General features: G+C 37.6%; 215 protein-coding genes, 1 pseudogene and 1 other annotated feature (2 of these 217 only partly in view). Of the genes and pseudogenes, 40 read left to right on the top strand and 176 right to left on the bottom strand.

Annotation, left to right across the window (positions count from 1 at the left end; genetic code table 11):
* The 8 genes from CC204_RS01345 to ssnA all read right to left on the bottom strand — a co-directional run.
* A protein-coding gene (locus tag CC204_RS01345) for a RidA family protein (RefSeq protein WP_088268462.1) crosses the window boundary here: on the bottom strand, positions 1 to 256 show its 5' portion. 125 nt of this gene lie to the left of the window's left edge; the window shows 256 of its 381 coding nt (coding positions 1-256); the start codon lies at positions 254 to 256; its stop codon lies beyond the left edge, outside the window.
* Positions 257 to 295: 39 nt separating this feature from the next.
* A complete protein-coding gene (arcC, locus tag CC204_RS01340; protein WP_088268461.1) occupies positions 296 to 1,234 on the bottom strand; it encodes a carbamate kinase in 939 nt (312 codons plus the stop codon).
* 295 nt (positions 1,235 to 1,529) lie between these two features.
* The gene (gene ygeW, locus CC204_RS01335) at positions 1,530 to 2,723 is read right to left on the bottom strand and encodes a knotted carbamoyltransferase YgeW (RefSeq protein ID WP_088268460.1); all 1,194 of its coding nucleotides are present in this window, start codon (positions 2,721 to 2,723) and stop codon (positions 1,530 to 1,532) included.
* Positions 2,724 to 2,841: 118 nt separating this feature from the next.
* Entirely contained in the window at positions 2,842 to 4,158 is a 1,317-nt protein-coding gene (locus CC204_RS01330; protein ID WP_088268459.1) for a YgeY family selenium metabolism-linked hydrolase, read from the bottom strand.
* Positions 4,159 to 4,164: 6 nt separating this feature from the next.
* The gene (dpaL, locus tag CC204_RS01325; protein WP_088268458.1) at positions 4,165 to 5,358 is read right to left on the bottom strand and encodes a diaminopropionate ammonia-lyase; all 1,194 of its coding nucleotides are present in this window, start codon (positions 5,356 to 5,358) and stop codon (positions 4,165 to 4,167) included.
* 53 nt (positions 5,359 to 5,411) lie between these two features.
* Positions 5,412 to 6,794: a dihydropyrimidinase gene (gene hydA / locus CC204_RS01320; protein ID WP_088268457.1), complete on the bottom strand. Its 1,383-nt coding sequence runs from the start codon at positions 6,792 to 6,794 to the stop codon at positions 5,412 to 5,414.
* Between the two features lie 50 nt (positions 6,795 to 6,844).
* Positions 6,845 to 9,850, bottom strand: a complete 3,006-nt coding sequence (ygfK, locus tag CC204_RS01315) for a putative selenate reductase subunit YgfK (protein ID WP_088268456.1) — start codon at positions 9,848 to 9,850, stop codon at positions 6,845 to 6,847.
* A gap of 113 nt (positions 9,851 to 9,963) precedes the next feature.
* Complete coding sequence (gene ssnA, locus CC204_RS01310; RefSeq protein ID WP_088268455.1) at positions 9,964 to 11,298, bottom strand: putative aminohydrolase SsnA; 1,335 nt, start codon at positions 11,296 to 11,298, stop codon at positions 9,964 to 9,966.
* A gap of 432 nt (positions 11,299 to 11,730) precedes the next feature.
* On the opposite strand from ssnA, the gene CC204_RS01305 reads away from it, so the two are divergent.
* The 4 genes from CC204_RS01305 (at position 11,731) to CC204_RS01290 (ending at position 17,216) form a co-directional block, all read left to right on the top strand.
* Positions 11,731 to 12,372: a helix-turn-helix transcriptional regulator gene (locus CC204_RS01305; protein WP_088268454.1), complete on the top strand. Its 642-nt coding sequence runs from the start codon at positions 11,731 to 11,733 to the stop codon at positions 12,370 to 12,372.
* 192 nt (positions 12,373 to 12,564) lie between these two features.
* Positions 12,565 to 13,917: a Mur ligase family protein gene (locus CC204_RS01300; RefSeq protein ID WP_088268453.1), complete on the top strand. Its 1,353-nt coding sequence runs from the start codon at positions 12,565 to 12,567 to the stop codon at positions 13,915 to 13,917.
* A complete protein-coding gene (locus CC204_RS01295) occupies positions 13,907 to 14,602 on the top strand; it encodes a type 1 glutamine amidotransferase (RefSeq protein ID WP_088268452.1) in 696 nt (231 codons plus the stop codon). The genes CC204_RS01300 and CC204_RS01295 overlap by 11 nt, the downstream gene beginning before the upstream one ends.
* 448 nt (positions 14,603 to 15,050) lie before the next feature.
* The gene (locus tag CC204_RS01290) at positions 15,051 to 17,216 is read left to right on the top strand and encodes a C39 family peptidase (RefSeq protein ID WP_088268451.1); all 2,166 of its coding nucleotides are present in this window, start codon (positions 15,051 to 15,053) and stop codon (positions 17,214 to 17,216) included.
* 366 nt (positions 17,217 to 17,582) lie between these two features.
* On the opposite strand, the gene manA is transcribed toward CC204_RS01290, so the two are convergent.
* The 7 genes from manA to licT form a co-directional block, all read right to left on the bottom strand.
* Complete coding sequence (gene manA, locus CC204_RS01285; protein ID WP_088268450.1) at positions 17,583 to 18,557, bottom strand: mannose-6-phosphate isomerase, class I; 975 nt, start codon at positions 18,555 to 18,557, stop codon at positions 17,583 to 17,585.
* Positions 18,558 to 18,628: 71 nt separating this feature from the next.
* A complete protein-coding gene (locus CC204_RS01280; protein WP_088268449.1) occupies positions 18,629 to 19,636 on the bottom strand; it encodes a serine hydrolase domain-containing protein in 1,008 nt (335 codons plus the stop codon).
* A gap of 14 nt (positions 19,637 to 19,650) precedes the next feature.
* A complete protein-coding gene (locus CC204_RS01275) occupies positions 19,651 to 20,478 on the bottom strand; it encodes a VOC family protein (protein ID WP_088268448.1) in 828 nt (275 codons plus the stop codon).
* A gap of 116 nt (positions 20,479 to 20,594) precedes the next feature.
* Positions 20,595 to 21,170 (bottom strand): guanylate kinase, encoded by a 576-nt coding sequence (locus tag CC204_RS01270; protein ID WP_088268447.1) that lies wholly within the window; start codon positions 21,168 to 21,170, stop codon positions 20,595 to 20,597.
* 111 nt (positions 21,171 to 21,281) lie between these two features.
* A complete protein-coding gene (locus CC204_RS01265) occupies positions 21,282 to 22,730 on the bottom strand; it encodes a glycoside hydrolase family 1 protein (RefSeq protein ID WP_088268446.1) in 1,449 nt (482 codons plus the stop codon).
* Between the two features lie 217 nt (positions 22,731 to 22,947).
* On the bottom strand, positions 22,948 to 24,819 hold the full coding sequence (locus tag CC204_RS01260) for a beta-glucoside-specific PTS transporter subunit IIABC (protein WP_088268445.1): 1,872 nt from the start codon (positions 24,817 to 24,819) through the stop codon (positions 22,948 to 22,950).
* Between the two features lie 226 nt (positions 24,820 to 25,045).
* A complete protein-coding gene (gene licT, locus CC204_RS01255) occupies positions 25,046 to 25,885 on the bottom strand; it encodes a BglG family transcription antiterminator LicT (protein ID WP_087639755.1) in 840 nt (279 codons plus the stop codon).
* A 463-nt stretch (positions 25,886 to 26,348) separates the two neighbouring features.
* On the opposite strand from licT, the gene CC204_RS01250 reads away from it, so the two are divergent.
* Positions 26,349 to 26,969, top strand: coding sequence for an FMN-dependent NADH-azoreductase (locus tag CC204_RS01250; RefSeq protein WP_088268444.1), 621 nt, complete (start codon positions 26,349 to 26,351; stop codon positions 26,967 to 26,969).
* Positions 26,970 to 27,013: 44 nt separating this feature from the next.
* Here the strand turns inward: CC204_RS01250 and CC204_RS01245 are convergent, their stop codons facing one another.
* The 22 genes from CC204_RS01245 to CC204_RS01145 form a co-directional block, all read right to left on the bottom strand.
* Positions 27,014 to 28,180 (bottom strand): AI-2E family transporter, encoded by a 1,167-nt coding sequence (locus CC204_RS01245; RefSeq protein WP_088268443.1) that lies wholly within the window; start codon positions 28,178 to 28,180, stop codon positions 27,014 to 27,016.
* A 4-nt stretch (positions 28,181 to 28,184) separates the two neighbouring features.
* A complete protein-coding gene (locus CC204_RS01240; protein ID WP_088268442.1) occupies positions 28,185 to 28,547 on the bottom strand; it encodes a PTS glucitol/sorbitol transporter subunit IIA in 363 nt (120 codons plus the stop codon).
* A gap of 163 nt (positions 28,548 to 28,710) precedes the next feature.
* On the bottom strand, positions 28,711 to 28,890 hold the full coding sequence (locus CC204_RS01235; RefSeq protein WP_087639751.1) for a DNA-directed RNA polymerase subunit beta: 180 nt from the start codon (positions 28,888 to 28,890) through the stop codon (positions 28,711 to 28,713).
* Between the two features lie 14 nt (positions 28,891 to 28,904).
* Positions 28,905 to 30,203: a UDP-N-acetylglucosamine 1-carboxyvinyltransferase gene (murA, locus tag CC204_RS01230; RefSeq protein WP_088268441.1), complete on the bottom strand. Its 1,299-nt coding sequence runs from the start codon at positions 30,201 to 30,203 to the stop codon at positions 28,905 to 28,907.
* A 105-nt stretch (positions 30,204 to 30,308) separates the two neighbouring features.
* Entirely contained in the window at positions 30,309 to 30,545 is a 237-nt protein-coding gene (locus tag CC204_RS01225) for a DUF1146 family protein (protein ID WP_088268440.1), read from the bottom strand.
* 630 nt (positions 30,546 to 31,175) lie between these two features.
* Positions 31,176 to 31,595 carry a F0F1 ATP synthase subunit epsilon gene (locus CC204_RS01220; protein WP_087639748.1) on the bottom strand — a complete coding sequence of 140 codons (420 nt, stop codon included), beginning with the start codon at positions 31,593 to 31,595 and terminating at the stop codon, positions 31,176 to 31,178.
* 15 nt (positions 31,596 to 31,610) lie between these two features.
* A complete protein-coding gene (gene atpD, locus CC204_RS01215) occupies positions 31,611 to 33,017 on the bottom strand; it encodes a F0F1 ATP synthase subunit beta (RefSeq protein ID WP_087639747.1) in 1,407 nt (468 codons plus the stop codon).
* Positions 33,018 to 33,298: 281 nt separating this feature from the next.
* On the bottom strand, positions 33,299 to 34,216 hold the full coding sequence (locus CC204_RS01210; RefSeq protein WP_088268439.1) for a F0F1 ATP synthase subunit gamma: 918 nt from the start codon (positions 34,214 to 34,216) through the stop codon (positions 33,299 to 33,301).
* Positions 34,217 to 34,231: 15 nt separating this feature from the next.
* Complete coding sequence (gene atpA / locus CC204_RS01205) at positions 34,232 to 35,788, bottom strand: F0F1 ATP synthase subunit alpha (RefSeq protein WP_088268438.1); 1,557 nt, start codon at positions 35,786 to 35,788, stop codon at positions 34,232 to 34,234.
* A 28-nt stretch (positions 35,789 to 35,816) separates the two neighbouring features.
* Positions 35,817 to 36,359, bottom strand: coding sequence for an ATP synthase F1 subunit delta (atpH, locus tag CC204_RS01200; protein WP_088268437.1), 543 nt, complete (start codon positions 36,357 to 36,359; stop codon positions 35,817 to 35,819).
* Complete coding sequence (gene atpF, locus CC204_RS01195) at positions 36,346 to 36,873, bottom strand: F0F1 ATP synthase subunit B (RefSeq protein ID WP_088268436.1); 528 nt, start codon at positions 36,871 to 36,873, stop codon at positions 36,346 to 36,348. The genes atpH and atpF overlap by 14 nt, the downstream gene beginning before the upstream one ends.
* 312 nt (positions 36,874 to 37,185) lie before the next feature.
* On the bottom strand, positions 37,186 to 37,314 hold the full coding sequence (locus CC204_RS21685) for a hypothetical protein (protein ID WP_257790122.1): 129 nt from the start codon (positions 37,312 to 37,314) through the stop codon (positions 37,186 to 37,188).
* Positions 37,315 to 37,438: 124 nt separating this feature from the next.
* On the bottom strand, positions 37,439 to 37,660 hold the full coding sequence (gene atpE, locus CC204_RS01190; protein WP_086331600.1) for a F0F1 ATP synthase subunit C: 222 nt from the start codon (positions 37,658 to 37,660) through the stop codon (positions 37,439 to 37,441).
* 34 nt (positions 37,661 to 37,694) lie between these two features.
* Positions 37,695 to 38,411: a F0F1 ATP synthase subunit A gene (gene atpB, locus CC204_RS01185; protein WP_069664116.1), complete on the bottom strand. Its 717-nt coding sequence runs from the start codon at positions 38,409 to 38,411 to the stop codon at positions 37,695 to 37,697.
* Between the two features lie 338 nt (positions 38,412 to 38,749).
* Positions 38,750 to 39,214: an SsrA-binding protein SmpB gene (gene smpB, locus CC204_RS01180; RefSeq protein WP_088268435.1), complete on the bottom strand. Its 465-nt coding sequence runs from the start codon at positions 39,212 to 39,214 to the stop codon at positions 38,750 to 38,752.
* Positions 39,215 to 39,231: 17 nt separating this feature from the next.
* Complete coding sequence (rnr, locus tag CC204_RS01175; protein ID WP_088268434.1) at positions 39,232 to 41,592, bottom strand: ribonuclease R; 2,361 nt, start codon at positions 41,590 to 41,592, stop codon at positions 39,232 to 39,234.
* Positions 41,589 to 42,353: an alpha/beta hydrolase gene (locus tag CC204_RS01170; RefSeq protein ID WP_088268433.1), complete on the bottom strand. Its 765-nt coding sequence runs from the start codon at positions 42,351 to 42,353 to the stop codon at positions 41,589 to 41,591. The genes rnr and CC204_RS01170 overlap by 4 nt, the downstream gene beginning before the upstream one ends.
* Before the next feature lie 134 nt (positions 42,354 to 42,487).
* The gene (gene secG / locus CC204_RS01165) at positions 42,488 to 42,724 is read right to left on the bottom strand and encodes a preprotein translocase subunit SecG (RefSeq protein WP_087639739.1); all 237 of its coding nucleotides are present in this window, start codon (positions 42,722 to 42,724) and stop codon (positions 42,488 to 42,490) included.
* A gap of 189 nt (positions 42,725 to 42,913) precedes the next feature.
* Positions 42,914 to 43,189, bottom strand: a complete 276-nt coding sequence (locus CC204_RS01160) for a GNAT family N-acetyltransferase (protein WP_087639738.1) — start codon at positions 43,187 to 43,189, stop codon at positions 42,914 to 42,916.
* A gap of 2 nt (positions 43,190 to 43,191) precedes the next feature.
* Positions 43,192 to 43,464 (bottom strand): (4Fe-4S)-binding protein, encoded by a 273-nt coding sequence (locus tag CC204_RS01155; RefSeq protein WP_088268432.1) that lies wholly within the window; start codon positions 43,462 to 43,464, stop codon positions 43,192 to 43,194.
* Positions 43,465 to 43,606: 142 nt separating this feature from the next.
* Positions 43,607 to 45,397 (bottom strand): heavy metal translocating P-type ATPase, encoded by a 1,791-nt coding sequence (locus CC204_RS01150; protein WP_088268431.1) that lies wholly within the window; start codon positions 45,395 to 45,397, stop codon positions 43,607 to 43,609.
* A gap of 159 nt (positions 45,398 to 45,556) precedes the next feature.
* Complete coding sequence (locus tag CC204_RS01145) at positions 45,557 to 48,025, bottom strand: cation-translocating P-type ATPase (protein WP_088268430.1); 2,469 nt, start codon at positions 48,023 to 48,025, stop codon at positions 45,557 to 45,559.
* 265 nt (positions 48,026 to 48,290) lie between these two features.
* On the opposite strand from CC204_RS01145, the gene CC204_RS01140 reads away from it, so the two are divergent.
* Positions 48,291 to 48,788 (top strand): hypothetical protein, encoded by a 498-nt coding sequence (locus CC204_RS01140; protein WP_088268429.1) that lies wholly within the window; start codon positions 48,291 to 48,293, stop codon positions 48,786 to 48,788.
* 268 nt (positions 48,789 to 49,056) lie between these two features.
* On the opposite strand, the gene nadE is transcribed toward CC204_RS01140, so the two are convergent.
* The 4 genes from nadE to CC204_RS01120 form a co-directional block, all read right to left on the bottom strand.
* On the bottom strand, positions 49,057 to 49,884 hold the full coding sequence (nadE, locus tag CC204_RS01135) for an ammonia-dependent NAD(+) synthetase (RefSeq protein ID WP_088268428.1): 828 nt from the start codon (positions 49,882 to 49,884) through the stop codon (positions 49,057 to 49,059).
* A gap of 16 nt (positions 49,885 to 49,900) precedes the next feature.
* The gene (locus tag CC204_RS01130) at positions 49,901 to 51,373 is read right to left on the bottom strand and encodes a nicotinate phosphoribosyltransferase (protein WP_088268427.1); all 1,473 of its coding nucleotides are present in this window, start codon (positions 51,371 to 51,373) and stop codon (positions 49,901 to 49,903) included.
* 88 nt (positions 51,374 to 51,461) lie between these two features.
* Positions 51,462 to 51,872: a GtrA family protein gene (locus tag CC204_RS01125; protein WP_088268426.1), complete on the bottom strand. Its 411-nt coding sequence runs from the start codon at positions 51,870 to 51,872 to the stop codon at positions 51,462 to 51,464.
* Positions 51,873 to 52,035: 163 nt separating this feature from the next.
* On the bottom strand, positions 52,036 to 52,392 hold the full coding sequence (locus tag CC204_RS01120) for a DUF1827 family protein (protein WP_088268425.1): 357 nt from the start codon (positions 52,390 to 52,392) through the stop codon (positions 52,036 to 52,038).
* Positions 52,393 to 52,555: 163 nt separating this feature from the next.
* On the opposite strand from CC204_RS01120, the gene CC204_RS01115 reads away from it, so the two are divergent.
* The gene (locus CC204_RS01115) at positions 52,556 to 53,314 is read left to right on the top strand and encodes a MerR family transcriptional regulator (RefSeq protein ID WP_088268424.1); all 759 of its coding nucleotides are present in this window, start codon (positions 52,556 to 52,558) and stop codon (positions 53,312 to 53,314) included.
* A gap of 98 nt (positions 53,315 to 53,412) precedes the next feature.
* On the opposite strand, the gene CC204_RS01110 is transcribed toward CC204_RS01115, so the two are convergent.
* The 17 genes from CC204_RS01110 to CC204_RS01030 all read right to left on the bottom strand — a co-directional run bounded on the left by CC204_RS01110 (position 53,413) and on the right by CC204_RS01030 (position 73,647).
* Entirely contained in the window at positions 53,413 to 54,600 is a 1,188-nt protein-coding gene (locus CC204_RS01110) for a hypothetical protein (RefSeq protein WP_088268423.1), read from the bottom strand.
* A gap of 28 nt (positions 54,601 to 54,628) precedes the next feature.
* Positions 54,629 to 55,480 carry an HAD-IIB family hydrolase gene (locus CC204_RS01105; protein ID WP_088268422.1) on the bottom strand — a complete coding sequence of 284 codons (852 nt, stop codon included), beginning with the start codon at positions 55,478 to 55,480 and terminating at the stop codon, positions 54,629 to 54,631.
* A gap of 203 nt (positions 55,481 to 55,683) precedes the next feature.
* Positions 55,684 to 57,249: a glycosyltransferase family protein gene (locus tag CC204_RS01100; RefSeq protein ID WP_088268421.1), complete on the bottom strand. Its 1,566-nt coding sequence runs from the start codon at positions 57,247 to 57,249 to the stop codon at positions 55,684 to 55,686.
* 148 nt (positions 57,250 to 57,397) lie between these two features.
* Entirely contained in the window at positions 57,398 to 58,138 is a 741-nt protein-coding gene (locus CC204_RS01095) for a hypothetical protein (RefSeq protein ID WP_157894220.1), read from the bottom strand.
* Complete coding sequence (locus tag CC204_RS01090; protein ID WP_088268419.1) at positions 58,135 to 59,106, bottom strand: DUF5067 domain-containing protein; 972 nt, start codon at positions 59,104 to 59,106, stop codon at positions 58,135 to 58,137. Before CC204_RS01090 ends, CC204_RS01095 begins: the two co-directional genes overlap by 4 nt.
* Positions 59,099 to 61,702 carry a YfhO family protein gene (locus CC204_RS01085; RefSeq protein ID WP_088268418.1) on the bottom strand — a complete coding sequence of 868 codons (2,604 nt, stop codon included), beginning with the start codon at positions 61,700 to 61,702 and terminating at the stop codon, positions 59,099 to 59,101. The genes CC204_RS01090 and CC204_RS01085 overlap by 8 nt, the downstream gene beginning before the upstream one ends.
* 33 nt (positions 61,703 to 61,735) lie before the next feature.
* Positions 61,736 to 62,404 (bottom strand): signal peptidase I, encoded by a 669-nt coding sequence (gene lepB, locus CC204_RS01080; protein ID WP_227011210.1) that lies wholly within the window; start codon positions 62,402 to 62,404, stop codon positions 61,736 to 61,738.
* A gap of 36 nt (positions 62,405 to 62,440) precedes the next feature.
* Complete coding sequence (lepB, locus tag CC204_RS01075) at positions 62,441 to 63,196, bottom strand: signal peptidase I (protein ID WP_088268417.1); 756 nt, start codon at positions 63,194 to 63,196, stop codon at positions 62,441 to 62,443.
* Between the two features lie 10 nt (positions 63,197 to 63,206).
* Positions 63,207 to 63,731: a hypothetical protein gene (locus CC204_RS01070; protein WP_227011209.1), complete on the bottom strand. Its 525-nt coding sequence runs from the start codon at positions 63,729 to 63,731 to the stop codon at positions 63,207 to 63,209.
* Positions 63,732 to 63,896: 165 nt separating this feature from the next.
* Complete coding sequence (locus tag CC204_RS01065) at positions 63,897 to 64,970, bottom strand: WxLIP family cell surface protein (RefSeq protein WP_088268415.1); 1,074 nt, start codon at positions 64,968 to 64,970, stop codon at positions 63,897 to 63,899.
* A 258-nt stretch (positions 64,971 to 65,228) separates the two neighbouring features.
* The gene (locus CC204_RS01060; protein ID WP_088268414.1) at positions 65,229 to 66,029 is read right to left on the bottom strand and encodes a WxL domain-containing protein; all 801 of its coding nucleotides are present in this window, start codon (positions 66,027 to 66,029) and stop codon (positions 65,229 to 65,231) included.
* 29 nt (positions 66,030 to 66,058) lie between these two features.
* Entirely contained in the window at positions 66,059 to 66,859 is an 801-nt protein-coding gene (locus CC204_RS01055) for a WxL domain-containing protein (protein WP_088268413.1), read from the bottom strand.
* Positions 66,856 to 67,194, bottom strand: a complete 339-nt coding sequence (locus tag CC204_RS01050; RefSeq protein WP_088268412.1) for an LPXTG cell wall anchor domain-containing protein — start codon at positions 67,192 to 67,194, stop codon at positions 66,856 to 66,858. The genes CC204_RS01055 and CC204_RS01050 overlap by 4 nt, the downstream gene beginning before the upstream one ends.
* Before the next feature lie 22 nt (positions 67,195 to 67,216).
* Positions 67,217 to 69,670 (bottom strand): WxL domain-containing protein, encoded by a 2,454-nt coding sequence (locus CC204_RS01045; protein WP_088268411.1) that lies wholly within the window; start codon positions 69,668 to 69,670, stop codon positions 67,217 to 67,219.
* A gap of 205 nt (positions 69,671 to 69,875) precedes the next feature.
* Positions 69,876 to 71,207, bottom strand: a complete 1,332-nt coding sequence (locus CC204_RS01040) for a pectate lyase-like adhesive domain-containing protein (RefSeq protein WP_088268410.1) — start codon at positions 71,205 to 71,207, stop codon at positions 69,876 to 69,878.
* Between the two features lie 256 nt (positions 71,208 to 71,463).
* A complete protein-coding gene (locus tag CC204_RS01035; protein ID WP_088268409.1) occupies positions 71,464 to 72,186 on the bottom strand; it encodes a response regulator transcription factor in 723 nt (240 codons plus the stop codon).
* A 345-nt stretch (positions 72,187 to 72,531) separates the two neighbouring features.
* Positions 72,532 to 73,647, bottom strand: a complete 1,116-nt coding sequence (locus tag CC204_RS01030) for a tyrosine-type recombinase/integrase (RefSeq protein WP_088268408.1) — start codon at positions 73,645 to 73,647, stop codon at positions 72,532 to 72,534.
* A gap of 600 nt (positions 73,648 to 74,247) precedes the next feature.
* On the opposite strand from CC204_RS01030, the gene CC204_RS01025 reads away from it, so the two are divergent.
* Positions 74,248 to 75,000 carry a TraX family protein gene (locus tag CC204_RS01025; RefSeq protein WP_088268407.1) on the top strand — a complete coding sequence of 251 codons (753 nt, stop codon included), beginning with the start codon at positions 74,248 to 74,250 and terminating at the stop codon, positions 74,998 to 75,000.
* Between the two features lie 122 nt (positions 75,001 to 75,122).
* Here CC204_RS01025 and groL read toward each other — a convergent pair whose 3' ends face one another.
* Both groL and groES read right to left on the bottom strand, forming a co-directional pair.
* A complete protein-coding gene (groL, locus tag CC204_RS01020) occupies positions 75,123 to 76,751 on the bottom strand; it encodes a chaperonin GroEL (protein ID WP_088268406.1) in 1,629 nt (542 codons plus the stop codon).
* A gap of 47 nt (positions 76,752 to 76,798) precedes the next feature.
* Complete coding sequence (groES, locus tag CC204_RS01015; RefSeq protein ID WP_087639711.1) at positions 76,799 to 77,083, bottom strand: co-chaperone GroES; 285 nt, start codon at positions 77,081 to 77,083, stop codon at positions 76,799 to 76,801.
* A gap of 239 nt (positions 77,084 to 77,322) precedes the next feature.
* On the opposite strand from groES, the gene CC204_RS01010 reads away from it, so the two are divergent.
* Complete coding sequence (locus tag CC204_RS01010; RefSeq protein ID WP_087639710.1) at positions 77,323 to 77,502, top strand: hypothetical protein; 180 nt, start codon at positions 77,323 to 77,325, stop codon at positions 77,500 to 77,502.
* 89 nt (positions 77,503 to 77,591) lie between these two features.
* Positions 77,592 to 78,272: a CPBP family intramembrane glutamic endopeptidase gene (locus CC204_RS01005; protein WP_088268405.1), complete on the top strand. Its 681-nt coding sequence runs from the start codon at positions 77,592 to 77,594 to the stop codon at positions 78,270 to 78,272.
* A 56-nt stretch (positions 78,273 to 78,328) separates the two neighbouring features.
* Here the strand turns inward: CC204_RS01005 and CC204_RS01000 are convergent, their stop codons facing one another.
* A complete protein-coding gene (locus tag CC204_RS01000; protein WP_088268404.1) occupies positions 78,329 to 78,985 on the bottom strand; it encodes a redox-sensing transcriptional repressor Rex in 657 nt (218 codons plus the stop codon).
* 217 nt (positions 78,986 to 79,202) lie between these two features.
* Here CC204_RS01000 and CC204_RS00995 point away from each other — a divergent pair, with 217 nt between their 5' ends.
* From CC204_RS00995 to CC204_RS00980, 4 genes are all read left to right on the top strand, one after another.
* Positions 79,203 to 81,146, top strand: coding sequence for an ABC-F family ATP-binding cassette domain-containing protein (locus tag CC204_RS00995; protein ID WP_088268403.1), 1,944 nt, complete (start codon positions 79,203 to 79,205; stop codon positions 81,144 to 81,146).
* Between the two features lie 13 nt (positions 81,147 to 81,159).
* A complete protein-coding gene (locus tag CC204_RS00990) occupies positions 81,160 to 81,795 on the top strand; it encodes a GntR family transcriptional regulator (RefSeq protein ID WP_088268402.1) in 636 nt (211 codons plus the stop codon).
* 486 nt (positions 81,796 to 82,281) lie between these two features.
* Positions 82,282 to 83,472, top strand: a complete 1,191-nt coding sequence (locus CC204_RS00985) for a quaternary amine ABC transporter ATP-binding protein (protein ID WP_162288310.1) — start codon at positions 82,282 to 82,284, stop codon at positions 83,470 to 83,472.
* Positions 83,465 to 85,180 carry an ABC transporter permease/substrate binding protein gene (locus tag CC204_RS00980; RefSeq protein ID WP_088268400.1) on the top strand — a complete coding sequence of 572 codons (1,716 nt, stop codon included), beginning with the start codon at positions 83,465 to 83,467 and terminating at the stop codon, positions 85,178 to 85,180. The genes CC204_RS00985 and CC204_RS00980 overlap by 8 nt, the downstream gene beginning before the upstream one ends.
* A gap of 130 nt (positions 85,181 to 85,310) precedes the next feature.
* Here CC204_RS00980 and CC204_RS00975 read toward each other — a convergent pair whose 3' ends face one another.
* The 7 genes from CC204_RS00975 to CC204_RS00945 all read right to left on the bottom strand — a co-directional run bounded on the left by CC204_RS00975 (position 85,311) and on the right by CC204_RS00945 (position 95,893).
* Positions 85,311 to 86,144, bottom strand: coding sequence for a metallophosphoesterase family protein (locus tag CC204_RS00975; RefSeq protein WP_088268399.1), 834 nt, complete (start codon positions 86,142 to 86,144; stop codon positions 85,311 to 85,313).
* A 417-nt stretch (positions 86,145 to 86,561) separates the two neighbouring features.
* Positions 86,562 to 87,890, bottom strand: coding sequence for a glucosaminidase domain-containing protein (locus tag CC204_RS00970; protein WP_088268398.1), 1,329 nt, complete (start codon positions 87,888 to 87,890; stop codon positions 86,562 to 86,564).
* 381 nt (positions 87,891 to 88,271) lie between these two features.
* Positions 88,272 to 90,026, bottom strand: a complete 1,755-nt coding sequence (locus CC204_RS00965; RefSeq protein ID WP_088268397.1) for a 1-deoxy-D-xylulose-5-phosphate synthase — start codon at positions 90,024 to 90,026, stop codon at positions 88,272 to 88,274.
* A gap of 652 nt (positions 90,027 to 90,678) precedes the next feature.
* Positions 90,679 to 91,776, bottom strand: a complete 1,098-nt coding sequence (locus CC204_RS00960) for a glycerol dehydrogenase (RefSeq protein ID WP_088268396.1) — start codon at positions 91,774 to 91,776, stop codon at positions 90,679 to 90,681.
* A 31-nt stretch (positions 91,777 to 91,807) separates the two neighbouring features.
* Positions 91,808 to 92,488 (bottom strand): fructose-6-phosphate aldolase, encoded by a 681-nt coding sequence (locus CC204_RS00955; protein ID WP_088268395.1) that lies wholly within the window; start codon positions 92,486 to 92,488, stop codon positions 91,808 to 91,810.
* Between the two features lie 85 nt (positions 92,489 to 92,573).
* Positions 92,574 to 95,015 (bottom strand): glycyl radical protein, encoded by a 2,442-nt coding sequence (locus tag CC204_RS00950; RefSeq protein ID WP_088268394.1) that lies wholly within the window; start codon positions 95,013 to 95,015, stop codon positions 92,574 to 92,576.
* Between the two features lie 134 nt (positions 95,016 to 95,149).
* A complete protein-coding gene (locus CC204_RS00945; protein ID WP_088271621.1) occupies positions 95,150 to 95,893 on the bottom strand; it encodes a DeoR/GlpR family DNA-binding transcription regulator in 744 nt (247 codons plus the stop codon).
* A 151-nt stretch (positions 95,894 to 96,044) separates the two neighbouring features.
* Here CC204_RS00945 and CC204_RS00940 point away from each other — a divergent pair.
* A pseudogene (locus CC204_RS00940) lies at positions 96,045 to 96,821 on the top strand (glycyl-radical enzyme activating protein).
* Positions 96,822 to 96,966: 145 nt separating this feature from the next.
* Here CC204_RS00940 and CC204_RS00935 read toward each other — a convergent pair.
* The 14 genes from CC204_RS00935 to CC204_RS00870 all read right to left on the bottom strand — a co-directional run bounded on the left by CC204_RS00935 (position 96,967) and on the right by CC204_RS00870 (position 110,410).
* Positions 96,967 to 97,815: a sugar-binding transcriptional regulator gene (locus CC204_RS00935; protein ID WP_373285285.1), complete on the bottom strand. Its 849-nt coding sequence runs from the start codon at positions 97,813 to 97,815 to the stop codon at positions 96,967 to 96,969.
* Between the two features lie 491 nt (positions 97,816 to 98,306).
* On the bottom strand, positions 98,307 to 98,783 hold the full coding sequence (locus CC204_RS00930; RefSeq protein WP_088268392.1) for a GyrI-like domain-containing protein: 477 nt from the start codon (positions 98,781 to 98,783) through the stop codon (positions 98,307 to 98,309).
* Between the two features lie 373 nt (positions 98,784 to 99,156).
* Complete coding sequence (locus CC204_RS00925) at positions 99,157 to 100,230, bottom strand: ABC transporter substrate-binding protein (protein WP_088268391.1); 1,074 nt, start codon at positions 100,228 to 100,230, stop codon at positions 99,157 to 99,159.
* Entirely contained in the window at positions 100,227 to 101,063 is an 837-nt protein-coding gene (locus tag CC204_RS00920; RefSeq protein WP_088268390.1) for an ABC transporter permease, read from the bottom strand. Before CC204_RS00920 ends, CC204_RS00925 begins: the two co-directional genes overlap by 4 nt.
* Positions 101,060 to 101,872, bottom strand: a complete 813-nt coding sequence (locus tag CC204_RS00915; protein WP_088268389.1) for an ABC transporter permease — start codon at positions 101,870 to 101,872, stop codon at positions 101,060 to 101,062. The genes CC204_RS00920 and CC204_RS00915 overlap by 4 nt, the downstream gene beginning before the upstream one ends.
* Before the next feature lie 11 nt (positions 101,873 to 101,883).
* Positions 101,884 to 102,969 carry an ABC transporter ATP-binding protein gene (locus CC204_RS00910; protein WP_088268388.1) on the bottom strand — a complete coding sequence of 362 codons (1,086 nt, stop codon included), beginning with the start codon at positions 102,967 to 102,969 and terminating at the stop codon, positions 101,884 to 101,886.
* An 18-nt stretch (positions 102,970 to 102,987) separates the two neighbouring features.
* Complete coding sequence (locus CC204_RS00905; protein WP_088268387.1) at positions 102,988 to 103,530, bottom strand: helix-turn-helix domain-containing protein; 543 nt, start codon at positions 103,528 to 103,530, stop codon at positions 102,988 to 102,990.
* Between the two features lie 233 nt (positions 103,531 to 103,763).
* Complete coding sequence (gene rbsK / locus CC204_RS00900) at positions 103,764 to 104,696, bottom strand: ribokinase (protein ID WP_088268386.1); 933 nt, start codon at positions 104,694 to 104,696, stop codon at positions 103,764 to 103,766.
* Positions 104,697 to 104,734: 38 nt separating this feature from the next.
* Positions 104,735 to 105,688 (bottom strand): nucleoside hydrolase, encoded by a 954-nt coding sequence (locus CC204_RS00895; RefSeq protein WP_088268385.1) that lies wholly within the window; start codon positions 105,686 to 105,688, stop codon positions 104,735 to 104,737.
* 37 nt (positions 105,689 to 105,725) lie between these two features.
* Positions 105,726 to 107,162 carry an MFS transporter gene (locus tag CC204_RS00890; RefSeq protein WP_088268384.1) on the bottom strand — a complete coding sequence of 479 codons (1,437 nt, stop codon included), beginning with the start codon at positions 107,160 to 107,162 and terminating at the stop codon, positions 105,726 to 105,728.
* A gap of 118 nt (positions 107,163 to 107,280) precedes the next feature.
* The gene (locus tag CC204_RS00885; protein WP_088268383.1) at positions 107,281 to 108,090 is read right to left on the bottom strand and encodes an energy-coupling factor ABC transporter ATP-binding protein; all 810 of its coding nucleotides are present in this window, start codon (positions 108,088 to 108,090) and stop codon (positions 107,281 to 107,283) included.
* On the bottom strand, positions 108,059 to 108,940 hold the full coding sequence (locus CC204_RS00880) for an energy-coupling factor ABC transporter ATP-binding protein (RefSeq protein ID WP_088268382.1): 882 nt from the start codon (positions 108,938 to 108,940) through the stop codon (positions 108,059 to 108,061). Before CC204_RS00880 ends, CC204_RS00885 begins: the two co-directional genes overlap by 32 nt.
* Before the next feature lie 21 nt (positions 108,941 to 108,961).
* Positions 108,962 to 109,738, bottom strand: a complete 777-nt coding sequence (locus CC204_RS00875; RefSeq protein WP_088268381.1) for an energy-coupling factor transporter transmembrane component T — start codon at positions 109,736 to 109,738, stop codon at positions 108,962 to 108,964.
* A 45-nt stretch (positions 109,739 to 109,783) separates the two neighbouring features.
* Positions 109,784 to 110,410 (bottom strand): ECF transporter S component, encoded by a 627-nt coding sequence (locus CC204_RS00870; protein WP_088268380.1) that lies wholly within the window; start codon positions 110,408 to 110,410, stop codon positions 109,784 to 109,786.
* Positions 110,411 to 110,710: 300 nt separating this feature from the next.
* Between CC204_RS00870 and CC204_RS00865 the strand changes: the two genes are divergently transcribed.
* A complete protein-coding gene (locus CC204_RS00865; protein WP_088268379.1) occupies positions 110,711 to 112,612 on the top strand; it encodes a PfkB family carbohydrate kinase in 1,902 nt (633 codons plus the stop codon).
* Between the two features lie 41 nt (positions 112,613 to 112,653).
* Here CC204_RS00865 and CC204_RS00860 read toward each other — a convergent pair whose 3' ends face one another.
* On the bottom strand, positions 112,654 to 113,172 hold the full coding sequence (locus tag CC204_RS00860; protein ID WP_088268378.1) for an FUSC family protein: 519 nt from the start codon (positions 113,170 to 113,172) through the stop codon (positions 112,654 to 112,656).
* Between the two features lie 197 nt (positions 113,173 to 113,369).
* Here CC204_RS00860 and CC204_RS00855 point away from each other — a divergent pair, with 197 nt between their 5' ends.
* Genes CC204_RS00855 through CC204_RS00840 form a run of 4 tightly spaced genes read left to right on the top strand, consistent with a single transcriptional unit; the run spans position 113,370 to position 116,348 of the window.
* Positions 113,370 to 114,362, top strand: coding sequence for an oxidoreductase (locus tag CC204_RS00855; RefSeq protein WP_088268377.1), 993 nt, complete (start codon positions 113,370 to 113,372; stop codon positions 114,360 to 114,362).
* A 15-nt stretch (positions 114,363 to 114,377) separates the two neighbouring features.
* The gene (gene coaB / locus CC204_RS00850) at positions 114,378 to 115,148 is read left to right on the top strand and encodes a phosphopantothenate--cysteine ligase (RefSeq protein WP_088268376.1); all 771 of its coding nucleotides are present in this window, start codon (positions 114,378 to 114,380) and stop codon (positions 115,146 to 115,148) included.
* Positions 115,145 to 115,687, top strand: coding sequence for a phosphopantothenoylcysteine decarboxylase (gene coaC / locus CC204_RS00845; RefSeq protein ID WP_088268375.1), 543 nt, complete (start codon positions 115,145 to 115,147; stop codon positions 115,685 to 115,687). The genes coaB and coaC overlap by 4 nt, the downstream gene beginning before the upstream one ends.
* A 16-nt stretch (positions 115,688 to 115,703) precedes the next feature.
* A complete protein-coding gene (locus CC204_RS00840; RefSeq protein WP_087639679.1) occupies positions 115,704 to 116,348 on the top strand; it encodes an ECF transporter S component in 645 nt (214 codons plus the stop codon).
* A 61-nt stretch (positions 116,349 to 116,409) separates the two neighbouring features.
* Here CC204_RS00840 and proC read toward each other — a convergent pair whose 3' ends face one another.
* Both proC and CC204_RS00830 read right to left on the bottom strand, forming a co-directional pair.
* A complete protein-coding gene (proC, locus tag CC204_RS00835; protein WP_088268374.1) occupies positions 116,410 to 117,219 on the bottom strand; it encodes a pyrroline-5-carboxylate reductase in 810 nt (269 codons plus the stop codon).
* Positions 117,220 to 117,244: 25 nt separating this feature from the next.
* Positions 117,245 to 118,246, bottom strand: a complete 1,002-nt coding sequence (locus tag CC204_RS00830) for a DMT family transporter (protein WP_087639677.1) — start codon at positions 118,244 to 118,246, stop codon at positions 117,245 to 117,247.
* A gap of 202 nt (positions 118,247 to 118,448) precedes the next feature.
* Between CC204_RS00830 and CC204_RS00825 the strand changes: the two genes are divergently transcribed.
* Complete coding sequence (locus tag CC204_RS00825; RefSeq protein ID WP_088268373.1) at positions 118,449 to 119,408, top strand: helix-turn-helix domain-containing protein; 960 nt, start codon at positions 118,449 to 118,451, stop codon at positions 119,406 to 119,408.
* A 456-nt stretch (positions 119,409 to 119,864) separates the two neighbouring features.
* On the opposite strand, the gene CC204_RS00820 is transcribed toward CC204_RS00825, so the two are convergent.
* The 11 genes from CC204_RS00820 to CC204_RS00770 all read right to left on the bottom strand — a co-directional run bounded on the left by CC204_RS00820 (position 119,865) and on the right by CC204_RS00770 (position 126,962).
* Positions 119,865 to 120,323: a hypothetical protein gene (locus tag CC204_RS00820; RefSeq protein WP_088268372.1), complete on the bottom strand. Its 459-nt coding sequence runs from the start codon at positions 120,321 to 120,323 to the stop codon at positions 119,865 to 119,867.
* 117 nt (positions 120,324 to 120,440) lie between these two features.
* A complete protein-coding gene (locus CC204_RS00815) occupies positions 120,441 to 120,953 on the bottom strand; it encodes a hypothetical protein (protein WP_088268371.1) in 513 nt (170 codons plus the stop codon).
* Between the two features lie 9 nt (positions 120,954 to 120,962).
* Positions 120,963 to 121,388, bottom strand: a complete 426-nt coding sequence (locus CC204_RS00810) for a hypothetical protein (RefSeq protein WP_088268370.1) — start codon at positions 121,386 to 121,388, stop codon at positions 120,963 to 120,965.
* Between the two features lie 110 nt (positions 121,389 to 121,498).
* Complete coding sequence (locus tag CC204_RS00805) at positions 121,499 to 122,062, bottom strand: hypothetical protein (RefSeq protein ID WP_088268369.1); 564 nt, start codon at positions 122,060 to 122,062, stop codon at positions 121,499 to 121,501.
* 77 nt (positions 122,063 to 122,139) lie between these two features.
* On the bottom strand, positions 122,140 to 122,331 hold the full coding sequence (locus CC204_RS00800; protein ID WP_088268368.1) for a hypothetical protein: 192 nt from the start codon (positions 122,329 to 122,331) through the stop codon (positions 122,140 to 122,142).
* A gap of 50 nt (positions 122,332 to 122,381) precedes the next feature.
* Positions 122,382 to 122,891, bottom strand: coding sequence for a hypothetical protein (locus CC204_RS00795; protein WP_088268367.1), 510 nt, complete (start codon positions 122,889 to 122,891; stop codon positions 122,382 to 122,384).
* Positions 122,892 to 122,901: 10 nt separating this feature from the next.
* Positions 122,902 to 124,200, bottom strand: coding sequence for a T7SS effector LXG polymorphic toxin (locus tag CC204_RS00790; protein WP_088268366.1), 1,299 nt, complete (start codon positions 124,198 to 124,200; stop codon positions 122,902 to 122,904).
* 190 nt (positions 124,201 to 124,390) lie between these two features.
* Positions 124,391 to 124,921 carry a hypothetical protein gene (locus CC204_RS00785; RefSeq protein WP_088268365.1) on the bottom strand — a complete coding sequence of 177 codons (531 nt, stop codon included), beginning with the start codon at positions 124,919 to 124,921 and terminating at the stop codon, positions 124,391 to 124,393.
* 12 nt (positions 124,922 to 124,933) lie between these two features.
* Entirely contained in the window at positions 124,934 to 126,289 is a 1,356-nt protein-coding gene (locus CC204_RS00780; RefSeq protein ID WP_088268364.1) for a T7SS effector LXG polymorphic toxin, read from the bottom strand.
* Entirely contained in the window at positions 126,289 to 126,654 is a 366-nt protein-coding gene (locus CC204_RS00775; protein ID WP_088268363.1) for a DUF3958 family protein, read from the bottom strand. Before CC204_RS00775 ends, CC204_RS00780 begins: the two co-directional genes overlap by 1 nt.
* Complete coding sequence (locus CC204_RS00770) at positions 126,651 to 126,962, bottom strand: TIGR04197 family type VII secretion effector (protein ID WP_088268362.1); 312 nt, start codon at positions 126,960 to 126,962, stop codon at positions 126,651 to 126,653. Before CC204_RS00770 ends, CC204_RS00775 begins: the two co-directional genes overlap by 4 nt.
* Before the next feature lie 1,190 nt (positions 126,963 to 128,152).
* Here CC204_RS00770 and CC204_RS00765 point away from each other — a divergent pair.
* On the top strand, positions 128,153 to 128,431 hold the full coding sequence (locus CC204_RS00765; RefSeq protein WP_088268361.1) for a hypothetical protein: 279 nt from the start codon (positions 128,153 to 128,155) through the stop codon (positions 128,429 to 128,431).
* A 92-nt stretch (positions 128,432 to 128,523) separates the two neighbouring features.
* Here CC204_RS00765 and CC204_RS00760 read toward each other — a convergent pair whose 3' ends face one another.
* From CC204_RS00760 to CC204_RS00670, 19 genes are all read right to left on the bottom strand, one after another.
* The gene (locus tag CC204_RS00760; protein ID WP_088271620.1) at positions 128,524 to 128,946 is read right to left on the bottom strand and encodes a cupin domain-containing protein; all 423 of its coding nucleotides are present in this window, start codon (positions 128,944 to 128,946) and stop codon (positions 128,524 to 128,526) included.
* Between the two features lie 79 nt (positions 128,947 to 129,025).
* Positions 129,026 to 131,932 carry a DEAD/DEAH box helicase gene (locus CC204_RS00755; protein WP_088268360.1) on the bottom strand — a complete coding sequence of 969 codons (2,907 nt, stop codon included), beginning with the start codon at positions 131,930 to 131,932 and terminating at the stop codon, positions 129,026 to 129,028.
* A gap of 2 nt (positions 131,933 to 131,934) precedes the next feature.
* Positions 131,935 to 132,327, bottom strand: coding sequence for a (deoxy)nucleoside triphosphate pyrophosphohydrolase (locus CC204_RS00750; protein WP_088268359.1), 393 nt, complete (start codon positions 132,325 to 132,327; stop codon positions 131,935 to 131,937).
* Positions 132,328 to 132,398: 71 nt separating this feature from the next.
* The gene (locus CC204_RS00745) at positions 132,399 to 132,938 is read right to left on the bottom strand and encodes a hypothetical protein (protein WP_088268358.1); all 540 of its coding nucleotides are present in this window, start codon (positions 132,936 to 132,938) and stop codon (positions 132,399 to 132,401) included.
* A 49-nt stretch (positions 132,939 to 132,987) separates the two neighbouring features.
* Positions 132,988 to 133,581 carry a hypothetical protein gene (locus CC204_RS00740; RefSeq protein WP_088268357.1) on the bottom strand — a complete coding sequence of 198 codons (594 nt, stop codon included), beginning with the start codon at positions 133,579 to 133,581 and terminating at the stop codon, positions 132,988 to 132,990.
* Positions 133,578 to 134,288 (bottom strand): DUF443 family protein, encoded by a 711-nt coding sequence (locus CC204_RS00735; RefSeq protein WP_157894219.1) that lies wholly within the window; start codon positions 134,286 to 134,288, stop codon positions 133,578 to 133,580. Before CC204_RS00735 ends, CC204_RS00740 begins: the two co-directional genes overlap by 4 nt.
* 132 nt (positions 134,289 to 134,420) lie before the next feature.
* The gene (locus CC204_RS00730; RefSeq protein WP_088268355.1) at positions 134,421 to 134,723 is read right to left on the bottom strand and encodes a DUF4176 domain-containing protein; all 303 of its coding nucleotides are present in this window, start codon (positions 134,721 to 134,723) and stop codon (positions 134,421 to 134,423) included.
* A gap of 50 nt (positions 134,724 to 134,773) precedes the next feature.
* Complete coding sequence (locus tag CC204_RS00725) at positions 134,774 to 135,421, bottom strand: DUF443 family protein (protein WP_157894218.1); 648 nt, start codon at positions 135,419 to 135,421, stop codon at positions 134,774 to 134,776.
* A gap of 60 nt (positions 135,422 to 135,481) precedes the next feature.
* Complete coding sequence (locus CC204_RS00720) at positions 135,482 to 136,111, bottom strand: DUF443 family protein (RefSeq protein WP_088268353.1); 630 nt, start codon at positions 136,109 to 136,111, stop codon at positions 135,482 to 135,484.
* A 3-nt stretch (positions 136,112 to 136,114) separates the two neighbouring features.
* Positions 136,115 to 137,479, bottom strand: coding sequence for an LXG domain-containing protein (locus CC204_RS00715; RefSeq protein WP_157894217.1), 1,365 nt, complete (start codon positions 137,477 to 137,479; stop codon positions 136,115 to 136,117).
* Positions 137,469 to 137,825 carry a DUF3958 family protein gene (locus tag CC204_RS00710; protein ID WP_088268351.1) on the bottom strand — a complete coding sequence of 119 codons (357 nt, stop codon included), beginning with the start codon at positions 137,823 to 137,825 and terminating at the stop codon, positions 137,469 to 137,471. Before CC204_RS00710 ends, CC204_RS00715 begins: the two co-directional genes overlap by 11 nt.
* Before the next feature lie 60 nt (positions 137,826 to 137,885).
* Positions 137,886 to 138,170, bottom strand: a complete 285-nt coding sequence (locus CC204_RS00705) for a TIGR04197 family type VII secretion effector (RefSeq protein WP_088268350.1) — start codon at positions 138,168 to 138,170, stop codon at positions 137,886 to 137,888.
* A 265-nt stretch (positions 138,171 to 138,435) separates the two neighbouring features.
* Positions 138,436 to 139,716 (bottom strand): hypothetical protein, encoded by a 1,281-nt coding sequence (locus tag CC204_RS00700; RefSeq protein WP_088268349.1) that lies wholly within the window; start codon positions 139,714 to 139,716, stop codon positions 138,436 to 138,438.
* Positions 139,717 to 139,848: 132 nt separating this feature from the next.
* Complete coding sequence (locus CC204_RS00695) at positions 139,849 to 140,613, bottom strand: class I SAM-dependent methyltransferase (RefSeq protein ID WP_087639660.1); 765 nt, start codon at positions 140,611 to 140,613, stop codon at positions 139,849 to 139,851.
* A gap of 28 nt (positions 140,614 to 140,641) precedes the next feature.
* The gene (gene leuD / locus CC204_RS00690) at positions 140,642 to 141,229 is read right to left on the bottom strand and encodes a 3-isopropylmalate dehydratase small subunit (protein ID WP_088268348.1); all 588 of its coding nucleotides are present in this window, start codon (positions 141,227 to 141,229) and stop codon (positions 140,642 to 140,644) included.
* A complete protein-coding gene (gene leuC, locus CC204_RS00685) occupies positions 141,229 to 142,605 on the bottom strand; it encodes a 3-isopropylmalate dehydratase large subunit (protein WP_088268347.1) in 1,377 nt (458 codons plus the stop codon). Before leuC ends, leuD begins: the two co-directional genes overlap by 1 nt.
* A 1-nt stretch (position 142,606) precedes the next feature.
* Positions 142,607 to 143,653, bottom strand: coding sequence for a 3-isopropylmalate dehydrogenase (leuB, locus tag CC204_RS00680; protein ID WP_088268346.1), 1,047 nt, complete (start codon positions 143,651 to 143,653; stop codon positions 142,607 to 142,609).
* On the bottom strand, positions 143,653 to 145,170 hold the full coding sequence (locus CC204_RS00675; protein ID WP_088268345.1) for a 2-isopropylmalate synthase: 1,518 nt from the start codon (positions 145,168 to 145,170) through the stop codon (positions 143,653 to 143,655). The genes leuB and CC204_RS00675 overlap by 1 nt, the downstream gene beginning before the upstream one ends.
* A 619-nt stretch (positions 145,171 to 145,789) precedes the next feature.
* Positions 145,790 to 147,070 (bottom strand): O-acetylhomoserine aminocarboxypropyltransferase/cysteine synthase family protein, encoded by a 1,281-nt coding sequence (locus CC204_RS00670; RefSeq protein WP_088268344.1) that lies wholly within the window; start codon positions 147,068 to 147,070, stop codon positions 145,790 to 145,792.
* 665 nt (positions 147,071 to 147,735) lie between these two features.
* Positions 147,736 to 147,987, bottom strand: a binding site (T-box leader).
* 151 nt (positions 147,988 to 148,138) lie between these two features.
* Between CC204_RS00670 and CC204_RS00665 the strand changes: the two genes are divergently transcribed.
* Entirely contained in the window at positions 148,139 to 148,495 is a 357-nt protein-coding gene (locus tag CC204_RS00665; protein WP_088268343.1) for a hypothetical protein, read from the top strand.
* A gap of 32 nt (positions 148,496 to 148,527) precedes the next feature.
* Positions 148,528 to 148,689, top strand: a complete 162-nt coding sequence (locus tag CC204_RS21325; RefSeq protein WP_087639653.1) for a hypothetical protein — start codon at positions 148,528 to 148,530, stop codon at positions 148,687 to 148,689.
* A 356-nt stretch (positions 148,690 to 149,045) separates the two neighbouring features.
* Here the strand turns inward: CC204_RS21325 and CC204_RS00655 are convergent, their stop codons facing one another.
* From CC204_RS00655 to moaC, 15 genes are all read right to left on the bottom strand, one after another.
* A complete protein-coding gene (locus CC204_RS00655) occupies positions 149,046 to 149,480 on the bottom strand; it encodes a hypothetical protein (protein ID WP_088268342.1) in 435 nt (144 codons plus the stop codon).
* 144 nt (positions 149,481 to 149,624) lie between these two features.
* Complete coding sequence (locus tag CC204_RS00650; RefSeq protein WP_088268341.1) at positions 149,625 to 150,212, bottom strand: ATP-dependent Clp protease proteolytic subunit; 588 nt, start codon at positions 150,210 to 150,212, stop codon at positions 149,625 to 149,627.
* A 167-nt stretch (positions 150,213 to 150,379) separates the two neighbouring features.
* A complete protein-coding gene (locus tag CC204_RS00645) occupies positions 150,380 to 153,094 on the bottom strand; it encodes a cation-translocating P-type ATPase (protein WP_088268340.1) in 2,715 nt (904 codons plus the stop codon).
* Positions 153,095 to 153,496: 402 nt separating this feature from the next.
* Positions 153,497 to 154,267, bottom strand: a complete 771-nt coding sequence (locus CC204_RS00640; protein WP_088268339.1) for a tRNA 2-thiocytidine biosynthesis TtcA family protein — start codon at positions 154,265 to 154,267, stop codon at positions 153,497 to 153,499.
* A 19-nt stretch (positions 154,268 to 154,286) separates the two neighbouring features.
* The gene (locus CC204_RS00635) at positions 154,287 to 156,122 is read right to left on the bottom strand and encodes an LTA synthase family protein (protein ID WP_088268338.1); all 1,836 of its coding nucleotides are present in this window, start codon (positions 156,120 to 156,122) and stop codon (positions 154,287 to 154,289) included.
* Between the two features lie 122 nt (positions 156,123 to 156,244).
* Positions 156,245 to 156,397 carry a putative metal homeostasis protein gene (locus CC204_RS21090; protein WP_157894216.1) on the bottom strand — a complete coding sequence of 51 codons (153 nt, stop codon included), beginning with the start codon at positions 156,395 to 156,397 and terminating at the stop codon, positions 156,245 to 156,247.
* 24 nt (positions 156,398 to 156,421) lie between these two features.
* Complete coding sequence (rpsN, locus tag CC204_RS00630) at positions 156,422 to 156,691, bottom strand: 30S ribosomal protein S14 (protein WP_088268337.1); 270 nt, start codon at positions 156,689 to 156,691, stop codon at positions 156,422 to 156,424.
* A gap of 156 nt (positions 156,692 to 156,847) precedes the next feature.
* Complete coding sequence (locus CC204_RS00625) at positions 156,848 to 157,852, bottom strand: sulfate/molybdate ABC transporter ATP-binding protein (RefSeq protein WP_088268336.1); 1,005 nt, start codon at positions 157,850 to 157,852, stop codon at positions 156,848 to 156,850.
* Entirely contained in the window at positions 157,849 to 158,520 is a 672-nt protein-coding gene (gene modB / locus CC204_RS00620) for a molybdate ABC transporter permease subunit (protein ID WP_088268335.1), read from the bottom strand. Before modB ends, CC204_RS00625 begins: the two co-directional genes overlap by 4 nt.
* A 9-nt stretch (positions 158,521 to 158,529) precedes the next feature.
* The gene (gene modA / locus CC204_RS00615; protein ID WP_088268334.1) at positions 158,530 to 159,348 is read right to left on the bottom strand and encodes a molybdate ABC transporter substrate-binding protein; all 819 of its coding nucleotides are present in this window, start codon (positions 159,346 to 159,348) and stop codon (positions 158,530 to 158,532) included.
* Between the two features lie 21 nt (positions 159,349 to 159,369).
* Positions 159,370 to 160,344 (bottom strand): molybdopterin-binding protein, encoded by a 975-nt coding sequence (locus tag CC204_RS00610; protein WP_088268333.1) that lies wholly within the window; start codon positions 160,342 to 160,344, stop codon positions 159,370 to 159,372.
* Between the two features lie 13 nt (positions 160,345 to 160,357).
* Positions 160,358 to 160,822, bottom strand: coding sequence for a MogA/MoaB family molybdenum cofactor biosynthesis protein (locus CC204_RS00605; protein WP_236923175.1), 465 nt, complete (start codon positions 160,820 to 160,822; stop codon positions 160,358 to 160,360).
* Between the two features lies 1 nt (position 160,823).
* On the bottom strand, positions 160,824 to 161,258 hold the full coding sequence (locus CC204_RS00600) for an MOSC domain-containing protein (protein ID WP_087639637.1): 435 nt from the start codon (positions 161,256 to 161,258) through the stop codon (positions 160,824 to 160,826).
* Between the two features lie 7 nt (positions 161,259 to 161,265).
* Positions 161,266 to 162,231, bottom strand: a complete 966-nt coding sequence (gene moaA, locus CC204_RS00595) for a GTP 3',8-cyclase MoaA (RefSeq protein WP_088268331.1) — start codon at positions 162,229 to 162,231, stop codon at positions 161,266 to 161,268.
* A gap of 29 nt (positions 162,232 to 162,260) precedes the next feature.
* The gene (gene moaC, locus CC204_RS00590) at positions 162,261 to 162,749 is read right to left on the bottom strand and encodes a cyclic pyranopterin monophosphate synthase MoaC (RefSeq protein ID WP_088268330.1); all 489 of its coding nucleotides are present in this window, start codon (positions 162,747 to 162,749) and stop codon (positions 162,261 to 162,263) included.
* Positions 162,750 to 163,067: 318 nt separating this feature from the next.
* Between moaC and CC204_RS00585 the strand changes: the two genes are divergently transcribed.
* Positions 163,068 to 165,488 carry a M60 family metallopeptidase gene (locus tag CC204_RS00585; protein WP_088268329.1) on the top strand — a complete coding sequence of 807 codons (2,421 nt, stop codon included), beginning with the start codon at positions 163,068 to 163,070 and terminating at the stop codon, positions 165,486 to 165,488.
* Between the two features lie 101 nt (positions 165,489 to 165,589).
* On the opposite strand, the gene CC204_RS00580 is transcribed toward CC204_RS00585, so the two are convergent.
* The 10 genes from CC204_RS00580 to CC204_RS00535 form a co-directional block, all read right to left on the bottom strand.
* Complete coding sequence (locus CC204_RS00580; protein WP_088268328.1) at positions 165,590 to 166,792, bottom strand: molybdopterin molybdotransferase MoeA; 1,203 nt, start codon at positions 166,790 to 166,792, stop codon at positions 165,590 to 165,592.
* 14 nt (positions 166,793 to 166,806) lie between these two features.
* Positions 166,807 to 169,527, bottom strand: coding sequence for a formate dehydrogenase subunit alpha (fdhF, locus tag CC204_RS00575; protein ID WP_088268327.1), 2,721 nt, complete (start codon positions 169,525 to 169,527; stop codon positions 166,807 to 166,809).
* A 1-nt stretch (position 169,528) separates the two neighbouring features.
* Entirely contained in the window at positions 169,529 to 170,827 is a 1,299-nt protein-coding gene (locus CC204_RS00570) for a complex I 51 kDa subunit family protein (protein ID WP_162288309.1), read from the bottom strand.
* Positions 170,828 to 170,838: 11 nt separating this feature from the next.
* Positions 170,839 to 171,324 carry an NADH-quinone oxidoreductase subunit NuoE family protein gene (locus CC204_RS00565; RefSeq protein WP_088268326.1) on the bottom strand — a complete coding sequence of 162 codons (486 nt, stop codon included), beginning with the start codon at positions 171,322 to 171,324 and terminating at the stop codon, positions 170,839 to 170,841.
* Complete coding sequence (locus CC204_RS00560; protein ID WP_162288308.1) at positions 171,315 to 171,902, bottom strand: hypothetical protein; 588 nt, start codon at positions 171,900 to 171,902, stop codon at positions 171,315 to 171,317. Before CC204_RS00560 ends, CC204_RS00565 begins: the two co-directional genes overlap by 10 nt.
* Positions 171,889 to 172,704, bottom strand: a complete 816-nt coding sequence (locus CC204_RS00555; protein ID WP_088268325.1) for a formate/nitrite transporter family protein — start codon at positions 172,702 to 172,704, stop codon at positions 171,889 to 171,891. Before CC204_RS00555 ends, CC204_RS00560 begins: the two co-directional genes overlap by 14 nt.
* A 27-nt stretch (positions 172,705 to 172,731) precedes the next feature.
* The gene (mobA, locus tag CC204_RS00550) at positions 172,732 to 173,295 is read right to left on the bottom strand and encodes a molybdenum cofactor guanylyltransferase (RefSeq protein ID WP_088271617.1); all 564 of its coding nucleotides are present in this window, start codon (positions 173,293 to 173,295) and stop codon (positions 172,732 to 172,734) included.
* A 625-nt stretch (positions 173,296 to 173,920) separates the two neighbouring features.
* Positions 173,921 to 175,180: a zinc ribbon domain-containing protein gene (locus tag CC204_RS00545; RefSeq protein ID WP_088268324.1), complete on the bottom strand. Its 1,260-nt coding sequence runs from the start codon at positions 175,178 to 175,180 to the stop codon at positions 173,921 to 173,923.
* A gap of 119 nt (positions 175,181 to 175,299) precedes the next feature.
* Positions 175,300 to 176,505 (bottom strand): aminoacyltransferase, encoded by a 1,206-nt coding sequence (locus tag CC204_RS00540; RefSeq protein WP_088268323.1) that lies wholly within the window; start codon positions 176,503 to 176,505, stop codon positions 175,300 to 175,302.
* 169 nt (positions 176,506 to 176,674) lie between these two features.
* Entirely contained in the window at positions 176,675 to 177,181 is a 507-nt protein-coding gene (locus CC204_RS00535) for a QueT transporter family protein (protein WP_088268321.1), read from the bottom strand.
* 221 nt (positions 177,182 to 177,402) lie between these two features.
* On the opposite strand from CC204_RS00535, the gene CC204_RS00530 reads away from it, so the two are divergent.
* Positions 177,403 to 178,362 carry a diacylglycerol/lipid kinase family protein gene (locus tag CC204_RS00530; RefSeq protein WP_088268319.1) on the top strand — a complete coding sequence of 320 codons (960 nt, stop codon included), beginning with the start codon at positions 177,403 to 177,405 and terminating at the stop codon, positions 178,360 to 178,362.
* Between the two features lie 57 nt (positions 178,363 to 178,419).
* Here the strand turns inward: CC204_RS00530 and CC204_RS00525 are convergent, their stop codons facing one another.
* Positions 178,420 to 179,535 (bottom strand): PLP-dependent transferase, encoded by a 1,116-nt coding sequence (locus CC204_RS00525; RefSeq protein WP_088268317.1) that lies wholly within the window; start codon positions 179,533 to 179,535, stop codon positions 178,420 to 178,422.
* Between the two features lie 200 nt (positions 179,536 to 179,735).
* Here CC204_RS00525 and CC204_RS21445 point away from each other — a divergent pair, with 200 nt between their 5' ends.
* Positions 179,736 to 179,963, top strand: coding sequence for a VOC family protein (locus CC204_RS21445; protein ID WP_227011208.1), 228 nt, complete (start codon positions 179,736 to 179,738; stop codon positions 179,961 to 179,963).
* 383 nt (positions 179,964 to 180,346) lie between these two features.
* Here the strand turns inward: CC204_RS21445 and recD2 are convergent, their stop codons facing one another.
* Both recD2 and CC204_RS00510 read right to left on the bottom strand, forming a co-directional pair.
* Positions 180,347 to 182,926 (bottom strand): SF1B family DNA helicase RecD2, encoded by a 2,580-nt coding sequence (gene recD2 / locus CC204_RS00515; RefSeq protein WP_088268315.1) that lies wholly within the window; start codon positions 182,924 to 182,926, stop codon positions 180,347 to 180,349.
* 32 nt (positions 182,927 to 182,958) lie between these two features.
* A complete protein-coding gene (locus CC204_RS00510) occupies positions 182,959 to 183,585 on the bottom strand; it encodes a histidine phosphatase family protein (RefSeq protein WP_088268313.1) in 627 nt (208 codons plus the stop codon).
* A gap of 152 nt (positions 183,586 to 183,737) precedes the next feature.
* Here CC204_RS00510 and gloA2 point away from each other — a divergent pair, with 152 nt between their 5' ends.
* Positions 183,738 to 184,118 (top strand): SMU1112c/YaeR family gloxylase I-like metalloprotein, encoded by a 381-nt coding sequence (gene gloA2, locus CC204_RS00505; RefSeq protein ID WP_088268311.1) that lies wholly within the window; start codon positions 183,738 to 183,740, stop codon positions 184,116 to 184,118.
* A gap of 94 nt (positions 184,119 to 184,212) precedes the next feature.
* Here gloA2 and trmL read toward each other — a convergent pair whose 3' ends face one another.
* Both trmL and CC204_RS00495 read right to left on the bottom strand, forming a co-directional pair.
* Positions 184,213 to 184,719, bottom strand: a complete 507-nt coding sequence (gene trmL / locus CC204_RS00500) for a tRNA (uridine(34)/cytosine(34)/5-carboxymethylaminomethyluridine(34)-2'-O)-methyltransferase TrmL (RefSeq protein WP_088268309.1) — start codon at positions 184,717 to 184,719, stop codon at positions 184,213 to 184,215.
* Positions 184,720 to 184,960: 241 nt separating this feature from the next.
* A complete protein-coding gene (locus tag CC204_RS00495) occupies positions 184,961 to 185,806 on the bottom strand; it encodes a methyltransferase domain-containing protein (protein WP_088268307.1) in 846 nt (281 codons plus the stop codon).
* Positions 185,807 to 185,945: 139 nt separating this feature from the next.
* On the opposite strand from CC204_RS00495, the gene CC204_RS00490 reads away from it, so the two are divergent.
* Complete coding sequence (locus tag CC204_RS00490; RefSeq protein ID WP_088268305.1) at positions 185,946 to 186,578, top strand: copper homeostasis protein CutC; 633 nt, start codon at positions 185,946 to 185,948, stop codon at positions 186,576 to 186,578.
* Positions 186,579 to 186,697: 119 nt separating this feature from the next.
* On the opposite strand, the gene CC204_RS00485 is transcribed toward CC204_RS00490, so the two are convergent.
* From CC204_RS00485 to yjbM, 6 genes are all read right to left on the bottom strand, one after another.
* Positions 186,698 to 186,946 (bottom strand): hypothetical protein, encoded by a 249-nt coding sequence (locus CC204_RS00485; protein WP_088268303.1) that lies wholly within the window; start codon positions 186,944 to 186,946, stop codon positions 186,698 to 186,700.
* A 97-nt stretch (positions 186,947 to 187,043) separates the two neighbouring features.
* Complete coding sequence (locus CC204_RS00480) at positions 187,044 to 187,682, bottom strand: TetR/AcrR family transcriptional regulator (protein WP_088268301.1); 639 nt, start codon at positions 187,680 to 187,682, stop codon at positions 187,044 to 187,046.
* A gap of 134 nt (positions 187,683 to 187,816) precedes the next feature.
* A complete protein-coding gene (mgtE, locus tag CC204_RS00475; protein WP_088268299.1) occupies positions 187,817 to 189,178 on the bottom strand; it encodes a magnesium transporter in 1,362 nt (453 codons plus the stop codon).
* A 19-nt stretch (positions 189,179 to 189,197) separates the two neighbouring features.
* Entirely contained in the window at positions 189,198 to 190,091 is an 894-nt protein-coding gene (locus CC204_RS00470; RefSeq protein ID WP_088268297.1) for an RluA family pseudouridine synthase, read from the bottom strand.
* 6 nt (positions 190,092 to 190,097) lie between these two features.
* The gene (locus CC204_RS00465; protein WP_088268295.1) at positions 190,098 to 190,895 is read right to left on the bottom strand and encodes an NAD kinase; all 798 of its coding nucleotides are present in this window, start codon (positions 190,893 to 190,895) and stop codon (positions 190,098 to 190,100) included.
* A 10-nt stretch (positions 190,896 to 190,905) separates the two neighbouring features.
* The gene (yjbM, locus tag CC204_RS00460) at positions 190,906 to 191,583 is read right to left on the bottom strand and encodes a GTP diphosphokinase (protein WP_087639613.1); all 678 of its coding nucleotides are present in this window, start codon (positions 191,581 to 191,583) and stop codon (positions 190,906 to 190,908) included.
* Positions 191,584 to 191,778: 195 nt separating this feature from the next.
* Between yjbM and CC204_RS00455 the strand changes: the two genes are divergently transcribed.
* Positions 191,779 to 192,372, top strand: coding sequence for a CYTH domain-containing protein (locus CC204_RS00455; protein ID WP_088268293.1), 594 nt, complete (start codon positions 191,779 to 191,781; stop codon positions 192,370 to 192,372).
* A gap of 109 nt (positions 192,373 to 192,481) precedes the next feature.
* Positions 192,482 to 193,132, top strand: coding sequence for a ClpXP adapter SpxH family protein (locus CC204_RS00450; protein WP_088268291.1), 651 nt, complete (start codon positions 192,482 to 192,484; stop codon positions 193,130 to 193,132).
* 44 nt (positions 193,133 to 193,176) lie between these two features.
* Here the strand turns inward: CC204_RS00450 and pepF are convergent, their stop codons facing one another.
* The 4 genes from pepF to spxA form a co-directional block, all read right to left on the bottom strand.
* Positions 193,177 to 194,991: an oligoendopeptidase F gene (gene pepF, locus CC204_RS00445; RefSeq protein WP_088268289.1), complete on the bottom strand. Its 1,815-nt coding sequence runs from the start codon at positions 194,989 to 194,991 to the stop codon at positions 193,177 to 193,179.
* Between the two features lie 35 nt (positions 194,992 to 195,026).
* Positions 195,027 to 196,226 carry a competence protein CoiA gene (locus CC204_RS00440; RefSeq protein WP_227011207.1) on the bottom strand — a complete coding sequence of 400 codons (1,200 nt, stop codon included), beginning with the start codon at positions 196,224 to 196,226 and terminating at the stop codon, positions 195,027 to 195,029.
* Between the two features lie 89 nt (positions 196,227 to 196,315).
* Positions 196,316 to 196,966 (bottom strand): adaptor protein MecA, encoded by a 651-nt coding sequence (locus CC204_RS00435; protein ID WP_088268287.1) that lies wholly within the window; start codon positions 196,964 to 196,966, stop codon positions 196,316 to 196,318.
* 236 nt (positions 196,967 to 197,202) lie between these two features.
* Positions 197,203 to 197,601 (bottom strand): transcriptional regulator SpxA, encoded by a 399-nt coding sequence (spxA, locus tag CC204_RS00430; RefSeq protein WP_010760718.1) that lies wholly within the window; start codon positions 197,599 to 197,601, stop codon positions 197,203 to 197,205.
* 363 nt (positions 197,602 to 197,964) lie between these two features.
* Between spxA and trpS the strand changes: the two genes are divergently transcribed.
* Positions 197,965 to 198,975 carry a tryptophan--tRNA ligase gene (gene trpS / locus CC204_RS00425; RefSeq protein WP_088268285.1) on the top strand — a complete coding sequence of 337 codons (1,011 nt, stop codon included), beginning with the start codon at positions 197,965 to 197,967 and terminating at the stop codon, positions 198,973 to 198,975.
* Positions 198,976 to 199,084: 109 nt separating this feature from the next.
* Here the strand turns inward: trpS and CC204_RS00420 are convergent, their stop codons facing one another.
* Complete coding sequence (locus tag CC204_RS00420) at positions 199,085 to 200,800, bottom strand: ABC transporter ATP-binding protein (protein ID WP_088268283.1); 1,716 nt, start codon at positions 200,798 to 200,800, stop codon at positions 199,085 to 199,087.
* Between the two features lie 786 nt (positions 200,801 to 201,586).
* Here CC204_RS00420 and CC204_RS00415 point away from each other — a divergent pair.
* The gene (locus CC204_RS00415) at positions 201,587 to 202,297 is read left to right on the top strand and encodes an HAD family hydrolase (RefSeq protein ID WP_088268281.1); all 711 of its coding nucleotides are present in this window, start codon (positions 201,587 to 201,589) and stop codon (positions 202,295 to 202,297) included.
* Between the two features lie 125 nt (positions 202,298 to 202,422).
* On the opposite strand, the gene CC204_RS00410 is transcribed toward CC204_RS00415, so the two are convergent.
* The 4 genes from CC204_RS00410 to CC204_RS00395 form a co-directional block, all read right to left on the bottom strand.
* Complete coding sequence (locus CC204_RS00410) at positions 202,423 to 205,623, bottom strand: DEAD/DEAH box helicase (protein ID WP_088268279.1); 3,201 nt, start codon at positions 205,621 to 205,623, stop codon at positions 202,423 to 202,425.
* Positions 205,624 to 205,634: 11 nt separating this feature from the next.
* Positions 205,635 to 208,778 (bottom strand): AAA family ATPase, encoded by a 3,144-nt coding sequence (locus tag CC204_RS00405; RefSeq protein ID WP_088268277.1) that lies wholly within the window; start codon positions 208,776 to 208,778, stop codon positions 205,635 to 205,637.
* Between the two features lies 1 nt (position 208,779).
* Positions 208,780 to 209,919, bottom strand: coding sequence for an exonuclease SbcCD subunit D (locus CC204_RS00400; RefSeq protein ID WP_088268275.1), 1,140 nt, complete (start codon positions 209,917 to 209,919; stop codon positions 208,780 to 208,782).
* A 136-nt stretch (positions 209,920 to 210,055) separates the two neighbouring features.
* Positions 210,056 to 210,676 carry a lysophospholipid acyltransferase family protein gene (locus tag CC204_RS00395; RefSeq protein ID WP_087639602.1) on the bottom strand — a complete coding sequence of 207 codons (621 nt, stop codon included), beginning with the start codon at positions 210,674 to 210,676 and terminating at the stop codon, positions 210,056 to 210,058.
* 212 nt (positions 210,677 to 210,888) lie between these two features.
* On the opposite strand from CC204_RS00395, the gene CC204_RS00390 reads away from it, so the two are divergent.
* From CC204_RS00390 to CC204_RS00380, 3 genes are read left to right on the top strand one after another with little or no spacing between them, the layout of a single operon-like run.
* Positions 210,889 to 211,305 carry a GNAT family N-acetyltransferase gene (locus CC204_RS00390; RefSeq protein ID WP_088268273.1) on the top strand — a complete coding sequence of 139 codons (417 nt, stop codon included), beginning with the start codon at positions 210,889 to 210,891 and terminating at the stop codon, positions 211,303 to 211,305.
* Between the two features lie 30 nt (positions 211,306 to 211,335).
* Positions 211,336 to 212,070: a tRNA1(Val) (adenine(37)-N6)-methyltransferase gene (locus tag CC204_RS00385; RefSeq protein WP_088268271.1), complete on the top strand. Its 735-nt coding sequence runs from the start codon at positions 211,336 to 211,338 to the stop codon at positions 212,068 to 212,070.
* Positions 212,060 to 212,323, top strand: a complete 264-nt coding sequence (locus tag CC204_RS00380; protein ID WP_088268269.1) for a GIY-YIG nuclease family protein — start codon at positions 212,060 to 212,062, stop codon at positions 212,321 to 212,323. The genes CC204_RS00385 and CC204_RS00380 overlap by 11 nt, the downstream gene beginning before the upstream one ends.
* 30 nt (positions 212,324 to 212,353) lie before the next feature.
* Here CC204_RS00380 and CC204_RS00375 read toward each other — a convergent pair whose 3' ends face one another.
* The 6 genes from CC204_RS00375 to CC204_RS00350 all read right to left on the bottom strand — a co-directional run bounded on the left by CC204_RS00375 (position 212,354) and on the right by CC204_RS00350 (position 216,704).
* Positions 212,354 to 213,466 carry a low temperature requirement protein A gene (locus tag CC204_RS00375; protein ID WP_088268267.1) on the bottom strand — a complete coding sequence of 371 codons (1,113 nt, stop codon included), beginning with the start codon at positions 213,464 to 213,466 and terminating at the stop codon, positions 212,354 to 212,356.
* Positions 213,467 to 213,607: 141 nt separating this feature from the next.
* Entirely contained in the window at positions 213,608 to 214,156 is a 549-nt protein-coding gene (locus tag CC204_RS00370) for a cysteine hydrolase family protein (protein ID WP_088268265.1), read from the bottom strand.
* A gap of 15 nt (positions 214,157 to 214,171) precedes the next feature.
* A complete protein-coding gene (locus tag CC204_RS00365) occupies positions 214,172 to 214,864 on the bottom strand; it encodes a 5'-methylthioadenosine/adenosylhomocysteine nucleosidase (RefSeq protein WP_088268263.1) in 693 nt (230 codons plus the stop codon).
* Between the two features lie 16 nt (positions 214,865 to 214,880).
* Entirely contained in the window at positions 214,881 to 215,177 is a 297-nt protein-coding gene (macP, locus tag CC204_RS00360) for a cell wall synthase accessory phosphoprotein MacP (protein WP_088268261.1), read from the bottom strand.
* Positions 215,174 to 215,746, bottom strand: a complete 573-nt coding sequence (locus CC204_RS00355; protein WP_088268259.1) for an NUDIX domain-containing protein — start codon at positions 215,744 to 215,746, stop codon at positions 215,174 to 215,176. The genes macP and CC204_RS00355 overlap by 4 nt, the downstream gene beginning before the upstream one ends.
* Positions 215,747 to 216,014: 268 nt before the next feature.
* On the bottom strand, positions 216,015 to 216,704 hold the full coding sequence (locus CC204_RS00350; RefSeq protein ID WP_227011206.1) for a hypothetical protein: 690 nt from the start codon (positions 216,702 to 216,704) through the stop codon (positions 216,015 to 216,017).
* A 276-nt stretch (positions 216,705 to 216,980) separates the two neighbouring features.
* On the opposite strand from CC204_RS00350, the gene CC204_RS00345 reads away from it, so the two are divergent.
* Complete coding sequence (locus tag CC204_RS00345; RefSeq protein ID WP_088268257.1) at positions 216,981 to 217,646, top strand: 5-bromo-4-chloroindolyl phosphate hydrolysis family protein; 666 nt, start codon at positions 216,981 to 216,983, stop codon at positions 217,644 to 217,646.
* A gap of 51 nt (positions 217,647 to 217,697) precedes the next feature.
* Positions 217,698 to 218,885: a toxic anion resistance protein gene (locus CC204_RS00340; RefSeq protein ID WP_088268255.1), complete on the top strand. Its 1,188-nt coding sequence runs from the start codon at positions 217,698 to 217,700 to the stop codon at positions 218,883 to 218,885.
* A gap of 75 nt (positions 218,886 to 218,960) precedes the next feature.
* Here the strand turns inward: CC204_RS00340 and CC204_RS00335 are convergent, their stop codons facing one another.
* The 3 genes from CC204_RS00335 to CC204_RS00325 all read right to left on the bottom strand — a co-directional run bounded on the left by CC204_RS00335 (position 218,961) and on the right by CC204_RS00325 (position 220,731).
* Positions 218,961 to 219,275 carry a CHY zinc finger protein gene (locus CC204_RS00335; RefSeq protein WP_088268253.1) on the bottom strand — a complete coding sequence of 105 codons (315 nt, stop codon included), beginning with the start codon at positions 219,273 to 219,275 and terminating at the stop codon, positions 218,961 to 218,963.
* Between the two features lie 2 nt (positions 219,276 to 219,277).
* Positions 219,278 to 219,823, bottom strand: a complete 546-nt coding sequence (locus tag CC204_RS00330; protein WP_088268250.1) for a biotin transporter BioY — start codon at positions 219,821 to 219,823, stop codon at positions 219,278 to 219,280.
* Positions 219,824 to 219,948: 125 nt separating this feature from the next.
* A complete protein-coding gene (locus CC204_RS00325; protein WP_162288307.1) occupies positions 219,949 to 220,731 on the bottom strand; it encodes a helix-turn-helix transcriptional regulator in 783 nt (260 codons plus the stop codon).
* Positions 220,732 to 220,959: 228 nt separating this feature from the next.
* Here CC204_RS00325 and CC204_RS00320 point away from each other — a divergent pair, with 228 nt between their 5' ends.
* Positions 220,960 to 221,799 (top strand): NUDIX domain-containing protein, encoded by an 840-nt coding sequence (locus CC204_RS00320; RefSeq protein ID WP_373285282.1) that lies wholly within the window; start codon positions 220,960 to 220,962, stop codon positions 221,797 to 221,799.
* Positions 221,800 to 221,823: 24 nt separating this feature from the next.
* A complete protein-coding gene (locus CC204_RS00315; RefSeq protein ID WP_088268244.1) occupies positions 221,824 to 222,345 on the top strand; it encodes a GNAT family N-acetyltransferase in 522 nt (173 codons plus the stop codon).
* A 139-nt stretch (positions 222,346 to 222,484) separates the two neighbouring features.
* Here CC204_RS00315 and CC204_RS00310 read toward each other — a convergent pair whose 3' ends face one another.
* The 7 genes from CC204_RS00310 to ilvD all read right to left on the bottom strand — a co-directional run.
* Positions 222,485 to 222,904: a GNAT family N-acetyltransferase gene (locus CC204_RS00310; RefSeq protein ID WP_088268242.1), complete on the bottom strand. Its 420-nt coding sequence runs from the start codon at positions 222,902 to 222,904 to the stop codon at positions 222,485 to 222,487.
* A 109-nt stretch (positions 222,905 to 223,013) separates the two neighbouring features.
* Positions 223,014 to 224,882 (bottom strand): acyltransferase family protein, encoded by a 1,869-nt coding sequence (locus CC204_RS00305; RefSeq protein WP_088268240.1) that lies wholly within the window; start codon positions 224,880 to 224,882, stop codon positions 223,014 to 223,016.
* 418 nt (positions 224,883 to 225,300) lie between these two features.
* Positions 225,301 to 226,557: a threonine ammonia-lyase IlvA gene (ilvA, locus tag CC204_RS00300; protein WP_088268238.1), complete on the bottom strand. Its 1,257-nt coding sequence runs from the start codon at positions 226,555 to 226,557 to the stop codon at positions 225,301 to 225,303.
* Positions 226,558 to 226,648: 91 nt separating this feature from the next.
* Positions 226,649 to 227,644 (bottom strand): ketol-acid reductoisomerase, encoded by a 996-nt coding sequence (gene ilvC, locus CC204_RS00295; RefSeq protein ID WP_088268236.1) that lies wholly within the window; start codon positions 227,642 to 227,644, stop codon positions 226,649 to 226,651.
* A gap of 52 nt (positions 227,645 to 227,696) precedes the next feature.
* Positions 227,697 to 228,179 (bottom strand): acetolactate synthase small subunit, encoded by a 483-nt coding sequence (gene ilvN / locus CC204_RS00290; RefSeq protein ID WP_087639582.1) that lies wholly within the window; start codon positions 228,177 to 228,179, stop codon positions 227,697 to 227,699.
* Positions 228,180 to 229,874, bottom strand: a complete 1,695-nt coding sequence (gene ilvB, locus CC204_RS00285; protein WP_088268234.1) for a biosynthetic-type acetolactate synthase large subunit — start codon at positions 229,872 to 229,874, stop codon at positions 228,180 to 228,182.
* Between the two features lie 13 nt (positions 229,875 to 229,887).
* Positions 229,888 to 230,686, bottom strand: the 3' end of a protein-coding gene (gene ilvD, locus CC204_RS00280) for a dihydroxy-acid dehydratase (RefSeq protein WP_088268232.1). The gene runs 893 nt beyond the window's last position; the window shows 799 of its 1,692 coding nt (coding positions 894-1,692); its start codon lies beyond the right edge, outside the window; its stop codon occupies positions 229,888 to 229,890.

The following is a 230,686-nucleotide window of genomic DNA, read 5'->3' as shown; positions in this document are numbered from 1 at the left end:
CAAAATCTGACATGTTCTTTAAAAAGACCGTTGTTTTTACAACATTGTCATAAGTCATATCTGTCTCTTTAAGAATAGCACCTAAATTGATTAGTGCTTGTTCCGCCTGCTGCTCAACCGTTTCTTTCATTTCTCCGCTTACAGGGTCTAGTCCCAGTTGGCCGGATATATACTGTGTTTGTCCCGCTAAAACTGAATGTGAATATGGACCTACTGCTGCTGGTGCGTTGGTTGAATTGATCATTTTATTTGTCATCTACTTCACTCCTATTCCTATTTAAATTCGTTTTTTATATTATTGTTGGATCGTTGTTCCTGTTTTACCAAGAATACCATCTTTCGCTTTTTCTAAAAGAGTGATCAACGTTTTACGTCCTGGTTTTGATTCTGCAAACTGAATCGCTGCTTCAACTTTCGGCAACATCGATCCAGGCGCAAATTGACCATCTTTGGCATGTTGCTTCATTTCATCGATCGTAACATTCGTTAATTCTTTTTGTGTCGGTTTCCCAAAATCGACACATACTTTTTCAACAGCTGTCAGGATGATCAATAAATCCGCATCTACCAATTCTGCTAGTAATTCACTACAAAAATCCTTGTCGATCACAGCTGGAACGCCGCTTAAATGATTGCCTTCCTTAACAACAGGAATTCCGCCACCGCCGCAAGCAATGACTGTTTGACCAGACTTGATCAGTGATGCGATCGTTTCGACTTCAATGATTTCTTTTGGTTTTGGTGAGGCAACGACCTGACGATAACCTCTACCTGAATCTTCAACAACTGTTACATTTTTTTCTTTGACTAGTTGATCGGCTTCTTCTTTAGACATAAAGCGTCCAATCGGTTTTGCCGGACGGTCAAAAGCCGGATCTTTTGGATCAACACCGACCTGAGTGATCACCGTAGCGACAGGTTGTGTAATATCACGGCTCAGTAATTCTTCACGAAGAGCATTTTGTAGATCATATCCAATATAACTTTGACTCATCGCTACGCAGACCGATAATGGAACTGTCGGATATTTTTCAGGATTGCTTAATGAAAGTTCTTCCATCGCCAATTGGATCATTCCGACTTGCGGTCCATTTCCGTGAGATAAGATCACTTCATAGCCTGCTTCGATCAAATCCGCGATTGCTTTTGATGTTTCTTTGACTGCGGTCATTTGTTCTGTTAAATTATCCCCTAAAGCATTTCCGCCAAGGGCAACGACTACTCGTTTTACCATTCAATCATCCACCTTATTGTTTCGATATTTTAGTAAAAAAGCAAGATGCTTTCTCTTCAATAAATCCTGTCAATGAGTGTTAAGAAAAATCTGAATTGTGCATGAAGTGGTCAGAACCTGTGGACAGCAGATTCGTCTCAAAACAAATTCTTCTTAACAGATAGCCTACATAAACGGACTTGGAAAGGTCTTATTATCATTTTATTTTTTTCTTAAAGAGAGCAAATTATTTTACTAGTGACTATCATCACTGATAGAAAAAGCATCTCACTTCATGCCAATGTTTACTACGCTATTATTTTACTTCTCTTGGCGTTGCTTTTTGTTCAAGCTCTTTCAATGTTTGTTGCGGGCTCTTCACTTTGCTTAAGAAGATCATTGCCGCAATGATATATGGTTTGTAGCTAGCTTCTTTGTATAGCGGAACACGATAACGGTCAAAAACAGAAGCCGCTACTTCGCCTTCGTCACAGCTAACCCCAGTGATATCAGCAGGTAAGCAGTGCATATATAATGCTTTGCCGTCTTTTGTCGTTTTCATCAATTCTTCCGTACATTCCCAATCTTTATGGTTAGAATTATCTGCCAGCAATTCTTTTTCTAACGCATCGATTCCAGCTTGATCGCCTTCACCGTATAATTGTGTACGTTTTTCCATCGCTGCAAACGGTGCCCAGCTCTTAGGATAAACAACATCAGCATCCTTGAACGCTTCTGCCATGCTATTTGTTTTCGTAAATGAACCGCCTGATTCAGCAGCATTTTTCTTTGCCACTTCTTCTACTTCCGGCATGATTTCATAGCCTTCCGGATGAGCTAAAACAACATCCATCCCTAAACGTGTCATCAAACCAACGATTCCTTGAGGAACTGATAATGGTTTGCCATAAGATGGAGAATAAGCCCAAGTCATAGCGATTTTCTTACCTTTAAGGTTCTCAACGCCGCCAAATTCATGAATCAAATGAAGGGCATCAGCCATTGCTTGTGTCGGATGATCGATATCACACTGTAAATTGACTAATGTCGGACGTTGTTCTAATACACCATCTTTATGTCCTTCTTGAACAGATTCTGATACTTCGTGCATATAGGCATTTCCTTTACCGATATACATATCATCACGAATCCCAATGATATCTGCCATAAATGAAATCATGTTTGCTGTTTCACGAACCGTTTCACCATGAGAGATTTGGCTCTTCCCTTCATCTAGATCTTGAACTTCCAATCCTAAAAGGTTACAAGCAGACGCAAAACTAAAACGTGTTCTCGTTGAGTTGTCACGGAATAAAGAAATTCCCAATCCGCTATCAAAAATTTTCGTAGAGATATTGTTTTCACGTAAATAACGTAGGGTATCAGCTACTGTAAAGACTGCTTCTAGTTCATCACGTGTTTTTTCCCATGTTAAGAAAAAGTCGTTTTCGTACATTTTATCAAATTCTAATTTGTCCAATTTTGCAATATATTCGTTAAAAGTTTCCATGTTATTTCTCCCTTTTGATTAGTCATAGCGAAATGACCGCCCCGATGTCCTTTACTCATCAGGACGATCACTCGATGATTCCTATTAGTTTTTTGAGACTGACTTACCCGCGAAATAATTAGTTGTTTTCACAATAAACACTTGGCAATGCAGCGTAAACTGCTGCACAACGAACCAAATCGTCTTTCCACGTTTTTTCATTAGGCGCATGTGCTTGTGCTTCGGCACCAGGTCCAAAGCCAATACAAGGAATGCCGTTACGGCCCATGATCGATACGCCATTAGTTGAGAATGTCCATTTATCAAGAAGCGGACGCGCTTTACGCATTTCAATCGTTTCTTTTGAGCCTTCACGTTCTTCCCCGTAAAGATTTCTGTGTGTTTCCATCAATGCTTTCGTTACATCATGTTCTTCTGGGATCACCCATGTTGGGAAGTAACATTCGATTGGATAAGACAAGCCTGTGTAAGATGGACGATCGTAGTCATACATTGATACGACAACATCATCGCCATATTTTTTAACTGCCGGTAATTGACGAATTTCTTCTAGACAGCTTTCCCATGTTTCGCCTGCAGTCATACGACGGTCTAATGAAACAGTACAACCATCGGCAACCGCACAACGGCTTGGAGAAGAGTGGAAAATTTGTGAAGCTGTAACGGTTCCGCGGCCTAAGAAACGTGCTTCTTTCCATTCTGGATTGTATTTTGGATCAAGCATGCGAACCAAGCCTCTGATCGCTGTACTTTCTGTGTCACCATTATTATTCAATGCACGCACATCTTGTAAAATATCTGCCATTTTATAAATCGCATTGTCTCCGCGTTCTGGTGCAGAGCCGTGACATGAAACACCTTTTACTTCAACTTTGATTTCCATACGTCCACGTTGCCCACGGTAAATTCCGCCATCTGTCGGTTCAGTCGACACAACAAATTCAGGACGAATGTTGTCTTCTTTGATGATATATTGCCAGCATAAGCCATCACAGTCTTCTTCTTGCACAGTCACTGTAACTAATGCTGTATATTTTTCAGATAATAGACCTAAGTCTTTCATGATTTTTGCACCGTAGATAGCTGAAACGATCCCGCCCTCTTGGTCAGACGTGCCGCGGCCGCCGATTTCTGAATCTGTTTCGTATCCGTCATACGGATCGAATTCCCAGTTACTCATTTCTCCGATCCCAACTGTATCCATGTGTCCGTCAAAGGCAATCAGTTTTTTGCCTGTGCCCATGTAACCTAATAAGTTTCCTTGAGGATCAACTTCGATTTTGTCAAATCCAAGTTTTTCCATCTCTGCTTTGGCACGATCCATTTTTGCGCCTTCTTCAGCACTTTCTCCCGGAATCTTTACAAGATCACGTAAAAACTTGATCATGTCTGCTCTGTAACCTTCTGCTGCTGCGTTAATTGCTTTGAAATCCATTTACCATTACCCCCATAAGATTTTTTTATAATTATCTGGATCTGTATCGCCTTCTGTTGAGAACATCAAGACAGTAGAGTTTTCATCCAGTTTCAAGACATCACGTAACTCTTTGTACTCAGGATCTTGCATAGCAGTTGCCACTAAGCCCATTGCAACAGCTCCTGATTCCCCTGAAATCACTTGAGGATCACCTTTTAATGGCGCTCCGAGCATTCTCATTCCTTTTTCTGAAACCCAATCTGGTGCTGAAACGAAAACCGACGTGTGATTTTCCAAAATATCGAATGAAATCGTATTTGGTTCACCGCAGGCAAGCCCTGCCATGATCGTTTGTAAGTCTCCTTCAACAAAACGAATCTTGCCGTCTTTTTCGATCGCCGATTTATATAAACAATCTGCCGCTTGCGCTTCGACAACGACCATTGTCGGAGGATTGTCTGGATATAAGTTTGCAAAGTAGCCAACGACTGCCCCAGCTAAACTTCCCACACCTGCTTGAACAAATACGTGTGTTGGACGTTTGTTTCCTACTTCTTCTAATTGTTTAGATGCTTCTAAAGCCATCGTTCCGTAGCCTTGCATGATCCAGGTCGGAATCTTTTCATAGCCGTCCCACGCAGTATCCTGAACCATGACACCGTTTTCAGTTTCTTCAGCCATTTTGTTCGCCATCCGAACGCACTCATCATAATTGACTTCTTCGATCGTGACTTTGGCGCCTTCTTTTTCAATGTTTTCCTTCCGTGTTTGTGTTGAACCTTTCGGCATTAGCACAACTGATTTTTGTCCTAATTTATTTGCCGCCCAGGCAACACCACGCCCGTGATTTCCATCAGTCGCTGTAAAGAATGTTGCTTGACCGAATTCATCACGCAGCTTATCAGAGGTTAAAACATCGTAGGTCAAATCAGCGACATCTTTCCCTAATTTTTCTGCAATGTAATTTGCCATCGCAAATGAACCACCAAGTACTTTGAAGGCATTCAATCCAAAGCGATAGGATTCATCTTTCACAAAGAAGTCTTTTAATCCTAAATATTCAGCCATATTTTTTACTTCAGCCAATGGCGTTTGGCTATATTGCGGAAAACTCTGATGAAAAGCTAATGCTTTTTCAATCGAATCCTTCGACATCAGTGATAAATACTGATCGTCTGTTTTAGGCATTTCATTTGCCGTCCATTTTATTTTTTCCAAAAATGTTCCCCTCCGTATTTATTATTTAAATCAACACTGGTTGATTGATTCCGTTAATTAGTTTGAGCAATCGTTCTAAAAACAAATTGACCTTTTTTCTCAGCGATCATCTGACCCTCTTCAGCAACTTTTTGCCCTCTAAGGTAGACGGAACGTGCGGCACCCTTTGTTTCAAAACCGTCATAAGGTGTATAATCAACATTTTGCAGCTGTGTGGCTGCTGAAATGACACCGTTCTTTTGCGGATCCCAAACGACGATATCTGCATCGCTGCCTTTTTGGATCACACCTTTTTGCGGATACAAAGAAAATTGTTTAGCAATATCTTCTGAAAGAAGTCCGACCATCCGCTCTAAAGAGATTCTATTTGTTGTTACTCCTTGTGTATAAATCAGCTCCGGCCTTGTCTCTACGCCAGGCATTCCATTTGGAATTTTGCTAAAATCAGCTCGCCCAATCGTTTTTTGTCCTTCAAAATTAAAGCTGCAATGATCGGTAGAAATCGTATCGATCGTCCCTTCAATAACTCCAGTCCACAAAGCTGCTTGATCTTCGACAGAACGTAATGGCGGTGAGCAAACATATTTTGCTCCTTCAAAATCCGAACTATCATATAAATGTTCATCTAAAACTAGATATTGCGGGCAAGTTTCAACGTAAACTTTTTGCCCTCGTTCACGGGCTCGACGAACCGCTTCTAAAGAACGTTTTGTGCTCAAATGCACAATATTAACTGGCAAGTCAGCTAAATCTGCAATCATCAAATAGCGTTCTACCGCTTCAGCTTCCACTGAATCGGGTCTAGTCAGTGGATGGAAATGAGGACTCAGTTTTCCTTCTGCAACAAACTTTGCGATCATCTCATTGACCATATCCCCATTTTCACAATGAATACCAAGCATGCCGTTAAATTTTCGAATTTCCTGCATGGCTTCAAAAATTTCAGCATCCTTTGTTCGTAGATTGTCGTAAGCCATATACATTTTAAAGGAAGTGATGCCAGCATCGATCATCTCTTTGATCTCTGCTTTGATTTCAGGCGTCCATTCAATGATCGACATATGATACGTATAATCACATGAACTATTTCCTTTGGCTAAATGATCCCAAGCAGCCAGGCAGTCTTTTAAGGAACTGCCTTTGCTTGGTGTGGCCATATCGATAACGGTGGTGGTTCCTTTGGCGACAGCTGCTTTACTGCCTGTGTAAAAATTATCAGCCGTCCCCATCGAACCTTTTCCGTTATTTAATTCTAAATGCGTATGTGCATCGATAAATCCCGGTAGTAAAAAACATCCTGTGACATCTTCTACCTCGGACTCACCTATTGCTAAATTTGTTCCCATTTCAATGATTGTTTCACCGTCCAGCCTGACATCCAGCTGGCGACGCTCTTTTGCGGAGACGACAACTCCGCCTTTTAAAAGAATAGACATATTTTAACCTCCATCGATTCAGAAGTTGTTTTTTGGGCAACTCATGTCTTTTACATTTGCATACAATAATCATAGCTTTCGATCATCGTATTCATTAAATCAATAATATCTTCTGGGATATCAACACCTTCTTGATCTAAGCGGATCGTTGAAACATTCCCCCACAAACGAACCATACATATTTTTTCTCTCGGATCGATCACATAGAAACCAGAGTTTGTGCTATCATTGAAATCCGCTTCTGTGTTAAATAAAGTGAACTTGTCTTTATAAGGTGCACTTGCGTATGGGCAGAAGGTCTCACAGTTGCCGCATTCATTACACATACGATCTACATGGACGATCTGTGGCTGACCTTTGACTGTTACAACGATATTAGCGCGGTTTGGACAAACATCCATACATGACTCACAGATCGTTGAACATTCCAAGCAGTTTGAGGCTTGTCCACAAAGCGCTTCATTTGGTTCAAGAATTCCGCGCTTATTGCGAACTGAAGCAACATCACTATTTAAGTTTGTTTGCTCATAATGATCGTTATGGATGTGGCAAATATTACCGGCAGCTTTTGTCGCATCTGCAATCGCTTCAACAATTGTTGCTGGACCCAAATTTGCATCACCGATCACATATACGTCTTTTAGATTTGTTTCCAGTGTTGCTTGATTTGAGACAACTTTTCCATATTGATCAGTCGTAATACCGATCGATTGGTAGAAATCAGTGTCAACTTTTTCACCAACTGCAGCAATCACTGTATCCGCCGGAACTTCTGTTAATTCGCCTGTACCAACTGGTCTACGACGACCAGAAGCATCGCGTTCACCTAAGCGCATTTTTTCACAAGTCAATAAACCGTTCTCCAACTTGATTGGTGACAATAGTTCTAAAAATTCCACACCATCTTCTAATGCGAAGTATAATTCTTCTTCATCTGCCGGCATATTTCGTTTGTCACGACGATAAACAACAGAAACCTTTTTCACTCCTGGCAGTGTAGTCGCTGCTCTTGCACAGTCCATTGCAGTATTTCCGCCGCCGACAACGACGATTTGTTCTCCATATGGATTGATTTGCGTGTTTTCACGGTTGGCTTTTAAGAACTCAAGCGAGTTGATTGCCTCTCCTGATTCCAATCTTAATTTGCCATGTTTCCAGGCACCTATCGCATAAATGACATTGGTGTAGCCTTGTGCTCTCAACTCTTCTAAGCTTGGGGCTGCTTGACCTGTTTTAAATTCGGCACCCATGAATTTTGCCATTTCAACGTCATTTTGAACAGATTTCATTGAAATTCTGAATTCTGGAACGATTTGGCTACAAACGCCGCCGATCGTATCAGCTTTTTCAAAAACAGTTACCGGCATTCCTTCACGTGCCAGTAAAAATCCAGCAGAGATTCCGGCAGGTCCGCCGCCAACTACAGCTGTTTTCGCTGCATTTTCTTTACGAATCGGTTTCGTCATTGAAGCCATTAATTCATCATAAGCATGTTCTGCCGCTTCCAGTTTAGCTTCACGAATTTTGATCGAACCTTCATAGAATTGACGAGTACATTTTGTCATACATGGATGAGCACAGATCGTTCCAGTGATAAACGGCAGTGGATTTTTATCAACGATCACTTTCAGCGCTTCTAAATAATTTCCTTCACTCACATAACGGAGATATGCTGGAATATCTTGATCGATCGGACAGCCTCCATCACTGCGGCATGGTGCGGTATAACAATTTGTCAACGGAACAGTAGTCCGTAGTTTGGGACTTTCTGGTAATTTGATCGACTTTTTATAACGTCCTTGTGATTTTGCCTTTTCAACGATTTTTCCTAGTTTCTCTAAGTTTACTCGCACATCTTTAGGGTATTCGGAGTCTCCAAGTAAATTTGCTACCTGATTCATCCGTTGGTAACCACCCGGTTTTAATAGAGTAGTTGCCATCGTGATCGGCCAAATTCCTGCATCAAAGATATCTTTGATATTAAAAATATCCGCCCCGCCAGAATAGGAGATTTGGAGTTTGCCATCGAAGGCATCTGATAATTTTTTAGCAAGAGAAATACTTAATGGGAATAACGAACGCCCGGACATATACATTTCATCGCCTGGAAGCTCATCTTCTGCGATTCCTACAGGAAATGTATTCGTGATTTTCACACCAAAGTTCAGACCTTTACTGTCAGCCAATTTTTGAAGACGTTGCAGCATCGGCACAGCATCTTCAAATTGCAGATCTTCAAGAAAATGGTGATCGTCAAAGACCATATAATCAAAACCTAAGTCGTCCATTGTTTGGCGTGTATATTCATAGCCAAGCATCGTTGGATTACATTTGATGAATGAATTCAGTCCTTTCGTTTCTAACAAATAGGTCGTGATTCGTTCAATTTCATCCGATGGACAACCATGTAATGTCGATAGTGTGATGGAACGACAAACGTTCGGACTAATGCTGTCAATGTATGCTTTATCAATATGCTTGAACTTCGGCAGATACTTATTCGCAGCTTCAATACACTCTTCCCAAATCGGTGTGCCTTGTGCATTTTGCATATCAGTGATATATTTATCAATTTTTGGAGACTGAATTCCCGCTAAATCGTATCCAACACTCATGTTAAAAATGAAGCCATCTGGATCACCTAACCCCAGCTCTTTACTCAATAATTTTAGAATGAACCAAGCCTTAACGTATTCATCATAAGCCTGCGGCACTTTTAATTCGGTGGACCACTCAACGTTATAGCATTCATCGGCGGCAGTGATACAAGGTTTACTCACAGGTAAATCTTCACCATCGATGATCTGCACGGTTTTCACTTCAAAAAAACGTGAGCCGGTTAAATAAGAAGCAATGATATTTTGCGTTAATTGTGTATGTGGACCAGCAGCTGGACCGCAGGGTGTTTCCATTTTTTCACCAAAAAGCGGAATCGTTTTAGTTGGATTTGCTTTATAAAACTTTCGTACTCCGAAAATAGTTGATTCATTTTTGTATTCATTCAAAATCCAGTTCAATAACCCATCGACCGAAATCGGATGCATGATGTCACTCATGTGTGTCACTCCTTTTAATTTTCTGCTTATTTAAGATTAGGTTGAACAAGTCCTTATTGACATTTAGCTACGTATTTGAAAGAAAAAGGCGTCTGTTCAGCCTGTTGCACTATTTAGGCGTTGATTCTATTCCAGAGGCTTTGCGCTTGGACTTGTGCATCATGCCAAATTTTTGCTTCATCAACGCCCTGAACTTCTCGATTTCTCATACGAATAGTTCCACCAATGATCGTATCTGTTACAGCTCCGCCATTCATACCGAAAAGAATATGAGAATTGTAATTGTCTTTGGTCATTGGTGTCGGGCCTTTATAATCTAAAACGATCACATCCGCCGCTGCCCCCGTCTCTAATACACCCAATTTCTTTTCAAAGTAGCGATTCGCCATTTTAGGATTATTGTTGAATAACATTTCAGGAATTTCAGCCCAAGCAGCGTTAGGATCCGCTAAATGATGCTTATGAATGATATTTCCGACTTTATAGGATTCAGTGACATCATTGGTGTAGCCATCTGTCCCAAGTCCCATTAAAATGCCATACTCATTAAACATCCGCATTGCCGGCGGACAACCAACTGCATTTCCCATATTTGACTCTGGATTTGTCACGACCATCGTCTCAGTGTCACGTAAAATTTCCATTTCATGTGGACCTATATGAATACAGTGACCTGCCATCGTTTGTTTGCCTAAAATGCCAAGATCGAAGAGACGATTGATGATCGGTTTCCCGTGTTTTTTCAATGAATCATACACATCTGCAATATCTTCTGCAATATGAATGTGATAACCCACACCTTTTGGCGTGTACGCAGCACAGTGTTCCAACGATTTATCTGATAAAGTGAACGCTGCATGCATGCCCATCATTGCTTTTTGCATATCATCATTTCTAGCAGCACTCGCCTTGATAAAATCAGCGTTCTCTTTTACTGCTGCTTTCATCTTCTCTTCACCATCTCGATCAGAAACTTCATAACATAAGCAAGTTCGCACACCTAACTCGTCTGCTGCATTTGACAGTTGTGTTAAACTACCTTCAATCGCACCATAGCTCGCATGATGATCGAAAACTGTTGTCACACCATTTTTGATACTATCTAAGTATGCGATTTTTGCACTATGATAAGAGTCATCTAAATTCAACGTCCGATCGATCCGCCACCATTGACCTTCTAGAATATCCATGAAATTCTTTGGATGATACCCATTGATACTCAATCCTCTAGCAAATGTACTATAGATGTGATTATGCATATTGATAAACCCTGGCATGATCACGCCACCTTTAGCATCTATGAATTCAGCCTTAGGAAATTCTTTACGCAAATCAGCTGTTGTACCCACCTTTTTTATTGTTTCTCCTTCAATCGCAACACAACCGTCCTCATAAAAAGCTCCTTGTCCATCTCTAGTAATCAATCGTCCATTTCCAACTAATAACATCATTGCTCCTCCTATAAATTCATTTTTTTAATTTTCCCTAAATAAGTAATCGCTTACAAAACGACTAGTTCAAATATTCACGAAAGTATAAATAGTTGGCTGTTCAAATTTTTTCTGTTATTCTAAAAGCAGATGAAAGCGTTCGCATCATTGCTTTCAGCAAACTATTTCCTCTAACTCGAGTAAATTATACCACTTAACCTAAAAAAAAACAATGCTACCTAAAAAATATTTTTTAGTTCATCTTGACCATTGTCTTGTATTATAAATTGACGCATGATATTATTACAAACAGAAACTGATAATAGACTTTCCTTTGTTGATACTAATACATAAAATCGTTCTTAGCTTCCATAAAAAGGACACGTAAATCAAAGAACTATCTTACTTATCGAGTTTTACTATTTTGAACGCATTAGAAAGGAGAACCTCATGCTTACAGATGAAAAGTTAATTTTTCTTACTCAGGTAGCCAAAGCTTTAGCAGGTCAATTTGGTGAAAACTGTGAAATCGTGATCCACAAAATCAATGAAGATAACGTAAATAATACAATTGTTTCAATTGAAAATGGACACGTTTCTTCACGTCAGCTTGGTGACGGCCCTTCTCAAGTTGTCCTTGAGGCTTTGAAGAAAGACCCTGCTGATTTAGTTGACCACATCAATTATTTGACAAGAACACATGACGGACGGATTTTAAAATCAAGTACAATTTATTTTAAAGACAAATCCGGCGGACTGGATGGAATCTTTGCAATCAATTATGATATCACCTCTTTGATTGCCGCAGAATCAACGCTGCAATCCTTGATTGCTATTGATGATAAAGAAGACACGAGTAAAGAACCTGATTACATCCCTCAAAACATCAACGAACTGTTAGATGATCTGATCGAAGAATCAGTGAAATTAGTTGGCAAACCTGTTCCGCTTATGACAAAAGATGACAAAGTAAAATGTATCCAGTTTTTAAATAACAAAGGTGCGTTTTTGGTCACAAAATCTGGTGATAAAGTGGCTAGTTTCTTTAATATTTCTAAATACACGTTATATAGTTACATTGATGCTAAATAATCGAGGCTGGTGACTGATGGATTCCTTTTTTTAAGGAACTATCAGTCACTTTTTTATGCATTGATGAAAATTCTTTATATTATAGTAAGAAAAAGCAAAAGGAATTAATTTTTTTTTTCAGTTGTGGTATTATAGATTGAGTTTATTGTTGTCTTTGGACACGAATAATTGAGACAAATTGGAGGTCACTTTATGGGAATCAGAAGCCAAGCAGCGATTTTCGCTGGAAAAACTTCTCAATGGGTATTACAAACATTTTTCAAAGGCGGCAGCAGCTATCCGGGAAAATTAGCATTAAAAATCGATCCTAAAATTTTAGATACATTGGCAAAAGATTATGAAATCATCGTTGTCACTGGAACAAACGGAAAAACATTGACAACGGCTTTGACTGTTAATATTTTAAGACAAGAATTCGATCATGTTTTAACGAATCCGACGGGTGCGAATATGGAGCAAGGGATCGTTTCAACCTTTTTATCTGCTAAAAATAAAGGAGTAAAACAAAAATTTGCTGTTCTTGAAATCGATGAAGCTAGTTTAAGTCGTGTAACCAAATATATCGAACCAAAATTATTTTTATTTACGAATATCTTCCGCGATCAAATGGACCGTTATGGCGAAATTTATACAACCTATAAACTAATTGTAGACGGTGCAGCACAAGCACCAAATGCAACGATTTTATGTAATGGAGATTCACCGATCTTCAATTCAGTTGAAACGGTCAATCCTAGAAAATATTACGGCTTCAATCATCAACCAGATAAAGAACAGATGGCGCATTATAATACAGATGGCTTACTTTGCCCAAAATGTCACCACATCTTACACTATAAAATGATCACCTATGCGAATTTAGGGAAATACTATTGTCCAAATTGCGACTTCCATCGCCCTGAATTAGATGTTCAATTAACGGAGATGGTTCGAATGGACAACGTTTCTGCTGATTTTGTTATCGATGGCGCAGAATACGGCATCGCAGTCGGCGGAATGTATAATGTGTATAACGCTTTGGCTGCTACGGCAGTTGCTGAACATTATGGGGTCGCCCCAGAAAAAATCAGAGCGGGCTTAAGCTATGATGAAAAAGTTTTTGGACGTCAAGAAATCATCGATATTGAAGGAAAACAATGTACCTTGATCTTAGTGAAGAATCCTGTTGGTATCAACCAGGTCATCGACATGATGGGACTTGCCCCGTACTCTTTTTCTCTAGTCTCATTGCTTAATGCGAATTATGCTGACGGAATCGATGTCAGCTGGATCTGGGATGGTAATCATGAAGCACTAGCTACTATGGACATTCCAGAAGTAATCGCAGGTGGTGACCGACATCAGGATATGGCGCTACGTTTAAAAGTCGCGGGTATTTCTGAAGATAAACTAAGAGAAATTCCTGCTATAGATGATGTGATCACTACGATCAAAGAGCTTCCAACCGATCATGTTTACATTTTAGCAACCTACACTGCAGTTTTACAATTGCGAAAATCTTTAGCTGCTCAAGGCTATATTCAAGGAGGAATGAATGGTGCCTAAAGAATTAGTTGTTTGTCATTTATACGGTAATTTACTGAATACCTATGGTGATAATGGAAATTTATTGATGCTGAAATACCTTTCCGAAAAAATGAATGTTACTTTTCGTTCGGAGATCGTCAGCGTTTATGAAGACTTTGATCCAAAAAAATATGATTTAGTTTTTATTGGCGGCGGTCAAGATTTTGAACAGCTGATCATCTCAGATGATATCCAGACAAAAAAAGAATCTTTAACAGAATATATCGAAAATGATGGTGTCATGTTAGCGATCTGCGGCGGCTTCCAGCTGCTTGGACATTATTATATGGGCGCTAAAGGCGAAAAAATCCACGGTATCGGTGCGTTAGACCACTATACTTTAAGTCAGGATAACAACCGCTATATTGGCGATATCATTATTCATAACGAAGAGTTCAATGAAACCTACTATGGTTTTGAAAATCATAATGGTCGGACCTTTTTAGGTAAAGGTGAGCGTCCATTGGGTAATGTCGTTCAAGGAAAAGGCAACAATAGTGAAGACGGCTCTGAGGGCGTTATTTACAAAAATGTCTTTGGCTCTTATTTCCATGGTCCAATTTTGGCTAGAAATGAAAATCTTGGTATCCGATTGATCAAAACTGCATTAGAAAAAAAATACGGAGAACCTTTTGTCATTCCTGAAGAAATGATTCTTATTTAATAACAGTCACTATAGGAATGATTCACAAAAATACATGAGTTCTCACTAAAAATAGAGCCGTAAGCGATTGTTATTAAAAAGACTGCTTATGGCTCTATTGTTGTGGGTACACTTCAATCCTTCAGTGTTCTTTCACTCAACTTGAGCCGATATATTTTACACTCCTCTATTAATCCTTTTATAACCGCCAATTCGTTTAATTCCGACTAACCTCAGTACGGTCAAAAGTAATTCCTAAGGTTAAGTATTCTCTATATGCATATAGCTCTTTTTGTCATGAAAAAGTCCCCCTTTTCCCCTCTATCCCTATGTTAAGTGATGCAGTAAAAGTCAGAATATGCTAAAGTTAAAAAAGGGAATGAGAATTATTTAAGAAAGGAACGAATTTTACTCACAGAACACTCATACATCTGTGACTGGCATTTAAATAAATCAACTGGAGGGAATAATGAAGAAGAATCTATTTTTGTGGTTAATTGGGATTGTTGTCGTTTTTACATTTGGCACAGTCAGTGCTTCATCTGAAGAGGTAGTCAATGAATCTCAAACTGCCATTGAAGAAGAGATCACTGAAACAACAACGAGTGAACAGACAACACAAAGTTCAGAAGCGACTAAAGAAACAATAGAGTTAGTAACCACCAGCTCTGAAAATATCACCGCGTCCGAACCAGAACCTGAAGCAGAAAAAGCAGCGGCGCCAATCACGCTCAATTACTCTATTTACAATGAGCAAGCAGGCTGGCAAGCGATACAAAGCAACGGAGCGATCGCCGAATTCCCAAATAGCAGAATTGAAGCTTTTAAACTAACTATCGAAGGTGCTGCTGCAGAACTAGGTACTGTCCAATACCGTGCTCATGTAGCCGATGTTGGCTGGCAAAATTTTGCTGATGCCGATAGCATTAGCGGTGTCTCTGGCAAACGGATGGAAGCTGTCCAAATTCAATTAACCGGAACGCTTAAAACAACTTATGACATTTACTATAGACTACAGGTTCAAAATTTTGGCTGGCTGGATTGGGCAGCTAATGGTCAAAATGCTGGTACAACTGGTTTTTCTTATGAGATCAAAGGAATCCAGATTCAACTAGTAGAAAAAGGTCAAACGCCTCCTGGTACAACTACGCGCCCCTTTGTTCAATACAAAAAGCCGAATATAAAGTACCAAAGTCATATTCAAGATATCGGCTGGCAAAGTGTCAAAACGAATGGTCAATTGAGCGGAACAACCGGTCAATCGAAGCGCATGGAAGCGATGAAGATCGTAACAGACAATCTTCCTGTTGCAGGCGGGATCGAATACCGCAGTCATGTTCAGGACATTGGCTGGCAAGGGTATGTTGCCAATAACGCAATGACTGGCACGATGAAGCAGTCAAAACGCATGGAAGCCTTGAGTATTCGTTTGACTGGAGAAATGTCTCAGCACTTCGACGTTTATTACCGAGTTCATGCAAAGAATTTTGGTTGGCTGGATTGGGCCAGTGGCGGACAAAATGCTGGTACAGCAAACTTCAGCTATCAATTAGAATCCATTGAAATCCAATTGGTCAAAAAAGGATCAGCTGCACCTGGCGCAGTAAAACGTCCCTTTGTTCAATACAAACAGCCTACGGTTTCTTATCAAAGTCACGTCCAAGATAAAGGCTGGCAAGCGCCAAGTACGAATGGCCAAACAAACGGCTCTATCGGTCAAAGCAAGCGTGTAGAAGCAATCAAAGTAAACGTCAGCAATGCCCCGGTATCTGGCAATATCGAATATAGGACCCATGTTCAAGACATTGGCTGGCAAACATATGTAGCAAACGATCAGTTGAGCGGAACCACAGGTCGATCGAAGCGTGTAGAAGCTTATGATGTCCGTTTGACTGGAGAATTAGCCAAACATTTTGATGTGTATTATCGAGGGCATATTGAGAATATAGGAAATTCCGGATGGAGTAAAAACAGCGGGATCGTCGGTAGTTCAGGGTTTAGTTTACGTTTAGAGGCTATCAAAATCAAGCTCGTGCGAAAAAATCAAAAAGCTCCAACCCTTTCTAAAAGCTTTTGGGAAAATAAAGCAGCAGAATTGAATGTACCGTTTATCAACCAATACGCTTCAAATGCCCCCATGGGGTGTGAAGCCGCCTCTTTATTACAAGCTCTCAAAACATTAGGCTATGCTAAAACCTATACCTTATCAGCATTTCTTAACGAAATGCCGATCTCATACAATAATGACCCCAATAACGGATTTGCTGGAAATCCGTATATAATTATGACAAATGGGGTTTACCAATCGATTTTTGCACAACCATTAGCAAATTGGGGCAAAAAATATGGTAACGTACAAAATATTTCAGGCAGCTCCGCTTCTGATTTGAAATTGCAGCTAACCTTAGGACATCCGATCGTTGTGTATGTCACTTATAATTTTGAATCACCAACTTACGGTTACTATTTTTGGGGCAAAGGAGTAGATAACGCCCATATCATGACCTTAGCAGGCTATAACAGCAAAACCAAGAAATATTTAGTTTCAGATCCAGCTAAAGGAAAATATTGGGTCGACTATGCTGTTTTTGAGAAAGCGTATAACCTTACTAAAGGAGCCGTCGTTGTTCGATAACATGCAAAACAACTAGTTAGAAAAGAGGATGGGACAGAAGTGTTCAACTCCAAGAACCAAGTAGGTACTGTGCAACATCAACTCATTCTTCGTTGTGTTTTACAGCAATAAGAAGGAATTCACGAAAATTGTTCTTCAGATTTTTGTGACCAAGTAGGTACTGTGCGACATCAACTCGTTCCTCGTTGTGTTTTACAGCAATTTCAGCTTATTTCCAAAGGAGTTACTTCTGCTTCCACCGTTTATCCGTTTTAAAGAGGACTAGGTCGTAACTCGTAGAGTTAAGTCCCAGTCCCCTTTCTATCTTTCGCTCAAATAAGCCACATATTCTAATGATTCAAACATTTCTAAATAGTCCCAATATGTCTACGCATTCTCGCCAGGCTCAGATGCAATGATCGTCACGTCACCTTCAATACGCCATTTTTTTATATCACTTGGTAGAATAAAACTGCTGCCTTTTTTCAACTCATAGCTTTCAGCTTTCATTCCAGCTTCATTTTCGACGACCAAGTTTCCCGCACCATCGATGACTGTAGCCAACGTATATGGCGCATTTTTCGTTAACTTCAAGATATCTTTGACTTGCCATTCATAGACATTGAAAAATGCTGTCTTCAAATAAGTAACGATGCTTGATTGTCCTTGATTTTGTTGCTGAATCGTTAATTGCGCATCCTTTGCGGGAACGGTCGTCACATCAACTGATTGCTGGATGTGTAATTCACGCGTTTGCCCTTGATCATCTTTTCGATCATAGTCGTACACTCGATAGGTCGTATCACTACTTTGTTGTGTTTCTAAAATCATGATACCTTTGCCGATCGCATGGATCGTGCCGCTTGGTACGTAGAAAAAGTCGCCTTTTTTTACAGGAACTTTTCTCAATAAATCATCCCAACGTCCTTCTTTGATCATCACTTCAAGTTCCTCACGCGTCTTCGCATTATGACCATAAATAATCGTTGAACCCGGTTCCGCATCAATAATATACCAGCATTCTGTTTTCCCTAATTCTCCTTCGTGAGCTAAACCATAGGCATCATCTGGATGGACTTGTACTGATAACTCATCCTCTGCATCCAAAATCTTTGTCAGTAAAGGAAACACATCTCCTTTGGCATTGCCGAATAACTCACGGTGATTTGCCCAAAGCTCATCCAATTTCTGCCCGGCAAATTCACCATTTTCCACAACACTTACGCCATGAGGATGAGCACTGATTGCCCAATCTTCACCAATCTTGTTACTAGGTAGATCAAATCCGAATACAGTATGTAAACGATCGCCACCCCAAATTTTTTCTTGAAACACAGGTGTTAGAAATAAAGGTTGCTGCATTGTTAGAGACTCCTTCCATTTTTGCTCGAATTTATTATACCACTAAAAAGAAAGCGATTCATCTTTGCTTGTTATTTTTCTTTTAAATACACCTGAATCAGCTCATCACGCTTTTGAATATAGTCTGCTCTTCGATCGATCGGATGAACACGATTTGAAAGAAAAATAAATGCTTCTTTTTTCGGGACATCAATCAGTAAAAAAGTCCCCGTATATCCTGTATGGAATAATAATGGACGGCTTTCTCTATCATCCAATAAATCCCACCCAAGTGAACGGTGTCCTATTTTATCTGGTGTTTGATCCGATAAAAGCGATTCGATCGTTTCTTTTTTCAAAAACTGTATCGGTTGTGACACACCATCATTCAGGTACATTTTAACAAATTTTTTTAAATCAATTAAGTTGGAAAAGAGTCCTGCATTTCCGGCATGTTCAGCTAGAACCAACGCTTTTGGATCATGCGTCTGCCCACGAATGAGTCCTCTAATTGGATGATTTTCAGTAGGAACGGTTTTCAAAGGCTCTTTTGGTAAAAAACAACTTTCATTCATACCCAGAGGTTCTAGAACCCGTTCTTTAAAAATGACAATAGCATCCTGCCCTAACATGTTTTCCAACATGAAACCTAAGAGAATCGTTCCCGTATCTGTGTAGGCTACTTTTTTTCCTAGCAAATCACCAGATCGAACATGATAGTATGCTTCCCGCAGTTCTTCTTTGGATAATCGATCACGGTTTTCAATGTAGCTTTGGATATCTGATGTATGGGTCAATAAATGCCGAATCGTTATTTTTTCGTCATCAAAAGCTGGCAAATATTTATTCAACGGCTGATCCAGATCAATCAAGCCAGCTTCCAGTAGCTGAAGAACAACCGTTGTTGTACAAACGACTTTCGTCAAAGAAGCCACGTCAAAAAGCAGTGAAGGGGTAAGCGGCTCTGTACTTGGAATAACTTGAGCATTGCCCCATGTATAGTCTTCACTGCAGTCTTTTAAGATGAATGAAAAGCTCACGCCCGAAAACGTTTCTTCATCCATGAGCTGATTGATTTTTTCTTTTGTTTTATCGTACATTTTATTTTTTCCTCTTAGTTTCTTACAAACCACCATTCAATATGGCTTGGATCATAGATAGTCAATATCTTTCGTTTATTATCGATAAAAAATTCTTGATTTTCTTTTTCCAAATGTCCTTTCAAGCGAATCATTTCCTCTTCATGATCGACATTCAGCACAAAAAAATCAATTCCTAAAGTTTCTTTTTCATTTCTTTGCTCGTTCAAATCTTCTGAATGCTCCAAATGAATAAAAAAGTTATGATCATTGATCGCTAATGTATTCTCGCTATTCGATTTAGGCACCATTCCTAAAATTTCTTGATAAAAATGATAATGCTCTACCCTATCATCGACATATAACTTCACTTGATCCAATCTGACTTCTGGAGACAGATTCGTATATAATACTTTGCTAGACTTGATCAAACGCTGAATATCCAGTTCCTGAGATTCCGTTCTCGTTAGCCCAGTTTCATCATTATAAGTAATTGCAATGTCATTACCTTCCGGATCGCTTAAAAAAACACTTTTCCGACCGTCTTTTTGAATTGCACGTGTGATCGGATAATCATGAACGGTGATTCGTCTCAAAAGACCGCTAAATTCTTCTAACGTTGGAATCAACAAAGAAAAACAAATAGAACTCTTAGTTCGTTCCACCTGCTCGGATTCTGCTTCTTCTAATATCAGTAATCGGCTATCTCTTTTTTGAGAACCAAAAATAGACAAATTATTTTCTTCTAATTTCAACACAAAACCCAACACATTCTTATAAAAGCTGACCATCGTTTCTACATCTTTTATTCGAATTGCAACCGTTTCTACATAGACATCTTTCGATAGTTTAAATTTCTCCATTCGACTTCCCCCTCCGAATGTCTCCTAGAGTTTATTTTATACGTGTCTCCAGATTTCAGCAAGCAAACGTACTTATTGAGAAGGAGGAACAAGAAGTGCTTAAGGAACTGAACGATTCATTTTATACTAATATCTATAATTTGCTTTAATGTATTCACAACGTGTTCAAACGGCTGATTTGCATCAATAATGAAGTGTGGAGAATATCGAATGATTTTTTCTTTATTTTGTATCTCTTGATCATACAAAGCAGAACGCTCCTTGATGATCTCAGGAAGCTCTCCTCTTTCCTGCAGTCTTGCGATTACATTTTCTTTAGATACATCTAAAAAAATCGGAATCACCATCGGTTTAAACAACGCTTCAATTGCTTGAAATCCTTGAAAGGTCAAAACATCATAGGCATAATGTTCCGTTGTTTTCCGCAACAACTCATCAATTCCCACTCCATATTTTTGTTCATTATACGTATCGTACTCTGCTAACGCCTTTGATTCAATCAATTGTTGGAAATGTTGTTGTGTTTCAAAATAGTAATCAGTTCCCTCTTGTTCTCCTGTCCTCTTTGGTCGAGTCGTATGGGAAATCACTTTGTATTCTTTTGGAAATACAGCTTCTGCAACTTTTGTCTTTCCAGAGCCGCTTGGTCCAATAATAATAAAAAATAAATGGTGTAACGAAGGTCTTGTCATCGCTTTTCCTCCTTTGAAAACTTAGCACAACTATACAATAGCTGAACGATCGCTTCAACTAAAAAAACAGCTGACTATAACTTTAAACGTTACAGTTCAGCTGCAAAAATACTATTTTAGATCCTGACCATTTGTTTCAATGACTTTTTTATACCAGTTGAACGATTTTTTCTCATAGCGATTCAATGTTCCTTCGCCATTATCATCCAAATCTACATAAATAAAGCCATAACGTTTGCTCATTTCACCTGTTGATGCACTAACAAGATCAATACAGCCCCAAGGAGTGTAGCCCATTAGATCAACACCATCTTTGATTGCATCAGACATTGCTTCAATATGGCGACGTAGATAGTCGATACGATAATCATCTTCTACATAGAAATTCTCGTCAACTTGATCAATTGCTCCTAAGCCATTTTCAACGATGAATAACGGTTTTTGGTAGCGATCATACAATTCGTTCAACGCAATTCTCAACCCTTCAGGATCGATCTGCCAGCCCCATTCACTTGCTTCTAAAAATGGATTCCGCACACCACCTAGTAAGTTTCCAATAACGGTATCTTCTTCTTCAGCTGTTTCATTGACTGCTGAGGACATGTAGTAGCTAAAACCAATATAGTCTACTGCGTATTTTTTCATCAATTCTAAATCATCGGCTCCGATTTCTAAGTCAGAAACGCCGTATTTTTCAAACATGCGTTGTTGGTACGCTGGATATTCACCACGCACTTGTGCATCTGTACAATAGAAGTTGAATTCTTGATTTTGTTCCAGTGTTGCCATTTGATTGACTGGATTGGCATCGATACTGTAGGTTGTTGCATAAATGATCATGCAGCCGATTTGCATATCCGGATTGATTTCGTGTCCGATTTTCACGGCTTTAGCACTTGCCACAAATTGATTGTGCCATGCTTGGAAAATATTTTGATAATCACCTGCTCCAGTCGCTTTGACCATTCCTTGGCTAAGTGCCGGGAAATGAAAAGCTGAATTGATTTCATTGAAAGTCATCCAGTATTTTACTTTTTTACCATAACGATTCAAGACAACTGTTGCATATGTTTCAAAGAAATCGATCAACTTACGGTTTTTCCACCCGCCATATTCCTTCGCTAAATGCAAAGGCATTTCGTAATGAGAAATCGTTATCACAGGCTCAATTCCATGTTTCAAACATTCTTCGATCACTTGATCATAAAACTTTAAGCCTGCCTCATTTGGAGTAGACTCGTCACCCTTAGGAAAAATTCTCGCCCAAGCGATAGAAAAGCGATAACATTTGAATCCCATTTTCGCAAATAAGGCAATATCTTCTTTATAGCGATGATAATGATCGATCCCACGATGATTTGGGTAAATATATTTATCCTCATCGATCTCCCAATTAAACGTATCACTGCCTAACACTTGAAAGCGTTGCTTGCCGCCAGGCATCGCATCAGCCACAGACAACCCTTTACCATCTGAAAGATAAGCACCTTCTAATTGGTTAGCTGCAGTTGCCCCACCCCATAAAAATCCTTTTGGAAATGCAGTAGTTTTGATTGACATACGATTTTCCTCCTTTAATTTTTAAAAGCGTAATCAGTCCTTTAGCCTTGATAGAAAAGAGGAAAAATCAACTAGGCTCTTTTGACCTTACTCTATTTTTCCTTTTTTCCGAAAGGCTTTCATGTGTATCTAGATAAAATGAATGATTCTACTTTTTGTCACATGACAATTATACCTTTTTTTCATAATACTGACTCAAAAATACTTAAGAAATTGTTTAACGAACAACCGCTAAGAAGTCTTCACCGTGAAGGACTTCGGCTTGGTCCATATCTAGGACATCAAGAAAATCTGCGCTATTTGTCACGACGATCGGTGTCACCACTGGATGTCCTGCTGCTTTGATTTTATCGATATCAAATTTGATCAATAAATCGCCTTGTTTCACTTGATCGCCTTGCTTGGCAAGAATTTCAAAGCCATCGCCATCCATCTCAACAGTATCCATACCGATATGCATCAACACTTCTGCACCATCGACTGTAGTAATACCGACAGCATGTCCTGTAGGGAATAATGTTGTGATCTCACCATCTGCTGGAGCATAAAGCTCACCTAAAGTCGGTTCAACAGCGATTCCTTTGCCTAAGGCGCCAGATGAAAAGACTTGATCTTCTACTTTATCCAATGGAACGATCGTTCCAGTTAATGGACTTGATAAAACAATTTTATCTCCCTTTGATGCTTCTTCCTTTTCTTTTGTTGTTTCTATGCCAGTCGCTTCTACTTTGTCATCAAATCTCAAGATAAATGTTAGAATAAAAGCAACTACAAAGGCGATTGCCGTTCCGATGATCGCAGCGATCATGCCTGAAGTATCTTTCGTTTCTTGCGGGATAAATCCTGGTAAACTCAAGAGGCTGATCAAACCAAATACATAGTTTTGAACATGACTGAAACCAATATACGCACCACCGATCGCGCCACCAATACAAGCCGCGATAAACGGTTTTTTCAAAGGAAGCGTTACACCATATACTGTCGGTTCAGTGATCCCGAAAACAGAAGTCATTGCAGAAGACAACGCTAACCCTTTTAATTTCACATTTTTTGTAATAAAGAAGACGGCTAACGCTGCTCCACCTTGTGCTAAAACAGCTGGTAAAAGCATTGGCGCCATTGTATCAACACCACCACCTGCTTCTGATAGGTTCAGCATCATGATCGGCACAAAGCCCCAGTGCATCCCAAACATTACGAAGACTTGCCATAAACCACCCATCACAGCCCCTGCAATAATTGGGCTGAAGCCATAAATACCATTGTAGCCTTTACCTAATAGATCACCTAAGATTGTACCGATTGGACCAATTGCGATAAATGTCACTGGTGCCATTACCAAGAAAACTGCTAATGGAACACAAATGATTTGCAAGAATGACGGAATAACTTTTTTGAAAAAGCGTTCAACATAGCTTTGTACAAAAACAGCCAAAATAATTGGAATAACTGACGATGTATACGCACTTGCGCCAATAATTACAGGAATTCCGGCAAAACTTAGCGTATTACCTGCTAAGGCTGAAATACTTGGATGAACAAGCGCCATTGCTAAACAGACTGCCAAAAATTCATTCGTCTTAAATTTCTTCGCTGCTGTAAATGCTAAAAGAATCGGTAAGAAGGTAAAAATACCATCAGCGATTGAAAAGAGTACCACATAAACACCAGACTCTACAGTTAGCCAATTCAATGTTACAGCTAAAGTTAAGAATCCTTTTAAAACCCCAGCTCCAGCCATTGCTCCCAAGAAAGGAGTAAAGATCGATGAAATAATGTCGATCAATTGATTAAAGATATTTCCTTTTGGCCCTTCATCTTTCGTTTCACTATTGTCACCTAATCCACTGTGAGCCATCAATTCTTTATAAACATCACTCACGTGGCTGCCGATAACAACTTGATATTGTCCTCCGCTTCTAACAACTTGAATGACATCTGGATCTTCATTCAATTTATCTGTTGCTGCTTTTTCCTCATCTTTCAACTTAAAACGTAAACGAGTTGCACAGTGTACAACACTATTCACATTCTCTTCTCCGCCAACCATGGATAACACGCGTTCAGCGATTTCTTGATTTTTACTCATAATTTTTTCTCCTTTTCCTATTTTTCAGGCGTAGTATTCTTTCTCATTAAATAAAAAGAATACAGTCCATATTTTTGATTTTTTTATATAAAAAAACCTAAACTGAAAAAACAATACTCGCCTACACATAAAGAAAATACGTATAGATGAATCGTTTGTTTTTTCAATCTAGGTTTTGCCTGCTAATTCAGTAACAATCCGCTATGATTGAATGTCATTGATGAAACTACTTTTTATCTCCAACCACTCGTTGGATATGTATGGTTAGATAAATTTGTTCAGCCTTATCGATCGGCTTTTGGTATGTCTTAACTAGGTAATCATTGATTCTTTGTACCGATTGAAAAGCTTTCGGATACTTGCTTTGAATCAATTCATAGAGAAAATCATCTTCTTCATCGTGTGCTTCATTTTGCAAGTAACGTTGTGCAAAATATTGCAGATGTGTCACGATTCGTTGATAATTCAAGGAATCTTCGTCAAATGGTTTCCCAAAGTAACGACTGATGATCGTTAGGATATCCCGTACCATCTCGGTTGCTGACATGGTCACTTCCATATTCCCGTTCGCTTGTTCACTGTTGACAATGTGAAAAGCAATAAAGCCTGCTTCACTCTCAGAAAAATCAACAGCCAATTTTTCTTTGATCAACTCTACACCCTTTTTAGCGATCGCAAACTCTTTAGGATAAAACTTTTTAGTTTCAAACATCAACGGATTGGGCATCTCCAATCCCTCTTTTGCCCGCATTATTGCATAGTGAATGTGATCCGTTAGGGTTAAGTAGATATTTGAAGAGAGCTCAATACCCAAATCTGCTTCAGCCATATCAACGATCTTTTTAACGACCTCAACTTCCTCCATAGGAATATCTGCAAATAATTGCTGAAATTGACCTGAGGTAACAGAATCCTTTAAAACAAACTCTTTTTCAATAAATGTTGGATCGATCAAGTCACCGACTTTTTTTTGAAACGCTAATCCACGGCCCATACAGACAATTTCTTCACCTGATTCATTTTTTGTCATAACGACATTGTTGTTTAAAATTTTTTCAATATACATGATGAACCTCACTTTTACAAATACAAATGAAAAAAACCTAGAATCCGCCCACTACTACAAACTTATGGAAGATTCTGGTTTTGCCTGCCGAACAGTAACAATCCTTATTGCATGCTTAGCATACCATTATTTTAAAACAGATGCAACCCTTTTCAAAAAAGGAATTTAGAATTTTTTTAGAAACGAATAAAAGAATGTAATAAGCTGTCTCAAAATAAGAAAATCACGATCTATTTAACGATCACTTTTGCTTACGTTTAAGAAAAACACATTTATACATCTGAAATGATCATTCAAAATAGTAAGGTTTATTGCATTTTATCAATCTCTGTCTTTCTTTCAAAAATTATATACAAATAATTTTTATGTAATTTTCGCAAAATCATTGATTTTCTTACTTTTTATTAGTAAAATAAGTCTTGTTTACAAATAAAGATACTTCGGTATTTAAAGGAGATTTTATATGTCAAAATTATTAGTCGTTAAAGCTCACCCACTTACAAAAGAAGAATCACGTTCCGTTCGTGCGTTAGAAACATTTTTAGAAAGCTATAAATCAGAAAATCCAGCGGATGAAATCGATGTTCTTGATGTTTATGCTGATTATGTTCCTGAAATCGATGAAGAATTATTATCTGGCTGGGGTGCATTACGCACAGGTACAGAATTTACTTCATTAAACGAAAGCCAACAATCAAAAGTAGCACGCTTCAACGAGTTGACTGATCAATTCTTAGCTGCTGATAAAGTTGTTATTGCAAATGCCTTATGGAACTTAAACGTACCTACTCGTTTGAAAGCATGGGTCGATACGATCAACGTTGCCGGCAAAACATTCAAATATACAGAAGAAGGACCAAAACCTTTAACTGAAGGTAAAAAAGCTCTACACATCCAATCAAATGGCGGCTTTTATGAAGGACAAGATTTTGCTTCACAATATGTGAAGGGTATCCTAAACTTCATTGGTGTTTCTCAAGTGGATCAACTATTTATCGAAGGAATCGATCATTTCCCAGATAGAGCAGAAGAATTATTAGACACAGCGATGAATCAAGCAACAACTTTAGGAAAAACGTTTTAATATAAAAGAAGCTGAAACAGATAAAAAATCTGTTTCAGCTTCTTTTATTCTTCTTGATTCTGCACTTCTTCCTCATGATACAAACTTGATACATCTTTATACCATTCAAAAATATGCGTAATAATAACTTTAGCCGCCGCATATACTGGAATCCCCAGAATCACACCAACTACTCCAAAAAGCTTTCCAGAAGTCAATAACACCACTAAAATCGTTACTGGATGAATATCCAGCTGACTACCTAAAACAAGCGGTGAAATCACACGGCCCTCGATCGTTTGTTCAATAACAAAAACGACCAAAACTTTTACTAATAGAATAGGACCACCTACGATCCCTAAAAATATAGCTGGAATCATTGCTAAAAATGAACCAAGATATGGAATCAAATTCAAAAATCCAGCTGTGATCCCTAACGTGATCGCATAATCAAGTCCGATGACTGAAAACCCTATAATGAACATCACCGCAACTGCGAAAGCAACCGTCAACTGTCCGCGAATATATGATGACACTTGTTCGTTGACTTCACTCAAAACCTTCAATGTTGGTTTACGCATTTTATTCGGTAAAAATTTCATAAGATATGGGGCCAGTTGCTTCCCATCTTTTAGAAGATAGAACAAGATAAACGGCATGGTAACAATTGCCACAAAAACAGTCGCTACAGCACCAACAAAACTTCCTAATCCTTGAACGGTAAATGTAGAAATATTACGGATCACATCGCCTAACGAATTAGTCAGTTTGTCGCCCATATCCTCTAACTGTGTACGGAATTGTGCGAAAAGCGGATCACTTAAAATTTCCTGCATCTTTTTATCGATCGTTTCGATATATTGGGGGAAATGATTCCCAAAGCTAATGGTTTGCTCTTGGATTTTCGGTACAATCACGACCAATCCCCAGATGATCAACGCAACAACAATAATGAACAAACCAATAATGCTCCAAATTCTTGGTACCTGTTTTTTTTCTAAAAAATCAACTACCGGATTCATTAGATAATACAGGATGCCCGCCATGATCAGCGGCAACCCGACGACACCAATAAACTGCCAAACAGGTGTAAAAAGATACGAGACTTTGGTAAAAACTAAAATAATCAATAAAATCAATAGCACGATCAATAACGCAGTAACGACCTGATTATTCAAAAACCAGCGCCAAAACCACGAAAGACGCTTTTCTTTTTCCTTTTCATTTTTCATTCAATCACACTCCTGAAGAGACATATTCAATTGTTGTCCCGATCTGAATCTTCGGAAGTATTGTTGGAGAAAGATATAGACCATTAACGATCGGATCTTCCTCAGGAACATCTACGAAAACTAACGTAACATGGGCGATGCTATTCAAATTACTATTTGCAAACGAACCTACATAACGAATGGTGTACTCCTGTTCGTCAATTTTTAGCAGGTCTCCTTGTTTCAGTTTCAATGATTGTACATCCTGGAATTTTTGAATCACGGAGTATTCCTTCAGTCCTTCTGTGGCACTTTCACCAAACAGAATGATCATCGGTTCTTTCTCATCTAATGCTTTTGCACCAATTTCGGTAACTACAGCTTTCATCACATAATCGCTCCTTCAATCATTATTCACTTTTAATTATAACATAGAACATTTTTTCTCCATCACTATTTTGAATTAAAATAGATTTCTATTCTTCGCTATAACTTTTACTTGTAATCAAAAAATCACCACAAACAAATAAGCTGTCTGTGATGATTCAGTATCAAGATTTAAAAAAGTCTAGAATATGAGCCCAAATCTCTTCTTTGAACACATCTTTTGGATTTCCTCCGCCGATCACACCGTAACCGATCATCGTACCGGCAACAAATAGAATGATCACTAAAGAAATCACGACTAGGACTTTCAACAAAGTCACTATAATATAGCGTGTCGAACTCATATCTTTTTCCCCTTTTAACGAATTGCAGTTAGATTTTTTTCAACAACTTTTTCGTCATTGACACGTTCCACTTTTGCTCCAAGCTTTTGAAGTTTTTCATGGAATTTATAATAGCCACGGTCCAGATACTCCAAATGAGAAACACGAGTAATACCTTCTGCACGTAAACCAACTAAAATCAATGCAGCAGCTGCACGTAAATCAGTTGCTTCAACAGCAGCGCCTTGTAAATGCTGTGTTCCATTGATGATCGCAATATTTCCATCGATTTTTACGTCTGCGTTCATACGTTGCATTTCTTCCAGATGTTGGAAACGATTTTCAAAGACAGTTTCAGTGATCACACTTGAGCCATCTGCTACCATTTGCATCGCAGTCATTTGTGCTTGCATATCTGTTGGAAAACCTGGATGAGGTAAAGTTTTAACATCAGTTGGTTTGATCACTTTAGGACCAACAACTCGTAAACCGCCTCTTTCTTCACGGATCACAGCACCCATTTCAGTCAATTTAGAAATCAAAGGACGATTGTGTTCTGGAATAGCTTCTTCAATCAGCACATCGCCTTGAGTCATTGCCGCAGCTACCATGAAAGTACCTGCTTCAATACGGTCTTGGACGATCGAATGTTCAACAGCATGAAGTTTTTCAACGCCTTCGATACGCATCGTTTCAGTTCCAGCACCAATGATTTTCGCGCCCATCTTATTAAGGACATTCGCTAAATCAACGATTTCAGGTTCTCTAGCCACGTTTTCGATGATCGTTGTGCCTTTTGCTTTAACAGCAGCCATCATGATGTTTTGTGTTGCACCAACACTTGGAAAATCTAAATAAATCGTATTTCCTGTTAGTTCTTCCGCAATAGCTTCAATATATCCATTTTTCTGGATGATCGTCGCACCTAGTGCTTGAAAACCTTTCAAATGTAAATCGATTGGACGTTTACCGATGGCACAGCCACCAGGCATTGCTACTTTCGCATGCCCATTACGAGCCAATAATGGACCCATAACGACGATCGATGCTCTCATTTGACTAACATATTCATAATTTGCTTCGATGCCTAACGGTTGAGTCGCATCTATTTTAACTTGGTTTAATTCTTCATTGAAATCAATATCTACATTTAAATGTTTAATTACTTGGTTCATTGTAAATACATCAGAAAGAATCGGTACATTGTTTAATGTCGTTGTACCTTCTTCTGCTAATAGGGTCGCTGCTAAAATAGGTAATACTGCATTTTTAGCCCCTTCGATCTTCACAGTTCCTTTTAATTGGTTACCACCATGAACAATAATTTGTTCCATTTTGTTCCCCCCAAAAAAATTAGAATTGGACGTCTCGATCCAAAATCTTTTCTATTATACCACTATTTTATAAAAAATTGTACCTTTTCTTTTTATTCTTCATTTTTATTGGAAAAATACAATGAATAAATTCCGGCATAGCGCAATAAATTCTAAGAAAAATGAACTGACTGTATAACCGATCACAATTGAAAATAACACAATTAGCAAACGCACTTGATTCGTTAATTGCGCCTTAAAAAACTGCTCGATCCGAATAGACTGCATCGCCCAAAAACTTACATAAATAAACAGCATGTGACAAATGATCCGAATCAACGCATCGATTCCATAAAATTGCATAATATACTCCTTAAATTAAAAGCGGAATGAGCCCGCTTAGTCTCGACTAGAAAATAGGAAAACATGACTGAGGCGCTTTTGGCCTCATTCAGGTTTTATCTTTTTCTCGAGAGACTGGCTCATGCAGCTGGATAACGTAAATGATCAACACTTTCATGTGAAAGTCTTGTACTGTTCAACATCAACTCAATCATTTTCGTTGTGTTTCTCAGCAAATGATCAACACTTTCTTACGAAAGTCTTGTACTGTTCATCATCAACTCAAATACTCTCGTTGTGATTCTCAACAAAAGCGGAATGAACCTGCTTAATCTCGACCAGAAAATAGGAAAGCATGCCTGAGGGCTTTTACCTCACTCAGGTTTTATCTCTTTCTCGAGAGATATCGAACTTTTTCCCACAAAAAATGTTCATCACTAACTTTATTTTTTAATAATATGTATCTCTCTAACTAAGTAACATAAAACCAGTTTATCACAAATCAGCAAAAACAAAAAATAATGTTTCTTATTTTTTAATTAATTACTTTTTATCCTCAAAATTTATGTATAAATTTTATAAAAAAATGCTGGATCGAGAGACTCACTCTAAAATATACATTAGAGTAAGTGTCTCAATCCAGCCACCTTATTACGTATGTTTAGATACATTGATCCGATTGATTGCTCGATGTAGAGCAACTGTTGCTCGACGCAACTCATCTGTATTAGCATTTTCCTTCGCTTCTTGGATCATCCGTTCAGCACGCTGTTTTGCTCGCTCAGCACGGCTAACGTCAATGTCTCGTTCACGTTCCGCACTATCTGCGATGATCGAGATAACATCATCACGAACTTCCATGATACCGCCATTGACTGCGATCCAATCAACGTGAGTGTCGGAATCTGTTCTTTTCACACGAACCTCGTCTATCGCTAGAGGAACAATGATCGGCGCATGTTTTGGCAAAATACCGATCTCGCCATCCGTCGTTTTAGCCACAACGATCGTTGCTCGGTGATCATAAACTAAACCATTAGGAGTAACCACATTTACAGTTAAACAGTCCATCTGTGCTCCCTCCTTCTAGTAATTCAACGTTTTCGCTTTTTCAATGACGTCTTCGATCTTGCCGACGCTACGGAATGCTTCTTCTGGTAGATCATCATATTTTCCATCAAGAATTTCTCTAAATCCTCTAACTGTTTCAGCAACGGGAACATAAGAACCTGGCTGACCAGTGAACTGTTCTGCTACATTGAAGTTTTGTGATAAGAAAAATTGAATTCGGCGTGCACGCCCTACCAAGATTTTTTCTTGATCTGATAGTTCATCCATCCCTAAAATAGCGATGATATCTTGCAATTCACGGTAACGTTGCAGCACATGTTGTACTTCTGTCGCAACTGCATAATGCTCTTCTCCTACAACTTCTGGCGCTAAGGCACTAGATGAAGAAGCTAAAGGATCAACTGCAGGGTAAATTCCTTGCTCAGTCAAACGACGTTCTAAGTTGGTTGTTGCATCCAAATGAGCGAACGCAGTTGCTGGAGCCGGGTCAGTATAGTCATCGGCTGGCACATAAATCGCTTGGATAGATGTAATTGAACCTTTTTTAGTTGAGGTAATCCGCTCTTGCAGTTGCCCCATTTCAGTTGCTAGTGTTGGTTGATATCCTACAGCTGACGGCATCCGGCCTAACAAGGCAGACACTTCTGAACCCGCTTGTGTGAAACGGAAAATATTGTCGATAAACAACAATACATCTTGTCCTTCCACATCCCGGAAATACTCAGCAATCGTCAAACCAGTCAGTGCTACACGCATCCGCGCACCTGGCGGCTCGTTCATTTGTCCAAACACCATCGCGGTTTTTTCAATAACACCGGAATCCTTCATTTCAAAATAAAGGTCGTTCCCTTCACGAGTTCGTTCACCTACACCCGTAAATACTGAAATACCGCCATGTTCTTGGGCAATATTGTGAATCAATTCTTGGATCAAGACCGTTTTACCTACTCCAGCACCACCGAAAAGACCGACTTTACCACCTTTTAAATAAGGAGCCAATAAATCGATTACTTTGATCCCTGTTTCCAAAATTTCATTACTTGTACTAAGTTCATCAAAAGCAGGCGCTTTTTTATGAATGCCGCTTCGTTCTGCTTCTTCAGGAAATGGTGCTTCTAAATCGATGGTGTCACCTAAAACATTGAACACACGTCCTAATGTTTCTTTTCCTACGGGAACTGAAATGGGTTTACCTGTATCGATAACTTCCATTCCACGTTGTAGACCATCTGTTGATTCCATAGCGATCGAGCGGATAACGCCATCGCCCAATTCCAAAGCAACTTCTAATACAACTTTTTGTTTTTGTTCGCCGTTTTTATATACGACTAATGCATTATTGATATCTGGTAAGGATTGATCTAGTGAAAATTCCACGTCAACAACGGGACCAATAACTTCAACAATCTTTCCTGAACTCATGTCTTTTCCTCCGTTTCGTTTGTAGAGGTCATGAAACTATCGTTTAGGCGGGAGCAGTTGGAACACAAGATAATTAGCCATTTTTTTGGCTATTTAGCTTGTGTGAAACTGTCGAAGCGCCTGATAGTTTTATACCGTTTGTAGAGGTCACAAAACTATCGCTTTGGCGAAAGCAGTTGGAACGCAAGATAACTAGCCGCTTTCTGGCTATTTAGCTTGTGTGAAACTGTCGAAGCGCCTGATAGTTTTATACCGTTTATAGAGATAGTGTCTCATCCTACTTATTCTAGTGCTGCTGCACCAGCCACGATCTCTGTGATTTCTTGAGTGATTGCTCCTTGTCGAGCCCGGTTATATGAAATCGTTAAATCACTAATAATATTTTGAGCATTATCCGTTGCCGTTTTCATTGCAGTCATACCAGCAGCATGTTCCGCAGTTTTAGCATCGATAATAGCTCCATAAATCAAACTTTCCGCATACTGAGGCAATAAATTGTCAAGGATCGCTTCTTTTGAAGGTTCCAATATATATTCTTGCTCATAAGTTGTTGCTTCTTCCGGATCTAGATCTGAAATCGGCAGCATCTTTTCTACGCGAAATTGACTTGTCAGTGAATTGATGTGGTGATTATAACAAACATATAATTCATCAAAAACTTCATTTTCATACATTGATGTTGCTGCTGAAACGATTTTTCTGACCTCATCAAACGTTGGTTGATCAGTTAGTCCGCGCAATTCATACGCAACATTGATGCCGCGAGCCTTGAAAAAATCAGCTCCAGTTCCGCCAATTGCGATCAAAACAAATTCTTCTTGCGAGTCGTGATCATCACTCATCATCTTCATCGTTTGTTTTAAGATCGAACTATTGTAACCACCGACTAATCCTTTATCAGAGGTGATAACGATGTAGCCAGTCTTCTTCACTGGACGAGCTTTTAGCATCGCATGATAATTCAGCTCCGATGAATCTTCAGAATCAAAGTTGTCTAGATCATCAATATCATTCAACTGTGATGCAACAAGATGAGTAACGATCGAACGGATTTTGGACGCATATTCTTGAAAGCTTCTAGAAGCTGCTTCTGATTTCGTCAGCTTTGCCCCTGAAACCATCTGCATCGCGTTCGTGATTTGACTGGTTTTCTTAGTAGAAGCTATACGTTGTTTGATTTCATTTAATGAAGCACCCATTTCCTGTCACCTCTCTTATGCGTTTTGAATAGATTCAAGGGTATCTTTGGCCGTTGAACCTTCTGAATTGGCTGCGTTGAAGATTTCTTTGTATTCATTTATTGCAGCATCTAAATCTTTTGACTCAGGAAGGTCTTTGGTTGTTCGAATGGTTTCAAAAAGTTCTGGATGTTTGCCATCTAAATAATCAAATAATTCTGCTTCAAAATCTAAGATTTTAGCAACACTGATACTATCTAAAAATCCGCGAGTCAACGCGTATAGAATCACGACTTGTTTTTCCACGGCTAAAGGTGCATGTAATTTTTGTTTCAAGATTTCGACTGTTCGACGACCGCGGTTTAATTTTGCTTGTGTCGCCGCATCTAAATCAGAACCAAATTGAGTAAAGGCCTCTAATTCACGATAGCTAGCTAAATCTAAACGAAGTGTTCCGGCAACTTTTTTCATTGCTTTGATTTGTGCTGAACCACCAACACGTGAAACGGAAAGACCCGCATCTACGGCTGGACGAGTCCCGGCATAGAACAAATCGCTTTCTAAGAAGATTTGACCATCTGTGATCGAAATCACGTTTGTCGGAATATAAGCAGAGATATCTCCCGCTTGTGTTTCTACAAACGGTAATGCAGTCATCGAACCGCCGCCTAATTCATCACTTAATTTAGCTGCACGTTCTAGCAAACGTGAATGTAGATAGAACACATCCCCAGGATAAGCTTCCCGACCTGGCGGACGGCGTAACAGTAAAGAAAGTTCACGGTAAGCAACCGCTTGTTTAGACAAATCATCAAAAATGATCAACACATGCTTGCCGTTGTACATAAATTCTTCACCCATAGCAGCTCCCGCATATGGTGCGATATACAATAATGGCGCTGGTTGAGAAGCACCTGCTGTAACAACGATCGTATAATCTAATGCACCAAATTTTCTCAAGGTTTCGACTTGGTTACGTACGGTAGATTCTTTTTGACCGATCGCAACATAGATACAGATAACATCTTGACCCTTTTGGTTGATGATCGTATCGATCGCAATCGATGTTTTCCCTGTTTTACGGTCACCAATGACTAACTCACGTTGACCGCGGCCGATTGGTACAAGGGCATCGATCGCTTTTAGCCCTGTCTGCATTGGCTCATTAACTGATTTTCTTTGCATAACGCCTGGCGCTGCTGCTTCAACAGGACGTGTTTTATCTGTTTTGATTTCACCCAACCCATCGATTGGTTGACCTAAAGGATTAACGACACGACCGATCATAGCTTCTCCAACAGGAACTTCCATGATTTTTCCAGTACGTGTTACTTTATCCCCTTCACGAATGGTTTCAAAATCGCCTAGAATAATGATACCGACATCATTTGTTTCCAAGTTTTGCGCCATTCCGTATGAGCCATTAGAAAATTCAACTAATTCTCCGCTCATCGCATTTTCTAAGCCGTGTGCACGGGCAATCCCATCACCGACATATGTGACAGTCCCAACTTCTTCAACTGCTAATTCTTGTTGATAATTCTTGATTTGTTCCTTAATCAAGGCACTGATTTCTTCTGCTTTGATAGCCATTCAATTCACCTCTTTATTGTGCTGAACGTTATTTTACTAACAATTCTTGGATTCGTTCTAGTTGCTTTTGGATACTGCCATCTATTACTTTATGATTCGCTTCAATAACGACACCGCCAATGATTGCCGGCTCGATCAGATTGATCAGATTTGCTTGTTCGTAGCCTAAAAGTGCTGCAGCTTTTTCTTCCATCCGTTGATGTTGTTCTTTTGATAAAGGAACAGCCGTTAATACGGTTCCAAGTAAAAGACTCTTATGCTCATCATATCTACGTTCATACTCATCGATCATCAATAACAGATCATTCATACGCGAGTAATTATAGACCACGTACAAAAAGTTTTTCATCGTCCCATCAAATCCGCGGATCAACTGATTCATGATCTCATCTTTTTCATAAGGTTCAAGACGAGCATCGCTTAAAATCTCACCTAAATCAGGAACTTCATGGAAAATTTCTCTTAACGTTAGTAAATCATGATAAACTTCATCGGCTTCTTGCTTTTCAATTGCCAACTCGAACAAAGCTTTGCCGTAACGTTTACCTACTGTATATTTATCTAACTTCATCTGACTTACCTAAGCCTTCAATATAAGAATCGATCAATGCTTCATGAGCATCTGGCGTCAATTCTCTATTTAAAATTTTCTCTGCAATTTGTAAAGATAGGCTCGCTACTTCATCTTTTACAGAAGCTAATGCTTCATCATGTTCTTGAGAAATATCTTGACGTGCTTTTTCTCTTAAACGTGACACTTCATTATTCGTTTCTGTTAAGATTTTTTGGCGGTTCTGATCTCCACTCTCTTTCGCATCTTTGATGATTTCTGCTGCTTCAGATTTAGAAGAAAGTAATTTTGCATGACGTTCTTCTTCCATCTTAGCTGCTGCTAGTCGAGATTGTTCTGCAGAATCTAAATCGTTGGCAATTTTATCTTCACGTTTTTTCAACATTTCGCTGATTGCTTCCCAGGCAAACTTCTTGATCAGAAGCATCAAAATAAGGAAAGCGCCACTTACGACGATCATGGTTCCAAGTGTTGTACTTGGAGTCGCTTCGCCGATAACTAAATGATCTAGCATGAAGTATCAACTTCCTTTCTCTGCAATTCTCGGTGGTGATTGTGTTTTACTTTAAACTGATTCATATTTTCTCATATAGATCGACTTGTCTACGATGATCGATGAATCATTTATTGTTAGTGAGTATTTATTACTTGTTTACTTTTGGCAAATTAAAAAGGTTTAGAATTTTTTAACTATGATTAATGAACAAACGTTGTTTGCCATTCATTCCAACTGCCAATGGTTTCTAGTAACTGATTCACTTGTAATATTTGCTGTTAATTATTCTTTTATTGATATAGCTAACGATGAGTTTTCTGTTGGTGCTACTTAACATCCGCTCTGGCTTTGGTAACCACAGTGATTCCTAGTTTGGTCACTTCGCTCACCTTCGTTCGTCAAGTACTGCTCATCATCAGCTCTGCCTCTGGCAATCACTGTGTTTCCTAGTTTGGTCACTTCGCTCACCTTCGTTCGCCAAGTACTGCTCAACATCAGCTCTGCTTTTAGCAATCGCTGTGTTTCGCAGCAAAGAAAGCAGCACGCATTCTCTCAAACTTTGTGCGCCCTGCCTTCTAAGAAATTATTTGAACACTAATAACAATGCAATAACTACACCTAGAATTGGAACCGCCTCGATCAAAGCTACCCCGATAAACATTGTTGTTCTTAATTGGCCAGCCATTTCTGGTTGGCGTGTCATTGATTCAAGTGTTTTAGAGATAACCTTTCCGTTACCATATGCTGCCCCGATTGCTGCTCCGAAAACTGCGATTGCAGCTGCGATATAATTTAATCCATCCATGTTGTTTTCCTCCTAAAATGATTGTTTTTATTATTTATTCTTCGACTTCAACTTTATGAGCCATGTAAACCATTGATAATGTTACAAAGATAAATGCTTGGATCGCTCCGATAAATATTGAGAATGCCAGCCAGATCATTTCTAACGGTATCGCTAGCGGAATTGCCCACAGACCTGTGCTTGAAACAATACTTGCGATCAATCCCAGTAAAACTTCTCCGGCAAAAATATTACCATATAGACGTAATGCCAATGTTAGTAAGTTCGTAAATTCTTCCATGATCTTGATCGGCATCAAAAATGCTACCGGGCTTAAAAAGCTATTTTTAAAATAACCTTTTAGTCCAAATCGACTCACACTAAAGAAATGCGTCAATACGATCATGATCAATGCTAGTGTCAAGGTAACTAATGGATCGGCCGTTGGGCTCTTCCAATACGTATAATCACCGATCACAACTTTTGTCACCAGGCCAATAATATTGGCAACTAAGACAAACATAAACATTGTAAATGAAAGTAGGTGAAAATTCGATACTTCTTTACTTGGCATATTGTCGGTAATGATCCCCCGAACAAAATCAATGAGATACTCAATCACATTTTGCTTGCCTTTTGGTTTCATTTGAAGATTTCTTGTACAGAAATAAACGATCCCAAAGACAATGACACATGTCAACAGTACCATTAAACAAATGGTGCCATCAAACCAAATCGGCCCAATTTTGAAGAGTAGTGTCTTCTCTTCCAACTTATTTCACCTCTTTTCCAACAAACCTTGTAAGAAGCATCAAGTGCTTCTCGTTTTAATCACACGTATCATACCACCATCGATGAATAATATCAAAAAAAATCTATGAAAATAAGACACATCTTTTGATCTGACAAAAGATTAAAAGAATAGGGTCTTAATGGTATCTGACGGCATGAAGACGAGTTACTGAAAAAACGATGAAAACTCATCAGTGCCCTTACACTCTATCAAATTTTTCGCATAAGATAAAGCAAAGAAATGAAATATGCGAAAAAGAATAAAATAACCACTTAAAAGCACTTTTTTCATCAAAAAACAACAAAAAATTTAATCATTTATCGCAAATTATTTTTTAATGTACGATCGATTTCGCGATTGATTTCTTTGCGTTTCAAGTCTTCTCGTTTGTCATATTGTTTTTTCCCTTTAGCCAGCCCGATCAAGACTTTCGCATAGCCGTTTCGAATGTAAACTTTTAAAGGAATAATTGTGATTCCTGTGTTTTTCGTTTCCGTCATTAATTTTGCGATTTGCTTTTTATGCAATAACAGTTTTCTAGTGCGCAAAGGATCATGATTAAAAATATTTCCCTGCTCATACGGACTGATGTGTACATTGAGTAGGTAGGCTTCGCCGTTTCTGATACGTACAAACCCATCTTTTAAATTGATACGGCTATTACGAATCGACTTGATTTCTGTTCCTTGTAAAACCATTCCTGCTTCCATTGTATCAACAACAGTATAGTCATGCCTAGCTTTTCGATTTTGGGCAATCAATTTGCCTTCTCCTTTTGGCATAGCTGTACCTCCAATTTCTATTTTTTCTTCGGTTTCTTCCCTTTGCCTTTTTTCTTGGCAACTTCTTTATAGAAAGGCTTTTTACCTTTTTTCTTGTTTTTCTTTTGAGTAAACGGCTTCTTGTCACGACCGCGTTCCCGATTTTTACGATCATCACGTCGTTTACGTCCATCTTGACGTTTTTGTTGCTTCGGCGCTTCAATTCGTTCAACTTCTTCCGCTTCTAAGAACTCAAAATCGATTTCCCTTGTTTCGGGATCAGCCTTATCGACTTTGACTTTGACTTTTTGACCGATTTTCAGTGTCATACCCGTACGTTCACCCACAAGAGCCATATGATTCTCGATATAATGGAAATAATCCTGCTTCAAATTGTTGACATGGATCAATCCTTCGATCGTATTCGGCAATTCTACAAAAAGACCAAAACGAGTGACAGAACTGATTACACCGACATATTCTTCACCGATCTTATCAGCCATAAACTCGGCTTTCTTCATTGCATCGACTTCGCGTTCCGCTTCAACTGCACGTCGCTCCATCTTTGAACTATGGTCTGCGATATCAGGTAAATGTTGTTCCCATTTTTCTTTTAGTTTTTCAGAAACATTTCCTTCATAACTGCGGATCAAACGATGAACGATCAAATCTGGATATCGTCTGATCGGTGACGTAAAATGCGTATAATATTCGGCGGCTAGACCATAGTGTCCATAATTATCCTCAGAGTAACGCGCTTGCTGCATACTGCGCAACAGCATTGTATTGATGACTGCTTCTTCAGGTTTATCAGCCACTTGCTCTAATACTCTTTGAAGATCCTTTGGTGTGATATCTGTTTTTGTTCCCTTAACTAAAATTCCTAAGACTGCTGCAAAATCGAAGAATCGTTGCATCTTTTCTTCTTTCGGCTGTTCATGGATCCGATAAATGAATGGTAATTTAAGATCATGGTAGTGCTTCGCCACTGTTTCATTAGCAGCCAGCATGAAGGACTCGATCAAACGTTCACCAACACCACGTGTTCGCAATAAGATGTCTTGTGGATGACCTTGCCCGTCAACCAATACCTTAGCTTCACGATCTTCAAATGAAATCGCTCCTCGTGTCTCCCGCATTTGTTCAAGTATTTGGTGAAGTTCACCCATTTCCTTAAACATAGGAACTAACTCTTTGTAGCGCTCCATTGTTTCAGGATTTTGTTCCTCTAAAATCTCATTGACTGATGTATAGGTCATGCGCTCTGTCGTTTGGATCACACTTTGAAAAATATCATGTTTGACTACATGACCTTCAGGCGTGATCTCCATTTCACAACTCATCGTTAGACGAGGAACATGGGGATTCAACGAACAAATCCCATTGGATAATCGTTGAGGAATCATCGGTACTACACGATCTGTCAAATAAACACTTGTACCGCGCTCATACGCTTCAATATCCAATTCGCTACCTTCCGTCACGTAGTAAGAAACATCAGCGATATGCACACCTAAGAAATAGTTGCCATTCTCTAATTTACGAACCGTTACCGCATCATCTAAATCTTTAGCATCTTCTCCATCGATCGTCACGATCATTTGATCACGTAAATCTCTGCGGCCTTTGATATCTTCTTCCGAAATAGCATCTGGTACTTTGTCAGCTTCATCAATAACGGTATCTGGAAAGCTTGTCGGAATTCCATGAGCAACAACGATCGATAAAATATCCATGCCTGGATCATTTTTATGGCCAACGACTTTTTTGACCAATCCTTCCAAGCTTCTTGGATACTCTTTCTCAGGATAGTGCGTCACTTCAACGATCACGATGCTGCCATCAACAGGTTTGATGCCTTGGGCCGCAACATTAAAGGTTAGCCCTGTCATCTTTTTATCCTTTGGAATTGCATAGCCATAGAGATCCGTTTCGCTGACTTCCTTCTCATCATAAGCGATAAATTCGCCTACAACTTGAGTGATTGCTCTTGTTCTGATTTCGACGATTTTGCCTTCTGCTCCGCGATCAGAAAATGGATCAGCTGCTTGAACAATATCGATCGCTACAATGTCCCCATCCATTGCAAAATTGACTGCTTCTTTCGGAATATAGACATCTGCTTCTTCCGGATCGATCGTCACAAAACCAAAGCCGCGTTCATTCGCACGAAAAACACCTTCGACTGTTACATCCTTTTGCGGCAACTTGATTTTGCCTTTTTTGGTAAATTCTACGGATTTTTCCCGTTCCATTGCTGCGACTGTTTGAACCAGCAGCTTAAAATCTGCACTTTTTTGTAGCTTAAGTCCCTCCGCAATTTCTTCCATAGAAAAGCTTTTCTTGCTATGATTTTCCATGAAAAACAGGATTTTCTCCTTGATTGTTTGTTTTGTCATTCGTTCTCCTCATTCCAAGACAATGTGTTTAAAAATGCTGCCACGTCTTGTTCTAATTGTTTATGTTCTGGCCCAACCGTTACAGCATGTCCACCGTTTGGGTACCAGTTTAATGTAAATCGTGTTTGTGTGAGTGCTTTAGCGCTTTGATAGACGCCTGTCGCATCGATCATTTCATCATTACCAGCTTGAGCCATAAAAAATGGCACCTGTACTTGATTCAATTTTTCAGCTGTTTTAGTGGAAAACTGTTCAATATCTGCTAACTGTTCGTGAGAGTCAGCCTTGATGTTGGTTAAGCGGTCGATGCGCTCATCTTCTGGAACACCGGCAACTTTTAGCACTTGCTCTGCATACAAAGCGAAATTTTCAGGTACATTGTTTTTGACAGGAAAAATTGGTGAGCAGAAAAAGCCTCCGCCGATGATACCTTCTGATCGATCAGCTAATGCAGCTGTCGCAAAAATCCCGCCCATTGAAAGGCCAAAAACAGCGATTTGCGAATAGCCTTTTTCTTTTAAAAATTGAAGAGCATTTATTGTGTCCTGCTGCCAATCTGCTGTTGTTTTTTCCAAAATATTTTCAGGATCAAACGTTGCATGACCTGAAAAATTCGGTGAGTACACCGTGTAATTTTCTTTTTCTAAATAACGACTAAGCATGCGCATGTCATTGCTGCTTCCTGAATATGCGTGCAATAGAAGAACTGCACGAGGACCATTTTCGGTAAATAATGGTTTAGGTAGATTTGTTATTTTCATTCTCTGATTCACCTCATCCTCATTTTAGCACATTATCGACTGAAAACCTTATGAAAAGAAAGGTCTCTGACTTTTTTCCTTTGCTTTTTAAGGATATAAAAAAGTCCCTCAGTAAATGAGGGACTTCAAAGGTCTTACTTTGATGATAATAATACTAAGACAAATAATAGTAACATCCAAACAGCGCCAATCACTGCTGTCGCTCTTTGCATCACAGCTTCAAAACCACGAGCTTTTTGTTTGCCGAAAAGTTTATCTGCTCCACCTGTAAAGGCACTTGCTGCGCTATTTTGTTTGCTTGGTTGCATCATTACAGCAATGACCATCACTACTGACAAAATGACCACAAGTGTTAAAATAAAATTATACATAGTTTAATTCTCCCTTATTCACAAAATACATCTATTATACTTTAGCATAATTCTTTTTTAAATACTAGTTAAAATTGAAAAATGCTCTGTCTTTTTGTCGGAAAAAAATCTAGGAGACCACTCAGTGAGTTGCATCCTAAACTTTTAATCTTGATGAATCCTAAACATCAGAAGAACTCTTATTTTTTATTACGCTCTTAAGACATCTTTATATTCCGGCTTTGTATCAAATTCTTTTTTTGCAAATGGACATAAGGGAATAATTTTCTTCCCTTCACGGCGTGCCTTTTCTACTCCTTGATATACCAGTTTTTCAGCCAGCTTTTGACCTCTATATGCTGGATCGACAAATGTGTGGTCAATGATCATCATTTCAGTACCGGCATCCGACCAAGTCATTTCGCCAATTTCTTGGTTTTCATCATTATATAAAGCAAAACGTCCTGTTTCTTCTTTGATTTCCATCCTTATTTTCCATCCTTTCGAATATACTTTAATGCACCACTTGGGCAAGTATTGATTACCTGAATATCATCTTCTACGCCGCCGTTATCAGCAATGATCCAAGGACGACGACCTACTTCAAAAACATCGGGATTGCCGCGAACACAATTACCAATGTGAGCACAAATATCCTTACTATAGTAAATATCTAGTTTTTCTCCCGAGTATTTACGATACCCCTTATCTAAAAGCATTTCTTCTGTTACCTTTTTTCCATCGATCTTACTACCGTTCATCTTTGTTCCTCCTCATCTAACAAGCACTACTGACATTTGATAACAGTCTATTCAAGTCTTGTTACTGAAATTAGATAACACGCTTTATCTATAGCTATATTTTAACAACTTAAAACGTGCAAGGCAACTAATCATTCCTAACTCAATCATTTCTCGCTCTTAATGAGGAAAGTATCGACACCGTATCTACCACTTCCTGCAATACTGCCCCAAATAAGGCTGGAATCACACCAGTACTAGCAATCAGCATCAAAATTGTACAAATAGCAATACCGATCAATACAGATTGCTTTGCAATTTTCATTGTATCTTTTGATATTTTAACAGCCTTACTGACCTTTTCTAAATCATCTTTTAAAATAACCGCATCCGCTGTCTCACTTGCAGCACTTGACCCATGAGCTCCCATAGCGATTCCGATATCCGCTACGGCTAATGAAGGTGCATCATTGACACCATCACCTACCATGATCACCGGGCGGCTGGATTCTGGTAGTCTTTTCAGTACCTCAATTTTATCTTGCGGTAAACACTCTGAGTGAACTTCTGTAATGCCGACTTCTGACGCGATCTCTTCGGCAATTTTCTGATGATCTCCAGTCAACATCAATAAATGACTGATTTGAAGCTTTCGAAGTTGGCTCATCGTTTGCTTAGCTTCTGGTCTAACACTATCAGTAAAGGTAATATACCCTAAATAGTGGTCATCCTTAGAAACGTAGACGGCCGTTTGCTCGGGGATATCCTCTATTATATCATTTGTTACAAAAGACGGCTTCCCCACAAGAATCGTGTTTCCTTCAATAACAGCCTTAACACCAGCACCCGTTGTTTCCTCAAGACTTGAAACTTTTTTCAAGCTGTGATTCTTTGATGCATACTTAACAAGCGATCGTGCTAAAATATGACTTGATTCTTGTTCAGCACTTGCTGCTAAAACAAGTAATTCATCCTCGGCAGTAGAACTTAAAGCAACAACTTGCGCGACAGAAAGTTCTCCTTTAGTGATCGTTCCTGTTTTATCAAAGGCGACTGTCTTTGCATCAGCTATTTTTTCTATAGAGGTTCCCGTTTTTATGACGATTCCATTTCTGCTAGAACGGTTCATCCCGGCTACTAAAGCAATCGGAGCAACTAAAATCAACGGACATGGTGAGGCAACAACCAGCACTTCTGCAAATCTAGTTGGATCCTTTGAAAAAAACCAGGCAGCTCCGGCAATCACGTAAGCAGCAATGGTAAACGGCACTGCGTAACGATCGGCCATCCGAACAAAATGCGCAGGTTGCGTTTGAGATTCTTTCACCAATTTCACGATCATTTGGTATTGACTATCTGCAGCGGTCTTTTCCGCCTGAATCGTCAAAGAGCTTTCTCCATTGATAGAACCGGACATTACAGAATCCCCGAGGCTTTTATTTACCGGGCGTGACTCCCCCGTCAAAGAAGCCTCATCCACTGCAGACTCTCCACTTAAGATTTTCCCATCAACTGGAATGATTTCTCCTGGTTTTACGACTAGCTGATCACCAATTTCAATCTGTTCAACACGTATATCGGATAAAGAATCATTAAGCAGACGATGGGCTATTTGAGGAGAATGATCCAGCAAGGACTTCAATTCTTTATTCGCCCGCTTCGCTGCATAATCTTCTAAGGAATCTCCACCGGTCAACATGATCAGAATCATCAAGCTGGCCCAATATTCACCGACAGCTAACGTAGCGACGATTGCTGTGATAGCTAGTATATCTACTCCATAACGCCCGGACTTTAGTGTGCGGATCATTTCCATCAGCATTGAACATGCCATCATAGAACCTGTGATCAAAATAATGCCAAATGCAAATAAAGGTTGATGAAAAATAAATTCAAATAATAAAGCCAGTATTCCGGTGCTGACCGTAATGAGTAGTTTAGTCAAATGTTTCATTGTACGCACGCCTTTCCCAAAAGATCTCTTTTAATCAAGGATACCCTCAAAGGATGAGAGAACAAAACCAAAGGTCTTAAATGAAAATGATTGTCATTCTTTATTAGAATCAGAGACAAAAATAGTCTGGACATTCGACTCGTCCAGACTATTTTCAGTTTAAATCACACGTTTTTTCTTTTTTATTTTTCTGTTTTCTTTTCTCTTCTCTACTTCATAAACCACTCGGGTCATCACCAATGAAATATAATTAAAGATCGAACGGCTACCTAAAACAAGCGGTAAGTAAAAGAATACGTTTTTTGTAAATAAGGAGGTCAGCATGAAAAATTCTCCGAAAATCAAGAAACAAACTAAGAATGCTGCAATCAACAGTCCAATCATGATTTTCTTTTTCAAATCTAAAGGCCGCGCCGCTCTGAAAAGAACCTGGAAGCCAACACATCCCGTTAACAGAACACACATCGTAGAAACATCCTGATGAGGCAAACCAAACCAAATCCCTGCCAATTGCAAAATCAAAATATTAAAAACAACTGTCAGCGCTCCCGGCACGGAAATTCTAAGAATGTTAGTTAAAAAATGCCCTTTGATCCGTTGATAGTTTGGTTCTAACGCTAAAATAAAGGACGGAATTCCAACAGTTAGTGTATTGATCGGTGTTAACTGTAACGGAGCAAATGGATACGGCAATAATAAGAAAATAAACGTCACTGCAAGAATGGCAGAATAAATCGTTTTGACCATATACATCGATGCCACACGTTCAATATTATTGATCACACGACGACCTTCATTCAATACTTGGATCATGGAACTAAAATCTGAATTTAGTAACACGACATCTGACACAGCTCTAGCCGCATCGCTTCCGCTAGCCATTGCTACACTAACATCTGCTTCTCTTAAAGAAAGAATATCGTTTACACCATCACCTGTCATACACGTCGTATGACCATTTTCTTTTAAAGCCTGAATCAATTCCCTTTTTTGATACGGTGTTACTCGACCAAAAACTGTTGTTTTTTCAACCAGCTCATTAAAATTTTCAGAATCAGATACTTTACTCATATCAACAAAGTGTTCCGCTCCGGCAATTCCAGCTTGCTTGGCAATTTGAGAGACTGTGATTGGATTGTCCCCAGAAATAACCTTCAGAGTAACATCCTGTTTCGCAAAATAAGAGAAAGTATCTGCTGCATTTTCCCGTAACGTATCCGCAATAATAAAAATGGCTACCGTTTCTTTTTCATTTGGTAAAATCGGCCCCGTTAACTCTGCATCAGAATGAATCAAAATCAACACTCGATCCCCTTGCTCATTGTAAGGTGCAAGCCTTTCACGAAGCTCATTCGGCAGTTCCGAATAAATAAATTCAGGAGCGCCCATTACAAAGGTCCCTTTTTCATTAAATGTAATCCCACTCCACTTCCGATCAGAAGAAAATGGCATGACCTTTTTTACTGCCCATTCTGCTTGTTGCTGTGGAAATCTTTTTCTCAGCACTTTTGCCGTTGCATTTTGATCGGATAGACCAGCCATCATTTCACTCATCGCGCGCTCGATTTCACTAGCAGGAAAACCAGCTAATGGGATCAGCTCCTTGAATGTTAATGTTCCATCGGTAATTGTCCCCGTTTTGTCCAAACAAATTGTATCCACGCGTGCTAGTGTTTCGATACACGCTAGGCGTTGTATCAGCGTTTGCTTCCGTGCTAAATTAGCTGCACCTACGGCAAACGCCACACTGGTTAAAAGCATCAATCCTTCTGGAATCATACTGATCAACGCACCCGATACCCCTAAAACTGTTTTAGGGAAAGAGTGTGTGGACTGATATTGAGACCAAAATAGCAATACTCCAATAGGCACGATTGCAAAAGTCAGCCCTTTAATCAAAAGATTTAAGGAGTTCATAAGCTCTGATGTTGATTTTTTTTCTGTTTTTGCTTCTTTAGACAGCTTGGAAACAAAATTGTCTTCGCCTACAGCTGTGATTTTGACAAAACCTAACCCAGAAGTGATAAAGCTCCCGCTCATGATTTTGTCTCCATTCCCTTTCAGGATCTTATCAGACTCTCCCGTTAAAAGCGATTCATCAACTTCCATACCATCTCCATGAAGAACGATGCCGTCAGATGGCACTTGATTGCCCAATGTCAAAACGAGAACATCGCCTAAAACAATGTCATCTTGAAAAATCTTTTTTAATTGTCCTTGTCTTAAAGTCAAAACCTCTGTTTTATTGACGATCGATAGCTTGTCGATCGTTCGTTTCGCATGAATTTCCTGAAAAACACCGATTGCCGTATTGATGATGATGATCCAGAAAAAAAGCGCATTTTTAGGATATCCTACAGCAAAAACAGCGATTGCTAGAAACAAATTGATGAAATTAAATAATGTCAATGAATTATCCAAAATGATCTGTTTCGTTGTTCTGGATAGATCTTCTGTTTCCTTATTGTATTTTCCCTCAGCATAGAGTGCTTCGACTTCTTGGTCAGATAGTCCTTTGACCGTCTCCGGAATTCGTATATCTTCAGTACTTACTCCTTGTTGTTTTTCTTCTGATGAAAAAAACGTTTCGTTATCGATATCTCTTTTTTTCTTGAACAAATTTCTCATAGTCCACCCAATTCACTTTCCTCTGATGTTTATACTCAATTAATTGTAGAATACTTTTATCATAATTACTGGTTATAGCTTTAAGTTTACACTTTTTTTAATCAATTGAACAAGAATGGCTCTTGCTCAAACCAATAATACATGTTTAAAAGTACTCCAGCAAACTACTAATACATATAAATCTAATTATTATATATTTTTTATATAAAAAAACATATTTATTGTGATATAATTAAAATCGAATAGAAAAGGAGACAAAAAAATTATGAAAAAGAAAATGGTTATTTTGTTGTGTGGTATTACGTTATTAGCAGGAATTAGTAGTTTAGGTGGTCTGTATGCTTACGCTTACGGTTGGATAATAGTTGGTGAGAATGGTGAATTGCAGTATGAGACAGTTGATCAAGCATCTATTGAAATATACTCTGAAGTGTCCCATAGTAGAAGTCACGAAAATGGCAAATGGCTTTCTACACTTAAACCTAAAGATCTCGTTAAAAGTGTGAAAGATCGAAAGGGAAATGAGGTTGATTACTCTAACCTAGAAGTTTCTTTCAAAGTCTATGATAAAGCGAAGAGTTCTTTTGTTGATATTTCAGAAAACGAAGTCTTGAATACAAATGGGACTTTTAATTTTGATAAATTCAATGATTTTCAAGTAACATTCAAATATACGTATAATAGCATGCCCGGTACTCAAGAAAAATATGTTTTGCCTTCTACAATCAGCAAAACTGTTGATGTTTGGGAAGCTGGGGCATAGAAATAAATATAAGATAAATACGTTTAACAATTCATGAGTCGAATGTTAAACGTATTTCTTTTAGCTCTAAACAGAGCTAGACTGTGAATAAAGCAGAAATACATTACCTATCTGCTAGTATTCACCTTAAATTCTCCTCTCACATTAAATTTCCATGAGAACAAGAGCAATTATAGCCAATTTATCTCAATTTTTTGGTGCGAATCTCTCAGTGATTTCATGTGCACTTATGATTCGCACCAAACACGAAACAAACTACAATGCACTATTATTTCCAAAAATCATCAAAAATCGTAATTGGCATATGGCGTTTGTGTTGCGTCTTTTTATACCAATTCTCTATCGTCTCTTTTGCTTTTTCAGAAACCTCTTTGCCTTCCACATAGTCATCGATGTCATCGTAAGTCACACCTAAAGCGACTTCATCTGCTACTAACGGCTTATCATCTTCTAAATCTGCAGTTGGGATTTTTAAATACAGTTCTGATGGCGCACCTAATTCTTTTAATAGGGCTTTCCCTTGTCGCTTGTTCAAGCGGAACAATGGTAAGATATCTGCTCCACCGTCGCCATATTTCGTGTAAAAACCAGTAATATTTTCCGCAGCATGATCTGTTCCTATTACAGCGCCTGATTTTTCACCTGCAATGGCATATTGTACGATCATCCGTTGACGGGCTTTCATATTCCCTTTGTTGAAATCGCTTATTGAAATCCCCGTGTCATTCAGTGAAGCCACGCTCGCATCGATTGCCGGTTTGATATCTACTCGCAAAGAAATATCTGGTTTGATAAAATCCAATGCCTTTTTAGCGTCTGCTTCATCTGCCTGTTCGCCATAAGGTAAACGAACAGCAATAAATTGATAAGAATCATCTTTGGTTTCTATGCGCATTTCTTCCATTGTGAGCTGTGCCAATCTTCCGGCTAAGCTGGAGTCTTGACCACCACTGATTCCTAACACTAGCGTTTTTAAAAATGGGTACTTATATAGATAGCTTTTCATAAAATCGATACTCTTACGAATTTCTTCTTGAGGATCGATTTGAGCTTTAGCTCCTAATTCTTCGATGATCGCTTTTTGCAAAGAATCCATAAAATATTCCTCCAATTTATTTATTTTCTGTCAGTGCCTTTACATCAACACGGACTTTTTCAAGTAGACGCATTTTATGATTCCAGCATTCTGTCGATAGATCTACTGGATATTTTTGCGGATTAAGATCTCGTTTGTATTCTTCCCATAATGAATCAAGATTCTCTTTAGCATAGTGTTTGATTTCTTCTAATGTCGGTAATTCATACACTCTTTTTCCTTCAACAAAAATATCCTGCAAGACTGCTCTTGCTTCAAAATTTCTAACTGTCTTGTTGATAAATGTATGCACTGGATGGAACATGTAAATTTCTTCCTGTTCGCGCGGATCTTCGTCCCATAAAGTGACATAGTCGCCTTCAGATTTTTTATCTGATTTACGTGTAATCCGCCACACTTGTTTTTTCCCTGGTGTAGTTACCTTTTCTGCATTGCTTGAAAGCTTGATCGTGTCTTTCATCTTGCCGTCTTTATCTTCGATCGACACTAATTTGAACACCGCTCCTAATGCAGGCTGGTCGTACGCTGTGATCAGCTTGGTTCCAACACCCCAAACATCGATCTTAGCTTTTTGCATTTTTAAACTCAAGATCGTATTTTCGTCCAGATCGTTTGATGCATAAATTTTTGCCTCAGTGAAACCTGCTTCATCTAACTGTTCACGTACGCGTTTAGAGATGTAGGCCATATCTCCGCTGTCTAAACGAACACCAAGGAAATTGATTTTATCGCCCATCTCTTTTGCTACACGAATCGCACTTGGCACGCCAGATTTTAAAGTATCATACGTATCGACTAAAAAGACACAATCTTTGTGCGTTTGAGCGTAAGCTGTGAAGGCATCGTAATCATTACCATAAGACTGAACAAGTGAATGTGCATGTGTTCCACTCACAGGGATACCAAAAATTTTGCCTGCGCGCACATTGCTCGTAGCATCTGCCCCGCCGATAAATGCCGCACGTGTTCCCCAAATAGCCGCATCCAACTCTTGAGCTCTGCGTGTGCCAAATTCCATCAACGGATCTTCACCGATCACGGACTTGATTCGAGCCGCTTTTGTAGCGATCAAGGTTTGGAAGTTGACCATATTTAGTAAAGCTGTCTCGATCAACTGGCACTGAGCTAAGGGGCCTTCAACCTGGATCAATGGTTCATTATTGAACACTAGATCGCCTTCCAAGGCAGAACGAACAGTACATTTAAATTCAAATTCTTTTAAGTAAGTTAGGAAATCTTCAGGATATTCCTCCACTTCTCTAAGATACGCAATATCTGTGTCAGAAAATGTAAGATTCTCTAAATAATCGACTAGTCGCTCCAATCCGGCAAATATAGCATAGCCATGATTAAACGGCATTTCTCGAAAATAGCATTCAAAAACAGAATGGATATCTGCACGTCCTAACTCCCAATATGTTTGCATCATATTGATTTGATATAAATCTGTATGTAACGTTAAACTATCATCTTTATAAACTCGTTTCATTTCACTATGCCATCCTTTACTTTTTATAAAACACTATCCTTTATTATAACAAAACTTCATTGTTTCAACCAAAAACTCGTTTTACTTCCTAAGAAGCTTTTTTATTAAAAATCAAAAACTTGCTAAAGAAATAATTTAATACGATCACGACAACTTGCGTGACCATTTTAGCCCAAAAATCAGAGATATGCAGCCACTCGATCATCAATACCATCAAAGCCATATCAATCACAAACGATAAAATACGATACCAGTAAAATAGCAGCATTTCTTTAAAAAATGCCCCCAAATTAACATGCTGACTGGCAAAAACAAAATACTTGTTTGTAAAAAAAGCAAACAAGACAGATAAAAACCAGCCAATTGTATTGCTGATTTTATAATCAATACCAAACAGATCTTTACAGATAAAAAATACGGCAATATTGACAATCGTTGTTGCCACACCAAAAACTAAATAAGAAATGACTTCTTTATATTTATGAAATAGCTCTTTCAATTTTCACTCTTCCTTTCATTGTGCTTCTATTTTAACAAAAATGACAACGAAAGCCTACTGCTTTTCTATTTTAAGTGGTAAGCTGATTTTTCGTTAGCGAATAAAGTAAAAGCACCAAAACGGGTAGCATTTGTCATCCCCTTTTTGGTGCTCTCGATTTCATTTACTCAGCAGAAACTGATTTTTGGATCACAATGATATCCTTTCTAGGTGCACTGAAAGAATAACCCGCTTCTGTCATTTTATTTTTTACGCCGATATGTACTTCGACATCCTCTCTCGTCGCATTCAAAAGTCTCTTGATCACAAAATCAACTTCCGCTTTTGCAATTTTTTTCTTCGTATTGATCATGATGATGTCGATTTTATCATAGGCATCCGCATAAACGATCTGTGTTCGGTCCAGTGCATATAATTTAAAGAACTTTATTGCTTTAGAACCAAATACAAATTTTGTTATATTTGGATAAAAATATTCTAAATTCAAATTTTTATTCATTGGTGTTTCGATTAATTTCATATCTACAGCTCCTTTTCAACCATCGTTGTCTGATTAACCTTACATAAATTTTACTCTTTCTCAGTCTATTTGTAAATCAGAGATTTTATATGATAATGTAAATAAAAGACTTGACCTTCACGTTAAGTAAAGGTTTATGCTTAGTTACACAGGAGGGAAAAAGATGGAATATACAATCAAAAAAGTGGCTGAATTATCCGGAATCAGCACACGAACACTACGCTATTATGACGAAATCGACTTATTGAAACCTGCGCGCATCAATTCTTCCGGTTATCGTATATATGGCACAAAAGAAATCGATCGTCTTCAGCAGATTCTTTTTTACCGCTCACTAGAGATGAAGCTTGAGGATATCCAAAAGTTGCTAAATGAACCTGATTATGATCCTCAAAAAGCATTACAGCAACACTATGAGCAACTTTTAGAAAAACGCACGATGATCGATCATCTGATCCTGACTGTAGAAAAAACGATCCACTATCAAAAAGGAGAGATAGACATGACTGATAAAGAAAAATTTATTGGCTTTAAACAACAAAAATTACAAGAAAATGAAGAACGATATGGACAAGAAATCCGTGAAAAATACGGAGAAGAAACGGTAGAAGCTTCAAATAAGCAGTGGCTAAATTTAAGCGAAGCAGATGTTGAAAAAATGGAGCGTATTGAAAAAGAACTGTTTGCTGCTTTGAAAATAGTTATAGAAACCAAAGACTATCAATCTGACGAAGCAAAAACTGCCTTCTCAAAACACAGAGAATGGCTGATGATCACTTCTCCTAACTATTCTGTTGAAATGCACAAAGGACTAGGTCAAATGTATGTTGGTGATGAACGTTTTGCTGCTTATTACAATGATCGGGTTGGTGATACAGCTGCCGACACATTGAATCAGATCATCCAGCAATTCACAAAATAGATTTGAGTAAAAAAATAGAAAATTAGCTCCAAAGTAACTTAACTAAAAAAATGAGGTTGAAACCTGACATGGTTAGTCAGGCTTCAACCTCATTCCTTCTATAGTATGCTCTCTTTTCGCTCGAATTTAAGCTCTTGTAGAATGGTCAATGCACTATCATCGGGTAAGTTCAACTGATCAGCAGCTTTAAAACTCAAGCTGATCGAACCGTAATTTTCCTCTGATTCAAAATAGTAAACCATCATTTGACCTTGTTCAGCGTCTTCTTTTGCTTCTTCTCGATATTCAGTAATAAAAAAATCCCCATGTATTTTTTCTGTTTTCTTATCGACGGAAGCTTCAGTTCTCGTTTGAGCGGCCTTTTTTAGATACTCGGAAAAACTATCGTATGCCGCTTTCTCGATCATACTAACATCTATAAAATACGCTTCACTCATAAACGATTGATATGAATAGCCATTTTCATCAGCGATATCCATAAAATAGCCTGATTGATCATGGAGTTCTTGAGGCAATGTTAGCTGAATTGTTTCATTCCCTCTTGATAGATCCATTGACTGAATCGTCGTTTTTTGTTCATCCTGATCGAAATCTGCCTCATCACGTAAACGATTTTCAAAAATGGATGAGCCATTATCATTCAAATAAGTTTTTGCACCAAAATACACCACAGCTCCTGCCAAAGCAATGCCAATCAAAGTTAAAATCAATGTACGAATTCTTCTTTTCCGACGTTTTTCCATGAAGTTGGTATTCTTCAACACTTCTTTTTTATAACTGTCAGAATGCGTGATTGCCGTAATATCATAGTAATAAAAATGCAGCGGCTGCTCAAATCTAACTTTATCTGTTTCATAGTTGAAACCTACGAGTAATGTATATTGCTTGATAGCGGAAGGGAAATTACGAATATTTTTCTTATTTAACTTGATCAATTCACCCTGGCTATCTAAAAAATAATAGGCTTGATTGTCTTCTTGCGGCGCACTTTCCTGCATCACTGGAAACGCCTCGATCAATTTTTCCGGAATTTCTTTAAAATAACTTTCAAACGAAGCTTCCTTTAAAAAACGAAGCAAATACAGCAAGCCTGCAATTTCACCTACAAAAACGAGTACTAAAATTCCTCTCAAAATAGTAGTTGAGACACCAATTCCTGTAACTGTCAAAAGCATCACTGCAATCAGTCCAAATAGATACATCTGATAGCTTCTTTGATAGAGCTGTCGAATTCCTGATTTATAATAATCAAGATCCCGAATAATCTGTTCATTTATATTTTCCATTCGTTCTCCTTTTACCAACATGAACTGTTTATTTTATTAATTCTGCAAAAATAAATTTTCCAACGCCTCCATCAGCGCAATCACCGATCACTCGGTCGCATTGTGCTTTAACGATATCTAACGCATTACCGACCGCAAGTGAAACATCAACGGCTTCCAGCATCGCCAAATCATTTTCGCCATCGCCAATACCATAGCTGACTGCCTCTGGATAAGCATTCATAAATTCTTTGATTGCATAACCTTTGCTGCTTTTTGGATCGACCACTTCTAGACACTGCGTAAATGAAGAAAAGACATATGCTGTGTCACTCCCCAATAATCTGCGTAACTTCTCATGTTCGGCATCACTAGCCTCCATCAGTTCGATCTTCATTACTTTCACCTCAGGATGCTCCACTAAATAAGCCAACGGATCCTCTACATGATAACATTCCGTTTTAAAGAAATTTTCTTTGAAGTCCATGATTTGCTTTCCAATATCTCCCATTGGCGCAAGTTTTTCTCTTAAAGCTAAAATATTTTCTTCATAATTCTCAACTGGTTTTAAAATGATTCCTTCATTTGTATGGAGATGATAAAAAATATTGCGTTCTTCTAAAATCGTAATCGCTTTTTTACATTCATCCAAAGACAAGCAATGATTGTACTCAACTGGCTGACCGACTAATTTGTGGCCACCACCATTGCTGAAAATCATATCACATTCACTATCCAGCTGATTTATTAGCTCTTCTAATTGCGCATAGCCACGACCGCTGATAAACACAAAATGATCTCCTTGTTTTTGAAGGGCATATATTGCATCAAAATTGACCTGCGGAATTTCTTGCCCCATTTCCTGAAACGTACCATCTATATCACAAAAAATAACATTCATTGATCGTTCACTCCTACTTCGTTTTTCTCTTTTAATAAATCGAGTTAACATTTTATACTCCTAGCGTAAATTATAGCATAAAGAAACCTATTATATATTTTGATTTTTATTTTTTCATTTTATACATCATTTCCTATAGAACATAAAGCACAATAAAAAAACCATGCTGATTACCTTTTCCGTAGTCAACATAGCTCTTTCGATCATTCGTCTTTTTCATTTACTATCTTCTGTTTCTTTTTGTTCTGTCTTAATAGCCAGACGACTAGAAGCAGCCAGCTTCCCACTGAAATAGTGGCTGACAATAATTGAAGTCTTGTCCAATAATAAGCTAAATGGACAGTTCCTTTTCCGCTCAAACGTAATTCACTAAGGCCTGGAAAAGTCGGACTATTGTAAACTTCCATCATCTTTCCATTCACTTTTGCTTGGTAGCCCTTATAATAAATAAAAGGAAAAACGATCGCTTCTTTTGAGTCTTTTTCATCTATCTGATAAGCCAAGTCGATCGCGCCATAATCAAAGGTAACATTCTCCAGTGTGATTCCCTTACTATTGCGGATCGTTTTAGGTGCTTGAATCACTTCCTGAAAATCAGTACCTGATGGGATATATTCATTCCCCCAGCCTAAAAATGCTGAAGGCAGCTGCTCGATTTGATCTCTTGAAACCAATCGGTCAGTATCTGCCACAAAAAGACTATGAGTGAACACCAGCATCAGAGCTATTGCTATAGCGCTATATGAAAGTAATTTTCTCCCATGCTCATTTTTTACGATCAATGAATAGTTTTCTGCAAATAGCCAGCAGACACAAAAGGTAACGATCGAAAATAAGCGCCAAGGAAATTGGATCGCGTTCATCACTGTATGATCTAGTAATCTATGTGGAAAGAAGCTCGTTGAAACAAATAAAAATAGACCTGTCATTATAAGCAAGCGTCTAGCTTGTTTAGAAAATCGACTATAATTTAGTGCTAGGAAAATCAGTAGTCCAATCATCAACAGTCCTAAATTATTAAACCCGCTATTTCGAATAGCAATGTTCAAATAGTCGCCGATCGATCCAACTTCTTGACTGAGCTGTGCTACTTGGCTTGTTTGAAACGTGAAAGATTGCTCTGCGACTTGTTCAGCCAATGGGACAAGAAAACCTAAACATAATACTATCGTTAGTCCAGCTGCTTTAAAAAAAGCGACTGTTCTTGTTTTTTCACCGATCACATGACGGATATTGAATAGTAAATAGACCAAAATAAATAGACTAAATATAAAAGCACTCAACACATGACTCAAAATCAACGCTGCCATTCCCAGAGATAAAAGATAGAATTTATCACTTTCTCCTTCAAAAATAGACCACACACCGACAAATGCCAACGGTATAAACGCTAAAGCCAATACTTCTCCCACAGCAGCCCTTTCCGTCAAATCACTTAAACGATAAGAAGCTGTTCCATATAAAACAGCAAACAGAAACGCTTGAAAAGGAACTTTTTTATAAAAAAGAAAACTATAATAAGCAATTAAATACGTCATAAAGTTTATACCGATCAAGAAAATAATATAGCTGTTGCTGATTGACAGCCCTAAGATCCTAAGTAGGCTGGCAGGATAAAGGAAAATATCTGAATAAAAAATGGGTGAGCCATAGCCCATACCATAAAGAAAAAAATGATTGATTTTAGGAATAAAATCTCCATTTCTTATACCCAAAGCTAATCCTTCGATTCGATTGAGATGAAAATAAAGGTCATCTCCGCGATACATGACTTCTTTTCCTATATGAGTAAACAGCAGCGGTATGATACTTAACAGCAGAAACACTATAAATAGGAGCATCCGCTGCCGATTGCGTTCTTTCTTTATCCTGTTTCACCTCTTTTCACTTGAATCGCTTATCTAACGAATCGTTCTTTTATTCTGTATAGTCGACGATTGCCGCATGAATTTCTCTAAATTCTCTTTTCTCATTAAATCCAACTCGTAAGGTTTGAGAAACTAGTTTCTTTTCCTCTGCTTCTTCATCATTTCCGTAGACGACAACTGTTTTTGAAGCCGGTCGTTTATCGACTTCTTTGTAATCTTTCTCAAAATTTTGGATGGCTAAATCAGCTGTATCCTTTGAGATATCAATAATTTGAGCCACTTCAAGCAGTAATTCATCGAAATTATCTTTGGGAAACGCCTCTTCTTGTCCATAATTTGACAGAGCCAAGCTTTGCGAAACTAACCGAACCTCTTTTTGCTCTTTATCAAACGAATATTTCAGGTCGACTAACGCAAAAACAACTAATTCTTCTCCTTTAAACACAGGGTAATACCCTCGAACTAACAGGTCATTTCCAGACGCATACAGTGAATACTCTGCTTTTTTTATTTCGAGATCAGCGGTAATGATCTGTTCATCAAACAACTTTTTTGTCTGTTGAATGATTGCAGGTATCTTCACCTCAAATTTATTTTTCAGTAAATCTAAGGCCTCATCCTCTGAAATTTCTGGATAATCAAAGGTTCCAAAAGGCTTCTCTTGCTGCTCGTGCCAAATCAGTTGCTGATGCTCAACCTTAGCAGCATTATTTTTACCTGAGCAGCCTGAAACTGGTAAAAGGCAGATAAATAGAGCAAGCAAAAACAAGTAGTTTCTTTGTTTCATCATTTATCTCCTTCCTCAGCTGCAGTCGTTATGATGATCGGAATCTCATCGGCCTCTGGAAAACGTTCTTTAGAAGGCACTAAGGTCACTTCACTTGTATCCTCCAGCTCGTATAAAGATACACTTTCTGCACTTGCTCCAATCGTAATTGCTTCACTTTTTTGCTCGATCAATTTAGGAATATCCAATATCGTGTTTTCTTTTGGCAGTTTGCCTTCAGTTAAGGTTTGACCATTTTGAGTTACCTGGATGGCTTCATCCCAAACTTTAGCTGTTATCTCTTGTTCACCGATATTTTTAACTGTATAGCGTAACGCAAGTAATTTTTTGTTGTCTTCCCCATTTAAATTCATCACACCAGTTAAATGGATCGAGAGCGTTTCGTTTTCAAAAACCACTTCATCAGTTTCAGCAGAAGTGTCATTTCCTGAATCGCTGACTTCTTTTACAGAGCGTGCCGATTCATCAATAATCTCCGCTCTTTTTTCATGACCACCATCATTTGCAGAATAATAATTCAGTTGAAGAAGCCCGTGCGCTGTTTCAATATAGTATAGATGCAGCCAAGTTGACCGTTTTTCAAACATTGTATCTAAGGTATATTTATATCCTTTATATTTACCAACCTTAAATTCTTTCATAAAAATTTCAGATTCTTTTTCATAGTTATACTGTTCTTTCAGTTCCTTTCGCATCCGCTTGCCAAAACCTTCGTCAAGAGTAATAGCTTCTTTTCTTTCACTCATCACGACCAACGTTGAGTTGCTTTTGGTATCTTGTGCACCAAACACTGCTTCGTTACTGTATTTTACTTTGAAATCTGTTACTGTTTCCCATGTACTCGGTAGCTGAATCGTATAGTCGATGCCTTTTCCTTCAAAGGATTCCTTTTTATCCGCTAGTTTAGCTGAACAACCACTAAAAACAAGAAGTAGGAACAACAGTAACACTTTTATTGGTTTCTTAGTCATAGTACCCTCCATTCTCAATTACTATTACGCTTTGTTTTTGCCTTCTTGTTAGATACCAGTTATAGAAAATAAAAAGAAGAATACAACTGACAAAAAGAATCGCTCCTAATTTAAGCCCTTGAGGAACAAAAACAAACTTGATCGTGTGGCTGCCTTTGGCAACTGGCAACGCAAGAAAAGCATCTTTGAAGGTTGGAATAGCCACTTTTTCTCCATCAATGTAAGCTTGCCAGCCCTTGTCATAAGGAATCGTTGTCAAGACTACTTGTTCTTTATCTAAATTCACCTTAGCCTCTGCGGTACGTCCATCTGTTTTAAAAGCAACTTCTTTTTCCTTTACCTTTTGAATCGCCTCTTTAAACGTATCAACGTTGATAAACATCGCATTTGGTCTCACTAAATGGACCACCCGATCGCCTGTGAAACTTACTTCGACCTCTACTGTTTCAGCTTTATCATAGTACCCTAAATTATAATATTGCCCCGTTCCTTCCAAACCAGCCCAGCTTTCAACGCCATTGACTTTCATTTTGACATCAACTTCAGTTCCCTGACCGTATAAGCTAAGATAGGCTTGCGAGCGTGCAGGAACATCGACTGAATAAGTTAATGTCCGCAATTTATTAGGCACTGTTTTTGAGTAAAATAAGACAGAATCATGATCTTCGACTTGAACATTTTCTTCTTTGAGCGTTTTGATTTCTGAAAAATAAAAGAACGAATCCGTTTCGCCAGATAAATATTGCAATAACTCTGTTTGATTTTTTACCCCATCTTTTTTGTAGATACCTTTATCCGTCAGCATACCCAGAGGCAAAGCAAATTCATTTTCATACACGCCGTATTTACCGACTTTTTTCTTAAGAGTAAAGCCAAATTTATCAGGATCATTTTGCGCTAAATTGTATTTGATTCCCAACAAGGAATCCATCACTAACGTGTTATTGATATATTGGATCGTCAAATTGGTTCCTGTTGAACGAAAACCCAACTCATTCATATACATCGAAGAGTGACGGTTTCGGATCGATGAAAACATCGAAACACCGCTATAGCCATGAATAAAACTTTCATTTCTTGAGCTACTATTGAGATTGCCTAAGCGGTATAAAGTATCATTTTGCTCTTTGGTCCATTCTACTAATTGATGCACATCTTCATAGTTTTGAGTGTAGGCAACTCGTTCCGGATAACGCCACTCACTTGCAATTCCTTCGACTAATTTTTGAGCATTCAGTGTCATTTCACCGATGAAGACAGCAACTAAAAACAGCAGCCAAACCGCTTGCTTTGATTTAAAGCGATCTTTCAGCAACAAAATCAGCAAGTAAACAATCAAAAAAACCACACTAGCCAGTACAGCATTTTTATCTAAGAAATCGTACCGTTTACGATTTGCGAAGAAAACAATCAACACATAAAGAAAAATGATACCTAAAACGATATTTAGTATGCGATTGCCGTCTTCTTTCGTCACTTTTTCCAGTCCGAAGCCTGCTAGAAGTAAGCCTAAAAAAGAAAATAAAAAGCTAAAACGGAATAAAAACATATTTGGCGCATGGAATCCGTGCCAAAATAGATTCATGGGCTCAATATAAACACTGGCGATCAACAGTAAAAAAAGACTGCCGTATACGAGTTTATTTTTCAATTTTATTTTTGGACTAACAAAATAGAAAAGACAAAAAATCGTTCCTAATAAACCAAAATACAGAAACGGCGCACTGCCGTATTTACTAGTATCATAGACACCAACCATAGTTTTAACCGGAATGTCCCAGATCCCTGTATCATTTGTAAACAAACGACTTAATTTAGTTAAGCTTTCCCCATTGTTTTTCAAATCAAGCAAGGTAGGTAAAATAGTGACCATTGAAGCTCCGCCTGCTAAAAGTGAAGTGATCAAATAGGTGATCAACGACTTTTTGTACATTTGCGGTGCTAATATAAATCGACAAAATACATATAGAAAAGAAAAGACACCGATCATGAAAGCCATGTAAAAGTTTGATAAAAACAAGAGTAAATAACTAATAAACAATAATGCCGGTTTTCTTTCATCCATCAAGCGGTGAATCCCTAAAATAACTAACGGTAAATAAATCAGCCCGTCCAGCCACATTTGCTGCGGAGAATAAGCAACACAAAATCCGCTTAAGGCAAAACTGACACTCAAAATCAATTTGCTCCATTGGGGGATTTTGAAAATACGGTCACTCATTACCCAAAATGTTCCGCCGATCGCACCGAATTTCAGTAAAAGAATCATATATAACGCGTCCGGTATTTGACTGTTATCAAAAAAATAAACAAGTGGACTAAAAATGCCATTGATATAGTACGCCATAAAGGACCAATAATTCAGCCCTAATGAACCGTACCACGTATATAAAAAGCTCTGTTTTCCATGTAAAGCATTGTTAAAACTGGCAAAAAAATTAGACGTTTGCGATAAAGCATCACTAGCTAAAATCGTTTTCTCGCTGCCTGGATAAATTCCTAGAAGAAAATAAACAAAGCCCATAATGCCGATCGGTAAAAGAATGCTCAATAAAAATGCCCAGCCCTTATGTTTGATCCATTCTTTATACTTCATACTGCGTTTCCTCCTAGATATTCAATCTCTTTTTCAATTTATGCGTCCTACTCGCGAAAAGGGAAAAAACCGGTAAACTACCGTTCCTTCAATTTGTTCTGCTTCGACCAATCCAAAGTGGCGGCTGTCTTTTGAGGCATCCCGATTATCGCCTAAAACAAAGTAACTACCTTCCGGAATCACTGAAATATCGCGTAATTTCCGAGCTACTTCAGCACTCACAGTCAGCTTTAATGTGCTGTCAGGCAACTGAAGAGCCGTTAATTGATCATTTACATCATTCCACACGCCTGCCTGTTTTGGTCTTAAATACACACTTGTTTGATCGGTCCAAAGCTGATCTCCCGGTATACCGATCACCCGCTTAACATAACTGGATTCCTCTGGTATTTCCGGATCAAAAGTAATCAAATCGTAGCGGTTCGGTGATCGATTTTTTCTCACCATGATTCGATCATTATTTTGCAGCGTAGGCAGCATCGAACGTCCGTCAACTCGATGTGTTTTGATTTGTAACAAGCCGAGAATACAAAGGCCTACAAAAAAAAGCAGGAGTCCTTCACGAAGGATCAGTCTCTTTTTAGTTTCCCGCTCCGATACTTTTTTATTTTTTTGGCGCTTTCTAGTTGAAAATTGTTGACGCTTTTTGATCGTAGATTGCCCTTTTCTAGGTCTCTGTGTCTGCATTTGATTGATTGCCACAGCGGTTCCTCCTATTGTAAAACCTTGTTTGTCTGATTAAAATTGCGTCATGTTATGCAGTGGCAAAAGCCTTGTTTTCACAACACCAATAATATTTTCTTCATCGATCCAGCCAAACTGACGACTATCCGCTGCGTAATGCCGATTATCGCCCAAAACAAAATAGCTGCCCTTTGGTAAAGCTCTAGACCCTGTCAAGGAAGCTAAAGAAAAATTTTCAGTTAATAAGCGATCCTCTGCTTTTGCTTCGTTTTGCTCATTCACCAAAAATCGTTCAACAACGAACTTTTGATCGATTATCAATTGATCTTCTTCATAAGTGATTTCTTCTCCAGGTAGACCAATGACCCGCCGGACCGTCAACTGATTAGTTACAGGATTTTTAAAATAAATCATATCGAACCGCTTGATCTTCGCGTGCTTACTGACAAATAGCCGATCGCCGTCATTCAATGTAGCAGTCATCCCATAACCATTAACTGTCGGCAAGCTAAAGAAAAGCCATTGCAATAGAAAAAAAAGACTCATCAATAGGAAAAAGCTGATACCAATTTCTTTGTACACTTGGCGTCTTTGCTCACTTCTTTTTCTTTTCTGACTCGCTTTTTTTCGTTTCCCTTTTTTTCTATTTATTGTTTTGGATGAAGAATGTTTCTTTTTTGCTGCAGAGTTCACTCGTGTCTTAGCAGTTGTTTTTTGCGGCTTACGACTTTTTCTTTCCATGTTTTTCGCTGTCTGTGTTCTTATCTTTTTACGTTTTTTATGGTTCTTAGCTTTAGCCTTTTGTTCCATGTCGAGTCTCCTAGTTTTTCTGTTTCAGTGCCGACTCATTGACTTTAAAGTAAGTAAAAACAGCTTTTCGTCGTTCTTTGATTTTACTTATATCTTTCAGATAACTTTCGAGTATTTCCTTATTGGCTAATTGTTCTTGTGTCAAAGTCGATAAGTTCATCCCAACATCTTTCATCGAAACATAATAACGAGTCAATAACTTGGAGCCTTCTTCCGATAGTCCTGCTGAAACTGGTCGATTGCCATAGGTGACCAATAATGAACTTACTTCTTGAAACTGAGGGTAGACTTTCTCGATACTGCCGCCTTCTTTGATGGTCGTAAGCTTTTGTTCCAAATCTTCTGTCAATAAATAGCCTTGAACAACTACTTTCGCATCATCTGACGTCAAATTCGTCAATTGATAGTATCTAGCGTACGCAGCAGAACCGGCTGATAAAAGCATGACAGCTAAAAAAATCAATGAATTTCTAAAGTAACGTTTTTGACGACTGACAAGCAGCCGTCGTTCGCGCACCCATCTTTTTCGTTTCATCTTATTTTTTGGTCGCCTTCTCCACTGGCTCTTTTTTAATTCCTTTTTCGTAGCAAAGAAGTAAAATAAGCAAAATAATACAAACATAAAGCAAAGCATAGCTAAAGAAAGCAACCCTATAAAAAACCAATCTAACAGAACCATATTACTGATCCCCTTTCTTATTTAGCTGCTCTTCTTTCTTTTCTTTTTTGCTCCCTTTTTGCTGCCTTTTTTCTTTGTTTTCTTCTTATTATTCATTGTTCTAACAGTGAAGAAAATTGCTAAGAAGGCAATAAATACGCCGCCTGCGATCATCGCAATCAGCTTCCAATCGATTCCTCGTTCTTGGATCAGCGTCACATCTTGCGCATTGTATTTGTCTGCATCTTCTTTTGTGATTTTGAAGTCTTTATCCCATGTCCATTTTTTATCTCCGCTTGTAACCAGAATATGAGCTTTATAATCACCGGGTTCCATCTGATCACCATTCATCTCTAAGGGAAAATCGATCAGTGAGTTGGGAGCCATACGCATGTCCGCACGCTTAGTGTCGTAAAGAACAGCTTCTGACCCTTTCTTCGTCACTTCCATTTCAACAGTCATTCCGCTGACAAAATCTGCTGAAATATTCGAAAAGTTGGCAAAAATACTATTACGGTAATTTGATAACCCTGCTGAGACACTATTCAGCTTTAATTCTGGTGTAATCGCTGTATCTGTTTCTTGCAAAACCATCCCTACTACAAAGGCATATTCGTTGATCACACCTGTCGCTTTTTTCTTTTCTTCTTCCTCTTTTTTGCTTGGTTTTGATTTCATATAAATTCCGCCAACGATTTTACCATCATAACCGGCTTCCGGCATTGTTATGTCTAAATTCAAAGGGGCAGTTTCTTTTGGTCCCAATGTTACTTCGGTCGGGCCTTTTACAATATCTTTGAAGTCATATTTAAGTGAAGCATCATTTTTAATTGAAGAGGGGCCATATTCTAACACACCGTTTGAGTTGGTTTTAGCGCCATTCAATCCAATCGTGATCGTTTGTTCTTCATCTGCCCGGTTTGTAAGCATGATTTGAACGGTTTGTTTTTGACCTGGATTCATCCGTAAATTGAAGTACTGCACATCTCCTTGTTGATTTTCCGGCATGATCGATTCATAGGCAAACTGCTTTTCAGCATGTGCAGGCAGGGCAAAGCCAAACAACGATACTATGTATAATCCTATCATTAGGCATAAGCTGATTCTTTTTTTCATTTGATTTGATTGTCCTTTCTCGTCCTATCACTACAATAAGCCAAGACTAAAAATGCTCAACTTCTATAGTTAAAATTAGTTACAAATACTTCCTGATTATTGTTACTTCTCTAAACTACTGTGCTTATGAAATAAATGGCGGGAGCAAAAGCAGCTCCCATATATTTCGATCAATCAGCTGACCGTGATCAGCTGATTGATCGAAAGTTGTTCTTAGAGTGTGCTGCTTCTGTTCCAGCCTAAATTGTTGATTTCAACTTATAATGGTGTTTCTGAAAGTGTCCAAGTGATTTCAGCAACATATTTACCATTCATGATTTCTTGTGCTTGGTTTGCTGGGATTTCTAATTTAACAGATTCTTCTGCTTTTTTAGCTGGATCATCCACATCACCAAAGTAAACGGCATAACGTCCGCGACCTTTAGATCCGTTAGCTTCAGTACCATCTGTATTTGTAAATACAGCAGCTGGTGTTGTTTCGTTTACTACAGCTGTTTTGATTCCTGTAGAACTTGGTTTTAAAGATTCATTTTCTGCATCAGCAACTAAAACTGGGTTACCATAAGTGATTTCAGCACCAGTAATGTTTCTTACTTTACCTTTTGCTGTATCATTGAATTGGAAGTTTTTAGTGATTTTTGCAGTCAATTCGTATGTGTGATCATCTGTTTGACGGTCATCTTTGAATTGAACCCAGTTAGCACGTGCTGGCACGTGGTCAGCTGCTGTAGATGGGTTAGCTGTTGTTGGTTTCGCCCATGAAGTTACTGCACCAGTTGTTGCTGCTTGTGAATTGAAGACTAGTTTAGACATACCTTGTACTAAAAATTCTCCATCTAATAATGCAGTGCTGTCAGTATCTCTTGTTGATTGGCTATCTGTGTTAGGTGGTACAACACCAGAAGTATCGTATGTTTCATACGTTTTACTTGTGAATTCGATTTCTCCTTCACCAACACCTGGTTTGTTTGGATCTGCCGCTTTAGTTGCCGGTCCTGCTGCTACTACTGCCAATGTTGCTAGTAAAGCTGTACCAGCTAATTTGTGTGTTAATTTCATTTGTATTTCCTCCTAGTTTTTGTGTATATTTATGGTAACTCGGCTAATATCCAAGTTAACACCGTTGAGTAAGCACCTGCTTCTTTTTCTGTCTCTTTAGGGACAGTTAGTGTAATCGCTTGATTACTATACACAGGTTTTTTAAAGATTGGATCTTCAATCGTCTTTCCTGAAGAATCCTTTCTCAGTTCTAATGAATTTTGACGCCCATTTTTATTTTCTGCTGATGCGCCAAATATGATGCTCCAAGTCCCAGAACCTTTTTCGTCCTGTGCTTGTGCAAGATTATACGTGTCTCCAATGTTACTCATATGAATAACTTCTTTGGAAACTGACGGTGATAAAGATGCATCTTTAGTCGAGTTTGTCCAAGCTTGGTCAAAAGAAATCACTGCTCCCTTTAGCTCAGCTCCAACCTTCGTTGCATGCTTAAATTGTTCCTCTTGTCTTACCTGTAATGTCCAACCTGAATGATTGTCACGATAATCGGAAACTTGAATAAAATTTCCTCTCGCTCCAGTTTCGCCGTGAAACAGTTGTGCATTGATCGGATAAACCGCTGCTTCTTTACTTATTTTTACTGTGCTGAAATTTAGCTTTGGAACAAAATCGATTCGTAAATCACCATCCGTTTGCGGTGTTTCGCCTGGATCGACCTCTATATCAGGATTTTCAGGATCACGAATAATAGAATCTTCTTCCTTAAATTGACTCAAACCGATTTCTGCTCCGCTTTTGCGTGAAGCTTCTGCATGAGCTTGTTCCATTTGAGCTGAAAAAAAGAGAACAGTACCAAGAAAAGCAGTCATCAGTAAGCTCATTCTTTTCATTGATCAGACCCTTCCTTTCTGGCAGCTTCTCGTTTTCTTTTGACTAGATAAAAACCTAGTGCAAAAATAAGAACAGCAATTCCGCTAACCGATAGGCTTTTTTGAATCAATTCTCCTGTAGATGGATATTTTCCTGCCGGCTTTTTTGTCGGTTCTTCACTAGACGATGTTGTTTCAGATGTTGGAGGCGTACTCTCCTCTGTAAAAACTATTTCTCCGTTCGTCTTCACAGAAGCCTCTGCTCCATATACCATTACTGGTTTCAGCATGAAGAAACTACCTATAAAAACAAGGGAAAGTAGAACAATAGTTGCTCGCATTTTTTTTACTGTCATGTGCTTGTCTCTCCTTTAATTTTTACGGGGTTTCTCCAACTGTAAATTCGATTGTCGCTTGATATTTACCAAATTTCTTCACTGTATCCGCAGGTACATCTAATTTGAACCCTTTACCTTTCGGATTCCAGGTTCCACTTACATCAAACTCATTACTTGTCGTATGAGTATCCGTCAATAAATCCTGCGCAGTATCCAACAAGAAACTCTTTTCATTCTCCGTTCCATCGTTATATCTCAAGATGTTAGGAATAACTTTTTTTGAACCATCTGTATCTGTTAAAGTGAAATCCTGCGTTACTTTAGCTTGAAGGGTCCATTTTTGTTTACTGGCTCTTGTATCTGTAATGATCAACGCTTTATCAAGTGTTGCTTCGTTTACACGAATTGCCTTATAGCTGACTTCTTCGATCCCAAAGTTTAGCTTAGTTGGTGTTGAAGATAAAAATAGTCTACCTTCAAATTCATATTCCACCGTATTACCGCTTGCTGAAAGGACAAATTCTTCGACCGGTGCATTGGTTTGTTCATAACCAGCATCTTTAATGGCCTGAATCGTATCCGTGACTGATTTGATATTTTTCAAATTGATTGGATCTCCAATCATTTGAGTCGTATCGACATAATCAGGATATTTATCGGTCATGTAACTGCCGTTGATTTTGTACTTAACCCGTAATTCGGCAATTGTAGGAGCGATGGTCACTTTTACAGGAACATCTTTGGTTACACCTTTAGCTGTTGTTAATGTCAAGGTCAAGGTGACTTCCCCAAGAGTCGAAGTATTCGGCAATGGTTGCTTATAAGTAACTGCTACAGGTTTATCAATAGGATTATCTGTATCTACTCGAATATTATCTAAAAATGATGTTCCAGGATCCGGATAATCAGTTGTAAAGTTTGTTCCTAACGGCACTTTGATATTTTGTTTGGGATCCGCATCAGGTTTCCCTTCGTAAAGAACTTTAGACATTGTTTGCCCTGAGATTATTTTAGATTCTAAAGTATCACTTAATACATTCCCGTTGACAGTATTATACGTATAGTATGCATTTGTTTTAGGTCCACCAAGTTCAAATGTCATGTAACCGTTATCGTCACCACTGTCTTTATAACCGTATAAATCATTCGCCTTATCAAAACTAAATGACGCATTTGGCTTTGCCGTAATCTTTATGTCAAAAACTTTTCCATTAAAATTTTCAGCAGATGCCGCATCTGAAAGGTTGGCTGTTAAAATGAGCTTACTAGAGTTTCCTGGAGCTTTTTCAACAGTAAACAATCCTGTCCAGTCCGTATCTGTCCCATATTCAAGTACTTTCACTTTAGAAAGATCGATATCATAGATACTTGGTACCTCTGTTTCCAATTTAAACGAGTTGTCTCTGTTTTCAACTTTATTATCAGGGATTGTTTGTAAAATGGAGTACTTAAGATCTAAATAATTCTCTGTATCTGTATGCTTTGCTTCATTTTTTATACCGTAAACAATCGGTGAAGCAGGAGCGATCCTCGCAAGTGATTGAGTCCCGTACATAACTGCCATTGCCGCTGGATTTGTACTAGTAGTTGCAGCTCTACGTTCCATACTTGTGTTGAATGTACGTCCAGAGAATAGCTGAGTCAGCAAACTCCTTGGGCTGTTCGTCGTCGAATTGGTTCCATAAAGCTCAAGCTTCCCTACAGCTGGTGTATCCTTTAAATAGCCAATCCACGTGTCTTCTAATACATAGAGCTTTTTAAAATCATCATCAAAGTCTGTAGTAACAGCTTTTAATCCATTGATATTGTTAAAGTTCCACGTTCCCTGAAAGTCAATGGGTAAGCTTGTTTCATGGTCATAAAATTCATAATGATATTGAACTTTGTCCCCAATGGCATAAGTATCATAATAGTCAGAAGCACTTCTGTTGGAGCTTCCAAGCATTAGAAACATTGCTCCCCACGTCTTAATTGCTACGTTGGCTGTATCATCTGCTTTGTCCCGATCATTATAGTTCACAGCAATGAAGTTCATATAGGGATATTTCCCAGTGTTTGCATTTTTCGTAAGTGACATTTGATCAATAACTAGCTTTAAATCAATGCTTCTTCCGTTGTAAAGTCCCGCATTTTTTACTAAAACACTTTTTTCCTCTGCAACGTTATCTGGGCTAAATCTAAATATTTTAGAAGCATTAGGGTCATCGATGCCACTACCAGTTTTCACTAATACATCGTTGACAGGATCTTTTAAGCCCTTCACTTCATAGCTAGTATCTTTGGTCAATTTGAACATCGTCCCATAGTCACCCGGGATTTCAGATACTGTTCCTGAGCTACCGACAATATTCACATCAGGTGCTAATAAAATATCATTGTAGTTTGCTGGTGCAGCTGAAATTTTTTCATTCGTTCCCGAAGCAATATAACCAGCACAAACTAAAACCAAACAAGCAGCAATAATAAAAGAAATTCTTCGTTTCATTTTTTTCAATTTTCCACCTCCTCACCAAAATATACTAAGTCAACTCACGCACCTTTTTGATTTGATTCGCTCAATAAAAACCAAGGTTGGGGAAACTTTCGCAAAGAGACAAATTAAATCGTTTTGTTTCTAAAATTTGTCGTTCGGAAAGTTCCCCCCAACAAAAAACGGCTAATTAATTGGCATTATTTTTGCCAGCCAAGTGAATGACCAATTAGATTCCGCCACCAACTAGAGAAATTTTTCCATAATTTTCAAGTCTGAAGTTTGGTGAAATATCTCCTGTTGTTGATAATGTGTTACTGTTACAAATCTTACCGAAGTTAACTGAGAAGTTTCCGCCATCTAAATAGACAGGTTTGTATTCATATTCTCCGCCAGTTTGAGACCATGTTGCGATTTCGCTGACATCAGTAGCATTGATTGTTGTGTTTGTTGAATAGAATAATTTTGAATTTGGTTTTTTGTTTGTAATTTCAAAATTAGCAGGAGCGTTAAGGTTGATTACCGCGCCTTTATACTCACTTTCAACAACTGCTTTTTTGCTGTTACCAGTTACAACTAATTCAGCGCCTTCAGAAACATTTACTTCTGATCCGTAATATTGAAGTTTCATCGTTGCGTAGTTTCCTCCGCCACGGCCGTTCAAGTGAACTGAACTTCCTTCTGCTAAGTTAAATGTTGGTACTTTATTCACGTAATCTGCACGTGGAATAAATTGGAATGCAACACCTGCTGCATCAACATCAAGAGTAGCATTTGCACCTACATCAACTTTTTGAACTTTATCGTAAAATACTGGATAGTAGTAGTTCACATCACTTTGAGGACCAATTTTTACATTGACTTTTGCATTGTCACCGATGATTGCTTCACCAGTTGCTTTTCCTTTGATCAACGCTCCGTTAAAGTAGAATGCTGAGAATTGTCCGTGATCTTTGTTAGCAGCGATTCCGTTATATGTTGAACCTGCTTTAAATTCTAAATCGTGAACCCAAGCATTTTCTGCGCGAGTCGTGATATTGTTTGTTCCGTCAAATGTTAATTTCCCTTCACTAAGGTGAACAAAACGAGCACCAGTATAAGTGACATCTTTTGCTAGAACATCCCATCCATAGCTTGAAGGTCCGTTACCAGATCCTCCGGTGAAGAAACGTCCGTCACTGTCAGCACCAACAATATTTGAGTTTGTGATCGTCACAAGATTTGTGCCTTTAGTATTTTGTTTACCATAGATAGAATTGTGTGCTGAGTTGATCACAACACCTTTATCCGCATTACCATTGATCGTTAGATCACGATTTGGAATATTTGTGATATTTTTTCTGAATTGGATACTTTGATTTACATTGATAACTGTAACTGCAGGATTTTGTAACGCTGCTTCAAATTCGGCAATTGTTGATACTTCCGCAGTTTCTTCTGCCGCGTATGCTACTACCGGACTTCCTGAAATTGGTGTTGGTACTGTTAATACCACCGCTCCTAGTGTCGCTGTTGCTGCTAAAGCAAACAAACTTTTTTTCAATACGTGTGTTTTTTTCAATTCTTTTTCCTCCTAAATTTATGCTTTTTGACGAAACCTTTTTGCTCCCTCCTCTCCAGAAGTAACGAGTATCCACTTCTCCTCGCATTTGCTTCTATCCAGTTTCGCAAATTATCCTATTGACTGAAATCCTAATATGCATGTCTTTACCTCCTATTTCTAACTAAAATCAAATGATTGGTTTTATCACAACTAGGATGTATCTTTTGCCGATTCCCAGTCTAATTACTAATTAGATGAATTGTTTTCAAATTCTTTAAATGTATAACATATAACCCTTCGAACGAATTGTTTTGATGTACTGTGGTTTTTCGATATCGTGCTCGATTTTTTTTCTTAAATGAAAGACTAAATTAGAAACCCGATACTTTCTGTTTCCATAGGTATCATTCCATACGTTTTGATAGATTTCTTCATATGTCATTGTTTTACGTGCATGTTTATGTAAATATTCAATCGTAAGAAATTCTAATTTCGTTAGATTTACTTCCTTGCCGTCTTCTAAACAAACACTCAAGTTTTGTGGATTTAATTGAAAATCTTTTACACCTCGAATGAGAGAATTTTTTGGTGTGCTTATTTGTGTCTGAGGTTCTTTAAAACGTTTTATTAGGTTCTTCACAGTTAATATTGACTCATCTAGATCCTTGTTATAATCAATGATTCCGTCAGCGCCCAATTGTAGATATACAATACGATTGGTTTTATTGGATTCATTGACAGACGTAAGAATCCACAATGGTAAATCTGTTTGTCTTCGTATCTCCATAATCAATCCGCAAATCCAATTGATACTAGAAAAATCAATATCCTCGATAATTAATGTATCTAGTCGTTTAATTGGTTCAGCATTTCCTTGAAGGAACTGATCAATCGTTTCTTTTTCTATTAATTGAATGTCGCATTGAAACATATGAAGAAATTCTTTGTACTTTTCACTTAACTCCCCATTTAATGAAATGTAGCCGATTGTGTACATTTCCCGAAGCCTCCTCACCATCATTTGTTGATTTACTTTTTTCTTTTAAACAATATTTCTTTTAAATTTGAAGCCTTAAAGTTTAGAAAAAATTGATTTGCGATTATAATAACGATAAGTGAATTCATTAGTGGTCGAATGAATTTATATCGACGGCAAATTTTGATTTTATAATAAATATTTGGCTTAAATTAATTTCTTGAATGTATCAGGTATAAGAAAAATCACTGTCAGGTCTTATTGCTATACACTTGAAAAAATCAATTGACCATTTTATGACGGCTAAAAAATGAATTTCCTGCATAGAAAAAGAAGCTAACAAAGTATCTTTGTTAGCTTCTTTTTTTAAAGTAACTCCTGTAATTGTTTATCTAGTATGGAAACAGCTTCTCTTCTATTTTCCCACAGTGAATCTGTATAGGTATCTAAGGTCAACTTGATTGACGCATGTCCCAAAAGCTTACTTAAAGTCGCAATATCGATACCGCGTTCCACACATCTTGTTGCAAAAGTGTGCCTTAAAACATGGAAATGAATCGATTTGATCCCGGCTTCTTCTATGGTTTTTCGAAAACGGTAGCTGATCACCCTTGGTTCAGCATAGCTACCCTTACAAGAAATGACATATTCAGAGGTTCGTTCTTTTTTTTTATTTAATAGGTAGCTTTTCAAATTATCTGCTAAAGGAATCAACCGTTTAGAGCTTTTTGTTTTGGGCTCTGCCAAAATAACCTCAGTCTTTTTCTTATTTGTCACACTAGGAATTCTATACAATGTTCGTCTAATGTGTATAATGTTCTTTTCAAAATCAATATCATTCCATTGAAGTCCACTTATTTCACCAATTCTTAAGCCTGTATATAGAGCTAAAATAACTGCAGAGCTTCCTTTCTCTTTTAATGCAATCGCTTCTATTTTCTCTTGTTCAGCCAAACTTAATGCAGATATCTCATTAGTAGTTGTGGAAGATAATGAGAGATTTTTACATGGATTTACTAAAATGCAATTCTCAATGTATGCTCTTCCCAATGCACTTTTTAACACAGTCACTATTGAATGAATGGTTGAAGATGATAAGTCCAATTGAATCAGATAATTAACGAATTCCTCTATTTCACGACTTTTTAGTTGTACTAATGCACGATTTCCCAAAGCAGGAAGAATGTATTTGTCGATCCGCAAACGATAGCTTATGTAAGTCGACTGCTTTATTCTCTTTTTCATCACGACATTCAACCAATGATTTAACCAATCTTCCACACTTCCTTTATATAAACTGAGATTATTGTGCGTGAAAGAATATTGAACTTTCAACTCAGCAAGTCTTTTCTTGACACAAGAATATTTTTTTCCATAGATATAGCCATATATAATCTTTCCTTGTTCGTTTCTTGCTTTAATATATCTACCTTCCCATCTACCATCCTTCCTTTTATATATATTTTCACCTTTTCTACTCACTTGCGACACCCTCTCTGAAAAAAATTGACGGCTTATTTGACGGCTTAAAAATATATGCCTATCTCTTTTTTGATAAAATAATAAGTATGAGTAAGTTAATTTCAATAAAAATAAAACAATAACCATCTAAACCTTTGTTTTTTAATTTTTTAACACCAAATTGTTTGAATCTTTTCTCATTTTTTTCTCAATTTACATAAAAATATGATAGAAAAATGATCTTTTTCATCTAGACTGCTTATCTTTTTTAAGATAGAATGAATTAGTAGTTGAAATTGACTTGTGCGTTATTGATTAACCGTTTCATATTTTCTTATACCTGATACATTCAAGAAAAATTTATCTGATACATATATACCTTTATTATAACAATATAAACAGAAATTTCATCCTTTTTATAAAAAATATTGTTTATCTTTTATATAAAAAACATAAAATACAAATCTATCTGTCTAGTACCCTACCTAGTTTTCCTTCATTCATATTAACCAGTCTATCTCTCCCCAAAATCTAAACGAACATTAAAAATCCAAAAACTTCTTTATGTAATTTTATGGTAAAATAATATATCTTTACATATTACAATACGGAGGTGGCTTATTGGAAAGTAGAGCCTATTTTACAGGTAGTCAATTGAAATGGCTGGCGATTATTTCAATGTTGATGGATCATACAGCAAAAATCATTTCATTTCATCTGTATATTTCCTCTTCTGTCCCTTATACTACAGACAGTTCTATAATGGCAGAAACTACGAAAGTATTATTTCCTATTTTTATTATGATCGGCAGGCTAGCTTTTCCTTTATTTTGTTTTTTGCTGGTTCAAGGATTTATTCATACGTCAAATGTTACACGTTATGGTTTACGTTTACTTTTGTTTGCTTTTCTTTCTGAAATTCCTTATGATCTTGCTTTTTCTAAACAATGGTTTGATTGGCAAAGTCAGAATGTCTTTTTTACCTTATTGATCGGTTTACTCGTTATAGCTGGTTTAAGACGGTGTCAAAGCCGTTCGATCAAAGGGTATCTTATTTCAGGTATTCTTATTATTTGTGGGATTTTTTCAGCTGAATGGCTACATACAGATTATGGTGGCTGGATCGGTGTTTTATTGATTGTGGTCTTGTATATTTTTAGAAATCACAAACTACTTAAATGTTTATTCGGCGGAGCAGTAATTTTACAAAATAGTTTATTTGGTATTATGGCTTTTCCGTTGATTTATTTTTATAATGGGCAGCGTGGACGACAAATGAAGTATTTTTTTTATTGGTTTTATCCCGTTCATTTGTTGGTTTTGACTGCGATTCAGCAGTTCATTATTGTTCCATATTTTTTAACTGGGTTTTAGAAAAATAGTCAACACAGAAGTTCAATTCAGAGAAGCTACCTGTTTCTACTATTTTCACATAAATTTAAAATGCGTGCCAAAAGTAAAATCACTTTTGACACGCACTCTTTTTTTGATTTTTATTACATCATGCCGCCCATACCCATTGAAGGATCCATTGGAGGCATTGCTGGTGAAGCTGGTTCTGGTTTGTCAGCAACAACAGCTTCTGTTGTTAATAATAATGCGGCAACTGAGGCAGCGTTTTGTAACGCTGAACGAGTTACTTTCGTAGGGTCAACGATCCCTGCTTCTACCATATTGACCCATTCGCCATTTGCGGCATTGAAACCAATACCAAGCTCGATATTTTTTAATTTGTCGACAACTACTGAGCCTTCATAACCGGCGTTTTCAGCAATTTGACGAATTGGTTCTTCTAGTGCACGAACAACGATTTTCACACCTGTTGCAACGTCACCCTCTGCTTCTACTTCAGCTACTTTATTGATCACATTGACTAATGCTGTTCCGCCGCCTGAAACCATTCCTTCTTCAACAGCTGCACGAGTAGCATTCAATGCATCCTCAATACGTAATTTCAACTCTTTTAATTCTGTTTCAGTTGCAGCACCAACTTTGACAACGGCAACCCCGCCAGCTAATTTAGCTAAACGTTCCTGTAGTTTTTCGCGGTCAAAATCAGAAGTTGTTTCTGCAATTTGATTTTTGATCAATTGAACACGTGCATCGATTCCTGCTTTTTCGCCTGCACCTTCAACGACCGTTGTATTATCTTTGTCAACGACAACCTTGCTTGCATTTCCAAGATTTTCGATCGTTGTATCTTTCAATTCAAGGCCTAAATCATCAGTGATCACAGTTCCACCAGTTAAGACAGCAATATCTTCAAGCATCGCTTTACGACGATCACCAAAGCCTGGCGCTTTCACTGCGACAACATTGAATGTTCCGCGGATTTTGTTTAATACTAATGTTGGTAATGCTTCTCCATCAACATCATCAGCAATGATCAATAATGGACGGCTTTGTTGTAAAATTTGTTCTAGTAACGGTAAGATATCTTGGATGTTTGAGATTTTCTTATCTGTGATCAAGATATATGGATTTTCTAAAACAGCTTCCATTTTATCATTGTCAGTAACCATATATTGAGATAAGTAACCGCGATCAAACTGCATTCCTTCAACAACATCTAATTCTGTTTCGATCCCTTTTGATTCTTCGATCGTAATAACACCATCGTTACCAACTTTTTCCATCGCATCAGCAATCAGTTGACCTACACGGTCTGAACCTGAAGAAACAGCAGCAACCTGTGCAATCGCTTCTTTAGAATCAACGACTGTTGAGATGTTGTGTAATTCTTCAACAGCTGTTTTTGTTGCTAGCTCGATCCCACGGCGAATCCCTAATGGATTTGCTCCAGCAGTAACATTTTTCAAGCCTTCGCGTACGATCGCTTGCGTTAAAACAGTTGCAGTCGTTGTTCCATCTCCTGCGATATCATTTGTTTTTGACGCTACTTCTGAAACAAGTTTAGCACCCATATTTTCAAAGTGATCTTCTAATTCGATTTCTTTTGCGATAGTCACACCATCATTTGTGATCAATGGTGAACCAAATGATTTTTCTAAAACAACGTTACGACCTTTAGGGCCTAATGTTACCTTTACTGTATCTGCTAAAATATCTACACCACGAAGCATTGCTGCACGTGCATCTTCTGCGAATTTGATTTCTTTTGCCATGATTTCTTCACCTCAAAATTATTTTTTTCTATTTACTAATGTAATAATTACTCAACGATCGCAATAATATCTTTCCCAGAAACGATCAGGTAATCATTGCCTTCATATTTTACTTCTGTACCGGCGTATTTTTCAAACATTACTACATCGCCTTCTTTAACATCAGCAGGAACTTTTGTACCGTTATCTAAGACACGGCCTTCACCTACTGCGATGACTTTTCCAGTTTGTGGTTTTTCTTTAGCAGCAGACGCTAAAACAATGCCTCCTACTGTCTTTTCTTCTTCTTGCGCGACTTCAATAATGACGCGATCGCTTAATGGTTTTAACACAATAAATCCCTCCATACTAAAATTGATCATCTTTTTAGCACTCTTATAAGTCGAGTGCTAACTTACACTTTTTATAATACTCATTTTGCTATTACTTTGCAAGTCTTTTGGTCAATTTTATAAAATATTTCTTCCCTCTTTTTTAGGCTTCTTTTAAAAGACCTCCTAATCAGATAAATCAATTTTTTGTTTAAGACGATTTCATGGTAAAATAAAAAAAAGAAAGTGAGGCGATTTAGATGAAACAACGAATTATTGGCGCTCTGCTGGCGACAGGGCTTTATTTGATCATTGCAAATGTAGGAAATTTCTTTTTCGGGATTAGTCGACGTTTTGATTGGACAACAACGTTATGGGAAGCAGCTTTTTTCTTTGTATTCATCTTTCTTTTATTAGGCTATCGCAATAATCGTAAATGATCTGCTTTCATTCAATTGATCCATTTCTTCATATAAAAGATATGATATACTTTTTACATTATTATAGTTGAGAGGAGTTGAATTTATTTATGCTTAAAAACTTATCGATCAAAAAATTAAGTATCATTACGATTTTACTTTATTTACTGGTCTTTTTTTCACCTTATGTCTTTGCACCCTTTTCTTCAGATCTAGTGATCATCGGGACAACTGTTACTTATATTCTTGGCGCAGTAGTGATGATTTGGTTGTATTTCAAGAATCGAAAAACAGCTGCTACGATTACTGAAAACGAAGCAAAATTGACCTCTCCTGTGTTCACTTTGCTTTTAGGGATCAGCGGGATTTTTCTTGCGATGATCATTCAAGCGATTGTTTTCAGCATTGAAACAGCAATCACAGGTGAACAACCGAGCTCACAAAATACTCAAAATATCATTGCTATTATTTTGGCTAACCCGCTATTTATATTAGCTACGACCATTGGCGGTCCTATTATGGAAGAATTTGTTTTCCGCCGTTCTATGATCGGTCTTGCAGAAAGTTATACAGGCTTTTGGATAGCTGCAGCGATCAGTTCAGCATTGTTCTCGATCGTGCATCAAGATGGTCATTTCTTTGTTTACTTTTTCATGGGATTCTTTTTTGCCATTTTATATAAAATGACTGGAAAGATTTGGACATCGATCCTTGCCCATTGCGGAATGAACACACTAGTTGTAGTCGCTCAATTGATTCTACATTATGCAAATATTGAACTACCTAAATAAAAAATACCTAAGGTTCCGTATCACATCGTGTATACAGCCTTAGGTATTTTATTCTTCTATTCTTCTATCTCTGTATCGATCAATTCATTGTCATGATGCAAGAAGTAAATCAACGTTTGTAGTTCATTCGTCAAATCAACATTTTGAATCAACACATCAGATGGTGCTACTAAACGAGCTGCAGTAAAGTTCAGGATTCCTTTGACTCCTGCATCTGCTAATTGGTTAACAACTTCCTGCGCTTTTCGAGCAGGCAAAGTCAAAATAGCGACTTCGATTTGTTGAACACGAATCTGCTCCATCATATCACTCATCGGATAAACAGGAATACCGTCAACGATACGTCCAACAATGTTTTCATTAACATCAAATGCGCAACTTACACGAATACTATTGCTTTGATGGAATTTATACTTAAGTAATGCACTACCTAAATTACCAACACCGATCAAAGCGACATTAGTAAGTTCATCATCATTCAATGTTTTAGCGAAGAAATTCATTAAATTCTCCACATCATACCCGTAGCCACGCTTGCCTAATTCACCGAAATAAGAAAAATCGCGACGAATCGTTGCGCTATCTACTTGAACCGCTTCACTCAATTCTGTTGAAGAAACTTTGTTTTTGCCTGCATCATGCAGGATTCTCAAATAACGATAATATAGGGGAAGGCGTCGTGCCGTTGCTTTTGGAATAATTTGGTCTTTCACAATTGTACCTCCAATATTCTAAATATAGACAAACATCCATCTCTCATAATAGCAGTTATTCTCATCAAAAAGCAATCTTACAGCTCACGAAAAAAGAATTTCTTCAATCTTTTCTAATTTCCCAAGATGACTTTTGTTGAACAGTCGGCAGTATAGGTGCTATTTTACCTTAAACTATGCTACACTAAAGACATTCAAATAGAAATGAGGATGCCCCATGATTTTACTCCAAGCAAATCAAATCGCCCGTTATTTTGGCGCGGAAACTTTGTTTGAAAATATACAAATGGAAATCAGCACGAATAGCCGAATCGCATTAGTCGGCCGCAATGGTGCTGGAAAATCAACATTATTAAAAATAATCGCTGGAATCGACGCTCCTGATGCAGGGACGATCGCTAAAAATAAAACGGCCAGTCTTGGCTACCTTGCTCAAGACACTGGTTTAACCTCTGATAAAACAGTTTGGGCTGAAATGCTAGAAGCATTTTCTGCTGTTATCACAATGGAAAAACGTATGCGGGAATTGGAGCTGATCATCAGTGAACTTTTACCGGATGCTGTCAATTATGAATCTGTAATGAAAGAATATGATCGCCTACAACACGACTTTGCTGAACAAAATGGATATGGCTACGAGAATGAAATCCGCTCTGTTTTGCATGGATTCGGCTTTCAGGAGGATTTCTATGAAAAACCCATCAGCACTTTATCTGGAGGACAAAAAACACGTTTAGCTTTAGCCCGAATGTTACTACAAAAACCAGATATTTTAATTTTGGATGAACCAACGAACCATTTAGATATCGATACTCTCTCTTGGCTGGAAAATTATCTGCCAAGCTATTCAGGCGCTCTTTTGATCGTTTCTCATGACCGTTATTTTCTTGATAAAGTCGTCAACGAAGTCTATGAAATCAGCCGTCATAAAATGCGCTATTATAAAGGTAACTATTCCAAGTATTTAGATTTAAAAGCCGAACAACTAACAAGTGAATGGAAAGCCTACGAGAAGCAACAAGCTGAAATAAACAAACTGGAAGATTTTGTCGCACGCAACTTGGTCAGAGCCTCTACAACGAAACGGGCACAAAGCCGTCGAAAAACCTTAGAAAAAATGGAACGGTTAGATCGACCTCAAGGCGATGAAAAATCAGCTAATTTTCTTTTTGATATAGAAAAAGTATCAGGAAATGTCGTGCTTCAGGTTGAAGAAGCAGCAATCGGTTATGACTCACGAATTTTATCTGAACCAGTTTCGCTGGATGTCCGCCGCCAAGAAGCCATTGCTTTAGTCGGACCAAATGGTATTGGAAAATCAACGTTACTAAAATCGATCATCGGTCATATCCCATTCATTAAAGGCGAAGCAACACTGGGAACCAATGTACAAATCGGCTATTATGATCAAGAACAAGCTGAACTGCATGGAACAAAAACGGTTTTGGCAGAACTTTGGGACGAACATCCTACCACTCCAGAAAAAGAAATCAGAAGTGTTTTAGGCAGCTTCTTGTTCAGTGGCAACGACGTTGAAAAAACGATCCCGCTATTAAGCGGTGGTGAAAAAGCTCGCGTTGCTTTAGCTAAATTATCGATGAACAAAGAAAACTTTTTGATTCTCGATGAACCGACCAACCATTTAGATATTGATAATAAAGAAGTTCTTGAAAATGCTTTGATTGATTATGAAGGAACGCTTTTATTCGTTTCCCATGACCGTTATTTCATCAATCGAATTGCTACAAAAGTCATCGAACTTTCTGAAAACGGCAGTAAGCTTTACTTGGGCGATTATGATTACTACGTAGAAAAGAAAAAAGAAGAAGAAGAATTAGCCGAACTATTAGGTGAACAAGCAACTAAACCGATCGAAACAGTCAAACCTAAAAATGATTTTTATCAAAATAAAGAACAGCAAAAACTTCTGCGCAACTTAAAACGAAAAATCACTCAAATCGAGGAAACACTCACCTCATTAGAAACATCTATCAACGAACTGGAGCAATCAATGAACGATCCAGCTCTTGTTGATGACCATGTAAAACTGATGGCACTAAATGACGAGTTGGAAACTCAGCGTACACAGCAAGAAACATTACTGAATGACTGGGAAAACCTCAGTTTAGAGCTAGAAGAATTCGAAGAAATGAACGAATGAAAGGTAGATGAGTATGGTTTCCAAACGTATGAATGTCACAAAACCTAAATACCAGCAGATCGCTGTTGATGTAGCCGCACAAATTGCTGAACAAAGGCTGTCAGTTGGCGATAAACTTCACGCTCGTTCTACCCTTGCAAACAAATATAGCGTGTCTCCTGAAACTGCTCGAAAAGCGATCAGTGTTTTAGTTGATTTAGAAATCGTCAAAGCAAAACATGGCAGTGGTTTTTATGTTCATTCAATAGAAAAAGCCAAAGTCTTCGTTGAACAGTATCAAGATGTTCAATCGATCCACAATCTGAAAGAAGATTTGATAAATAGTGTACAAAAACAAAAAGAAGAACTGAGCTATTTTTCTGAAATTTTGGATAAACTAGTTGATCAAACTAAACGTTTTGACTCCTTCAATCCTTTAAACCCTGTTACCTTTACATTAACAGAAGAAGCAATGCATCTTGATATGACCATCAGTGAATTAAATTTATGGCAAAGTACTTCGGCTACGGTTATTGCCATCAAACACGGCGAAGAGCTACTTGTCTCCCCTGGCCCCTATGCGAAATTAGAAGCAGGAGACACGATTTACTTTGTCGGACATGAGTCCACATTGCAGCGTGTCCAAAATTTCTTTTATCCGAATTTATGACTTCTAGAGTTTTCATCAAATTTTAAAAGACCATGTACGACCTTTTCTGGTTTAGTACATGGTCTCTTTCTGTTTTCTCATTAGAATTATCAGCGATTTGACAAAGTGACTACACGATGTTAACCTAAAATGGTCACTTTTTTTCAGAAAAGAAATGCTTTTCTTTTCATGAATGAATAAAAAATAGAAGATAAATGATGGATAACCATCTATGTATATCCTAATTATTATCTAGCTGCACAAATCAATCCTTAGGAAAATAGATAAATTGTCTATGAGGTAGAAAGCACCTCATAGCTAATTTCCTAATTTTCTACAGGATTAAGCGATTTGTTCTGCATCTATTGTTATCCAGCTGTATGAGCCAGTCTCTCGAGAAAAAGATAAAACCTGAATGAGGCAAAGAGCGCCTCAGTCATGTTTTCCTATTTTCTAGTCGAGACTAGACGGGCTCATTCCGCTTTTAATTTAAGGAGGAATTTTGTTTTGCCCAAGGTAAAAGTGTCACATTTAACAAAAATATTTGGTAAAAAGTCCAAGCAAGCATTGGATATGATCAAGGAGAATAAGTCAAAAACAGAAATTTTGAAAAAGACAGGTGCGACCGTTGGGGTGTACGATGTCAATTTTGAAGTGGAAGAAGGAGAAATTTTTGTGATCATGGGACTTTCCGGCAGTGGAAAATCTACGTTGATTCGATTATTGAATCGTTTGATCGAGCCAACTTCTGGTAATATCTTTATCGATGATCAAGATATCGCGAAATTAGACAAAGAAGATTTAAGAGAAGTTCGTCGAAATAAAATGAGCATGGTCTTTCAAAACTTTGGTCTCTTCCCTCACCGCACGATTCTAGAAAACACAGAATATGGTCTAGAAGTTCGTGGTGTTCCTAAAGAAGAACGCACAGCCAAAGCTGAAAAAGCGTTGGAAAATTCTAGTTTGTTAGCCTTTAAAGATCAATACCCTAACCAATTATCTGGCGGGATGCAGCAGCGGGTCGGTTTAGCTAGAGCCTTAGCCAATGATCCAGAAATCCTATTGATGGATGAAGCATTTTCAGCTCTCGATCCATTGATCCGTCGTGAAATGCAAGATGAGCTAGTTGATCTACAAGAAAATGTGAAGAAAACGATTATTTTCATTACTCATGATTTAAATGAGGCTTTACGTATTGGTGACCGAATTGCTTTGATGAAAGATGGACAAATCATGCAAATTGGTACTGGAGAGGAAATTTTAACCAATCCAGCCAATGATTACGTTCGTACATTTGTTGAAGATGTCGATCGTTCAAAAGTTTTGACCGCACAAAATATCATGGTACCAGCTCTTACAACAAATATCGCAATCGATGGACCAACAGTGGCTTTGACTCGGATGCGTCAAGAGGAAGTCAGTATGCTGATGGCCGTAGATAAAAAACGTCAATTAAAAGGCGTCGTTCGTGCAGAGCGTGCCTTAGAAGCAAGAAAAGCTGGGCTTCCATTGACTGATTTCGTTGATACGGATATCACAACCATCGATAAAGATATGTTAGTCAATGATATCTTACCGATCATCTATGACTCCCCTACTCCAGTTGCAGTAACTGATAATAATAAATTGCTAGGTGTTGTTATTCGAGGCAGCGTTCTTGAAGCACTGGCAGAAACTGAGGTGACCATCAATGAGTAATTATCAATTACCCGTAGCTGACTGGGTCGAAACGATCACTGAATGGATGACAAATACCTTTTCTGGATTATTTAGCTTTTTCCAATCCACAGGACAAAGTTTGATGGATGCTGTCACATCCCTTCTTGTAGCAATACCACCGCTACTTTTTATTGCAGTCCTAACGATTATAGCCTTTCTTATTTCTAATAAAAAAATTGGATTAAGTCTTTTTACGCTGATCGGTCTACTATTCATTTATAATCAAAATTTGTGGAATGATCTTATGAGCACGTTGACATTAGTATTACTTTCTAGTATTGTTTCGATCATCATTGGTGTACCTCTGGGGATCTTAATGGCCAAAAGTAATAAAGCGCAAAGCGTGATTACACCTATTTTGGATTTCATGCAAACAATGCCTGGATTCGTCTATTTGATTCCAGCTGTTGCTTTCTTTGGAATCGGAATGGTGCCCGGAGTATTTGCTTCTGTCATTTTTGCTTTGCCGCCAACTGTTCGTTTTACGAACCTTGGTATTCGCCAAGTACCGAAAGAATTAGTTGAAGCTTCTGATTCATTTGGTAGTACAGGCTGGCAAAAACTATTCAAATTAGAATTACCATTAGCTAAAAGTACCATTATGGCTGGTGTCAACCAAACAACGATGCTAGCATTATCAATGGTCGTGATTGCTTCAATGATCGGAGCGCCTGGTTTAGGTCGTGGAGTTTTATCTGCACTGCAAAGAGCGCAAGTCGGAAATGGCTTTGTTAATGGTGTTGCATTAGTTATTTTAGCGATCATCATCGATCGTTTTACTCAAAATTTGAACAAGAAAAAAACAGCACCTACTAAATCAACGGTTACCAAAAAACAAAAAATTGGCGGTATCGTCGCTATTGTTGTTTTACTTATCGGAGCAGTCGCTGTCCCTTCCCTGTTTACCTCAGCGAAGAATGAAGATAAAAAAATTGCATTGTCTTATGTTGAATGGGATACAGAAGTTGCTTCCACTCATGTCATTGGCGAAGTATTAAAAGATGCTGGCTACAACGTTTCATTGACACCTTTAGATAATGCGATCATGTGGGAATCCGTTTCAAAAGGTGAAACGGATGCTATGGTTGCCGCTTGGCTGCCCGGTACTCACGGTGAACAATATAAACAATATAAATCTAAAGTCGATGATTTAGGTGAAAACTTAAAAGGCGCCCAGCTGGGGATCGTTGTTCCAGCCTATATGGATGTTGATTCGATTGAAGATTTAACAGATCAAGCTGGCAAAAAAATCACAGGGATCGAACCTGGAGCAGGAGTTGTTTCTGCAGCTGAAAAAACTCAGAAAGCTTACAGTAATTTAGCTGACTGGACTGTCGAAACCTCTTCATCTGGTGCCATGACTGTTGCCTTAGGTCAAGCAATCAAAAACAAAGAAGAAATTGTTATTACTGGCTGGTCCCCTCATTGGATGTTTGCTAAATATGATTTGAAATATTTAGAAGATCCTAAAGGAACGATGGGAACCGAAGAAACCATTCATACAATGGCTAGAAAAGGCTTAGAAAAAGAAAACCCTGAAGCCTACAATATTTTGAAAAACTTCCATTGGACCAAAGAAGATATGGAATCTGTCATGTTGGCGATCAACAATGGAACTGATCCAGAGCAAGCTGCTCGCGAGTGGGTTGATACCCATTCAGATGAAGTAGCTAATTGGATGAAATAAGGACAACAAAAAAAGCAGCTCGATGAGCTGCTTTTTTTGTGTTCTTTAACATAATCTATTCAGAAATCCTAAATTTCCAATAGCTCTCGCTTATCTATCATCTTAACCACTCTGAATTTTTGCGTTCAAATCAGCATGTTAAAAAATTTTTTAACTTTTCTCTATAATTATTTTTTTGAATCAATTCTTCTAATACAACCTGATCATGGGTATATGTTTTGCCAGAATAGATCATCTCTTCATATAATGAATAAAACGGTAGATTCACCTCTTGTGATCGTTTGATCTCCGTCTCTGTATCATAAGTTACTCTTCTAAAATCCACATTCACAAGACAGCCATCTTCTAACTCTAAAAGTGCATAGTGCGCTCTTCTATCATATTTAAAATTTTTCCAGCTATTAAAAGGTTGTCCGATCGATCCTGGATTTATGATAATTTGGTCTTCGGAACTATATCGTAACGTTTGATGATGTATATGAGCATAGACTGCAATATCACTTTCAGTAGAAAATAATTTATCAAATTCAGATTGTTTAGAACTGGCGTGTAATTGACCGCCATAATTTACCTCCGGCAGATTATGCGTTAAACTAACGGTTAAACCAGCTATTTTCTTTATTTGCTGCATCGGCATGTTCCTAAGGAAATCAATATCTTCTTGATTGAGCTGTGGAAAGATATTGCTAGCTAACATTCCCACATATACATCAGTGGAATCTTTAAGATCGATTTTTTTATCGATCACCTCTAAAAAACAATCATCCCAGTTTCCCTTTATCCAAGCACTTGGAGCAACTTCTCTTAATTTCTTTAAAATCTCTATTCCGCCTGGTCCTGGCAAAAAAAGATCCCCCAATATCCAATAGTCAGCTACTTCTTTACGCTTGCAATCCTCCAAAACTGATTCTAAAGCTGTCAAGTTTCCGTGGATGTCTGCCAATAACGCAATTTTATTTTTCATCACCAATCTCCTTCAAATTTTATTCGAGATAACCAACAACAAGGTACAAAGTATGTCTATATTATATCGATATAATTTCGCATTGGAAATACAAAATAAGCATAACCCCTATTCATTTGTAAAATCGATTAGGCTTAAATGATTCTATTAACTTAATAAGAAGAGTCATTCACGCTAAATAAAAGACCGCTCGGCTGGGTGACCGAGCGGAAAGGAGTTCTTTTTTACTTGAGGAGTAAAAAATGAAAAAGTGTTTTGTTTGGGTTTGTTAATTGGGTATGTCCTTATAATAACCAGAAGATTTGAAGAAAGTGTGCCTAATTTATTTTGATTTTCTATAGAAACATTAAGAAAGAGTTAATATAAAAAACAGTAACACCTACTCTTGATTTTAAAGAGAGCTGTTACTGTTTTGATTTATTTTGGTGTTACATATGCAAGTGTATTGGCTGTGTTTTGATCGATCACTCGGAAAGAAACTACGCCTAAACCAGCGGCGTTCATTTCTGAAATCAGAATAGAACCATCCTCATACACATGCTCAACAAATGCTACATGTCCATAGGTTCCATCTGCTCCAGCTACACCAGGTTGGAAGCTGACAGCTGTACCGGCTTTAGGCTTGTTTGTGACTTCGTAGCCATTAGCCTTACCAGTAGCGCCCCAATCCATTCCGTTGCCCATCGTCGTTTCTACTGAACCATCCAATTGGACGATACGATTATAGACATATTGGGTACAATTCCCCTCTGCATAGGCTTCGGAACCTGGGAAAGTTTCCCCAGTATAATCTTCAAAATCACTATCAGGATGTGTATCTGCAATGATCATTCCAGAAGCTGTTTGAGAAGGCTGAGCTTTGTCATACTCAGTCAAATTATACTCTTCAATGAACGCATTCAATTTTTGATCATAGCTAGTATCTGTCGCATAAACACCTGTCAGAGATTTCGTTGCTTCTTGATATGTTACGGCATTCTTTTTCCAAGTGCCAGAATAAATCTCTGGATTAGAATCAATGCCTTCTTTCATCAATTTAGCATAATCTTCAAAGGATTCTTTATAGCTAGGGTATTGTTTAAATGCAGCATCGATCGTATATAGGTTACCCGAACCGTCATCCTCTTGAGTAGAGAAAACGATACTCTCACCTTTATACTCTCCCTTGATACCAAATAAATTGTGGTAAGGCTGTTGACTTAATTGGCTGCCGCCTGCACCTGTCTCTAAAATTGCTTGAGCAATCATAACAGAAGCATATAAGTCATTTTTTTGTCCAACTGCTCGTGCTTTTTCACCGATACGGCGAATAAAGTTTTCAGTTGGTTCATTTTTCACTACAGAAATTTCTTGATTTGGTTGAACAGTCAATCCATTGTCCGTTACTACGGGTACTTGGTCAACTACTACCTCTTCCTCCGGTGCTGCTGGTACAGCGGGCTCTACTGGCGGCTGTGGCTGCACAGGTTCTGGGCTAACTACAGGCGGCTGTGGTGCCACTGAAGAATCGGTCGTGCCAGTTTCATTCGATTCTGTCGTACTTGTTTCGGTTCCAGATGTTGAAGAATCTGATGTCGATGTGGATGTTTCTTCTGTAGAAGAACTTTCAGTCGTTTCAGTCGTTGAGCTATCCTCAATCGTACCTGATTCTGACTGGCTTAATTCATCCGCATAACTTGCGACTGGAATCAAATTCACACTAAGGAGCGCAACAATCATCTGGAATGATAGGATTTTTCTTTTCATTCACTTTAGTTCCTCTCGTAAACTGCTAAGATTCAGTCCTTCTTTTCGGATAGGATCTGCTCTTACTTTATTCGCTATTACTTTCTTATTTCTTGACGCTTAAATCAGTACCATTTTTGTCAGTAGTTTCAACAAATCAGCCTTTTAGCTGGCTTCTTGCCACATACTTTCATATAGCCACCTACCTTTGTTCTAAAGATCGATTTAAAGCTTCCATAAGTTGAATTTATTTTACCATAAGTATGTGTTAAAATCTCGTACTTGACTCAAAGTTTCGTAAAATTTCTCAAAAAATTCATGATTAATACTAAACATATCATTTTTTACGCTTCTTAATAAAAAACTCATGCATCCTGTTCAAAGGACATATGAGTTTTTTCTTCATAAACTATTAAGAATATTTTTAATAATGTTCTCTTTTGTAAGCCCGTTTTCAACAAGTAGCTTTGATACAGAGTAGCGATCATGAAATAGTTTTTCTAAGCCATAATTTTGAATTTTTAGGTCTTTATTGCCTAGATATCCAGCTACAGTTTGCCCATAACCTCCATCAATCACACCGTCCTCAAGTGTAACCACAAGCTCATGCTTTTCTTCCAATCGATCAAGCAATGCTGTATCAAGACCAGAAATAAATTTAGGGTTGATGATAGTAGCATTGATATTATGTTTTGTTTCCAGGTCAAATGCTATATCTTCCGCTAAAGAATAAAAGTTACCCAGCCCTAAAAGAGCAACTTGAGAACCCTCTTTTGTGACTTGACTTTTGAAATATTGAGTGTAATCCGTTTGATCTTTTATTCCTGTTTCTTTAACAGCTCCAACCGGGACACGGATTGCCACTGGATGGTCTGTTTGCTCAATCGACCAATCCAGCATCGCTAAATATTCTTCTTTCGTTGTTGGTGCTAAATAGATGACGTTTGGAATATGACTTAAAAACGGGATATCAAAAATACCCAGATGGCTTTCATCGTTCATCCCATTTACTGAAGCGCCATACACTAAAATTGTTCCAGGTAAATCATTCAACGCCAGATCATGGGAAATTTGATCGTAGCTTCGTTGCATGAACGTGGAGAATACTGCCCAGATTGGTTTTGCTCCATTTTTGGCAAGTCCAGCTGTCATGGTTGCCGCATGTTCTTCGGCAATGCCAACATCCACAAATTGGTTCCCAACTTTTTCACGCTGTTCTTTACTGAAAAGTATCATCGGAGTCCCTGCATTGACTGCGACAATTTTCGGGTCAGTCTGCATTTTTCCCATTAGAAAATCGGTTGTGATCGAACCATATGTCTCCTCTTGACTTCCAGAGGCAAGGTAGTCACCGGTCGTTAAACTAAATGGACCACCAGCATGGAATTTTTCCCTATTTTCTTCCGCGAACTTAAAGCCTTTTCCTTTGATTGTATGGATATGAAGTAAAACAGGCGTCTTTTTATCTTTAACTGCCTCAAATAGCTCGATCAATGCTGCCACATCGTTTCCTTCCTCAAGGTAATGATACTCGAAGCCAAGAGCTCTAAAGAAATTGTTTTTGGCCTGTCCATTTGTTTCACGCAGTTCCTTTAGATTTCTATAGACGCCGCCAAAATTTTCTGCGATAGATTGATCATTATCATTTACGATCACAATCGTGTTTGTCCCCTGCTCAACAATATTATTCAAGCCTTCATAAGCCAACCCTCCGGAAAGAGAACCATCACCGATCACGGCGATCACATTGTTGGTTTCATTCTTCAAATCACGAGCTTTTGCTACGCCATTCGCTAATGAAAGGGACGTGGAAGTATGTCCAATCGTAAATAAGTCATGTTCGCTTTCTTTCGGGTTTGTATAGCCTGAAACATCATCATAGTGTTCAGGTGAAAGAAATGCTTCTGCCCGTCCTGTCAACATCTTATGAATGTATGTTTGATGCGATACGTCGAAAATAAGCTGATCGACCGGTGAATTAAAAACGTGATGCAAAGCGACCGTCATTTCAACCATGCCAAGATTCGGGCCATTATGCCCGCCATGATAACTGATTTTACCTAATAATACTATTCTGGCTTCATTTGCCAAGGTTTGCAGTTCCTGATGAGACAATTTTTTTAGATCGCTTGGTTGTTGTATGGTTTCTAATAACATAAAACTCCTCCTTTTTCTGAGTTCATTCTACTCCTTAAAGTGAACTTCAGGTCAAGGGATTTTAAAAAAAAGTTTATTATTTCACAAAAGTTCTTCAATTTTTTTCATTGGTTATAGTAAATTATTATCCTTATCTGAAATATATCAATCATTAGAATTACTGTGATGACAATTTTTGATTCAAAGACAGATACAGAAAGCCCTGATAAATGATCAGCTGCTTTTCCATCAACTAAGGATGATACCGTTTATTGCACAGTCTATAACGAGTTTCAATCAAAAACTGAAAATTTTTTACTTATCACTATTTGACATCTTCTCCACTAAATTCCTTATTTTTTCAATAGATAATGTACAAAAGAATATAATTCAAACTCGTAAAAACATAGTGTTTACTCTTTAAAAATCATCAATCTTGAAACTGACGCAAGAACCAAAGAAATTGCGACTCGCTTAGACAGATGGTTTCAAGTACAGGCAATGAGTACAGTGCACCTAAAATAACTTCACAATAACAGACCTATCGTTTTTGTTTCAATTTGACACAAAGCATAGCAAAAAAGGAGCTGGTTTGATTGCAAGCTCCTTTTCATCTATGATCCTGAAAGAAGTAATTTAAATTACTTCTTTAGTACCCTATCATTATACATTTTCAGCAACTTAAAGAGCGTACATACGCATCTACCGCAAATAATGCATCTGTCACATCATCTGCTGAAAAATCAGCTGCCATTTGATGAATTGTTTCCCCTTCTTGAGTAGCTAGTTTTCCAACTTTCAACAATTCTTCATAAGAAATGTTTTCAAGCTTGAGATCGGCTAGCGTTGTAGGTAGATCAAGCGCTTGGTAAAATGAGATAAATTTATCTAGAATTATTTTAGGTCTATTTTCCAAAATCAATTGTGTTAATGTCCCATAGGCAACTTTCTCACCATGAGTTAGGCTGTGAATATCGCCATGTAATGCTGTAAAACCATTATGAATCGCGTGAGCAGCAGCAAGTCCGCAACTTTCGAATCCAATGCCACTCAATAATGTATTTGCTTCAACAACTGCTTCTAAGGCAGGTGTCACTACTTTAGCACGGCAAGCTTGTATAGCTTGTAATCCATTTGAGAATAAAATCTCTTCACATTTAGTAGCAATTGCTTCTGCTGCCAATGTAGGCGCTGCACCACCCATCGTTTTACCATGTGCTTCAATAATTGAGCGTCCTTCAACCCATGTAGCCAGTGCATCAGCAATTCCTGAAGCTAAAAGTCTGCTTGGTGCTTTTGATACAACGGCTGTATCTACCAAGACTAACTCTGGATTTTTTTTATAAAACAGATATCGCTCAAAGACACCTTCATCCGAATAAATGACCGATAAAGCGGATGTAGGAGCGTCTGTAGAAGCAATTGTTGGAACTACAGCAACAGGCAATTCTAGCTTATCACTAATTGCTTTAGCCGCATCAATTGTTTTGCCTCCTCCTAAACCGATAATAAGCTCACAATGATTCGATTTGCCGATCTCGCTCACACGATCGATTTCACTTGTAGATGCTTCACCACCAAAGGCAATACGTGTAACGACCATTCCTTCTTTTTTTAAATTGTTATCAAACTCTTCTCCAACAATTTCCCAAACAATATCATCACAAAGTAAAAGAGCCTTGTTACCTAAATTTTTAATATGTGAAATTCCTGTCACCAATACATTTTTTCCTTGAACATATTTCGATGGGCTTGCAAATATTTTTTCCATACATAAACCTCCTAAAATTATTTAAATGAACTTAAAGTGAAGCAATCGTTGCTTTTTCTCCAAAAGTAGCTTCCCAATCAGCAGTGAAATCCATAACTGCCTTTTCAATCGCTGGCATATCAAATGCTTGTTTAATAATATCAACACCCATCGTTGCAGCTTGCGCGCCGTTTTCAAGTGCTGCATTGACTTGTCCGACATTTTTAAAACTAGCCGCTAAGATTTTTGTTTGGCTATTTGTGCGTGCAATTTCCTGTGCCATTTCATGGATCGCTTCTCTAGGATCAATGTTTAAATTTTCCATTCGATTAAAATATGGAGCAATATAATCTGCTCCTGCTGCAATCGCAAGATAAGCTTGAAATTTAGTATAAATAGCTGTCGCAGTAACATTTACGCCTCTGTGTTTCAATTCTTTGATTGCTTTTAAACCAATTTCACTGACAGGTACTTTGATAAAAACATTTGAATCAATTTTAGCCAAAATCATTTCTGCATCTTTTAGCATTCCTTCATAGCTTGTTGCAACAACTTGAACATGAAGCGATTTTTCCATGCCGATAATGCCACGAATTTTTTTCATGTGTGCAAAGAAATCAATATCTCCTTCCTTTTTAACAATTGTCGGATTGGAAGTCACTCCTGCTAAAGCGATTATTTTTTCATACTGTTTGATCTCTTCAATATTGGCTGTATCTAACATAAATTCCATGGTCTGCACTCCGCTTTCTAGGTTTAAAATGTTCTACTCTTAACAGGTCACTATCTGAGAGGTTTCCCTCTTAGATAAAATTTATTTATAATACATGTTCTGTCCGTTCAATAATATCGTCCTGCGTAGCTTTTGATAGCGCGTTAAAGAAGGCAGAATATCCGGCCACTCGAACGATCAAATCTCGGTGTTTTTCTGGATGTTTTTGAGCATCAATCAAGGTTTCACGAGAAACGACGTTATACTGAATATGATACCCATGCAATTTATTGAAAAACGTACGAAGTAACATAATCAATTTTTGTTTGTCTTCTTCTTTTGCTAACATTTGCGGATTAACTTTTTGGTTTAATAAGACTCCGCCAATAATTTCATCTGTTCTTAGTTTAGAAACAGATTTCAATACCGAAGTCGGTCCATTTTTATCCATATTATGTGATGGTGAGCACCCTTCGGCTAATGGAACCCATGCATTACGTCCATCTGGTGTTGCCATCGTTCCTTTTCCCTGTCCGACATTCGCAGAAATGGATGAGGTCCCTGAATAACGCAATCCACCAATTGGCCCACGCCCGAAACGTGTATTTGGGTATTTTTTAACTTCCTCAATATAGCTGTCATAAGCTTTCGTTACTAATTGGTCTGCGTAATCATCATCATTTCCATATTTCGGTACGTCTTGAAGAATCATCTGCTGGATTTCTTTGCTGCGTTCACTTTCATAATCTGTCATTAGTGCTTCCCAAAGTTCAGCTTGTGTCACTTTTTTTTCTTCAAAAACAAGTTGTTTGATCGCCGCCAACGAATCAGCCAAATTGGCGATCCCAACTTGAAGGCCTGAAATGAAATCATACACGGCTCCACCTTCCTTCAGTGTTTTACCACGTCCAATACAGTCTTCGGTCAGTGCAGAACATAAGATATCTGGCACATCACGTTCAAGCCCTAAATCAATGGCATTTTCTACGATGACACTCATGCGAGTTAATTCACGCACTGTTTTATCCCAGACATCTTGCAGCTCTTCAAAAGAGTGCATGTTTGTGAAATGACCATAACCTTGCACGAAGCGTTTTCCTGAAACTGGATCGATCCCATCGTTCATCGCGATCATTAAAATTTTGGGAAAGTTCATGTAACTCATCCCTGTACAACGATACCCCCATTTACCCGGAACAGCCGTCTCCACACAGCCGATCGCACTATAATTATAAGCATCTTCTTCTGTGACTCCAATTTTAAGAAATGAAGGAATAATGATCTCATCATTATTAAAGGCTGGCATACCAAAACCTAACTTCATCACTTCAATACATTCATTCATAAATTGACTGTCAAGTCCTGAATGATAACGAACACTTAAGTTCGGTTGAGGCAATTTTGTTTGAGCAACGCTACGCAAGACAAGATACGATAGGTCATTGACTGCATCTTTCTTATCTCTAGTTTGTCCACCAATAGTTACATTTTGATACAGAGGGCTTCCTGCACTACTAAAAGTATGAGATTGACTACGAACCTTATTGATCGTCAACGTTTTAATCCAAAGATTAGTTAACAGCTCAACAGCATCATCTTCTGTGATCGTTCCGTTAGCCAAATCATTTTTCAAGTAAGGGTACATATATTGATCAAAGCGACCATAGGACAATGAATGACCATTTGATTCAATTTGCAAAATCAATTGAATAAACCAAACCGACTGAATAGCCTCAATAAAGGTTTCCGCTGGTCGATTGGGCACTTTTTGACAGATACGGCTAATCTCCAACAGTTCCGCTTTTCTTTCAGGGTCAGCTGTTTCAGCCATTTCTTTTGCCAAAGCAGAAAATCGTTCTGCGTATGCTTTAACTGCATCCAAAACAATCAAAATAGCGTTATAAAACTGGTATTTATCAATACTTTCAGGTACTGTTAGATCTAGGTTTGCTTTTTCCTTTAATGTACGCTCCCTGTATCCCTCTAACCCTATTTCTAGTACTTGCTGATAATCTACCGCTAAGTGGGCATCGCCAGAATTCATTTTTCCTTCCATTCCGAAAAATCCAGTTTCCATGAATACAGAAACTTCATCGGGCAGCAAAGCACCTGCTTTTGCTCTTAAATTGTTGTTATCCCAAAAAGAAGCAATCGAACGTAAATCATCTTTTGTTTTTTCAGTGATATAAAACACATCACCGTCGCGTTTTTCGAATAGGTCTAATTCATTTAACACAAACTCTAACGTGTATTCAGGAAAAATAGGCGCATCTTTATTAGAAGCTGCCTGATTACCAACAATCATGGTTTCATCTTCAATGTAAATCGACATTTTTTCTAAAATATTTTTTAACATATAAGCACGTTTCATCACATTGGGTTGATTTTGATGTTCTTTGTATGACTCTGTTACCAACAATGCACGCTCTGCACAAATATACGGTTTTTTATTTAGCACTGACTCACGATATTCGTTCATGCGACTGGTCAACTTTCCAAAATATGGCTGATTTTCAACATTGGCTCTTTCTTTCACTTGGATACTCATGATAACTCCTCCTGTTTTTCATTCGTAACTTTTTCCCTTTCTTACGAAACAATCGTATCATAGTTAAATAATCTGGGTCAACATCTAAACCAGTGAATCAGAAACAAAAAAAATATTGCACAAACGTGCAATATTTAAACAGTGACAATCTCGATATTCTTTTTTCTTAAAAAAGCCAACTCATTTTCTCCTACACATGAATCTGTAAATACTTTACTAACCTCATCAAAACCAAACTCAGAAACTACACCCTTTTGTTTGAACTTACTTGAATCAGTTAACACAATTGTTTGATTCGCAGCTGTGGCTAATGTTCTAGACGTATCACACCGAGTGATATCACTTCCTGTAAACCCGCGTTTTTTATCAAAACCATCAATACCAACAAATAGTTTGTCTACAAAAAATTCACTGATGACTTTCTTTACAAGCGGCCCAACATTTACTTGGGATTCTTTTTGGTACTCGCCACCAATCAAGATGACTTTCACTGATTCAGCTTTCCTAATGTAAGACGCAATAAAACAAGAATTAGTAATAATTGTAATGTCGTTTCGATTAAAGGCTAGTTCCTCTGCTAATAGCGCACAGGTCGAGCCAGATTCAATCATGACAACTTCTCCATCCTTTATGATTTTACTCGCTTCCAGGGCTATTTTTCTTTTCAAATCGTAGTTTTGAGCTAAGCGATAATTAATATCATCCATATTATTGAGCAAGGCATACCCGTGTTGGCGGTGCAAAAGGCCTCTTGCTTCAAGCTTATCTAAGTCTTTCCTGATCGTTACTTTTGAAACATTCAAACGTTCTGAAAGTTCATTGACTTCTATTTTTTTATTTTGACTTACGATTGAAATAATTTCTTCTTCTCTTGACACTAAACTCATCCTCTCTCCTTTTCAGATTACCATATTTTTGTACTTTCAACAATATTCCAAGACTCCACAATCTTCGTACGTAACTATTATTATTTACGAATGTATATATTTCTGTTAAGATAAAGGCGAAATAGAAGAAAGGAGTTTAGTTATGGTAGATACAGCTTGCATCTTTAATATTCAAAAATTCAGCATTCATGATGGTCCAGGAATCCGAACGGTCGTTTTTTTCAAAGGCTGTCCCTTAAATTGTTTTTGATGTTCAAATCCTGAATCACAATATGGAAAACCCGAAAAAATATGGGATACACAAAAAAAGGACTATACAACCGTCGGTGATTACAAATCCCTAGATGAAATTATCATAGAAGTAATGAAAGATGAACCTTTTTATCAAGAGTCGGGTGGCGGCGTAACATTATCTGGTGGAGAGGTACTTTACCAAGCAGAGTTTGCAACAGAATTGCTGCGTCGTTTAAAAGAAAAAGGCATTCATACTGCTAGTGAAACGACAGGATTTGCCAAAGAAGAACTCTTCAAAAAATATATTGAGCAAGTTGATCTGTTATATTTTGATGTCAAACATCATGATGATGAACAACACAAAAAAGGGACGGGTGTTTCCTTAAATCCAATCTTAAATAATTTAGCTTGTGCCTTAAAAGAACATTCTGCCTTAATAGTTAGAGTACCGATCATCCCTAATTTTAATGATGGACCCAAAAATGCAGAAGCATTTGCAAAGCTTTTTAATCAAATGGGTATCACGGAAGTTGAACTATTACCCTTCCATCAATTTGGCGAAAAAAAGTACGCCTTTCTTGATCGTGAGTATAAAATGCAAGACATTCCTCAACTCCATACAGAAGAGCTAGATTACTTTAAAGATATCTTTGACGAACACCAAATTTTGTGCCATGTCCATTAACATAAAAAGCGGATATTTTTATTAACTTTCTATTTCAGCATCTAGACGCAAAAATTGAACCACTAACTGACCATAATTTACTATAAGAAAACGTTAACGATTAGTTTTGCTTTCACAGCAATTTTCTAATCGTTAACAAGCAGTATCATTTAAAGGTATAATCATTATCCAGATGCAGAATACTTATAATCGTTTCACGGTCACTAACAATACAATTTACATATTTTTTTCGTATCATAGCTAGAAGTGCTTGAACCTTTTGATCTCCTCTTGCAATAGCAATAGATTTAGGCACCTCAGCTATTTTTTCCAATGAAAGTCCAATTGTACGACGTTGAAGTTCATTGTAAATGGGTGTACCTTCTCTATCAAAAAAGCGACAACAACATTCTCCAACAGCATGTTCCTTCTCTAACATTTGATAATCTTTTGTAGTCAATAAATCGCGCCACTGACTATCACTTTCATCTAAATTGCCACCTACGCCAACTATGGCCACATCTAAATGCTCCCAGTAACCTAAGACATCTTTAAAAATGTTTGATTGGAGTATACCTTGTGTTACCTTTTCATTTTCTTGAACGACTGTCGCATTCACAAACGAACTTTTTCCGTGACATTTTCTTGCTATTTCATAAACCAAAGTATTTACATGATACTTTGAATTGATGTGGCTAGGACCACCAGCTAATGGACAAAAAAGTGTATTCTCTGCATAACGATTTTCTAACTTTTCAATCATTTTACTTAAAGTAGATCCCCATGAAATCCCAATTATTTGATTATCCGCAATAAAGTTTCCTACAAAGTTTGCCGCTGCATGTGCCAGAGCGTCATTTTTTTCACTTTCAGAATCAGTAGAATTACTTGTAGAAATATCCACTTGATGCAGATTGTATTTCTTTTTGAAATATTCTTCTAATGCAAAAAGCTCTGTATCAAACCCAATAATATCTATTTTTACAATTCCTTCTTTTTTTGCTTGTGCTAGCATTCGACTGATCGTTGTTCGATAAATATTCAACATTTTTGATATTTCAGCTTGTGTCCTATTCTCCACATAGTAAAGATACGCAATTTTGGCTAATAATTTTCTTTTTTTTTATTCATAGTCTTCTCCTAAAAGTAGATGATCTGTTCATTCTCATAATTTATTTTAGCACTTCGACAACTAATAAGAAACTAAAAGAACATTCTTACGAAAACAAAATATCTTCGTAAGAAAATGTTCTGAAAAATAATAGCTACATATATATTATATAAAGAACGAAGCTCTTCAATATAAAGCTATAATCAACATTATAAAAGAAGCTAGTAATTAAGACGTTTCTTTGGAAAGATGATTCTCGCTTTTCCAACGAAGGAATAACTCAAATTTTTTTCAGTGCAAGATTTACAAAAAAGACTCTACAAGTTAGATTTCTAGTCTCACCTATAGCGGTCTTTCTAGTCTAAAAAAGTAAAGCGTTACTTTTGTTCAAAGGATTAAATACTTTCTTTCTGCTTAACTGCAATCCAAATCTCAGGCCCTTTTTCTGTTTCTCCATTTGAGTACACCTCTAGTTGGTATTCAGCCGGCTCATATATAGATGTGGGGAAAAAATCAGAATATATCTTAGTCCAAAGCTCCTGACTAATCACATCTTCATTACCAACATCAGAGCAATCAAACTTGATCCATAAGCTCGAAGGAAGTCTTTTTGTGATAAAGCCTCTGGGAATTGTCTTACCACAAAAAGGTGTAGCAATGTAATAGAGGTAACTATCACCATCATATGATGAGCCATCAGCAATGCCAAAATATTCTTTATTAATGGACGTTGAATGATTTAGTAAGACCTTTAGTGTACCGTCTTTCTCACACCGTTCCCAAAATTTATCCACCTTTACATTATTAACATGTTGTCTTTCAACTTTTCCAACTAAATTTAATTCATCCATTTTTTCAATTTTATAGTCCAACCTACTTTCACTCCTTTTCAAGTGCTGTCAGCCTAGTCTTAATTTTTCGTAAATACAGTTTGTTGCGAAATCGTCTGCAAGATTTGGATAAGAAAAATCATTTGCTTCTTACATTATATCAGCACAATAAAAATAGTAAACTCTAGGGAATTCACTATAAACATGACTATCATATATCACCTATGGTTTGATTCTGACATCTCAGATAATATTAAATCATCTCATCAAATGATTTCTTTTAAACTATTAGCATTTTTTATCACACACAAAAAAAGCGACAAAATTGCCGCTTTTAGTAGAAAACCGAAAATAAAAAAGATGTTTTTTACTTCGAATTTTGTTGACTTAAAATCAATCTTACTGAGTTTTCACCCTACTTCCGATACATCTTAAATTCCAAAAATAGATCATTATAAATCCCAAGATATTCCGCACCCAAATCCTCATAGACTTCCAAGTGTTTAATCACTTCATCACTTGGATAAAACTGTTCGTCACCAGAAATCTCTTTAGGTAAAAGCTTCTTCGCTTCTTTATTTGGGGTAGAATAACCGATATACTCTGCATTTTGTGCTGCATTTTCTGGTCTTAGCATGAAGTTGATGAATTCGTATGAACCTTTGACATTTTTAGCCGTTTTAGGAATCACGATATTATCAAACCATAAGTTCGAGCCTTCTGAAGGAATCACATAATGCAGATGTTCATTGTTATCCAGCATTTCTGCTGCTTCACCAGAGAATGTCACTGCTGCCGCACTTTCTTCATTGATCATGTACATCTTGATTTCATCTGCAACGATCGCTTTGACATTCGTTGTCAGCTTATTCAATTTATCTGTCGCTTCGCGTAACTCCTGATTATTCTTGCTATTTAAAGAATAGCCAAGACTATTGAGTGACAGACCGATAACTTCTCTGGCGCCATCGATCAGCATCACATTATCTTTTAATTCCGGCCGCCACAAATCATCCCAATGCTTGACTTTGTTACCATCAATAAACTTGTCATTGTAAATGATCCCCAATGTTCCCCAGAAATAGGGGATCGAGTATTTATTCTGCGGATCAAACTCTTGATCTAAAAAACGCGTATCGATATTGTTTAGCCCTTTAAGCTTCGTATGGTCGATCGGCAACAGCATTTTTTCCTTCATCATTTTTTGAATCATATATTCAGAAGGAATCGTAATGTCATAAGCCGTTCCACCTTGTTGAATTTTTGTGAACATCGCTTCATTTGAATCGAAGGTTTCATAGTTGACCTTATAGCCTGACTCTTTTTCAAATGCGCGTATAAGATCAGGGTCAATATAATCGCCCCAATTGTAGATTGTTAGGGTATCTGCTCCAGCCATGCCGCTTGATTTTTCAAGTTGACGTACGCCAAAAAACAAAATCAAAATGATTGCTAATATCCCAATAAACAAGGATTGTAGTTTTCTCATTTGAGCTTAGCCACCTCACTTTGCTCCCGACGCATTTTACGCATTCTTTTTGGCAGATTATCCTGACTAATAAAGTAATAGCCGATCACAAGAATCATAGAGAAAATAAAAACAAGGGCACTCAACGCATTGATTTCTAGGCTGATCCCTTGTCTGGCACGGGAATAGATTTCAACAGACAACGTTGAAAACCCATTTCCAGTGACAAAAAATGTCACTGCAAAATCATCCAATGAATACGTAAAAGCCATAAAATAGCCGGCAATGATCCCTGGTGACAAAAATGGTAATATAATATTTTTGATCACTTGGATATTATTTGCTCCTAGGTCTCTTGCAGCATCCACCATCGAGTCGTTCATTTCCTGCAGTTTCGGTAAAACCATCAGTACAACGATTGGAATACTAAAGGCAATATGTGACAATAATACGCTGGCAAAACCCAAACTAATAAATCCGACTGCTGTAAAGAAAATCAAAAAACTAGCACCAATGATTACGTCTGGAGAAACTAACAAGATATTATTGAAGCTCATCAATGTCGTTCTCGTTTTGCGTCGTCGTGTATAATAAATTCCCATCGCACCGAATGTGCCGATGATCGTTGCTAGTAAAGCAGATAAAAACGCCAGTAAAAAGGTATTCAGTACGATGATCAGTAAACGAGTATCCTCGAAGACCGCTTTATAATTATCCAAAGTGAATCCAGTAAACTGATTCATCGTATCTGTGTCATTGAACGAGTAAAAAATCAAATAAAAGATCGGTGCATATAATAAAGCAAAAACAACGATCAAATACAGATAAGACCATTTGAATTTTTTCTTTGTCATTCTTTCACCCGCCCTTTTTTCTTCTTCTCACCTGTCAAAAGCATCACAAAAAACATCGCAACGATCAAGATCACACCGATCGTTGAACCCATGCCCCAATTTTGCGTCACCATAAAATGCTCTTCGATCGCCGTTCCTAATGTGATCACACGATTGCCGCCAATCAAACGAGTCAACATGAATAAAGAAAGTGATGGAATAAATACTGCCTGCACCCCACTTTTAACTCCATTCAAAGATAAGGGAAAAATCACCCGTTGAAAAGTTTGAACACTGCTCGCACCTAAATCACGGCTAGCGCTGATCAATGAAGGATTCATTTCCTCAAGTGCATTGAAGATCGGTAAGATCATAAATGGAATTTCGATATACGTTGCAACAAATAAAAAACTAAAATCAGTAAACAAAATTTGATACGGACCCACACCCACAAAGCCTAGAAACTGATTAATACTTCCATGAATACTAAAAATGCCAATAAATGCATAAGCCTTCAGCAAAAGATTGACCCATGTCGGCAAAATAACCAGCATCAACCATAATTGTTTATGTTTTAACTTCGTCAAAAAATAGGCGGTCGGATAGCTGATCAACAACGTAAATAAGGTGATCAAAAACGCATACCAAACTGAATTCAACGTCATGCTTAAATACGTGCCTGATGTAAAATACGTTCGGTAATTTTCCAATGTGAACTGTCCATTCATATCAAAAAAAGATTGATAAATGATCATCAAAACAGGCGTGATCACAAACAAAAGCAGCCACATCGCATAAGGAATCGAATAGATCCGACGCATTGTTTTCATTATTCTTCCCCCTATTCTTCGTAGCTTTCTAAACGAGCATCGAAATCTTCTTCCGATTCATTGAAACGCATGACATGAATATCTTCAGGCTCAAAAAACAACCCCACTTTTGCGCCCTCCACTGCTTTTCTTGTCGAATGAACCATCCACTCATTATGGTCTTCGTCATGGCAAATGATTTCATAATGAACACCACGAAAAAGCTGCGTATCAACCATTACGACTAATTTTCCTTTGTCCGCGCTTGTGATCGTCAAATCTTCTGGACGCAACACGATTTCTACTGGTTCATTTTTACGCATCCCGCCATCGACACATTCAAAGCGTTTGCCAACAAACTCAACAAGATTATCTTCGATCATCGTACCATTGACGATATTGCTTTCACCTACAAAATCTGCAACAAAATGATTGATCGGCTCATCATAAATATCCACTGGCGTGCCGCTTTGCACGATATGACCTTTGTTCATTACGAAAATCACATCACTCATCGCTAGAGCTTCTTCTTGATCATGGGTAACAAAAATGAAGGTGATCCCTAACCGCTGCTGTAAGTCCCGAAGCTCATACTGCATATCCGTCCGCAGCTTCAAATCTAGCGCAGATAATGGCTCATCCAATAATAAAACCTTCGGCTCATTGACGATCGCTCGGGCAATCGCTACACGTTGGCGCTGTCCACCAGACATTTCGCTGATTTCTCTTGTTTCATATCCCGGAAGCTGTACCATACGCAAGGCATCTTTAACCTTCTTTTCTATTTCTGATTTCGATAATTTTTTGATTTTCAAACCGAAAGCTACATTATCAAATACATTCATATGAGGAAACAGCGCATAATCTTGAAAGACAGTGTTGACCTGACGCTTATTAGCAGGGATGTCATTGATTCTCTGCCCGTCAAAATAAATATCTCCTTCTGTCGCATCTACGAAACCAGCTAAAATCCGTAAGATCGTCGTTTTTCCACAGCCGGAAGGTCCTAGGAGCGTATAAAATTTCCCCTGTTCGATCTCAAAGCTAACTTGTTTCAGTACTTTTTCATCATCATACTCTTTCACTACATTTTCAAATGAAATAATATTTTTTTTCACGCGCCAATGCCTCCTTGTTTATAAATAAGATTCTGTCGCCACTATTAAGATACGACTTTTTCCCTTTGCATGATTGATCAACTGATGCGGTTCAGTGGCCTGATAATACATGGCCTCCCCTTTTTTCGCAGCGTGTTTTGCTTCGCCTAGAATCAACGATACTGCACCTTCGATCACATAGATAAAGGTTTCAGATAATGAGGGTTCAAACGTTTTATATTCCCCATTTTTATCAAAGGTCAAAAGCACAGGCTCCATCTCTTTTTCGTTTGATTCGGGAATCAGCCATTTTAGTTCATAGCCATTTTCCTCGTCATAGTAGAGCGTACTGTCTTCATCTTTATAAACGATCTTTTGTTCCAGCGTTTGCTCACTAAAAAATTGTTCAGGCGTGACGCCCAATACTTCTAAAATATTAAAAAAGGTTTCCATAGAAGGGGAGCTCAAATCTCGTTCTAACTGCGAAATATAGCCCTTCGTCAAGTCCGTCCGCTCACCAAGTTCTTCTTGGGTCAAATTTTTTTGTACGCGCAAATTGCGCAGCTTTTCACCGATTTCCATCTACTCACCTCAGTTGGATTTATCCAAAAGTTTTCTAATACTAAACTAGGAGTTTAATTTTACCTTCTTTAGTATACGAATTTTTCAAAAAATAGCAACTAATTTTGTTAAAAAATTTCATTTTTTTATAGCCGGTCGTTTAAAAAAAAGAGAACAGAACAAGAGTAATTTTGACTCTCGTTCTGTTCTTTAGATAGATAATTGTGTCTAATCAGTGTCTGCCTTATTCCAACTTATTCTTCTATTTCCCTTACGATCAATTCATCTAACTCACTACGATAAGGAATCGCAGGTTGTGCGCCATATCGTTGGACAGTGAGTGAAGCAGCTTTTGCACCGTAGCGGATGGCTTCCTCTAAATTACTGAAATCCGTTTTTAAGATCGCTGCCATCGCTCCGATAAATGTATCTCCAGCCGCAGTTGTATCGACTGCTTTGACAGGATATGCTGGAATGATTCCCCGCTCGCCTGCCCGGTCATAAAACGCTCCAGCACTGCCAAGTGTGATCACAACCGTCTCTATTCCTAATCCATGTAAAGAGGATGCTGCGTGGATCATGCTTTGTTCCGAAGTGATTTTTATGCCTGTCAAAATCTCAACTTCTGATTCATTTGGTATGATCATATCGATATTTTCTAATAATTCTGTAGGAATCTGTTCGATCGCTGGTGCTGGATTTAAAATTGTTTTAGCTCCAGCGGCTCTGGCTAATTCAAAGGCTCGAATCGTACTGTCGATCGGACTTTCAAATTGGGCGATGATAAACTCACTTGCTTCGATTTTGTTTCTATTTTCTTCCACTTGTTCGGGTGTGATTTGATTATTTGCGCCGGAGTGGATAATGATACTGTTTTCTCCAAAACTATCTAACAATACATACGCGCTGCCCGTCGTTTGATCATCAAGGGATTTGATTCCTGAGATATCGATCATTTCTTTATTTAATAAATCCAGCATTCGTTTGCCCGTATCATCCGTACCGACTGCTCCAATAAAATTTGTTTTTGCACCGCTTCGTTTCGCCGCAATGGCTTGATTCGCTCCTTTGCCTCCACCTGAAGTGAATAATTCATTCGCATGGATCGTTTCGCCATGTTTGGGTAAATAGTTCATTTTTAATGTGGTATCCGCGTTGATACTGCCAATTACTGTGACTTCGTTCATTGCCTGACCTCCTCTGCTACGTCTCACTATCTTGATGACTACTTAGAAAAGTACGCCATCGTATCTATTACTAATGCTTTGAATTTTGGTAAATCGATATCAAATCCAACAAGCACATTTTTCTCTCTTTCAAAAAGATCATCATAATCAACCACTGTACTGCCTAAAGCAAGCGTCTCACTTGTTTCGACCTCCACATGCATCGGTAAAACCTTGAATAAACTTGGATCGATGACATAAGCCATCGCACACGGATCATGCATATGAATCCCTTCGATATGACCTTCCTCAGCCAAAAATGGGACTGTTGTTGTCAAATTGAAAAAGTCTAATAAATCAGCCATCGTACGAGCGACTGGATTACCGATCGCTCTGATTTCTTGAATGTCTTCTTCAAAAAGCTGTGCTTTCAATGTCACATCTAAGCCAAACATCGCAGTTGGTACCCCAGATTTCACGACAATATCTGCTGCTTCAGGATCGACATAAATATTAAACTCTGCATGTGGGGTGATATTACCGCCAAAACAAGCACCGCCCATAAAGGAGATCAACTCGATCTTCTCTTTTAGTTCTGGATGTGATAATAAAAAGATCGCGATATTTGTCAGTGGACCAGTAGCTATGATCGTGACTTTTTCATCACTTTCTCTTAATAGCTTCGCTAGTAAGTCATTTCCGCTGATCTTTTCTGCCACAGCTGTTGGTTCTGGTAATTCTGCACCATCCAGTCCACTTTCTCCATGGACATCATCAGCAATGATCAATTCTCTTCGAAGAGGTTTCAATGCACCCATTGCTACTGGGATGTCCTCTCTGTTTGCTAAAGCTAAAAGTTTTCGTGTGTTATCAAAGGTTTTTTCCGGCAATTGGTTGCCCGCTGAAGTCGTGATTCCGATCAGCTCTACCTTGTCAGAAGATAAAGCCATCAATAAAGCTAACGCGTCATCATGTCCAGGATCGCAATCTAAAATTATTTTTTGTTTTGCCATTTTTCTTCCTCCTAAAATCATCTATTTCTAGCTGTTTTTATTCTGCTCTTGAACGACTATAGATCGTCTTTTTCGTTACTAAGAAGATCACCAAAGCGGCCAAAATGATCACGCCACCGACTAAAAAGACATTGGCATAGGTTGAAGCAGCGCCGCTATCTACACCGACGATACTTCCGCCAGACATCGCACCTGAAGACATCATTCCGCCGAATACAGCCACACCAACAGATCCTGTGATCGCTTGGACTAGGTCATTGACACCAAGAACACGACCAGACTCTTCCGGTGATACAGTAAGCGTTGCTGTATCAACGATCGGTGAGTAAAAGAAGGATGTACCAAAATAGTAAATACAAGGAGCCACGGCTAACGCCCAAACTTTGCCCATAGGAATCGCAAAAGCAATTGCTATCAAGCCTAGACCCATAAAGCTTAACGCCATGATGATCCCAGCTGAACGTCCGATCCGTTTAATAACTGGACCGCAAACAAACCCAAGAACTGCCGCTAATAAAATCGACCAAACCAATAAAGTAGAAACTTCTGCAGAATCGATACCATAAATATTCAAACCAATTGCATTTACCCCTGCATTTAATGTGTAGCTAAAGAAATAACCTACAAAGATAACCGTCATTGTTGCGATAAAAGCTGGATTCTTAAAGAATTCAGGCGTGATAAATGGTGATTTTGCTTTATTGATATAAACGATAAAAGCAATCAATGTAATCACACAGGCTGCTGCCCAAAATATGTTCATATCCGTAAAGAACATCGTAACTGCTCCAGCAAATGCACCGATCAAAGCAAATCCAGCCCAGTCGATCGTTGCACCTTCTGCATGATCGTCCGGTAAGTTTTTCGCTAACGATGGAATAAATAAGAAAGAAATCAACGGAACAGCGAATAACCAACGCCAATCGATCTTCGTTACATAACCTGCTGCTACAACACCTAGCGCTGCTGAAAATCTAAAAACAGCAACGAAAATACCATAGTAGATCACACGATTTTCTTTTGCGATATATTTTGATACCAATACTAAGAAAACAGAACCTGCTACTTGTCCGCCTGCTGATTGAAGCACACGGGCAATTACGACCGCCCAAATATTGATCGGTCCCAATATAAATCCGATCGCCGAACCGATAATCAATAGCACGACACCCAACATCGTCATTTTTTTAAGTGAAACAAAGTCTCCCAAAGAACCATAGATAACACAAACGATGCCCAAAACGATCCCAGGTATCGATGTGATCAACGGCGCTAAATTGGGTGTTCCTAACTGTTCGCCAATATTAACAAAAATCATACCAAATGCCTGTTGCTCAAGAATACCAAAAATAAAAATAATTAAAATCAGCGGAATCGCACGTTTTGCCATCCGATTCATTTTTTCAAATTCAGGAGTTCCTTCTCTAGGAACGGGAACGCCAATTACTTTTTCTGTCTCATTGTTAGCTGACATTTTTTCCACACCTTTCAATCTTGACTTTATTCAACAACCAACCATTTTTACCGAGCGTTTATCTCATCCGTCTCTTTCACGTTTTCTTTTTACTAGTTCCCCAACAGTATCAAACATTTTACTCACCCCTTTCTCTTTCAAAAACCGTCATGAACGCTTCTGTCGTAAATACTGGTTCTGAAAACCCAACTCCTTGTCCCACACGCGTGATCGGAGGCGGTGTAACAAAGCTTTCTTTTAATCGTTCAGGCTGTGAAAACACCTCACTCACTGATCCGTCTAAAAGTACCCTACCTTCTTTCATCACGATGATTCGTTCAAAATTGTCTGCCACAAACTTCATATCATGCGTTATTGTGATACATAGCACTCCACGATGTTTCAGTTCCTGAATGATTTTTTTCAAGCGTCGATTTCCATAAACATCTTGTCCGCAGGTCGGCTCATCGAAGATTAAAACCTTCGGATTCATCATCATAATAGAAGCAATCGTACAAAACTTTTTTTCAGTCGCATTTAAATCAAATGGATGAACTTCCAATTTATCCTTTAAGCCAGTTACCTCCGCTACCCATTCCAGGCGTTGGTCGATGTCTTTTTTGGACATACCAATCTGTTGCGGACCAAACAACAATTCCTTTTTGACTGTTTCTAAAAATAATTGATCATCAGGATTTTGGAACACATAACCAACCGTTTTCGACCATTGCGCGGTACCTTTTGTTTGGATCGCTTCTCCATCGATCCATATGTCGCCAGAGGTCGGTGACAAGATACCATTCAAATGCTTGACGATCGTTGTTTTACCAGCACCATTTTGTCCGATGATCGCGACAGGTTTTGTACCTTCGATCGTTAAATCGATTCCTTTTAATACTTCTTCACTTGAAGGATAGCTAAAATGAAGGTTTTTCAACTGGATCTTCATACTTCAGCGCCTCCTTTACTAGACGAATCGTTTCTTCTTCCGTCCATGTGATCTCTGCTTTTGTATAGCCCTTTTGTTGAAGTATTCTTGAAATTTTCACATAATCAGGGACTTCGATTCCAAGATCTGTTTGTTCCAGAAATTCAAAAACTTCCTTTGGATTCCCAATCATTTGGATCTCACCTTCTGAAAGAACCATGATCTGATCCGCATTTTTTGCTACCCGTTCCATGTCATGATCCACCATGATCACGGTGATCCCATTTTGATTCAAGCGCTTCACGATGGCAAAAATCTCGTCACTTCCCATGGGATCCAGCTGTGTTGTACATTCGTCTAAGACTAAGATTTTTGGTTCTAAAATGAATGTCGATCCAAAAGCGACCCGCTGTACTTGGCCTCCCGATAGCTCCAGCGGATTTTTTGAAAGAATATGGTCGATATGCATCAGCTTGGATACAGTCTCCACTTTTTTGAGCATCTCTGTTCTCGGTACACCACGATTGCCCAAGCCATACGCTAACTCTTCTGCAACAGTACCCGCTGTATAGGATAATTGATTGAATGGATTTTGAAAGACTAAACCAATTCGTGTAGACAACTCAGCGATCGTCGCAGCTTCTGTTTTAAGCCCATCGATGATGATTTCTCCCGCTTTTTTCCCTACAAAATAGTGAGGAATCAAGCCGACTAGTGCATTACATAACGTTGACTTCCCTGAGCCATTTCCGCCAACGATACAAAAGAAGCTGCCCGCTTCTACCTGAAACGTCAAATTTTTCAGAGCTCTTGTTTTCGTTTGATTATATCTATACGAAAAATTATTGACTGTTACAACGGGTTCAGACATCCTTTTCCCCTCCTATCATGTTTACTTCATCCAGATAGCTGCTAGAATCACAAAAATTAAAAAGAGTACCAACAAGACATTGATGATCTTGTCTACTTTTGTTGTTTTTACTTGGACATAGCTTGTTTGCTTGACTCCTTTAATGCCAAATCCTCTTGTTTCCAGCGTCATTCCTCTTTCTTGTGCATCTGTCAGCGAAGACATGATCACAGGACCTAAAAGCGGCAGGTAAGCCTTGATCCTTGCGACTAAACGTCCTTTGATCTCGACGCCTCTCGCTTCTTGCGCTTCTTGGATCACATTCATTCTCCGCTGCATTTGCGGTACGACATTCAATGTTGCTAAAACTAAATAGCCTGCTTTGGGCGGTAAGCCACTATTCGTCATCGCTGCAACCAATTTTCCTGTCTCAGTGGTTTGATTCATCAAATAAAATGACCCTAGAAATACTAATAATGTCGTCACTATTTTTAGCGCATACAGCACACCTTCTAAACCTAGCTCAGCAAAGCCAAAATCAGCAATGACCGTTTTATTATTTACGCCATAAAAACCTTGAATAAACAGCAACATCAAATTGATCGGCAACCCGAAGCCCAGCATCAGACGAGTAAACGGTTTCAGTAATTTCCCTAAATAAGCAATGAAAAATAAACAGATAATAAGTCCAAACCCTAACCATAATTTGGGAAATAACAGCGTACCTAATCCAAAACAAAAGACAGCAAGGATCTTCGTCAACGGATTTATCTTTTCGATCATTGTATCTTTTTCTACAAAGGCATTTGACAGCTTCATGTTCTCCCTCCTAAACTACGCAAACTATTTTCGATCTGTCCCTTTTCACAACCAGTCTTCGTCTAATTCATCTTCATTCATTCCAAGTGCATACTGACTCAAGAAACGTTTTGGAATCTTTTGTACTAGAAGATAGGCGATCAGAAAAACGATTCCTTTATCGACCAAATTTTCGATCATAGATGTCGATAAAACCGATAGAATGATTTTCTTAGTCGTTGCAATCAATGCAGCTGTAAAAAGTGAACTGCCATTAACACCCGTTGCACCGCCGTAGACAAAAATCGTGATCATCGAAGCAGATACCGTATTTGTGAAGGCGCATACAAGCCAAGTCAACATTGCTCCCCAAACATTTCGAAACAACCCTGCTTTGACCATAAAGCCTGTGACAAGACCACATAAAACACTCACGACAGAATAAGGAAAATACACTGGATTTGCCACTAAAGTTAAAAACACATTTGTCAAAAAACCACATAAAGCAGCAACCCAAGGTCCAGAGAGACAAGCAATGATGATCGTTCCGATCATATCTAAAAATAAAGGCAGCTTTAATGCTGAACATAACGTTCCGCCAATCAGGTTGATGCCTACAGCTATGGGAATGAGAACTAACGATTTCGTCGTGAACTGCGCCTTGATTCTATTTAGAAAACTGCTCTGCTTCATGACATGACCTCCGTTTCGTTCAAAATTTGTTTTCCTCGATCAAGGAAAATTTTTTCGGAAAACGTTTTCTCTAAATAAAAATTACCATCGTTTGTTTCTTTTGTCAACGCTTTTTTGGATTTTGATCCAAAAGATTTTTCTCCTCATCCATAGAATAATTACAGTTGACTTACAGGAATTATTTATCTATGATGTAAGCATAATTAGACGCTTCATTTTGATAGAAAGAATTAGCATTTTTTTATTTACTATAGATGAACCACCTTTTGATCACTAAACGAAATGAGGGAAATAATCATTATGAATATAAAAGATATCGCCAAATTAGCTGGTGTTTCGGTTTCTACTGTATCAAAAATCGTCAACCAAAAAGACCAAAGTATCAGCCATGAAACAAGAGAACGCGTGCTGAAAATCGTCAAAGAGTATAATTATGCACCTTATGCTTCTTCTGCAGGTACACCAGCAAAGTCATGGTTATTAGGCGTTTTACTCCGTTCTTCCACCTCATTGGATGCGACGTTAGATGGGATCATCCAGACCGCTCAAAAAAATGGTTACAGCCCATTGATTTTTAATAATTACGATGACAAGGAACAAGAATTAAAGAACATCACCTCTCTCTGCAAACAAAACGTCGACGGTGTCATCTGGGAGCCGATCGATGAGGAAAGTTTAAGCCATCTCACCCATTTTGAAGAATTAGCGATTCCTGTCCTAAGTACTGGAGAAAATGGTGGAGAAACATCGATTTTGTTTCCTTACGAAAAAGCAGCCTATCATATCACACAAGAGTTGATCGATCAAAAACATCAAAAAATCGCCTGTTTACTGACACCCGGCAGACGTACCGAAGCCTTCTTAGCTGGCTATAAAAAATGTTTATTCGATAATCATATGAAGCTTGACCCAGAGTTGATCTTCTTCGATTTCAATGAGAACTTAAACCATAAATTAAATAACAGACAGATCACCGGAGTGATTTCCTCTCATTATCATAAGGCATTGGAATTTTATCAGCTTCTCCATGCTTTAAGCTACAAAATTCCCGAGGATCTTTCTTTGATTTCCCTCAAAAGCGAGCGGACAGAACCACTCTCTTTAACCGAACTGTCGGAAATTTCAACCTATACGATTCGCACTGCTGATTTTGGCAGCTATCTCTGCCGTCAACTGATCAATACCATCGAAAAAAAAACATTGGAATCACCAACTTATTTTCAAGATTTTTCGTTGGATAATCGTACGACAGTCAGCTTGCCCTTCAATTTGAATATTCCTAAAATCGTAGTGATCGGAAGTATCAATATCGATACATATTTGACTGTGCCAAAACTGCCGGATAGTGGGAAAACGGTCTCGATCACAGGTTCGTCGATCTATCCTGGTGGAAAAGGGGTCAACCAATCGATCGGTGCGGCAAAGCTGGGCCATCGGGTTTCATTGATCGGCAAAATCGGCTCAGATCTAGATTCTGATTATGTCTACAATACGTTAAACCAATATGGGGTTGAAACCTTAGGCATCAAACGAAGCAATCATACCAATACAGGAAAAGCCTATATCTTTGTTGAAACGAGCGGGCTCTCAACTATCTCGATCCTTCCTGGTGCCAACGGCATTTTTACACCAGAAGATATCGAAGAGAAAAAGGAATTATTTGAAAACACTGGTTACTGTCTGATCCAGACAGAGATTCCTCTCGACACTGTAGCCAAGGCCTGCTCGATGGCCCATATGTATGGTGCAAAAACGATTCTAAAACCTTCTGCTTATGGGAATATCCCTAAAGATGTGCTATCGGAAATCGATATTTTGATTCCGAATGAAGATGAGCTGAATGAACTATGTCCTGAATATGCTACCTTGGAAGAAAAGACAAATTATTTATTGACGTGCGGCGTGGATACAATTATCGTAACATTGGGAGAAAAAGGCTGTTATGTTAAAACCCCAGAATGGGACGAATATATTGCTGCCGTTGATTTTCCCGCAATCGACAGTACAGGAGCCAGTGACGCCTTTATCAGTGCACTTTCCTCTTACTTGCTTTATGGCTACTCGTTAAGAGAGGCCGTTCGTATTGCCACTTATGCTGCCGGCTTTTGTATCTCACGTGATGGTGTGGTTTCTTCCTTGATCGACAAGCACGAATTGGAAGCACATATTAAACAAAAAGAAACACATTTAATCAAAGAATAACGAAAAAGAAAAGGCTGGGTATTAGATCCCAACCTTTTCTTTTATTCTGCAGCGACTTCATTGTCTTCAGGAATCACTGCCTTTTTTCTGTTTAGTTTTAACGGAATAAAATAATTCACTGCTAATGCGATTCCCATCCCAATAAAGCTATCTATGACACGGGCAAATGCATAGCCATACGACTGATCAGAAGGAATCATAAACACGATCGTCAAAAGCGTCGCACAAGCTCCGACCGTTCCTTCATGACAGCTGATCGAAGCAAGCAGTGCGATCATCACCATAATGATCGTTGGAATAAAGATCAGCTGAACGATCTCGGTTCGTCCAAATACACTGAACACCGCAATCACAACAACTGACATGATCGCCCCCATCACGTTTCCGGTAATTCGATGCTTGCCGTATTTTAACGTATTCTCCATGTCCTCTCTCAGACTGAATACAGTAGTGATCGCCGCAACGACATACGTTTCACGTTTCAATAAAATACTGACAAGGATACAAAGAAACACACTGATCCCCGTTTTAAATGTACGCATACCAATTTTAAACTTCACTCATTCAATTCCCTTTCCTCATTTTTAGTAGACATGTGTTTATTTTCACTTTCCAAGTCAATAAAACACTCACCTTCTATTCTAGCTTATTTTCTATCGTTTATGAAGGCTGATTTAAGAAGAATTTTCTAAAGAAAAAAGGAGAATATGTTATGATAGTAACAATAAAACGATTTTGTATTTAAAGGAGCATACACATGAAAACATTTTCCGGATTTATCGTAAATGACATCGATCAAACCTTTCGATCAGAAGTAACAGAAATAACAACCGAGAATTTATCTGCGGGTGATGTAACGATCCAAGTCGCCTATTCATCGGTCAACTATAAAGATTCCTTAGCCGCAAAGCAAAATGGCGGCGTGATCCGTCACTATCCTATGATTCCAGGCATCGATCTCAGCGGCACTGTTCTCAGTTCAACCGATGCACGCTTTAAAGAAGGACAAGAGGTTTTAGTCACAGGCTATGGTCTAGGCGTGACTCATACTGGCGGCTTTGCTCAAATCGCCCGCGTACCAGCCGATTGGGTCGTTCCTTTACCTACTGGTTTAAGTCTAAAAGACGCGATGATCTTCGGAACTGCCGGTTTTACTGCGGCATTATCTGTTCAAGCACTAGAAAATCATGGGTTTAGTCAGAACAAAGAAGCGACAATTTTAGTGACAGGCGCAACAGGTGGTGTCGGCAGCTTGTCGATTGCGATGTTGAAGCAATTAGGCTATAAAAACATCATTGCATTAAGTCGAAAAAAAGAAGCGGAAACATCATTAAAGAACATCGGTGCCTCTCAAGTACTGCTTGTTGAAAATTTCCTGCCCGAAAAAATCAAGCCTCTAGCAAAACAAACCATCGATTTTGTGATCGACACTGTTGGCGGAGAGATCACGGCTGCATTATTGGCGCAATTGCGTTATAGCGGAAGCATTGCCATCTGCGGCAATGCAGCAGGTATCAGACTAAATACGACAGTCTTACCATTTATCTTACGAGGCATCAATTTGTTAGGCATCGATTCAGTCAATGTACCAATGGAGCCGCGTATGGCAATCTGGAAACGATTAGCGACAGATTTGAACGTAAGCCAACACGAACTGACACAAGAAATCACATTAGAGCAATTGCCAAATACTTTGGAGCAATTACAAAAAGGCACACACATTGGCCGCACCATCATAAAAATGAACTAAAGGGGCATCACAATAATGAATATATTGATTACTGCAGGTGGAACTTCTGAAAAAATAGACAACGTCCGTTCCATTACCAATCATTCGACTGGACGCTTAGGTAAAATCATCGCTGAAACATTTTTAGCACAAGGTCATCACGTAACCTATGTCACCACAGCACAAGCTGTCCGACCTGCTGAACAGGAAAAATTAACGATCGTTCCCATTGAAACGACGAAAGACTTACAAGAAGCGTTGCTTGAACAATTTGACCAGACCGCTTTTGACAGTGTGATCCATAGCATGGCTGTGAGCGATTTTACAACGGAAACAACCTTATCAGAAGAAGAATTTATCGAGCAGCTCTCTGCCAAATTAGTTGAGTTGGAACAACCAACGAAGGAACAGCTAAAAGAATTTTTACACCAAGGTTTAGCTGAAATTGGCGAAACGATTCAGGATCAGAAAAAGATTCCTTCAAAAACAGATCGTCTCTTGCTTTTTTTAAAGAAAAACCCTAAAATAATTGCAATGCTTCGCGAAAAACAACCGCAAGCAATAATTGTTGGTTTTAAACTTTTAGTTGGCGTTTCAGAAGAAGAGCTGATCCAAGTCGGTCAAACGATTCTTGAAAAAAATCACTGCGATTTTATTTTAGCCAATGATTTAGAAACGATCCAAGGTGATCAGCACAAAGGCATTTTGATCGATGCGGCCGGGCAAACACAAACTGCTCATACTAAAGCCGAGATCGCACAACTGATCGTCGAGAATGTCGAAAATAAATGGAGGAATAAAAAATGAAAACCATTCTGTTAGGTGTTTCAGGCAGTATTTCTGCCTATAAATCAGCGGATATCACTAGTCAATTAACGAAACTAGGCTATAATGTGGAAGTTATCATGACAACAAACAGCACCAAATTCATCACGCCTTTGACGTTGCAATCTCTTTCTAAAAACCCTGTACACACAAATGTCATGGAAGAAATTGCACCAGATAAAATCAATCATATCGAACTAGCGAAAAAAGCCGATCTATTCCTTGTAGCGCCAGCTTCTGCGAATATCATTGCTAAGCTTGCTAACGGGATCGCAGATGATATGCTTTCAACCGTTGCTTTAGCCTTGAAAGAAGAAGTACCAAAGATGATCGCACCAGCAATGAATACCTACATGTATCAAAATCCGATCACACAACGGAATCTAAAAACACTAAAAGAAGTTGGCTACCATGAAATCGAGCCTCGTGAAGCATTACTGGCTTGCGGTGATTTTGGTCGCGGCGCTTTAGCGACTGTTGAAGAAGTCGTGGCAAAAGCCAGTGAACTTTTAGCGAAATAATGGTGAGGAGTCCTTTATGAAAAACACAAAAACATTTACATTGACTGCGATGTTCTTAGCAATTTTGATCTTATTATCAGCAGTTCCCTTTCTGGGCTTCATTCCGATCGGTCCGATCAATGCAACGACGATGCATATTCCTGTCATTATCGCTTCGATCATTTTAGGTCCAAGAATCGGTGCTTTTCTAGGCGGTGTCTTCGGTGTAATCAGTATGATCCGCAGTACAGTAGTCTTATCTCCATTGTCGTTTGTTTTCTCACCGTTTATTCCGGTGATCGGAACAAATCAAGGCAGCTGGAAAGCGATCGTGATCGCAATGGTGCCGAGGATTTTGATCGGTGTCGTCCCTTACTTCGTCTTTATGGGGCTAAAAAAAGTAACTAAAAATAAACCAACGTCACAATCGATCAGTTTATTTATCGCAGGATTCTTAGGGTCTGCGACAAATACGATTTTAGTCATGAACTTGATTTATTTTCTCTTTAAAGATGCGTATGCGGAGACGATCGGTGCAAGCGGTGCTGCTGTGTACACTGCGATTTTGACGGTGATTTTTACAAGTGGAATCGTGGAAGCAATTGTAGCGGCGATTGCTACGGTGGCTGTAACTTCGGTTTTATTGCGGTTAGTAAAGACCAATGCTACACAGAAACTATAAAATGAAAAAAAGGAATAGACCGACCTTTTTAGGTTGATTTATTCCTTTTTCTATATGAATATTAAAGTTTTTTCATTTCCTCATCGCGAGCAACTGTCGCATCGATTCCTTTTACTACTGTCGCAATAAATGCTTCTTCCTCCAAAGCCAGTAATCCCGCAACTGTAGTCCCTCCTGGAGAACATACACGATCGATCAAGGTCCAAGGATTTTCATCTGAATCTAAGATCATTTGAGCACTACCTAGAACAGCTTGAGCCGCATATTCCAATGCTTTTTCTTTCGTCAAACCATGTTTGACTCCTGCTCGAGCAATACTGTCAATAAATAAATATGCATAGGCAGGTGAACTTCCTGCCACAGCCGTATAGGCTGAAAAGTCTTTTTCTTCAACTTCCCACGCTTTTCCTACTGCATTGAACAAGTCAACAACGTATTGTATCTGTTCTTTTGAAGTATTTTGATTTCCAGCTACTGCCGCAGCGCCTAAACCGATCATTGCGTTAACGTTTGGCATTACTCGAATAATCGGTAATGTACTTGTACCAACCAATCCTTCCAGTTTATCCAATGTTGTACCTGCAGCAATCGAAATCAATAGTGGTTTTTTCTTTAATACGACTGATTTTGTTTCTTCTACAACTTTTTGAATAATATTTGGTTTAACTGAAAGGACGATAGCATCTACTTGCTCAATCACTTCTCCAGCAGAAGAGCAAACATTTCCATCAACTTGAGCCGCTAACTCTTTGACTTTATCCGTTAAAACATCAAACAGATAAACGTCTTTTCCCTTAACAAAGTTTTTAGCAGTGATGCCTTGTACGATCGCTCCTGCCATATTTCCTGTTCCAATGAATCCAATTTTCATAAAAGTGACTTCCTTTCAAAAAGTACTAAACTGATTCGCTTTCTTTTTTGGTAAATTTTGTTAATGCCTGAAATGATTTTGGCGGCCGATTGATCAAAATGATCGACAAACAAACTAAAATCAACCCAAATGCTAAAGGCATCGTGAAACGTTCACCTAAAATAACTGCTAGTAAGCTGCCAGAAATCGGCATGATGAATTTATAAACAGTAATCTCTCCTAGATTAGCATACTGTGCACACCAGTACCATAGGCTAAATGGAATCGCTGATGCAGCAGCTAAAATAATCAATAACACCACACCTAATGGCGTCCAGTTGATATAACTTAAGGTGCCGCCCATAAATAAACCAATGACAAATAAAAAAACAGAACCAATAATCAAATTCCAGCCCGTCATTACAAATGAATTCAGCGTAGAACCGATTTTTTTTGCTAACATCGTAGCCAGTGCCGCGATCAATCCATAAATCAACATGAATCCTTCTCCCGTCAAAGCAAATTCAAACATATCGTTGATCGTTGTTCCACCAGTCAGCTGAGAAATGATCAAGCCTGCGAAACCAATCACCAAGGCAACTACTTTCGGTACAGTCAATTTATCATTTTTATAAGCAAAATGAGCTAAAATCGCTGCAAAAAAAATTGTGGATTGCGCAAGAATCGTTGAGTTGATCGTTGAAGAAATATTCACATTCCCGATATTAAAAAAGAAATACGCAGCCGTTGTAGACAAGAGCCCCATGATCACAACTTCTTTCCATTGGGTTTTTGTCACCTTAAAAATATTTTGTTTGATAAACATCGCAAAAATCAATGTCATGATCCCTGCAATAAAAAAGCGAATACTGATCGTTGCCAAAACCTGTCCAATATAATTATCTCCTAAAGCATCTCTGGAAATTCCCATCTCATCATTCATGATTTTGATTAATTTAAATGGTGTTCCCCAAATGACATTCGTTACAATAGCTGCAATGGCAATCATCATTTTTGTTGGTACTCTTTTTTGAGCCGTTGTGTCCATTTTTTGTTTCCCCTTTCACACAAAGTGTCTTATTCCATTTTGCTATATATACTGAACAATTATATTGCTCGTATTTTCACAATCAAGAAAGTTGTTAAATAGCTATTTACATATGAATTCCAATTCATTATACTTTCATTTGAGAATAATTGAATTAGTCTGTCCAAACATATTAAGTAGGCTATTTTAAGATGGAGGAATTATGTATACTTTTTCTAAAGAACAATTCGACTGCTTTTTTGACTTTTTAAAAACCCTGGATTGTTATAATAAAACCCAAGATGGAATGATTGAAGAACTTAATAATTTTGAAACCAATCCCAAACGACAAATCGCCTCTTTCGTCTGTCAAAACACAAAAGAACGGCTGACCTACCGTGCACCTTATATTCGAATTTTATACGTTCTTATCGGATCTGTAAAAATTTTGATCGATGATAAGGAATTGTTATATAAAGCTGGTTGCTTAGTTCTAGCAAATGAATGGACGGTGGTTGAATATGAGGAAATGGAAGCCGAAACGACCATGCTTAGCTTCTATTTTAAAAAGGAGTATTTTAATGATTCTTTGCTCGCTCAATTTGCGGAAGAACCCATCATATATCGCTTTTTTGTGGAGAGCATCAAGGAAACGGAAGAAAATAGCCATTATTTCATCTTTCAGTTTTCTCCAAATGAAGATATCCATGTTTATGCTCTGCTATTGTTGAAACAAATCGTAAAAATGCGCTATTTTAATAATAAAGTGACAAAATCTGCCTTCGTTTTGTTCGTTGTCGAAATCAGCCAACTTTCTGATAAAGGCTTATGTGTAAAAGATTCAAACCTATCTTCTGGCGTTTTAGTTGAAGAAATCCTAGCGCATATAGAAACTCACCTTACAACGGTCACTTTATCTGAAACAGCAGAGAAATTTCACTTTCATCCTAACTACCTTTCCGCATTTATCAAAAAACAGACAGATAAAAATTTTTCAGACTGGGTGATTCATTATCGTTTGCGTTATGCCGAAACCTATTTACGTCAAACAGATCTTCCTATTCAAACAATTATTGAAGAGATCGGCTATCAGGATAAAGCATTCTTTTTCAAATTATTTAAAGATCATTACCAAACAACTCCTGGAAAATATCGAAAGCTAGCGAAAAACAACGCACAATAAAAAAAGTTCCAGCGATTCAAGATTATATTGAACTGCTGGAACTTTTTCTCTTTCTACTTGCATACAACAGAAACGTATTGACAGGGTTTTCTAAAGTACCGCAAAACTGCATTTACTCATTTGCCATTTGTTTCGCTGCGGCACTTTGCGCGGTGACTTCTCCTAGGTAAAAATTAAGGGACATTAGTCATTCACCTCGCCGTCATTCTCTGAAGCGAATAGTTTTTGTCGTTTATCGTACAGATTTCTGTTTTCTATCAGATAAAATAATAACGGAATGATTTAAAAAGGTTTATCCTAGTTATCTAAGAATAAACCCTTTTAAAAATATAAATTTATATTTCTTTTTAAAATAAAGCAATTAAGTCTATTAACTTAGGTTATCTATTCAAATAGATAACTGAAATATATTACCTGATCCACTTCATAATCTTCAAGAGGAATATTTGGAAGCTTCTATTTCAATTCAGACGGATCTATTCTAAATAAGTCATGTTGTTCCAACTTATTTTGTATTCTGACCATTTCTTTTTCAAGTAAACTATTTCTAAATTTTTTTATATGCGCTAATTCCAATTTTTCTTTTCCTTTAGAATACATTGCTCTTTCTAAGTAAAAAAATGGACTTATTGCTGAAATCTTCAAGCTTATAAATTCAATATATCCTCTATCCATTATCTCATTTGTCGCTTTTTCTGAAAAAAATGGATTCTTTAATTCTAAATCTTCTAAAATATAATAAGAAAAGCATCTTGAATAATTAAAATCTGTCATCCTTTCTATAGTTAAATTCTGTAGCTCACTAAATAAGACTGCATCCCAAATATCAGGCTTAATATATTTTCTCAGCGTATAACCATAGTCACCAATATTTAGGCTTCGATTTACAAAGTTTATTGCTTCTTTATTTTCCATAAAAATGCTCCTACAACCTCGTTCAAACGCTTCACAGATTCTATATATCTATTCTTCACATAATTTTCGCAACAAGGCTATTTTCTAGAACAATTTATTTTATGTTTTAGCTATTGCTTAGTCACTATCATAATCCCAAGGCTCTTCAATTGCCTCCATCGTTTTCACTTCTTTTAGACTGATATCATTTGCTTCTTCATAAGTAAGATTAAGCACTACTTGATGCTTTTTCTCAAACTCTGCAACACTTAGCCACGTAGATTTCCCATCTTCACTTATTGATCCGTCTAAATCCTTAGCTAACTCTACTGCCATGATATACAAGGCTCGTTTATCTACAGTGAGTATATTTTGATGTTTAGACATAATAAAGAGAAGATTTTCTTCTTTTAAAAACTCTAAATCAATATCTTCAAATTGAAGCGGACTTTCTATTTTTTTCCATCTGGAATCATTTAACCATTTGTCTATTGACAAACTGAGAAATAAATTGTCTTGAAATGTTTCATCATTTCCAACGTGGGATATTTCAAGCTCATGACCATTTTTTTCTTTAAACCACATTTTTTCAGCTAATTCTCGGTAGTCTAAATTGATTTTTTTATTGTTGATGTTTATATAAATACGCAATATTTTCTCCTAAATACCAAAATGAACAAGAATTTGATTTGTATTTTCCGCTTCATTACACAAGTTAATAATTTTTTCCAATTGAATAATTACTTTTTCTTTCGCAAAATCTTCCTTAACAAAAATCATTTCTTCAATATCATATTCAGTTTTTAATTGAAAGTTTTCAGGTGCTAAATCAAACATATTTTTCCAGTTTATAAGGATATTATTGAGCTTTTTTATTCCTGATTCTTCGAAGAATGTTACACCATAGTAATTGATTCCCCTATTATCATTGGACATATAATTCCAATGACTTTCAACCCAATTAAGAGTATCTGTTATATACTGAATAAATGAATCATCAATTGATACTGCATGTTCACTTGTAATATCCATAAAATTGATATTCTTATCTTTTTCAATTATTTTGAATTTATGCGATAGCACCATTTAATTGTTTCCTTCTTATTATTTTTACTATATAAAATATCGTATTTTATTCACTCTTGTTATTTCATTTTTATAGAATTAAAGTGATGTATAATTTTGATAAACTAGATTCAATAAACAATACTATTCAAAAGATGCTTCCCATCATCAAGTATCTGAATAGCTGTTTCCCTAGCTATTTCAATACAATCAATTTTCGAATACATAATAATGAAGTCTTCAAAAGACTGAAAAGATTCGTTTTCTTTTGGCTCATCATAGTCCCAAAGGTAATACGGACTGACCTCCAAACAAATTTTTTCATCACTATTGTATAACCAACTAGCATAGCCTTCTCTAGCAGGAGTTGACCATAGAGAAAACTTATCCGTTAAATTCTCTATATCAAAATTTCCTTCTGCTACTTCATGAGAATAAATTACCCATTCATAACCTATACCTTTTTGAAAATTCTTTTTTGAAACAATTATTTCATTCTTTAAAGCATTTTCAAATTGGTTTACTAATATTCTAAAAGTCTCAATTGCAAAGTCTTTAAATAATAAATATTCATTGTTATTATCAATATATTTAACTATTACCTCATTATAAGCATAGACTTTTTCCTCAGTTTTAGTAAAAATAAGTTCTAATTTTTTTTCTTCACTAAAAGTGTAGATTAAGATTTCTTTCATTTCAAAATTTTTCCTTTCTCTTAAATCTTAAAATGAATAGGAGCTGGCTTTAAACTCTGCTATGATACAAAACTTTATTACTTATTCTTACTTTTCATCCATTTAGCTGACTTATATTCTTCTGGAATTGCTTCATATTCAGAAATGGGATCTTCAAATCCTAGCTTTTCTAGCTCGTCATGATAGATTACCTTTTCCTTACTAATATTCCTACTAATTGAATTTGTTATATATTTTTTTATTCGTTCATAACAAAGTTCTCTGCTCATAATAATATCCTTTAACTAATTAGATAAACTGTGAAATCATAGTTTTTTTCTTATTCAATATCATCCCACGGTTCTTCAATTGCTTCCATGCGAGGAGCTTCTTTTAAACTAATTTCATTAGCTTCTTCATAGGTACGATTAAGCACTACTTGATGCTTTTTTTTAAACTCGTCCACCGTTAGCCATGTGTTCATATTGTCTTCACTAATTTTCCCATCCAATTCTTTAGCAATCTCCACTATCATAATATACATAGCACGCTTATCTATTGTCATTATTTCAGTATGCGTAGAAACAATTTCAATAATATTCCTGTCACTTAAAAGCTTTAATTCAATGTATTCAAAATATATTTTGGTTTCGACCTTACTCCATCTTTTATCATTAAGCCACTTATCAAGAGATACAGCTAATTCAAAATTATTCTGCAAGCTTTCATCATTTCCAGCATGAGAGATTTCAAGTTCTTTACCATTTTTTTCTTTGAACCACATCTTTTCTGCTAATTCTCTGTACCCAAAAGACGTTTTTTCCCCATTTGTTTCAATATAAATTCGCATTTTCTCACCTCTATTTTGCTTTCAGCCAAATCCAAGCTCTATAAATATAATCCACTAAATCTTCTAATTTACCTTTCCCAATTCCTTTTCTTACATGAGGTGGAATTTGATTATAAATACTTGACCGATCCGTAATTCTGTCAACATCTACTCTATGATCTAAAGGTGAACGTTTTCCACCACCAGTTTGTATTTGAATTTTATTCCCATCTGGTTCCGCATCTACACGTATTTTTGACTTCTTGCCGTTTACCCTACCTTCAATAGGTTTCCCAAACGTCTTACTCGTAATCTTCCCGTTATTTGAAAACTGGACTAAATCCTTCAACGTCAGTGAATCTGCGGCAATCGGAACTGCTACACCACCGGATATTGCAATTGTACCAACACTATTATCGCTAAAACGAACAAGTAATCTGTTTCCTGCCATACCAATGATTTCGCTGATAACTCGTTTAATACCGCCACCAAAAGAAACTGCTGTACCAACAAAGGAAACGAATTTTCCAAATTTATCGTCTTCGATTCGCTGTTTTGCTAACCTGATCAGCTCGTCTTTTAGTAGGTCATTATAGGCTACCGTCGCATCTTCATCAAAAACACCGTTACGATAAATTTCGTAGGTGGTACCGCCAAATTTATTCTTGCTCTTCCGTACTTCTAAGTTGTTTCCTTTGGACTTTTCTCGATCTTTCCATTGGTTCATGATCGGTTTCGTCCAAGCCATATTCATCCGGTCTAAATCAAACGTTCCCGAACTCGAATTCCATGCAGCCCCTTTTTCAACTTCTGCTAATCCTGCATCCAAGTTTGCCAGCTGTGCTTCGAAATCCGCAAACAGTCCTGGCGAACTGGCATTGAATTCATACAAGCGCTGCAGTTTTTCTTCGTTCTTTTGAATCGAGCTCTGAACGCCCATATAGCGCTGTTCTAAGCGTTGGTTGGGTTCTTTTTCTTTGTCCATCGTTCGTGCCATATTTTGTAGTAAAGCTTGTCCTTGGGCAATCTCTGCTTTTAATTGGTCTTCGATCACGTCGCAGGTGTCGACTTGTGATTGAAATTCTTCCGGAAATTTGCTGTGCGCTTCGATCAGTGCCTCACATGCTAGTATAAACCCACTGGCTAACATTGGGTAGACTGTCGAGAAATAAAGTTTCGCTGAGTCGTAGGTTTTCCCCGATAATTGTGCATTCATGAAGGCATTGACGCTGTCTTTTAAGGTGCTGCAAAACTGCATATACTCATTCGCCATTTGTTTTGCTGCAGCGCTTTGCGCGGTGACTTCTCCTAGGTAAAAATTAAGGGACATCAGTAGCTCACCTCGCATAATCTTCTGAAGTGAATAGTTTTTACTATCCATCGTACAGATTTCTATCAAATAAAATAATAAAGGAATGATTTAAAAAGGTTTATCCTAGTTATCTAAGAACAAACCTTTTTAAAAATATAAATTTATATTTCTTTTTAAATAAAGCAATTGAATCTATTAACGTAGATATCTACTCAAATAGATAACTGAAATATGTCACCTGATCATCTTCATAATCTTCAAGAGGCACATTTTTTAAAGGTATTCTTAGCTCATCCGAATTTACAAGCATGAAATTTTCTTCACTGATCTTTAACTTCAATTCTTCAAATTTCTTTTTAAGGACTACATTCGAAAACTCATCAATATCTTCTATTTTCAACTTATCTCCATCTGCCACATACCTTGCCTTCTCTATAATATAGAACGAGCTGATTGCTGAAATACTTAAATTGATAAACTCAATGTATCCCCGATTAATTACTTCTTTTTTGGCCTCGGGTGAAAAAAAATCTTGTTTCAACTCAATATCTTCCATAAAATAGTAAGAAAAACATCTTGAATAATTAAAATCAGTCAATTGCACAAACTTTATACCATCAAGATTATTTGTCAAGATGTGATCCCAAGTATCGATATTTACATATTTTCTGAGTGTATAACCATACACACCCTCTTTTAGTGTTCTGTTTACAAATTCTATTGCTAAATTATTATCCATCAGTAATCTCCTCTATTTTTTTACAGGATAGCCATGTATATTACCATGTTTATCAATATGAACTCTAATTTTTGTTTCCCCTTGGCTACCTACAACCTTTCCAGTGTCGTATTCCTTAACCTCTCCATGTCTATTTTTCAATTCGTCTCCTTCCAACCACCCTTTTTGAGTTTCGGCAACTCCGTTCGTTCCCTCTCTCCAAGTTGTCTTTTCTTCTCCTTGCTCTTTAGCTTGCTTATTATTTTTGTGACCCAATACATGTTTTCCTTGTTTACCAACTGCAACTGGATTGCCTCCCGCAACTCCTCCATCTACTTGACCTTGACTCGGTAACTCATCATTCTCTTCTACACTCTTAATTCTACTACTAGATTGTATGGAAGGGGCATTTTTTATCTTGTCTACAATGCCTTTTCCTACTACAATTGCAGCACTTGCTCCTGCCGTGATTTTCCCAGCTTTAATCAAATTTTCTAGCGCTGGACCACCAGGTATTGCTAATGGAGCAATATTACGAACAATTTTAGGCTGAGTCACAGTATATTGATCTTTCTTCAAGTAATTTTTGTATCTATTCAATATTTCATGTAACTCAGGCTCATCACCAGGATAAATCCATTCTCCATTTTTCTTAAGAGTCCAAGTTTTTGTTCGACCACTGTTGATGCACACTATCTCATATCCATCTAACTTCCCTAATTCTCTCTGCATTTCCGCATTTCTTATTTGATCTATCTTCTTCTGCCGTTTATCCCACGCTCGTCCAATCGGTTTCGTCCAAGCCATATTCATCCGGCCTAAATCAAACGTTCCCAAACCTGAATTCCATGCAGCCCCTTTTTCAACTTCTGCTAATCCTGCATCCAAGTTTGCCAGCTGTGCTTCAAAATCCGCAAACAGTCCTGGCGAACTGGCATTGAATTCATACAAGCGCTGTAGTTTTTCTTCGTTCTTTTGAATCGAGCTTTGAACGCCCATATAGCGTTGTTCTAAGCGTTGGTTGGGTTCTTTTTCTTTGTCCATCGTTCGTGCCATACTTTGCAGTAAGGCTTGTCCTTGGGCGATCTCTACTTTCAATTGGTCCTCGATCACGTCGCAGGTATCGACTTGTGATTGAAATTCTTCCGGGAATTTACTGTGAGCTTCGATCAGTGCCTCACATGCTAGTATAAACCCACTAGCTAACGTTGGGTAGACTGTCGAGAAATAAAGTTTCGCTGAGTCGTAGGTTTTTCCCGATAATGGTGCATTCATGAAGGCATTGACGCTATCTTTTAAAGTACCGCAAAACTGCATATACTCATTCGCCATTTGTTTGGCTGCAGCGCTTTGTGCGGTGACTTCTCCTAGGTAAAAATTAAGGGACATCAGTCACTCACCTCGCCGTCATTCTCTGAAGCGAATAGTTTTTGCCGTTCATCATATAATTCTTCTTCAAGCCTTCGTAATTGGACTTCTTCATCAACTAAACGCTCTGCAATATCTTCTAAACGCTGACGCTCATATTGATGTAAGCGATTGGCTTCTTCGTCTAATTCCATAAAATGCCCGATATCACGTGAGCCTTGATTGTTCCCGATCAGATCTTGAAAGTACCGTTGTTCTTGGTGGTGGATAGAAAAATAATCGGCTTCCAGATCTTCTAATTCTCTGATTTCCTGTCGCTTATCTTCTTGATCGATGCTTACTTGTCGTAGCTCTTGATTGATTCTTAGTTCTTTCTCTTCGTTCATCGGCTGCTTCCTCCCAAGGGTGGTGAAAACAGTGGTAAATCAAAGCCTTGTTTTATCTTTTGATCGATTTGGCTAAATTCCTTCGCTACTGAATGGATATTATTGCCGTCTCGAGTAATCGCATTGGACAGCCGTTGTCCTCTGCTGTGAATACTTGTTAAACTGTTTTTTGCGTTTGTGTTCCCGCTAACAGTGGTTCGCTCCGCTTTACTTGTTGCTTCATTGATTGATAAGAACCCGCTGGCCGTTTGACTAAGCTGTGCTGAAATGCTGCCAGCAACAGTTAGACTGCTATTGATTCCGCTCATTTGATTAACCCCTTTACTTCATTTTTTACTATCACATTTCGTCTTCTTCCCCATTATCCATTTTGACATATTTTTATACCTAATAGTTATCAAATATTTCTATAATTTACAAAAAAATTGCAAATCTCTCAATCTAAAATCAAAAACATTCTCTTAATGATAAAAATAATTATGCTCTTGCGCGGATTCATCCCGTAATTAGTGGGGTTCTAAGTCCAAATGATAGGCTAAAAGAAATTAGTCATCCTATTCATTTTTTGTTATTTATCGTATATTTAGGGGCCATTTTTCAATCGTTATCTAATTATGACAAAACGTTATTTTTATTGCAGTAGCGCGTTTCTTTCTGTATAATAAAGGGCATAGGATAGAAATTCATCGTGCTGTAGCAACCATAACTTTTGTTACGGTAACTTGGAAAGATAAATAAAAAAATTGGCACTTCAATCGTTTGGCGGCAACCGTACGATCGAAGTCTTGTTCAGACACCGAAAGCTGTCCAAACAAGTTGCCAATAGTGCTAGCAGATACTAGCTTCTTTTATTGTACCCAAATTCTGAGAAGATTTCCACAAGAATCTTTTCTTTGTGTATGATTTAGTTGTCGTGTGTATCTTGCTAGTCTATTGTCGACGGTATTGGGCGTTTGCTCAATGCCGTTTTTTTCTATCCTTGGAATTTAATGGAAAGGAGGAGCAAATAATTCTGTGTCAAAACAATTGAATAAAACAAAAAAGGCACTCCATTCTTTGGCGGCAACCAAAAAATGAAGCCTTGTATAAACATCCGAAGCATATCTATACAAGTTGCCAATTTGCTAACGCCAAAGCGCTAGTTTCTTTATTGTACCTAATTTTTCGTTTAAATTCTAGATGGTTCTTGAATTTTTTGAAGGTTGGGGCCTTCCAAGAGAATCTGCGGGTTTGGTTTGGCTGATTGTGAACGGTATTGTATGTCGAATGGTAAAAAGTCGTTGAAGTTTTAGGACTGGCTTTTTCTGCTGGAGGACTGCGATATCTTTTTTGTTTTATGTTGATCCGAGGCGGTAGGAATACAGCAAGGCTTAAATAGTCGTTCTTATCGTCGCTTCAAGGATCTTGCCCTAGTCAATGCGTAAATGTACGAAGAAATGAACAACGGCAGGAGCAAGTCTTGAGGGCTTATCCTGCTTATTTTGGAGGAGATGTGTGAATGGAAAAGCAAGCGTTGTGTGTGAAGGCGATCTCGTATCAGGAGATCGTAGAATTGAAGGATTTGATGGAACGATTGGCTTCTTGGGAGGAGCCGTTGTCGGTTTTGATGGCATTTTTTGCCTTTCATAGCGGACCGATCAATAAGAAGCAGATTATTAAGGAGTATTATGCACGCGGACAGGTGTTTCAGGCGTTTTATGAGGATTATCGAGGATTAGTTGAAGTTGGGGATGCATTGGTGCAGGAGATGGTGAGAGCGGAGAAAGTTGGGAAATAGGAAACAGAAAATAGAATGGAATGCGTATGTTATAAAAGAGGATGGAGATTGTCCATCCTCTGATAATGACTAAGCCTTTTATTTTTGCTAGACTACATTCTTTTTAACATAGCTTCTACTTCATCATCGGTATATGATTTTTTATCGTTTTTTATTTTTTCTCTGTGATCAATCCCTTGAGGTACGAATCTGAATACAGAGAAAGCTGCTTCATGGTTTTGGAGATTTAAGATCCGATGTAAACTCTGATTCATACGGATTAATTCTCCTTTTTGACAGTTCTTATATTTTTTTTTGTTATCAACAATCGTTTCAACTCTAATTTCTCCGTCATTAACAATCAGTATTTCTTCAATGTCATTATGCATATGCCAACCTTGAATTGTACCGGCTGGAATTATGTTTAGATGGACTTCGAATTCAGGGAAAATATAGTAATTTACCTTTGTGCCATCTTCTTTTTCAGCAAAAATTGATTCTGACTTGCTCATTGTTTCTATGAAACTGTTTAGCATGTTTAATTCATTCCCTTCATTTAAATAATTTCTATTTTCTATATTATAAAGAGGATGGAAATGATCCACCCTCTTGAAATTATTTTTGTTTGATGAAGTCGTAAGTTTCTAATGGAACAGCTTTTTCTAACGTCATTTCCATACTGACAATATTTTGATCTTTGCCATTTTTATCTTTTTTAATCAATTCTTTTGCTGTTTCTATTTTAGGATAAGCTCTCCCTAAATAAATGAATTCAGGATCGCCGCCAACTTCTTTTTGCACGAATACATGAATCGCTAAGCCTGATTCTTCATAATTCATGATTTCTTTTACTTCTTTACTAGAAAAATTCAATTTAGGTCGTGTATACCATAACAATGTGTGTTGATCCATTAGTTCATCTTCATATTTTACATCATTTGAGATGGCACCATCTTTATGATAATTTACAAAAATCGGACAAGTGTTGTACTTAATTCTATAACCGTACATTGTACCAGTTTCATTATTTTCCCAATTTAGTAAACGACAGACATCTTTTCTCCCGTATACTTCATTATAGGTTAAAGGTTCATTTAACTGATAGCTTTCACTTCGCTTAAATGATGTACGAATGATATCCAAAACACATTGTTTAAACCACTGATTGTTCTGAATACTTTCTTGCATAGATGTTTCTAGCGAATAGATGTCATCTGACAAGATAACAACTGGACGTTCACCATATTTTTCTCTTTCCTTCTGTGTAAAGAATTTTAAAGAGAGAATTCGTTCTACTGATTTTAATGTCTGTTCATCAAAAGAATAATGAAGTCTTTCTAATTCACGCTGATACTCTTGTCGTTCTAATGTTCCATTTACCATTAAACGTTCAATTAGCAGTAATTCATGATTTCTTTTCCCGTTCAATAACTCATTAGATAAAAACGTTAGTAGTTCATTTTCATGTCTATTTAAATTCGGTGTATCTTCTTTCATCCAATTCAAAAATGCTGGATAATTTCCTTTATACCTAGCAATAATCACCGGATCAACCGAATGTTGATCTATAAAATCAACTAAAGATGGAATTTTTCCTAATCTATTTTTTAAGTTCTGATAGGCTTCTTTGTAATTTTTAGCATTATTTAGCTGAGAAGATTCAATAGATTGAAAAATCCGATTTTTCGTAATTTCGTCAAACATGATCGTCGACATTCCCTGTAAATATTTCGTCGCCATGGTCTTCTTTCGCAAACTATTCTTGCTTAAAGAACTATCCTCTGTTAAAGCAATAGGAATCAAATAATTATTATCATAATTCCCAATAAAATCAATAATCGTTACAAAGTCTTTATTTTTTGCTTTCCTTAATCCGCGTCCTAATTGCTGCGTAAAGATGATACTTGATTCTGTTTTACGTAACATAACCACTTGATTCACTGAGGGGATATCGATTCCCTCATTAAAAATATCTACTGTGACTATATAATCCAGTTGGCCAGCTTCCAATTGCGTAATTACTTCATCACGTTCAGTAATTTTATGATCCCCAGTTAAAGCTTTGGTTTTGAATCCACGTTGATTAAATAGCTGTTCAAGCTCATGCGCTTCTTTTTTCGTTCCACAAAAAATAAGTCCGCGAACTTTCTCTCCACAATGACCATAATAATCAATTTTTTCTAAAATATAATCAATCCGCTGACTGCTAATTAATTGATTGAAAGAAGATTTATCATTGATTGTTTGTCCATCAATTTGAATATCTGTAATACCAAAATAATGAAAGGGACAAAGCATATTTTCTTTTAGTGCTTCTTGTAATCTAATTTCGTATGCTACATTATAATCAAACATTTCATAAATGTTGTACCCATCTGTTCTTTCAGGTGTTGCTGTCATTCCTAATAAAAAATCAGGCTCAAAATAGTCGATTACCTTTTGATAAGTTTTCGCTCCAGCATGATGAACCTCATCAATTAAAATATAATCGAACGTATTCTTCGCAAATGCTTGTAAGGTCCTATCTTTTGATAGTGTTTGAATTGTTGCAAACACATATTTTTCAGTTGTTATTGTACTATTTCCTGATAGAATACCAAACTTGTTCTCGTCATCATCTAATATCTTGATGAACTGCTCCTTGGCTTTTTTTAAAATCTGCTCTTGATGTACAATAAAAAGAAATCTTTTTGGCTGATAGGCTTTTACATCGAACGCCGAAAGATAAGTCTTTCCTGTACCAGTTGCCGAAATAACCATAGCTTTTGATTTTTCTAAATCCCGCATTTTTTGAATTTCAGCCAACGCATTTTTCTGCATATCATTAGGTGAAATCGGCTTTGTGGCAAATTCAACTTCTTCAAGTATTGTCCCAACTTCTAGTTGACTTGATGGTTCTTCCATCGTGTCAACTTTTTGAACATTTAAAATAGGCTTGTAACCCATTTGATACTTTGTAATCCATGAAGTAGTTAGTGGTTCAGCTAAAGACCACATCTGTTCAAAATTTTGCTTCATAGATTGAATGAGCTCACCATTTGCCAGTGAATTCAATTTTAAATTCCATTCACAATTTACCTTTAACGCTTTAATCGTTAAATTAGAACTCCCTAAAATCATTGTTTCATATTCATCATGAACAAAAGAATAGCCTTTTGCATGAAATCCATCCATTGCTGTAATTCGAACATCTACATTTTTTATTTTTAAAAGCTCTTTAAACATTTTAGGTGAATTAAAATAGAGATAATTTGAAGTTACAATTCGTCCGCGAATATTTTGCTTAGCTAAATCAGCCAACACAGTTTTGAGTGCCAACAATCCACTCTCTGTTATAAAAGCGACCGCAAAGAAAAATTCGTTGCACGTCGCTAATTCATCTAAAAGATCGTTTAATACCATTCTTCCTGATTGATCTTGATTTACTAGAAGTTTTGCTTTATATAAATCATGTGAGTCCGTTGTCTGATCAATAAAACTATGTTCCAGAGCTGACTGGAAATTCTCAATAAGAGGATTCATTTTTATACTCCTTTAACTAAACGATCAATTGTTGGAATATCTGCGGGTGCCCATTCTAAAGAAGATAATTCAGAAATGGGTAGCCATTTAATACTTTCGTGTTCAGTAAGTTTGGGTTCTCCAGAAATTAGTTCACAGAAAAATGTGGTTAACTCTACGATACCAAAATCATATTCATAACTAGCTGTAATGATCTTATTTTTTATTGCTACTTCGCAAAGAAGTTCTTCTTTTATCTCGCGTTCAAGTGCTTGCTGAGGCGTTTCATTTTTCTCAATTTTCCCACCAGGAAATTCCCAGAAACCACCTAAAGATTTACCTTGACCTCTTTGAGCGCAGAGGATTTTTCCATCTTTTTCTATGACAGATCCGACGACTTTGATTTGTTTTTTCATGATACCAACCTTTTCACAGTATTTTTATTAACTCTATTATACATGAAAATTATAATTTAAAAAATTGGGTATTACTTAAACAATGCTATGAATGAAATTACTGTCCCAATAACCATAAAAATAATCGTAGTTCTTTTTTCTCCATCCTTAATCCTATCTAAAAATAATGTAGTTCCCCAAAGTATTGAAAGCCAAATTGAATAAACTATTTTAAAAGTTCCATAAGAGAAGAAAATATAGAAGAAAAGAGGAAAGTCTTTAAATATCGCTAAATCTGTCAATAGTATTGGAGACACAATTGTATATATAGGAGGACAAATATCAAATATTACCTTTCTTGTTGAATTTCTTCTTGCCACTCGACCTGAAACACTGATCTGTTTTAAATAGGGTATTTCAACTAATAAAATTAGACCTAACACAATAAAAAAAACTCCAGACCTTCCAACAATTGCTCTAAAATTTTCAATGTCACTTTGTTTTTCTGCTAATATGAATAGATATAATGGACACATAAGAAATGTTATTCCTGAAAAAGTTAAAAATTTATACATTCGATCTAAATATCGTTTTCTTTTTTTCAATTTCCTCTCTTCCTGCCGCTTTTTCACAAATTAAACTCCTTTCAATATTCTTTTATCATTAAATTATTCCTATTAATCATCTGTTATCTGTCAGAATAACCAGTTCTTTATTTTTTTTAATGTATCTAAATACCACTATCCTCTTATTCGGTGCTACAACTCCTATAAAAAAAGTAACTAATATCGTAAAAAAGATTGATGCAAGCAGCAACAACAAAGAATACTCTCCAAAGTAAATTGGAAGTAGTGAAACGATTGTCATGAATAGAAGAAAAACAATTAACAATAGATTTTTCCACATTTGTTTTCTTCCTTCAATAATATACTCCTTTAGTTCATCTTCAGTAATATTTGTTAGATATTCCAGTTTATTTTTCTCACTGTTAGCAATTTTATTTACTAATATATTAAAGAACATACCAGCTAAACAACCAACTATTAAAATCATTGCAACTAAAGCGATCGGAGGTAATGCTGATTCAATTAAAACCTTTCCAAATAAATAATACATACTAACTCCTATAAATCCAGAAAGAATCGTCAACTTATAAGATATATTCTCAATTTTAACGACTACTAATTTTTTTGTTTCAGTATCAAAAAATATACTTTTGCTTCCCTCTTTGCCATTGTATATAGCAATATATCGTTTCTTCATTTTCGCATTCATCTCGATTCACTTATTTTATATTTATCTGCATTGATTGATAGACGATTGGTTAATAAAAAAAATAAAGACAACAACATAAAGCACAGTGAAATAATCCAATCACCTTCTGTTACTATAAGCAAATATCCCGATAAAATTATTAGTAAAACAAATAAAAAATATGCCCCTAAATATCTGATTACAACACTCATTGACGTTGGTATTATCTTTATTTTTATAACTGGAAATTGATTATATTTTATACATTTCATCATTAATTTCCTTAATCGAAAAGATTCAGATACTCTAATTATTAAAGCAGGAACAAATGTAATGAGTAGCATCAAAAATATGTAACTATTCGTTGGTACAATTGTAAGACTACTGTTCATTTCATATAATTGACTGTATTTAACATTTTTAGAAAGAAGAATAGTATTTAGCAAATAAGGCGATGCTATATTAAAAATCATAATCATAATTACCATAAGGATATGATATCCTCTTACTCCTTGTTTAACATCGGTTCTTTGAACCATCAAATCATCAGCAATATCTTTATTTATAGTGTAAACTTCTTGTGGGATTAACCAATTTAATCCAAAGAAAATGTATGCAAACCATGATTTGTCTTTATCGATGAGATAATAGTTTGATCCAGAATATAATAGCTTGTAGCGATTATTTTTAAAGATAGGCTTTGTACTTACTAACTTCAGTTTTATCACATCCAATTCCTTATATTGTATATAAATTGTCAGTCTTAATAAGTTAAACTTTTCTCTACTTTATCAGAAGAATAGCCAATAACTGAATTGTTATTGGCTTATGGTATAACTCATTATGAATGTATTCTATTTTTATCCCAGTGATTTGCTAACAATTCCTTTTTCAATCAATTTCCCTTCACCATTTAGCCATTCATTATATAAATGTTCAAACCTTGTTTCATCCTCGTCCTTATAACCATTAAACAAAATAGTATCGATATTTTCCTGATTAAAATACAACACTTCATTTGGATTTAAACCATTTGGATATTGACACCCACTATAATCATATAAAACATTTCTATCCTTTTCATTTACAACAGGACCTCGATTTAAAATCATAATCTTTTGACTACCTTCTTTTAAATAAACAATACTACCGATTGGTAACATGTTCCTCACCTCTTTAAATTTTCTAATTTTATAGTTAATTTAACTCAACCTTACTTAACTGTTTTGTCAATATATTCCATATCATCCATCGGCTTTGCTATTGATAAATTTAAAAATGATACAAATACTAAATAAATGAAGAGTACAGGCACAACAGTAAAAGATTTTGCATGGATGAATAAAGACAATAAGAAAACAAGTATTGCCAGCAAAATGATTGTTCCAGTTATGCAACGCTTTTTATAGAATTGATTATCTTTTTTCAAAACAATTAAATGATCAAATGTACTCATTTCTTCCTTACTAAAAATTTGTTTCAATTTATTAGCATTCGATATGGAACGTATACATCTGAAAATAAAGCTAATTAAAATAGCAACTAAGAAGGACAGTAATATAAGGTTAATGGTCACCTCTTCAAAAAAGATACTCTCTATACCTTTCAGCAAAGCATATATCACTCCACCCAACATAAATCCAGAAAAAGACCATACAGAAGCCCCGATTTTGTTCTTAGGCATCTTTTTTAGTTTCTCATACTGCTTTTTGTCGATTTTAGCCGCTTTATTTTCTAAATACCAAGTTGCCATTGGAAATAACCATGTTAACTTATGAGAATCTAAGTCTACTAAGTAGTTGTCTTTTTTATTGATTGTTACTAATTTAAAACGAGAGATAGAAGTATCTTCAAATTTCATAAACATTCCTCATAATTCGTATGTTTCTATAAAAATTGACTAAATAGGATTTGTTCTTTTTTACTCTTGTACAGAAAAATTACTTCCATAAGGATAAATATACCCTCGATTAAGAAATAGAGAAAACAACACACAAATAATAAAAATTACAATCATATCAAATGAATAGAATATACTAAAGTAGCCAGAAGCAAAAATAGCTAAATAGATTATTAAAAATGCAATTGCGCTATTTCTCTTGTAATAACTCGTTATACTTTCCTTCTTTATACGGATAAGTATTCCTTCCCTCGAATTTCCAATATTTTTATACATTCTACGTTTGTTAAAAATGGCATTAATTGCACGATAACTTATTAGAAGTGCTAAAACTACAAACAAATAAAAAGTTCCTAATCTAACTCCTGAAATTGTTACATAGTTTTGAAAAAACGTGTTTATTAACCATGTGGATGGTCTTCCAATAACTATAGAAAGTATTACAATCTGAACAACACCATAGCCTGCTTTTTTATTTGTTATTAACTCGTCAAACCTTACTTTATCGATTTCTATTGCTTTAAAAGGGAATAGCCACACAAGCATTGGCAAGAACCAACAGAATTTATTACTATCCAAATCTAACAAATAATATTTGGCGTTCATTTCTACTAGTTTATATCTCTTATTCGTTGATTCATAAACTTTCATAGTTTACCACCCAAAACCAGATACAAGGTCGTTAAAACCTTTAGATATAGATTTTCCCATATTATCAAATCCTTTGCTTATATTTTTCATGCTTTTGTCGAAATTATTAGCCCATTCATCACTCATATCTTTTATTCCCATGAAATTATTGTCATACATTTTGTTTGCTAACCAACTACTTCCAACAGCAATTCCAGCAACAGCCCAACCAGCAGGATTACTACCTAAAAATGCTCCAACAGCCATTGTCGCTCCCGTAGTTATCCATGTAGCAGTAGCAGTTACAGCAACATTATGAGAAATTGCTTGACCTACACTGCTTCCTTGAGAAGTATCCGTTATCATGCCAATTGAGAATCCAACAACAGGTAATCCAATATTCTTTATCATTTGTCCTGCAGCATAAGAACTTGCTCCACTTAAGCTTGCATTCATTGATGCAGAATTAATATTAGCCAAACCAAATGCAGTAAATGAAGTACTTCCGTTAGTTAACATCCTTCCTAAAGCATCAAAATCGAGGAATTCTCCAGCAGATTCTAAAAGTGCATCTAGTTCTATTCCAGATAAATCATCAGCATATTTTCCAAAAGTTTCTTTCAATACTTCTGAAATTTTCTTAGGAAAAGTTACACCTTTATCTCTTTTTTGAATATCTGCCAAAATAAGTAAATCTTTTGAAGTTACCTTTTCTGGAAAAAGTTTTTTTATTCTATCTATTTCCTTTTTGTCAACTTTATCGCTAACTTTTTTCGCCCAATCCAAATCCTTCCCCTTCGGAATCGAAAAAGTGCCGCTCGCAGGATTAAAACTTGAATTTGCCTGTTGTAAGCCCTGTGACAGCGTTGAATAAAAGGCATTCACTTCAGAAAAGATAGCTTGTGATGAACCATTGAACGCAAGTAATTTTTCTAGTTTTTTCTCCAGATCACGTTTCGTTGTCTCCAGAGAATTGATGATTCTTTGATTTGCCTGCTCCAATGGATTCGTTCCTGTTGGTAATTTAGGTAAATTTCGATTGATGCTTTCCATATTCAGGATCGATGTATTTATTTGCTGGATTCGTCGCTCTAATTCTTCTGATTTTAAATCAATACTATCAACGTCAGATATATATCGATCCACAAATTTTTGACAGGCATCAGCTGTCATCTCTGCACCAACTTCAGCACCTTGAACCAAGGGTTGTATCACAGCTGAAAAAAATTCTTTCGCAGAGTCATAGCCTTTGCTTGATAGTTCACCTGCACCAATAAATTGCTGATTACTTTGCAGTAAAGAACTATACCCTTGTGCTAATTGATTACAGGCACTTTTAACACTCGATGCTTGACTACGCGCTTGCCCCAGGTACATATCAATACTCATGTGCATCCTCCATTTCTTCCTTTGATTTTAGCTCTTGCCAGTATAATTCTTCTTGTTTATCTTCTAGCGCTCTTGCTTGTTTTTTTATTTCTTGCTGTTGATCTTCTAAAAAGTCTTGGATTCCTCCGTTTTGCCAGTTGATTTCCTCTGACATCTCTTGATAAAGCATCCCTGTTTGACTTTGAGCAAACTCTTCTTGTAAGTCACTGAATAGTTGCTTTTGATAGAAAAAGTATTCTTCATAATTTTCTGCCGTTTGATTCATGTTTCGTTGTAAAGCTTCGATCTCATCTTTTTCACGTTCGATTTTTGTTTTTTCTAACTGGATTTCTTCAAGTTTAGACACCTTCTACTACTCCTTTCATCTAAAATTTTATGAAAAGGTACTGCTTATAAAATAGATATTTTACTGCAGCATTTGATTCGTTGAAATTTGAGAGATTTTTTGGTCAACCGCTTCAAATTCAGCAGCTACCGAACGAATATTGTTGCTTGCTTGAGTCACTGCTTGAACGAGCGATGTGTTAAATGTTGTCATCTGTGTGATTGCTTGTTGTGCGTTACTATTTCCCGATACTGTTGTTTGCGTATCTTTGGTAATGGACGAGCCTTGATTTAAAGAGCCCAAAGACGATGCAATGGATGTAGCAATGGCTTGTGCTACGCCTGAATCACTTTTGATATTTGACATTTTTTCTCCTCCTTATTCAAAAATGAAGTATATTCGACGACTGAAAAAATAAAATGGTCCCTAATCTCTGAATAATTACTTATCTTCTTAATTGTAATTCGAAACTAACTCTGTGTAAATATATAATTTTTAAATGTTTTATCCACTTAATTAAATGGTGGTTATGAAATACTTTCTTTTTACTTAAAACTGCTTGATCAGCGTATACAAAAACAGGTAATCTAGAAAATAACCATTTTCCAAATCACCTGTTTCTATAACTATTCTATTTTTCCACTCTTATCAAATCCACTACATCCCGCGGATTTCCTACATCTACTGTTACTACTCGAACATTATCCAAAATATCTTGTGTCAATGCTCTCACTTTTTCCGGATCATTCGCAACCTCCGCACCGATTTGCCAATGGCTTGGTACTGGATATACATTGATCGTCCCATTTCGATTACTTGTATAAACGATCTGTCCTTCAGCACTATAACCACCATAAAGCATAATAGCATCCGTTGGATATGTCACACTGCCTGCATCGTATGGATTGAGTGGTGTTCCCGCAGGAATCACCTTTGCATGAAGCTCCGATGGTTTCACGCCGATCAATGTCAACCACACACGAGCATATTCGATCTGGTCATCAGAATAGCCCAGGAGCATTTTGTCATCACCTGTTGCTTGTTCTACCGCTTTATTGGCATCTGCTTTGGCTTTTTCTAGTGCGTTATTGACTTCTTGCTCTGCCGCTTTTTGCTGCTGCGTCAATGCATTGATTTGTCCTTGCGTATCGATCATCGCTTTCATTAAAATCAATTTGGCTGTAAAGGTCGTTTTCAGCTCTTCGTTTTTGACCTTTTCGATTTCTTTGTTTAAAGTATCATAGTTGCTTTGCTGAACGGTTTCTTTAGGCACATTTCCATCAAATGACTCGTTGAGTAATTTTTTGATTTTTTCAACTTGATCGACTTGTTCCGTCGCATTTTTTAGAATCGATTCGATTGCGTCCTGCCATTTTCCTTTTAGCTCCTTGTTGTCTTTGAGTTCATCTGTGACTGTGGTGATTTTTTCTTTCGTCAAATCGACTGTGATCGGTAATTGATCTTTGACGTTATCGCCTTTCAGCGCTGGTTCTTTTGAGCTGAATAGTTCATTTGTCTTTGTTTGTATCTCTAATTTATCATTGGCTAAAGCTGTTTTTTTCTGTAGCTCTTGAATATTTGTTTCAGCTTTGTCGGCTGTGACTTTCTTGCCGTATTCACGTTTGATTTTTTCAATTTCTGTTTGTTTCTTTAACAACTTTTCTTTCGTTTCTTTGATCGTTGCAGGTTTGATTTCTTTGTTTAGAAATTCTTGTTCGTCCTCGTAAAGTAATGCAACATCTTTCGATAACTCACCATCTTTTGCTGTTGTTTTTTCGATGGCTGCGATTTCATTTTGCGAGGCGGTGATTTTTTTCTTTTCACTTGCTTGCTTTTGAAGTAAAACTGCACCGATGATCGCAAGAATCACCACGACTACACCGATCGAGATCCCCAAAACTTTCTTCTTCATTCCCCAAAACACTCCTGTCTTTCCAACTTTTCTTTTTTTGTTTCTATTGCTAGTTTAGCACATTTATTCGATCTGTCATTTAAAAGATGAGACAAAAAAAGAACTACTGAAAATCAATAGTCCTTCTTTTACTTATTTGCTTCTTTTTTCTGCTCGTTTAACTGCGTGGATCCTCAATCTGCGGTAATCGGCTTCCCAATGATCTTCTTTCCATAAAACAGGTTTTAACTTCTGATCCATGTTTTCGAGAACTATTTCTTTTTGTTCTAGGGTCAGTTCTGCTAACTCGTTCGGATAAAATTGTTCCATCCATTGACGTAACCCAAAAGCACCTTCTTTTAATGGTGTCGGTCGCTCATATTCTAAAATTTCGATGCGATCAAAATGGTTTTTTTCAAGTAATTTTTGATAGTCTTCGGATGAAGTAAAGCAAAACGGTTCCTCTAAAGAAATCTCATACGCAGCTAACTCTTCACGAAAAGCATCTCGAATGGCTTGAACATTGCCAACCGCACCAAATTCACAAATCAACTCACCACCATCAACCAATAGCTGATGAATATTTTGAAGCAAACGATCTTGATCTGGAATCCAATGAAAAACAGCGTTTGAAAAAGCAATGTCATAAGAGTCAAATCCTGTCACAGGATCTAAAATATCTCCCTTTATAAATGACAACTCTGGAAATTTATTCGTCGCTTGTGTGATCATTGCTTCGGATCGTTCAATGCCTGTTACGCTGTGACCTAATGCAGCAATTTGCTTAGTCAATTCTCCTGTACCGCTGCCAATATCGATCACTCGTTTTGGCTCCTTAGGTAATAATTCTAATAAACCAGCACCATATTTAAAGATAAAATCATGTGTGGTATTGTATTTTTTTGCATCCCAGTCCATCTGTCCCCTCTTTTCTCTACCGATGTACTTACTGCCAATAAGCAGGAATTTTCGCTTCATAAGCCGTGATTTCGTCAGCATGGCCCAAGCTAATGGCGATATCATCCAAGCCATTCACCAGCTTGTGCTTCCATGTGCCATCGATCTCAAATGTATACGTCGCATTAGGTGCTATGACTTGCTGGTTTGGCAGATCGATCGTGATCGTTTCATCTGCTTTCAGCTGTGCCAAAGCTGTTAATTCTTTCCGCTTTAAAACGATCGGCAGTAAGCCGTTTTTAGTCGCATTCATATAAAAGATATCGCTAAAGCTTCCGGCGACGATCGCTCTAAAACCATAATCTGCTAATGCCCAAGCCGCGTGTTCTCGGGATGATCCTGAGCCAAAGTTATCGCCGGAGATCAGAATCGTTGCTTCTTTATATTGCGGCTCGTTTAAGGTAAAGTCAGGATTTGGTGTACGATCTGGCAAATAACGCCATTCATCAAATAGAAATTCCCCAAATCCTGTTTTTTCGATGCGTTTCAGAAATGATTTTGGAATGATCTGATCTGTATCGATATTATCATTCATCAGCGGAACCGTGGTTCCTGTATGTTGTGTAAATGCCTCCATTATGCACCAAGCTCCTTTCGAATATCGACAAATGTTCCTTCAAGTGCAGCTGTTGCGGCCATTGCGGGGCTGCAAAGATGCGTTCTAGCCCCTTTTCCTTGACGGCCTTCAAAGTTTCGGTTTGAAGTGGAAGCACAGTGAACACCTGCTGGTACTTGATCAGGATTCATGCCCAAACACATTGAACAGCCTGGTTCACGCCATTCAAAGCCGGCTTCTGTGAAAATTTTATCCAAACCGATTTTTTCTGCCGCTTTTCGAACAGGTCTGGACCCTGGTACCACGATTGCTGTGATCCCCTCTTTGACTTTTTTACCTTTGACGATTCGAGCAGCCTCTTCCAAATCAGATAATCGACCATTCGTACAAGATCCGATAAACACATAGCCGATCTCAATATCAGATGGGCGTTGTCCCGGTTTAAGATCCATATAATTATAAGCACGTTCATCATTCATATCTTTGATTTCTGGGAAAGTCCCTGTAACTGGAATGCCCATTTCCGGGTTTGTGCCCCAAGTAATATATGGCACAAGTTCATCTGCATTCAATTCTAGATCCACATCGTACACAGCATCAGGATCGCTTGGCAGTTTTTTCCAATCCGCGATCGCTGCTTCCATATCTTCCGGCGCATATTCTCTACCGCGCACGTACTCAAAGGTTTTTTCATCCGGCGCCATCATCCCCATTTTCGCACCACCTTCGATCGCCATGTTACAAATCGTCATTCGTTCTTCCATTGTCAGGCTTTCGATCGTTTCGCCATAGAATTCAACAGCATAGCCGACACCGAAATCAACTCCGTATTTTGCGATCAACGCTAGGATGATATCTTTTGCATACACGCCTTTTGCTAATTTTCCTGTGATTTTCACGCCCATCGATTTGGGCTTATTTTGCCAAATACATTGTGTGGCAAAAACATGTTCGACTTCACTTGTCCCGATCCCAAAAGCTAATGCACCAAAAGCACCGTGTGTTGCGGTATGAGAATCACCACAAACGATCGTTTTTCCCGGCTGAGTCAAGCCAGTTTCCGGACCAATCATATGAACGATCCCTTGACGGTCGCTGCCGTTATCACATAGTGTGATGTCGAATTCGTCACAGTTTTTTTGAAGTGCTTCGATTTGTTTTTTTGCTACTAGGTCTGTGATATTGAAGATATCTTTTGTTGGAACATTATGATCCATCGTAGCAAATGTGCGATCTGGTCGACGGACTTTCCGCCCCGCTTCTCTCAATCCTTCAAATGCTTGCGGCGACGTCACTTCGTGAATCAAATGAAGATTGATATAAAGCAGCTGCGGTTCGCCTTCTTTCCCGCTGACCACATGTTGTTCCCAAAGCTTATCAAATAGTGTTTTTCCCATATTAAGCACCTCTCAATTCTGTTAATACCGCTTCTGTAAATTCAGTCGTAGTCGCTTTACCGCCAAGATCTGTTGTTAAAATCCCTTGATTCATGACACGGTCACAAGCAGCTTCGATTTTTAGCGCTGATCGTTCTAACCCAAATGACTGACGAAGCATCATCGCCGCAGATAAAATCATCGACATCGGATTGGCTTTATTTTGATTGGCAATATCTGGCGCTGATCCGTGAATCGGTTCATATAATGAAGGACCCGTTTCACTATGACTAGCACTTGGCATCATTCCTAGTGAACCAGGGATGACTGACGCTTCATCACTTAAAATATCGCCAAACAGATTCTCTGTCACGATCACATCAAATTGTTTTGGTCTTTGGATCATGACCATCGCCGCAGAGTCGACAAGCTGATGCTCCAACGTGCAATCCGGAAATTCTGCTGCCACTTCTTCCGCTGTTTGACGCCACAATTTACTGGTAGATAGTACATTGGCTTTATCAACAGAAGTTACTTTTTTATTTCTTGTACGAGCGATTTCAAACGCTTTGCGGATGATTCTTTGGATCTCTGCCTTTGAATAAGTACAAAGATCTGATGCTTCTGTGTCACCTAATTGTTTTTCGCCAAAATAGATACCGCCTGTCAACTCACGTACGACAACAAAGTCGACGCCGCGAACATTTTCTTCTTTTAATGGAGATAAATGAACCACTGCATCCGGCACAGAAATTGGACGAATATTGGCAAATAGTCCTAACGCTTTTCTTAATGCCAATAGCCCTTGTTCTGGACGTTTTGGAACGTTGTCCCATTTCGGTCCGCCGATCGCACCAAGCAAAATCGCATCTGCTTTTTTACAGGCTTCCAGCGTTTCTTCAGGCAGAGGATCTCCTTTTTGATCGATTCCAGCGCCGCCAAAAGCAAAACGCTCGATATCAAATTCTAAGTTCTCTTGAACCATGATCTCCTCTAAAATCGTTAACGCACTATCCATGATTTCTGCACCAATGCCGTCTCCCGGCAAGGCAATGATTTTTTTACTCATTAGGCTTTCCCCACTTCTTTTTGAAATTGTTCACTTGCTTTGACATACGCTTTTGCCGATGCTTGCAGTACGTCAAAATCGATACCGATGCCGTTATAATGTGTGTTTTCTTGATCGGCTAAGGTCACGTGGACTTCTGCTTGAGCATCTTCCCCGCCTGTGACTGATTTAATGTAATATTCTTTTAAATCTGGTTTTTGGCCGAAGATTTTATCGATCGAATTATAGATCGCTTGAATACTCCCTGAGCCGATCGCCGATTCTGTTTTTGCTTCTTCCCCTGTATCGATGGAAACAATTGCCCCTTGACTACCGTCAGAAACGTATTGCAACTGTACTCGCTCCAACCGATAAGTGTCATTTGATTCTTGGCTTTGACCGACCATCAACGCAATGAGGTCATCTTCTGTTACTTGTTTCTTTTTATCAGCAAGTGATTTAAATCGTTTGAAGGCATCTTTTAGTTCATCATCTGTTAGCTGGTAACCTAATGTCTCCATTTTAGCGGCAAAGGCATGACGCCCAGATAACTTACCAAGCGGCAATGAGTTTTCATTGACGCCAACCAATGATGGGGTGATGATTTCATACGTATCAGGATTTTTTAGCACACCATCCTGATGAATCCCTGATTCGTGTGCATAGGCATTCGCTCCGATAATCGCTTTATTTCTGGGTACAGCTACACCAGATAAACGGCTGACCAAATCACTGGTACGTTTCGTTTCATTTAATGTGATCATGCTTTCTGCCTGATAAAAGTCTTTTCTGATATACAAAGCCAAAGCTACTTCTTCAAGCGCAGTATTTCCTGCACGTTCACCAATGCCGTTCACTGTTCCTTCTACACGACGTGCGCCATTTTCGATCGCAGCAAGTGCATTGGCTGTCGCCATTCCTAAGTCATCATGACAATGGGAAGAAAAAATGATTTCTTGATCACTTTGGATATTCTCGATCAAAAACTTGAACAACGCGCCGTATTCGGAAGGATTAGAGTAACCAACTGTATCAGGAACATTGATGATCGTCGCACCAGCATCGATCGCTGTTTGAACTGCTTTTAATAGGAAGTCCTTTTCTGTTCGTGTGGCATCTTCCGGAGAAAATTGAACTTTGTCAAACTTGGTTTTGGCATAACTGACATGTTCTTTGATTGAACTGATCACTTCATCTGGTGTCATTTTCAGCTTATATTCCATATGAACAGGGCTTGTCGCTAAAAATACATGGATTTGCGGATGCTTAGCATGTTGAAGGGCTTCATGAGCGCGGTCGATATCCGCTTTTTGACAACGAGCTAACCCCGCAACCGTCATTTTTTCTACATTTTCTGCAATGGCTTTGACAGCTTCAAAATCACCCACAGAAGCGATCGGAAAGCCGGCTTCGATCGTATCTATTCCCCATTTTTCTAATTGTTTAGCAATTTGGACTTTTTCTTTTGTGTTGAAATTTACACCTGGCGTTTGTTCGCCATCCCGTAGTGTTGTGTCGAAGAATTGAATCTGTTTCATTTTTCATACATCCTTTCTGATAAATTGCCTCTTCATTTTTTAGTGTTAGTTTTTAGTTTGATACGTTCTTACTGAGTGGTTGTTTTTGCTTTTTTAACTTTGGCTACTTACTGATGGAAACTTCGCTCATTCTATTCGCCAAGTATTGTGTATCATCAGCTCTGCAAGCAATCGCTGTATCTTTGTACGAATGAAACTTCGCTCTCTTCGTTCGCCAAGTATTGCGCGACATCAGCTCTGCAAGCAATCGCTGTGTCTTGCAACAAAAAAGCATCCCACGATATGGGATGCTTGTCATCCCGTTCATGCAATGCGAAAACAGGACTCTCAACTTCTGATAGAAAAAGCAGCTTGTTTGCTCGCTTCTAAAAATCAGTGTGATGAGTCCTTCACTAATAATAAGAATGTAATTGTTGTAATTTTTTTGTTCATGATCGTCAACATCCTTTATTGTCAGAATTTTTGAATAATTCAAACTATAGTCATAAAGATACAGAACTTTTCTATCAAAGTCAATAGTTTTATGAGAATTTTTTTAAGAATCGACTATTCTACCTTATCTGCCTTTCTAAAAAACACTTGATACAAAAGGAAAAGCTTCTGTATCAAGTGTTTATGTTTAGATTTTCGCTAAAGCTTGTTCTAAGTCTGATAGAATATCCTCAACATTCTCGATACCGATCGATAAGCGAATCAATTCTGGAGAAGTTCCTGAGACCTTCAGTTCTTCTTCGCTTAATTGGGAATGTGTGGTTGATGCTGGATGGATGATCAATGATTTTGCATCACCGACATTTGCCAATAAAGAAAATAGTTCCACATGATTGATCAAGTTTTTCCCAGCTTCTGCTCCGCCTTTGACACCAAATGTAAAAATCGATCCCGCTCCTTTCGGCAAATACTTTTCAGCTAAGGTATGATATTTATTATCAGGCAATCCAGGATAGTTGACCCAATCGACTTTCGGATGTTTCACTAAGAATTCCGCGACTTTTTGAGCATTTTCTACATGACGTTCTAATCTCAAGGAAAGTGTTTCTAAGCCTAAAATCAGCAAGAAACTATTGAATGGCGAAATTGCGGCTCCTGTATCTCTTAGTAATGACACGCGTAAACGAGTAATAAAAGCTGCTGCACCAACATCCTTAGTATAAGACAAGCCATGATAACTTGGATCAGGATCGACCAATTTAGGAAATTTTCCATTCGCCCAATTGAATTTTCCGGAATCGATCACCACACCGCCTAAAGCAACACCATGTCCACCAATGAATTTCGTTGCCGAATAAACGACGATATCTGCACCGAAATCAAACGGACGATTTAGATAAGCGGTAGCAAAGGTATTATCGACGATCAGTGGTAACTCGTGCTTGTGAGCAATATCTGCGATTGCTTCAATGTCTGCAACATTCGTACTAGGATTTCCGATCGTTTCAACAAAAATCGCTTTCGTATTTTCTTTGATCGCTTCCTCAAAATTAGCCAATTCATCTGGATCAACAAAAGTTGTTGTGATGCCAAATTCAGGTAACGTATGGGCAAACAAATTGAAGGTTCCACCATAAAGAGTTGAAGCAGAGACAATATGATCACCGCTGCTGGCAAGGTTTTGAATGGCATAAGTGATTGCTGCTGTTCCTGACGCAACAGCTACAGCCCCCACACCACCTTCTAATTCATTCAACCGATCTTCTAATACAGCCGTCGTCGGATTGGTGATCCGTGTATAGATATTGCCAGCTTTTGATAAGGCAAATTTTTCTGCTGCATCTTGCGTATCATCAAATGTATAGGAGGTTGTTTGATAAATTGGTACCGCTCTAGAGTTCGTGTCTTTATCGGGGGTATGTCCTCCGTGAATTTGGATGGTTTCAAAGTGATAGTTTTGGTTTGTCATTATGCTTCATTCCTTTTCGTTTAATTTTAGTTGATTCTATTCGTTTGCTGCACATGTCACCTTCTTGCACAATGACCACCTCTTTCTGGATTGTCCTCATTGAAAAGAATTTCCATCGATTGTCAGATCTGTTAGTAGAAAATCCGACACCTGATACTTTAAATTTGGCACTTCGCTGTCTTTTGTGATTTTGACGCTCACAGAGAGTTATTCATTCTGATTTTTCTTTTTCAGCATCATTTATTGTTTTCGATTGATTTAGCTGAACTGGTTGTGGTCCTTTGACTTTCCATGATCAATTTAGAGGGGATTGGGTGATTCACTAGTAGGGTGACTTCGCTCTCTTTAATTGCCAAGTATTGTTCACCATCTACTCTTTGTTGGCTCTTTTTGGAGTTGTTCCCACTCTTTGGGGTTGGATTCTAGCGTTGGGTGATTCCTAGTATGGATACTTCGCTCCCTTTAGTCGCCAAGTACTGTTAATCATCTACTCTTCGTTGACTCTTTTTGGAATTGTTCTCCCTCTTTTAGATTGGATTCAAGCGTTGGGTGATTCCTAGTATGGACACTTCGCTCCCTTTGGTCGCCAAGTACTTTTCATCATCTACTCTGGCGTAGCCAGTCGTAGTGATGAAAAGCAAAAAGCCCTCCACCAGCCTATGCTAGTAAAGGGCGATGATCGCGGTACCACCTTTATTGGAAAATCATTTCCATCTCAAGCCAAACAATAAATCACTTTATGATTTGGTGCGTTGTTAACGGTAGCAGCCGTAAAAATCAGATTGATTTTTCCTCTCCAAGATCATTTTCGACAAATGTCCATTACTTTCTTCCACCATCCGAAAGCTCTCTCGCTTCAGCAAAAATCTTTGCTGAATAAATGTTTTTTTGTGTACTCTTCTTTTCAATGAGTTTTGATATTGAATCAATATTAGAACATACTCATTTATTTGTCAACATTTTTTCATATTAAATTTATTGATCAAAATTAATTAGGTTCAAATAAGGGTTCCTGTTTCTCTTTCTACTCATTTTTTATTATACTTAAATAAATTGGAGGTCGATCGAATGTCAGAACATATTGAAAAAGTGGATTTTCTTTTATCTTATTTGTCAGAAATCCATACAAAGAGCCTTTCTTTGTATGATCTAGTCACTAGCCGTCCACGGCCTGAAGAATCTCGTATTCTTTTGAATATCAATGAGGTTTTTACCTACTATCATAGTATCCGGATTTTTTATATTAGTAATGATGAGATTTCTTCCGATGCAGTTCAGCCCTTTTTTACTGCGTTTGAAGAGTTCTACTTTGAATTGAAACAAGTTTTTTTCCTTGAAGATGATAACAGCGCACTTCTTTATAGTAAGTTATCTGCGATGAAGGATGCTTTTGAGCAGTTGACGAATGATTTTAATGTTTTATAATAGAGAAGACAACAAATAAAGAAGGTGCACAAATGGATCAAAGCGAAGTATTGGATCGCTTGCGCGAGGAGTTGGAGATTCCATTTTTTAATGGATCGATCGAAGAACGTGAATACACAGAAGAAGAATATCAAAAAATCAAAGCTGATCTTGTTCAGTATTTTGATGACTATGTTCGAAATGTAGAAAATTGATAGAACTATTTCTTTAAAATTAAAAGATGGGATAAAACAAAAATGTTTTATCTCATCTTTTTTATGATTCATATATTTTTTTATTTTCATAAAATAACTTCCATTTTTTAAAAACAGTATAATACAAAAAATATTTTCTATATTATATTCTGGATTAAATGATAATACAATAAAAAAACCACCGGTCTAATTGACCGATGGAAAAGGAGTATTACTCAATAAGAGTAAAATGAAAAATAAAAAGGTTGTTGTTGGTATGAATATATAATACAACAAATTATTTTTATTGTCCACTAAAAATAACGTTAAAACGAAATTAAATACAATTTCTTTTTGTCAATATTTCCTTTATTTTTTTATTTTTTTAACAAAAGATTACTCATTCGAGTGATTGCAAATGAGATATCATCTGTTGCCTTATCTTGTTTTTCTTCAGAAGCGTTGAATAAGTCAACATCGATCCCTTTTTCTGGATCTAAAGAGAGAATCATTTCATTACAGCCAGCTAAATATTCAATATAAGAGCGTTCAAATTTTTTATGGATACCCATTACACGTGCTGGTGGACGTAATTGAGTAACTTTGCTCAGCATTGCTTCGTATTCTTTTGTTCCGTCTTGGAAAATACGTTGGATTTCAACAATGCGCTCTGGTGCTAACTCTGTTACTTTATCTTCGTCGATTGCCTTACGAACTTCTTCATAATAATCGTTCATTTTCTCGCCGACTTCTTCTGTTTCTTTCACAATATCATTGATATTCTGTACATAATAACCTAAATTTGGTTTCAAATTCTTTCCTACTTTCTTTTGATAGTCACCTAATTTTACACTTTTTCATAGGGTGATGACAAGAAGAATCTTTCAAAACAGCTTTTTTCTAATCATTTTGATAAAAAAACTGCAAGTCACTTGTACTTGCAGTTCGCTCTTATTTTACTTAATTTCATCGCTTGTATCGATGATCTTAGATACCATCCCATAATCTTTTGCTTCTTCAGCAGACATCCAGAAATTACGGTCTGTATCTTTGGCAATTTTCTCATAGGTTTGTCCAGTCGCAGCAGCGATCAAACGGTTCACACGTTCGCGCATGCGGATGATTTCTTTAGCTTCGATCTGAATTTCAGTACTTTGACCTTGAACACCGCCAGCTGGTTGATGGATCATATAGCGTGTGTTCGGCAAGCTGTATCTATTTTTCGCTTCAGCTGCTAGATAAATCGTAATCCCTGCACTTGCTACCCAGCCGGTTCCAACAACGATCACTTCAGGTTTCACGAATTTGATCATATCATGGATTGTATCTCCAGCTTCCACATGCCCACCTTGGCTATTAATAAAAATCTTGATTGGTTCATCGCCCATCGCTGCAAGCAAAAGCAATTGTGAAGTGACTTCTCTCGCTAAGTCTTGGTTGATTTCACCATAGATCAAAATCGTACGTTCTTCAAAAAGTTTTTTCATAAACGCATTTGGTTGTTGCTTTTCTTCTGTTTCTTCATTTTCATCTAAATAGTTCATAATGAATGACCTCCATATTTTAAAGCTAAATATCTATCTTTAATAATACCGTAATCTGAAAATTTGTCCACTTTTTTGACTTATTTTGACCTTAAATTTTTCTTTGAGTTACGATACTTAATGGTATAAAAAAAGATAGCCGAATGTTCGGCTATCTTTTTTTATTTTTATACCCCTTTACCCATTCTTCGTTGAACAAATTTTACAATCTCAACAATTGGGATAATCGCAAATGACGTTCCAGCAACGATTGCCCATTGGTATGCATCTAATGATGTTACGCTGAACAAATCATTGAATCCTGGAATCACGATCGTAGCCGCTAGTAATAAGAATGATACTAAGATCGCCCAGTTGAATGATTTGTTTCTGAACAAACCAACTTTGAAGATCGATTGGTAAATTGATTTTACGTTAAACGCGTGGAACAATTGGATCAATCCTAATGTTGCAAAAGCCATTGTTAACGCATCACCATGCTGTAAGTCATACAATGCTTGAGCAGTTAGATTTGGCATATTTGCCGCTGTATGTGCTGGGAACTCGATGGCCATCTTGTAAACGATCAATGTCAAGGCACCTTGTGCGATCCCTTGATAGATCACACTGCTCATTACACCGCCAGAGAAGAAGTTTGATTTCTTCCCACGAGGCGCATGACTCATCACATCACGTTCTGCAGGCTCGACTCCTAAAGCGATCGCTGGGAAGGTATCTGTTACTAAGTTGATCCACAATAAATGGACTGGTAACAAGGTATCCCAAGCAAGCATCGTTGCAATAAAGAGTGTCAAGACTTCCCCTAAGTTCGCTGAAAGTAGATACTGGATCGTTTTTTGGATATTAGAGAAGACTTTACGTCCTTCTTCAACTGCTACAATGATCGTAGAGAAGTTGTCATCCGCCAACACCATATCTGAAGCGCCTTTCGATACTTCTGTACCAGTGATCCCCATACCAATACCGATGTCAGCCGCTTTCAAAGCTGGTGCATCATTCACTCCATCACCTGTCATGGCTACCACTTTACCTTCTTGCTGCCATGCTTTAACGATACGAACTTTATGTTCAGGTGATACACGCGCATACACTGAATAATGTTCGACAACTTTTGCAAAAGCTTCATCAGATAACTCATTTAATTCAGCACCTGTGATGACTGCATCATCGTCGCCTTCTTTGATGATACCAAGACGAGCAGCGATTGCTTCAGCTGTATCTCTGTGGTCTCCTGTGATCATGATTGGACGAATGCCGGCTTCTTTGGCCACTTTAACTGCTTCTGCTGCTTCTTTACGTTCAGGGTCGATCATACCAACTAGACCAGCAAATACTAACCCTTGTTCAACAACCTCTGAGTCCATTTCAGCTGGAACTGCATCTACAAATTTATATGCCATACCTAAAACACGTAAGGCTTGTTTAGCCATTTTTGTATTGTTTGTTAAAATTTCTTTGCGTTCTTGATCATTTAAAGCTGTTGTTTGACCATTTAATAAAACTTGATCACAGCGTTTTAGTAATTCATCCGGCGCACCTTTGACTGCAACTAAGAATTTTCCATCAGCCAATTGGTGAACAGTTGTCATCAGTTTACGGTCAGAGTCAAATGGAATCTCAGCCACACGAGGTTCTGCTGCTACTTTTTCTGTGACATTAAAGCCGTGATCTAAACCGAATTGAACTAACGCTGTTTCTGTTGGATCTCCGATCAATGTACCATCTTGAGCAAATTTTGTGTCATTTGTATAGTTCATGATTTTTAAAGCCATATTGTCCAGCGCTACATCTTCTGTTGCAGCAGCGACTTTGTTATCTGTATATAACGCTTCAACAGTCATTTGGTTTAATGTCAACGTTCCTGTTTTATCTGAACAAATGATATCTGTACTACCTAATGTTTCAACGGCTGGAAGTTTACGCACGATTGCATTTTTCTTCGCCATTTTTTGTGTTCCTAACGCTAAGATGATCGTAACGATTGCTGGTAATCCTTCTGGAATCGCAGCAACAGCAAGTGAAATCGACGTTAATAACATATCGATCCATGTTCGACCGTTCATCATTCCAACAACAAACATAATTGCAGCGATCACTAAGATCGCGATCGTCAACATTTTACCTAATTGATTCAAGTTTTGTTTCAATGGTGTTTCTGTTTCTTGTTCGTTAGCTAGCATGCCGGCGATTTTACCGACCTCTGTATTCATACCAGTACCGACAACTACACCCATCCCACGGCCATACGTTACGTTGCTGTTCGAATAAGCCATATTGATACGATCGCCGATACCGATATCTTCTGGCGTACCTTCTAAAACAGTTGCTTCTTTTTCAACTGGAACTGATTCACCTGTCAAAGCTGCTTCTTCAATTTTCAAGCTAGCTGCTTCTAATAAACGTAAATCTGCCGGCACTACGTCGCCAGCTTCTAATAAGACGATATCTCCTGGTACTAATTCATCACTTTTGACTGTGATCACATGTCCATCACGACGAATGTTCGCATTTGGTGAAGACATTTCTTTTAGTGCTTCGATCGCTTGCTCTGCTTTGGCTTCTTGGATCACACCGAAGATCGCATTCAATACAACAACGAGTAAGATGATGATCGAATCCACGACATCATGTGAGAATACCGCTGAAATCACTGCAGCAAATAGTAATACGATGATCATAAAATCTTTAAATTGTTCAAAGAATTTTACGACGATCGATTTCTTTTTCCCTTCATCCAGAGCATTTGCTCCGTAACTCTCTAACCTTTTTTTAGCCTCTTGGTCCGTTAGACCTTCAGCAGTCGTACCCATTTTTTCCAGAACTGTTGCTTCCGGCTGAGTATAAAATGCTTCAGCTAATTGAACCTTTTTTTCTTCTGACATGTTCTTCCTCCTCTGTAATTTGCAGCTACTTACATCTATTTTACTTCATAATAGCGAAACGAACACGTATTAGACCCTCTAAAAGAGAAGCTAGTTCGTAGCAAAAACGAAAAAAAATAGACCTCTGTATGCTACCTAAATAGAACATACATAAGTCTCACTGATTAAGACAACACCAGAAATTTCTTTCGGAGTTGGTGATGTTGTCGCAGCTAATGCCGCCAGTTACTCCCTCATGAAATAATATGATGGTGATCTTTGAGGTACGATCGCCAATAATTATTGCTGAAATTAATTATACCTGTTCTTTTAGTGTTTTTCAAATGAAATCGTATTGATTTTCAGAAAAATTTTCAGAACAGGTATATTTTCACTAATTATAGAAACATACAGCAACAGAAACTATTTGAATAACTTCTCTTCAGAAACTGACATCGTTTTCGTCCAAAAGTTTTCCGTCACTCCTTGCTCCATCCCCATGATAAACTTCTCGCGAAGATCAGGATAGCTCTGTGATAAATTCGTGACGACCTGCTTGATTTCCTCGCGTTTAGTCTTCTTATCTACTGGGCAAGGATTGAAGATCACTGGTAACTCTTCTCTCTTAACAAAACGAATGATCTCTTTTTCTTCTATATAAAGTAGCGGACGAATCAGTGTGATATCTGTTTTAGACAAATAACTTCTCGGTTCAAAACTTGCCAGCTGCCCATGGAAAAAGAAGTTCATGAAATACGTTTCGATCGCATCATCTAAATGGTGTCCTAAAGCGACTTTATTACAACCTAATTCTTTTGCTCGATTATATAAGATACCTCGTCGTAATTTTGCACATAATGAACACGGAGAACGTTCTTCTCGAATATCAAAAACGACCTGAGCAATATTTGTAGGAACAACATCTAGTGTATAACCTAGCTCTTCAACAAATGCCTGCATCGGTGCAATATCCACATCAAAGCCCATCGCCAAAGTAATTGGTACGATTTCAAATTCAAAGCCTAAACGCTTTTGTTTGCTGATCATATCTAGAAAATACAATAAACTCGTGCTGTCTTTTCCACCACTCATCCCAATCGCCACTTTATCACCAGGCTGGATCATTTGATGATTCAAGATCGCTCGGCGAATTGGATTGTAGTAAACTTGATTATCTTTCTTTTTAAAGCTCATTTTATACTCCTTTTAAAGGTTAATCAAAAAAATCTTTTTTTAAGCTATATTGCTCGCCCGAAACGATGTCATACTGAATCATTCGATAATCTTCATAAAGCTCTTCTTGTTCTTTATTCAGTTTCAACGTCTTGTTCCAGTTCCCATTTGTATAATAGAAGCTTTTTTCAAATGCTGGTACTTGTTTTTCAAGTTGGCTTAGCAATTGATAAAAACCAGTCATCTGTAAATTACTTTGATCGAACAACGTTGGTGCGAAGTAAAAAAGACTTGAGATCGCATCCTGTGTTTTTTGTTCACGTAGTGATCCTTGCGTATCATACATCAGGAATTCTGTTTGATGCATCATTACCTCATCGTTCATTTCTTTGATTTCATCTGAATAGATACTTGGCAAATGATCGCCCCAAAAAACAACTAAGGTTCGTCGTTTGACATTTTTCAATTCCTCAGTAAATTCTTTCAATGCAGCACTGCTATAGGCAATATCCTGCATGTAGCTATCGATCGCTGTTTTATTTCCTTGCCCTTGAGATGAATACTCTATATTAGTATATTTATCACTGTAAGGCATATGAGTTTGCATCGTTACCAGATGGACAAATTGCGGTTGCTGATCGTCTTTTAGAAGATCAAGAACTTCTTTATACGCGGATTGGTCTGAAATGTAGGGATTGTTTTGCAGTTTTTCTTTATACTTCATCGTATCTTCACTAATAAACTGATCAAAACCTAACACGTTATAGACATCTTTACGCTTATACATTGAGGTATTGTATGGATGGATCGCTGTTGCTCGATAGTCCTGATTTTTCAACAAGGAAACAATCGACGGAACCTCATCCATTTTAGGTACTAACATGGTATACGGTGTCGTCATTTGCGGATTGAATAGCTCCATTGAGAAGCTGGTCAATGCTTCAAATTCGATATTGGCTGTTCCACCACCATAATTTTGAGACAGCATTTGGCCGCTATAGGTCTTATCCGCTACTTCATAATAATCTTTTAGTGGGTTCTTATTTGCGGTTACTCCTGCTAGATGTTGCGGATCAGAAAAGCTTTCGCTCATCACAAAAATAATGTTCGGTTGTTCTTCTTCAGCATCTTTTATTGCTGTGACTTGTTTGTTGTATTTCTCGGTGATTTCTGTGATCGTTTTTTTAGAGTAATTGTCTGGCTCATCCATCGCTTCGACTTTTAAATTAAATAAAAAGCCGCCTATAAAGCCTGTATTATAGTAATTCATTTTTTGGCTATACGGGATCCATAAAGCCGTTTTGTCATATTGCTTGCGTAAGAGATTATTTGGATTATTGAAATCACTGATATATACCAATAAGCCAATCGTGACGATCAAGCCGGTCACACGAACGATTTGCATTTTTTTCGATAATAAGCGACTTTTGTAGATTGCTCGACAAAAAAAGACTAGGGCGATCGCTGCAATCAGTACGATCACAATAAAAGGAACGGTTCCGATCATTTCTCTTAGCAGCCCGAATTCGGTGATCATTTTTAGATCATCAGGATAAATAGGCTCTGTCCGGTAAAACATCTTCTGATAATCTGCAAACCCTAAAATAGCGATCGTTATGGCATAAAGAACACTTCCTAGTAGAAAAGAGCCAGCTAGACTTATTAAGAATAGCAAGAATACCAGTAAAACCAAGCAGCCTAAGATAAATTTTTCTGTATGCCAAGAAAAGGCAAATTTTAGCATTAAATCCGTAGATAATTCATTTTGACACCATTGCAGATATAGATTGCTGATAACTACCAGCAGGAGCAGCCCGATCACGATCAGTGGATAGTGGACCGATTTTTTCTTGAATATTTGTATTTTTTTCTTCACAACGTTCTCCCTTTTCTTTTCCCTAAACACATTCTCTAATATTTTATGCTTAGACGAAAAAAAAGTAAAGCTTCCCCTTGGAATGCTTTACTTTTTTATAGAAGAAAAAGTCATTTTCTTCCTTAACTATTGGTTACATTAGTAGTGTTTAAGATAATCATACGATTTCTTTTCTCCCGCTTATACTGCTGAATGATTTTCAACGCACGTTTACGTGTCTTTCGATTGGTACATTTTAATCTTCTGCGTGCGCTTGAAATGTCTTGTTTTTCCATTGTTTCTCCCCCAAAAGCGTTCTATTACCAGCTAGCTTTATGTACGCCGGGAATTTGCCCTGCATGTGCTAGCGTTCTAAAATTGATCCGTGACATGCCAAATTTGCGCATATAAGCTCTTGGTCGTCCATCGATCAAATCGCGATTTTTTAAGCGATTTGGGTTTGAATCTTTGGGTAATTTTGCCAATGCTGCGTAATCTTTATTGGTTTTTAATTCTTGTCGCAGTTCCGCATATTTTTCGACCAATGCTTGTTGCTGTTTTGCTTTGGCAATCTTTGATTTTTTAGCCATATTCTTATCTCCTTTCTGCAAATCGTAATCATTTCGTTTTAAGAGAAGTAATAATAACATCAATTTGAGTGAATGGCAAGCTTTTCTTCTTACAGCATTTAATTATTACTTTGCTCCAATAAAAAAACGAAGTATAAAACCTTCGTTTTTTGCTCTTCACTCTGTCAACAACATGATCGCTTCTGGTTTCACCGTCAGTTGTTTTACCTGATCAACGGCCACTTCCTTACTGCCTTTCCACCAAAGCTTCGTATCTTTATGAGAAAACCAACTACTTTGTTCAAAAGGTGTTTGCTGTGAAAATCCATAGGATACGTCTAATTGATTGATTCCAGAAATATTCAATAAGAAATCATGGGCTCTGATCCCAATATGAGAATGTTGCGGCAATACTTCTTGTGCCACAGTCAATGGCACAGACCAGCCTGTCACTAAAACGGTATGCGCATCTAGTCGTTTTATCGGGAAAATATTTTTACAGCCTGTCAACTTTGCGGCTGCAACAGTTTGCGCTTGTCTAAACAAGGTGTCTGTTTCTCCTTGCAAACACGCTCCTTCGGTCATGATCATCAGTTTAGGACATAAGCGAAACAGCTCATCTAAACTATGGCTAACGATCAATACATTTCTGGCAAAATCTGATAATCGATTTTGAAGTTCTAGCTGGAGTTCCTCTTTCAAAGATGTGTCCAATGCAGAAAACGGCTCATCCAGTAACAACAAATCTGGTTCTGCTGCTAACATCCGCGCCAAAGCCACCCGTTGTTTTTGTCCTCCAGAAATCTGGTTGGGGTAACTATTTTGAATAGTTTCTAAATGAAATAATTCCAGTAATTCTGCAATCAACCGCTTATTTTTCGTTACACTACTTAGATTTTTGTATACTGTCAAATGTGGAAATAAGGCGTATTGCTGGAATAATAAACCAACTTTTCGCTTTTGCGGTGCTACGTTTATCTTCAACTCTTTATCAAACAACATTCGCTCCCCAAGTTGAATCCGCCCTGAATCCGGCGTTTCGATTCCAGCAATACATTTCAGCAGCATACTTTTTCCGCAACCAGAAGCCCCTAAGATTCCTAAGGTCGTTGCTTCGATTTCAAAAGAGGCTGCTAACGTATGTGTACGTAATTTTTTTTGAATATCGACCATCAGCTTCATACGTTGCTCCTCCATGATTTTCGATTGAAAAATTCAGCTAGAAAAAGAATCACTAAACAGATTATGAGAATGATCCACACATATTTCTGCGCCAATGACCAGTCTCCTGCAGCTACCGCCGAATAGATAGCTAATGGTAAGGTTCGCGTTTTTCCTGCAATATTTCCTGCAAGCATTGTCGTTGCACCAAATTCACCTAACCCTCTGGCAAAAGCTAAAATGCCACCAGCTAAAAGACCATGTAGTGCTAAAGGCAACGCAATTTTGAAGAATACCTTTCCTTCTGAAAAGCCCAGTGTTTGTGCTGCAAAGAACAAATCTTTATCGACCTGTTCAAATGCTGCGATGGCTGAACGATACATCAATGGAAACGACACGGCAACAGCTGCAATCACCGTTGCTTCCCAAGAAAAGACAACTTTTACTGCAAAAAAATCCAATAAAAATTTCCCGATCGGCTGCTGAACCCCGAATATATCAAGTAAAAAGAAACCAAAAACCGTTGGCGGTAACACCAGCGGTAAGGTGAATAAGCTATTGAGAACGATCCTAAGAGGACGATTTTTTAGACGGAAAACGATATAAGCAATAATAGTCCCACTAAAAAACGTAACAATAATCGCAACAATTGCTGTTCTAAATGAAATAAAGATTGGGCTAAGATCCATAGCATTCACCTACTTATTAATAATAAACCCTGTCTCTTCAAAATATTTTGCCACTTCTTCACTTTCTAAAAACTTCATAAAGCGTTCAGCTGTCTCTTTTTCCTTTGAATTTGATACTATGCCCACTGGATAAATAATCGGCTCATTCAGTGTTTTTTCCGGCATAACTGCAACAACCTTGACTTTGTCTGTCGAAGCCGCATCTGTTGCATAAACAAGCCCTGCTTGAGCACTACCTTCTGCGACCCAATTCAATACTTCTGTGACATTCGTGCCAAAACTCGCATGTGCCTTAACATAATCCCAATCTCCAGTTGCTTTTAATCCCTTTTCAGCATATTGGCCGGCTGGAACACTAGCTGGATCGCCCACTGCAATTGTTTCAGCCTTTTTCACATCGTTAAATGATTTCCAATCCACATCAGATGCCTCTGGAACGATCAACACTAATTGATTTTGGAGCAATGGAACCACACTTTTTTCATTCACTAACTTTTGTTCGATCAATGCCTCCATCTGTTTCGTGGCGGCAGAAAAGAAAATATCCGCTTCTAAGCCTTTTTCGATTTGAGTCTGCAATTTACCTGAGCTGTCGTAGTTTCCCTCAATTGTTGTATTTGGATGCTCTTTGACGAATGCTGGAATGATTTGCTTTTCCATGACTGTCTCTAAACTTGCCGCTGCAGCAATCAATAAATGGTGCTCCTGTGTCTGACTGTCGGAGCTAGTTTTGCTTTCTTTTTTTTGGTCATTAGCTGTGCAGGCAGATACGATCAGGAATACTGCAACTATCCAACTAATGACACAAACCTTTTTTTGTTGTTTCATTTTTTCCTCCTAAATAAATTATTATAAATACCCGCCGTAACCCAAAGCGATAATTTCATTTTTTGATAGTTTATCTTGTGCAATGATTCGAGGTAATAACAAGTCAAAAACCGTTTGCTTAGAAAACAGTACGCCACCTGGCAATCCCACGATCGTCTTGCCATCTAAATAAGCTAGTAGCAGCATAGATCCAGGTAAGACAGGTGTTCCATGGGCAATGATTTCAGCTCCTGTTTGCCTGATCGCTAAAGGCGTTCGGTCGTCAGGATCAACACTCATCCCGCCAGTACAAAAAACAATATCTGCTCCTGCTTCAATCATTTTATTGATTGCTTGAGTGATTTGCGTTGGATCATCAGTGACAATCTCTTGGAATTTGATTTCTGCTGTTCGATATTCGGATAATTTCTCCTGAATAACGGGTAAAAATGCATCCTTGATCAAGCCTTTATAGACTTCACTGCCTGTCGTTACAATGCCGATCGTTACTTTTTCAAACGGAAGCAAAGATAAAATCGATGTTTCTCCAACTACTTGTTTTGCTTCAACTAAAGTAGCAGAATCAATTTCTAATGGAATGATCCTTGTACCAGCCAATTTTTGCCCTGCACTTATTTTCTGATTCGTAGGGAGCGTAGCAGCAGCTATCCCAGGAATCGCGTTTAATCTAAATAAGGTTTCACGGTCGACTTTCAAAAGGCCATCAACCGTTGCAATCACTTCGATTTTCCCTTCTGAAACAGGTGTAGCTTCCATAAAGGCTCCTGCCAAAAGCTGATACAAAAAGGCTGCTGCTTCATTTTCATGGATCAAGTCTGATTCTTCTGATTGTAGAAATAAATGCTCTTTGCCTAATGAAAGTAAAACTGGTATATCCTCCGCTTTCACTTGATGCCCTTTTGAAAATGCAACACCTTTGAACTCACCTTTGATAATTTTGGTAATATCTTGATAGAGGATCAACCCTTCCGAATCGATCGTTTTTACAACTTTCATCGTTTTCCTCCATTTAGTGCTCTGTTTTACGGTCCGTTAAAATATCTAGCGCATGTGATAGAATCGGCTGAATATAAGTTAAAATCTCGTCCACTGCTTTCGGACTCCCTGGTAGATTGATGATCAATGTCTTATCTCGTTGAACTGCTACGCCGCGGCTTAACATACCAAACGGTGTTTTTTTGATACTAAGCATACGCATCCCTTCACTGATTCCGGGAATTTCTTTATCTGCAATACTCATTGTCGTTTCGGGTGTGATATCTCTCACGCCCAATCCCGTTCCGCCAGTCGTCAAAATCAACTCACATGTCGAACAACAATCGATCAAGGTTTGCTTCAACGTTTCTTTTTCATCTGGAATAAGGATTCGATCAATGATTTCAAATTGATCTTTCAGCATTTTTTCTATTAAATCCCCGGACTCATCTTGTCGCAGTCCTTGCGCCCCTTTGTCACTGAGCGTGATGATGCCCACTCTATACAACTTCAAGCGTATCACCTTTTTTGATATGACCTTCATCTACGACAACTGCAAATATCCCTTCTCTAGGCATGATGCAGTCTCCAACACGAGCATAGATCTGACAATGCTTGTGGCATTCTTTTCCGATTTGAGTCACGACCAAAGACGCATCCCCGATTTGAATTTTTGTACCTACTGGTAATCTACGTAAGTCGATTCCTGAAACAATAATGTTTTCACCAAATGCGCCATTGCCGACGCGAGCCCCGCGCTCATTAAATTCAGTAATTTTTTCAAAAGACAATAAGCTGACTTGCCGATGCCAATTTCCACCATGAGCATCATCCGCTAAACCAAAGCCTTTCACTAAATCAACTTCTGGAATCTCCTTTTTCTGTGTTCCTCTTCGTTCACTAATATTGATACCAATAATTTCTCCTGTAGCCATAATCGTCTTATCCTCCAATTTGTGACATGAAACGGGAATCTCCCTGAGTTTCTAAAAAATGATGTTTTTCTGGTTTTTTTCGAATAGCTGAAAAAATCTGAGTCAATAGTAACTCTTTATTTTGTGCAGTCAATGCTGGTTTTAAAGAACAGCCTTCATCCATATGCAGGCATGTCTTGAGGTTACCATCCGCAGTAATGCGAATACGGTCACACGTAGCGCAAAAACAATGTCCTAATGCACTAATAAATCCGATCTTGCCTTGAAAATCTGGTAATGAAAAATAACTTGCCGGTCCATTCCCTAAACGTTGCTCAAAAGAATTTAATCGCCCATATTCTGACTGTATCACAGAAAAAAGCTCTTCCTGCGTTCTCCCAGGACAGCCTTTTCCTAAACCGATCGGCATCAGTTCAATAAAACGAACATGAAGGGCTTCATTTTGTGCTAATCCAGCTATTTCTATGATTTCTTGGTCGGTCAACTCACCTCTGGCAACGGTGTTGATTTTTATATTGGGTAATTCGACATTGATCGCTTCATTCAGTCCATCAAGAACTCTTTTCAGTTCACCTATCCTCGTGATCGTTCGATATTCCACTGGGTCAAGTGTATCGATACTGATATTCAATCCATCTAATCCTGCTTCTTTCAATGCTTGTGCATAACGTTTTAGTTGAATTCCGTTCGTTGTCATCGTCACTTTTTCGATGCCTTTTATTTGCTTGATCTCAGCAATCAAAGCAACTGTGTCTTTCCTTGCTAAAGGTTCGCCACCTGTGATCTTGACTTTTGTGATTCCATGTTCAGCCAGTGTTTTTAACAAAAATAGAATCTCTTCTTGATTCAATACTTCTTCTTTTTTCAAAAAACACATTCCAGTTTCCGGCATGCAATATGTGCAGCGCAAATCACAACGGTCTGTTACAGATAAACGTACATAATCAATTTCGCGATTAAACGAATCTTTCATTTTCTCCGCGCCCTTCCTACTCTCAGCATTTAACTTCTATCTCTTTTGAAAACACCACTTTTTCCGCCTGATTTTTCCAGTAAACCGATATTAGTCATCATCATTTCACGATCTAACGCTTTGCACATATCATAGATCGTCAACAGAGTAACATTAAGCCCAGTTAATGCTTCCATCTCAACACCTGTAATACCAACAGTTTTAGCTAAACATTCAACAGCTAAAATCTCTTTTGATTTCCATTGAAAATCAATTTCACATTTCGTTAATGCAAGCACATGACAAAGCGGAATCAGCTCAAACGTCTTTTTCGCTGCCATGATTCCTGCAATTCTAGCTACTTGAAGTACTTCTCCTTTTTTTACGTTCTGATTTTTAATTGCTTCAGCTGTCTCTTTTTTCATATGGATCTCACCATAAGCACGCGCAGTTCTTTCAGTTGAAGGCTTTCCTCCAACATCCACCATTTGTGCTTGCCCTTGCTCATTGATATGAGTGAACTGCAAGTTATTGACCATTTCCGCACCTCTTTTAAAACGCTTTCATTCCTATTTAAAGAACAATTTGTTCTCTTTATCACAAGTGTATCACTATGGCTAAAAAAAAACAATCTGCGATAAATAATTTTTTTCAGCTCTCTTTTTTTCAGTCATCTATCATTCCTTTCAAAATAATTTTAAGTTTAATTTTTTAACATGAAAATAATATAAAAATAAAAATAAAATTCTAAAAGAAATAATTATTTATCAATATATACTTTTATTTTTTCTTTTTTTGCTGTATGATGCTTTTTGGGGAACAATATTCCCTTTAATAAAAACGAAAGAAGGAAGAAAATGAAAAAATGGATACCTGTTTGTCTGCTATTTTCTCTGGCCATTTTAGGAAACAGCGAAACATATGCAGAAGAGTCAAACGAAACAAAAGAAGCAACAGCTGAAACTCAATCAAAAACGTTGCAGACTTCTGAGCGAAAAGAAGTACGTAAAGTGTTTTTAGGTCGAGGAAACGCTGCAAATGAACAAAAACGACAGCTACGAACACTACGCTATTCTAGCTTAGAAGCTTCGGGATTATATGGAAAAAAAGGCGATATGTTACACGTCAATGTGAGCGATCAAGATTCTCTTGAATTAGTGATAGGAACACCTGCACGTAACACAGAAAAACGTGTTCGTTTAAACCGTGGGGAAAATGTCATTGCTGTAGAAAATGACGGGGCTATCTACATCACAAATCCAAATGATAGCGGCAGCGCATTAGTAACGATTTCAGGAGCAACAGGCTCGATGCCTTATTTTGATTTAAACGCGACGAGTGTCAGTGACTTTCAAAAACAAATGGAAGAACAAACAGATGCTGCTGACGTACAGCTAGTGAGTAATAAAGCAATGATCACTGTTAGCTATGCCCGAGCAAAAAAATATCTTAAAGATCCTAAACAGCTGATGGAGTATTTTGACAAATTTTTATTAGCACAAGATCGTGTTTCGGGAATTAGTGATACTGGCAATCCTCTGAATTATACTGATCGACATTTTCAACATTTTATTGAAGTATCTAAAATGTATATGTATGCAACGAATGAATATCTGGGCTTTAATGGCGATGCAGCAATAAGTAGATTACTGCAAACCAATAATGGTTGGGGGATTTGGCATGAAAGTGGCCATCAGAGACAACAAAGTCCTTGGAAATGGGGATCAGTAACAGAATCCACTGTAAATATCTATTCAATGGCTGCTGAAAAAGAAGTCACTGGAAAAATAGGTGCTCTAGATAAACATTATCCGCAAATGCATTCCTATCTAAATTCAAAAGACAAAGACTTTGAAAAACAAAGCAACGAGTTAAAAATGGTCTTTTTTGGACAATTATCAAACACATTTGGTGATCAGTTTTATCCTATTTTACACCAATATTATCGTGAAAATCAGCTGTCTTATTCAACTGACGCTGAGCGCATACAGAATTTTATGACAACTGTTTCCACAATCACTGGTTATGATATGACACCTTATTTTGAGCAATGGGGATTTAGCATCGATGACGCCACAAGAGAAAAAAATGAACAATTGAATAAATTACCAGAGCAGATTTGGTTAAATGATAATAAGACAAATAAAAAATTACCTATGCGTTTGTTTAATGCGATTTCTCTTTCTGATTATAGAATAAATATTGCTCTTACAACTTATCAAAATGATATTTTTGAAGGGCAAAAAATGGTATTAATCAAAAATGATCAGTATATTGCAGAACTGACGAATAAAAAACCTGCCTACAGCTATTTAAACCAAAATACCTGGGCAAGAAATATTCAATTGGAAGCAACCGATGTTATCCGTATCGAAACAAGAAATGCAGATGGCACATTCCAACTTTACAGAGGTTCTATCGTCACTGATCAGTTAAAAAAACAGCTTACTGAATACCTTCATTTAGGCGGCGAAATAATTAAGACGATTGATCAAGCTAAGTTGGATGATCTGAGAGGGAAAATAAATACTGTTACAGATACTATAATCAAAGAGGAACTGTTATCCTTGTTAGAAACTTTAGAGGAAAGATATTTAGACTATTTGATTGATGATATCACTTTAAATGAACAGGGTGTTCTTCAGGTCGATTTCTTTGATAATAGATTTAAAGCTTATAATAAAATCGTCATCTTAGGCAATAATAAATATATTGCAGAAGTTGCTAAAGGAAATCCGTATTACAGTAGTTTATCTGGAAACAGCTTACGTATGGCTAATAAGATGGATCAAGACAGTTTCGCCGTACAATTCCGTCTTCCACATAAAACTTACACTGTAACAGAAATCAAGAAATCAGAGCTTCTATTAAAAAATGAAATAAACGCATTGGTCACTGCAGACAATCAGCTGGATCCAAGTGTCACACAAGAAAAACTAGACAGCTTACGTGCCCAAGTCGGACAAACGACGGGCAGAGTAAAAGAAACATTGACTCAAAAACTTAACGCGGCACAACAATTGTTTTTTGAATCAATGATTGCTGAAATAAACTTGGACAATAATAAAGTGACGGTTACTTTTGCAAATGATCTTTTCAAAAATTACAAAATTGTTATCATTGAAAATAGTAAATATTTGGCAGAAGTAACAAACGGAAAACCTTATTACGGGCAATTAATCAATAATGTATTTGTTACCAGCAAAACTAGCACAGCAGAAAATTCTTATGAGCTAGAGATAAGACATTCCAGCGGCAATTACAGAATCAAAAAATAGCTTCTAATGAATGAAAAGCTGCACTAAAAAAGAAAGTATTCCCGATAATGCTTGGGAGTACTTTCTTTTTTTATCATTAAATTGTTCTGCCAAAATTTTTTTCAAAGCTTCCAATAATAAACAGTCACATTCTCCCCTTGTTTTAAAGATGTTTTTGCCGGCTGATCGATTAAGCAGTTCGTCTCCAGTGTATTGTGAAAGACAGACGAAAAATGCTGGTCTGAAATAAGTGAAACTACTCCATCTTTTTCATACGCTCGAATAAATCGGCGAATACCTGAATACTTTAAATCAGAAGCAAGTCGCACCTTTCGAGTCTGGATGTTCAATTCCGCACAATCCATCGCATGAGCTAAAAATGACCAATAAAATAAATGTAAATTGACCACAGATGCAAAAAGATTCCCTGATAAACTTAAAATCAAACAATCAGCATAACAACTAGCCATGACCGGTGTGCCTGGCTTCATATTCACACAATGAAAGAGCTGCTGACCGCCGATTTTATCAATGACTTCCGGCAAATAATCCTTTTCGCCCACTGAGACACCGCCAGTCGTAATCAGTACATCAACAGATGAAATTTTTTCTTTGATCCTTTCAGAGAGCTGTTTTATATCATCTGGACAACGTTCCTTGAAGAGTAACTGACTATTGCCTGATTGGATAAAAGAAGCGAGCGTGTAAAGATTGCTGTCATAGATTTTTCCAGATGTCAGAGGAACACCAATTGAAACAAGTTCTGTTCCAGTTACGATAAGTCCTACTTTTAACGGTTGAAAAACAGAGACCGTTTCCATTCCCTGAGCTGCCAAAATCCCAATCGTTCGACTATTGATCAGTTGTCCCTTGGAAATAATCTTTTGACCTTCAAAAACATCCTCACCGATTCCTCCATAATTCAATCCTTTGTTTACCTCACGATAAAGCTCAACCTTCTCTATGCCGTAGTCTGTCCATTCTTGCCTGATCACTGCATCAAAACCTGTTGGAATTGGTGCTCCAGTCATGATCTTATATGCAACACCTTTTTTTTCCGTTGTTTGGATTTCTTGATCCCCTGCATAAATGGTTCCTACAACGGCCAAACAAACAGGTTGCTCTTCACTAGCTCCTACTGTTTCGGCGGCAATCACTGCGTAACCGTCCATCCCCGCTCTGGAAAATGTAGGTACAGCTACTCTAGCGTAAATATCTTCTGCGCACACTCGACCAGTAGCTTCTAAAATCGAAACAGATTCACTATTATTTTGACGAGGAAAAGCTTGTCGAATTTTTTCCTGTGCTGCTTCTACTTCGATCATTGACGCCCCTCCTCTTATTTGATTGGAACGATATCTACCGCACAAACCTTATATTCAGGGATGATCGCAATATCATCAAACACAGCATTTGTCAGTTCATTGACATTTCCATCTGGAAAATGGAAGGTCATAAAGACTTCTTGCGGGAACACACGATTTCCTACTGCCGCATAAGTTTCGATCGTCCCACGTCTTGATCTCACTTTGACTTTATCCCCTTCTTGAATTCCAAGACGACCAGCATCGACACTATTGATCTCAATGTATGAACGACCAGCAATTTGATTGATTCCTTCTGTTCGACCCGTCATCGCTCTCGTATTATAGTGATAAAGCATTCTACCAGTCGACATTAAATATGGATACTGTTCATCCGGCAACTCTCTTGCTTTTTTGTATGGGATAGCCATAAATAGACCTTTACCACGCGTAAAATTACCTACGTGCATAATTGGCGTTCCAGGATCATCTAAGGTACGACAAGGCCATTGCAGTCCTCCGGTTTCTTCCAGACGCTCATAAGTGATACCACCAAAAGTTGGTGTTACTGCAGCAATTTCTTCCATGATTTCTTTAGCTGAATCATAATGACAAGGATAGCCTAGGCGAGTCATCACCTCACAGAAAATCTCAAAATCTTGACGCGCGCTTCCTTTTGGTTCAACTGCTTTTCTAACTCTTTGAACTCTCCGCTCAGTATTTGTGAACGTCCCATCTTTTTCAGCATAACTGATGCCCGGTAATACAACATCCGCATACGCTGCAGTTTCTGTCATAAATAACTCCTGAACAACTAAAAACTCTAGACTTTCCAACGCATGGCGAACATGATTCGTATCAGGATCTGTCACGATCGGATCTTCACCAAAGATATACAATCCCTTTACTTTCCCTTCAGAAGCTTCCGGCAATACTTGAGTAGAGGTCATTCCGACAGTTCGATTCAGCTTAACATTCCAAGCTTTTTCAAATTTTTCGATGACTTCCGGATTCGCGACTTTTTGATACCCAGGGAAATCAAATGGCATACAGCCCATATCACAAGCTCCTTGTACATTGTTTTGACCACGTAAAGGATTGACACCACAGCCGGGCTTCCCGATTTTTCCGACTAACATTGCCATATTAGACATACTCATAACGCCTTCGGTTCCGGTAGAATGCTCAGTTACACCTAAACAGTAAATAATCGGTGCTTTTTCAGCTGTAGCATATAGTCTGGCTGCTTTGATTAGATCATCTGCTTCGATATGACAAATTTCGGCTACTTTTTCCGGTGTGTATTCTGCGACTAGTTGCTCTAATGCTTCAAAACCTTCTGTTTTTTCCTCGATAAATTTACGATCTGCTAAGCCTTCTTTCAAGATCACATGCATCATACCGTTTGCAAAAGCGACATTGGTCCCTGCTTGGATCTGCAAATGTAATTCACTGTTTTTAACTAGATCGATCTTTCTTGGATCAACAACGATCACTTTGGTACCACGCTGCATCGCTTGACGAATTTGAGCGCCGATCACAGGATGAGCTTCTTCTGGATTAGAGCCCACGAGTAAAATCACATCGACATCTGTCGTAATATCGGCAATTGGATTTGTCATTGCACCAGAACCTAAGGTATGTGCTAACCCGTGAACAGAGGCTGAGTGACACACTCGGGCGCAGTTATCGACATTATTCGTACCAAACGCTGCTCGAACCATTTTTTGAAACACATAATTATCTTCATTGATCGAGCGGGAGCAAGAAAAACCTGCAAGAGCATCTGGTCCGTCATTCGCTTTGATTTGTTTGAATTTATCTGCCACTAAAGTCAATGCTTCATCCCAAGTCGCAGGTTCAAAAACACCATTACGCTTGATCAAAGGTTCAGTCAATCGATCCCCTGAGCCGACAAATTTGTAGCAAGCAAATTTCCCTTTTACGCATAAAAGATTTTTATTTGCTGCACCATTGATCGGTTCAACACCAACCAGCTTGTTTCCTTTGACTACTAAATTCATTTGGCACCCAGTTCCACAATGCGGGCAGGTCGTTGGAATTTTTTTCGTTTCCCATGCTCTATGGGTTTTGCGCTCTTTCGCCACTAATGCACCTGTTGGACAAACTGACACGCAATTTCCACAAGATTCACATAAAGATTGATCAAAGGAAGCTTCATAGCTTGGTGTCATTTTTGTATCAAATCCGCGTTTAGCAATACTGATCACATCTCTACCTTGACGTAATTGGCACACTCTCGAACACTTACGGCACATGATGCATTTTTCAGGATCATAGGTAAAGAAAGGGTTACTGGTGTCCTCTTGGTGACACGGCATTCTTTTTCCTTCTGTAAAGGTAGTATCATCAATACCGTATTCCATACAGTAGTCCTGTAATTTACAATCGCCGTTTTTCCCGCAAGAAAAGCATTCTAACTTATGATTGCTCAATAATAGATCTAAGATGAAACGACGGGAATCATTGACTCTTGGTGATCCTGTATGAACTACCATACCTTCTTGGCAATGTGCTGTACAAGCCGTATTCAGTCCACCTTTTCTTCCGCCTTCAACCTCTACCACACACATGCGGCAAGAGCCATCCGGAGCCAGTTCTTTTAAGTGACACAATGTAGGAATATCGATACCAAGCGTCTTTGCAGCTTCTAATACTGTTGTTCCCTTCGGTACAGTAACCTGTTGCCCATCGATAGACATGGTCACTGTTTGTGTTTTGATTATCGTTTCCATATTACCAAAGCCCCCCTTTAACTGGTATAGCAGCTTCTTTCAGTCCAGCTTCAAATTCTTCTGGAAAATAGTCTAAACCGCTTCTCATCGGATTCGCTACAGATTGACCTAAGCCGCACGCTGAAAGATTCGTGACATGTGTCAGCATATGTTCAAGACGTTCAAGATCACCTGATTCCGCCTGTTTCTTATTGAATTTCGTCAATAATTCTAAGATTCTCGTTGTTCCTAAACGACAGGGCGTGCATTTTCCACAAGATTCATGTGCAAAAAAGCCTGCTACTTGTACCAAGTAATCAACAATACTGACCTGATCATCCATAACAACGATAGCCCCTGAGCCGATCGACAAATTCTTCTCCCAGAGCCCTTCGTATGAATAGATACAGTCATCTAAATTTTTAACAGCACCGATCGGTCCAGATTGTCCGCCAAAATGAATAAATTTCAATGGATTCCCTGTAGATGATCCGCCCCCATACTCTTCTGAATAGATGATTTCATGTAAAGGAGTCCCTAAGTTTACTTCATACAATCCTCGATTTTTCACATGACCAGATAAACAAATCAATTTTGTTCCACCGCCATCTTCGGTGCCTAAATCACGATAGGCCTGTCCGCCTTCTCGCAAAATCACAGGAATCCCCGCAAAAGATTCAACATTATTGACTAATGTAGGTTTTAAATACAACCCCACATCTGCTAAATGAGGCGGTTTTACTCTTGGTCGCCCCGTTTTACCTTCAATTGAATTTAGTAGAGCTGAATTTTCACCACATACATAAGCCCCTGCTCCTGAAATAATCGTAATTTTATAATTGAAGCCTTCGATACCTAAGATATCATCACCTAAAAAACCTGCTGCTTCTGCATGATCCAATGCTTCTTGAAAAATCTTTTGAATGCGTCGATACTCTCCCCGCATATAGATATAGCCAGCCTTAGCAGAAAATAAGTATCCTGCAATAACCATTCCTTCGATCACGCTAAGTGGATCATGTTCCAGCAATGCTTTATCTTTAAATGTTCCCGGCTCACCTTCGTCAGCATTACATACGATATATTTTGTATCTCCTTTGGAGCCGTACAAGTGTCGCCACTTTTTGCCTAAAGGAAAAGCAGCTCCGCCTCTGCCGCGTAAATGAGCAATATCCAGTTCATCTAAAATGGTTTCTTTATCCATTTCTATTGCCTTTTTCAGTCCTTCAAAGCCTTGATAACGTTCATATTCTGCCACATCCGTCGCATGTTTCATCTTGTTGACTCGTTCCAGCAAAACAGGTTGATTTCGTTTGATCATCTCTTTTCCTCCTATAGATCCTGATAGCGGCCATTGCGTAAGTCGTCGATCAGCTGATATACTTTTTCTTCTGTCAAATCACTAAATACTGTATCTTTGATTTTAATGACTGGACCTTGATCACATGCACCAATACAAGGAATACTATGATACATAAATAACCCATCCGGCGTTGCCTGATCGATCGGAACCTCTAGAATCGTTTCTAATACTTCCGCCAGCATGTCTCCTCCTGTATACAAACAAGGAGTGCTATTACAAATTTTAAGGACATATTTTGCTTGTGGTTCTGTCTTTAAAATAGCGTAAAAACTTAACAGCTCATAAACACGCGCTTCAGATAAACCCAAATGACTGCCAACCAGCTTTGCTGTTTCTTCATCGATATATCCTTCTTCTGACGCAAATTGAATGTCGAGGAAAATATTTAATATGCGTTGTGGATCAGAATCATTTTCAAAAATAATTGCTTCTTTCTCTTTCAAACTTAACCCCATATTTTTGCTCTCCTATCCTTATCCTTTTTGTTATAATAAATACCCGAATTTGTTTTGATGAGACCGAAATGATTGGGCAATTCTGGAGAATTTAAAATCAAATCCGCTTGGTCGATCACTTTTGCTGCCGTTTTCTTCATTCCTTTTTGATTATTCATCATGATAAATAATCCAGGTTCAACGACCTCACGAACAGAATTTGATTCACAAACAACCACTGTATCTGCAGGAACTACTTCTTGAAAAGCTAAAAGACCTTCCAATAAATGATCGTAAAAAACCTTTAGTAAATAGACCTTTTCACACCCTGCTCTTAATAGCTGCATCGTATCTTTGGAACCACTGGCGTTTTTTTCTTCGATCAATTCATACCCTTCGTCAATACTTGTACATATCCCACAGCCAGTTTCTCCTCGTTGACATTTCCCTTTAGCCCCGCTGATCGTAATGACTTTTAGCCCATAGATAGGGAAAAATGGTTGTCCTTTTTCTATTAAAGTTTTCGCAATCGTTGTCTTCCCACTGTTACGACCTGTAGAACCAATCTGGACCATCATAGGCATTTCAAGTTTTTTCATACACGCCACCTACACTTAGCTCTTCTGCTTCTTTTTTCTCAGTTGTGACAAACATCAAAGGTACCGCTAAAAATAGACTGCCGCCGACTGCATTCCCGAAAAAGACGATCACTGTGTTGATTAAATAGTCAGACCATTGGATGTTGCTTGCGTTAGAAAAAATCGCTGCGGGAATGATAAATGCGTTCGCTACAACGTGCTGAAATCCGCAAACAACAAAAACCAATACAGGAAACCATAGCCCAAAAATCTTGCCTAAATAAGTTTTTCCCATCGCGCCTAAATAGACAGCTAGACAAACAAAAATATTACAGCCAATGCCTGAAACAAATGCCACAAGCGGCGTATCATTGATTTTTGCCTGTGCCACAGAGAGCGTTTTTTCTAAAAATGCGCCTTCAGTCAAACCAACGATATGACCGAAGAAAAAAGCGACTAAAAAACCTCCAATACAATTTGTGATCAATACGATCAGCCAATTATAAATTACATCTTTTTTCGTAATTTTCTTTTGCATCAGTCCTAAAGCCATCACCATCATATTGCCAGTCGCTAACTCACCACCCACGAAAGTAAGCGCTACCAAACCGATTGGAAATAAACAACCTCCTAAAAACGTTGCAAAGCTGCCCCACGCTTCAGGAACAGTTCCTGTAATTCTGATAAACGATAAATACCCCAGTGCAATAAAAGAACCTGCCATAATTCCTAAAATACTCAACCGAACAAATGATAATTTCGTTTTTGCCTTTGCTTTATCCCCTAAACTACTGACGACTTCCTGACTGCTGTCAAAATCCATCCTGTACCCCTTTCATGTCACTTTATTTTAATTCCAAAAGACAAGTTCTTTTGGTGTGTTCACATTGTTGATGGTCGTGGACGTGTCTAATGTAATGATCTTAACTGAAAATCGATCGAATTCTTTTGCTATTCGCCAATTTTTTGATGTAAGCTGCTGTTGAAAAACAGGTAAACAAGAACGATGATAAAAAGCGAATAAGGGTTCCAATCGACCATTTTGCTGACATAGTACAATTTGATACGTTGATAAATGCTCTTTCATGATCCGAATCAAATCAACGGTCAAGTTAGGGATGTCACAAGCAACTAAAAATAGATATTCTGTTTCTATCTCTTCCAGTCCCGTTGCTAAACCACCAAGAGGCCCTTTTTCATGGTAATGATCTTCAAGGATCGTCACTTGAGAAAAAACAGCTGGAAATTTTGTTCTCTGATTCGCTACAAGCAGTACTTTAGGAAAAATTTTTTGGAGTTGCTTCACTGTTCTGAGTAAGACGAACTCACCCTTGACTTTTAACAAAGATTTATCAAAGCCCATTCTTGTACTCTTTCCCCCACATAAAATGACGGCTGTAGCCTCTTTGATCATTCCCACAGAACTCCTCCTTTTATTCAGAGTAAGCTAATAAAGCTAAATATTTTTTATCCAACATAAATATTTTTAAGCACTTTCATTTACTCTATTATAAAACATCCTTTCAACAAGTCAATTATTATTTTTACTATTTCTTACCTTTATCTGATTTGATATAGGTAATTTGATGGCTACAATAAATTTTTAAATAAAAAAGTTTAGAGGATAACTGGTTGAGTTATCCTCTAAACAAAGTGAGACATCATAAATGCTCGATCAGAGACAGTCACTGAAAAATTTCAACCCACTCACTCTAAACAGAGTGAGACGCATTTTTGTTCGTTGAATATTTTTTATCAAGTGGTATTTCAATCCACTCACTCTAAACAGAGTGAGACCGTGAAAACATACCATTTTATAGTGATAATGACATATTTTCCTTAGTTACCTGCCATTAAATGTGAATTCGATGAGAAAAAGCTGTTTTTCCACTATTTTCCATCAAAAAAATGGTGCGAATCAATTAGTGATTTCATGTGCACTTAGGGTTCGCACCTCAATACATACTCTTGAACATATTCTGGGAAAAAACAGAACAACGAGGATTCGTCATTCTAGTTTTCAATCCCTAGTGCAAAACTTATTCTGAATATTGTTTTAGTAAACTCATATATTCAGGATGATCCTGCAAATTGTTTTTCAAACTTTTCTTATTTGCACCGAGGAAGCTGTGTCTTTTTATTGCAAAAAATATCCAAACACCGATACCGCCCACCACAAGGAACGATAATACGGGTTCCACAGTCTTAGGAAGAAGCTCAAACGCAAAGATTAAGAAAAATACCAAACTTGCAAGTAGACCATAACGTCCATTACGTTTCATCCTGTTTTCTATTGAAGAATCTTCCTGACTCACAGGACGACTGCCGTCAATTTCAATCTTTTCCTTTTTAGAGGCAGTCATCAGTACCATATGATCGATTCCTTCATATTTATACGTGACTTTCCAAAATGGGACATACGTATATTTTGAGATCAATGTGTACGAAAATTTAGTAATTTTTTCATTTTTATTCTTATCACCAGGTAGGAGACTCTTCATCTTCACTCGCGCTTCATCATGGGCAAATCCACGAACAGAACGTAATGCTTCGGAAACCTTATCTGACGAAATTTTCAATTGGCGAGTTCCAGCTGTATAATGCTCATCAAAGGGCTTCACTTCATTTATGATTGCTAGACCAGAAGCTTTTTCCGCAAACGCCGCAACTGCTCCTGTCAATTCATTGTTGATCAGATAACTTTTATAAGCCGTTCCTGTAAAAATATCGCTTGAATGATTCCAATCAATGACTGTTCGCGTTTTAGTCACAGGCTCTGTATATTTATTGCCGTTTTTGTCTTCTTTAGTTACGTATTCTGTATAGGTTTCATTACGATTATAGCCAATATCAGCACTCCAAGAACCTTCATATGAAACACTTGCTCCCAAATAAGGGATATACACTTGTTCTAATTGGATGCTCGTTGCTTTTCCAAGAATATCTAGCGGAACGTTTTTCCCTGCGATCAACCATTCATAAAATTTCTTTTTTGCTAAGCCTTCTGGCACTTGAAACGGAATCAAGTCATCCGCTTCATAGGTCAAATTATCAAAATCCTGCTCTGCTTTTGTTGTAAAAGTCGAGTGACAAAAATCACAAGCAAATTGTTGCTTCTCGATATTAAAAGTCACTGGTGAGCCGCAGTTTGCACACAGCTCGATATTTTTGTTTTTCTCATCGATTTCTTTTTGAATCATATCCAGCGTCGTACCGCAATGCGGACAATTTTTAAATGATGGATCATTGATTGCTCCCCCACAAGCTGAACATTGATTCTGAACTAACGTTTCTTCCATTTTATTCCCTCCAAAACTCACTTTTTCCCATTTGATTATCTCATTTTTCCAGTAGAAGGTAAACCCAATAAAAAAAAGATATGACTTCAATTTTCTCCATCGAAATCACATCTTTTTATTTATTTTTTCTGTTTTCTTAATTTATAGGCATATTCACTTGCTTTAAATAATAAGTGATTGACAGGTAAATCAAACTCACCAATAAATTCATTGACTGTTGGATTGAAGTTAGATTTGAATTTGATCAACCCATCATTCAAGCTTCCTTCAAGTCCACCCATATTGCATGAAGAACATCCGCGTTTAAAACATTCTTCGATTGCATCGAACCATGTTAAATACGCTGGCATATAGCGCTTGTATCGGTCATCCATGCCCGCATATAAAATTTCGCTCGTTGAACCGAACGTGATCGCCAAAGCACCGGCAACGACAGCAACATCCCCAGAATGTGCGATATTTTCTTCTAATTCTATCATTTCACGAGTCAAAGAAAAATCTAATTCTTCTAGATTATGGCGTTTTTTGACCTGATTTTCTTTCAAATTTGCCAGATCCTCTTTATTTTTATCGAAACGTTGCTTAGTTTCTTCATAGCGTTCCTTCAAATTGACCTCTGCCAGCATGATAAATGAGTTCTCTGGATAAATTTGCATCAGTTTAGTGAAATAATCACTATTTCTTAAGGAAATATTCTGACGTTCTGTGGTCAATTCAATTACCTTAGCAAAGTCTTCAACAAACTCTGTGTGCCCCATTTTGACCGTCACGCCTTTTTTCTGCGCTTGCTTCATCATTTTCTTTGTGCTTTTAGAAAGCTGTTCTTCACTAAAGTCTTCTTTATAGATATTAGCTTGAAAACGCGGCTGAATCGTTGCATCCATTGCCATTGTCAAGCCTTGATGCTTTGCACCACTGGCAATTAAATTATCGATGATCACTTGAGCTTTGGGATCGATTATTTGCTCTTCACCTAAATGAAAATCCTTATAATGAACAGTTGGGTCCATTTTTACAAATAATGCTTTTTTTTGTTTCCCGAATTTTTTTAATTCTTTTAAAAAGAAAGTGACAAGCTCTTTATTTGTATAATCCATGATCGGCCCACGTGGTGTATATAACATGGTAAACTTCATAGGCAACGGTCTGATCAATACTAAACTAGAGGCAACCAGTGTCCCATTTTCATAAACGCCGACAAGTTCTGAGCCCCAGTTATCTTTTACTTTTCCCCAAGCAGACGATTGCAGTAAATTGCATAAGGGATGGTTTTCTACAAAGGAATCGTGTTCTTTTTCGTCAATTCCGATCTTAAATTCAAACATTGGTTAAAAACTCCTCTACATTTTTGCTTCTGTATTACCATATCATAATTTTACCAACAGGAACAGTAAAGTTTTTCAGAAAATAGATTAAAAAATTTATACGTAAAATGAAAAACTGGCTCAAAACATTTTCTGTTTCAAACCAGTCCAATATATACACTATTTTTCCTTACACTCTTTTTTCAAAATGAACCGATTTATTGATCCAGTACATGATCGGTGCAGCTACTGCCATCGTTGCAAATTCACTAAGCGCAAGTGTTGCATAGTTGCCCCAAAAAGCTGCTCCTCCTTCTGGTGCCAGCATATATGCGATGATGCACATCGTTGCTGTGAAAAAGACCGTATTCAATGCTAATCGAAGCATTACATTTGGCACTTTCTTATAGAGTAAAGCAGTTAATCCTAATGAAATAAACGATTGCATTCCGCCATATAGCGCATCGATCGCACCATAACCAAAAAAGAAATTATAAACAATTACTCCGCCCAAAACACCCCACATCAACTTGCGGTTGAAAACGACTAAGTGATTTAGACTTTCTGAGATTCTAAATTGGATCGGTCCTGACGAAACAGGTGCGACTAAAAGCGTCAAGGCAAGATAGAGTGCCATCACGATTCCATTCATGGTGATTCCTTTGACTCTACTGTTTGTTGTAACAGTTTTTTGCATAGTTTCCCCTTCTTTCTCCGAGTTTTTTTACAAGGGATGGTTGATGAACCTTGTCGAGAACTTTTCGTTCTCAAAAAATGATACTTAGGCATTATAGCTTATATTGGGCTCTTTCACAATGGAAAATCATAACTATTTTTTCTCGAATACTTTTCAAGCATTCCACATTCTTAATTTTTCCATTGTCTGTTATAATAAGAGTTTGAACAAGGAGGAAACACATGAAAAAGCATTTTTATCTTGTCATCAACGAACATGCAGGCAGCGGAACGGGGAAAAAGGCTGCTCAAAAAATCATTAATCAATTGCAAACAGTCGCAATCGATCATACAGTTTTTTATACAGAATATGCAGGTCACGAAGAAGTGATCGTCCAAGAATTGGTTGAACATACTCTGCTTCCTTGGTCAGATGATTTGGACATCGAAATATTTCCATTACTCGTCGTTTTAGGCGGCGATGGAACATTACATAGTGTGATGAATGCCTTGCAAAGGTTTGATCCAAAGATTCCTTTAGGGTATATTCCCTGCGGCTCTGGTAATGATTTTGCCCGCGGTGCTGGGATTTCTCGTCAAACCGAGAAAGCATTCGTTCAATTATTGAAGGCGGAACGACCACAAGAACTTCAAGTCATCACCTATAATGAATCGATCCAAGAAGAACTTGGGATCGCTGTCAATAATGTTGGTATTGGTTTAGATGCGGCCATCGTCAATGCGGCCAATGAATCAGCCTCAAAGCATACATTGAATAAATTCAATTTAGGGTCACTTTCTTATATTTTTTCTATATTGAAAGTCTTATTCACCCAAAAGGGCTTTCCAGTTCGTGTGGAAGTAAATGGTCAAGATCTGGAATTTGATCGTGCCTTTTTATGCACAGTAACAAACCATCCTTATTTTGGCGGCGGTGTTGCGATTGCACCTGTGGCTGATCCTCGAAAAAACGTTTTAGATTTTGTTTTGGTCGAGCGAGTAAATCTCTTTAAAATTTTTTGGTTGATTATTTTATTGATCCAAAAAAAGCACATGAAATCTAAGTATTTTCATCATTTTCAATCAAGTAAGTTAAGAATCGTTTCGACCGTTCCTCAGTATATTCATGCAGATGGTGAAATTTTGGGCAAACGAGGAACAGACTTTTCATTCGCTACAGAACCAAGATTATTTTGGTTTTAACAAAAAAGAAGAACATTAAACGAAAGTATGCATCCACTTTTGTTTAATGTTCTTCTTTTATTTTATCGCTTCAAAAGCCTGTCTTAAATCGTTGATCAAATCCTCACTTGCTTCGATACCAGTTGAAACCCGCAATAAATCCGGCGTAAGCCCATAAGATTCTCTTACATTCTGCGGAATATCTGCATGCGTTTGTGTTGTGGGATACGTAATTAAACTCTCAACACCACCCAAACTCTCAGCAAAAGTAAAAATCAATAATTGCTTTAAAAAGTCTTTGATCACCTGGTGGTCTTTTAATTTGAAACTCAGCATACCGCCACGTCCTGGATACATGACTTCCTTAACAAGAGGCTGCTGGATCAAGTAATCTGCAACTGCCTGTGCATTTTTTTCATGCCTTTCCATGCGTAAAGATAATGTCTTCAAGCCACGAATCAACAACCAACTGTCAAAAGGAGAGAGTACTGCTCCTGTTGTATTCAGCTGATACGCTAATAGATCACCTATTTCCTTCGAACGAGCGACCACTGCACCTGCCAAGAGATCATTATGACCGCCAAGATATTTTGTCGCACTATGAATAACGACATCCGCTCCTAAATCTAGCGGCTTTTGAATCAGCGGCGTATAAAATGTGTTATCCACGATGACTTGGGCTTTGTAACGCTTAGCAACAGCAGCAATTTTTTCAATAGATACCTCAGTCATCAATGGATTAGTCGGCGTTTCAATAAAGACTGCTGCTGTTTGAGCCGAAATTGCCTTTTCAAAACCTGCCTCATCTTCCACATAAACGAACTGATACATTCCCAGTTTTTCTATTTCTTTGAAATAACGATAGCTGCCCCCATATAAATCTCTTGAAGCAACAATTTGACTGCCTACAGGAAATTGACTAAAAACTAACTGAACTGCACTCATACCTGAACTCGTTGCCAAACCTACGGAACCATTTTCTAACACAGCTAAAGCATTTTCTACAACTTCTCTTGTTGGATTTTTCGTTCTCGTATAATCATAGCCCGTCGACTCACCCAAAGTTGGATGCTCATACGTCGTTGAAAAATAAATCGGCGTATTGATCGATCCTGTCATTGGATTTTGATGATTTCCGATTTGTGCTAAAAAGGTGTCCGTTTGAATGTTGTTTCTTTGCCTTTCATATCCCATTTGCTTCCCTCATTTCTACCAAAAATAAAGTTAAGTTTATCATTCTTTTATTACGATGTCCAATAATTATTACAAGTATATTTGCATCATTTATTTTTTACTATGTTTGATCAAGAAACCAATAACTATACTATCTATCTTTTTTGATTTACTATAGAAATACCTTGAGCAACTTGGATAGAAAAAGGAGGATGTTAAATATGGTAAAAGGAATTTTTGAAACGCATTTGAATGTAGCAAATTATCTGGAAAGTGCTAAATTTTATGAACAGCTTCCGGGAATAGAACCATTACATGTTGATCATCACAGAAAATCGGTCTTTTTTTGGGTTGGGGGAAAAGGCAGAGGAATGTTAGGGATCAGAGAAAACTATCCTTCTAGACAAATCCAAAGACAGCATTTTGCCTTTGAAGTAGAAGAAAATTAACTCTTCTCTATCAGAGAGGAGCTAGAAGCTAAAGGAATCCGGACAGAGAACTTTTACGGAGACGACTCAGGAGATCTATACGTTTTTACTTTTATGCCTGCGGTCTCTTTTTATGTAACAGACCCTAATGGTCATTCGATTGAATATCTTGTCATGTTGGACAAAAAAATAGATGTAGAAAAATACGGAGAGATCATTTCCTATAAGAAGTATTGTTCACTGATCTAGAATAGAATTATCCTATCTAAAAAATTTGAAGCATGTAATACTAGGAAATTTGTTGTTAGGATGATTTAGTTCCACTAACAAGATGTATTCCCTTTAAGTCTTTCAAATGAAATGCCCCTCAAAAATTAGATTTTTGAGGGGCATTTCATTTTTTATTATTTCATAAAATCATACGGCGTCGTATTTTTCATACCGATCATTGGATCGATCGATTGCTCTTGAACTAATGCTGGCGTTAACAGACGTTCGATTTCTAACGCCACCTGTTCCTCTATTTCCTCATCAGGCTGGGCAAATAGAGACAATTCTTCTACTTTTGGTTTCGTGGTGATCGGTTCTACTTTCTCTTCTACAACAGAGGCCTTTTTCTCTTTGACTTCTTCGTAGGCAACAGATTTATTTTCATGAGTGTCTGAAAATGGTGATTCCTCACTTAGTCCTTCTTCATAAGCTTCCAGCTGCATTCTGACAGTCAATGTCATATCATCAGCGCTTGTGATCCGTTCTTTCAACATCGTCAAACGACTCGCTGATTCATGTGTGACACAGGTCGAAAAAGCTTGAACTTCACCCAGCAAAATCAAAATTTCCTTACTCCGGGTGACAGCAGTATATAGCAGATTTCGTTGGAGCATTCGATGATATTGATGCACCATTGGTAAAATGACCATTTTAAATTCACTACCCTGTGCTTTATGAATCGAACAACAATACGACAGTGTAATCTTATTCCATTCATTTCGTTTGTAGCTCACTTCATTATTATCAAACTGAATCACTAATTCGTCTACTTTGTCTTCTGAATCTTTTGCCAAAATGATTCCAACGATCTCACCCATATCGCCATTAAACACATTTAATTCTGGAGTATTGACTAAATGCAGTACTTTATCACCAATTCGGTACACCGATTCATTCCATTTTACTTCTTTTTTTGAACCATCATTCGGATTGAATATTTCCTGCATCATTTTATTCAATGCGTCAATTCCTGCAGCGCCACGATACATCGGCGCTAACAATTGAATATCCTGCGGCGAAAAACCTTTAGCTTTTGCCTTGGTCACAATTTGCCGAACATAATTTTCAATATGATACACATCACTTGGGAAAAAGGAACGATCCTTTTGATTCACAGTAAAATCTTGCGGTAGTTTTCCTTGTTTGATTTCATGAGCTAAAGGGATGATACTTGAGCCATCTCCTTGACGATAGATTTCTGTCAGCTCCGTTTTAGGAATTTCATTGATCTGTAATAAGTCGTGCAAGACTTGACCTGGTCCAACAGAAGGCAGTTGATCTTTATCTCCTACAAAAATAACTTGCATATTCGTTGGGATCGCTTTGAACAACGTATTGGCTAACCAAGTATCGACCATCGACATTTCATCGATGATCAATAGCCCGCCTTCCAGCTCCTTAGCAGACATGCTGGGATTTTTTTCCCGACCAGTCAAGCCAAGCAAACGATGAATCGTACTTGCCGGCAGACCTGTCGTCTCGTTCATCCGTTTAGCCGCTCTTCCTGTAGGTGCTGCAAGTAAAATGGGAAACATATCCTGCGTGTAATCTTTGATATCTAAAGACAAGCCATTCAACTCCGCAAACAATGAAACGATCCCATTGATAACCGTTGTTTTCCCAGTCCCAGGTCCTCCAGTTAAAATAAATAAAGGAGATTTGATCGCTTCTTCGATAGCTGCCTGTTGAGAATCTCCATATGAGATCCCCAAACGTTTTTCGATCATCCGAATATTTTTTTCGACATCTTTCTTGTCGTACTTGATCGTTTTTTTGCGTGAAAGCAATCGTTGCACAGATGTCCCAATGCCCCATTCTGAAAAATAGAGACTATTTTCAAAAAGCTTTGTTCCTTCTTGCTGGATTTTACTTTCCTCTACTAAATGAATGATTTGTTCCGCAACTACATCCATCGAAATCTCGAATGGACGGCTGGATTCAAGTGTATTGATCGTTTCTTGCAATAATGTTTCAGCTTCAACATATGTGTTTCCAGAACGTACTGAATGTTGAAAAATCTCATGAGTGATCGCCGCTCGAATACGTTTTTCAGAATCGGCTTCGATCCCCAATTGTTCCGCGATCGTATCTGCACGTTTAAACCCAATTCCTTCAATATCTTCAACTAATTGATAGGGGTTTTCATGAATGATATCCAGCGTTTCTTCTTTATAGGTTTGATAAATTGAAAATGACAGCTGACTCCCGAAACCATAGCGATTCAAGCCTACGATCACTTGCTCCATCCCGTGATTCAACCGAATCGTTTCAATGATCGTCTGCCGTTTTTTTTCGTTCAACTGTGGAACTTCCTCTAGTACATCCGGTGTTGCAATGATTCGATCAATGGCATCTTCACCTAGTATCTCGACAATTTTTTCAGCGGTGCGTTTACCGATCCCCGGAAATTTTTCACTGGATAAATAATTGACGACACCATTTGCTGAAGTCGGTCGTTCCTGCTGATAGTTATCTACTTGAAATTGACGACCATATCTAGGATGATCGACAAAATGGCCAAAAAAGCGATAGATTTCTTCTTCTTGTATCTGACCAAAACTGCCAGTGGTCACAATTTCTTTTTCTAAATAATCGGTATTTGTATCCGTGATCTTCACTAATAATACTTTATAAAAGTTGCTGGGGTTTTGAAAAAAAATCGCTTGGACATGCCCTACAACGTATTCTTTTTCTTCTCCAAATAGTGTTTCCATCGGTTTGCCCCCGCTTTCTTTCAAAAATAATGTTATTGTAAAAAGGAATCATCGTTCCATAATTTCAAATGATAGCTTTGATCCTCAGAATCAGAAGTTTCTAAAATCGACAAACTATTATTTTTTAAACCGCCCATGCTACGTAAATCGGCTAACTCTTTGCCTGCTAGAGATTGGATCGCCGCAGTCATTGATGCCCCATGACCTACGAATAAATAAGGACCAACACCCGAATCAACTGCATTTTCGACAACAGATGAAATTCTTGAAATCGCCTGTTCGATCGGTTCTCCTTGAAAAACACTTGGATCATATTTATCTAATTGGTAACGCATGTGATCCATTTGTTCAGCGTACCTCTTTCGCATTTCAGCAATCAATTGACCTTCAAGCTGACCTAACCCCAGCTCTTTCAGCTCATCAGTATAGACGATCTCAACTGGAGAGGCTAATACTTCTTGAATTCCTTCAGCTGTTTTTCTGGCACGTAAAGATGTACTAGAAAAAATTTTTTCAAACGGCACATCTTTGATTTGCTGACCTAGTAATTTTATCTCTTCATAACTCGTTGGCAACAATGGCGAATCACCTGTCATACCTTGAAAACGTAATTCCTGATTCCATTCTGTTTTGCCATGCCGAGTAAAGTATAATTTCATTCTTTTGACTACTCCCTTGATCCTATAATATTGATTATCTTAACTAGTGTATCATTTTCATTATAAAAATTCCATTCACCTCTAAGGTTTTCTCTAGAAAAATAGCGTATAATGAGAGACGCACGATCAACCCATTTGAAGGAGGCATTCCCTTGTTTTTAACAACCATTCATCATATTGCGATCAACTGTTCAAATTATGAGCAGACGATCGAATTCTATGTAAACAAACTGGGTTTTCAGATCATTCGCGAAAACCATAGAGAAGATAAAAACGATATCAAGCTTGATTTAAAATTAGGCGTATATGAACTGGAGTTATTTATTTCTTCAGACTATCCAAAACGTCCCTCTTACCCAGAAGCATTAGGCTTAAGACACCTAGCGTTTAAAGTGACGAATATTGAAGAAGTTATCGCAGATTTGAAAAGCAAAGAGATCGACTGTGAACCCATTCGAACAGACACTTTTACTGGAGAAAAAATGACCTTTTTCTTTGATCCTGATGGCTTGCCATTAGAGCTTCATGAATAATCCAAGATGCGATAAAAATCGCTTAGGCTCGAACACCGTTTATTAAGAATTAGAGTCCGGAAAAAACTAGAAAATAGTTTTTTCCGGACTCATGTTAATCGATCTTATCATTCTCATAATGATGCTGTAATTCCAATTGAGGAAAATTTTGCTGCCGCAGTGCTTCATAAACGACTAATGCTACCGTATTGGACAAGTTTAATGAACGGACATGCTCATCATTCATCGGAATACGTAAACATTTTTCTGTATTCTCCCGCATAAATTCTTCAGGCAATCCTGTAGTTTCTTTCCCAAACATAAAATAATGATCTTTTTCATCTGTGTAATCCACTTCGCTATACGTCCGATTCGCAAATTTTGTGATCAAATGCAGCGGTTGTTCTCCTAAGTGATTCAAAAATGCAGCCAAATCTTTATGGTACATAATATTCACATCATTCCAATAATCTAATCCTGCACGTTTCAGGTGTTTGTCATCTGTTGAGAAACCTAACGGCTCGATGAGATGTAAAGGAGAGTTCGTTGCGGCACATGTCCGAGCAATATTTCCAGTATTTGCCGGAATTTGTGGTTCAAATAAGACAATATGGTTGGTCATAATTACAATTTCCTTTCAATTGAATGACATAAATTTTACTTTTTTTATTAATTATCGGCATAAAAAAAACGTACCGCCTCGGTGTCAATCACTGCGAGTCGTTACGTTAGTGAAGCTCTTCTCACTAACTTTTATCAGAACAGGAACCTGATAAAAACCAATGAAAAAACAACTTGTATGTAATATAACACCAATATTAGAGCTTTGCAATACCTTTTCGCAAATTAACTAAATGTAAGCGCTATTTCACCTTCCCTTTTAACATCCGGACGTCAATTGTAATTTCTTTTAGCGGGTCTTTTTTTAATTGTTCTTTGACTTGTTCTGATGCGCCCCATTCCAAAGGAGACATCTCTAATAGATCCAAACGATTTTCCTCCGGTATTTCAAATGTATACCGTATTCTTTCATTCACCAAAACATCCATTTCGTTAGTAAATTTTGCTAACACTTTTTCATTTGAATAAGTTTGTTTCCGTTCATCCTCTGGATAAAATGCAGCCCGTAATTCTTTCAGATAATCCGCTTCTGGTATCACCTTGACCAAGACTCCATCCTTTGTTAAGACTCGTTGAAATTCCTGGTAGTGTGACGGAGAAAAAATATTCAAGATCGTATCCATTGAATGATCTGCAAAGGGCAAGTTCGTTAAATCAGCAACACACCAAAAAGCATCAACGACTTGACTACTAGCTAAATAGATCCCCTCTTTAGAAATATCAAAGCCAAATTTCGACCCATGTACACCTAATCGACTAAGTTCCGATAAGAAACTACCTTCACCGCAGCCCACATCCAACACACTGGCAGTTGGCTCGATATGCTCACTGATTTCTTCCAATAACGGACGATACATTCCACTTTTGATCATACGTCCACGAGGTTCTAACATTTCTTTACTGTATTCTGTTTGAATACTATGAGAAAGAAAATAAATCGTTCCTTTTTTCGAAAGATCAAATCGATGCCCTATTTTACAGGTTAAGCTATATTCGTTTAACTGAACCTGTCCATGACAAACTGGACAAAGAAATTGTTGTTGATGTTCTTCTAAAAAGTTACGTGCTACCTCAATTTTTTTTAACATACACTTCTTCCTATTCTTTCAAAAAGTTCTACTACACTTTCATAAACTCTCGTTACTCATCTTACAACGAGAACAACACTTTGGCAACTCGCTGAACTATGGTACAATGCCTGTGAAGCAAAAATGAGGAGTGGAACCAATGATCAAAGAATTTTGTGCTGAGAATTTTACAAATATCCCAATGGCTATCCGAAACGGTGCTAACCGTATCGAATTATGCGATAATCTTGCTGTTGGCGGAACAACACCAAGTACAGGCGTGATTGAAGAAGTAATTGCTTATGCTGGTGAACATTCTGTTCCTGTGATGACAATCATCAGACCGCGCGGAGGGGATTTTGTCTATAATGATATCGAATTAAAGATCATGCATACAGACTTGATCGAAGCAAAAAAAATAGGCACTGACGGTGTCGTTTTAGGCTGTTTAACAGAGGATGGCTGGCTTGATGAGGATGCTTTGGAGCTGTTGATCGAAACTGCAGAAGGCTTACAAATAACCTTCCATATGGCTTTCGATGCCTTACCGAAAGAAAAACAATTCAAAGCTATCGATTGGCTAGCGGATCATGAGGTTCATCGAATCTTAACGCATGGCGGTCCTAGCGGAACACCAATTGAAGACAATTTTGCTCATTTAAAAGAATTGATCGCCTACGCAAATGATCGAATCATTATTCTCCCTGGCGGAGGTATTTCAGATAAAAATTTAGACACTGTTGTCAATGCGCTGCAAGTAAATGAAGCTCACGGAACAAAAATTGTAGGATGAACCAAAAAAAGATAAGACAAAAGCAGTTTATTTCTGAATACACTGCTTTTTTTCTATGATCATTCGAGATTAGAGACTGGAACAAACTGATTTTTAGGTTTGTTCCAGTCTCTTCTCTTTTACTCTTCATCACTCTTGATGTTACTAGCTTCCATACTCATCACAAGACTTCCTACCAGTCCTAGACCACCTAAAAAAAATAGTTCTTTTCTTTCAAAAATGATACCTGCACTTGCTATTAATCCACCAGCCACTAAATTTGTCAAGGCACTCTGATTCATTCTTCGCTTAGTCAATTCGGGGATTCGAATTTGACTGCCCACTTTTTTATTTAATTGGTTGATTTTTCTGTTTACTTCATTGATCATTCTTTTTCCTCCTTCATTTTTATCCTACTCTAAAAAATAAGTTCTCATACATACTATTAGTATGTATATATTAAAAATAAAAATGCTCCTGGCATCTTTATTCTTTAACTACTCTAAACATAGTAACGACATCTTGAATATATTCATCATCGATCAACGGAAAATTGACCCCTTCATATAGCTGTTTAAAAAAGTTCAATTTGTTTAAAAGTTCTTCTTCATCCATTTTATAAAAAGAAGGCGCTAACCACATATTCGTTGAAAGAACGATCAGCTCAGCGGTTTCTTGAGGATATTGAGTTGAGATAGAACCATCTTGAATCCCTTCTTCAATGACTCCTCGAAGGTAAGGGATCGTTTTTTTAAATGCTTCTATATACAACTCTCCAATCACCCTAGGATCTGTGATCAAAGATTTCGCCGAGAAGGCTAATTTTTGATGTTCCAAGGATCGTAGACTGATTCTATTGATTTGTTTGATTTTTTCAAACCCGCTGATTCCTTCTAGTGATTGAATTTGCTTATTGATATCGACAGTATATCGTTTTTCTAAGATCGTATTGAAGATCTCTTCTTTAGATTTAAAATGATGGTAAATTACCCCTTTAGTCAAGCCTCCCAAGTTATCAACAATATCTTGAACAGTGGTATGATCATATCCCTTTTCTATAAAAAGTTGTTCTGATACATCCAAAATTTTTTTCACTGTTTCTTCAGGATATTTATTCCGTGCCATTTATTCACTCCTATACATACCGTTAGTATGTATCTTACTGTATCCCAATTTTTTTGTCAAATCAATCAAAAAAACACACCCATTTTTGAGTATGTTTTAACTAATAAATCTTATATCAAATGATTGAATCTTCTTTAGACAAAATACTGCATGAACAAACTTGCTATATTAAAATAAATCAGTACACTAGTCAAATCACTCAAGGTCGTAATAAATGGACCGCTGGCAACTGCAGGATCGAAACCCAATTTATCCATCAGCATAGGAATCAAGCTTCCAGCTAAATTCGCAACAGTGATCGCACAAAGCATTGCCATGCCAATCACAAAGCCAAGTGGAAAATTATGCTGCCAAATGCCCACAACAACAAAAATTGAAACCCCAGTTACAGCACCTGTCACTAAACCAGTTAATACTTCACTGATGATCAAACGTGTAAAGCTATTATCTTTTTCATCTGAAACTGCAAGCCGCCTAACGGCAACCGCCAATGATTGCGTGCCAGCATTACCTGCCGTTCCTGTGATCAATGAAATGAATACAGCCAAAATACTTGCTTCACTAACTAATTCTTCATAATGGCTGATCAATGTTGCTGTAGACATTCCCAAAAATAATAGTGTAATCAACCATGGGAGACGTTTTGAGGCAGCTTTAAATGGATTTTCACTGACTTCTTCTACGTTGACCCCTGCCAAACCAGAGTAATCACTGGCAGCCTCATCATCGATAACGTCAATGATATCATCAACGGTAACGATCCCTAATAAATGATCATCATAATCTGTGACCGGCAGTGCCAGAAAGTCATAGTCACGAATCGTTTGTGCCACATCTTCTTGGTCGTCTCCCACATGAACCGAAATTACCCGCTCACTTAAAACATCAGAAATCATTGTATCATCATCATTCACGATCAAATCACGCAAAGAAATAACTCCGACTAAATGATTTTCCTGATCGACAACATACACATAATAGATAGTTTCCGCAACATCTGCTTGATTTTTCAACACATACATGGCTGAACGTACCGTTTGATTAGCCACGATCGAAACAAATTCAGTGGTCATGATCGCCCCAGCCGTGTCATCTTCATAATGAAGCAGCTCTTTGATCTCACCGGCATCTTCTGAACTCATTAAGCTCAGATATTTAGCCTTTTGGCTTTTATCCAGCTTATTCAATAAGTCGACCGCATTATCTGTATACATCTCTGATAACATTTCAGCTGCATAGCTTGGACGCATCTCAGCGATATAATCTTTCATGTTTTCATTATCTTCTTCGATCACATCAAACATATCCGCCAGCTCTTTTGGTGATAAGTAGCTATAGATTTGTTTGCGATCTGCTTCATCGATCGATTGATAAAATTGTCCTTGTTCATAAATGTGAAGTGCTAAAAACAATTCGCGAAACTCAGTCATTTCCTGTTTCTGCAGCGTCTCTAGCAGCAGCGAGAAATGCTCTTCCATTTCCTGTCCTTCATTCACATATACCGCTCCTTTCTAGCTATAGTTGTGCTGCAATTTTTTTCATATCGTCTGCTAAAGGAGACCTTAATTCCATATACTCTTTTGAAAAAGGATGAACGAAATTCAACTGACAACAATGCAGCGCCTGACGTTCAATTCCCTGATCCATATTACCGCCATACATCTCGTCCCCTAATAACGAACAACCGATCGATTCAAAGTGTACTCTGATTTGATGTGTTCTTCCAGTATGCAGCTGGATATTTACTAAGGCTTGTTTTTCCTGACGCTTTAACAACCAGTATTCTGTTTCTGCCTGTTGTCCTGTATCAACGACCATTCGCTTCAATATAGACGATAAATCTCTTCCTATTGGCTGGTCGATTTTCCCATGTTCAGCTAAAGACTCTACATGTCCGCCAACCAATGCCTGGTAGATTTTTACGACTTTTTTTTGCCGCAGCTCCTGATCCAGCATCGCATGAGCAAAACCATGCTTTGCAAATAACATCAAACCCGTAGTATCACGATCCAAACGAGTAACTACGTGAATCACCTGATTTTTATACCCCTGAGCTTTATAATACGCTTTAACACGATTAGCCATCGTACCATTCGGATGATACTGCGATGGAATAGACGCAACTCCTGCTGGCTTATCGACTACTAAATAGTGCTCATCTTCAAATAAAATTTCTAAAGGCTTATCATCAACCAGCAACGTCTCATGCTCCAGCTCATCCGGAATCGTCACTTTGACTCGATCGCCTAAGGACAGCTTAAATAAAACATTTTCGACTGAATCATTGACTTCGATCTTACCACCTTGAAACTTGATTTTAGCTAGAAGACCTCTAGATACTCCCTGCTCTTTTAAAAAATATTTTACTTGCTGCGGTTCTTCTTTATCTACAATCCAACTAAATTCCATTTTCCCTTAATCCTCACTAATAAATGCATCTTTCACTCGATGCCAAAAATGCATATGCCGATATGACGCAAAATGAATTCGTTCATCAGCAATACGATAATAAATCGATTTAATATCATCTTGATAAATATCCAACTGATCGACTGTAATCAAATAGTCATTACTTTCCTGCAGTTTGATCTCTACCCATTCGGTATGAGCGATCACGATCGGAGATCCTAGCGTTCGAAAGACGCGATTGTTCAATGAGGCGATCTCAGCTAATTGAAACGCATTGATGCTGGGATGTAGTACTGCTCCGCCGATACTCTTGTTATAAGCTGTTGAGCCCGTCGGTGTAGAAACGGACAAGCCATCCCCCCGAAAGCGTTCAAACAGCTCATCTTTAATAAATACATCCGCCACCATCGTCCGATTAGCACGCTTGATCGTTGACTCATTCAAAGCTAAAAAATGCTTGTCTGGCTTATTCCCATGGAAACTGATTTTTACATCTAATAATGGATAACTAATGCTTTTTTCCTGATGAACTAACAAGCTTTGCACTAATTCTTCAAGTTCATAGTCCCGCCAATCCGTATAAAATCCTAGATGTCCTGTATGGACACCTAAAAAACTAACCTCATCCAAGCGATGGTTGAAGCGGTGAAAGGCCGATAATAAAGTCCCGTCTCCACCTACAGAAATCACCAGTTCCGGCTGTTGTTCATCGATTTCAATGTTATTTTGCTTTAACAGCAAAAGCAGACGCCCTGTCACTTCTTTTGACAGATGCTCAGGATTATGAACAATTGCTACTTTCATCTGATGCCTCCTATTGATCTAGTTTCTCTTTCTTCTCGGATAATCGTTGATAATAATCATCCTGAAATTTCCCCCGTCCATGAGAGAATAAATGCTGTGCTTCTTGAATTTCTTCACGAATCGTCGACATTTCTTCATCCAATTGATAGGCCGCTTCTGCTGCTCTTTGTAGACGCTCTTTCATCTCTTCGGGAAAAACCCCTTGATATTTATAGTTTAATGAATGCTCAATCGTCGCCCAAAAATTCATTGCTAATGTCCGAATCTGGATCTCAGCTAAAATTTTCTTTTCACCTGTAATCAATTGGACAGGATATTCGATCACTAAATGATAGGAACGATAGCCGCTTTCTTTCTTATTTGTGATATAATCTCGTTCTTGAATGATCCGTAAATCTTTTCTGTTGCGAATGATATCCACCACTTGACGAATGTCTTCCACAAATTGACACATGATCCTAAGACCAGCTATATCCTGCATCTCTTCTTCAATTCGCTCTACTGGAATATTCCGCAGAGCTGCTTTGGTTAAAATACTATCGACTGGTTTCACACGTCCAGTTACAAACTCAATAGGCGTATGTTTGTTTTGTTCTCGAAACTGCTTACGAATACCACGCAGCTTTACTTTCATTTCTCCAACAGCCTGTTCATAAGGTGCCAGAAAAAGCTCCCACTCTTTCTCCATCCTAATCCCTCTATTTCCTTGAATTTGATTCACAGCTTATTTTACCATAGAGCTGAGAAAAATAGGACATTTTGAGAAATTGTCTGTTTTTTTTAGACTTTCGTAAACTTTTTAACTTCTAGTTCACTTTTCTTGACGTAAATGGGTAAAGTATGTAAAAATTGAATTAAATTAAAGAAAGTGGGTCAAAAAGTAGTGAGTGAAAATTTAGAAATAGAATTTAAAACCTTATTATCTAAAGAAGAATTTTTGCACACCGCTAAATTTTTTCAATTAGAAGAAAACCACTTTTTTACACAAACCAATGACTATTTTGATACAGCTGATTTCCAGTTAAAAGAAAAGCACATTGGTTTAAGAGTTCGAACACTATCGAAAAATGCAGAAATCACTTTGAAAGTACCTGACAAAGTCGGTTTATTAGAGATCAATGACTCGCTTTCCACTGCGCAAGCACAAGCAATTATTGACTCAGGCATACTCCCTAATTCAGGAGCTGTCTACAATAAATTGATCACCTTAGGCATTCCCAAAGACGATTTACGTTTAATCGGCAGCTTAACAACTAAACGAGCAGAAAAAAAACTTCCCCAAGGTTTACTCGCGCTAGATGAAAGTTGGTACAACGAGCAGCATGATTTTGAGTTAGAGTTAGAAGTTAGTGATGCAATCATTGGTAAAAAGGATTTTCTTGGTTTATTAGATACTTTGAATATCAAAGAAAAACCCTCACTAAATAAAATTCAACGAATGATGCAAAGCTCCAGCAAAAAGATTAAGAAGTTATAATGGTAAAACATATCATTTCAATTTTCCCAAGTTTTCTGATAAATTAGGGTCACTTAGTTGAGAAATGATGTCTAGTTGCAAAAAAAGAGTCAAATTGGAGGAAGTATGAATGATTGAAATCTATCTGTTCGTTAATCCTTTGGGGGGCATTTGTCTCAACATAGAAAAGGATATTTTAAAATTAGTTGAAACGGAGAATAAAAAAATTCAGTTTCGTTTCATTCCATTAGTTAATATGAAGACAATTAATCACCTGATAAAGTTATTTGATATCCCCGCACATGATATTGAACAACGAAATCAATTGTTTGAAGATATCTATTCCGCTGCTCTTGATTACAAGGCTGCACAGTTACAAGGAAAAAAGAAAGGTCGTCATTTGCTTCTTGGTCTTCAACAAGCTGTAGCAGTTGATAATCAACCTTACTCATCAGAGCTAGTTGAAAAACTAGTTGTAGAAGCTGGTGGTGATTTAGAGATGTTCCATGCTGATCGTGCTTCTGATTTTGTTAAGGAATCATTCCAAACAGATCAGCAGATCGCTCGAGAGATGGGTATTACTAAGCATCCATCTGCAGTTGTTTACAATTACGCTTGTGATCGTGATTTTGGCGTACTTGTTGAAGATTGTGAATCTATGGATGAAATCAAAAGTCTTTGTGAAACTTCGGAAGATAACTTACAATATTTCCATGAAAAATTCGAATTGAACCATTTCAATGATTCAAGAGTTCCTCATGGTCATTTACATTTACTTTAAACAAAAAACAACCTCCTTACCCAAAAGGAAGTTGTTTTTTTGTTTTATCCAATTGATTCTACAAGTTTCTCCAATTCATTCAAACGCGCTTCAAAAACCTTCATTGCATCTTCTATATATTGTGGTTTAGTCATATCCACACCAGCCTTTTTCATGACTTCGATCGGATAATCACTGCTTCCTGATTTCAAGTAGGTCAAATAATTCTCTAGAGCGCGCGGTTCTTCGCCCAAAATTTTATTTGCTAAAGCAGAAGCCGCTGAAAAGCCTGTTGCGTATTGATAAACATAGTAATTATAGTAAAAATGTGGAATTCGTGTCCATTCCAACATGATTTCTGGATCTTTTACAACATCTGGTCCGTAGAATTTTGCATTCAATTGCTCATAGTATTCACTTAAATACTCACTAGTCAAAGGCGTTCCTTTGGCATCTTCTGTATGGATAAAATGCTCAAATTCAGCAAACTGTGTTTGACGGAAAATCGTTCCTTTAAATCCATCTAAATAATGATTCAGCACGTAGGCTCTGATACGTGGATCCGTTTCTGTCTCTAACAGATGCTCTGTTAAAATATTTTCATTTGTGGTAGATGCAATCTCAGCTAAGAAAATCGAATAATCCCCATAAACATAAGGTTGATTGTTACGAGTAAAATAGCTGTGCACGCTATGGCCCATCTCATGTACTAATGTATAGAGTTGATCTAGACTATCATGCCAATTCATCAAAATATACGGTGCTGTGTCATATGCTCCTGATGAATATGCACCGCTTCGTTTTCCTTGATTTTCAATGACATCGATCCAACGATCATTAAACGCAGTTTTAACAACGGTAAGATATTCCTCTCCCATTGGTTTTAAGGCTGTCAGCGCTTTTTCTTTTGCTTCTTCATAAGAGTATTTGATTGAGGCTTCTCCTAAAATCGGCGTATACATATCATACATATGCAGTTCTTCTAAGTTCAGTAAACGTTTCCGTAATGCAACATATCGATGAAGCAACGGTAAATGCTTATTCACGACATCTAACAACGTATCGTAGACACTTTCGGGTATATGGTTACTACTTAATGCTGCTGCTCTAGCCGATGGATAGTTTCGAACCTTGGCTTTATAATTATGCGCTTTGACATGAGAACTTAACGTTTGCGCAAATGTATTTTGGAACTGATCATACACTGAATACAGTGCTTTAAATGCCTTTTCACGAACATCTCTATCGATATTCTCCATCAACTGGCCATAAACACCATGAGTCAATTGAATTTTCTCACCATTTTCATCCTCGATCACAGGAAATTTCAAATCTGCATTGTTCAAAATTGAAAATGTATCACTTGACGCGCCAAAAATTTCACTAGCGCCAGCTAGCAGTGCTTCTTGCTCTGCAGATAAAATATGAGGACGTTCATTTAGTATATTTTCGACAAAATGCCTATAAATTTCCAATTCTGGCTTCTCAGCAAAATAGCCCCAAATCAGATCATCATTTAAAGATAATAATTCTGGTTCAAACCAAGCAACTGCCTCACTGACTTGTGCAAACAATGAGCTTGCTCTAGCATATAATGCTTGATATGTCGCATTCGCTGTATCTTGATCATTTTTTAAATGAGCATACACATAGATTACTTCGATTTGACGATATACGTTGAGCAGCATCTCAATACTATTAAAAAAAGCTGTACTGCCCTGATCCAGCGTCCCTTTATATTTTTCTACTTCTTGTAATTCTTTCGTCAACACTTGGTAAGCATCGTCAAATGCCTGATCGTCTTTAAAAACTTTAGTTAGATCCCAAGTCATTTCAATAGGCAATGTGGAACGTTCTGGTAATTGTTTTGCTCCGCTCATTAGATCTACTCCTTTAAGAATTATTTTTCATAAATTTATAGTATCATATTTTGATGCGGAGTAGCACTGATTACGCGTTTCTTTTCAATACTTTTCAGCCATTCGTGGATATCAGTAACAAAATATTCATTTTTTCCAGCATTTACCTTCCAACCTTTTGACGTTTTGATCAAATGCTGAAAATAGATCAAACGACGAAGCAATTGTTCGAAACAATACTCTTGAATTGATGCTAATGAAATATTGGGAAAATCATAAAATAATTCTGTTGATTTTGCTAATTCTGCTATCAAAGAGGTTTTTAGTTCATCCGGTGAAAAAACATTCTGATCAAAAAACTGTACCCATTTCCAAACGTTTAATTTTAACAGCATATCTGATCCACAACAGCAAAAAATATGTAGCCCTGGATAATAAAACCAGTACGGCAGTTGGAGGATATGAAAATAGTTGTTATATAATTGAGATTGAATCGATCGTACCTGCTCTTCTCTTTTAAGTAACTTTTTGTTCAGTTCATCATAATAAGCTGAAATCAATGAGCCAACCTGATATTCTCTGTAGTGATGAAGCTCTGCAGTCATGGGAAAATCAATAATTTTAAGAAGATGATCTGTATAAATCGACCAAGTTCTTTTAGCAAAGTACACTCTTTTTTTCCAGTCCTCTTCTATATGAAAGTACAGTAAAAGCTCCTTTTTCTGCCAATCTGCTGCCCATAAATAGAAACCAATGTTTTCAGAATAGTAACACAAATTTCTCGTCAACTCTGTTAACTTCGTTAAATTGCTAAATATCTTTTTTCCACAGATCCAAACTGGCTGATACCCACTCTCTCGATAGGTTTTGCTTCTTTCGATCAATCTAGATAAAGGTAACGAGCTGCACTGAAATTCCACGGCGACCTTACCTATCAACAGATCTGGCCGCTGATTGATTTCCGGCAAATATTTCTCCAATTCATAGGCGAGCCCTTCAGATTCACACCAAGTAGCAAACATTTCTTTCAAGGAAAGATGCTCTTGTGTTTCCCCAGTCGTGCCAAATGAACAATCACTCCGACTATAATGCGCAAAATGAGGAATTTTTACACGTCCATTCTTGATTTGAACAACAGATTCACAGATTGGGCAAAAATATTGGACTTCTTTAAGCTGATCGATCTCTTCTCTAGTTTTATGGAGTAGTGTAATGAGCGCTTTGTCTTTCGTATATGCATTTAATATAGTAATCACCTCTATTACTAATATACGCAATCTTTTCAATGATATACGAAAAAACTGAAACAACACACCTATTGGGTGCTGTTTCAGTTTCATAGAGTCTATTCAAAGTAATATCTAGTTAATTCCAATGCATTTCGTTCCATAATACACGTACCATATTCATTTAATGTTTCAGGAGTGACCGTTGACAAACGAGTAAATTCCAATAATTGGGCTAACTCATTTTCCACATCATTTTTCCCTAACTCATCCAGCAAGAAAATGACTTGTAGATAGTAGGTTCCTTTAAATGTATATAAATTCGCTATCACAGACTGTAGATAAACTTCATTTGCTAATTGAATCATTGTTTCAAAATCGCTAAGTTCAAACACTAAATTTTTTACTGTATTATCAGAAAATTCTTGTGTGTCATCAGCAAAATCATCTTCAATTTGTTTTCGAATAATATTACTCACTTCTTCTGAGCTCAAATCATTAAAATTTTCAAAATTAGAAACATCATCCATCGAAGCATTTTTACTAATAAATAGTTCTAACCCATCGCTTTTTGGCAGAACCTGAAAGGTAACAGCTTCACTGCCTTGAAATTCATCTTCCACATCAACTTCTTCTAGAATGCTGTAGAAAAAATTTTCTACCTCTTTGTGATTGCCAAGTAAATCTAAAAACGTAATTCCTCGGTCAGCTAGATCTTCGTTGCCAATCAATACCCGTATGGTATTTTCATTGATATGTTCCATTTCCATGTCGCTACACCTCACTTTTGCTTATCAGGAAACTTATTCTTACGTACATTGTAGCGGAATCACGCCAAATGTAAAGGGAAAAGTAACAATATTTGTAAATAAACTGTTCTCTTATTACTTTCATTAACTCTCACAGCATATATGTAGACTTTTCCATAAATAGTTTCATTGTTCTATGTAAAAATAGTCAAAAAAGAAAACCTCTGTCACAAGGACAAAGGTTCTCCTCAAATTTTTTATAAACCTGCCATCAGTTGCGCTTGACGTAATTCTAACTGCCGAACACCTCTTGGCAAGAAACGTCGAATTTCATCCTCATTAAAACCAACCTGTAATCTTTTTTCATCAATCATTATTGGCCGACGCAACAATCCTGGATTCTCTTTTACTAGTTCTAGTAAATCTTGCAATGGCAGCTCATCCAAATCCATATTAAGTTTTTGGAAAACCTTAGAACGAGTAGAAATAATCTCTTCAGTTCCATCTTCTGTCATTCGCAAGATTGCTTTCAATTCAGAAATATTCAGTGGTTCAGAGAAAATATTTCTTTCCTTGAATGGAATCTCGTGTTCTTGCAACCACGCACGAGCCTTACGGCAAGACGTACAACTTGGGGAAGTATAAAGTGTCAACATGTGCATCACTCCTTTTGTGATTAGTATCACTCTTTTAAAACAGGAAATCAAACTGTTTACCTGTTTAATGTAAGTATACCCAATTTCTAATAAAAATACTAGGTCTTTTTTTGAAAAAAAGCATAGTTTTTTCGTTATTTTACGTTTTTTTTTTAATAAGCAAAGATAAATTACCTCTACGTCACGAAAAAATGTAGCGTTTTCATTCAAACAAAAAATGATACAGTTTGACCTATTATTCAATCTGTATTAGTCCAGAAATTGTAACAATTTAGTTTTTTTCTTTGTTTCCCTGTTTTTTTTTTCTTTTAGCTGTATAATAATAAACAATAACGTTTATTAATTGATTAAGGTGGTTACTTTATGGAAACAATTTTTTCTGGCATACAGCCAAGCGGAATACCAACGATCGGTAATTATATCGGTGCAATGAAGCAGTTCGTTGATTTGCAGAATCAGTATGATTGCTACTTTTGTATCGTTGATGAACATGCAATCACAGTCCCTCAAGATCCTATTAAATTACGCCAGCAAATCCGTGGCTTAGCAGCTTTATATTTAGCTGTTGGTTTAGATCCTGAGAAAGCAACGATCTTTATTCAATCAGAAGTATCAGCGCATGCTGAAGCCGCTTGGATCATTCAGTGTAACACAACGATCGGCGAGCTTGAACGTATGACTCAATTTAAAGATAAATCGCAAAAAAATGGACGGACTGGCGTCAGCGCCGGCCTTTTGACTTATCCGCCATTGATGGTTGGAGATATCATTTTATACAATGCTAATCTAGTTCCTGTAGGAGATGACCAAAAGCAGCATTTAGAATTGACTAGAGATTTTGTTGAACGCTTTAACAAACGCTACGGTCAGGCGAATCAAGAACTCTTGGTGATGCCTGAAGTCAAAATCGCTGAACAAGGCGGACGTGTGATGAGCTTACAAGATCCAACAAGTAAAATGAGTAAATCTGATACGAATGCTAAAGGATTCATTTCTATGTTGGATGAGCCTAATGTGATCCGTAAAAAAATCAAATCAGCTGTTACCGACTCTACTGGAATTATCGAATATGATCCGGAAAACAAACCAGGTATCTCTAATCTTTTAAGTATTTTTTCAGCAGTGACAGGTCGTCCTGTTGCAGAAATAGTAACGCAATATGAAGGCAAAGGTTATGGTGATTTCAAATCTGATTTAGCTGAAGCTGTCGTCGCTTTACTGGAACCAATCCAAACTCGCTATAATGAACTATTAGCTTCAGACGAATTAGATGAGATTCTTGATAAAGGCGCTGAGCAAGCACGTCTAGTTGCGAATAAGACATTACAACGAATGAAAAATGCGATTGGTTTAGGTAGAAAGCCGCGCAGATAAAACCTTGGTCCAAGTACGATCGCTTCCATAATTAAGAACTTGGCTGATATAAATTTAGGGTGTAAACCAAAAGTACAAAGACACTTTTGGTTTACACCCTTTTTGTTTATCAATCTCTAAACTGTGCATCGTGCAAGCGACGGTAATGTCCGCCTTTTGCCAACAGTTCTTCATGTGTTCCTTCTTCAAGGATTCCTTGATCACTGACAACGATGATGCGTGTTGCATGCTTGATCGTAGCTAAACGATGGGCAATGATCATTGTTGTTCTACCTTCAGCTAAAGAATTTAGTGATTCTTGGATGACCTGCTCTGTTTCTGTATCAAGTGCAGAAGTGGCTTCATCTAAAATCAAGATCGGCGGATTTTTCAAAAACATCCGAGCAATTGCTACCCGTTGTTTTTGACCTCCTGAAAGCTTGACTCCTCTTTCACCAATCAATGTATCCAAGCCTTCAGACATCTGATCAATGACTTTTTCTAAATGAGCTAATTTAACAGCTGTTTGGATTTCTTCTTCTGTCGCATCTAATTTCCCATAAGCAATATTCTCTCGAATCGTCCCCGGGAATAAAAATACATCTTGCTGAACGATCCCGATTTGGCTTCTTAATGAAGCTAAGGTCATATCTTGAATGTTGATTCCATCGATCGTGATGTTTCCCTCGCTTACTTCATAAAACCGCGGCAGTAAATTGCATAGTGTTGTTTTACCAGAGCCGCTTTGTCCTACAAACGCGACCGTTTCGCCAGGAATGATATGCAAATCGATATGATTCAGTACTTTTGTGGAATCTGCATATGAAAATGAGACATCATCATAAATAATATCCCCAGTCAGATGCTCAACAGCCACAGCATTCGGTCGATCCTTGATTGCCGGCTTCTTGTCGATCTCTTCAGTAAAGCGTTTAAATCCAGCGATCCCTTTAGGATAACTTTCGATCATGTTATTGACTTTCTCGATCGGACGTACAAAAACGTTTGCCAACAATATAAATCCAACAAAATCGCCATTAGTGATCTCGCCATTGATCGTGTAATACGCGCCAAAAATCAATGTAAATAAATTGATCAGACGAATGAGAAAATAATTGTATGCAGAGCTGACCCCCATCAATTTATAAAACATGATCTTTGATTGACGATAGGCCTGATTTAAGCCTTCAAAACGTTTACGTTCAAAAGGTTCATTTGCGAAAGATTGTGTCACTCTTATTCCGCTGACAGAAGCTTCAACACCTGCGTTGAATTCCCCTAGATTATCATAAATCTTAGTATTGACTTTTGTCATTTTTTTATTGAAAAAGACCAGTGCAATCGTAATGAATGGCAAAAGCACAAAAGTTGCCAATGCCAACTGAACATGGATACGAAGCATTAAATAAAACGAACCCAATAATGTCATCACAGTAATAAAAACATCCTCTGGACCATGATGAGCAACTTCCGAAATTTCAAATAAATCAGTCGTTAAACGGCTCATCAACTTCCCTGTTTTTTGATTGTCATAATATTCGAACGGCTGAGTCTGCAAATGCTCATATAATTCCCTGCGCATATCCGTTTCAATATTGACCCCTAACTTGTGACCAAAAAATACAACAATATACTGTAAAACCGTGTTTAAAATATAAAAAAACAGTAACCCTACACAAGCCAATCCGATCAAACGAAAATCGCCTTTGGGCATGATTTTGTCAATCACTTGATTGACAACAACAGGAAATGATAATTCTAATAGACCTGCAATAACAGCACAGGAAAAATCTAAGATAAATAGATGCTTATACGGTCGATAATAGCTAAAAAAACGTTTTAACATAAACTCCCTCTTTCTTTTTTTGACTCTTATATATTATACGCAAAGAAAAGCATTGATGCAAAGCTTGCAAAAAAAATAATTCATACTACAAAAAACAAAGTAAAAATACTTGAAAAAAAAATCACATGATAAGCAAAAAAAGAGGGAAAAATTTATTTTTAAGACATAAAAAAATGAAAAATCGTTATTTTTTAAACATAGAAAATGATAATTCTATTTCCGAATAATATATTATCTAATTAATATATATTAATTTTTAATATAATAAAAAATAACTTTTGTGGTAATCAAATCCGTTGAAATAGATAGTTATTTCTTTAAATAGACAACACTATTATGAAAATTTTTTAATAAATCCATCGGTAGGATTTTCAGATATAATTAGTAAAAATATCAGATAACTACTTTGTAATTCTTATAATTAACTTTAGTTTTAGTTTTTTATACATTTTGACCTCTGTTATTTCAAATACTTGAAAAGACGATCAGTATTTGTTAAATTATATACATACATGTACATCATTAAAAAACACCGATAAGTTGCTTATATCTTGGGGAAGATAGGCCTAATCGGTGTTTCTGTTTATATTATACTAAATGTATATTTTTTTTTAAAGCCTTATTCTAAACAATCTAGTTAACATTCAATAGTATTTAGCCTCCTGTTTCAAGAAAATTTACCTTTAACATTAAAAATTTCTTTCTGTTCTTTTTTCGTGAAGTTCGCTACAATGAAAATGAGATTGAAAAAATTTCTGAAAAATATTAAGGAGTGCAATTTTTTTAATGAAAACTATTGTTTTTGATGTGGATGATACGATTTATGACCAGCAACAACCTTTTAGAAATGCGATCAATACAGTTTTTCCTACTGTGAAACCAGATGATATGCATGAGCTTTACATTCGTTTTCGCTTTCATAGCGATGAAACATTTCCAAAAGTAATGTCCAATGAATGGACATTAGATTTTATGCGTTTTTATCGAATCGACGAATCATTGAAAGATTTAGGATACTCTTCCGTCACAAAAGAAGATGGCCTCACTTTTCAAAAAATATATGAGAAGGAATTAGACAATATCGTCATGCATCCTGAATTAAAAAAAGTCTTTGACTTCTTAAAAAACAAAAATATTCCAATGGGAATCATTACAAATGGTCCGACAGACCATCAATATAAAAAGGTAAAACAACTCCAGCTTGAACAATGGGTGCCTACTGATAATATCATTATTTCTCAAAGTACTGGCTTTCAAAAACCAGAAAAAGAGATTTTTGACTTAGCTGCAAAAGAATTTTCTATGGACGCTGAACATACACTTTATGTCGGTGACAGCTTTGAAAATGATATTGCTGGTGCTAAAAATGGCGGCTGGCACTCTCTTTGGTTCAATCACCGTTTAAGAGCTCTCCCTGAAAATGAAACACCAACACATCTTCATGAAGTAACATCGTTTGATGAATTGCTGCCAGTCATTCAATCGATATTTTCATAAAGAAATAAAAACCGAGCCCGGCACAAAACTAAAAAATCAGTTTTGTGTCGGGCTCTAATTACGAATAAGCTGCTGCGCTCTGAACACATCAGCTAGCGCATACAACTTCACTATTGTTTCCTTTTTTACAACTCTCCAATGCTCAAAATTGCCCGAATATCATCTTCGGTCATTTTGGCTAGCTGCTCTTCATTCCCTTGGATCACTTTTTGGAATAGCTCCCGTTTCTCCTGTTGCAGAGAATTCATTTTTTCCTCAACTGTTCCTTCGGCGATCATTCGCCAGACCTCAACGACATTCTTTTGCCCAATACGATGTGCGCGTCCAGCTGCCTGTTCTTCTACAGCGGGATTCCACCATAGATCGTACAAAATAACCGTATCTGCTCCTGTTAAATTAAGTCCTGTACCGCCAGCCTTCAATGAGATCAAGAAAACATCTTTCTCACCTGCATTGAAAGCATCTGCCATTTCCATCCGTTCTTTGGGTTTCGTACTCCCTCTTAGATAAAAGGTCGACAGCCCTAATTCATGTAATTCTTTTTCAATAATAGACAGCATGCTGGTAAATTGAGAGAAAAGCAAGACGCGGCGGTTATTTTCTTTAGCTGCGATCAATAGGTCTTTCACTTGGTCCAGTTTACCAGAACCACCAGAATAATCGTCGATAAACAATCGAGGGTCACAGCAAATCTGACGCAATCTTGTCAAACCAGCTAAAATACTTAAACGATTTTTCTTGAACGTATCTTGATCCATCTGACTGACATCTTCCTGCATTTGTTTTAGATAGGCTAGATAAACTGTTTTTTGTTCCTCCGTCAATACACTATACAAATTACTTTCAATTTTTTCAGGTAAGTCCTTAAGTACTGTCTGTTTATCCCGACGCAAGATGAATGGTTGGATCATCTTGGCGATTTCTTCCGGTTTCATCGCTCTAAACAATGTGCGTGTTGGGAATAAACCAGGTAAAATCATTTGAAAAATCGACCATAATTCATCTAAATTATTTTCGATCGGCGTCCCGCTCAATGCAAAACGTTGAGGCACAACTAAGCTTTTTAGCGCTTGAGCTGTTTTTGTCCCACTATTTTTGACCATTTGGGCTTCATCCAAAATCAGATAGCCTAAACCAAATTTCTGGTACATATCGATATCTTGTCTCAAGCTCGCATATGAGGTGATCAAAATATCCAGATCTGCTTGAGCGGCAATGACTTCCCGCTCTGCCTTATTACCTGCAATAACAGCTGCTTCTAGGTCTGGTGCAAATTTTTTGATTTCTGCTGCCCAGTTGTAAATCAAACTTGCTGGTGCAACGATCAATGCTTTGCCTTTGATTCTATTTTCTTCTTTTTCAGAAAGCAAATAAGTAATCGTCTGCAACGTTTTCCCGAGACCCATTTCATCTGCTAAAATACCGCCAAACTGATAATAACTTAGCATCTTGAGCCATTTAAATCCATCCTCTTGATAATTTCTGAGCGTCGCTTGAATATTTTCAGGTAGTTTCGCTTCGAACTCTTCTGGGTGCGTCAGGTTTGCGACCATTTCTTTGAATGATTCTGAAAAATGCGCCCGTGAATTATTCTCCAGCATATTTTCGATCATCAAGCCTTGGTTTCTAGGAACTTGAATCGTTCCTTGAACATTTTTCATGTTTTGTCTCAACAACGTTAGTATTTCACTGGTTTGTTGAAATTCTTCTGAATCAAACGACAAAATCTCTCCTGATTCTAAGGTATAAAAACGATCATTCCGTAATAAACTTGATAAAACTTCATCGATTTCCTGTTCACGAATACCACTGATGTCAAAACGAACATCCAACCAAGAATCAGAATCAGAAACTTCGATCATTGGCTGATGATGTTGAGCATCCAAGAATAATTCCCGCAGTTTTTTTCCCATACGAACCTCGCCTAGTTGTCTGAAAGCAGGGATCTCTGCTTTAAAAAAGTAATACAAACGTTCACCGGCTGGTAATGGTTTTTCATAGGCATCAACGCTTTTTTGATAACCGAATGTGCTAAGCTGCTCAAGGATTTCTTGTTCTTTTTTGCCGTCACGAATCACTTCTTGATTTGCCCCCGAAGCGACCGAATGCATTTCATCAGTTGAAAAAACAACATCACCATAGGTAAAGTCAACTCGAACTTTGATCATTCCTTTGATTTTCCGAAAAATAAAGATTGTTTCTAATGAATGATAAACAACTTCTCCAGAGACTTCATCACTTACAGAAACCGTTCCAATTTTTTCTAATAATGGCACAACGGAACCAAATAGATCTGATAGTTCGTGTTTCTCATAAATGATTTCAGGCTTTTCGATCCGTTTCAACAATTGAAGCAAGGTCGTATAAATCGATTCTTGCTCTGACGTAAACAGATAAACTTGATTGTCACTGATCCCCCACTGATAGTGTGCTAAAAACGTAGTGATTCGATCTTCGATCATTAATTTATATGTACCGTCATTTTGCTTACTAACATCAAATAGAATCGGCAACGCGCCTTTAGTAAATGTCAGATGACGATACTTTTTCTCTCCATCATTCAGCTGAAAATAGGGAATGTGGATCATTTTTTCAATTAACTGCTGCCCTTGATCAATCGGCAAAATGAGATAACGCTTATCGATTTTCCCTTTCACTTGGACACCGTTGGCACCAAGCAGCTGACTTGTTTGATAAACAGCAGCCAATTGCGTCAATAATTCTTGTACTTCGATCGAAAATGCCTCTTTTTTTAAGTCAAAGTAGTGCTGTTTATTGACTAAAAAAGTACCTTCTTTTTGAAAGGTTTGTAAAAATTCGCCAATATTTTTGATAATATAAGTCTTCGGTTTGACTCCTTGATACCCTAATCGAAGAGAGACTCCTAAAACAGCCAGTTCAGGATAATAATTATTAGTCTCGATCACATCAATGACTACTTCAACAACTAATGGAACTATTTTTTCTGTTTCAGTTGTTTGATTTAGCTTAGCAAAACCTTTTGTAAACATTTCAGACATAGATACAGAACGCTTTTCAAATACCTGAGGCTGATCCTCTTTGATGATCCTTGAGGTTCCTTTTTGTCGTAAAGATAACTCGACAGCTACAGTATGTTTACAGTACCCATGATCCATCCAATAAGGACATTCACAGATGTCGTTTTCTTTTGCTGAACCATCTAATTGTACGTGGTATAGTTCATTGCCTAACACTTCAGCATGCCATAGTTTTCTTTCAGAATCTTGGACGATCGACAAAACACGTCCTTCTTTCATATAATCTCTACCGCGCTCTACAATACGCTCTGGTATACTCCACTTCATATGCTCACCTCCTATGCTATTTGATATGTTACTTTACTTTGACCATTACCGTTTGTTTTAATTTGTAGCTGTTGCGGAATTCTTGCTTTTAATTCACTTACATGACTGATAATACCGATCATTCTTCCTTCATTTTCAATTGTTTCCAAGGCCTCCATTGCCATTTCCAGCGCTTCTTCATCTAAAGACCCAAACCCTTCATCTATAAAAAGTGCCTCGATCAAAACACCACCAGCTTGTTCCTGGATGACTTCTGCTAAAGACAAAGCCAATGCTAACGCAGCAATAAAACTTTCTCCACCTGAAAGAGTATGGGCACTCCGGCTTGTTCCGGCATTGTCATCATACACATTGATTTCAAGTCCTGTTTGATTTTTATAACTACCTGAATCTTGGTTCAGCTCGAACTGATATCGGTTATTCGTCAGCAAACCTAAGCGTTGATTTGCAACAGTCAATACTTCTTCCAAATACGTTTGAAGGACATATCGTTCTAAACTGGTTTTTCTTGGATTATCGCCATTGATCGTTGCTGATAATTGATGCAAAGCTGTGACTTCTTCCCATTTTTGTTCAACAGAAGCAATCAATTCTTTGATTTGTTTCGCTATATTTTCATTTGATTGGATTCTTTCTTGTTGTTGGTAGTAAGCTTCTTCTTTTGATTGAATTTCATTAGATAAAGAAGTAATTTCAGCTATGATCGCAGTGATTTCAGGTTGTTCTTTATCTTCTAATTTCTGATTTAGCTCAGCGAGTTGGAAAATCAATTGATCTTTTTTCTTATCAAAAGCTGTTAATTCTTCTGTGATTCTTTCCAATTTAGGAACTTCCTGCACTAATAATCGCAAGCTTTGTTCCTCAAAACGAAACTTTGAGTCGCTGATCGCCTGTTTGAGCTGCTCTTGTAACTTTACTTGTTCTGCAGAATTGGTTTCTTTTTCGTTTAAAAGATGAGTCGCTGTATTTTTTAAAATCAAATGTGTTTCTTTTACTTTTGACCATTGCTCTTCGATTGTTTGTTTCTGTTCTTCCCACTGGGTATATTGTTGTTCCAACTGTTCCTTTTCACTTAACACATCAGCTAAAGAAGTCTCTTGATCTTGTAATTGTTCTGAGATAGTTTTTAATTTTGTCTTAGCTGAAATCTGCTCTTGATTTTTTTCATTCCATTGTCTTTCTTGCTCGCTAAGCATTTCCATTTGCTGATCAACAGCCGATGCTAATTCAATGAGCTTCAACTTAGCTGATTCAACTTGTTCTAAAGCTTGGTTCAAATCATGAGCTGCTTTTTCAAATTCGTCGATCCCTTTTTTGATACTCTCTTCATTTATTGGCTCTATTAGCGTCAAGAAGGAGATCTTATTTAGGGTTTCACTAGATACATCCAGCTTCTTCTTTTGTTTTTGTAGCTCACTAGCCAGCTCCACTTCACTTGTTTGCGACTGAGTGAGCTCCGATTGAAGTGTTGCTGTAAGTGCTTCTTGCTTTTGTGCCTTTTTTTCCAGCTCATCTAATTGACGTTCCATCGTCTGGATTTCCTCTAGCGAAAATTCTTGGTGTTCATTTTGCGTAGGATGCTCAATAGATCCGCAAACAGGACAAGGTTCTCCCTCAACCAAAAGTAGACTTAGGCGACTGATCTGCATTTTTGCCCACTGACTTTTTTGTTTTTTGACTTGATCGTAAATAGTTGCCTTCATTTGTTCAGCTTCTGCTAATGTTGTTTTTTGATTGGCCATTTCTTTGACTAACCGCTCTTTTTTTTGTTCCAGAAGTTTTTTATTTTCCCAATTCTCTAGAAAAATTGCCCACTGTTCCTTATTTCGTTCTAGTGTCAACTGATCTTTTTCGATCGTTGATTGCTGTTCGACGATCAACAGTTGTTCCTGATATGCTTTTTTCGTGATGACTTGCTGTTCTTTGATTTCTGCTAATCGATCATTGATTTTTTCTAAAATATGTTGATTTTGCTGAATGGTTTCAGTCACTTTCTCTTTTTCCTCGTATAAAGGAATTTGAAATTGTAATTTAGTGATCTTTTCTTTCATGTGAGCCATTGCTTCAGTTTGACTTTGACTGGTCTCATGTTTTTTTTTCCAGTATTGTTCTAATTCCTGCTGCTTCTCTTGTTCTAATTGATTGGACTTTATTTGCTCAGTATAGGATAAAACCGCCCGATTTTTTTCATCGATTTTTTCGATCAAGCTTTGATGATCTTTGACCCACTTCAGTTGCTGCTCTTCTACACGTAGTTTTTCGATCAATTCAGCTGTTTCATCTAACTCAGTCTTTTGTTTTTCTAATTGTGCCTGCTTAGCAAAATCATTGATCAGTTCTTCCAACTGAAATTTTTCTTGTTCTTTCGCCTGTTTTTGCTTTTTAAGAACAGACAAATCAGTTTTATTCATTTTTTGGTGTTCCTGCATTTCTTTTTGCTGTAGATTCATTAGGGCCAACTGCTGTTCCACCGTTTGTTCGGCTTCTATGTCCGTCTGCCAATATAATTGATCCAGCTTAGCTTCAATGGTTTGTTGTGTTGCTTCGATCCCTTTATTGACTTCCTTTAGCTGTAGTTTAAGCTGTTCATTCAAGGTCTGATATAAACGAGTGCCAAAAAGATTTCTTAGAACCTTTTCTTTGTCACTACTATTAGCAATCAAAAACGTACGAAATTCACCTTGGGGTAAAAGTACGATCTGGGCAAATTGATTCGCATCTAAATGGAGCAAGTCTTGTATAAAAGTATCGACTTCACGCCGTTTGGTATACTCTCTAAGCTCTTTGCCCTTATGGTCTTTAACGACCAATGAAATCTTGGCACTCTGCACTCTGGTACCATCCCCACGTTTTTTAAATAGTTCCTGTTCAGGCTTTCTTATAACGTCATATAAATGGTCTCCGTGTGAAAAAGACAAATGAACTTCCGTTGGTTCAGAAGGATCCGCAAAAGTTGAACGCATCTCTTTTCCTTGCCGCAGCTTGCCAGAACTTTCGCCAAACAAGGCATAGCTTAAGCCATCAAAGATCGTTGTTTTTCCAGATCCTGTTTTACCACTGATCAAGAATAATGAGGAATCTTCAAATTGACTGAAATCGATTGTTTCATCAATAAAAGGGCCAAAGTTTTTCAATGTTAGTGTTAATGGTTTCAACTTACTTCCCTCTTTCTGTTTGATGAATTTCAGCTAATTGCTCTTTGATCCATTTTTGCTGTTGACCAGTAGGTTCTTCGCCCGTGACTTCTGAAAAAAACTGTTCGACCAATTGATTTGGTGCTAATTTTTTAAATTCCGCTTTCACCGTTTTCTTTAACGTTTGATCTTCTCTTCCATATGGTCGTTCAACACCAATGATTCTAGGATATACTTGCCTTAATTGATTCATCATGTTTGGGATAACCGCGCGATCTGTCAATTGTACATGAAGATAATCCTCTTTTTGAATCGTTTCATAAAATTCAGGTGCGATCAGTTCCTTGAAGCTCCCCTCAATCTGAACGATATCTCTTAACGGCTGAATTTCTTTGAATTCAAGTGCTAGCTTTTGAGCGTCGACCTCTACGAGCCAAACCCCTTTTGTCTGATTCAGCTCAGACAATGAAAACTTCAATGGCGAGCCACTGTATCTAGCTTTTTCTGATTTAAGAGCATTTTTCCCATGAAGATGACCTAATGCGACGTAGTCAAAAACATCCAGTGTTGCTAGTGGCACCGTATCTAGTCCGCCAACCATCAATTTGGTTTCTGAATCTGTTTTTTCACTGCCGGCCACAAAAAAGTGACTGACTAAAACATGCGCCTTCTCCGGATCAAAATGTAATACCATTTCTTTGACGACTTCCTTCATTGCCTGCTCGATCGTTCTGATTTCATCATTTTCAAAATATAGACGAGCAGAAATCGGCTCAAAATATGGCAATAAAAAAAATTGAGTATCTCCCATGTCGATTGGCTGAAATGCCTGTTCCAAGCGTGTATGCAAATAAAAATCAGACTGCGCAAACCAAGGGCCACCGGTCTCTAGACGAGTACTACTATCGTGATTACCCGAAATTGTTAAAAGTGGAAACTTTTCCTGCAAATTCATTTCAATGACCATTTGATTGAAAAGTTCGATTGCCTCCACCGCTGGTACAGAACGGTCATACAAGTCACCTGCAATAACGATCGCATCAACTTTTTCTGTTTTTGCGATTTGTAGAATTTGTTTAAATGCTGCTTTTTGATCCTCTAGTAAATCAAATCCATGCAGTTTCTTGCCAATATGCCAATCAGCTGTATGTAAAAAACGCATTACTTCACCACCTAAAAAAAGTCCTTCTCACTATTATACCAAATTTATGGAAAAAGAGGTCATTCAAATGTATCGTAATTATTAAAATTGCATCAAAAAAAGAACCAAAACCTATTTAGGTTTTAGTCCGCTTGATTTACTCTTTGATTTCATATTTGAAGTTCGGATCGATTTCCTTATCTAAACTGTCAAATGCGTTTTGCATTCTTCGCTCAACTTCAGCAATACCCTCTTTATCCATTTTTGGAACATCACTGATATCGATCGGTTCTCCAAAACGCACAGTGACACGACGACGTTTGAACAAATCTTTTAATGTTAATGGTCCTTGATAAACTGCTGGAACGATTTTGACTTTCGCCATTTTGGCGATCAAAGCAACACCGCCTTTTAGTTCAGAAGAATGTCTCGTCCCGCTCGGAAACATGATCAAACTCAAATCTGTGCTTTTCAAACTTTTGACCGGCGTTTTGATCGCACTTGGTCCTGGCTTATCCCTATCGACTGGAAAAGCATTGGCGTGACGCAAGATAAAGCTTAAAATACCATTTTTAAATAGTTCTTTCTTAGCCATAAAGCTAAACTTTTTAGGTGAACCGCCAACAGCCAAATAAAGCGGCTCCCACCACGTTCTATGAGGTGCAACTAAAATATAATTTTCATTTTGAGGAATACGGTCTTTTTTTTCATAATGTGCATTGCCATTGATAATAAATAGCACAACGCGTACAACACCGCGCATAAATGTAAAAAACATAATTTTCTTCCTTTCTTTTCACTAGTTATAAGTATGCCGAAAGCTTTGGCGTTTGACAAGTCTTTTTAGTTAGTTTCTTATGATTCTTAATCGTAGTATAATACAAGGATTTCAGTGATTCCATCAAAGTGTCTTTTACACTAAGAATCATTGCCAGGTCTTTCTATTTTCGCACAATTACTATATAATCTAAGAAAACTGGAGGTTATCTTATGGTTGAATTCAAACAACTCGCACTTAGCGAAAATGAAGCGAAACTGATCGAACTGCTTTCTGAACATCAACTTGAAGAGAAGCAAATTCCTTCTGAATCAAATAGTGATTTTTCATTGGCCCTTTATGACGATGGCCATTATCTTGGCGGAGTCACCGCAAATAAATGGATGAACATCACACATATTTCTTTGCTAGCTCTTGTCAACAGTGCTCGCGGCAAAGGTTATGGGACTCAGCTTTTAAAGAAAGCCGAAGCATTTGCTGCAAAAAAAGGGGCAGCGATCATTACGATCCATACACAGGATTACCAAGCAAAAACATTTTATGAACAATTTGGTTATTCCGTTTTTGGAAAACTAGATGATGTTCCATTTGAAGGAACAACAAAGTTCTATTTAATGAAAAAAATCTAATTAGAATACATATAAAGGAATGAACAATACATGTTATTACCCGGTGAACGAATCGATCAATTATTTGCTGATGATATTCAGATTATCCAAAGTAAAGAGGTGTTTTCTTTTTCGATCGATGCTGTCTTACTGGCAAATTTTCCGAAACTGCCCAAAAAAGGATTAGTCGTAGATTTGTGTGCTGGTAATGGCGCTGTGGGTTTATTTGCTAGCAGGAAAACAAACGCTACGATCGTACAGATCGAACTTCAAAAACGCTTGGCAGATATGGGGCAGCGCAGCATTCAGCTTAATCAGCTAGAACAGCAGATGACTATGATCGAACTAGATTTAAAAAAAGCAACCACTGCGATCAAGCCAGACTCTGTCGATCTTATTTTATGCAACCCGCCTTATTTTAAGGAGTTACCAACCAGTCAGAAAAATCCCAATCCTCATCTAGCGATCGCCCGTCATGAAATTCACACGACGTTAACTGAAGTCGTTGAGGTCTCCTCAAAACTATTAAAGACTAATGGGCGTTTAGCGATGGTTCACCGTCCTGATCGCTTTTTAGATATTTTACATGCGATGGAAGCAGCCGATATTGCTCCTAAACGCGTTCGGTTTGTCTATCCCAAAGTTGGAAAAGAAGCAAATGCATTGTTGATCGAAGGAATCAAACAAGGAAAGAAAGATGGTTTTCGTGTTCTTTCTCCTCTATTTACTTATAATGAAGAAAATAATTATTTACCAGAAATGAAGGCGATGTTATATGGAAACTGAGCATTACTTTTACGTTCTTCATTGTAAAGATGATACTTACTATGGCGGTTACACAACTGACCCTGATCGCCGCCTGAAAGAACATAATAGCGGAACTGGGGCAAAATACACGCGGCTTGCTTCCCGTTTACCCGCACAAATGATCCACATCGAAAAATTTACCAGCCGCAGTGACGCAACCAAGGCGGAGTATGCTTTTAAAAAACTAACACGCAAACAAAAAATAGCCTATTTAAACAAGAACCATCCTTGATCGAAAAAGATGATCAAAGATGGTTCTTGTTTATTCAGCTTGAATTTTCAGCTCTTGCTTCACTTTATAAAGGAAGAATAGTAAGAAAATGATATTCACAAACAAGAAAGGAGCTACATAATCTTGTAGGAGCAATCCAATCACTACCCAGCCAACAAAATAAAGAACATTTTTACTGATAAAAGGGAGATAGTTGTATTCTTTTTTCGTGTAGATGACCATATTAACAAGCGTACCCCCTAAAAAACAGATTAGACTGCCAGCTAAACAGAGCACAAAAAATAGCGGATCGATTTCACTCTTTACATAACTTTCATACAAAACGATCGACAACTCCAACCCGGCAAAGACAAAATAATGAGAATGAATCAAGACCAAACCAGCCGTTGTTTTTTGCCGATCGATTCCTGATTTATAGATTGTATTATAAAATAGAAACATCACAACGATCAATAAAAAGAACAAAACACTGCTCAGCTGAATGTCATTAAACAAAATCGTACTAGCAATAGCAATCACAGCTTCACCAAACAACAGTAAGGTAAACAAACTGTAACGCTCGGTCAAGTGTTCAAAATTCGTAGGAAAATCCAATAATGCTTTTTTCGTCACGATGGGAAAAAAAGCGGTGATAAAAATTGAACATACATAGATAGAGAAACGAAGCCAATAGTTTCCAAAAGGAAGAATTGAAATGAACCCGATCACTCCACTTACGACTAAAACGGCAGCCAATTGAATACACAATTTTCTAATAATTTCATTATCCGTACTTTTCATCTTCAGGTAATATTGTAACGCAATGCTAAAAAATAAAATAGAAGTTGCTCCAGCAAATGTAAAATGTGTTCGTTCGAAATCAACATTGATCGACTGTGCTAAAACAATGACCCAAAACATATCAAAAAATAGAAATAGAGCGCTAAGCTTATTTTTGATCGAAAAACGATTTGCAAAAACAGTTTGGTACGTCCAAATAGTCCAGAAAACAAGCGTCAGCATCAAAAATTCTCCAATACTTTTAAAAGACAACAGGTGATCTGTACCGACAAGTAAAATAGAGGCAATTCTACTAATAGCATAAGCAAAAATCAAATCATAAAACAGTTCAAACTCAGTCACTTCTTTTTTCAGTATCTGCATTTGATCACATCCACTCTGATTAATAAGTTCTCCTGTTCTTTATTATTATAATAGTTCCTTTGCTATTAATACAAAAATAGTGATCTTTAGAAAAAAAAAACGGTTATGAAACTTCTTTCTATCGTTTCATAACCGTTTTTCTTATTCAATTATTTGAGCACCTAATGTTTGTTTAAAATGTTTTAACGCCCACTCATGACCAACTGGATCAAAACTTGCGACAGCTGATTTATGCACAACAATTTGATACCCTAGATTATATGCATCTATTGCTGTATGCAGGACACAGATATCTGTACAAACACCTGACAAATGAATTTCGGTAATGTTTCTTTCACGCAGTCGGATGTCTAAATCCGTGCCACTGAATGCAGAATAATGTCGCTTATCGATCCAATAAACAGTTGGCAGTTCACTGCTTTCCTTGTAAACATCAGCCAATCCTCCGTACAATGCTCTACCTGTTGTACCATTAAGATTGTGAGGAGGAAATAATCTATTTTCAGGATGGTAGCGATCTTCTTTTTCATGGCGATCAATCGCATAAACAACAAACTCATTCTTTTCAGTAAAGCTCTTCGTTAAATCGACTATAGCCTGTTCAATTGCTTGACCGGCAGCACCTGTTGTTAAAGCGCCATTATCCGCTACAAAATCATTTGTATAATCAATAGAAATCAGTGCTTTCATCGCTATCCCTCCAATTTAGACAAGATGTTCTACAAAATGAATCACCATTTGAGCAGATTTCTCGCCTGCTTCTTCAATGAACTCATCAAACGTTTGACTTGCCTCATGATCGGCTGTATCACTGATTGCCCGAATAACTAGGAACGGAATCTTGAATTGAGCCGCAGCTTGAGCGATAGATGCCCCTTCCATTTCACAAGCCAATGCATCTGGAAATTCTTGAAGAATTTTTTGTACTTTTACTTTATCATTGACAAATGAATCACCTGTAACGATCAGTCCATGTTGAACAGACATCCCAGTTTTTTCAGCGGCTTTTTTCATTTCCAACTTCAAGTATTCACTGCATTCATAATACAATGGCATCCCCGGAAGCTGTCCAGGAGCATAACCAAAGCCTGTTACATCCACATCGAAATATGCTAGCTTATCAGAAATCACTACATCCCCAACCTTTAAGCCAGCACCGATTCCACCTGCTGAACCAGTATTGATGACCATATTCACTCCATATTGATGGATCAAAAGTGTTGTCGTAACTGCTGACAATACTTTCCCGATCCCAGAACGAACCACGATCACTTCATGACGTCCTAAAGAACCTGAGACAAATAGTGCTCCTGCTCTTTCCCATGACCGAGTATCTGATAATTTTTCCTTTAAGATTTTTACTTCCTGATCCATCGCACCGATAATACCGATTTTCATGCTGATTACCTCTTTTCTATAAATTCAATACAATAAATATAACGATCGCGAGTAAGATAGCGACAACGATAATAGCTTTCGTCAAGGTACTACTACGCTCGCGAATTTTTGTTTGTTCATTTGATCGGCTTTTTGTGATCTCCTTTTGCTTCTTATGTTCTTTGCGGTAAAAGCTGGAAATTTCTTTTTCCTTTTTGCGGTATTCTTTATCCGCTTCTTTTTTTTGTTGTTCCAAATATTTCTGTTCTTCTCTTTCAGCCTCTTCTTTTCGCTTTCGTAATTCTGTCCGAGTGACCAGCGGACTTTTGCTCATCGTTTATCCTCCTTTAGCTGCTGCAACTCCCAATACTGCACAGCAAAGATTGTTTTAGCATCACAAATCAATCCGCTGGCGATTTCAGCCTTTGCCTCAGCTAATGTTAATGTATACAATTCTATCACTTCATCATCATCTAACGGACGAGGATTAGGAACTTTTTCAAGTTGTTCAGCAAAATAAATATGCAGCAGTTCATTAGCAAATCCTGGTGAAACATACATAGAGTTTACGAAAGAAAACTTGTTTGCACGATAGCCTGTTTCTTCTTCCAATTCCCGTTCAGCTGTTTCTTTAGGATTATTTTGCTCTCCTGGATCGATTTTACCAGCAGGAATCTCCAAAGTAACTTTTTCCAGTGGTTTTCGATATTGTTTGACCATGATCATTTTATTATCCGCTGTAATCGGAATAACTGCAACAGCCCCTGGATGAAAAACTAATTCACGTTTCCCTGTTCCTCCATCAGGGAGCTGAACGTCATCGACGACGACCTCAATAATATGACCTTTAAAAATTTCATTTCTGGAAATCGTTTTTTCTTCAAAATCTTCAAAACGCATCATACTGTTCACCAATCTTTCTATCGATATCATACCTTAATTTTGAAATTTTATCACTTATGCTTCTTTTTGTGAATCCTTTCTCCCCATTTATTGCTCATTTATGCGCAAATCACATGATTTATTAACAATAACTTAGAACTTTTCCTGTCAACTTCAATTATACCAGTAAATGGTCTGAACAAACTTTTTTTGTATGTTTACTTATCAAAAGACAAAAAAAGAAGGAGAAACAAGTCAAGTGCTTCCCTTCTTTACGATAAAAACTATTTTATAGTTCTGTCAATGATTTCATAAGCTTGATCATATCAGGCTCATTATCCTTCTTTGTGCTTTCTAAAGTCCAACTGATACACTGAAGGTAGTGATCTTCACTCTCCATTAAATCATAAATGTAGTAAACCTCTACACCATCTTTCGTTGCAGTAAACTTACGCCGTTCACCTTTGATGTTATTGTATTTGATCGATTCCTTTTTCTCATTCGATATCTCACCTAAGTCAGAAAGATCGACTGATTTTTTAAATGAATCAAAATTCTCAAAATCTTTTTTGGCTTCGCTTAACACAATATAGTAAGTTTCTGTATTTGGATTTTTAATACTAATATCTGCATTATCACTTAATTCTTTCGTATCGACCGTTTCCCAATTAGCTGGAAGCTCAACTTTGAAGTCACCGTTGTTAGTCTTGATCACTTCTACTTTGCCTTTACTTTCAGTTGTAGATTCTGTTGTTGTCTCTGTGGCTTGCTTATTTTCATCTATTGTACTACTTGTTTCAGAACCATCCCTAGGCTCATAAAATACTTCGTTTCCTTCAAAAGAAACAGATTCCTCTATGCTTGAGCTAGAATCCTCTTTATATGCGTCCTCTATTATTTCTAGCTCAGCTTTACGCCCAAAACAACCCGTGAGCATAACTCCAACAAATAAAAGCGGTATGAAATTTCTTATCTTCACTATGCTTCTCCTTTTAATCAAATGATTATTATCTATTATACCTTATGATTTTGCTTTTTTCTCAGATTTCTTTTGACTTTTTTGTGAACGATCTCCTGCATCCTACATCTTAAGTAGGAAAAATCAGATGATTTCGCTTGCCATTTCTTACATTTTCTCTAAATATTAAAATCCATCTTTGGACTGATATTCTTTCTTGAGTAGAATGTGATAAAATAGCTTATATAGCGAAGGATAAATAACTTTCGATGGAATAAATGATTGGAGGGAACTGTAATGAGAACAGGGAAACTTATTAAAATAATTGCCTACTTAATTTTAGCTGGCTTCGTTCTGCGTTTTATTACCGGCGTACATCTACCTGCCGTTATCGTGGCTTTCGTACTATTATTGGTGTTGCTTTTGACAAGTTCAAATAAAAAAAATGGCAAGAAAGAAGAACAATTGCCTAGTTTGACCAAGACAAAAGAAGAGCATTATTCAAAACTTGGTATGACAGATCAAGAAATCGACTTTTTCCGTGATACGATGAACACAACGAAAAAACAAATCGTCAAGCTGCAAGAAAATATGAATGCTTCTACAAAATTAAGAGCGATCGATTTACGTAATGATACGTTGCGTGTATCAAAGGCCTTGTTTAAAGAATTAGTTAAAGAGCCTAAAAAGCTTCATTTGGCAAATCATTTTCTTTATACACACTTGCCTAACTTAGTTGATTTAACAAGTAAGTATTTAGAAATCGATGATCATGAAATCAAAAATAAACAAACCTACGAAAAATTAGAAGAAAGTGCTCAAATTATCGATCAAGTCTCAAAATTGATCAAAAAAGATTATGAACAATTTGTCGCAGACGATTTAGATGATCTAGATATTGAGATTTCCGTTGCTAAAAACAGCTTAAAAAGAGATAATGAACATAGTGAAACTCAAGAATAATATCATTAGCAGCACTATGTGAGCTCGTTTACGCACAGAGGAGGAAACTATATGGAAAATAAGCCAAAAGATGTGACACCTGTCAGCGATACTTTAGATGATTTATTGAATAATCCGTTTTCAACACCTATCGATTCACTGACTGCCACACAACAAAGTGAGATTTCTGCTTTAAAAGATCAGCAAGTCGCTGCCCGTTTAGTAGATAAATTACCAGAGGAACGTCAAGCACAAGCACGCGAACTAGCTTCAAAAATCGACGTACAAGATGCGCAAGCCGTGATTACTTACGGAGCTGCTGCTCAAACAAAATTAGGAGAGTTCTCTCAATCCATGCTAAACCATGTGCAGGCACAAGATATCGGCCCTCTTGGTGATTCATTGACTGACTTGATGTACCGTTTGAATGAAGCAAATCCTGATGAATTGCGTGCAGGTGAAGGAAATATTTTCCAAAAAATGTTTGGAAAAGTGAAACAATCAATATTTGAAATCACCGCAAAATATCAAAAAATCGGCGCTCAAATCGACAAGATCGCTATCAAACTTGATAAAGAAAAAAATGGCTTGCTAAAAGATAATTTAATGCTGGAACAGCTTTATAATAAAAACAAAGATTATTTTGATGCATTGAATATCTATATTGCTGCAGGAGAATTAAAGATTGAAGAATTGCAAACAACGATTATCCCAGAAGCAATGAAAAAAGCCGAAGAATCCGGGGATCAGATGGACGTACAAATTGCTAACGACTATACACAATTTTTAGATCGTTTGGATAAACGGACCCATGATTTACGCTTAGCGCGTCAAATCACGATTCAGCAAGCTCCGCAGATTCGTCTGATTCAAAATACGAATCAAGCATTGGCTGAAAAAATTCAGGCTTCGATCAATACTGCGATTCCACTTTGGAAAAACCAGGTGGTCATTGCTTTGACACTTTTACGTCAAAAAGATGCAGTAACAGCACAGCGTCAAGTCTCTGAAACAACCAATGATCTATTGAAGAAAAATTCTGAAATGTTGAAAATCTCAGCGATTGAAACAGCAAAAGAAAATGAACGTGGCATCGTTGATATTGAAACCTTACAAAAAACACAAAATGATTTAGTAGAAACGATCCAAGAAACACTACGTATTCAAAAAGAAGGAAAAGAAAAACGTAGAGCTGCTGAAATCGAATTAGGTCACATGGAAGAAGATTTGAAAAATAAATTATTGGAATTGACTCAATAAAAATCACAGAGTCCGCATCAAAACTATTGTTTAGTTTTGATGCGGACTCTTTTTCTTAATAACGGCGGGCTACCTTTAGCAAAAATAAATCTCTTCATGATTTATACATTTGGAATTGAATCGCTGATTACAATGTGGACAGGTACCGTTCTTTTTATATTGATAATGATTCATTTCATTAGAGCAGACTCCGCAAAGAATCACTTTGACCTGAGGATCTTTACTGACTGGCCAGGCCTTGAATACGTGCGTTTCCAACTCATCGTGACAACGATAACATGCATAATATGTCCGACACTCGTAACACTGATTAGCAACGACATCATACTCAGAAGCATAATGAATACATCTGCCCTGTTCATCAACACTGAGACCACTGATCACCTTCATCTTTATTCTCCTTTTTTTAGAAGTGCTCTTGAAAGCCTCTTAGCAATAAAAGCAGTTAGAAAAGCCTTGATTGTATCACCTGGGATAAATGCCAGACTTGCAACTAAACTTTTTGAAAGAGAAACATCCGATAATAGACTTACGCCGACAGCCCCACAAAAATCAATGAAAACTGCACCAAAGAGAAAGGTAATTACAAATGCATATATCAGCTTTTGATTATTGGGATTAAATGTTTCCGTTAGCCAGCCAATCAAAAAAGTCGCGAAAGGATAGGCAAAAAGATACCCTGCCGTAATACCTAAAAATACAGCGATCCCCCCACGTCCGCCTGCCAAAATCGGAAATCCAATTGCTGCGAGGAGTAAAAAGAGCAGCGTGGCAATCGTTCCATTCTTTTTCCCTAAAAGTAATCCACTCAACATGAATCCAGCATTTTGAATAACGATCGGTACAGGTAACAAACTAATTGGAATCGGTGGAAAAAAACCTAACACAATAATAATGCTCATCATAATAGCAATTTTCGTAATATCTTTTGTCTTCATAGATTCGCTCCAAACTGTTAGTATTTATTGCCTCTTTAAAATACTATTTCTCCCCTCTTTTGTCAACCACATACAAATAAAGGTTAACAAAAAAATCTAATTTAAAATTGCGTATCAATCTGATTTCACATTTTTTTTACTCTTTCAGGTATTTTAATCGCTTTTCTTTTTAAGAACTGTTCAATTTGTTCAAAATCACCTTCTCTTTCTCTATTTTTTTGGCACAATTTATGTTGTTTTCTAAATGACAATGGCGGTAAACCAAATTTCTCCTTAAATGATTTATTAAATGCTCTAAGGCTAGAAAATCCTGTATCCAAAGCAATATCCATGATTTTGGTATTTGTCTCCTTTAGAAGACAAACACTATAAAAGAGTCTGACTTCCCGTAAATAGATTTGCATAGTTAAACCTGTATTCTTTCTAAATTTTTGAAAAAGAGTATATTTATCCAACATGAAATATTCAGTCAATTTTTCTAAGCAGCATTCCTCCGTATAGTTTTTATGGATGTACTCCAAAATCTCAGAAAAATCCTTGAAAGAGCTACTATCATCTCTCAAAGCGTTCTCAATAAATACAATCTGATTTCTCAACAAGAGCTTCATCAAACGCTGGGGATTTTCTTTATAAAGTACACATCTTATAATTTCTTGATATATTTTTTCATTAGAAATTGTTAACGGTCTGGATTGTTTAAACTGACAATGCATCCACTTTTCCGGGGTAAGATTCAACTCTACACTGATTACCTGATTGTTGGTGCTTGAAAAAATACTCATCACTTCGTTTTTATTTAAAAGATAGATTTCTCCTTTTTTCAGTACAATATACTGATCTAATAAAATTAGCTCAATCTGTCCTGAAACAACCAATAGCAGTGTTAACTCCTTATTTAAATGCAGCATTTTTTCTTCTAATTCGATGGTCTGAAATTTGGTAATCGTTGTTTTAAGTCCTTGTTCGTTATGCATTCTTTTTACTCCTTCGCCTTCTTAATTCTCATTTTTTTCTTCTTGATAAAGATACGCAAAAATTTAAGCACTTTATTTTTTATCAATCACCAGTCTTTAGTTGTTTTTCTTGTTGATAATGATACAATAAAGTAAAAAGTACTTTTATCTAATTTAGAGAGGATGAGTGATTTGGCGCAATTTAATTCTAGGGAAGAAGAAAAACAATACTATGAGCAACACGCTAGTGAGGCTGAATTTTTAAATTGGTATCATCAACAAGAACTTCCTGAATATGAAAAGCCTTCTCTGACTGTAGATATTGTTTTGATGTGTTATAACAAAGAAGAAGATCAATTAAAAATATTGCTGATAAAAAGAAAAGGCCACCCTTACCGAAATTCATGGGCACTGCCTGGAGGATTTGTTAATCGAAATGAGTCTACAGGTGAAAGTGTACTGCGTGAAACGACTGAGGAAACAGGAGTTGTCATCTCTAAAGAAAATATTGAGCAGCTCCATAGTTTCAGCAGACCCGATCGTGATCCACGCGGTTGGGTCGTCACTGTCAGCTATTTAGCATTTATTGGAGAAGAACCATTGATTGCAGGGGATGATGCAAAAGAAGTACGCTGGTTTACAATGGAGCGTAGTGCAGATCTTCTTTCATTGACGAATGGCAGTGTAGAAATTATTCTAGATCTGAAAACAGGTGCTTCAAATGGCAAAGATACACTAGCTTTTGACCATAGTGACATTATTTTGAAAGCATTTAATCGTGTCTCAAATAAAATGGAACACGATCCGCAAGTTTTACAAGTGCTGGGAAAAGATTTTACAATTACTGAAGCACGTAAAGTATTCGCCAAATTTTCCGGAGTTGATTATAAAACGATCGATCACTCAAACTTTAAAAAAGCGATGCTTCATCATTTTGAGGAAATTGGCGAGCGTCCTGTAGGAATTGGACGCCCTTCAAAAATTTACCAGCTGAAACCTGAAAATTCTTTGAAGATCCGCTGAAATTTATAAAGAAAGGCTGAGACTATGACGACGTATCTAAGATATGCGCAGTCTGCTGATTTGCCTGAGCTTATGAAAATCATTGCAGGTGCAAGGCAGCTTTTAGCAGAACAAGAAATTCCGCAATGGCAAAACGGCGAAGGCCCAAATGAAAAGCAATTGACTTTAGATATTTCTTTAGGTCAATGTTATGTCCTGATCGTCGATCAAATGATTGTCGGTCTAGGAGTTATATCTACAGATAAAGAACTTCCATATGAACAAATAAGAAACGGTAGCTGGCAGGATATCACACCAGCTTATGCCACTATCCATCGAGTAGCTCTCCATCAAGATTATCAAGGAAGAGGTTTGGCATTGACCTTGATGAATCTGCTGATTTCTGCAGCAAGATTGGATGGCCACCTAGATATTAGAATCGATACCCATCCTAAAAATCAAGCCATGCAGCAGCTAATAAAAAAAGCTGGTTTCTCATACCAGGGTGATATTCTATTAGCAGCACCTAATGGAGAACGTTTCGCCTATCAATTAGTCTTATCATAAATAAAGAGATGAAACGAACTGATCGACAGTTCGTTTCATCTCTTTATTTTTACACTTTCTTTTCACTATAATTCTCAGCTGCTCACATATCAGTAATGGCCTAAAATGAATATCATCTTTTTATTCGTAATTCAACTTTTCACTTTTTTCGTTTTAAATACATACCCACACTTGACGGGCTTGTTTCAACAAATCCAAATTGTTCATATAATTTATTGGCTGGTACGTCCGCAATTAAATTGACATAGGCTAGCGGATCGCATTTTTCGTTTATATAAACCATCAGATTTTCCATGATCCGTTTTCCCAAACCTTGTTTCTGATATTTAGGATGGACAACAATATCAACAATCTGATAGCTTGTCCCACCATCACCTACGATTCGGCCCATACCAACTAACTGTCCAGTTTCGTCTTCTCTAATACAAATTGAAAACAAGCTATTCTTTAATCCTAGTTCACTTGCTTGCTCTCCTCGAGGGGATAGACCTCCATTTTTACGTAAATTTAAGTATTCTTGAACTTTAGGAATCTCTGTTTTAATTGACCACAACATCATTTTTTTCCTCCTTCATTCTGTCCTCTTTTATATTATACATTGAAAACAGTGAAAAATGGCAAAGAATCTGAACATTGACTTTTTCGTCATCGTCCAGATCCTTTTAAGATTATTTCAGAATTTCTTTTGCAATGAAGTTTGAATATTTGACTTGTCCATCAACATTAGGATGAACCCGGTCTTCATAAAACCAGTCTTCATGTGCGTTACTATAGTTATACCAATCGATAACCGTTAAATTCTTATATTTTGTTTTCATGTTATCCAACATCGTATTGACTTCGTTTTGCCATCTACGTGTTGGCACGCGAACATTGATCCAATAAACTTTTCGTTTCGTACCGATCGCTGTCATAAATTCATCAAACTGTGCTTCAGTAAAGGAGCCATTCGTCCCAAGCCCAACCAAAACATTGTCTTTTAATAATTTATCTTTATCCAATTTTTGAATCGTCGGAGCACTTTCATATAATTGTCTTCCCACTTCACCGTCAACAATTATTTTGGGAAAAATTTCCTGTAGTCCAGCTGCCGCATCAAGTACGACTGAATCCCCAAAAGCAGTGATCTCCATCCCTTGTGCTTTTTTGATTTCTTCCGCTGTCAAATCGACATTTATTTCTGGCGCTTTCGCTGACTGCTCTGTAGACTCAGTTGTTTTTCCTTCGTTTTTCGCTTTCTCTGCTGCTTTACGTTCTTCTGCTTTTTTCTTATTTTCTTCAATCGTTTTTTGTAGCTGCTTTTGATCAGCAGTTACTTCGTTAGACGGTGCGATTGCCAATCCGTATAAAGCAAAACAAGTGAAGACTGTACAGATGACCGTTGTGATTTTAGCTGATGTAAACCAAGGTTTTTTAAAGAAATCTTTGATTGCAAACCACGTATACTTATAATAAAATTTGCCTAAAGGTTTTTCGATAAAACGATAAGAAAGCTCGCTGATACCTAAAATCAATGCTAGCTCAATCAATGAGTGCAATAAAACATGGTCACTAAGATTTTTGATTTTTGCTTCGTAAAAAATCATCACTGGAAACTGATACAAGTAGATTCCATAGCTTCTTTTACCGATCCAAGTAAAAACCGGATTTGTCAGCCAACGATTGACATCAGCTCCTGGATGAGCCGTAACTGCTACTAAAAGTGTAGCAAAAATACTGACAATAAACATCCCGCCGTAATAGACAAAAGAATAACGATCTGCCAAAAACAAAAACGAAGCTGATAAAACAACTAATGAAGCAATCCCTACGCCATTCAATAAATTCCTTGCTTTAGCAGGAATTTCTTCTTTCAGACGATAGCTTGGCCAAACGAAAGCCAACCCACTCCCCATTAAAATCGAAAATAATCGCGTATCCGTTCCGTAATAAACTCTTGTCGGGTCCGATCCTGGTGTGAACAAAACTGCCATCAACAAACCAGAAATAACGGTCGCACCCATGATCAACGCAAAAATCTTACCGCTGTGTTTCACGTACTTTTTTAAGACAATAAATAACAACGGCCAAACAAGATAATTCTGTGCTTCAACAGCTAATGACCAAATGTGGGTAAAAGGAGATTGTGTAGCAAAACGATCAAAATAAGAAAAACCTTTAAAAATCTGCCACCAGTTATTGTAATAAAATACGCTACTGGCAAAAACACTGCGCAAATTATTCAGTAAATCTTTTTGGAAAAGAACGATATAGGCTGATGATAGGATCAACATAGCAATCAAGCCCGGGTAAAGCCGCTTCATCCGCCGAATATAAAAACCCTTGACATCGATCGTATCGGTCTGAAGCCATTCCTGCCTCAGCAGGTCAGTAATCAAATAACCTGAGACAGCAAAAAAAATAGGGACACCTAAATAGCCCCCATGCATTATATTTGGGAACAAGTGATAAAGAATCACGCCAATAACCGCTAGTGTCCGAATCCCATCAAATCCGGTGATATAACGGCGATCTTCTAACCTTTTATTAATATTCATTTATATTCCAACTTTACTAATATTCTATTTTGGTATTTCGAGTAATGTTTAACAAAGAGACATGATAATAAAAATGACGAATGATAGAAAAAATAATTCTGGTTTGATCAAAAAGGTGATCGAATGAAGTGAAAATGATTTTCTATCTGGCTCATGCTCATTGACAGTCGATGTTTTTGACTGATTTAATGTAGTAAGTTAAATATACGTTCTTTCGGAGGAAATGGCAAGGACTCTCTCTTCATTTTTCTACATTTTTAATCAAATTTTAGATATTTATTTTTGAAAAAAAAAATGACTCATTTATCAGGTTATGTTCTGATAAATGATGTCAATTTCTACTCATATTATTTTCGGATTTATTTACTAAAAACACAAAATAAAATAACAAATATTCCAAATATAAAAACAATTTTTTCTAAACAAGTAGTGCATATAAAGATGGATTATCACTCAAATCAATGTAATTCGGATCAAAGGTAGCCATTTTCTTTAATAAATTAGGTAACTCTTCTTTTTCTTTTAAAAGAATACCCAAAATTACTGGCCCCGTTCCACGATTCACCTTTTTTGTATACTCAAAACGAGTGATATCATCATCAGGACCTAAAATATCCGTTACAAACTCTCTTAATGCTCCAGGCCGTTGAGGAAAGTTAATGACAAAATAATGTTTCAATCCTTCAAAAATCAATGAACGCTCTTCGATTTCTTCCATGCGATTGATGTCATTGTTGCCGCCACTGATAATACAGACCACTGTTTTTCCTTTGATTTCTTCTTTGATATGTTCTAATGCAGAAACACTTAATGCGCCAGCTGGTTCAACTACGATCGCTTGTTTGGTGTATAGCTCTAAAATCGTTGTACAAACTTGTCCCTCATCGATAGCCAGTAATCTATCTACATAGTCCAATGCATGTGCATAGGTCAGTTCGCCTACTTGTTTTACTGCCGCTCCATCAACAAATTTTTCGATTTGTTCCAGCATGACCGGCTCCCCTTTATCAAAGGCTGCTTTCATCGATTGAGCGCCGAGAGGTTCTACACCGATCACTTCAGTCATTGGACTTACAGCTTTTGTATATGTAGAGACACCACTGACTAAACCGCCACCGCCAATCGCTGACAGTAAATAATCAACTTGAACTTCTGCTTCTTTTGCTTCTTTAAAAACTTCAACTGCAACCGTTCCTTGCCCAGCCATGATATTTAGATCATTAAATGGATCGATAAAAGCTTGATCATTAGCCTTTGCAAATTCTTTCGCCGCCGCTGCTGAGGAATCAAAAGTATCTCCAATCAATTGGACAGTTACCTCATCGCCTCCAAAAAACTTCACTTGAGAAATTTTTTGTTGGGGTGTTGTTGTCGGCATAAAAATCGTTGCTGGAACGTTCATTTCTCGACATGTATATGCAACACCTTGCGCATGATTGCCAGCACTCGCACAAACAACACCATTTTTTAGCATTTCTTGTGGTGTTTGTTTGATCGCATAATAAGCACCACGTAGTTTGAAAGATCGAACCTTTTGCAAATCTTCTCTTTTCAGATAAACATTACACTTGTATTTTTGCGATAAGTAGATATCGTATTGTAATGGTGTTTCAGTTACGACTTCTTTTAATGTATGATAAGCGTCTTCTATTTTTTCTCTCGTTAACTGTACCAACTGTTTCACTACCTTTCATGTAACCAGAAAGGCTGAGAAAAATAGTTGCTATTTTCTCAGCCTTGATCCAGTTACTACCTATAACTACCTATTAATCTTCTCTAGAAACAAAAGGCATCATTTTACGTAGCTCTGCTCCAACTTTTTCAATTGGATGTCCAGCATTTTCTTTACGCATTTGATTGAATTCTTTAAAACCATTTTTGTTATCATCGATAAAGCCTTTCGCAAATTTGCCATTTTGAATATCTGTCAAAACATCTTTCATATTTGCTTTTGCTTCAGCTGTAACCACGCGTGGACCTGAAACATAATCTCCATATTCCGCAGTGTTAGAGATCGAGTTACGCATTTTTTCAAATCCGCCTTCATAAATAAGATCTACGATCAATTTTAATTCATGACACACTTCAAAGTAAGCTAATTCTGGTTGGTAGCCTGCTTCTGTCAACGTTTCAAAGCCTGCTTCGATCAGACTAGTTAAACCACCGCATAATACTGCTTGTTCACCAAACAAATCTGTTTCAGTTTCTTCTTTAAAGGTTGTTTCAAGGACCCCTACACGCGTTGCGCCGATACCTTTAGCATAAGATAATGCAACATCACTAGCCTTACCAGATGCATCTTGATAAACTGCAAACAATGCAGGTACAGCAAAGCCTTCTGTAAATGTCCGACGAACAAGATGACCTGGTCCCTTAGGAGCAACTAAGAAAACATCCACATCTTTGGGTGGTGCGATTACATCAAAATGAATATTGAAGCCATGTCCAAACGCTAAAGCATTCCCTGCTTCTAAGTTTGGTGCAATCTCATTGTCATAAAGATCTCCTTGGATTTCATCCGGTGCTAAGATCATCACAACATCTGCTTTTTTAGATGCTTCTGCTACTGGAAATACATCAAATCCATCGTTACGAGCTGCTTCTGCTGATTTACCTTCACGAATCCCGATGATCACTTGATTCCCATTATCTCTTAGATTTTGCGCATGGGCATGTCCTTGAGAACCGTAGCCGATGATTGCGATCGTCTTTCCTTCTAATTGATTTGTTTCTACTGAATTATCATAATATACTTTTGCCATGTTGAACCCTCCAAATTTTTTATGCTTATAAGCGTATGCTTTAAACCCTTTTTTAATTATTTCCTCTTGTAAACCCTGTCACACCCGTTCGTGCCAACTGTTTGATTCCATAAGGTGCTACGACATCAACAAATGCACTGATTTTTTCACTGGTACCAGTAACTTGGATCACCACTGAACGTGTCCCTACATCAATAACATTCGCCCGAAATGGATCGATAACTGAGAATAATTCTGCCCGAACTGCTGCTGGTGCATTGACTTTGACCAGTGCCAGCTCTCTTTCTAAATGAGCCTCATCTGTGATATCAGAAACTTTGATTACATCAATCTGTTTGTTTAATTGTTTTGTGACCTGTTCACTTTCATTTAAGTCCGCGACCTGAACAACAATCGTTATTCTCGAAACGTGTTCTTGTTCTGTTGGTCCAACTGAAATACTGTCAATATTCACCTGTCTACGGGTCAGCACTCCGCTAAACCGATTCAACACACCAGAATTATTATTAACTGTTGCAGTAATAATACGCCTCATTTACTCCACCCCCAACATCTGATAGTTCGCTTTTCCAGCAGGAACCATCGGCAGCACATGTTCTGTTGGAGAAACCATTACTTCGATAAGTATTGGTCCAGTTTCATTGAAGGCTTCTGTCAGTGCCATCTCCAACGTTTTTGGATCATCGATTCTAACACCTTTGATATGGTACGCTTCAGCCATTTTTACAAAATCAGGCTGACTGGAAAAAACAGACTCTGAACGGCGATTATTGAAAAAGCTTTCTTGCCACTGACGAACCATCCCCAGTGACTGATTATTTAAAATGACGATTTTTATCGGAATATTATATTCATTTAAAATAGCTAATTCTTGATTCGTCATTTGGAAGCCTCCGTCACCAACAAATAGAACAACTTCTTTATCCGGACAACCTAATTTTGCGCCAATTGCCGCAGGAACGCCGTAGCCCATAGTTCCAAGACCCCCACTTGTAACTAACTGCTTTTCATTTTTGAATGGATAGAATTGGGCTGCCCACATTTGATGTTGTCCAACATCTGTCGCAACGATCGCTTCTCCTTTTGTTAACTCACCAATGAACTCAATTACTTTTTGTGGTTTTATTTCTGTGTCTTGTTCTTTATCGTACTTAAATGGATGCAATTTTTTTCTTGAAAGATTCAGTTTGTTCCAATCATTCCAACCGACACATGCTACATCGATCTTTAACATCTCCTTCAAGGTTTCTTTAGCATCAGCCACGATCGGAATTTGTGTATCAATGATTTTTCCTATTTCAGCTGGATCGATATCTACATGTGCAATTATTGCATTTGAAGCGAATTCTTTCGGTGCACTTGCTAATCGGTCATCAAAACGTGACCCAATGTTAATCAATAAATCACAATCAGTTAAGGCCATATTTGCTGCAAAAGAGCCATGCATCCCACCCATTCCTAAGAACAACTCTTGCTCCGTCGGAATCGCTCCTAATCCAAGTAAAGAACTCAACGCTGGCAACTGATACTTAGTGATGAATTCAACCAACTCTTTTCCAGCATCTGCATGCAGAACACCTGCTCCTACAAGTACTAAAGGCTTTTTAGCAACAGCTAATGCTTCCATTAATTTCTTCACTTGTAGTTTATTTGGCTTGACCGTTGGCTGATAGCTTGGTAAGTGAAGTTTGACATCAATATCGGCTTCCGCCTCCATTACAGTCATATCTTTTGGTAAATCGATCACAACTGGGCCTTTTCTACCTGTGGTTGCAATGTGAAAAGCTTCTTCAATGATTCTTGGAAGTTCTTTTGTATCACGAACTTGATAATTGTTTTTCGTGATCGGCATCGTTAAACCAATGACATCTGCTTCTTGAAACGCATCCTTGCCAATACCATCAGTGATCACCTGTCCGGTAAAAACGACCATTGGGATCGAGTCACTCATTGCATCCGCGATCCCCGTAATCGCATTCGTTGCCCCAGGTCCGCTTGTCACTACAACCACTCCTGGTTTGCCTGTTGCTTTTGCATAGCCTTCTGCTGCATGAACTGCCCCTTGCTCATGTCTTGTCAAAATATGAGGAATATCCCCATCATATAAAGCATCATATAGAGGAAGAACAGCACCACCCGGATAACCAAAAATCATTTCTACCTTTTGCTTCAACAACGCATCGATCAAAATCTTTGAGCCGCTTTTCATTTTTTTCTGTTGTTCTGCCATGAACGTCCCTCCTCTAGTCTAGCAAATCTTCTGGAATCTGCATGATGCCTCCTGTATGAGCTGAAGTGACTAATGCCGTATAGCGAGCTAAGTATCCTGTTTTTACTTTCGCTTTAAATTTCGGCAAATGATCGTTCCGCCTAGCCATTTCTTCATCGGAAACATGCAGTTCCAGTGTTCGGTTGGTCAAATCTATCTCAATTTCATCCCCATCTTCGATCAAAGCAATCGGTCCGCCTGCTGCTGCTTCAGGGGAGATGTGTCCTACAGCAATCCCTCGTGTAGCACCTGAGAATCGACCATCGGTGATCAGCGCAACATCTTTGCCTAAGCCTCGTCCAACAATACTTGAAGTTGGCGCTAACATCTCCGGCATTCCCGGTCCACCTTTGGGTCCTTCATAGCGAATAACGACCACATGGCCTTTTTTCACTGTATGATTATCGATTGCTTCAACCGCTTCATCATGAGAGCTGAAACAGATCGCTTTACCAACAAATTTCTTGATCGATGGATCAACTCCGCCAACTTTGATGACACTGCCTTTCGGTGCGATATTTCCGTAAAGGATCGATAACCCACCGACTGGGCTATATGGATTTTCTTTAGGATGGATGACTTCTTCATTCTTGATCACTGCATCTTGAACATTTTCTCTGATCGTTTTTCCTGTTACCGTGATTCTATCTGGATGAATTGCATTGCCTAAATCAACTAGTTCTTTCATGATCGCTGGTACTCCTCCAGCTTCATGTACATCGTGCATGGAATAAGCAGAAGAAGGAGCAATTTTTGAAAGATACGGAACTCGT

The sequence above is a fragment of the Enterococcus wangshanyuanii genome (assembly GCF_002197645.1).
Lineage (GTDB): Bacteria > Bacillota > Bacilli > Lactobacillales > Enterococcaceae > Enterococcus_L > Enterococcus_L wangshanyuanii.
The sequence above is the reverse complement of the archived record's forward strand: the minus strand, read 5'-3'. Positions and strand labels throughout refer to the sequence as shown.

Coding starts and splice junctions, on each gene's coding strand:
- CC204_RS21325 (WP_087639653.1), top strand. CDS start 148,528: ATGGATCAAAGCGAAGTATTGGATCGCTTGCGCGAGGAGTTGGAGATT.
- CC204_RS00450 (WP_088268291.1), top strand. CDS start 192,482: ATGATTGAAATCTATCTGTTCGTTAATCCTTTGGGGGGCATTTGTCTC.
- CC204_RS00805 (WP_088268369.1), bottom strand. CDS start 122,062: ATGAAAGAAATCTTAATCTACACTTTTAGTGAAGAAAAAAAATTAGAA.
- moaC (WP_088268330.1), bottom strand. CDS start 162,749: ATGGTCAATAACTTGCAGTTCACTCATATCAATGAGCAAGGGCAAGCA.
- CC204_RS00355 (WP_088268259.1), bottom strand. CDS start 215,746: ATGATGCGTTTTGAAGATTTTGAAGAAAAAACGATTTCCAGAAATGAA.
- CC204_RS00885 (WP_088268383.1), bottom strand. CDS start 108,090: ATGAAGATCCAGTTGAAAAACCTTCATTTTAGCTATCCTTCAAGTGAA.
- CC204_RS00790 (WP_088268366.1), bottom strand. CDS start 124,200: ATGTCCCTTAATTTTTACCTAGGAGAAGTCACCGCGCAAAGCGCTGCA.
- CC204_RS00540 (WP_088268323.1), bottom strand. CDS start 176,505: ATGTTTGAATTTAAGATCGGAATTGACGAAAAAGAACACGATTCCTTT.
- ilvC (WP_088268236.1), bottom strand. CDS start 227,644: ATGGCAAAAGTATATTATGATAATTCAGTAGAAACAAATCAATTAGAA.
- CC204_RS01265 (WP_088268446.1), bottom strand. CDS start 22,730: ATGTCAATCAAAACTACTGCATTTCCAAAAGGATTTTTATGGGGTGGG.
- CC204_RS00580 (WP_088268328.1), bottom strand. CDS start 166,792: ATGATCGAAGTAGAAGCAGCACAGGAAAAAATTCGACAAGCTTTTCCT.
- CC204_RS00855 (WP_088268377.1), top strand. CDS start 113,370: ATGAAAACATTTTCCGGATTTATCGTAAATGACATCGATCAAACCTTT.
- CC204_RS00905 (WP_088268387.1), bottom strand. CDS start 103,530: ATGGAAATCGGTGAAAAGCTGCGCAATTTGCGCGTACAAAAAAATTTG.
- ygfK (WP_088268456.1), bottom strand. CDS start 9,850: ATGAGTGACATCATGCATCCGATTTCGGTCGATGGGTTATTGAACTGG.
- CC204_RS00720 (WP_088268353.1), bottom strand. CDS start 136,111: ATGAAAGTTTATGAATCAACGAATAAGAGATATAAACTAGTAGAAATG.
- CC204_RS01120 (WP_088268425.1), bottom strand. CDS start 52,392: ATGAAATTAATCGAAACACCAATGAATAAAAATTTGAATTTAGAATAT.
- hydA (WP_088268457.1), bottom strand. CDS start 6,794: ATGTCTATTCTTTTAAAAGGCGGAGTTGTCGTCTCCGCAAAAGAGCGT.
- proC (WP_088268374.1), bottom strand. CDS start 117,219: ATGAAAATTGGATTCATTGGAACAGGAAATATGGCAGGAGCGATCGTA.
- CC204_RS00895 (WP_088268385.1), bottom strand. CDS start 105,688: ATGGCAAAACAAAAAATAATTTTAGATTGCGATCCTGGACATGATGAC.
- CC204_RS01155 (WP_088268432.1), bottom strand. CDS start 43,464: ATGAACGGTAGTAAGATCGATGGAAAAAAGGTAACAGAAGAAATGCTT.
- leuD (WP_088268348.1), bottom strand. CDS start 141,229: ATGGAGGCATTTACACAACATACAGGAACCACGGTTCCGCTGATGAAT.
- CC204_RS00370 (WP_088268265.1), bottom strand. CDS start 214,156: ATGAAAGCACTGATTTCTATTGATTATACAAATGATTTTGTAGCGGAT.
- CC204_RS01280 (WP_088268449.1), bottom strand. CDS start 19,636: ATGTACGATAAAACAAAAGAAAAAATCAATCAGCTCATGGATGAAGAA.
- CC204_RS01085 (WP_088268418.1), bottom strand. CDS start 61,702: ATGAAGTATAAAGAATGGATCAAACATAAGGGCTGGGCATTTTTATTG.
- CC204_RS00335 (WP_088268253.1), bottom strand. CDS start 219,275: ATGAAGGTGATCAGTGGTCTCAGTGTTGATGAACAGGGCAGATGTATT.
- CC204_RS00700 (WP_088268349.1), bottom strand. CDS start 139,716: ATGAAGAAGAAAGTTTTGGGGATCTCGATCGGTGTAGTCGTGGTGATT.
- CC204_RS00675 (WP_088268345.1), bottom strand. CDS start 145,170: ATGAAACAGATTCAATTCTTCGACACAACACTACGGGATGGCGAACAA.
- CC204_RS00375 (WP_088268267.1), bottom strand. CDS start 213,466: ATGCAGATACTGAAAAAAGAAGTGACTGAGTTTGAACTGTTTTATGAT.
- CC204_RS01090 (WP_088268419.1), bottom strand. CDS start 59,106: ATGACTAAGAAACCAATAAAAGTGTTACTGTTGTTCCTACTTCTTGTT.
- spxA (WP_010760718.1), bottom strand. CDS start 197,601: ATGTTGACACTTTATACTTCCCCAAGTTGTACGTCTTGCCGTAAGGCT.
- CC204_RS01055 (WP_088268413.1), bottom strand. CDS start 66,859: ATGAAAAGAATGAGCTTACTGATGACTGCTTTTCTTGGTACTGTTCTC.
- CC204_RS01270 (WP_088268447.1), bottom strand. CDS start 21,170: ATGACAAGACCTTCGTTACACCATTTATTTTTTATTATTATTGGACCA.
- CC204_RS00975 (WP_088268399.1), bottom strand. CDS start 86,144: ATGAAAAATAAAATTGCGTTATTGGCAGACATCCACGGAAACTTGACA.
- CC204_RS00315 (WP_088268244.1), top strand. CDS start 221,824: ATGACGACGTATCTAAGATATGCGCAGTCTGCTGATTTGCCTGAGCTT.
- murA (WP_088268441.1), bottom strand. CDS start 30,203: ATGGAACAAATTATTGTTCATGGTGGTAACCAATTAAAAGGAACTGTG.
- CC204_RS00880 (WP_088268382.1), bottom strand. CDS start 108,940: ATGTCTGAACCCGTTGTAACAGTCAATAATTTTTCGTATAGATATAAT.
- CC204_RS00915 (WP_088268389.1), bottom strand. CDS start 101,872: ATGAAAACAATGCGTCGGATCTATTCGATTCCTTATGCGATGTGGCTG.
- CC204_RS00830 (WP_087639677.1), bottom strand. CDS start 118,246: ATGGACACAACGGCTCAAAAAAGAGTACCAACAAAAATGATGATTGCC.
- CC204_RS00565 (WP_088268326.1), bottom strand. CDS start 171,324: ATGGGGTTAAGTTTGAAAGAGAAAGAAGCAATTATTTTTGAAAATGAT.
- CC204_RS01245 (WP_088268443.1), bottom strand. CDS start 28,180: ATGAAAAATGAAAAGGAAAAAGAAAAGCGTCTTTCGTGGTTTTGGCGC.
- CC204_RS00825 (WP_088268373.1), top strand. CDS start 118,449: ATGTATACTTTTTCTAAAGAACAATTCGACTGCTTTTTTGACTTTTTA.
- CC204_RS00390 (WP_088268273.1), top strand. CDS start 210,889: ATGGTTGAATTCAAACAACTCGCACTTAGCGAAAATGAAGCGAAACTG.
- CC204_RS01140 (WP_088268429.1), top strand. CDS start 48,291: ATGAAAAAGAAAATGGTTATTTTGTTGTGTGGTATTACGTTATTAGCA.
- CC204_RS00935 (WP_373285285.1), bottom strand. CDS start 97,815: ATGCTAGCACAAGCAAAAAAAGAAGGAATTGTAAAAATAGATATTATT.
- CC204_RS00410 (WP_088268279.1), bottom strand. CDS start 205,623: ATGAAGTGGAGTATACCAGAGCGTATTGTAGAGCGCGGTAGAGATTAT.
- nadE (WP_088268428.1), bottom strand. CDS start 49,884: ATGGATTCTTTGCAAAAAGCGATCATCGAAGAATTAGGAGCTAAAGCT.
- macP (WP_088268261.1), bottom strand. CDS start 215,177: ATGAGCAAAAGTCCGCTGGTCACTCGGACAGAATTACGAAAGCGAAAA.
- CC204_RS01160 (WP_087639738.1), bottom strand. CDS start 43,189: ATGGAAATCAAAGAAGAAACAGGACGTTTTGCTTTATATAATGATGAA.
- atpE (WP_086331600.1), bottom strand. CDS start 37,660: ATGGATGGATTAAATTATATCGCAGCTGCAATCGCAGTTTTCGGAGCA.
- CC204_RS01115 (WP_088268424.1), top strand. CDS start 52,556: ATGGAATATACAATCAAAAAAGTGGCTGAATTATCCGGAATCAGCACA.
- CC204_RS00420 (WP_088268283.1), bottom strand. CDS start 200,800: ATGTTAAAACGTTTTTTTAGCTATTATCGACCGTATAAGCATCTATTT.
- CC204_RS00840 (WP_087639679.1), top strand. CDS start 115,704: ATGAAAAACACAAAAACATTTACATTGACTGCGATGTTCTTAGCAATT.
- CC204_RS00345 (WP_088268257.1), top strand. CDS start 216,981: ATGAGAACAGGGAAACTTATTAAAATAATTGCCTACTTAATTTTAGCT.
- CC204_RS00715 (WP_157894217.1), bottom strand. CDS start 137,479: ATGAGTATTGATATGTACCTGGGGCAAGCGCGTAGTCAAGCATCGAGT.
- CC204_RS01050 (WP_088268412.1), bottom strand. CDS start 67,194: ATGACAGTAAAAAAAATGCGAGCAACTATTGTTCTACTTTCCCTTGTT.
- recD2 (WP_088268315.1), bottom strand. CDS start 182,926: ATGGAAACACTATTTGGAGAAGAAAAAGAATACGTTGTAGGGCATGTC.
- CC204_RS00705 (WP_088268350.1), bottom strand. CDS start 138,170: ATGTCAAATATCAAAAGTGATTCAGGCGTAGCACAAGCCATTGCTACA.
- CC204_RS00510 (WP_088268313.1), bottom strand. CDS start 183,585: ATGAAATTATACTTTACTCGGCATGGCAAAACAGAATGGAATCAGGAA.
- CC204_RS01210 (WP_088268439.1), bottom strand. CDS start 34,216: ATGGGTGCTTCATTAAATGAAATCAAACAACGTATAGCTTCTACTAAG.
- ilvN (WP_087639582.1), bottom strand. CDS start 228,179: ATGAGGCGTATTATTACTGCAACAGTTAATAATAATTCTGGTGTGTTG.
- CC204_RS01145 (WP_088268430.1), bottom strand. CDS start 48,025: ATGAGAAATTTGTTCAAGAAAAAAAGAGATATCGATAACGAAACGTTT.
- CC204_RS01005 (WP_088268405.1), top strand. CDS start 77,592: ATGCTTAAAAACTTATCGATCAAAAAATTAAGTATCATTACGATTTTA.
- leuB (WP_088268346.1), bottom strand. CDS start 143,653: ATGAGTAAAAAAATCATTGCCTTGCCGGGAGACGGCATTGGTGCAGAA.
- CC204_RS01300 (WP_088268453.1), top strand. CDS start 12,565: ATGGGAATCAGAAGCCAAGCAGCGATTTTCGCTGGAAAAACTTCTCAA.
- CC204_RS01070 (WP_227011209.1), bottom strand. CDS start 63,731: ATGAAACGAAAAAGATGGGTGCGCGAACGACGGCTGCTTGTCAGTCGT.
- atpH (WP_088268437.1), bottom strand. CDS start 36,359: ATGAAGTTAGATAAATATACAGTAGGTAAACGTTACGGCAAAGCTTTG.
- CC204_RS00770 (WP_088268362.1), bottom strand. CDS start 126,962: ATGAGCGGAATCAATAGCAGTCTAACTGTTGCTGGCAGCATTTCAGCA.
- CC204_RS01105 (WP_088268422.1), bottom strand. CDS start 55,480: ATGAATGTTATTTTTTGTGATATAGATGGTACGTTTCAGGAAATGGGG.
- trpS (WP_088268285.1), top strand. CDS start 197,965: ATGGAAACAATTTTTTCTGGCATACAGCCAAGCGGAATACCAACGATC.
- CC204_RS00525 (WP_088268317.1), bottom strand. CDS start 179,535: ATGGGATATGAAAGGCAAAGAAACAACATTCAAACGGACACCTTTTTA.
- CC204_RS00380 (WP_088268269.1), top strand. CDS start 212,060: ATGGAAACTGAGCATTACTTTTACGTTCTTCATTGTAAAGATGATACT.
- CC204_RS00775 (WP_088268363.1), bottom strand. CDS start 126,654: ATGAACGAAGAGAAAGAACTAAGAATCAATCAAGAGCTACGACAAGTA.
- CC204_RS01240 (WP_088268442.1), bottom strand. CDS start 28,547: ATGAAAGCTGTAGTTACCGAAATTGGTGCAAAAGCATTAGATGAGAAA.
- CC204_RS00555 (WP_088268325.1), bottom strand. CDS start 172,704: ATGGATTTTGACAGCAGTCAGGAAGTCGTCAGTAGTTTAGGGGATAAA.
- CC204_RS00570 (WP_162288309.1), bottom strand. CDS start 170,827: ATGATCAAACGAAATCAACCTGTTTTGCTGGAACGAGTCAACAAGATG.
- rbsK (WP_088268386.1), bottom strand. CDS start 104,696: ATGAACGAAGTCACAGTAATTGGCAGTATCAACGCGGATACCACATTA.
- CC204_RS00740 (WP_088268357.1), bottom strand. CDS start 133,581: ATGAATGCGAAAATGAAGAAACGATATATTGCTATATACAATGGCAAA.
- CC204_RS00495 (WP_088268307.1), bottom strand. CDS start 185,806: ATGTTAAAAAAAATTGAGGTAGCACGTAACTTTTTAGAAGAACATCAA.
- CC204_RS00530 (WP_088268319.1), top strand. CDS start 177,403: ATGAAAAAGCATTTTTATCTTGTCATCAACGAACATGCAGGCAGCGGA.
- CC204_RS00890 (WP_088268384.1), bottom strand. CDS start 107,162: ATGTCAGCTAACAATGAGACAGAAAAAGTAATTGGCGTTCCCGTTCCT.
- coaC (WP_088268375.1), top strand. CDS start 115,145: ATGAAAACCATTCTGTTAGGTGTTTCAGGCAGTATTTCTGCCTATAAA.
- CC204_RS00755 (WP_088268360.1), bottom strand. CDS start 131,932: ATGAATCCTCTTATTGAGAATTTCCAGTCAGCTCTGGAACATAGTTTT.
- CC204_RS01110 (WP_088268423.1), bottom strand. CDS start 54,600: ATGGAAAATATAAATGAACAGATTATTCGGGATCTTGATTATTATAAA.
- CC204_RS00800 (WP_088268368.1), bottom strand. CDS start 122,331: ATGAGCAGAGAACTTTGTTATGAACGAATAAAAAAATATATAACAAAT.
- CC204_RS01095 (WP_157894220.1), bottom strand. CDS start 58,138: ATGATGAAACAAAGAAACTACTTGTTTTTGCTTGCTCTATTTATCTGC.
- trmL (WP_088268309.1), bottom strand. CDS start 184,719: ATGACCAACCATATTGTCTTATTTGAACCACAAATTCCGGCAAATACT.
- CC204_RS00490 (WP_088268305.1), top strand. CDS start 185,946: ATGATCAAAGAATTTTGTGCTGAGAATTTTACAAATATCCCAATGGCT.
- CC204_RS00760 (WP_088271620.1), bottom strand. CDS start 128,946: ATGCTAAACAGTTTCATAGAAACAATGAGCAAGTCAGAATCAATTTTT.
- CC204_RS00305 (WP_088268240.1), bottom strand. CDS start 224,882: ATGAATATTAATAAAAGGTTAGAAGATCGCCGTTATATCACCGGATTT.
- CC204_RS01235 (WP_087639751.1), bottom strand. CDS start 28,890: ATGAGTTCGACACGCTATATTATAGTGACTTTGTTGAAAGTCCTAGTC.
- rnr (WP_088268434.1), bottom strand. CDS start 41,592: ATGACAAAACAAACAATCAAGGAGAAAATCCTGTTTTTCATGGAAAAT.
- CC204_RS00750 (WP_088268359.1), bottom strand. CDS start 132,327: ATGAAAAAACAAATCAAAGTCGTCGGATCTGTCATAGAAAAAGATGGA.
- CC204_RS00400 (WP_088268275.1), bottom strand. CDS start 209,919: ATGCGTTTTTTACATACAGCTGATTGGCATATTGGCAAGAAACTGCAT.
- CC204_RS00545 (WP_088268324.1), bottom strand. CDS start 175,180: ATGGAAGAAACGTTAGTTCAGAATCAATGTTCAGCTTGTGGGGGAGCA.
- CC204_RS00670 (WP_088268344.1), bottom strand. CDS start 147,070: ATGACAAACCAAAACTATCACTTTGAAACCATCCAAATTCACGGAGGA.
- CC204_RS00640 (WP_088268339.1), bottom strand. CDS start 154,267: ATGAGCTTTAAAAAGAAAGATAATCAAGTTTACTACAATCCAATTCGC.
- ilvB (WP_088268234.1), bottom strand. CDS start 229,874: ATGGCAGAACAACAGAAAAAAATGAAAAGCGGCTCAAAGATTTTGATC.
- CC204_RS00485 (WP_088268303.1), bottom strand. CDS start 186,946: ATGATCAATGAAGTAAACAGAAAAATCAACCAATTAAATAAAAAAGTG.
- modB (WP_088268335.1), bottom strand. CDS start 158,520: ATGGATCTTAGCCCAATCTTTATTTCATTTAGAACAGCAATTGTTGCG.
- CC204_RS00310 (WP_088268242.1), bottom strand. CDS start 222,904: ATGATGTTGTGGTCAATTAAAACAGAGATTCCTAAAGTTCAAGAATAC.
- manA (WP_088268450.1), bottom strand. CDS start 18,557: ATGCAGCAACCTTTATTTCTAACACCTGTGTTTCAAGAAAAAATTTGG.
- arcC (WP_088268461.1), bottom strand. CDS start 1,234: ATGGTAAAACGAGTAGTCGTTGCCCTTGGCGGAAATGCTTTAGGGGAT.
- CC204_RS00980 (WP_088268400.1), top strand. CDS start 83,465: ATGAGTAATTATCAATTACCCGTAGCTGACTGGGTCGAAACGATCACT.
- leuC (WP_088268347.1), bottom strand. CDS start 142,605: ATGGGAAAAACACTATTTGATAAGCTTTGGGAACAACATGTGGTCAGC.
- CC204_RS01275 (WP_088268448.1), bottom strand. CDS start 20,478: ATGGAGAAATTTAAACTATCGAAAGATGTCTATGTAGAAACGGTTGCA.
- CC204_RS00995 (WP_088268403.1), top strand. CDS start 79,203: ATGATTTTACTCCAAGCAAATCAAATCGCCCGTTATTTTGGCGCGGAA.
- modA (WP_088268334.1), bottom strand. CDS start 159,348: ATGAAACAACAAAAAAAGGTTTGTGTCATTAGTTGGATAGTTGCAGTA.
- coaB (WP_088268376.1), top strand. CDS start 114,378: ATGAATATATTGATTACTGCAGGTGGAACTTCTGAAAAAATAGACAAC.
- CC204_RS00960 (WP_088268396.1), bottom strand. CDS start 91,776: ATGGAAAAAATATTTGCAAGCCCATCGAAATATGTTCAAGGAAAAAAT.
- CC204_RS00955 (WP_088268395.1), bottom strand. CDS start 92,488: ATGGAATTTATGTTAGATACAGCCAATATTGAAGAGATCAAACAGTAT.
- CC204_RS01060 (WP_088268414.1), bottom strand. CDS start 66,029: ATGAAATTAACACACAAATTAGCTGGTACAGCTTTACTAGCAACATTG.
- CC204_RS00920 (WP_088268390.1), bottom strand. CDS start 101,063: ATGACAAAGAAAAAATTCAAATGGTCTTATCTGTATTTGATCGTTGTT.
- CC204_RS01225 (WP_088268440.1), bottom strand. CDS start 30,545: ATGCAATTTTATGGAATCGATGCGTTGATTCGGATCATTTGTCACATG.
- yjbM (WP_087639613.1), bottom strand. CDS start 191,583: ATGGAGAAAGAGTGGGAGCTTTTTCTGGCACCTTATGAACAGGCTGTT.
- CC204_RS01150 (WP_088268431.1), bottom strand. CDS start 45,397: ATGAAACATTTGACTAAACTACTCATTACGGTCAGCACCGGAATACTG.
- CC204_RS00625 (WP_088268336.1), bottom strand. CDS start 157,852: ATGAAGCTGATGGTCGATATTCAAAAAAAATTACGTACACATACGTTA.
- atpF (WP_088268436.1), bottom strand. CDS start 36,873: ATGCTAGATCATTTAGTTATCGGCGAAGCGACTCCAAGTACAACACTT.
- CC204_RS01220 (WP_087639748.1), bottom strand. CDS start 31,595: ATGGACTGTTTAACTGTAAATGTGGTTACTCCTAATGGTTTAGTTTAT.
- CC204_RS00665 (WP_088268343.1), top strand. CDS start 148,139: ATGTCAGAACATATTGAAAAAGTGGATTTTCTTTTATCTTATTTGTCA.
- moaA (WP_088268331.1), bottom strand. CDS start 162,231: ATGAAAGATTCGTTTAATCGCGAAATTGATTATGTACGTTTATCTGTA.
- CC204_RS00650 (WP_088268341.1), bottom strand. CDS start 150,212: ATGAACTATTTAGATGAAAATGAAGAAACAGAAGAAAAGCAACAACCA.
- CC204_RS00990 (WP_088268402.1), top strand. CDS start 81,160: ATGGTTTCCAAACGTATGAATGTCACAAAACCTAAATACCAGCAGATC.
- CC204_RS01330 (WP_088268459.1), bottom strand. CDS start 4,158: ATGGATTTCAAAGCAATTAACGCAGCAGCAGAAGGTTACAGAGCAGAC.
- CC204_RS00865 (WP_088268379.1), top strand. CDS start 110,711: ATGAATATAAAAGATATCGCCAAATTAGCTGGTGTTTCGGTTTCTACT.
- CC204_RS00645 (WP_088268340.1), bottom strand. CDS start 153,094: ATGTCAGAAGAAAAAAAGGTTCAATTAGCTGAAGCATTTTATACTCAG.
- CC204_RS21445 (WP_227011208.1), top strand. CDS start 179,736: ATGGTAAAAGGAATTTTTGAAACGCATTTGAATGTAGCAAATTATCTG.
- smpB (WP_088268435.1), bottom strand. CDS start 39,214: ATGCCAAAAGGAGAAGGCAAATTGATTGCCCAAAATCGAAAAGCTAGG.
- groL (WP_088268406.1), bottom strand. CDS start 76,751: ATGGCAAAAGAAATCAAATTCGCAGAAGATGCACGTGCAGCAATGCTT.
- atpD (WP_087639747.1), bottom strand. CDS start 33,017: ATGAGTTCAGGAAAGATTGTTGAAGTTATTGGTCCCGTTGTTGACGTG.
- mobA (WP_088271617.1), bottom strand. CDS start 173,295: ATGATCAAAGAGGCTACAGCCGTCATTTTATGTGGGGGAAAGAGTACA.
- CC204_RS00325 (WP_162288307.1), bottom strand. CDS start 220,731: ATGCTGCATTTAAATAAGGAGTTAACACTGCTATTGGTTGTTTCAGGA.
- CC204_RS00600 (WP_087639637.1), bottom strand. CDS start 161,258: ATGGCTACAGGAGAAATTATTGGTATCAATATTAGTGAACGAAGAGGA.
- CC204_RS01305 (WP_088268454.1), top strand. CDS start 11,731: ATGCTTACAGATGAAAAGTTAATTTTTCTTACTCAGGTAGCCAAAGCT.
- CC204_RS00810 (WP_088268370.1), bottom strand. CDS start 121,388: ATGGTGCTATCGCATAAATTCAAAATAATTGAAAAAGATAAGAATATC.
- CC204_RS00365 (WP_088268263.1), bottom strand. CDS start 214,864: ATGAAAATCGGTATTATCGGTGCGATGGATCAGGAAGTAAAAATCTTA.
- CC204_RS01250 (WP_088268444.1), top strand. CDS start 26,349: ATGTCAAAATTATTAGTCGTTAAAGCTCACCCACTTACAAAAGAAGAA.
- CC204_RS00965 (WP_088268397.1), bottom strand. CDS start 90,026: ATGTTATTAGAAACCATACAACAACCAAGCGATCTAAAAAAATTGTCT.
- CC204_RS01100 (WP_088268421.1), bottom strand. CDS start 57,249: ATGTATCGCGGAGATGACCTTTATTTTCATCTCAATCGAATCGAAGGA.
- CC204_RS00480 (WP_088268301.1), bottom strand. CDS start 187,682: ATGGCACGGAATAAATATCCTGAAGAAACAGTGAAAAAAATTTTGGAT.
- CC204_RS00470 (WP_088268297.1), bottom strand. CDS start 190,091: ATGGAATTTAGTTGGATTGTAGATAAAGAAGAACCGCAGCAAGTAAAA.
- CC204_RS00695 (WP_087639660.1), bottom strand. CDS start 140,613: ATGGACTGGGATGCAAAAAAATACAATACCACACATGATTTTATCTTT.
- CC204_RS00320 (WP_373285282.1), top strand. CDS start 220,960: ATGAGTGATTTGGCGCAATTTAATTCTAGGGAAGAAGAAAAACAATAC.
- lepB (WP_088268417.1), bottom strand. CDS start 63,196: ATGGAACAAAAGGCTAAAGCTAAGAACCATAAAAAACGTAAAAAGATA.
- CC204_RS00725 (WP_157894218.1), bottom strand. CDS start 135,421: ATGAAATTTGAAGATACTTCTATCTCTCGTTTTAAATTAGTAACAATC.
- CC204_RS00780 (WP_088268364.1), bottom strand. CDS start 126,289: ATGTCCCTTAATTTTTACCTAGGAGAAGTCACCGCACAAAGCGCTGCA.
- licT (WP_087639755.1), bottom strand. CDS start 25,885: ATGTATATTGAAAAAATTTTAAACAACAATGTCGTTATGACAAAAAAT.
- CC204_RS00330 (WP_088268250.1), bottom strand. CDS start 219,823: ATGAAGACAAAAGATATTACGAAAATTGCTATTATGATGAGCATTATT.
- CC204_RS00820 (WP_088268372.1), bottom strand. CDS start 120,323: ATGGAAAATAAAGAAGCAATAAACTTTGTAAATCGAAGCCTAAATATT.
- CC204_RS01010 (WP_087639710.1), top strand. CDS start 77,323: ATGAAACAACGAATTATTGGCGCTCTGCTGGCGACAGGGCTTTATTTG.
- CC204_RS01290 (WP_088268451.1), top strand. CDS start 15,051: ATGAAGAAGAATCTATTTTTGTGGTTAATTGGGATTGTTGTCGTTTTT.
- CC204_RS00395 (WP_087639602.1), bottom strand. CDS start 210,676: ATGTTTTTTACATTTATGCGCGGTGTTGTACGCGTTGTGCTATTTATT.
- CC204_RS00875 (WP_088268381.1), bottom strand. CDS start 109,738: ATGAAGCTGTCAAATGCCTTTGTAGAAAAAGATACAATGATCGAAAAG.
- CC204_RS00730 (WP_088268355.1), bottom strand. CDS start 134,723: ATGTTACCAATCGGTAGTATTGTTTATTTAAAAGAAGGTAGTCAAAAG.
- CC204_RS01260 (WP_088268445.1), bottom strand. CDS start 24,819: ATGAGTAAAAATCAAGAAATCGCTGAACGCGTGTTATCCATGGTTGGC.
- CC204_RS01295 (WP_088268452.1), top strand. CDS start 13,907: ATGGTGCCTAAAGAATTAGTTGTTTGTCATTTATACGGTAATTTACTG.
- CC204_RS00970 (WP_088268398.1), bottom strand. CDS start 87,890: ATGAAAAGAAAAATCCTATCATTCCAGATGATTGTTGCGCTCCTTAGT.
- CC204_RS00765 (WP_088268361.1), top strand. CDS start 128,153: ATGGAAAAGCAAGCGTTGTGTGTGAAGGCGATCTCGTATCAGGAGATC.
- CC204_RS00435 (WP_088268287.1), bottom strand. CDS start 196,966: ATGGAAATGGAACATATCAATGAAAATACCATACGGGTATTGATTGGC.
- CC204_RS01035 (WP_088268409.1), bottom strand. CDS start 72,186: ATGTACACAATCGGCTACATTTCATTAAATGGGGAGTTAAGTGAAAAG.
- CC204_RS00415 (WP_088268281.1), top strand. CDS start 201,587: ATGAAAACTATTGTTTTTGATGTGGATGATACGATTTATGACCAGCAA.
- CC204_RS00385 (WP_088268271.1), top strand. CDS start 211,336: ATGTTATTACCCGGTGAACGAATCGATCAATTATTTGCTGATGATATT.
- CC204_RS00535 (WP_088268321.1), bottom strand. CDS start 177,181: ATGCAAAAAACTGTTACAACAAACAGTAGAGTCAAAGGAATCACCATG.
- CC204_RS00950 (WP_088268394.1), bottom strand. CDS start 95,015: ATGAGTATCCAAGTGAAAGAAAGAGCCAATGTTGAAAATCAGCCATAT.
- rpsN (WP_088268337.1), bottom strand. CDS start 156,691: ATGGCTAAAAAATCAAAGATTGCCAAAGCAAAACAGCAACAAGCATTG.
- CC204_RS00925 (WP_088268391.1), bottom strand. CDS start 100,230: ATGAGAAAACTACAATCCTTGTTTATTGGGATATTAGCAATCATTTTG.
- CC204_RS01065 (WP_088268415.1), bottom strand. CDS start 64,970: ATGAAAAAAAGAATCAGCTTATGCCTAATGATAGGATTATACATAGTA.
- CC204_RS01170 (WP_088268433.1), bottom strand. CDS start 42,353: ATGAAAATAACAAATCTACCTAAACCATTATTTACCGAAAATGGTCCT.
- CC204_RS00560 (WP_162288308.1), bottom strand. CDS start 171,902: ATGAAAAAACTTGAAATGCCTATGATGGTCCAGATTGGTTCTACAGGT.
- CC204_RS00795 (WP_088268367.1), bottom strand. CDS start 122,891: ATGCGAATTTATATTGAAACAAATGGGGAAAAAACGTCTTTTGGGTAC.
- CC204_RS00610 (WP_088268333.1), bottom strand. CDS start 160,344: ATGAAAGTTGTAAAAACGATCGATTCGGAAGGGTTGATCCTCTATCAA.
- secG (WP_087639739.1), bottom strand. CDS start 42,724: ATGTATAATTTTATTTTAACACTTGTGGTCATTTTGTCAGTAGTGATG.
- pepF (WP_088268289.1), bottom strand. CDS start 194,991: ATGAGCGGAGCAAAACAATTACCAGAACGTTCCACATTGCCTATTGAA.
- fdhF (WP_088268327.1), bottom strand. CDS start 169,527: ATGGAAACGATAATCAAAACACAAACAGTGACCATGTCTATCGATGGG.
- ygeW (WP_088268460.1), bottom strand. CDS start 2,723: ATGGAAACTTTTAACGAATATATTGCAAAATTGGACAAATTAGAATTT.
- atpA (WP_088268438.1), bottom strand. CDS start 35,788: ATGGCTATCAAAGCAGAAGAAATCAGTGCCTTGATTAAGGAACAAATC.
- CC204_RS21090 (WP_157894216.1), bottom strand. CDS start 156,397: ATGGAAAAACAAGACATTTCAAGCGCACGCAGAAGATTAAAATGTACC.
- CC204_RS01130 (WP_088268427.1), bottom strand. CDS start 51,373: ATGAAACGAGTTTATAAAGATGATAGTTTAACGTTACATACAGATTTA.
- CC204_RS00870 (WP_088268380.1), bottom strand. CDS start 110,410: ATGAAGCAGAGCAGTTTTCTAAATAGAATCAAGGCGCAGTTCACGACG.
- CC204_RS00585 (WP_088268329.1), top strand. CDS start 163,068: ATGAAAAAATGGATACCTGTTTGTCTGCTATTTTCTCTGGCCATTTTA.
- CC204_RS00340 (WP_088268255.1), top strand. CDS start 217,698: ATGGAAAATAAGCCAAAAGATGTGACACCTGTCAGCGATACTTTAGAT.
- CC204_RS00785 (WP_088268365.1), bottom strand. CDS start 124,921: ATGGATAATAATTTAGCAATAGAATTTGTAAACAGAACACTAAAAGAG.
- ssnA (WP_088268455.1), bottom strand. CDS start 11,298: ATGTTATTAGTTGGAAATGGACGATTGATTACTAGAGATGGACAAGGA.
- CC204_RS00465 (WP_088268295.1), bottom strand. CDS start 190,895: ATGAAAGTAGCAATTGTTCATAATCCTGAGCATCTGTCAAAAGAAGTG.